General features: G+C 66.9%; 125 protein-coding genes, 2 tRNA genes and 6 pseudogenes. 55 read left to right on the top strand and 78 right to left on the bottom strand.

Annotated elements, in window-relative coordinates; translation table 11 throughout:
• From ACFXHE_RS33670 to ACFXHE_RS33685, 4 genes are all read right to left on the bottom strand, one after another.
• Positions 1 to 844, bottom strand: an 844-nt coding sequence (locus ACFXHE_RS33670; RefSeq protein ID WP_379388715.1) for a beta-ketoacyl synthase N-terminal-like domain-containing protein, incomplete at its 3' end; no start/stop codon positions are given.
• Between the two features lie 89 nt (positions 845 to 933).
• Positions 934 to 1,671 carry a polyketide synthase gene (locus tag ACFXHE_RS33675; protein ID WP_379388716.1) on the bottom strand — a complete coding sequence of 246 codons (738 nt, stop codon included), beginning with the start codon at positions 1,669 to 1,671 and terminating at the stop codon, positions 934 to 936.
• A gap of 70 nt (positions 1,672 to 1,741) precedes the next feature.
• Positions 1,742 to 3,190: a cytochrome P450 gene (locus tag ACFXHE_RS33680; protein WP_379388717.1), complete on the bottom strand. Its 1,449-nt coding sequence runs from the start codon at positions 3,188 to 3,190 to the stop codon at positions 1,742 to 1,744.
• Between the two features lie 46 nt (positions 3,191 to 3,236).
• A complete protein-coding gene (locus tag ACFXHE_RS33685; protein ID WP_379388718.1) occupies positions 3,237 to 4,457 on the bottom strand; it encodes a cytochrome P450 in 1,221 nt (406 codons plus the stop codon).
• A gap of 449 nt (positions 4,458 to 4,906) precedes the next feature.
• On the opposite strand from ACFXHE_RS33685, the gene ACFXHE_RS33690 reads away from it, so the two are divergent.
• On the top strand, positions 4,907 to 5,413 hold the full coding sequence (locus ACFXHE_RS33690) for a VOC family protein (RefSeq protein WP_379388719.1): 507 nt from the start codon (positions 4,907 to 4,909) through the stop codon (positions 5,411 to 5,413).
• A 747-nt stretch (positions 5,414 to 6,160) separates the two neighbouring features.
• Here the strand turns inward: ACFXHE_RS33690 and ACFXHE_RS33695 are convergent.
• The 11 genes and pseudogenes from ACFXHE_RS33695 to ACFXHE_RS33745 form a co-directional block, all read right to left on the bottom strand.
• Positions 6,161 to 6,346, bottom strand: coding sequence for a ParB N-terminal domain-containing protein (locus ACFXHE_RS33695; RefSeq protein ID WP_379388720.1), 186 nt, complete (start codon positions 6,344 to 6,346; stop codon positions 6,161 to 6,163).
• Positions 6,347 to 6,596: 250 nt separating this feature from the next.
• Complete coding sequence (locus ACFXHE_RS33700) at positions 6,597 to 8,054, bottom strand: carboxylesterase/lipase family protein (RefSeq protein ID WP_379388721.1); 1,458 nt, start codon at positions 8,052 to 8,054, stop codon at positions 6,597 to 6,599.
• 1,013 nt (positions 8,055 to 9,067) lie between these two features.
• A complete protein-coding gene (locus ACFXHE_RS33705; protein ID WP_379388823.1) occupies positions 9,068 to 9,232 on the bottom strand; it encodes a transposase in 165 nt (54 codons plus the stop codon).
• Between the two features lie 149 nt (positions 9,233 to 9,381).
• Positions 9,382 to 9,524, bottom strand: a pseudogene (locus ACFXHE_RS33710) (beta-ketoacyl synthase N-terminal-like domain-containing protein); the annotation flags it as partial.
• A gap of 106 nt (positions 9,525 to 9,630) precedes the next feature.
• Positions 9,631 to 25,542, bottom strand: coding sequence for an SDR family NAD(P)-dependent oxidoreductase (locus tag ACFXHE_RS33715; protein ID WP_379388722.1), 15,912 nt, complete (start codon positions 25,540 to 25,542; stop codon positions 9,631 to 9,633).
• Entirely contained in the window at positions 25,539 to 39,995 is a 14,457-nt protein-coding gene (locus tag ACFXHE_RS33720) for an SDR family NAD(P)-dependent oxidoreductase (protein ID WP_379388723.1), read from the bottom strand. The genes ACFXHE_RS33715 and ACFXHE_RS33720 overlap by 4 nt, the downstream gene beginning before the upstream one ends.
• 90 nt (positions 39,996 to 40,085) lie before the next feature.
• On the bottom strand, positions 40,086 to 41,006 hold the full coding sequence (locus ACFXHE_RS33725) for a hypothetical protein (RefSeq protein ID WP_379388724.1): 921 nt from the start codon (positions 41,004 to 41,006) through the stop codon (positions 40,086 to 40,088).
• Between the two features lie 330 nt (positions 41,007 to 41,336).
• On the bottom strand, positions 41,337 to 41,522 hold the full coding sequence (locus tag ACFXHE_RS33730; protein ID WP_379388725.1) for a hypothetical protein: 186 nt from the start codon (positions 41,520 to 41,522) through the stop codon (positions 41,337 to 41,339).
• 202 nt (positions 41,523 to 41,724) lie between these two features.
• Positions 41,725 to 42,369 carry an MFS transporter gene (locus ACFXHE_RS33735; RefSeq protein WP_379388726.1) on the bottom strand — a complete coding sequence of 215 codons (645 nt, stop codon included), beginning with the start codon at positions 42,367 to 42,369 and terminating at the stop codon, positions 41,725 to 41,727.
• Positions 42,370 to 42,750: 381 nt separating this feature from the next.
• Positions 42,751 to 43,590 (bottom strand): crotonase/enoyl-CoA hydratase family protein, encoded by an 840-nt coding sequence (locus ACFXHE_RS33740; protein WP_379388727.1) that lies wholly within the window; start codon positions 43,588 to 43,590, stop codon positions 42,751 to 42,753.
• 63 nt (positions 43,591 to 43,653) lie between these two features.
• Entirely contained in the window at positions 43,654 to 44,853 is a 1,200-nt protein-coding gene (locus ACFXHE_RS33745; RefSeq protein ID WP_379388728.1) for a hypothetical protein, read from the bottom strand.
• A 198-nt stretch (positions 44,854 to 45,051) separates the two neighbouring features.
• On the opposite strand from ACFXHE_RS33745, the gene ACFXHE_RS33750 reads away from it, so the two are divergent.
• A complete protein-coding gene (locus tag ACFXHE_RS33750) occupies positions 45,052 to 45,483 on the top strand; it encodes an XRE family transcriptional regulator (RefSeq protein ID WP_379388729.1) in 432 nt (143 codons plus the stop codon).
• On the opposite strand, the gene ACFXHE_RS33755 is transcribed toward ACFXHE_RS33750, so the two are convergent.
• Positions 45,411 to 46,511, bottom strand: coding sequence for a hypothetical protein (locus ACFXHE_RS33755; protein WP_379388730.1), 1,101 nt, complete (start codon positions 46,509 to 46,511; stop codon positions 45,411 to 45,413). The two genes, ACFXHE_RS33750 and ACFXHE_RS33755, sit on opposite strands and share 73 nt — an antisense overlap.
• Positions 46,508 to 46,987, bottom strand: a complete 480-nt coding sequence (locus tag ACFXHE_RS33760) for a hypothetical protein (RefSeq protein WP_379388731.1) — start codon at positions 46,985 to 46,987, stop codon at positions 46,508 to 46,510. Before ACFXHE_RS33760 ends, ACFXHE_RS33755 begins: the two co-directional genes overlap by 4 nt.
• A gap of 288 nt (positions 46,988 to 47,275) precedes the next feature.
• Between ACFXHE_RS33760 and ACFXHE_RS33765 the strand changes: the two genes are divergently transcribed.
• From ACFXHE_RS33765 to ACFXHE_RS33775, 3 genes are all read left to right on the top strand, one after another.
• On the top strand, positions 47,276 to 48,802 hold the full coding sequence (locus ACFXHE_RS33765; protein WP_379388732.1) for a hypothetical protein: 1,527 nt from the start codon (positions 47,276 to 47,278) through the stop codon (positions 48,800 to 48,802).
• A gap of 410 nt (positions 48,803 to 49,212) precedes the next feature.
• Positions 49,213 to 50,280, top strand: a complete 1,068-nt coding sequence (locus ACFXHE_RS33770) for a hypothetical protein (protein WP_379388733.1) — start codon at positions 49,213 to 49,215, stop codon at positions 50,278 to 50,280.
• A 261-nt stretch (positions 50,281 to 50,541) separates the two neighbouring features.
• Positions 50,542 to 50,955, top strand: a complete 414-nt coding sequence (locus tag ACFXHE_RS33775) for an enoyl-CoA hydratase/isomerase family protein (RefSeq protein ID WP_379388824.1) — start codon at positions 50,542 to 50,544, stop codon at positions 50,953 to 50,955.
• Here ACFXHE_RS33775 and ACFXHE_RS33780 read toward each other — a convergent pair.
• From ACFXHE_RS33780 to ACFXHE_RS33795, 4 genes are all read right to left on the bottom strand, one after another.
• Positions 50,882 to 51,172, bottom strand: coding sequence for a nucleotidyl transferase AbiEii/AbiGii toxin family protein (locus ACFXHE_RS33780; protein ID WP_379388734.1), 291 nt, complete (start codon positions 51,170 to 51,172; stop codon positions 50,882 to 50,884). The two genes, ACFXHE_RS33775 and ACFXHE_RS33780, sit on opposite strands and share 74 nt — an antisense overlap.
• 124 nt (positions 51,173 to 51,296) lie before the next feature.
• Positions 51,297 to 51,830, bottom strand: coding sequence for a type IV toxin-antitoxin system AbiEi family antitoxin (locus ACFXHE_RS33785; protein WP_379388735.1), 534 nt, complete (start codon positions 51,828 to 51,830; stop codon positions 51,297 to 51,299).
• A gap of 240 nt (positions 51,831 to 52,070) precedes the next feature.
• A complete protein-coding gene (locus ACFXHE_RS33790) occupies positions 52,071 to 52,289 on the bottom strand; it encodes a hypothetical protein (RefSeq protein ID WP_379388736.1) in 219 nt (72 codons plus the stop codon).
• Positions 52,282 to 53,220 carry an undecaprenyl-diphosphate phosphatase gene (locus tag ACFXHE_RS33795; RefSeq protein WP_379388737.1) on the bottom strand — a complete coding sequence of 313 codons (939 nt, stop codon included), beginning with the start codon at positions 53,218 to 53,220 and terminating at the stop codon, positions 52,282 to 52,284. Before ACFXHE_RS33795 ends, ACFXHE_RS33790 begins: the two co-directional genes overlap by 8 nt.
• 394 nt (positions 53,221 to 53,614) lie before the next feature.
• Here ACFXHE_RS33795 and ACFXHE_RS33800 point away from each other — a divergent pair, with 394 nt between their 5' ends.
• The 3 genes from ACFXHE_RS33800 to ACFXHE_RS33810 all read left to right on the top strand — a co-directional run bounded on the left by ACFXHE_RS33800 (position 53,615) and on the right by ACFXHE_RS33810 (position 57,270).
• Positions 53,615 to 54,613 carry an SGNH/GDSL hydrolase family protein gene (locus ACFXHE_RS33800; protein WP_379388738.1) on the top strand — a complete coding sequence of 333 codons (999 nt, stop codon included), beginning with the start codon at positions 53,615 to 53,617 and terminating at the stop codon, positions 54,611 to 54,613.
• A 58-nt stretch (positions 54,614 to 54,671) separates the two neighbouring features.
• Positions 54,672 to 56,228, top strand: coding sequence for an ArnT family glycosyltransferase (locus tag ACFXHE_RS33805; RefSeq protein WP_379388739.1), 1,557 nt, complete (start codon positions 54,672 to 54,674; stop codon positions 56,226 to 56,228).
• A 61-nt stretch (positions 56,229 to 56,289) separates the two neighbouring features.
• On the top strand, positions 56,290 to 57,270 hold the full coding sequence (locus ACFXHE_RS33810; RefSeq protein ID WP_379388740.1) for an SGNH/GDSL hydrolase family protein: 981 nt from the start codon (positions 56,290 to 56,292) through the stop codon (positions 57,268 to 57,270).
• Positions 57,271 to 57,284: 14 nt separating this feature from the next.
• Here the strand turns inward: ACFXHE_RS33810 and ACFXHE_RS33815 are convergent, their stop codons facing one another.
• From ACFXHE_RS33815 to ACFXHE_RS33835, 5 genes and pseudogenes are all read right to left on the bottom strand, one after another.
• Entirely contained in the window at positions 57,285 to 58,253 is a 969-nt protein-coding gene (locus ACFXHE_RS33815; RefSeq protein WP_379388741.1) for an SDR family NAD(P)-dependent oxidoreductase, read from the bottom strand.
• A gap of 34 nt (positions 58,254 to 58,287) precedes the next feature.
• On the bottom strand, positions 58,288 to 59,703 hold the full coding sequence (locus ACFXHE_RS33820; protein WP_379388742.1) for a glycoside hydrolase family 27 protein: 1,416 nt from the start codon (positions 59,701 to 59,703) through the stop codon (positions 58,288 to 58,290).
• Positions 59,704 to 59,732: 29 nt separating this feature from the next.
• Complete coding sequence (locus tag ACFXHE_RS33825) at positions 59,733 to 60,314, bottom strand: LppP/LprE family lipoprotein (protein WP_379388743.1); 582 nt, start codon at positions 60,312 to 60,314, stop codon at positions 59,733 to 59,735.
• Positions 60,315 to 60,437: 123 nt separating this feature from the next.
• Positions 60,438 to 60,689: pseudogene (locus ACFXHE_RS33830) on the bottom strand (ferredoxin family protein); the annotation flags it as partial.
• A gap of 63 nt (positions 60,690 to 60,752) precedes the next feature.
• Entirely contained in the window at positions 60,753 to 61,784 is a 1,032-nt protein-coding gene (locus ACFXHE_RS33835; RefSeq protein ID WP_379388744.1) for a LacI family DNA-binding transcriptional regulator, read from the bottom strand.
• On the opposite strand from ACFXHE_RS33835, the gene ACFXHE_RS33840 reads away from it, so the two are divergent.
• The 9 genes from ACFXHE_RS33840 to ACFXHE_RS33880 all read left to right on the top strand — a co-directional run bounded on the left by ACFXHE_RS33840 (position 61,723) and on the right by ACFXHE_RS33880 (position 74,645).
• A complete protein-coding gene (locus ACFXHE_RS33840) occupies positions 61,723 to 63,297 on the top strand; it encodes an MFS transporter (RefSeq protein WP_379388745.1) in 1,575 nt (524 codons plus the stop codon). The two genes, ACFXHE_RS33835 and ACFXHE_RS33840, sit on opposite strands and share 62 nt — an antisense overlap.
• A gap of 4 nt (positions 63,298 to 63,301) precedes the next feature.
• Positions 63,302 to 64,987 carry a hypothetical protein gene (locus tag ACFXHE_RS33845; protein WP_379388746.1) on the top strand — a complete coding sequence of 562 codons (1,686 nt, stop codon included), beginning with the start codon at positions 63,302 to 63,304 and terminating at the stop codon, positions 64,985 to 64,987.
• 71 nt (positions 64,988 to 65,058) lie between these two features.
• Positions 65,059 to 65,541, top strand: a complete 483-nt coding sequence (locus ACFXHE_RS33850; RefSeq protein ID WP_354834356.1) for an Lrp/AsnC family transcriptional regulator — start codon at positions 65,059 to 65,061, stop codon at positions 65,539 to 65,541.
• A gap of 246 nt (positions 65,542 to 65,787) precedes the next feature.
• The gene (locus ACFXHE_RS33855; protein WP_379388747.1) at positions 65,788 to 69,282 is read left to right on the top strand and encodes an indolepyruvate ferredoxin oxidoreductase family protein; all 3,495 of its coding nucleotides are present in this window, start codon (positions 65,788 to 65,790) and stop codon (positions 69,280 to 69,282) included.
• A gap of 175 nt (positions 69,283 to 69,457) precedes the next feature.
• Complete coding sequence (locus ACFXHE_RS33860) at positions 69,458 to 70,528, top strand: Glu/Leu/Phe/Val dehydrogenase (protein ID WP_379388825.1); 1,071 nt, start codon at positions 69,458 to 69,460, stop codon at positions 70,526 to 70,528.
• Positions 70,529 to 70,562: 34 nt separating this feature from the next.
• Complete coding sequence (locus ACFXHE_RS33865) at positions 70,563 to 72,071, top strand: amino acid permease (RefSeq protein ID WP_379388748.1); 1,509 nt, start codon at positions 70,563 to 70,565, stop codon at positions 72,069 to 72,071.
• 110 nt (positions 72,072 to 72,181) lie between these two features.
• A complete protein-coding gene (locus ACFXHE_RS33870; protein ID WP_354834347.1) occupies positions 72,182 to 72,664 on the top strand; it encodes an adenosine-specific kinase in 483 nt (160 codons plus the stop codon).
• Positions 72,665 to 72,806: 142 nt separating this feature from the next.
• Entirely contained in the window at positions 72,807 to 73,658 is an 852-nt protein-coding gene (locus tag ACFXHE_RS33875) for a thioesterase family protein (RefSeq protein WP_379388826.1), read from the top strand.
• A gap of 33 nt (positions 73,659 to 73,691) precedes the next feature.
• Positions 73,692 to 74,645 (top strand): LysR family transcriptional regulator, encoded by a 954-nt coding sequence (locus tag ACFXHE_RS33880; RefSeq protein ID WP_379388749.1) that lies wholly within the window; start codon positions 73,692 to 73,694, stop codon positions 74,643 to 74,645.
• Here the strand turns inward: ACFXHE_RS33880 and ACFXHE_RS33885 are convergent.
• A complete protein-coding gene (locus ACFXHE_RS33885; protein WP_379388750.1) occupies positions 74,594 to 75,499 on the bottom strand; it encodes a serine hydrolase in 906 nt (301 codons plus the stop codon). The genes ACFXHE_RS33880 and ACFXHE_RS33885 overlap by 52 nt on opposite strands.
• Positions 75,500 to 75,653: 154 nt before the next feature.
• Here ACFXHE_RS33885 and ACFXHE_RS33890 point away from each other — a divergent pair, with 154 nt between their 5' ends.
• Entirely contained in the window at positions 75,654 to 77,432 is a 1,779-nt protein-coding gene (locus ACFXHE_RS33890) for a penicillin-binding transpeptidase domain-containing protein (RefSeq protein ID WP_379388751.1), read from the top strand.
• 96 nt (positions 77,433 to 77,528) lie between these two features.
• The gene (bla, locus tag ACFXHE_RS33895; RefSeq protein WP_379388752.1) at positions 77,529 to 78,437 is read left to right on the top strand and encodes a class A beta-lactamase; all 909 of its coding nucleotides are present in this window, start codon (positions 77,529 to 77,531) and stop codon (positions 78,435 to 78,437) included.
• Between the two features lie 26 nt (positions 78,438 to 78,463).
• On the opposite strand, the gene ACFXHE_RS33900 is transcribed toward bla, so the two are convergent.
• From ACFXHE_RS33900 to ACFXHE_RS33915, 4 genes are all read right to left on the bottom strand, one after another.
• Positions 78,464 to 79,333, bottom strand: a complete 870-nt coding sequence (locus tag ACFXHE_RS33900; RefSeq protein ID WP_379388753.1) for a hypothetical protein — start codon at positions 79,331 to 79,333, stop codon at positions 78,464 to 78,466.
• Positions 79,334 to 79,368: 35 nt separating this feature from the next.
• Positions 79,369 to 80,235 (bottom strand): RNA polymerase sigma factor SigI, encoded by an 867-nt coding sequence (gene sigI / locus ACFXHE_RS33905; protein ID WP_379388754.1) that lies wholly within the window; start codon positions 80,233 to 80,235, stop codon positions 79,369 to 79,371.
• 132 nt (positions 80,236 to 80,367) lie between these two features.
• Positions 80,368 to 81,132, bottom strand: coding sequence for an SDR family NAD(P)-dependent oxidoreductase (locus tag ACFXHE_RS33910; protein ID WP_379388755.1), 765 nt, complete (start codon positions 81,130 to 81,132; stop codon positions 80,368 to 80,370).
• An 85-nt stretch (positions 81,133 to 81,217) separates the two neighbouring features.
• On the bottom strand, positions 81,218 to 81,838 hold the full coding sequence (locus ACFXHE_RS33915) for a DUF4386 domain-containing protein (RefSeq protein ID WP_379388756.1): 621 nt from the start codon (positions 81,836 to 81,838) through the stop codon (positions 81,218 to 81,220).
• Between the two features lie 104 nt (positions 81,839 to 81,942).
• Here ACFXHE_RS33915 and ACFXHE_RS33920 point away from each other — a divergent pair, with 104 nt between their 5' ends.
• A complete protein-coding gene (locus tag ACFXHE_RS33920) occupies positions 81,943 to 82,425 on the top strand; it encodes a MarR family winged helix-turn-helix transcriptional regulator (protein WP_379388757.1) in 483 nt (160 codons plus the stop codon).
• Positions 82,426 to 82,474: 49 nt separating this feature from the next.
• On the opposite strand, the gene ACFXHE_RS33925 is transcribed toward ACFXHE_RS33920, so the two are convergent.
• The gene (locus tag ACFXHE_RS33925; protein ID WP_379388827.1) at positions 82,475 to 82,747 is read right to left on the bottom strand and encodes a MerR family DNA-binding protein; all 273 of its coding nucleotides are present in this window, start codon (positions 82,745 to 82,747) and stop codon (positions 82,475 to 82,477) included.
• 78 nt (positions 82,748 to 82,825) lie between these two features.
• Here ACFXHE_RS33925 and ACFXHE_RS33930 point away from each other — a divergent pair, with 78 nt between their 5' ends.
• Positions 82,826 to 83,659 carry a class I SAM-dependent methyltransferase gene (locus tag ACFXHE_RS33930; RefSeq protein WP_379388758.1) on the top strand — a complete coding sequence of 278 codons (834 nt, stop codon included), beginning with the start codon at positions 82,826 to 82,828 and terminating at the stop codon, positions 83,657 to 83,659.
• Between the two features lie 51 nt (positions 83,660 to 83,710).
• Here ACFXHE_RS33930 and ACFXHE_RS33935 read toward each other — a convergent pair whose 3' ends face one another.
• Positions 83,711 to 84,415, bottom strand: coding sequence for a hypothetical protein (locus tag ACFXHE_RS33935; RefSeq protein ID WP_379388759.1), 705 nt, complete (start codon positions 84,413 to 84,415; stop codon positions 83,711 to 83,713).
• A 111-nt stretch (positions 84,416 to 84,526) separates the two neighbouring features.
• On the opposite strand from ACFXHE_RS33935, the gene ACFXHE_RS33940 reads away from it, so the two are divergent.
• Together ACFXHE_RS33940 and ACFXHE_RS33945 are read left to right on the top strand one after the other, a co-directional pair.
• On the top strand, positions 84,527 to 85,174 hold the full coding sequence (locus ACFXHE_RS33940; protein WP_379388760.1) for a cyclase family protein: 648 nt from the start codon (positions 84,527 to 84,529) through the stop codon (positions 85,172 to 85,174).
• Positions 85,175 to 85,309: 135 nt separating this feature from the next.
• Positions 85,310 to 85,702 (top strand): hypothetical protein, encoded by a 393-nt coding sequence (locus ACFXHE_RS33945; RefSeq protein WP_379388761.1) that lies wholly within the window; start codon positions 85,310 to 85,312, stop codon positions 85,700 to 85,702.
• Positions 85,703 to 85,796: 94 nt separating this feature from the next.
• On the opposite strand, the gene ACFXHE_RS33950 is transcribed toward ACFXHE_RS33945, so the two are convergent.
• Positions 85,797 to 86,999, bottom strand: a complete 1,203-nt coding sequence (locus ACFXHE_RS33950) for an Ig-like domain-containing protein (protein ID WP_379388762.1) — start codon at positions 86,997 to 86,999, stop codon at positions 85,797 to 85,799.
• A 328-nt stretch (positions 87,000 to 87,327) separates the two neighbouring features.
• Between ACFXHE_RS33950 and ACFXHE_RS33955 the strand changes: the two genes are divergently transcribed.
• Positions 87,328 to 87,403: transfer RNA gene (locus ACFXHE_RS33955), tRNA-Lys, on the top strand.
• Positions 87,404 to 87,669: 266 nt separating this feature from the next.
• On the opposite strand, the gene ACFXHE_RS33960 is transcribed toward ACFXHE_RS33955, so the two are convergent.
• Positions 87,670 to 88,533: a DUF427 domain-containing protein gene (locus ACFXHE_RS33960; RefSeq protein WP_379388763.1), complete on the bottom strand. Its 864-nt coding sequence runs from the start codon at positions 88,531 to 88,533 to the stop codon at positions 87,670 to 87,672.
• A gap of 263 nt (positions 88,534 to 88,796) precedes the next feature.
• On the opposite strand from ACFXHE_RS33960, the gene ACFXHE_RS33965 reads away from it, so the two are divergent.
• Complete coding sequence (locus ACFXHE_RS33965; protein ID WP_379388828.1) at positions 88,797 to 90,497, top strand: MOSC domain-containing protein; 1,701 nt, start codon at positions 88,797 to 88,799, stop codon at positions 90,495 to 90,497.
• Between the two features lie 64 nt (positions 90,498 to 90,561).
• Here ACFXHE_RS33965 and ACFXHE_RS33970 read toward each other — a convergent pair whose 3' ends face one another.
• Entirely contained in the window at positions 90,562 to 90,825 is a 264-nt protein-coding gene (locus tag ACFXHE_RS33970; RefSeq protein WP_379388764.1) for a hypothetical protein, read from the bottom strand.
• Between the two features lie 119 nt (positions 90,826 to 90,944).
• A complete protein-coding gene (ppgK, locus tag ACFXHE_RS33975) occupies positions 90,945 to 91,787 on the bottom strand; it encodes a polyphosphate--glucose phosphotransferase (protein WP_379388765.1) in 843 nt (280 codons plus the stop codon).
• Between the two features lie 454 nt (positions 91,788 to 92,241).
• Between ppgK and ACFXHE_RS33980 the strand changes: the two genes are divergently transcribed.
• The gene (locus ACFXHE_RS33980; RefSeq protein ID WP_379388766.1) at positions 92,242 to 92,397 is read left to right on the top strand and encodes a hypothetical protein; all 156 of its coding nucleotides are present in this window, start codon (positions 92,242 to 92,244) and stop codon (positions 92,395 to 92,397) included.
• Positions 92,382 to 93,842, top strand: a complete 1,461-nt coding sequence (locus ACFXHE_RS33985; protein ID WP_379388767.1) for an FAD-dependent oxidoreductase — start codon at positions 92,382 to 92,384, stop codon at positions 93,840 to 93,842. Before ACFXHE_RS33980 ends, ACFXHE_RS33985 begins: the two co-directional genes overlap by 16 nt.
• A gap of 14 nt (positions 93,843 to 93,856) precedes the next feature.
• Here ACFXHE_RS33985 and ACFXHE_RS33990 read toward each other — a convergent pair whose 3' ends face one another.
• The 3 genes from ACFXHE_RS33990 to ACFXHE_RS34000 are packed head-to-tail and all read right to left on the bottom strand — an operon-like array spanning position 93,857 to position 98,949.
• Positions 93,857 to 95,332 (bottom strand): flavin-containing monooxygenase, encoded by a 1,476-nt coding sequence (locus ACFXHE_RS33990; RefSeq protein ID WP_379388768.1) that lies wholly within the window; start codon positions 95,330 to 95,332, stop codon positions 93,857 to 93,859.
• Between the two features lie 48 nt (positions 95,333 to 95,380).
• Positions 95,381 to 97,573 (bottom strand): MMPL family transporter, encoded by a 2,193-nt coding sequence (locus tag ACFXHE_RS33995; RefSeq protein WP_379388769.1) that lies wholly within the window; start codon positions 97,571 to 97,573, stop codon positions 95,381 to 95,383.
• Positions 97,574 to 97,575: 2 nt separating this feature from the next.
• Complete coding sequence (locus ACFXHE_RS34000) at positions 97,576 to 98,949, bottom strand: cytochrome P450 (protein WP_379388770.1); 1,374 nt, start codon at positions 98,947 to 98,949, stop codon at positions 97,576 to 97,578.
• Between the two features lie 392 nt (positions 98,950 to 99,341).
• On the opposite strand from ACFXHE_RS34000, the gene ACFXHE_RS34005 reads away from it, so the two are divergent.
• Genes ACFXHE_RS34005 through ACFXHE_RS34020 form a run of 4 tightly spaced genes read left to right on the top strand, consistent with a single transcriptional unit; the run spans position 99,342 to position 104,033 of the window.
• Positions 99,342 to 100,382 (top strand): 3-oxoacyl-ACP synthase III family protein, encoded by a 1,041-nt coding sequence (locus ACFXHE_RS34005; protein WP_379388771.1) that lies wholly within the window; start codon positions 99,342 to 99,344, stop codon positions 100,380 to 100,382.
• A complete protein-coding gene (locus tag ACFXHE_RS34010) occupies positions 100,379 to 101,299 on the top strand; it encodes a hypothetical protein (RefSeq protein ID WP_379388772.1) in 921 nt (306 codons plus the stop codon). Before ACFXHE_RS34005 ends, ACFXHE_RS34010 begins: the two co-directional genes overlap by 4 nt.
• A complete protein-coding gene (locus ACFXHE_RS34015) occupies positions 101,296 to 103,014 on the top strand; it encodes a fatty acid CoA ligase family protein (protein WP_379388773.1) in 1,719 nt (572 codons plus the stop codon). The genes ACFXHE_RS34010 and ACFXHE_RS34015 overlap by 4 nt, the downstream gene beginning before the upstream one ends.
• Positions 103,011 to 104,033: an NAD-dependent epimerase/dehydratase family protein gene (locus ACFXHE_RS34020; RefSeq protein ID WP_379388774.1), complete on the top strand. Its 1,023-nt coding sequence runs from the start codon at positions 103,011 to 103,013 to the stop codon at positions 104,031 to 104,033. Before ACFXHE_RS34015 ends, ACFXHE_RS34020 begins: the two co-directional genes overlap by 4 nt.
• An 82-nt stretch (positions 104,034 to 104,115) precedes the next feature.
• On the opposite strand, the gene ACFXHE_RS34025 is transcribed toward ACFXHE_RS34020, so the two are convergent.
• On the bottom strand, positions 104,116 to 105,525 hold the full coding sequence (locus tag ACFXHE_RS34025; protein WP_379388775.1) for a wax ester/triacylglycerol synthase family O-acyltransferase: 1,410 nt from the start codon (positions 105,523 to 105,525) through the stop codon (positions 104,116 to 104,118).
• 24 nt (positions 105,526 to 105,549) lie between these two features.
• A complete protein-coding gene (locus ACFXHE_RS34030) occupies positions 105,550 to 106,887 on the bottom strand; it encodes a cytochrome P450 (RefSeq protein WP_379388776.1) in 1,338 nt (445 codons plus the stop codon).
• 263 nt (positions 106,888 to 107,150) lie between these two features.
• Here ACFXHE_RS34030 and ACFXHE_RS34035 point away from each other — a divergent pair, with 263 nt between their 5' ends.
• The gene (locus tag ACFXHE_RS34035; protein WP_379388777.1) at positions 107,151 to 108,416 is read left to right on the top strand and encodes a PucR family transcriptional regulator; all 1,266 of its coding nucleotides are present in this window, start codon (positions 107,151 to 107,153) and stop codon (positions 108,414 to 108,416) included.
• Between the two features lie 17 nt (positions 108,417 to 108,433).
• Here the strand turns inward: ACFXHE_RS34035 and ACFXHE_RS34040 are convergent, their stop codons facing one another.
• The 4 genes from ACFXHE_RS34040 to ACFXHE_RS34055 form a co-directional block, all read right to left on the bottom strand.
• Positions 108,434 to 109,267 (bottom strand): SAM-dependent methyltransferase, encoded by an 834-nt coding sequence (locus ACFXHE_RS34040; RefSeq protein WP_379388778.1) that lies wholly within the window; start codon positions 109,265 to 109,267, stop codon positions 108,434 to 108,436.
• 343 nt (positions 109,268 to 109,610) lie between these two features.
• A complete protein-coding gene (locus ACFXHE_RS34045; RefSeq protein WP_379388779.1) occupies positions 109,611 to 110,225 on the bottom strand; it encodes a hypothetical protein in 615 nt (204 codons plus the stop codon).
• A 122-nt stretch (positions 110,226 to 110,347) separates the two neighbouring features.
• Positions 110,348 to 111,100 carry a hypothetical protein gene (locus ACFXHE_RS34050; protein WP_379388780.1) on the bottom strand — a complete coding sequence of 251 codons (753 nt, stop codon included), beginning with the start codon at positions 111,098 to 111,100 and terminating at the stop codon, positions 110,348 to 110,350.
• Between the two features lie 566 nt (positions 111,101 to 111,666).
• Positions 111,667 to 112,266: a TetR/AcrR family transcriptional regulator gene (locus tag ACFXHE_RS34055; RefSeq protein WP_379388781.1), complete on the bottom strand. Its 600-nt coding sequence runs from the start codon at positions 112,264 to 112,266 to the stop codon at positions 111,667 to 111,669.
• An 84-nt stretch (positions 112,267 to 112,350) separates the two neighbouring features.
• Between ACFXHE_RS34055 and ACFXHE_RS34060 the strand changes: the two genes are divergently transcribed.
• The 8 genes from ACFXHE_RS34060 to ACFXHE_RS34095 all read left to right on the top strand — a co-directional run bounded on the left by ACFXHE_RS34060 (position 112,351) and on the right by ACFXHE_RS34095 (position 122,011).
• Positions 112,351 to 113,958: a family 20 glycosylhydrolase gene (locus ACFXHE_RS34060; protein ID WP_379388782.1), complete on the top strand. Its 1,608-nt coding sequence runs from the start codon at positions 112,351 to 112,353 to the stop codon at positions 113,956 to 113,958.
• Positions 113,959 to 114,327: 369 nt separating this feature from the next.
• Positions 114,328 to 115,839, top strand: a complete 1,512-nt coding sequence (locus ACFXHE_RS34065; protein WP_379388783.1) for an MFS transporter — start codon at positions 114,328 to 114,330, stop codon at positions 115,837 to 115,839.
• Positions 115,829 to 115,951 carry a hypothetical protein gene (locus ACFXHE_RS34070; protein WP_379388784.1) on the top strand — a complete coding sequence of 41 codons (123 nt, stop codon included), beginning with the start codon at positions 115,829 to 115,831 and terminating at the stop codon, positions 115,949 to 115,951. Before ACFXHE_RS34065 ends, ACFXHE_RS34070 begins: the two co-directional genes overlap by 11 nt.
• 139 nt (positions 115,952 to 116,090) lie before the next feature.
• Positions 116,091 to 118,583 (top strand): beta-glucosidase, encoded by a 2,493-nt coding sequence (locus ACFXHE_RS34075; RefSeq protein WP_379388785.1) that lies wholly within the window; start codon positions 116,091 to 116,093, stop codon positions 118,581 to 118,583.
• Between the two features lie 76 nt (positions 118,584 to 118,659).
• Positions 118,660 to 120,213 (top strand): family 20 glycosylhydrolase, encoded by a 1,554-nt coding sequence (locus ACFXHE_RS34080; protein ID WP_379388786.1) that lies wholly within the window; start codon positions 118,660 to 118,662, stop codon positions 120,211 to 120,213.
• A 262-nt stretch (positions 120,214 to 120,475) separates the two neighbouring features.
• On the top strand, positions 120,476 to 121,186 hold the full coding sequence (locus ACFXHE_RS34085; RefSeq protein WP_379388787.1) for an IclR family transcriptional regulator: 711 nt from the start codon (positions 120,476 to 120,478) through the stop codon (positions 121,184 to 121,186).
• A gap of 200 nt (positions 121,187 to 121,386) precedes the next feature.
• Positions 121,387 to 121,806, top strand: a complete 420-nt coding sequence (locus ACFXHE_RS34090) for a helix-turn-helix domain-containing protein (RefSeq protein ID WP_379388788.1) — start codon at positions 121,387 to 121,389, stop codon at positions 121,804 to 121,806.
• Between the two features lie 31 nt (positions 121,807 to 121,837).
• Complete coding sequence (locus ACFXHE_RS34095) at positions 121,838 to 122,011, top strand: hypothetical protein (RefSeq protein WP_379388789.1); 174 nt, start codon at positions 121,838 to 121,840, stop codon at positions 122,009 to 122,011.
• Between the two features lie 136 nt (positions 122,012 to 122,147).
• Here ACFXHE_RS34095 and ACFXHE_RS34100 read toward each other — a convergent pair whose 3' ends face one another.
• From ACFXHE_RS34100 to ACFXHE_RS34150, 11 genes and pseudogenes are all read right to left on the bottom strand, one after another.
• Positions 122,148 to 123,428: an MFS transporter gene (locus ACFXHE_RS34100; protein ID WP_379388790.1), complete on the bottom strand. Its 1,281-nt coding sequence runs from the start codon at positions 123,426 to 123,428 to the stop codon at positions 122,148 to 122,150.
• Positions 123,429 to 123,626: 198 nt separating this feature from the next.
• Positions 123,627 to 124,367 (bottom strand): SDR family NAD(P)-dependent oxidoreductase, encoded by a 741-nt coding sequence (locus ACFXHE_RS34105; RefSeq protein ID WP_379388791.1) that lies wholly within the window; start codon positions 124,365 to 124,367, stop codon positions 123,627 to 123,629.
• 54 nt (positions 124,368 to 124,421) lie between these two features.
• Positions 124,422 to 125,087: pseudogene (locus tag ACFXHE_RS34110) on the bottom strand (lipid-transfer protein); the annotation flags it as partial.
• 479 nt (positions 125,088 to 125,566) lie between these two features.
• Entirely contained in the window at positions 125,567 to 126,625 is a 1,059-nt protein-coding gene (locus ACFXHE_RS34115; protein WP_379388792.1) for an acyl-CoA dehydrogenase family protein, read from the bottom strand.
• The gene (locus ACFXHE_RS34120) at positions 126,625 to 126,873 is read right to left on the bottom strand and encodes a Zn-ribbon domain-containing OB-fold protein (protein WP_379388829.1); all 249 of its coding nucleotides are present in this window, start codon (positions 126,871 to 126,873) and stop codon (positions 126,625 to 126,627) included. Before ACFXHE_RS34120 ends, ACFXHE_RS34115 begins: the two co-directional genes overlap by 1 nt.
• Before the next feature lie 18 nt (positions 126,874 to 126,891).
• Positions 126,892 to 127,074, bottom strand: a pseudogene (locus ACFXHE_RS34125) (zinc ribbon domain-containing protein); the annotation flags it as partial.
• Positions 127,071 to 128,231 carry an acyl-CoA dehydrogenase family protein gene (locus ACFXHE_RS34130; RefSeq protein WP_379388793.1) on the bottom strand — a complete coding sequence of 387 codons (1,161 nt, stop codon included), beginning with the start codon at positions 128,229 to 128,231 and terminating at the stop codon, positions 127,071 to 127,073. The gene ACFXHE_RS34130 and the pseudogene ACFXHE_RS34125, both read right to left, overlap by 4 nt.
• A 204-nt stretch (positions 128,232 to 128,435) precedes the next feature.
• Positions 128,436 to 129,257: an SDR family oxidoreductase gene (locus ACFXHE_RS34135; RefSeq protein ID WP_379388794.1), complete on the bottom strand. Its 822-nt coding sequence runs from the start codon at positions 129,255 to 129,257 to the stop codon at positions 128,436 to 128,438.
• Positions 129,258 to 129,420: 163 nt separating this feature from the next.
• Positions 129,421 to 129,897, bottom strand: a complete 477-nt coding sequence (locus tag ACFXHE_RS34140; RefSeq protein ID WP_379388795.1) for a nuclear transport factor 2 family protein — start codon at positions 129,895 to 129,897, stop codon at positions 129,421 to 129,423.
• Positions 129,894 to 130,775 carry an LLM class F420-dependent oxidoreductase gene (locus ACFXHE_RS34145; protein WP_379388830.1) on the bottom strand — a complete coding sequence of 294 codons (882 nt, stop codon included), beginning with the start codon at positions 130,773 to 130,775 and terminating at the stop codon, positions 129,894 to 129,896. Before ACFXHE_RS34145 ends, ACFXHE_RS34140 begins: the two co-directional genes overlap by 4 nt.
• Before the next feature lie 109 nt (positions 130,776 to 130,884).
• A complete protein-coding gene (locus ACFXHE_RS34150) occupies positions 130,885 to 131,487 on the bottom strand; it encodes a TetR family transcriptional regulator (RefSeq protein ID WP_379388796.1) in 603 nt (200 codons plus the stop codon).
• Between the two features lie 18 nt (positions 131,488 to 131,505).
• On the opposite strand from ACFXHE_RS34150, the pseudogene ACFXHE_RS34155 reads away from it, so the two are divergent.
• A pseudogene (locus tag ACFXHE_RS34155) lies at positions 131,506 to 131,883 on the top strand (LysR substrate-binding domain-containing protein); the annotation flags it as partial.
• Positions 131,884 to 131,970: 87 nt separating this feature from the next.
• Here ACFXHE_RS34155 and ACFXHE_RS34160 read toward each other — a convergent pair.
• The 4 genes from ACFXHE_RS34160 to ACFXHE_RS34175 form a co-directional block, all read right to left on the bottom strand.
• A complete protein-coding gene (locus ACFXHE_RS34160; RefSeq protein WP_379388797.1) occupies positions 131,971 to 132,747 on the bottom strand; it encodes an SGNH/GDSL hydrolase family protein in 777 nt (258 codons plus the stop codon).
• Between the two features lie 285 nt (positions 132,748 to 133,032).
• Positions 133,033 to 133,680: an NUDIX hydrolase gene (locus tag ACFXHE_RS34165; protein ID WP_379388798.1), complete on the bottom strand. Its 648-nt coding sequence runs from the start codon at positions 133,678 to 133,680 to the stop codon at positions 133,033 to 133,035.
• Between the two features lie 101 nt (positions 133,681 to 133,781).
• Positions 133,782 to 134,318 (bottom strand): hypothetical protein, encoded by a 537-nt coding sequence (locus ACFXHE_RS34170; protein WP_379388799.1) that lies wholly within the window; start codon positions 134,316 to 134,318, stop codon positions 133,782 to 133,784.
• 257 nt (positions 134,319 to 134,575) lie between these two features.
• The gene (locus ACFXHE_RS34175) at positions 134,576 to 135,832 is read right to left on the bottom strand and encodes a fatty acid desaturase family protein (RefSeq protein WP_379388800.1); all 1,257 of its coding nucleotides are present in this window, start codon (positions 135,830 to 135,832) and stop codon (positions 134,576 to 134,578) included.
• Between the two features lie 159 nt (positions 135,833 to 135,991).
• Here ACFXHE_RS34175 and ACFXHE_RS34180 point away from each other — a divergent pair, with 159 nt between their 5' ends.
• Positions 135,992 to 136,738 (top strand): TetR/AcrR family transcriptional regulator C-terminal domain-containing protein, encoded by a 747-nt coding sequence (locus ACFXHE_RS34180; protein WP_379388801.1) that lies wholly within the window; start codon positions 135,992 to 135,994, stop codon positions 136,736 to 136,738.
• Positions 136,735 to 137,172 carry a DUF5994 family protein gene (locus ACFXHE_RS34185; protein WP_379388802.1) on the top strand — a complete coding sequence of 146 codons (438 nt, stop codon included), beginning with the start codon at positions 136,735 to 136,737 and terminating at the stop codon, positions 137,170 to 137,172. The genes ACFXHE_RS34180 and ACFXHE_RS34185 overlap by 4 nt, the downstream gene beginning before the upstream one ends.
• Here ACFXHE_RS34185 and ACFXHE_RS34190 read toward each other — a convergent pair.
• The 4 genes from ACFXHE_RS34190 to ACFXHE_RS34205 form a co-directional block, all read right to left on the bottom strand.
• On the bottom strand, positions 137,141 to 137,875 hold the full coding sequence (locus tag ACFXHE_RS34190; protein WP_379388803.1) for a TetR/AcrR family transcriptional regulator C-terminal domain-containing protein: 735 nt from the start codon (positions 137,873 to 137,875) through the stop codon (positions 137,141 to 137,143). The genes ACFXHE_RS34185 and ACFXHE_RS34190 overlap by 32 nt on opposite strands.
• 152 nt (positions 137,876 to 138,027) lie before the next feature.
• Positions 138,028 to 138,459, bottom strand: a complete 432-nt coding sequence (locus ACFXHE_RS34195) for a DUF5994 family protein (protein WP_379388804.1) — start codon at positions 138,457 to 138,459, stop codon at positions 138,028 to 138,030.
• Positions 138,456 to 139,376 carry an SPFH domain-containing protein gene (locus ACFXHE_RS34200; protein WP_379388805.1) on the bottom strand — a complete coding sequence of 307 codons (921 nt, stop codon included), beginning with the start codon at positions 139,374 to 139,376 and terminating at the stop codon, positions 138,456 to 138,458. The genes ACFXHE_RS34195 and ACFXHE_RS34200 overlap by 4 nt, the downstream gene beginning before the upstream one ends.
• A 24-nt stretch (positions 139,377 to 139,400) precedes the next feature.
• Positions 139,401 to 139,838 (bottom strand): DUF5994 family protein, encoded by a 438-nt coding sequence (locus ACFXHE_RS34205; protein ID WP_379388806.1) that lies wholly within the window; start codon positions 139,836 to 139,838, stop codon positions 139,401 to 139,403.
• Positions 139,839 to 140,076: 238 nt separating this feature from the next.
• On the opposite strand from ACFXHE_RS34205, the gene ACFXHE_RS34210 reads away from it, so the two are divergent.
• Positions 140,077 to 140,619 (top strand): DUF5994 family protein, encoded by a 543-nt coding sequence (locus ACFXHE_RS34210; protein WP_379388807.1) that lies wholly within the window; start codon positions 140,077 to 140,079, stop codon positions 140,617 to 140,619.
• A gap of 114 nt (positions 140,620 to 140,733) precedes the next feature.
• Positions 140,734 to 140,943: a cold-shock protein gene (locus ACFXHE_RS34215; protein WP_379388808.1), complete on the top strand. Its 210-nt coding sequence runs from the start codon at positions 140,734 to 140,736 to the stop codon at positions 140,941 to 140,943.
• A gap of 440 nt (positions 140,944 to 141,383) precedes the next feature.
• Here the strand turns inward: ACFXHE_RS34215 and ACFXHE_RS34220 are convergent, their stop codons facing one another.
• Positions 141,384 to 141,566, bottom strand: a complete 183-nt coding sequence (locus ACFXHE_RS34220; protein WP_379388809.1) for a hypothetical protein — start codon at positions 141,564 to 141,566, stop codon at positions 141,384 to 141,386.
• 198 nt (positions 141,567 to 141,764) lie between these two features.
• Between ACFXHE_RS34220 and ACFXHE_RS34225 the strand changes: the two genes are divergently transcribed.
• On the top strand, positions 141,765 to 142,541 hold the full coding sequence (locus ACFXHE_RS34225) for an EI24 domain-containing protein (protein ID WP_379388810.1): 777 nt from the start codon (positions 141,765 to 141,767) through the stop codon (positions 142,539 to 142,541).
• 82 nt (positions 142,542 to 142,623) lie between these two features.
• Here the strand turns inward: ACFXHE_RS34225 and ACFXHE_RS34230 are convergent, their stop codons facing one another.
• Entirely contained in the window at positions 142,624 to 142,974 is a 351-nt protein-coding gene (locus ACFXHE_RS34230) for a DoxX family protein (protein ID WP_379388811.1), read from the bottom strand.
• Between the two features lie 61 nt (positions 142,975 to 143,035).
• Here ACFXHE_RS34230 and ACFXHE_RS34235 point away from each other — a divergent pair, with 61 nt between their 5' ends.
• Positions 143,036 to 143,947 carry a LysR family transcriptional regulator gene (locus ACFXHE_RS34235; RefSeq protein ID WP_379388812.1) on the top strand — a complete coding sequence of 304 codons (912 nt, stop codon included), beginning with the start codon at positions 143,036 to 143,038 and terminating at the stop codon, positions 143,945 to 143,947.
• A gap of 114 nt (positions 143,948 to 144,061) precedes the next feature.
• Here the strand turns inward: ACFXHE_RS34235 and ACFXHE_RS34240 are convergent, their stop codons facing one another.
• Together ACFXHE_RS34240 and ACFXHE_RS34245 are read right to left on the bottom strand one after the other, a co-directional pair.
• The gene (locus tag ACFXHE_RS34240; RefSeq protein ID WP_379388813.1) at positions 144,062 to 144,883 is read right to left on the bottom strand and encodes a thioesterase family protein; all 822 of its coding nucleotides are present in this window, start codon (positions 144,881 to 144,883) and stop codon (positions 144,062 to 144,064) included.
• An 87-nt stretch (positions 144,884 to 144,970) separates the two neighbouring features.
• The gene (locus ACFXHE_RS34245; protein ID WP_379388814.1) at positions 144,971 to 145,345 is read right to left on the bottom strand and encodes a cupin domain-containing protein; all 375 of its coding nucleotides are present in this window, start codon (positions 145,343 to 145,345) and stop codon (positions 144,971 to 144,973) included.
• Between the two features lie 78 nt (positions 145,346 to 145,423).
• On the opposite strand from ACFXHE_RS34245, the gene ACFXHE_RS34250 reads away from it, so the two are divergent.
• Positions 145,424 to 145,870, top strand: a complete 447-nt coding sequence (locus tag ACFXHE_RS34250; protein ID WP_379388815.1) for a MarR family winged helix-turn-helix transcriptional regulator — start codon at positions 145,424 to 145,426, stop codon at positions 145,868 to 145,870.
• A gap of 16 nt (positions 145,871 to 145,886) precedes the next feature.
• Here ACFXHE_RS34250 and ACFXHE_RS34255 read toward each other — a convergent pair whose 3' ends face one another.
• A complete protein-coding gene (locus ACFXHE_RS34255; protein ID WP_379388816.1) occupies positions 145,887 to 146,744 on the bottom strand; it encodes a GNAT family N-acetyltransferase in 858 nt (285 codons plus the stop codon).
• A gap of 165 nt (positions 146,745 to 146,909) precedes the next feature.
• Between ACFXHE_RS34255 and ACFXHE_RS34260 the strand changes: the two genes are divergently transcribed.
• A complete protein-coding gene (locus tag ACFXHE_RS34260; protein WP_357010865.1) occupies positions 146,910 to 147,224 on the top strand; it encodes a hypothetical protein in 315 nt (104 codons plus the stop codon).
• A gap of 52 nt (positions 147,225 to 147,276) precedes the next feature.
• Complete coding sequence (locus ACFXHE_RS34265; RefSeq protein WP_379388817.1) at positions 147,277 to 148,323, top strand: crotonase/enoyl-CoA hydratase family protein; 1,047 nt, start codon at positions 147,277 to 147,279, stop codon at positions 148,321 to 148,323.
• Here the strand turns inward: ACFXHE_RS34265 and ACFXHE_RS34270 are convergent.
• Entirely contained in the window at positions 148,320 to 148,784 is a 465-nt protein-coding gene (locus ACFXHE_RS34270; RefSeq protein ID WP_379388818.1) for a MarR family winged helix-turn-helix transcriptional regulator, read from the bottom strand. The two genes, ACFXHE_RS34265 and ACFXHE_RS34270, sit on opposite strands and share 4 nt — an antisense overlap.
• Before the next feature lie 390 nt (positions 148,785 to 149,174).
• Between ACFXHE_RS34270 and ACFXHE_RS34275 the strand changes: the two genes are divergently transcribed.
• Positions 149,175 to 149,477, top strand: a complete 303-nt coding sequence (locus ACFXHE_RS34275) for an excalibur calcium-binding domain-containing protein (RefSeq protein ID WP_364621204.1) — start codon at positions 149,175 to 149,177, stop codon at positions 149,475 to 149,477.
• 185 nt (positions 149,478 to 149,662) lie between these two features.
• Here the strand turns inward: ACFXHE_RS34275 and ACFXHE_RS34280 are convergent, their stop codons facing one another.
• Positions 149,663 to 149,887, bottom strand: coding sequence for a DUF3618 domain-containing protein (locus tag ACFXHE_RS34280; RefSeq protein WP_354834192.1), 225 nt, complete (start codon positions 149,885 to 149,887; stop codon positions 149,663 to 149,665).
• 140 nt (positions 149,888 to 150,027) lie between these two features.
• Here ACFXHE_RS34280 and bcp point away from each other — a divergent pair, with 140 nt between their 5' ends.
• Positions 150,028 to 150,501: a thioredoxin-dependent thiol peroxidase gene (gene bcp / locus ACFXHE_RS34285; RefSeq protein WP_357010875.1), complete on the top strand. Its 474-nt coding sequence runs from the start codon at positions 150,028 to 150,030 to the stop codon at positions 150,499 to 150,501.
• 73 nt (positions 150,502 to 150,574) lie between these two features.
• On the opposite strand, the gene ACFXHE_RS34290 is transcribed toward bcp, so the two are convergent.
• Complete coding sequence (locus ACFXHE_RS34290) at positions 150,575 to 151,894, bottom strand: hypothetical protein (RefSeq protein ID WP_379388819.1); 1,320 nt, start codon at positions 151,892 to 151,894, stop codon at positions 150,575 to 150,577.
• Positions 151,895 to 152,186: 292 nt separating this feature from the next.
• Between ACFXHE_RS34290 and ACFXHE_RS34295 the strand changes: the two genes are divergently transcribed.
• Complete coding sequence (locus ACFXHE_RS34295; RefSeq protein WP_230329926.1) at positions 152,187 to 152,825, top strand: TetR/AcrR family transcriptional regulator; 639 nt, start codon at positions 152,187 to 152,189, stop codon at positions 152,823 to 152,825.
• Between the two features lie 21 nt (positions 152,826 to 152,846).
• Here the strand turns inward: ACFXHE_RS34295 and ACFXHE_RS34300 are convergent, their stop codons facing one another.
• Both ACFXHE_RS34300 and ACFXHE_RS34305 read right to left on the bottom strand, forming a co-directional pair.
• On the bottom strand, positions 152,847 to 153,269 hold the full coding sequence (locus ACFXHE_RS34300; protein WP_354834180.1) for a holo-ACP synthase: 423 nt from the start codon (positions 153,267 to 153,269) through the stop codon (positions 152,847 to 152,849).
• Between the two features lie 233 nt (positions 153,270 to 153,502).
• On the bottom strand, positions 153,503 to 162,847 hold the full coding sequence (locus ACFXHE_RS34305; RefSeq protein ID WP_379388820.1) for a fatty acid synthase subunit beta domain-containing protein: 9,345 nt from the start codon (positions 162,845 to 162,847) through the stop codon (positions 153,503 to 153,505).
• Between the two features lie 388 nt (positions 162,848 to 163,235).
• Between ACFXHE_RS34305 and ACFXHE_RS34310 the strand changes: the two genes are divergently transcribed.
• Positions 163,236 to 163,317: transfer RNA gene (locus tag ACFXHE_RS34310), tRNA-Leu, on the top strand.
• A 326-nt stretch (positions 163,318 to 163,643) separates the two neighbouring features.
• Here the strand turns inward: ACFXHE_RS34310 and ACFXHE_RS34315 are convergent.
• Complete coding sequence (locus tag ACFXHE_RS34315) at positions 163,644 to 164,249, bottom strand: DUF6907 domain-containing protein (RefSeq protein WP_379388821.1); 606 nt, start codon at positions 164,247 to 164,249, stop codon at positions 163,644 to 163,646.
• A 377-nt stretch (positions 164,250 to 164,626) separates the two neighbouring features.
• Between ACFXHE_RS34315 and ACFXHE_RS34320 the strand changes: the two genes are divergently transcribed.
• Positions 164,627 to 165,466, top strand: coding sequence for a helix-turn-helix domain-containing protein (locus ACFXHE_RS34320; RefSeq protein WP_379388822.1), 840 nt, complete (start codon positions 164,627 to 164,629; stop codon positions 165,464 to 165,466).
• Here the strand turns inward: ACFXHE_RS34320 and ACFXHE_RS34325 are convergent.
• Together ACFXHE_RS34325 and ACFXHE_RS34330 are read right to left on the bottom strand one after the other, a co-directional pair.
• A complete protein-coding gene (locus ACFXHE_RS34325; RefSeq protein ID WP_379388831.1) occupies positions 165,435 to 166,250 on the bottom strand; it encodes an alpha/beta fold hydrolase in 816 nt (271 codons plus the stop codon). The genes ACFXHE_RS34320 and ACFXHE_RS34325 overlap by 32 nt on opposite strands.
• Before the next feature lie 109 nt (positions 166,251 to 166,359).
• A pseudogene (locus ACFXHE_RS34330) lies at positions 166,360 to 166,454 on the bottom strand (1,4-dihydroxy-2-naphthoyl-CoA synthase); the annotation flags it as partial.

Below are 166,454 nucleotides of genomic sequence, written 5' to 3' on the forward strand. Positions count from 1 at the left end.
CCACCAACAACACACCGACACCCTCGGCCCACCCCGTACCATCAGCAGTCTCGGAAAACGACTTGCATCGACCATCAGCCGACAAACCCCGCTGCGAAGCAAACTCGACGAACAGCGCCGGAGTCGCCATCACGGTCACACCGCCCGCCACCGCGAGATCACATTCGCCACGCCGCAGCGACTGACACGCCAGATGCAAAGCCACCAGCGACGACGAACACGCCGTATCCACCGTCACCGCCGGACCCTCGAAACCCAGCACATACGACACACGACCCGAAGCGACACTGGCCGTGTTGCCGGTCAACCGGTAACCCTCGATTTCATCGACGCCCGACGACCCACCACCTCCGGTGACATAACCGCCCTGCGCCATCAGCCCGGCGAACACACCGGTGGCACTACCTCGCAACGCCGAACGGTCGATGCCGGCGCGTTCGCATGCCTCCCACACCGCCTCGAGCAGCAGCCGCTGCTGCGGATCCATGCCCAGGGCCTCACGCGGGCTGATCCCGAAGAACCCGGCATCGAAATCCGGCGCATCGTAAACAAATCCACCGGAACGTGTATAGGTCTTTCCCGGTATGCCCGGTTCTGGGTCGTAGATGCTCGCAGTATCCCAACCACGGTTGACAGGGAAGTCCGAAACCGCATCGCGGCCCTCAGCGACTAGCTGCCACAGATCCTCGGGGGAGGACACGCTACCGGGGTACCGGCAGCTCATCCCCACGATCGCGATCGGCTCAGAGTCAGCGTCCGACAGTTCCTTGATCCGATTTCTAGCTTCCCGCAGATCAACAGTCAGCCGCTTGAGATAGTGAACGTACTTTTCGTCAGTAGACATTTTGCATCTTTCCTATTAAACGACTCTAGAAGTCAAATTCACGATCGATGATGGAAAGGCGTTCATCTCCATCAACAGACCCTAGGTCGTCATGCTGCCCGGGCATCGAACACAAAGGATCGGCCATCAGGACACAACGCGCCAAACTTCAACATGCCTACACCAGAGCCCGATGAAAGATTCAGATGGACTCCGCCAGCCAGCGCCAGGACCGATTCGCCGGATCGGATACATTCACACGCGAGATGAACCGCTACAAGCGACGAGTATTGACCACAATCAACCGACATGCCAGGTCCGTGCAGACCAAAGAATCTCGAGACATGGTTGGCAACCATGCTGCGACCACCACCAGTCTTCAAAAACCGATCAAGCAACTCCAAAGGGATAAAAATACCGGCTTCCATCCCGTTGATCGCTGCCGCAATAATGCCGCCATGCTCTAGTGCTTCCCAGCTCAGCTCAAGCACAAGGCGTTGCTGTGGATCCATACTCTGAGCCTCTCGAGGTGCGATTCCAAAGAAACTGGCATCGAACTTATCCATGTCGGAGAGATAGCCACCACGCTCGACCATGCGGCGCTCGGGCTCAGTGATACCAGAAGCAGATAGCAGGTCCCAGAAGCGACCATCATGAGGTTCATCGGCAATCCACTCAATACCATTGCTAAGCAATCGCCAGAGCTCATCAGGACTACTTGCACCAGGAACACGACATGCGAGTCCAACGCTCACTGTTGAATCGTCGAAACTCTGACCCTGAGAAACATCCACAGCTGCACAACCCCAATCGAACCTCGATGGCGGCCGCGCGGCAACGGCCGCCATCGAGGAAATCTAATATTCGGGAGGACGGAGACTCCGCGAACCTGGATCGTTTGATCCAAACTTCGCGGTGCTAGCTATTCTCCAGATGCGGACAGCCCGACGCCACAGCGCCGTCATCGAACTCACCGCTATGATGAGTGCCTCGATGTTCGCGCAGTGACAAACTCAGATGGAATTTCTTCGGCTTCAACGAGAGCGATTCCGAAATCTGCAGTTTATAGCCGGGATCGCCTACGAGCTCATACCTACGCAGGATAAACGCAAGAGCAACAAGAGCCTCATGGTTCGCAAACTGACGGCCAATACAAGCTCGCTCACCCGTGCCAAATGGCTTGTACACGTGCGCCGGCCGTTTCTTGACATTCTCGGCAAGAAAACGATCGGGATCGAACCGCTCGACATCATCACCCCATGCAGCCGTACGATGAAGCAGCGGAATATGCACCGTAACTGCTTCTCCACGCCGCATCGGATATTTACCTCCCAGCACAGTATCTTCGCGGGCCTGCCGAGTGAACGCAGGCGCGGTCGGCCACAAACGAAGACTCTCGTCAAATACACGTCGGAGATATCTCAATTTTGCGATTTGCTCAAACGACGGAACACCGTCGCCGGCGGGCCACATCGCATCGACCTCTGCGCGCGCTTTCTTCAGGACATCTGGATTAGCCGACAGATAGTACAGCGTAACACCAAGAGCCGATGCCGTTGTGACATAGCCAGCAAATATGAACGTCATAACCTGATTGCGCACATTGGTGTGGTCAAGCATCTGACCGGCAGAATCTTTCGAATTGAGCATACTCTCGAGAAGATCGTCCGAGCCCTCGTTTTCGCCATTAACACGACGCTGGATGAGACCGTCAACAACACCGCGCAAATGTGCAATATCGCGCGCATTTCCTTCAGCTCGCACCTTCGCCTGACGGCGGCCCAAGAACGGCAAGCTGAACGGAGGATGGAGTGCACGATTTACAATATTGAGAAGACCAGCTACCGCAGGATCGCTGCTGTCATCCGAAAACGCGCCGAGCTTATAGCCAAAACCGCATCGCGAGACAGTCTCGAGCGTATACTTGGTTAGATTCTGAAGAACTTCAACCGGCTCGCCAAGCCCTCGATCGAAGGACCCCAAGAGCTCATTACACACATCTACCATCGTCGCGTGATATGAACGCATCGCGGCCTGCGAGAAGGCCGGCAACAGCACCTCATGCGCAATACGCCAATTTGGCTCATCCGTATGAGCTGTGAACAGACCGTCCGCGAGCACCGCCCGCATTTCCGCGACGCCGCCAGCTACCTTTTTGGTGAAACGCTTGTCGTCACACAGCTCGGCAACTAGATCAGGATCGGATACAACCACGAATTGGGCATTACGAACTCGAACTTCAAAGATCGATCCTAGTTCACGCGCCAGACCCATTGTATCTTGAATTCGGGTATCTGGTGACACCTTCAATGCGTCCCCCAGAACGGGAAGCCTCAGCGAAGGGTGTGGGATAGAATCAGCAATCATCGAAGAAATCTCCTTGGGCTCACACTTTACGAAGCAATGAGACTTGCTATTTAACTGAGACCGGCAGCGTCGCGGGCCCTCGCAGATTTATGCGGCCATTCCATTCCATTTTTCCACTCGGCTCTAGCGCATCAAATCTGCGGATCAGACCGCCAATCGCAATTCTGGCTTCCATTCTCGCGAGCGCAGCTCCAAGACAGAAACGCGGTCCAGCAGAGAAGGACAAGTGAGCCTTTGCATTCTTCCTGTCCAGCCTAAGAAGGTCCGCGTCCGGCCCCCAAAATTCTGCATCTCTGTTGGCAGATGCAACACTCGCAAGAACGAACGCCCCTGCGGGAATCTCAATATCGCCGATTCGATAGTCGCGCACAGTTACGCGGCGGTTCAGCTGCCCAGGTGCATCGAATCGAAGTATCTCTTCAATCGCATTCTCGTCGAGATCAGGACGACTTCGAAGAAGCGCCATCTGCTCTCGGTTACACAGCAGAGCATGAACTCCATTAGAGATCAGATTGACCGTATTGTGAAATCCAGCAAGGTACATCAGAAGAACCTGAGAGACGAGCTCATCGTCGTCAAGCACATCACCATTGTCTTCCGCCGCAATAAGCGCCGACATGAGATCATCTGCAGGATTGTTTCGCTTCCATGCGAGCACTTCTCGCACAATGCCGGCAAGTTCCTCGTCGGCCGCTTGAATCGCGCGCATTGCATCAGGTGTAATACCGGGTTCCAACGACTGCGCAAGGATGTTCGCGAGATCCCTGACGCGCAGATGGTCGGTCGCGGGCATACCAAGCATCTCTGAAATAACATCGAACGGCAACGGGAACGCCAGATCGCGTACGATGTCAGCATCGCCGGCATCGGCAATGCTATCCAATTTATCGTTAACCAATTTCGTTATACTTGGACCAATTGCAGCCACCGCCCGCGGCGTAAATGCCTTGACAACAAGTTTACGGAGCCGCAAATGATCAGGATCATCCTGGTCCATCATCGCACGTCCGCCCATCCGCGGCGTGACTGCAGCGCCATACAGTTGCTCGAGCATGCTTCGATACCGGTTAGAGCCAAGGTTCGATAGCTCGACAGACTCATCTGAAAGCACTAGATCATGGACGTCCTTATAGCGGGTCAAAAGCCAGAACCCTAGCGGATGTTCGCTGACAGGCGCCGCGATCCTGAGCTCGGCATACTGCGGATACGGGTTATCCGTGAATCCCGGCGCAAACGGATTGAACACGATTTCAGAGGCTTCGGTCATTGTCCACTTCCTAGATAGAATTTTCGGCCTTGGCGATCCACCGCCGCAGGTCCATAAAGAATGCCAGACGAGAAGCTATCACTACTTAGTGCATTATCTCCCATGGCCGAAGACACATTCATGAATACGAATCGCATAATCTGCGGCCACAACGAACCGCGCATAGCAATTGCCCAACCACGCGCTGGCACTGAGCAACTGAATGCCCAAAAGCTGCGCGACTACCCCTCCTACATCATTAGCCAGCGGGTTCACACCGGGACTTCGATCTTCGGTTGCACGATAACAACCAGGTCATTACCTGTCCATACTATGTACATACTCGGGTGCACAGCCTTGACAGCCGATGAAATGATCAACACTATTCCGCTCGTAGGCTTGCGCCGTAGCTCTTAGCGACGCACCCCCGTTGCCTTGGTTTATCCAGGGCTTATAGGAAGGTATGAAGAATGTCCGCCGTACCGCATCTTGACGGTGTCCACCACATCAAACTTCCAGTAGGTGACCTGGCTCGCTCCCTAGAATGGTACGAGTCAAGGCTCGGCTATCGACTGGACGTAGAGTTCAGGACCGACGGCAGACTGATCGGACTGGCTATGCGGCACCCTATGGGAGGCCCCACATTCGCTTTGCAGCTCAATCCCGACATGGCCAAGGCTGCATCCGGATTCGACTATTTTGTGATCGGAGTGCCTAGCAAGGATGCCCTCGAAGCGCTCGCAGACCATCTTTCAGAACTTGGAGAAGAACATGGAGGAGTGAAGTTTGGCGCTATTGGCTGGAACCTGCCGTTGCTTCATGACCCCGACGGGCATGAGATCCGCTTCTATACAACTGCACATCACACTGACCTTCCAGAGAGTGCGATCACTACGGTGAACAATCCGCAGGAAGAATTCAAGCGGCGCGAGATCGAGTACCAGGAGAAGGAAACCGTGGGGAATGAAAATGAATGAATGGAAGGCATTCGATCTGAAGTTCACCTGATCGAGGCTCTCGACGCAGTCCTCAATCGTCGGATTCCGCAATTTAGCGGACGGTAACCGAACCCGCGTATCGACGAGAAGACCCCCGAACGGGGTACTTCTCGTTCACCGAAAATCTTATGCGATGGGCTGCAAAGCAATCTGGTCTGCCACAGTGCGCCATGCTTCCGAGCATGCTTGAGCAGAATTCTCTACGGAACTCACCTGACGCATCGGTATCGCTGCAATTAGCTGACTCCATTGTGCAGACGGAACGCTAAGAACGTTTAGAAGACGAAGCAGTGTTCGGCCGCTCTCAGTCATTCTGAATGAAGGATCCCGACGCAGTAGCAGCATGGCATCCAAATCTACTGGCACGTCACCTGTCGACCGCCGCCCGTTGCGACCCTCAGCAAGATTGCCGGCGGATGCCGCATCTCCGAGCTGGCCGGACGGCTGGCCTTCATCAGCCGATTCGGAGCTGTGAACCGACGCCGGAGTGATGCCACGGCCTCTGTTGACAGGGATATGCCGGACCCGTCCGTCGCTACCGACCCGCACGCTCAACTGAGGAATTTCCTCACTTAACCGCGTCCGGACGGCGCCCACAGTCTTTGGAGAGAGGCCAACGAGCCGCGCTATGCGCCGATCAGACCATTGAGGATGAGTACGCACTACCCGGCTGGCGGCAACTGCGCGGTCAGCCAGAGGCAGAGGAAGCCCGTGGGCGATATTTTCTTATGCGGCCTTCAAGAATATCTCGTCTATTTCGCCATCGAAGAATCGAACATTGATTGTCATCTCACCACGCATCTCCGCTGCTCGTAGGCGATGGATTCCGTCCACAACCTGACGAGTCTGTCGATGCACTAGAATCGGCGGTAGTTCGCGGCCACTTTCAGCCAAAACAAGTACATGGCCCATATCTATCCCGCCGAGCCGCTGGAGAATCCTCCAGCACTAAGGATCCAATCGATACCGATTCGATCTCGACCGCTATCTGACCAACGTTATCTGGTTTCCACTCCCCCACAATCGACCTCATATTCGATCCGTCATCGAGAGTAGCACGGGTTCCGGCCGACCGCTCGCCGCCGCGGCTAACATCCCGTTAAAGCTGCAAGCCTCATGCAATATAAAGCTTGTTCAGGGCTCGCATTGGTCATGTTCGCACTTAGCGGTCGGAGAGCTGCGCCTTTCGAACCGCGCTCAGCTCATCACCACGCGGGCTGAAAATATCTGCGGTCAGCGGGTAGTCGATTACGTGTACGAGACGCGCTTCAGAAGTGTAGCGAGGCCAACCTGGATCACCGTGAGTTGCGAAATCAACCCAAGCGCGATGCGTCTCGTCGGCAAGTGACTGGGGTGGGTTTGGTCCAGTCAGAGAATGTCCGGAGGCCAGGCGGTCAAAGACGAACGGAACATCTAGAACGTGGCAAGCCCCGAGGCCGGGTACGGAGGATCGCCAAGCAAACTCGTACAAATGCACTGGCGCGGTGACAGCTGCGGCGATCTCCTCGAGTTCACTCCGAAATTTCATATCCGTCAGAATTGCCGCATACAGATCCGCAGGTGTGGCTCCAGGCCGAGCATCCTGGTAGGTCTGGACGACTTTGGCGTCAAGTCCAGCATGAGTCAGCATCGACGGCAAGGTTTCTGCGTTGATAGTTGCAGCTTGGCCAAGCGAGTACATGAAGAACCGGAATTCTTCGCGAGTCCAGCCGGCGAGGAGCGGTGGCATCCTGTCTGGCTGCGCCAATAGCAGATCGGTCGGACGCACGCTGATCAGCTCACCGTCGATGACTGGAAAGAATGTAGTTATACCTAGGGTACCTGGGACCATTGATCGACTCCACAAAGCAGGATCCTGCGCCGCTCGAATCTCATCCGCAGTCAACTGACCAAACGAATCTACGCTGGGTTCAATATCGAGCTCGGCCGAGACACGTTCGAAAACCTGCATCATTTCTCCAGCATCTGCGACTGCGGATCCATTCGCGCTCTGGACGATTGCTCGTTGAAATAGGCCTCGAGCTGCATCCGAAGCAGCCAGATTCAGCACGCTCATACCACCGGCAGATTCACCAAACACTGTCACGTTGTTCGGATTTCCTCCGAACGCAGCGATATTCTCCTGCACCCAACGAAGCGCAAATATCTGGTCGTGCATACCTCGATTTAGCGGTGCACCGGGCACAACGGCATACCCCGATATGCCCAGACGGTAGTTGATGGATACCATCACGACTCCATCGCGAGCGAATGCACTGCCGTCGTACATCTGTTGAGCGTTCGATCCTCGTGCGTATCCACCACCATGTATCCACACAAGCACCGGAAGTCCAGACCCGCCAGGATCGGGTGTCCACACATTCAAGTTCAGATAATCGTCGCCAGGAATGATATCGTTTCCGATCAAGGCCTGGATCGGCTCCGGATAGGGCAACTGTACGCACGTAGCGCCATAACTCTTTGCGTGACGTAACCCATGCCACGGGACAACATGTCTAGGAAGCTCGAAACGGGCGGGACCGACCGGAGCTGCGGCATAAGGGATACCGAGGAAGGTGCTGATCCCATTAGCGGTCGTCCCAAGGACTTTGCCATCAGTCACAGATACAATCGTGTCCATTTATTTCCTTAGTTCCGTACCTTCTAATCCAATACGCGCCCGATATTCGTCGGTCGGGGAACGCATATCGGAACATATCCACGCATAGCAGGACAGCCCCAACATCAGAAGAGCATCGTCAACCCGCAGCGCGTGCTCCACATGTCAGTCGTGTCATGCTGCGCGCTTCACCAATCCTACTTAACTCCACCATATTTCGGAAGCTTGCGACATCCAACCCTCGGTAACCTTTTGTACTGCAGCGTGGTTCATGTACCAGTCCCAATCCTGCGGTCCCACAACTTGTTACCCCGGAGCAGAACCAAACCTCCACGCCGACCGTGTCACGCCCAGTCACTGAGCGAGTACGGTCGCGTTGCCCTCTATCTCGCCGAGCATTTGCGATACAGCTCATCACTGGCCTACAGCCTTATGTCAGTGTTAGAACGGTTGCTGACAGTTCCGACTTGGACCCGGAGTGAAGATGACCGATCAAGAATCGATAGATCCAGCAGCAGAGCCTTCCGCATTGACACAAAGCAATTGCCGAAATTTCGCCGCACCATCTGCAGATGCGCCAAAGCGCCCGAGGAGCCTGCCGGAGGAATACGGAATAGACCCCGACATCGACTAGCCCGGGATACACAATCGATCTCAGGTAGTTTCAGATCCATCCTCTCTTACCCGAAGGAGTCCATGGCCGGGTCACCGTTCGCGGGCTCCTACTTGCTCTGCGCAATTTCGTGCCGCTTCCAACATAGGAGGAGTTCGAGGACCAATAGCCGCACATCGGGTTCGCATACCAGGCCGCGACGACCTACAGTTTGCAGAAATCTGGTTAGGGTCCGGCGCGCTTCCGCCTCATTCGGAAGCGATGGATGAGATTGGCGACATATAGATCTCGACAGCGGATGCCGTCCTGACGCAGCCTCTACACGCTGGATACAAAGATCCATAACAAAGGGCCCTGCCAGTCGAATAGCGACCCTCTTGATAGCTGGTCTCGGCAGGGCCCTTCGAGGTAACGGCCTTGGTCACCTCGGTGTTTGACCGACTTGATCAAGTCCAACGAGGTTCTCACTGACCACAATTCCCATCCCGCGGGTCAGTTCCGCATGGATCCGTCGTGATCCGTAGGTTTGGCGCGACACACCATGAACTTCGCGGATCAGCTCGGTGGGTGTCAGCAGTCCCGGAATTCCCCCACCGGTCCGTCACCGAATTCCTTCACCCGGCTGTCACAGAATTCTCCCACCTGGTGGTGTGTCGCCGGACGCCGTGTCTCGCACACATGTTCGCTTGTCCTCGACGGTCGTTACCAGCCAGGAGAGATGGCGAGGAGTAGTTTCACGAACACTCCGGTGCCCGACCCTCGCAACGATCTCGGATCGACCCCTGCGTCCTCGAGTGCCTCCCAGGACACCTCCAGCGGTCCATCGCGACGGCCTCCCGAGGGCTGATTCCGAAGAATCGGGCATCGAAATCGCCTGCGTTCGGCTGCGGGCCTCGCGGAGCTCGACCGTCATCCCTTTCAGGTACTGCGCGTATTCGACTTCATCGGCCATGAGTCTCAATCCTTCGATCGCGATTCCGGAGCTCAGAATTCGCGGTCGATGAGCGCGAAGAGCTCGTCCCCGCTCGCCGATTCGATATCGCTGTTCGGGTCGGACTCGGGCTGCGGCAGCGCTGCCCATCTCTCGGTGAGTACCCGCAGGCGCTTGAGCAGGTGCTGTTTGGTCTGGTCGTCGGCGCCGGTCCACGCCCCGTCGGCCAGCGCCGTCTCCAGGTCGGTGAGCAGGTTGCCCACGGCGTGACCGGGGTCCGGCTGCCGGGCGGCCGTGCCCCTGTCGAGTTCACCGGCCAGATAGCCGACCAGCGCGACCGAATCCGGGTAGTCGAAGATCAGGCTCGCGGGTAGTCGCAAACCCGTCGCGACACCCAGGCGGTTGCGGAAGTCGACGGCGGCCAGCGAATCGAACCCGAGTTCCTTGAAGGCTCGGTCGGGTGCTATCCCGGTCGCCCCACCGTGTCCGAGGACCGCGGCCGCATGCTCTCGCACAATGCTCAGTAGCAGGTCGTGAGCGCGGTCGGCATCGAGTCCCGCCAATCGGTCCCGCAGACCCAGGTCCGCCGGGCCGCTCGACACGCCGGCCACCCGGCGTTCGGCCCGAACCAGATTCGACAGCTGCGCGGGCAGCCGACGCTGTTGGGCCAAGGCTCCCAGCGCCGCCCGGTCCAGTCGTGCGGGGACGAGCAGTGCACGGTCGGAGGCCAGTGCGGCATCCCACAGCGCCAATCCCTGATCGGTTGTCAGGTCGGCCAGTCCGTCCCGTCCGGCGCGCGACCTGTCGCCGTCGCCCAGGCGTCCGGTCATGCCCGTGTTCTCGGCCCACAGCCCCCAGGCCAGCGAGGTGCCCGACAGTCCGTGCGCACGCCGATACGAGATGAGCCCGTCCAAGAACCGGTTGCCGGCCGCATAATTCGCCTGTCCCGGGGTTCCCAGGACGCCCGCGATGGAGGAGAACACAACGAACAGCGGCAGATTCATTGCTGCCGTCGCCTCGTGCAAGTTCCATCCGCCGTCGACCTTGGGCGTCAGCACGGATCGGAGCCGATCAGCGGTCAATGCCTCGAGGACACCGTCGTCGAGGACTCCGGCCGCGTGGACCACCCCGATCAGCGGTCCGGCGGCGTGAACCTCGGACACCAACTCGCGCACCGCGTTTCGATCGGCCATATCGCAGGCGACGACCCTCACCCGCGCCCCGGCGGCCCGCAACCGGCCGACGACGGCCTCGACCCCCGGGGTGGCCGAACCGCGACGGCTGGTCAGCACCAGATCCCGCGCGCCATGCGCGTCCACCAGATGCTGTGCCAGCACCGAACCCAAACCACCGGTTCCGCCGGTCACGATGACGACGCCCGCATCGAGTGCCGGATGCGCGACCCGCGCCTCGGCGTTCGGCGCTTCGACGGCCGTCAGCCGTGGGACGAACAGGTCACCGGAGCGGAGGGCGAGCTGTGTCTCCGTGTCCGGCACTCGGCGCACCGCTCGGCCGATTTCCGCGTCGTCGAGCTCGATATCGCTGTCCAGCAGGATGATTCGGCCCGGGTTCTCCGCTTGCGCGGAGGCGACCAAACCCCACACGGCCGCCCCGGCCAGGTCGGTGACCGCGCCCTGGCCGGTGTCGACCGCACCCCGGGTCAACACGACCAGCCGCGCCTCGGTGGGCTGCGGTTCGCTCAACCACGCCTGCACGGCGGCCAGTACGGCGGCCACTCGCGCGTGCACCTCGCCGGTGGGATCGGAGTCCGACACATCGCCGACACCGCGCAACACCCGTGGTTCCGGCGTCGCGGCCTGGTCGGTGCCCGGCACGTCGAGGGCGGGTACCCATCGCGTGTCGTAGAGCCCGTCGGTCGGCGCGGCCGTCAATACGGCGGCGAGCTGTTCCGCGGACACCGGCCGCGAGATCAACGAGTCCGCGCTGAGTACCGATTGCCCGGTGGGATCGACGATGTCGACCGAGACGCTGTCGGTGCCCGTCGTCCGCAGCCGCACTCGCACGCGGGTCGCGCCCGTCGCGGACAACCGGATGCCGGACCAGGCGAAGGGCAGCACCGTCTGTTCGGTGTCCGCCGCGGTGAGGAGCACCGCGTGCAACGCCGCGTCCAACAGCGCGGGGTGTATTCCGAAACCGGATCCGTCCCCACCCGGTAGTGCGACCTCGGCGTACACGTCCTCGCCGGCGCGCCACAGGGTTTGCAGCCCACGGAAGGTGGGGCCGTAATCGTAGCCGCGCAGCGCCAGTTGCTCGTACACGCCGGTGAGATCGACGGCCGTCGCACCGGCGGGTGGCCACACCCACGGTTCGGGTTCCGGGTCGGGTCGCCCGTCCGCTGCCGCCAGCACCGCGTCGGCGTGGATGGTCCAGCCGGCGGATTCGCTCGCACCGCGGCTCGCTTCGGTGTCGGGTCGGCCGAATACCGTTGCAGTACGGCTCCCGTCGGGCATCGGCTCACCCACGACAATGCGCAGGGCGGTGGCCGATTCGGTCAGGATGAGCGGAGTGGTGAGCGTCAGTTCACGCACCACCGCGCATCCCACCCGATCCGCGACCGTGGCCAGCAGATCCACGAAACCCGCTCCCGGCAGCAGGATCCGACCGAACACCGCGTGATCGGCCAGCCACGGGGTCGAGGACACCGACAACCGGCCCGTCACCACGATTCGGCCGCTGTCCGGCGACTCGATCTCCGCGCCCAGCAGCGTGTGTTCCACGGCGTGCAGGCCCAGTGTCGAGATGTCGGCGCGCGGGCGCTGGTCCAGCCAGAATCGTTGACGATGGAATGCATAGGGCGGCAATGACATTCGATGCGCCTGCGGGCCGGGCACGAGTGTCGACCACCGCATCGCACCGCCCGCGACATACAGTTCCGCCACACCCGACAGCGCCGCGGCGACCTCACCGACCTCGCGCCGCGCGGTGGACATCACCCGGGCCCGGACCGGATCCACGCTCTGCGCGACCATCGGCGCCAGCGCCGCGGCCGGACCGACCTCGAGGAAACGGGCGACTCCCGAGGCCGACAGCGCCGCCACCCCCTCCGCGAACCGCACCGGGCGGCGCACATGCTCGACCCAATAGTCCGGGTGCGCGTAGCCGTCTCCGGCGAGTTGTCCGGTCAGGTTCGACACCACCGGAATCCGGGGCGGCGATACCCGCAGATCGGCGATCTCGGCCGCGAACTGCGCCAGCATCGGCTCCATCAGCAGGGAATGAAACGCATGTGAGACCCGCAACCGAGTCGTCTTGCGTCCCCGGCCGGCGAAAACCGCCGCCACCGACTCCACCGCCGCGGCGATGCCGGAAATCACCACGGCCCCTTCGGCATTCACCGCCGCGATATCGACACCCGCCGTCAGCTCGCCGAGAACCTCCGCTTCGCTCGCCTGGATCGAGGCCATCGCGCCACCGGAGGGCAATGCCTGCATTAACCGTCCACGCAACACCACCAACCGCGCCGCATCCGGCAACGACAACACCCCTGCCACCTGGGCCGCAGCGATCTCACCGACCGAATGACCCGCGACCGCGTCCACGATCACACCCCACGACCGCAGCAACCCGAACATCGCCACCTCGAAAGCGAACAGGGCAGGCTGCGCATACTCGGTCGACTCCAACAATGCCTCGTCAGAACCCCACATCACCTCACGCAAAGGCCGATCCAGCCACCGATCCAACTCAGCGACAACCTCATCCAACACCACAGCGAACGCCGGAAACGCCTCCGCCAGTTCACGACCCATGCCCAACCGCTGAGAACCCTGACCCGAGAACAACACACCGGTACGCCCGGGGACGGTGCAACCGGAGACTACACCCGACACCGGCAGCCCGGCCGCGAGGGACTCCAGACCGGCGGTCAGCTGTGCGGAGTCGGTTCCGAACACGACCGCGCGGTAGTCGAAGACGCTGCGACGGAGGAGCGCTGCAGCGATGTCACGGTCCGAGAAATCTTCTGCCGCAACATATTCCACTAGGGATGCCGCCTGCGCGGAGAGTGCTTCGGCGGATTTCGCCGCCAGCGTCCACGGCAGCAGGTGCGGCGGGGTGGCGGCGGTGGGCTCGGCCTCGAGGTCTTCGATGGGTGCTTCTTCGAGGATGACGTGAGCATTGGTGCCCGAGATCCCGAACGACGACACCGCCGCACGACGCGGACGACCACTACGCGGCCAATCCCGCGCCTGCGTCAGCAACTCCACCCGACCCGCGGCCCAATCCACCGTCGGGGTCGGCTCGGCGACGTGCAGCGTCGCGGGCATCCGCCCGAACCGCATCGCCTGCACCATCTTGATCACACCCGCAACACCCGCGGCCGCCTGCGCATGACCCATATTCGACTTGATCGAACCCAACCACAACGGCTCACCTCCATCACGCTGACCATAAGTCGCCAGCAACGCCTGAGCCTCGATCGGATCACCCAGCTTGGTGCCGGTGCCATGGGCCTCCACGACATCCACATCACCGATGCCCAGTCCGGCATTGGCCAGCGCCTGACGAATCACCCGCTGCTGCGAAGGACCATTCGGCGCAGTCAAACCATTCGACGCACCATCCTGATTCACCGCCGAACCCGCCACCACCGCAAGCACACGATGACCCAACTCCCGAGCCCGCGAAAGCCTTTCAACAACCAGAACACCCACGCCCTCAGCCCACCCGGTGCCGTTCGCGCCACCGTCGAACGAACGGCACCGCCCATCCGGCGAAAGCCCCTGCTGCCGAGAGAATTCCACGAACACCTCGGGCGTCGACATGACGGTCACACCACCGACCAGGGCGAGTTCGCACTCGCCCGAGCGCACCGCCTGCCCGGCCAGATGCAACGCCACCAACGACGACGAGCACGCCGTATCCACCGTCATCGCCGGGCCTTCCAGACCCAGCACATACGACACTCGCCCGGACGCGACACTCGCCGCAATGGACGGGATTCCGAAACCCTCACCGCCGTACCCCTGCGGGGAAGCCAATCCGGTGAATACCCCCGTATCGCTACCCTTCAGGTCGTGCGGGTCGATACCCGCGTCCTCGAGCGCCTCCCACGACACCTCGAGCAGCAGTCGTTGCTGCGGGTCCATACCGAGCGCTTCGCGCGGACTGATGCCGAAGAATTCTGCGTCGAAATCCGCCGCGTCATAGAGGAATCCACCCGATCGCGCGTAGCTCTTGCCCGGCTTGCCGGGTTCGGGGTCGTACAGGTCCGCCGGGTCCCAGCCGCGGTCGGCCGGTAGCTCGCCGACCACGTCGAGACCCTGATCCACCATGTCCCACAGCGCCCGGGCCGAATTCGCGCGTCCGGGGTAACGGCACGCGGTTCCCACGATGACCAGGGGGTCGCCCGTCGCGCCGACCGTGATCGCGGTAGCGGGCCGACCGGAGTCCGAGGCGTCCCCGAACCCCAACTCCGACAGCAGGAATCGCGCCAGCGAATCCGGGGACGGGTAGTCGAAGACCGCGCTGGCGGGCAGTTTCACCCCGGTCGCACCGCCGAGGCGGTCGCGGAAACCGACCGCGTCCAGGGAGTCGAAGCCGAGTTCCTTGAAGGCGCGATCGGGTTCGATGGCATCCGCTCCGGAGTGCCCCAGTACCACCGCCGCCTGTTCCCGCACCACCTCGAGCACGGTGTCGTAGCGGTGCCCCGCATCGAGGTCGACCAGCCGGTCGCGCAGCGCATTGCCGAGCGCGGGCGTCGTATTCGCAGCGGCGCGGCGGCCAGCGCGCACCAGACCGGACAGCAGCGCCGGCAGCCGGCCCTCCTCGGCGCGCGCCCGCAGGGCCGTACGGTCCAGTCGTGCGGGCACCACCAGCGGTTCACCGGTGCGCAGCGCCGCATCCCACAGTGCCAGGCCCTGTTCGGACGTCATCGCGGCCAGGCCGTCCCGGTGCATTCGCGCCACGTCCCGGGAGTTCAGGCGCCCGGTCAATCCGGTGCTCTGCCCCCACAGACCCCACGCCAGCGACACGCCCGCCAAACCGCGGGCTCGGCGGTAGGAGATCAAGCCGTCCAGGAAGCGGTTGCCAGCCGCGTAATTCGCCTGCCCGGCGGTGCCCAGCACCCCGGCGATCGAGGAGAACACCGCGAACAAGGACAGCTCGAGCTCCGCCGTCGACTCGTGCAAGTTCCAGCCGCCGTCGACCTTCGGTGCCAGCACGGTCGCCAGCCGATCGTCGGTCAGAGCCTCGAACACACCGTCGTCGAGCACACCGGCGGCGTGCACCACACCCACCAGTCGCCCGGCGGACACGATCCCCGACACCAGTTCGCGCACCGACTCCCGATCCGCGACGTCACACGACGCCACCCGTACCCGGGCGCCCTTGGCCCGCAGTTCGGCGACGAGCGCGTCCACCTCCGGTGTGGCCGATCCGCGGCGGCTGCTCAGCACGAGGTCGCGCGCGCCGTAGGCGTCAACCAGGTGCCGCGCCACCACCGCGCCCAGACCAGCGGTCCCGCCGGACACCAGCACCGTCCCGGTGTCGAGCACGATGTCCTGCGCCCGGTCGGCGAGCTGCCCGGGATCCGCTGTCACCAGGCGCGGCAGCAGTATCGTGTCTCCGCGCAGCGCGAGCTGCGGATCGGTGTCCGCCACGCGGCTCAGCGCCCACCCGATGTCGGTTTCGTCCGCGTGAATATCGCTGTCCAGCAGAATGATTCGGTCCGGATACTCCGACTGCGCGGAGGCCACCAGGCCCCAGACGGCGGCGGCGGCCGGATCCGTGACCCGGCATTCGGCGGTGTCGATCGCGCCGCGCGTCACCACGACCAGCCGTGCGTGCGCGAATCGTGGGTCGCCCAGCCAGTTCCGCAGGAACTCCAGGACCCGCGCGGTCAGCGCGTGCGTCGCCGCGGCGACGTCGGCGGAGGTCTCGCCGCCGTTCTCCGCCGAGGTTCCCCCGCAGCGCAGGGCGTAGAACTCCGTCGGTGATCCCGCGTTCGCGACAGCGTCCGCTTCGCGCGCCGGGACGTCGAAAAATTCGTCCGCGGAGTGTATTTCGACCATGCTGATCTCACCGACCGCGCGAATCTCCACCGCGGTGTCGATGTCGTTCCAGTGCACCAGGTGCAGACCGTCGATCGGTGTCGTGGTCAGGCCGGCGGCCAACTGGGCGGGCGAAACCGGGCGCGACAGCAGCGATTCCACCGTCATGACCGGTCGGCCGCCGGTGTCCGCGATCTCGATCGAGAAACTGGCCGCTCCGATCGCGCGCAGACGAGCGCGCACCCGGGTCGCGCCCACCGCGAGCGATCGGACTCCCGACCACGAGAACGGCAGCAGGACTTCCGAATCCGCGGCGGAGGTGACCAGCACCGCGTGCAGTACCGCGTCCAGTAGGGCCGGATGTGTCCCGAAGCCGGAACCGTCACCGCCGGGCAATTCGGCCTCGACGAAAATCTCGTCCTCGGTTCGCCACACGGCGGTCAGTCCCCGGAACGCCGGGCCGTAGTCGTAACCGCGCGCGCTCAGCAGCTCGTACGCCTCGGAGAGGTCGACGGGCACCGCACCGGGCGGGGGGCCCACCGGCAGCTCCGCGGCCTCGGATCCGAATTCGGCCTCGGCCGCGCCGAGCACGCCTTCCGCGTGCAGCGTCCAGTTCCCGGGCTCGACGTCCTCGTCGGCCTCGCCCTGGATCCGGGAGTGCACCGACACCGTCCGGGTACCGTCGGCCCCGGGCGGATCGAGAATGACACACACCTGAACGGCGTTGTCGGGCAACAACAGTGGCGCGACGATAGTAAGTTCCTGCACTACGGCGCAGCCGATCCGGTCGGCCACTGCGGTCACCAGTTCCACGAAACCCGTTCCGGGAAACAGGGTCCGGCCGAACACCGCGTGGTCGGCCAGCCACGGCATGGTGGCGGCCGACAGTCGGCCCGACACCATCATCCGGCCGCTGTCCGGGACGTCCACGACCGCACCCAGCAGAACGTGCGGCATGGCGCGCAACCCGAGCCCGGCGGCATCGGTGTCCGATTGCGGCAGCTGCCAGTACCGCTCGTGCTGGAATGCGTACGGCGGCAAGGACACCCGGCTGCCGCCGTGGTCGGCGACCACCGTCGGCCAGTCGATCGTGCCACCTGCGACGAACAGCTCCGCCGCCGAGGTGAGCATGCGATGCCATCCCCCGTCGTCGCGGCGCAGCGACCCCACCACGACGGTGTCGTCCGCCTGCGGCGTTCCGGGATGCGCGAGCGCCTCGAGGTTGTCGTGCACGGCATTGGTCAGCACCGGATGCGGGCTCGATTCCACGAACGCGCGGCATCCCGCCTCGAACGCGGTCGCGAGCGCGAGATCCAAGCGCACGGTCTCACGCAGGTTCGTGAACCAGTACTCGGGCGTCAGGGCCGCGGTGTCCATCACCTGTCCGGTCACGGTGGAGACGAACACCGGGCCGCCCACGGGGACGGTCCGGGGGGTGATCCCGGTCAGCGCCGCGAGCACCGGGTCCCGCAGTCGGTTCACGTGCTCGGAGTGCGAGGCGTAGTCGACCGGTATCCGACGGGCCCACACGCCCTCTCGCTCACAGGCGGCGATCAGCTCCGCGCACGCCTGGGCGTCGCCGGAGACGACGGTCGCCGTCGGGCTGTTGACGGCGGCCACGCTCAGGGCCGAGCCCCAGTCCGCGATCAGGTCACGCACGCGTTCGACCGGCGCGGCGACCGAGACCATCGATCCGGATCCCGCGATCACCGCGATCGCACGACCCCGGCCGACCACCACCTGCACCGCGTCCGGCAGTGACAACGCACCGGCCACGTAGGCCGCCGCGATCTCGCCCTGCGAGTGACCGACGACCACGTCCGCGTGGACCCCGATCGACTCCCACAGCTTGGCCAGCGACGTCATCACCGCGAACAACACCGGCTGCACCACGTCCACCCGCTCGATGTCGACGTCGGCCGCGGCTCCCGAAATCACCTCCAGCAGTGACCAATCCACCAGTTCCGACAGCACCCGGTCCACCGCATGCAGGTGCTCGGCGAACACCGGTGAGCTCTCCGCGAGCTCCCGGCCCATACCGATCCACTGCGAACCCTGCCCCGGGAACACCAGCGCGGTGCGCGTACCCGTCACGCGCGCTCGACCGGACACCGTCGGCGCTTCGAGGCCCGCCAGCAGTTCCGCCGCGTCGGCCGCCACCACGACGGCGCGATGGTCGAACACGGATCTGGCGAGGAGCGAGACCGCCGCGTCGCGTGCCGAAACAGTCTCCGCCACAATGCATTCCCGCAGGCGAGTGGCATTGCCGGCAACCGCGGCGGCGGACTTTCCCGACAGCACGAACGGTAGTGCCCGCTGGATTGCCGCGCCGACCGGCGCCGGGGAATCGGTGGCCGGCGGCTCGGTCGGAACCGGCGGCTCTTCGAGAATGATGTGGGCATTGGTGCCCGAAATACCGAACGACGACACCGCCGCACGACGCGGACGACCATTACGCGGCCACTCCCGCGCCTGCGTCAGCAACTCCACCCGACCAGCGGACCAATCCACATGCGGCGACGGCACATCCACATGCAACGTCGCAGGCATCCGCCCGAACCGCATCGCCTGCACCATCTTGATCACACCCGCGACACCCGCAGCCGCCTGCGCATGACCCATATTCGACTTGATCGAACCAAGCCACAGCGGGTCGCCACCGTCACGCTGACCGTAGGTCGCCAGCAACGCCTGAGCCTCGATGGGATCACCCAGCTTGGTGGCAGTTCCGTGCGCTTCCACGACATCCACGTCGCCGATGCCCAGCCCGGCATTGGCCAGTGCCTGGTGAATCACCCGCTGCTGCGACGGGCCGTTCGGCGCAGTCAAACCATTCGACGCACCATCCTGATTCACGGCCGAACCAGCGACCACCGCGAGCACGCGATGACCCAATTCCTGTGCCCGAGACAACTGTTCAACAACCAGCACACCCACGCCCTCGGCCCACCCGGTGCCATCGGCGCCACCCGCGAACGAACGGCAGCGTCCATCCGCCGAAAGCCCTTGCTGCCGTGAGAATTCCACGAACACCTCGGGCGTCGCCATAACGGTGACACCGCCGACCAAGGCGAGTTCACACTCGCCCGAGCGCACGGCCTGCCCGGCCAGATGCAACGCCACCAACGACGACGAACACGCCGTATCCACCGTCACCGCAGGCCCTTCCAGACCCAGCACGTACGAGATCCGCCCCGACGCGATCGCGCCGACCCCGTCGGAGTCGGGGTAGTCGTGGTACATCAGGCCCGCGTAAACACCTGTGGCACTGCCCTTCAGACCATGCGGATCGATTCCGGCATCCTCCAGCGCCTCCCACGAAGCTTCCAACAGCAATCGCTGCTGCGGATCCATCGCCAACGCTTCCTTCGGACTGATACCGAAGAACCCCGGATCGAAATCACCAGCGGCAGAAAGAAATCCACCCGACCGCGTATAACACTTACCCGCACGACCCGGCCTCGGATCATACAACCCGGCCACATCCCACCCACGATCGAGCGGGAAATCACCGACAACATCGAGGCCCCCATCGACCATCGACCACAGACCCGCCGGAGAATCCACCCCACCCGGATACCGGCACGCCATACCGACGATCACCAAAGGCTCGTCGATTCCTGCCACCGCGGTGGTCGAGGCCGTCGGTGTCGGTTCGTTCTCGCCGCACTCGCGTAGCAGGTGCCGGGCCAGCGCCGTGGCCGCCGGATAGTCGAAGATCAGGCTGGACCGCAGCCGCAGCCCGGTCGCGGCGGACAGCGCATTGCGGAACTGCAACGCGGACAGTGAGTCGAATCCGAGGTCCTTGAACGCGCGGTCCGGATCGATGGCAGCCGCCGTCTCGTGCCCGAGGACGGCCGCGGCCTGCGTGCGAATCAGATCCAGCACCACCGCGAACCGCTGTTCGGCGGCCATCCCGGTCAACTGGTCGCGCAAACCGACCGCGCTCGCGCCGGGAACGCCGGCGGCCCGGCGGCGGCCCTCGCGCACCAGGGCCGAGAACAGCGGCCGCAGCCGGTGGTCGTCGGCGTGCGAGCGCAGGACCGCCCGATCGATGTGGGCGGGCACCAGCAGTGCCCGGCCGCTCGCCAGGGCCGCGTCCCACAGCGCCAGCCCCTGCGCGGTCGTCATCGCGGCCAGCCCGTCCCGGCTCATTCGCGCGACCGCGCCGCTGTCCAGATGCCCGGTCATCGCGGTGGATCGGTCCCACAGCCCCCACGCCAGGGAGACGCCCGACAGGCCGCGCGACCGCCGGTAGGAGATCAGACCGTCCAGGAAACGGTTGCCCGCCGCGTAATTGCCCTGTCCGGCCGTGCCCAGCACACCCGCGATCGAGGAGAACACCGCGAACAGCGGCAGGTCCAGACCAGCCGTGGCCTCGTGCAGGTTCCAGCCGCCATCGGCTTTCGGGAGCAGCACGGACCGTAGCCGTTCCGTGGACAGCGAGGGCAGCACGCCGTCGTCGAGCACACCGGCCGCGTGCACCACACCGGTGAGCCGGCCGTCGGTGGTGAGTTCGGAAACCAACTCCCGCACCGCATTCGGGTCGGTGACGTCGCACGCGCGGACCCGCACCCGGGCACCGGCGGCACGCAGGTCCGCCACCACCGAGTCGACCTCGGGCGACTCCGCGCCGCGACGACTGCTCAGCATGAGGTCCCGTACGCCGTGGGCTCGGACCAGGTGCCGCGCCAGCAGTGCCCCGAGGCCACCGGTACCACCGGTGATCAGGACCGCGCCCTCGGCGAACGGTGCGGGGTCCTCGAATCCCGGTTCCGCGGGACCGCGTTCGACGGGTACGAGGCGCGGGCCCCGCAGTTCGCCGCCGCGCTGGACCAGCTGGGATTCGCCGGGCGCGACCCGACCGAGCAGTCGCTCGAGGTCGGCGTCGTCGATGTCGGCGTCGCTGTCCAGGAGGGTGATCCGGCCCGGATTCTCCGATTGCGCCGAGGCCACCAGTCCCCAGATCGCCGCACCGGTGAGATCCGCTACGGCGGTATCGCCGGTGTCGACGGCCGCTCCGGTCAGCACGACCAGCCGCGTGGACGCGAAACGCTCGTCGCCGAGCCAGGATTGGAGTATGCGCAGGACCTGCGGCAGCGCGACGTGTACCCCGGCGACCGGGTCGGCCGCGACGGACGCCGCCGAGCAGCGCAGGACGACAACGTCAGGTACCTCGCCCGACAGCGCCGACCACGGGTCGTCCCCGTCGCCGATATCCGCGAGCGTGATCGACCTCAGGGTTCCACCGTCGGCCGGAGTACCGATTTCGAGGGGATTCCACCGCACCCGATGCAAACCGTCGTTCCTGCCGAGGGCCACTGCCGAGGTCAGCTGATCCGCCGAAATCGGCCGCGTCAGCAGGGTTTCCACGGTCAGCACCGATTGCCCGGCGGCATCGAACACCTCGATCGCCACGGTGTCCGCGCCGGTCGGACGCATCCGGGCGCGGACCCGGGTGGCGCCGACGGCATGCAAGCGCACCCCGGACCATGCGAACGGCAGCACCACCCGATCGGGGTCGGCGGTGACGGCCAGCGCATGCAGGACGGCATCGAGCAGGGCGGGATGCAGCGCGAATTCCGAATCCTCGGTACCGGGCAGCGCCGCCTCGGCGAACACCTCGTCCGCGACGCGCCACACTCCGGTCAGGCCCTGGAACACCGGACCGTATTCGTATCCGCGGGTAAGCAGATCCTGGTAGACACCGTCGATATCCGAGGTGATCGCGCCCGTCGGCGGCCAGGCCGGCAGTTGCGGCTGTGCCGCGCCGGACGGTTCGTCACCGGTGCGCTCGACGGCGGCCTCGGCGTGCAGAGTCCAGTCCGTGCCGCTCTCGTCATCGGGCCGGGAGTAGATCGCGACCCGACGACCGCGCTCCGCGGACGAATCGGTGTCCGGACCCACGATCACCTGCAGCTGGATCGCGCCCTCGGAGGGAATGATCAGCGGGCTGCGCAGGGTGAGTTCGCGCACCAGGTCGCACTCCAGCCGATCGGCGGCGTGCAGCGCCAGTTCCAGGAATCCGGTCCCCGGGAACAGCGCCTGTCCGAACACCGCGTGATCGGCCAGCCATGGCATCGTGCTCAGCGACAGCCGACCGGTGAGGACCAGTTCACCCGCCTCGGCGGGCTCCACCTCGACACCGAGCAGCGGATGGTCGGCATCGTGCAACCCGAAACCCGCCGCATCGGCGGGGGCCACCGACTGCCAGAAGTGCCGATGCTGAAAAGCATACGCGGGCAACGAGATTACTTGTCCCCCGGCCGCCGCGGCGAGCGCCGGCCAGTCGACGGCACCGCCGGCCGCGAACACCTCCGCCGCGGCGGCGAGCAAGCGCCGCTCGTCTCCTTCGTCGCGGTGCAGCGATCCGACGACCGCCACCGGCTCACGCGTCCGACCGGAGCCGGATTCCGTGCTGTCGCCGGTGGTTTCGGACAGCATGTCAGTGATGTCGTGGGTGCTGGACGTCAGCACCGGATGGGGGCTCGACTCCACGAAGGTCCGGCAGCCGAGCTCGAACGCCGACACCACGGCCCGTTCGAATTCGACCGTCGCACGCAGGTTGGTGTACCAGTATTCGGCCGTCAGTTCGGCGGTGTCCATCGGCCGGCCTGTGACCGTCGAGACGAACACCGGACCATCGTCCGGGATCGACCGGGGACTGATGCCGGACAGGCCGGCGAGCACCGAATCTCGTACGCGTTCCACCTGTTCGGAGTGCGAGGCGTAGTCCACCGGAATGCGGCGCGCCCACACCCCCTCGTGCTCGCACGCGGCGACGAATTCGGCGCACGCGTCCGCGTCGCCGGAGATCACGGTCGCGGCCGGACCGTTCACGGCCGCGATGCTCAGCCCGGAACCCCAGCCGTCGAGGAGTTCCCGTGCCCGTTCGGCCGAGGCCGCCACCGACACCATTCCTCCGGACCCGGTGATGGCCACGATGGCGCGGGCGCGTCCGACGACCACACGCACGGCATCGTGCAGCGACAGTCCGCCCGCCACATAGGCCGCCGCGATCTCGCCCTGGGAGTGACCGATCACCACGTCGGGACGGACACCGATCGATTCCCACCAGCGCGCCAGCGATGTCATCACCGCGAACAACAGCGGCTGGACCACATCCACCCGCTCCGGGTCCACCTCCGGGGCGGATCCCGAAATCACGTCCAGCAGCGACCATTCCACGAGCCCCGATAGTGCCTCGTCGACCGCTCGCAGATGGTCGGCGAAGACCGCCGAGCTCCGCAGCAGTTCCCGGCCCATGCCGATCCATTGCGAGCCCTGGCCCGGGAACACGAGAGCGGTGCTGCCGGTCACGTCGGCAGGTGACGTCGTCGCGACCGCGTCCAATCCGGTGAGCAGTTCGTCGAGGTCCGATCCGAGCACGACGGCGCGGTGCGGAAACACGCTGCGGCGGGCCAGGGACACCGAGACATCGGCGGCCGACACCGGCGCGCCACGCACGAACTCGCGCAGTCGCGCGGCCTGCGCGGTGAGGGACGCGGCAGTCTTCGCCGACAGCACCCAGGGTAGAACTGTCGCGGGGAGCGCGGGACCCTGTTGCGCGACAATCGTTTCCGTGTCCTGCGACGGTTCCTCGAGGATGATGTGGGCATTGGTGCCCGAAATGCCGAACGACGACACCGCCGCACGACGCGGACGACCATTACGCGGCCACTCCCGCGCCTCGGTGAGCAACTCGACCCGACCCGCGGACCAATCCACATGCGGCGACGGCACATCCACATGCAGCGTCGCGGGCATCCGCTCGAAACGCATCGCCTGCACCATCTTGATCACGCCCGCAACGCCCGCAGCCGCCTGAGAATGACCCATATTCGACTTGATCGATCCAAGCCACAGCGGGTCGCCACCGTCACGCTGACCGTAGGTCGCCAGCAGTGCCTGTGCCTCGATGGGATCGCCCAGCTTGGTGCCGGTGCCATGGGCCTCGACCACATCCACATCACCGATACCGAGTCCGGCATTGGCCAAGGCCTGACGAATCACCCGCTGCTGCGAAGGACCGTTCGGCGCGGTCAAACCGTTGGACGCACCATCCTGATTGACCGCCGAACCGGCCACCACAGCGAGTACACGGTGACCCAATTCCTTTGCCCTGGAAAGCGGTTCGACAACCAGAACACCCACGCCCTCGGCCCATCCGGTGCCATCGGCCCCGCCCGCGAACGAACGACACCGCCCATCCGCCGAAAGCCCCTGCTGCCGCGAGAATTCCACGAACAATTCCGGTGTCGCCAGCACCGTCGCGCCACCGACCAAAGCCAGCTCACACTCACCCGAGCGGATGGCCTGCCCGGCCAGATGCAACGCCACCAACGACGACGAGCACGCCGTATCCACCGTCACCGCAGGCCCTTCCAGACCCAGCGCATACGACACCCGACCGGAGGCGACACTCGGCGCGGTGGCTGGAATGCCATTGCCGGTCGCGCCGTACCTGGCCAGTGAGGCGACACCGATATAGACACCGGTGCGGCTACCGTGCAGCGTCTCCGGGGCGATGCCCGCGTCCTCCAGCGCTTCCCACGACACCTCGAGCAGCTGACGCTGCTGCGGGTCCATGCCCAGCGCCTCACGGGGACTGATCCCGAAGAAGTCCGCGTCGAATTCACCTGCACCATAAAGGAATCCACCGGAGCGCGTATACGACTTGCCCGGCACACCGGGCTGCGGGTCGTAGAGTGCGTCAAGATCCCAGCCGCGCTCGCGGGGGAGGTCGCCGATGACGTCGGAGGCGGAAGCGACCATCTCCCACAATCCGTGCGCAGACGTGACACCGCCGGGGTACCGGCAGCCCATGCCCACGATCGCCAACGGTTCCGGCGTGGACTTCGCCAGCAGGTTCCGATTCTCCCGCCGCAATCGCTCGACCTGTTTCATCGAGGCGCGCAGCGCGTCGACCAGGTTGGAGTCGGATACGCCCGTCATTTGTTTTCCTCCAGGGCAGAGTCGTGCTCGTCGAACAACTCGGTGTTCAGGGCACGGCGGATCAGACTTTCGGCATCCATGCCGTCGATGTCTTCGAGGTCTTCGTCATCGGCCGCGTCGCCGTCGGCGACGTCGGCGGCAGGAGTGCCGGCGAGTTCCATGAGGCTGCTCAACAGCCCGGTCTCTCGCAGGGTGGACAGTGGAATCGTGAGGAGCACGCGCCGCACCTCTGCCTCGTCGACCGTGTGTCGATCAGGCTGCGGCGCACCGGACTCCGAGGTGAGGTCGCGAACGAATCGGGCGAGCACATCCGCGTTGGGATAGTCGAACACCAGGGTGGTGGGCAGGGTCAGGCCGGTCGCGGCATTCATGCGATTGCGGAACTCGACCGCGCCGAGCGAGTCGAAACCCAACTCCTCGAACGGCTTTCGCGCCTCGATGGCGCTCGAGTCGGCATGTCCGAGTACCGCGGCGGCGTGATCGCACACCAGGTCCAGTACGAGTTTGTAGCGGCGCTCGTCGCTCAGACCGGCCAACCGTTCCAGCAGGCCGTGCTCGACGGTCGGGTCCACCGTGGAGGTGGCCTTCGGCCGTGATGGTCCGACGAGCCCGGCCAGCAGGATCGGCAATCGCTGCTGTTCGGACAACGCGCGCAGGGCCGCGCGGTCCAGCCGGGCCGGGACCAGCAGGGCACGGCCGCAAGCGAGCGCCGCGTCCCAGAGCGTCAGGCCCTCGGTCACACTCATCGCGACCAGGCCCGTGCGATGCATGCGCGCCACATCGCCGTCGGACAGTGTGCCCGTCATCCCGGTCTCGTTGTCCCACAGTCCCCACGCCAGGGAAACACCCGGCAGTCCACGCGACCGGCGGTAGGAGATCAATCCGTCCAGGAAGCGGTTGCCCGCCGCGTAATTCGCCTGTCCCGTGGTGCCCAGTACCCCCGCGATCGAGGAGAACACCGCAAACAACGACAGGTCCAGACCCGCCGTCGCCTCGTGCAGATTCCAGGCACCGTCGACCTTCGGGGCGAGGACGCGCCGCAGCCGGTCGGCGTTCAGAGACCCGATCAACCCGTCGTCGAGCACACCGGCCGCGTGCACCACACCCGTCAGCCGCCCGTTCGCGAGGATCCGAGAGACCAACTCGCCCACGGCGGCTCGATCCGTGACATCACACGACTCCACCCGTACCCGGGCACCGGCGGACCGCAAACGCTGCGTCAGCGCGTCCACGTCCGGTGCGCCGGGCCCGCTGCGACTGGTCAGCACCAGATCTCGCACCCCGTGCGCGTCGACGAGATGCTGGGCCAGCAGCGCACCCAAACCACCCGTTCCGCCGGAGATCAGCACCGTGCCGGCGGAGACCGGCGGCGGAACCGTGAGGACGATCTTGCCGATGTGCCGGGCTTGACTCAGGTATCGCAGTGCCTCGGAAGCGCTCTCGACCCGCCACTGCATGACGGGCGGCGGCTCGAGCAGACCTCGGTCGAAGAGTTCGACGAGTTCGGTCAATATTCGCTGGATGACGTCGGGACCGGCGCGCAACAGATCGAACGGCCGATAGTCCACCCCCGGATACGTCGCCGCGATCACCCGCGGGTCCCGGGGATCGGTCTTGCCCATCTCCAGGAAGCGACCGCCGCGCGGCATCAGTCGCATCGAGGCGTCGACGAATTCGCCCGCGAGCGCGTCGAGCACCACGTCCACGCCGCGACCGCCGGTGGCCGCCCGGAACTTCGACTCGAAATCCAGTGTGCGCGAATTGCCGATGTGCGTCTCATCGATACCCATCGACCGCAGCACACCCCACTTCGCGGGGCTCGCCGTAGCGAAAACCTCTGCGCCACGAGACTTTGCGAGCTGCACCGCGGCGTGCCCCACACCGCCGGTGGCGGCATGAACGAGCACGGCGTCGTTCGCGCCGAGGTCGGCCAGATCGAACAGGCCGAGGTATGCGGTGGCGAAGGCCACCGGGATGGCGGCGGCCTGCGCGAAGGACAGCCCGGCCGGAATGCGCACGAGCATCCGCTGGTCGGTGGTCGAATCCGATCCGACCCCATCCTCGAAGACGCCCATGACACGGTCGCCGGGCACGAATCCGGTGACGCCCGGGCCGACGTGCGTGACCACGCCCGCCGCTTCACTGCCGAGCATCGCGTCCGCGCCCGGATACATGCCGAGCGCGATGAGCACATCGCGGAAGTTCAGGCCGACGGCCCGGGTCGCGATGCGCACCCGACCCTCCGCCGGTCCCTCGGGAACCGAGGGCAGCAGGCGGACGCTCTCGAGCGTCCCCGTCTCGGTGACATCCAGCCGCCATGGACCGGAGCCCGGAACCGCGGCCGCCGCGGCCACCTGTTCGAGCCTGGGTACCAGAATCTCGTCACCGCGCACCGCGATTTGCGATTCCGCGGCGGGGACCCGCGCCAGCACTCGGCCGATCGCGTCGCCGTCGATCGGAACATCGCTGTCCAGCACTGTGATTCGGCCGGGATATTCGGATTGCGCCGATGCGACCAGACCCCACACCGCCGCACCGGCGGGATCGGCGACGGCATGGCCGCCGGTGTCCACCGCGCCCTGGGTGAGAACCACCAGCCGCGTCGTGGACCGGCGGTCATCGGCCAGCCATTCCCGAAGAACGGCCAGGGCACGCTCGGCGACCGCGTGCGCGCGCTCCGCCATATCGAAACGCTTGGTGGCGGAATCTGTTCCATCGTCGAACGCGCAACGCAATGCCACGACCACCCGGTGTGGTTCCGTGGCGTTCGTCCACCGTGCCAGGCCGGCGTCATCCGCGAGATCGACAACTCGGGTCTCGGCAATCCGGTCCGGGTCGACCTCGGTGCCGACCGATATCCACCGCAGGTGATGCAGGCCGTCGGTCGTCGTGACGGCCAGCGCCTCGGCCAGCCGCTGGGCCGAAATCGGCCGCAGTGACAGCGATTCCACCGTCAGGACGGGTCGCCCGGTCGAGTCGGCCACCTCGAGGGAGACCCGGCCGGGTGCGAGAGTGCGCAGCCGCGCCCGCACCCGGGTCGCGCCGGGTGCGTGCACACGCACACCCGACCAGGCGAACGGCAGCTCCACCTCGTCGGCGTTTCCCGAGGTGAGCAGCAGGGCCTGCAGTACCGCGTCGAGCAGGGCCGGGTGGATGCCGAATCCGGCCGGGTGGCCGCCCTCCGGCAGCGTCGCCTCGACGAAGGTGTCGGCCTCGGTGCGCCACACGCGGGACAGCCCCTGGAACACCGGTCCGTACCGATACCCCCGCCGCGTCAGGTCTTCGTAGGTGCCGTCGAGGTCCATCGCACCGGCGGCGGGCGGCCAGGACTGGAGTTCCGGTGTCGGGCGGGGAGCCGAGACCAGCGGTGTGACAACCCCTTCAGCGTGGGACGTCCAGGCACCCGCGTCGATATCGACTGTGTCGCTGGATGTTTCGGGCTCGGGGCGGGCGTAGATGGTGACCGTTCGCTCCCCGTCGGTATCCGGCTCGCCTACTACGATCCGGAGGGCGACGGGTGCCTCGCTGAGCGGCAGCGGCGCGGTGATCGTCAGTTCTCGCACCGTCGCACAGCCGACCCGCTCGGCCACCGCTGTCACGAGATCGACGAAACCCGTGCCGGGCAACAGCACCCGATCGAAGATGGCATGGTCGGCCAGCCACGGCAGCGCGGCACGGGACAGGCCGCCGGTCACCACCAGGCGACGGCTGTCCGGCGACTCCACCAGCGCGCGCAGCAGCGGATGGTCCACCGCGGGCAGATCGAGCTCGGCCGCCGATGTCCGCGACGGCTGCTCGCGCCAGAACCGTTGCCGATCGAACGCGTACGGCGGCAGCGGTATTCGCTGACCACCGGAATCGGCGGTCACCGCACGCCAGTCCACCACACCACCCGCACCGAACAACCGCGCCACTGCCGACAGCAAGGCCACCGGCTCCGACACCGAACCCCGCAGACCAGCGATCGCCACAGCGGTCTCGGGATCGACCGACGCACCGACCATCGCGGTCAACGCCGCACCAGGACCCACCTCGAGAAAACGCGACACACCCTCCGCGGCCAGGGCGGCGATACCGTCGGCGAATAGCACCGGACGACGCACATGCTCCACCCAATACCCCTGCTCCGCATAACCCCCACCAGCCGGCCGACCCGTCAGATTCGACACCACCGGAATCGCCGGGACCGACACCGACAACTGCCCGATCTCGGCCGCGAAATCCGCCAACATCGGATCCATCAGAGCCGAATGGAACGCATGCGAAACCCGCAACCGGGTCGTCTTGAAACCACGCTCGACACACGCCTGCACGACCGCGTCCACCGCACCCAGTTCCCCGGAAATCACCAGCGCCCCAGGACCATTCACCGCCGCAACACTCACACCCGGCGACAACAGATCCAAGACATCAGCCTCACCGGCACCGATCGCGACCATGGCACCGCCCTCCGGCAGCGCCTGCATCAACCGGCCACGCACCGCCACCAACCGCGCCGCATCCGCCAACGACAACGCCCCGGCCACATGTGCGGCGGCGATCTCACCCACCGAATGCCCCATCACCGCATCCACCCCGACACCCCAAGCCCGCAACAACCGGAACACCGCGACCTCCACCGCGAACAACGCCGGCTGCGCAAACCCCGTCGCCCGCAGCAAGGCCTCGTCCTCACCCCACATCACTTCGCGCAGTGGACGATCCAGCCACCGATCCAACTCCACGAGAACCTCGTCGAGCGCTGCAGCGAACACCGGGAACGCCTCAGCCAGCTCTTTGCCCATCCCGAGACGCTGCGAACCCTGACCCGAAAACACCAACGCGGTACGACCCGGCAACACCCGGCCCGTCACCACACCCGCAGCCACATCCTGCGACCGCATCATTTCCAGCCCAGACACCAATTCGGCCGTGTCGCAGCCGAATACGACCGCTCGATGCTCGAACATCGGGCGCCGCGCCAGGGATACCGCCACATCCGCAGCCGACAGTGCGCCCGAGGCGGACAAGCGGCGCAGCCGGTCTGCCTGCCCGCGCAGCGACCCGGAGGATTTCGCGGAGATCACCCACGGCAGCAGACCGGGCGTGGAGATCGCCGGCTCATTGTGCACCGCACCGCTTTCGGAGTCCGGGGTCTCTTCGAGGATGACGTGGGCATTGGTGCCCGAAATACCGAACGACGACACCGCCGCGCGACGCGGACGACCATTGCGCGGCCAGTCCCGCGCCTCGGTGAGCAACTCGACCCGACCCGCGGACCAATCCACATGCGGCGAGGGCTCGTCCACGTGCAGCGTCGCGGGCATCCGCCCGAATCGCAAGGCCTGCACCATCTTGATCACACCCGCAACGCCCGCAGCAGCCTGCGCATGACCCATATTCGACTTGATCGAACCCAACCACAACGGCTCACCACCCTCGCGGCGACCGTAAGTCTCCAACAACGCCTGAGCCTCGATCGGATCGCCCAATTTGGTACCGGTGCCATGGGCCTCAACCAGATCCACATCGCCGACATCCAGACCGGCATTGGCCAGCGCCTGACGGATCACCCGCTGCTGCGAAGGACCGTTCGGCGCGGTCAAACCATTCGACGCACCGTCCTGATTCACGGCCGAACCCGCCACCACAGCGAGCACACGGTGACCCAATTCCTCTGCCCGCGACAGCCGTTCGACAACCAGAACACCCACGCCCTCGGCCCATCCGGTGCCGTTCGCGCCACCGTCGAACGAGCGACACCGCCCATCCGGCGAAAGACCTTGCTGCCGCGAGAATTCCACGAACATATGCGGTGTCGCCATCACCGTGACACCACCCACCAAAGCCAGCTCACACTCGCCCGAGCGCACAGCTTGACCGGCCAGATGCAACGCCACCAGCGACGACGAGCACGCCGTATCCACCGTCACCGCAGGCCCTTCCAGACCCAACGCATACGACACCCGACCCGAGGCCACGGCACCGAAGCCATCACTGTCCGGGTAGTCGTGGTACATCAGGCCCGCGTAAACGCCTGTCGCACTGCCCTTCAGGCCAACCGGGTCGATCCCGGCATCCTCCAACGCCTCCCACGAGGCCTCCAGCAGCAGACGTTGCTGCGGATCCATCGCCAACGCTTCCTTCGGACTGATACCGAAGAAGGCGGGATCGAAATCACCAGCGGCAGAAAGGAACCCACCAGATCGCGTATAACACTTACCCACACGACCCGGCCTCGGATCATACAACCCGGCCACATCCCACCCACGATCCAGCGGGAAATCACCGACAACATCGAGACCCTCATCGACCATCGACCACAAATCCGCCGGAGAATCCACCCCACCCGGATACCGGCACGCCATACCGACGATCACCAACGGCTCTGCGCCGACCGCAGTGGACGAGACCACGCGGGACGCCGGCGCGCTCGGCTCGCTGCCCGATTCGGCGAGCAGGTACCGGGTCAGCGCGTCCGCCGTCGGGTAGTCGAAGATCAGGCTGGACCGCAGCCGCAGCCCGGTCGCGGCGGCGAGGGCATTGCGGAACTGCAGTGCCGCAAGCGAATCGAACCCCAATTCGTTGAATGCGCGACCGGGATCGATGGCCGTACCGGTCTCGTGTCCCAGCACCGCCGCCGCCTGCGTGCGCACCACATCGAGTACGGCGTCGTAGCACGCCTCGGCGCTTGCTCCCGCGAGTCTGTTCCACAGCCCGCCGAGCTGCTCCGCCGTCCCCGCCGCGGTGCGCCGAAACGCGCGCACCAGCCCGGACAGCATCGGCGACAACCGGCCTTCCTCGGCGGCGGAACGCAGGGCCGGGCGATCCATGCGGGCCGCCACGAGCAGGGCGTGTCCGCTGGCCAGACCGGCGTCCCAGAGCGCCAGGCCCTGGCGGGTGGACAGGGCGCCGACACCCGCACGACGCATGCCGGCGACCGCGGCGGCGTCCAGGTGGCCGGTCATCCCGGTGGCGCGGTCCCACAGTCCCCAGGCCAGGGACACACCCGACAGTCCTCGCGCCCGGCGATAAGAGATCAGACCGTCCAGGAAACGGTTTCCCGCCGCGTAATTGGCCTGCCCCGGCATGCCCAGCGTTCCGACGATCGAGGAGAACACCGCGAACAGCGGCAGCTCCAGATCCTCGGTCGCGCGGTGCAGGTTCCAGCCGCCGTCGACCTTGGGTGCCATGACGGTCCGCAGCCGGTCCGGGGTGAGCGATTCGAGCACGCCGTCGTCGATCACACCGGCGGCGTGCACCACACCGGTCAGGCGGCCCGCGGTGGTGATTTCGGAAATCAGCTCCCGCACCGCCGCCCCGTCGGTGATATCGCAGGCCACGACCCGCACATGTGCTCCGGCAGCACGCAATTCGTCCAGCACGGCGGCACCGTCCGGAGCGGCCGCGCCGCGGCGACTGGTCAGAACCAGATCCCGCACCCCGTGCGCCTCGACCAGTCGCCCGGCCACCAGCGCGCCGAGGCCGCCGGTTCCGCCCACCACCAGCACCGTGCCGGCGGCGAGATCGGTTGCCGTGAAAGTGGTCTCGGCGGGATCGAATTCGGCTTTCGCCAGGCGTGGCAGCAGTGGCCGCCCCGCACGCACCACCACCTGTGACTCCCGGTCCGGAACCCGGCGCAGCAGCTGCGCGACCGCGCCCTCGTCGAGATCGGAATCGCTGTCGAGTAACACGATCCGGCCCGGATTCTCCGACTGCGCCGAAGCCACCAGTCCCCAGACCGCCGCGCCCGCCATGTCCGTCACCGCGCTGTCGCCGGTGTCGACCGCGCCCCGGGTCAGGATCACCGCGCGTGCCGCGCCGGCGGGTTCACCGGCCAGCCAGGATTGCACGAAGTCGAGCGTGTGCGCGGTGCGATCGTGCGCGTCGGCGACCACATCGGCCGCGGACTCCGCGGGCAGGCATCGGAACACCGTCAGTTCACCCGGATCGTTATCCGCGTCCGGACCGTCTTCCAGTTCCCGCCAACGCATTTGGTGTAAGCCGTCAGAAGATTCCCGGACCGCGGCACCCCGCAGCGATTCCTTCGAGAGAGAGCGCAGGAACAGCGACTCCACCGTCAGGACGGGGGCACCCTCGACGTCCATCGCCCGGATCGACACGGTCTCATCGCCGATCACCCGGATACGGGCGCGCAGACGGGTGGCCGCCACGGCGTGGACGCGGACACCGGACCATGCGAACGGCAACCGCAGGCGATCGTCCCACCCGGAAACCGTCAGCGCCGCATGCAGTACCGCATCGAGCAGCGCGGGGTGCACACCGAACCCGGTCGCCGCATCGCCCCGCAACTCGACCTCGGCACACACCTCGTCCGCGGCACGCCATACCCCGGTCAATCCCTGGAACGCCGGGCCGTATTCGTAACCGCGACCGGCCAATTCCTCGTATACGCCGGCGGTGTCGACCGCGACCGCACCGACCGGCGGCCACGGCTGCCCGTCGTACTCGAGTTCGGCCGCGATCGCCACGGGCGTGACCGTGCCCTCGGCGTGCGCCGTCCACGAACCCGCGCGGTCCTCCGGGCCATCGTCGATATCGCCGGTATCCGGACGCGAATACACCCGCACCGCACGGCCGCGCTCGGCGTCGGGCTCATCGACCACGATGCGTACCTGAACAGCGTTGCCCCCCAACAGCAAGGGCGCGGTGATTGCCAGGTCACGAATCTCGGCGGCGCCCAGGCGGTCGGCGACCGAGGCCACCAGCTCGACGAAACCGGTGCCGGGGAACACCGTCAGACCGGCGACCGCGTGATCGGCGAGCCACGGCATGGTCGCCGGCGACACCCGGCCGGTCACTACCACGCGACCGCTGTCGGGGGTCTCGACCCAGGCACCGAGCAGCGGGTGTCCGACCGCACGCACACCCAGACCGGTCGCGTCACCGGTCGACTGCGGAAGCGACCAGAATCGACGGCGCTGGAAGGCGTACGGCGGCAGGGACACCCTGCCGCCACCACCGGCCCCCACCACCGTGGACCAGTCCACCGCGCCGCCCGCGACGAAAAGTTCCGCCGCCGAGGCGAGGAATCGCCGCAGACCGCCGTCGTCTCGGCGCAGGGACTCCACGACCACGGCCGTCGAATCCACCCGGGCATCCAGGGTGTCCTGAACGCTGCCGGTGAGCACGGGATGCGGACTCGACTCGATGAATGCGCGACAACCCGATTCGAACGCGGCGGCCACCGCCTCCTCGAAACGCACCGTCTGCCGCAGATTCGTGAACCAGTACTCCGCCGTCAATTCCGCGGTGTCCATGGGGCGGCCGGTGACGGTCGACACGAAGACCGGGCCGCCGGACGGCACCGTGCGCGGAACGATCCCCGATATCGCGTCGAGCACCGACTCCCGCAGGCTCGACACCTGGTCGGAATGCGAGGCGTAGTCCACCGGAATCCGGCGCGCCCAGACTCCGGCGCGTTCACAGTGCGCCAGCAGCTCGACGCATGCGCGAGCATCGCCCGAAACCACCGTCGCCGCCGGTCCGTTGAGGGCCGCGATGCTCAATACGGCGTCCCACGGCCCGATCAGCTCTCGCGTTTCGGCCGCCGCCGCCGCGACGGAAACCATCGCCCCCGACGTGGGACTCGCCGCGATGGCACGGCTGCGCCCCACCACCACCCGCACGGCGTCCGCGAGCGAAAGACCGCCCGCCACATAGGCTGCCGCGATCTCACCCTGAGAATGGCCGATCACCACATCGGGATGAACCCCTACCGATTCCCACAGCCGCGCCAGCGAGGTCATCACCGCGAACAGCGCCGGCTGCACCACATCTACGCGGTCCAGATCGATATCGACCGCAGATCCCGAAACAACCTGCAGGACAGACCAATCCACCAGTGTCGACATCACCTCGTCCACCGCACGCAGATGGTCGGCGAACACCGTCGAACTCTCCAACAGTTCCCGGCCCATACCGACCCACTGCGAGCCCTGCCCCGGGAACACCAGCGCGGTCCGCGCGGCGGACAGCCGGACCAGCCCCGACACCACGCTCTCCGCCGATTCGCTGCCGCCCGAGCCCAGCGCTTTCAACCCCATGAGCCGCGCCTCGTGCTCGGTTCCCAGCACGACCGCCCGATGTTCGAACAGTGCTCGACCGGCCAGCGATACCGCCACATCCGCAGCCGGAATGTCCTCCAGTGCAGGATAATTCATCAGCCTGTTCGCTTGCGCGGCAAGTGCTACGCCAGATTTCGCGGACAGAATCCACGGCAACAGCACATCAGCCGACGGGCTCGGCGGCTGCTCGGATGTCTCGATCTCGGCGGGGGCCTCCTCGAGGATCACGTGGGCGTTGGTGCCCGAAATACCGAACGACGACACCGCCGCACGACGCGGACGACCATTACGCGGCCACTCCCGCGCCTCGGTGAGCAACTCGACCCGACCCGCGGACCAATCCACATGCGGCGACGGCACATCCACATGCAGCGTCGCGGGCATCCGCTCGAAACGCATCGCCTGCACCATCTTGATCACGCCCGCGACGCCCGCAGCCGCCTGAGAATGACCGATGTTCGACTTGATCGATCCAAGCCACAGCGGGTCGCCACCGTCACGCTGACCGTAGGTCGCCAGCAGTGCCTGTGCCTCGATGGGATCGCCCAATTTGGTGCCGGTGCCGTGGGCCTCGACCACATCCACATCACCGATACCGAGTCCGGCATTGGCCAGTGCCTGGTGAATCACCCGCTGCTGCGAGGGACCGTTCGGCGCAGTCAAACCATTCGACGCGCCATCCTGATTGACCGCCGAACCGGCGACCACAGCGAGCACATGATGACCCAATTCCTTTGCCCGCGACAGCCGTTCAACGACCATGACACCGACACCCTCGGCCCATCCGGTGCCATCGGCCCCGCTCGCGAACGAACGGCACCGCCCGTCCGGCGAAAGTCCCTGCTGCCGTGAGAATTCCACGAACATATGCGGTGTCGCCATCACCGTGACACCACCGACCAAGGCGAGTTCACACTCTCCCGAGCGCACAGCTTGACCGGCCAGATGCAACGCCACCAGCGACGACGAGCACGCCGTATCCACCGTCACCGCAGGCCCTTCCAGACCCAACGCATACGACACCCGACCCGAAGCCACGCTCGCCGCGGCAGACGGAAGTCCGCCGACGGTGATGTCACCGGCCCGCGATCCGCCGTAGGACATCAAACCGACGTAGACGCCGGAATCACTGCCCCGCAGTGCGTGCGGGTCGATGCCGGCATCCTCGAGCGCTTCCCACGAGACCTCCAGCAGCAACCGCTGCTGGGGGTCCATCGCCAGGGCTTCCTTCGGGCTGATCCCGAAGAAGTCCGCATCGAAATCGCCTGCGGCGCCGAGGAATCCGCCGGATCGGGTGTACGACTTGCCGGTCACGCCCGGTTGCGGGTCATACCAGCGACCGGTATCCCATCCGCGGTCCGCCGGGAATTCACCGATTCCGTCGATGCCCTGGTCCACGAGGGCCCACAGACTCGCCGCGTCGTCGACCCCACCGGGGAAACGGCATGACATGCCGACGATCGCCAGCGGCTCGTCGGCCCGCGGACGCACCGTCCGCGTCGGCGAGGTCGGGTGCTCCGGCTCGGTTTCCAACTCGGACACCAGGAATCGCGCCAGCGCGTCGGGGGTCGGGTGATCGAAGATCAGGCTCGAGGGCAGCCGGAGACCGGTCGCGTCGGCGAGCGCGTTGCGGAACCGCACCGCGCCGAGCGAATCGAACCCCAGGGCCTTGAACGTCCTGGCGGGCGCGACGGCCTCGGCGCTCGGATACTCGAGCAGCGCGGAGGTGTGCTGACGCACCAGGTCGAGCAGCGCGGCATACCGCTGATCCGCGCGCTGCCCGTCGAATCGGGCCCGCAGCTCGGGCCGCGCCTGCACCGCGGGTTCCGGTACGGCATCGAACCAGTACCGTCGGCGTTGAAATGCGTACGGCGGCAATGAAACCCATCGACCGCCGGATTCCCTCACGATCGCGGACCAATTCACGGTACCGCCCGCGGCGAACAGTTCGGCCACTCCCGCGACCAGCCCAACGGGCTCGGCGGACTCGCGGTGCGCGGTGGTCGCCACACGGGCCTGTTCCGGCGCCAGGCCCTGCGCGATCATCGGCGCGAGCGCGGCATCCGGTCCCACCTCGAGAAAACGTGTCACCCCGGCGGCGGCCAATGCCGTCACCGCATCACCGAACCGTACCGGGCGGCGCACATGCTCCACCCAGTAGTCCACCTCCGCGTATCCCGCACCGGCCGCCTGTCCGGTCAGCGCGGACACGACGGGGATGCGGGGTCGCGATACCGTGAGGTCCGCGATCTCGGCCGCGAACGCCGCCAGCATCGGTTCCATCGAGGCCGAGTGGAACGCGTGCGACACCCGCAATCGCGTCGTCTTGCGGCCGCGTCCGCCGAACACCGCGACGATCGACTCGACCGCGTCCACGGCCCCCGAGACCACCACCGAAGCCGGTCCGTTCACCGCCGCCAGATCCAGTTCGGGCGACAGGAACTCCTCGACCTCGGCCGGATCGGCCTGGATCGCGGCCATCGCGCCGCCCGGCGGCAGGGCCTGCATCGAGCGGCCCCGGGCCGTGACCAGCCGCGCCGCGTCCGGCAGCGACAACACCCCTGCCGCGTGGGCCGCGGCGATCTCACCCACGGAATGACCGGCCACCGCGTCCACCGTCACACCCCACGAAACCAGCAGGCGATACAGCGCCGACTCGTAGGCGAACAGCGCGGGCTGGGCGTACCCGGTCGAATCCAGCAGGGCGGCGTCGTCTCCCCACATCACCTCGCGCAGTGGCCGATCCAGCCATCGGTCCAGCTCGCCGACCACCTCGTCCAGTGCCGCGGCGAAGACCGGGAACGTCGCGGCGAGTTCGCGACCCATTCCGAGTCGCTGCGCGCCCTGCCCGGAGAAGACCAGCGCCGTGCCGCCGGGGATCACCTGTCCGGTGACCACACCCGACCTCGGTTGTCCGCTCGCGACCGCCGACAGGCCCGCAGCAAGGTCCGGCTCCTCTGCGGCGAAGACCACCGCGCGATGATCGAACACGGGCCGACCGGCAGAGGAGACCGCGATATCCGCACCCGAGGTCCGGGTTTCCGTCATGAAGGCCTCGAGCCGCCCGGCCTGGGCGGCCAGCGCCGCAGCGGTCTTTCCCGACAACACCAGCGGCACCACGGCGGCGCGCGAGATCGGCTGCGCCACCTCCTCTTCGGCCGGCGCGAGGGCCTCGGCGAGAATCACGTGCGCGTTCGTGCCGCCCATGCCGAAGGCACTTATCCCCGCGAGCCGCCCGGCCGGTTGCCCTTGCCACGGCTGCGAACTGCCCACGACCCGCAACCGATCCATCGGCATTTCCGGATCGGCTTCGGAGAAGTTCAAACTTGCCGGAATCATCCGGTTACGCAGTGCCAGAACCACTTTGATCAGACTCGCGATGCCAGCCGCCGCCTCGAGATGGCCGAGATTCGTCTTCACCGAACCGACGAGCAGCGGTGTCCTGGACGTCCGTTCCGTCCCGTAAACCGACGCCAGAGCGGTCGCCTCGACGCGGTCCCCGACCACCGTTCCGGTGCCGTGCAGTTCGACGTACTGCACATCGCCGAGGCCGACTCCGGCCGCACGACACGCCTGCCGGATCACCGCTTCCTGCCGGTCGGCACTCGGCACCGCGACCGATTCGGTGGTTCCATCGTTGTTCACCGCTGAGCCCCGGATGACGGCGAAGATCTCATGGCCTTCGGCAAGTGCGTGTTCCAGCAGCTCGAGCGCCACCATCCCGCCGCCCTCGCCCCGCACCGTGCCGTTGGCACGACTGTCGAAGGCGTACACCTTGCCGTCCGGCGACACCGCGCCGAACTCCGACATGACGGCGTCCCCGAACGAATCGAGGTTGAGTTGCACTCCACCCGCCACGGCCACCGTCGATTCGCCACGACGCAGGCTCTCGCAGGCCAGGTGCACCGCTACCAGCGACGAGGACTGTCCGGTATCGATCGACAGACTCGGCCCGTGCCAGTCCATGAAACGCGACAGGCGGTTGGCTATGAGACTTCTGCCCAGCCCGGTCTTGGTGAACCGGTTGGGTGTGCCGGTGCCGTTGCGGGTGAGCCCCGCGTAATCGTCGGCCATCACGCCGAGGAAAACGCCGACCTCGGTGCCGCGAAGCCGGTCCGCCGACAGCCGACCGCTCTCGCAGACTTCCCAACCAAGTTCGAGCGCCAGGCGCTGCTGCGGATCCATTCGCCCGGCTTCCGCCGGGGAGATATCGAAGAACTCCGCGTCGAAGGTGTCGGTGTCGTCCAGCGCCCCCGCACAATCCCGGCCCTCGCGCAGCAGATCCCAGAACCTCCGGGGATCGTCCGCGCCGGGCACCCGGCATGCAATTCCGACGATGGCGATGTCACGGCTGGTCTCCGCGCCGTGAACACTGGACTGCTTCATCTTCCGAACTTCCTTCCCGCCGAGGCGGCGCACAGCAAACTGGCCCGTCCCTCGGGAGGAGACCGGCGAAGAACCTCTGGTGGTGTCCGCTCACACCGTGATCGACAGAAACTCCGGTCCGCGCAGATTCATTCGGCCGTTCCATTGCGCGGCACCGTCGGCGGCGAGATCCGGGAATCGCTGAGCGAGACCACCGATCGCCGAACCCACCCCGAATGAAAGGTGTGCACGAGCATTCTCGCGATCCACTTCCACGGTGTCCGCAGTAGCGCCCCAGAATCCCTTGTCGCGATTCGCCGAACCGATTCCCAGGAGAACACAGGAACCCGGCTCGAGTTCGATGTCGCCGACACTATACGGCTCGACGGTGATTCGACGAAGAAATTGTGTCGGACTGTCGAATCGCGTCAATTCATCGACCGCATTATCGATCAGCTCGGGCTCCTGACGCAGCACTCGCAATTGGTCCGGATGCTCATCGCCCTCGTCTTCGGCGGCGATGATCTCGACCATGGCGTCCGGGGTGACCCGGGCTCGAACCAGCGGGCCAGGATGCCGGACAGGTCCCGAATCCGATCGTTGTTCGTCTCGGGCATGCCCAGCATCTCGGAGATCACCAGGATGGGCAGCGGGAAGGCCAGGTCGGCCGGTCTCGTCGAGCTTTCCGTCGACCGGCGATCGGATCGTGGTCTCCATGCCGGCAGTGGCCCTGGGGGTGAACGCCTTGGTCACCAGCTTGCGCAGCCTGGTGTGGTCGAGACGGGGCGCCATGACTTTTCCGTAGAGGTGTTCGACCATCTCCCGGTAACGCCCCGGACCGATATTGTCCATATCCACGGACGTATTGGAGCGAAACAATTCCTGCACGTCCGTGTAACGTGAAAGAAACCAGGATCCGAGCGCGTGCTTATTAGCGGGAGCCACTGTCCTGAGAGCAATATATTGCAGATACCGATCATCGCTTAATTCAGGCGCAAATGGATCGAAGGAGACATCGGAAATATCGGTCATGTTGACACCCCCTAGCGAAAAACCGTCGTGTTCTCGGAACTCACGTTAGCGGTGACGATGTGTTGTGCACCAGACCGATCGACCCGCTCGAGATACCCGTCACCGTGTGCGATTCCGATATGAACAGCTGTGGCGCCACTCCCCGGAGAGCGGCGCCACAATAAATTCGATCGGGACTACTACAACTCGCGCTCCGCGGCGGATCGACGAGCCAGCAGGACGGCCGGAACGAAAGCGATGGCAATGAGACCCAAGCCGGCCAGGTAGGTGTGCGCGAATGCCGCAACCACTTGCTGCATACCGGATTCCACCTGTTCCGGCCGCAAACCCTCAGCCCGGAGCCGCGCCCCGCGCCGCGATGACCGCGGCGGCGAGCCGGTGCTGTTTGATCCGTTTGGTGAGGACGATCGAAATCGTCGCCGTCCCAATCGATCCGGCGACCTGATTGACGATACTCATCAGTGTCGAACCACGGGCCGCCTGTTCGTGTGTCAGCGTTTTGAGCGCCGCGCCCATGTTCGGCATCATCGTGCAGCCGAGGCCCGCACATGACGAGCTGGCCGGCCATGATCTGCGCATACGGTGTGTCCACAGCGATTCGGGTGAACGACGCCATCGCGATCGCGATGAGCACGATGCCGACCACGATGACCCGGCCGGGCCCGAGCCGGTCGGCCCACGATCGGCATGGCGAACAGGGCCCCGGTCCCATGCGGAATCAGCAACAGACCGGTGCGCAGGGTCGATTCACCCCGCAGCTGCAGGTAGTAGTGGGCATCAGCAGCGCACAGCCGAGGTAGGCGCGCCGAACAGCAGCATGACCAGCGCCGCCAGCAACACCTCGCGATTGCGGCAGACTCAGATCGATCAGGGGTCCGGTGCCCGCGCCGCGTGGACGACAAAGCCGATCAACAGCACGGCGCCGATCCCGATCGGCACCAGCACGCGCGGCGAAACCCACGGTCCCCATTTGCAGAATCGACGAGAACCCGAACAGCAGCACCGCCAGTCCCGGTGCGTCGAGCACCATGCCCAGGAAGTCGAAAGGCTTCCGGGCCGATGCGCCGCCGCAGGGCAGCACGACCGTGCCTGCGGCGATTGCGAGCAGACCGACGGGGACATTGATCAGGAAGATCCAGTGCCGGCTCGCCGATCCGAGCAGCCGGCCCCCTAGAACCGGACCACAGATGGGCCCCAGCAGCATCGGTATGCCGAGGATCGACATCACCCGGCCAATCCGGTCACGACCGGCAGCCCGGGACAGAATCGCCATGCCCAGCGGCGTTAGCATGCCGCCACCGCAACCCTGCACGACACGAAACGCGATGAGCGACTGGATGTTCCAGGCCAGGCTGCACAGCACCGAACCGAACCGAACCGACGATGAACAGCGCCAGCGCGGACAGATAGCGCCATCGGCGGGCCGTAACGATCAGCCCCCAACCCGCCAGTGGGATGACCGTGGCCAGCGTGAGCGTGTAGGCGGTCATTGTCCACGCCACGATCGCGTAGGAGGCGTCGAACTCACGCTCGAAGGTCGGCAACGCCACGTTCACGACCGTCATAACAAAATGGCCATGATGCTGCCGCGGGCGAGAACCAGGGCGATCCGCCGGACTTTCGGGTCCAGCCCCCGAATCGGTTCCCTGGAGTTCTGCTTGCTCAGCTCGACCGGTGAGGGCATCGCGCAAGTCTCCCATCGAACGCCCGCTCTGCCTAGGGCACTTAACTTTTCGTGCTTGAGCTACTGTCCGGTGAAGTGCGCCGGGCGGCCCGCGTCGAGTGCGCGCAGTGCCTCGGCAAGATCCTCGGACGGCAGGAAGGCCGCGTTCCAGGCCGCGACATACCGCAGCCCCTCCTCGACCTGGGCGGCGCGCGGACGCCCCAGCACCTCCTTCACGCCCTGGACCACCAGCGGCGGGTTCCCCGCGATCTCCCGCGCAGTCGCGCGGGCGGCGCGCAGCGTCGAACGTTGGTCGGGGTAGACGTCGTTCACCAGGCCGATGGATTGCGCCCGAGCGGCGTCGATGTCGCGGCCGGTGAACGCCAGCTCCCTCACGTACCCCTCACCGATGAGGGCTGGGAGTCGTTGCAGCGCGCCGACATCCGCGACGATGGCAATCTTGGTTTCGCGGACGCTGAAGCTCGCGTCGGCGCAGGCGTATCGAATGTCCACCGCCGCAATGAGATCCACGCCGCCGCCGTAACAGACCCCGTGGACGGCGGCGATGATCGGTTTGCGGCACTCGGCGACGGCATTGATGGACGTCTGCATCCGGACGATCTCCTGGTGCAGATCCGTGCGCGCGGCGGCCAGAGCCCGATCGCCGAGGACCACGTCGAACAGACCCCGCATATCCGGAATATCAAGTCCCACGGAGAAGTTCGCACCTGACCCGGTGATCACGATCGCCCGCACGGCCGGGTCGGCGTCGAGCTCGGCGAAAGCCTCGGGCAGCTCCCGCCAGAAGTCCGGGCCCATCGCATTGTGTTTCCCCGGCCCCAGCAATGTCACCTCGGCCACCAAATCGGCAACGGTGACCTTCAGCGCGCGGCGTTCGGCCGCTCCGGCATTCATACCCATAGCCGTGTTTCTCCCTCATAGAATCGTTGATGCACAGTGCCGCGGCGGCCCTGGGTCCGGTAGCTATCCGTTCGCCCGCGACAGACGGCCGGCGGGCCCGATTCCGCCCCGTCCCTCGAGCCACACCGCCAGCGCGCTCCAGGATTCGGCATTCGCCCTGGCCAGCTTGGCGAGCGACGCGTGACAATGCTCCGGCGCGTCGGCGGTCAGCTTGGTCAATTGATTCAGTTCGACGGTCGATTGCGCGAGGCTGCGCAGCAGCAGCCGCCCACGCTCGTTGAACTTCAATGCGGGGTCGTTGCGGAGGTTCTGCAACAGCACGTGCTGGATGGGGATGGCGATGGCCCCACTATCCTTCGCCGGAACCTCCGCGCGCGAGGCATCGGTGTTCGATGCTTCGCTGACATCGGATACGTTCGGCGTCAACCGATTTCGCACACCCTGTGGTATCGGGTGTTCGGCCCGTTTCAATCGTTCACGGACATCACGCACGGTTCCCGGCGATACACCGACGATCTTGGACACCTGTCGTAGGGATGCCTCGGGGTTCTCGCGCAAAATCGCCGCCGCCGCCATCCGACCCTCCGCCGTATCGCTGGGTCGCAGCCTGCCGTCCTTACCCAATCGCGTGTGCGACCGAGGATTTTCCCCACTTGCACGGCGGCGCTCGGCAGCGACCGTCTTGTGGGACAACCCCGTCGTCGCGGCGATCGAGCGATCGGACCACTCGGGATGCGTCATGACCAGCCGACCGGCGGATGCCTTGCGCTCCGCCAGGGACAACGGAACACCGTGCCGGACATTGAGATACACGGACACCGCGAACGCGTCCTCGGTGCTGCCGTCGAAGAACCGCACACCGATGCTGCGTTCGCACCTCTCCACCGCCGCCTGCAGACGAAAGTGGCCGTCGATGACGCCCATCGTGGGGCGGTGCACGATGATGGGCGGCAGCTCGTCGTTGTCGGTCTCCACGAGCATTCGGAGGTATTCCGCATTGCGCTGACCACCCGCTCGGGGTGATCGTCCGGGGACTATCAGGTGCACCGGCACCGTTTCCACGGGACCGGATGCGATGCTGTGCAGCCACTCTTCGGCAAGAGACGAATGGTTCACAGCCGAGCCTCGGGGAATATGCAGGCCAGCACTGGTCCACCTTTCGGAAGGCAACAGGAAACTCCACACACATCGGCGTGCTGAGAGGCGGTACGCATCGATGCAAATCGACAGGGGCAGTACAGTTTTCATGCCCTTGCCAGGCAACGGACGGGCTTACCCGCTTGTGTATGCCACAGCATAACAACGATGCCATGGCATACGTAGGGGCTCGATCGCGAACTGTGTCCCATCCCACACACCGGGTCGGACGGGCCGCAGACCCGGCTTCGGTAACACCTACAGCGAGGATGTATGCTTCAGCATTCGCTGCAACACAACAGCCCCCAACTGGCAAGGAGTGACGTGGGCAGCACCCCCTTCTCCGATCGGGTCGAGTATCTGTTCCGAACGATGCCCAATCCCGAAGGCCGCCGATACACCGCGGAGGAGATCGCACGACGCTCCACCGAACGCGGCTACCCGATCTCGACAGTGTATGTCGCGCAACTACGTTCGGGCATCAAGCAGAACCCCTCACTCAAGCACGCCACGGGCATCGCCGCCGCGTTCGGAATCGACATCCGGTTCTTCACCGACGACGAGGTCTGGTCGCGAGGTCAGCAGGAGATCGAGTATCTGCGGTTGCGTAACACGGCGGGTTTCGATGCCGTGGCATTCCGTGCGATGGATCTGTCTCAGCAGTCGCTGGCCTCGTTGATCGACTACCTGAAGTTCCTGCGCGTCAAGGAGGGCCTGCCCGCCGACGCCCCGGACCTCCCCGAAACACACCCGTGAAGAGCCCGCCCCGTCGCCGATTCCGCCCGGCGCGCGGCATGGGTGCGAAAGTTCCGCGCGGCCGCCAATTCGTAGGCGATGAGGTGCGCACGGTCGTGCAGGGCCGCCTCGATGGTCTCGTCATCCAACAGGTTCTCGACCGCCAGCGCCGGAGCCTCGCGCTGCAGCAAGCGCAGAGAATCACCGATCTCCACCAGCATGTCGGTGACCCGGGTCTCGGCGCGCCGGCTCCGTTCGCTGCGGAAGCGCACCTGCGGATATCGCGAAGTCAGCCAATTGTGTAGCGGGGCCAGTTCTTCGATGTAAAACAGGGCCAGACGAGCGCTACGCACCGAGCCCAGCACCACCGGGCCGATGGCTCCGCAGACCAGCAGAATGCTGATCGTCACCTGCAAGCCCGCCGTGAGCCGCTGCTCCCAGCCCCGGGACACGGCGGGCCAGACCACGACCATGACCACCACCCACAGCTCGTACGCCGTGAAGAGCAACACGGACCCGATCAGCATGCCGAAAAGGCTTCGCCGCCAACGGCGTTTCCGCGCGATGGCTCTGGCCACCACCACCGCGAGCGTGGACACGGCGGAAATGATCAGTAGCGCCTGCACGATCCAGTACGCCTGCATGCGCGTACTACCTGCCAACTCCCGCGCGAACCCGACCCCGTGCGGATGTTGCCGTGACGTCGCGAACAGACAGATCAGGACGCCCAGCACGGCCGTGTAGGCGGCACCCGCCGCCAGCAGCCGATGCCGCCCCGGCGGATCCGAGGACAGGTAGCTCCGCCAGTGCAGCGTCGTCACCATGATCGCGGTGAGCGCGCACAGATGTGCCAGCAAGTAGCCGAGATTGGTCCAAATCGAGCCTACGGCTTCGGTCACCACCGGAATCCGCAGCAGAAAGCCCAGTGCGAGCAGCGTCAGCACCGCGCCGGGGTTCCATCTCCCGAGCGCCCCCAGCACCAGTTGCTCCCGGGCCATTGCCGCCGCGCCCGCCAGAAAGAGCGCCGCTACCACCGAATCGAAGATCATCGCCGCCGCCCGATACGATTCCGCGAAATCCCCAGTGCCGCACGTAGTTCCACAGCCTCACCAGCAATGGTGTCACTCCACAGGATGGCCCGGAGCGTCTGTCTGGCGAATGCTTCCGCATCGTGCTCACAGTCGGTGTCGTACGCGGACCGGAACCCGATCCGCGTGAAATGCTCGACCACCGAAGGATCCAACAGCGAGCACATCGCCTGGTCGGCATCGAGTTGAGCGGCGGCGTTCCCGTGCCCGAACAGGATATGTCCAGCCTCGTGCAGCACCGTATTGATGCGCGCGATCTCGGGCAGATCGGCATCGTATTGGATCAGATCACCGGATCCGAGCCGAAACCAACGGCCCGCGACACCCGCGGACAGTGTGGTCGCCTCGATGCGCACCGGGATACCGCTCGCGGTAGACAGAATTCTCCCGAACTCGGGAAGCGTGAAGGGCCGCAGTCGTGCGATACGCCGCTGCACCACAAGCACGGTTTGCCGCGAGACTCGGCCGGCCCCATACCCGGAATTCGCCGGACCGCGGTCCGAACGTCGTACACGCAAAGCGATAGCGGCACCCCCTTTCTCCCCATGCCCTACGCACGCAACAGTACCAGTCACCGGGACTCCGGACGACCGCTCGCGCGGCGCCGACACTTGTTGCAGCAGTTCACATTTTGCGTACAGTGGGGCTCGACGACCGGTCGGCGCGTAAGAGTGCGGCCGGAACGACACGCCCCTCGCCCAGGGGCACGGGGGCCGGGAGGACGAATGACACAGGCGCCGAGTCTGCTCTGGCGGGACACCGACACTCGTGCGACCGCACCGGCCGATCCGGTCATGATCGAGGATCTGAATCTCGACCGTGTCTTCGCCGCGATCACTATCCCGGGTTCGAGCGAATCGATCGGTCACTTGCTGCGAACACCCCTCCAGCACAGCGCGGATGTCGGGTTCCGTCAGAAAGTCTTCGAGGATCTCTCCGCACCATCCCTGCGTGCACAGCTCGAGGCGTTCTCGCAATCGATGGCGGAGATTCGGCACCGCCTCGCCGAGCTCCCGACCGTCGACCACGAAATCCTTCGAAGCCGTCTTCGTGTGGATATCTCGCACTACTACTGCCGGACAGTCCTGTCGTTGCGCGAGGCGCTGGAAGGCGCTCGATTGGACTCACCGGGGCTGCAGTCATGGCGGCAGTACGTGAACGCCTACCTCACCCGAGCCGAATTCGAAGAACTGGTGTCGGGCTGCACGCAGGTGCTCACGGATCTCGCGGAGGTCCGCTACACGATGCGGATCGACGAACAGCGGATCACCATCGAAAAGGCTTTCGACGGGCCCGATTACACGGCAGCGGTCGAGCGATTGTTCGAGCCGATCGCCGGCGGTGTGCCCGCACCGGCCCGGCGCGGCGGCCCGGCGGACACCCGCGTGCACCCCGTCGAAGAACGCATCCTCGACGAACTCGCGCAACTGTTCCCCCTCCCGTTTCGCCGGATGGTCGAGCACGCGGGAACCGGCGGGCACTTCGTCGACCCGGTGATCGACCGGGTCGACGAGGAACTCCGATTCTTCCTCTCGTACCTTCGTCTGGTCGACGAACTGTCCAGCCGCGGAATGGATTTTTGTCTCCCGGAGATCACCGATCACTTCGACGGTGTCCAGGTGCAGGGCGCGTACGATATCGCTCTCGCCGCCAAGCGTTCCGGCACAGGGGAAATGCCCGTCGCCAACGACTATCACCTCATCGACGGTGAGCGTGTCATCGTCGTCACCGGACCGAATCAGGGTGGCAAGAGCACTTTCGCTCGAATGTTCGGTCAGGTCGCCTATCTCGCCACGCTGGGCTGCCCGGTTCCGGCCCGTCGGGCCCGAATAATGCTGGTGGACAACATATCCACGCATTTCGAGCGGCGCGAGCACGCCGCCGATGCGGCGGGAATGCTCCAGAGTGAATTGATCGCCATCCAGGAGACGCTCGAACTCTCGACCGATCGCACTCTGATCATTCTCAACGAGAGTTTTAGTTCGACCACCACCTCCGATGCCCAGCGCATCGGAGAACAAATCTTGCGGAAGATCTCGGAGCGGCAGTCGATCACGCTATTCGTGACGTTCCTCGACGAACTGTCGAGAATGGACGGCATCGTCAGCATGGTCGCCGGAGTCGGCGACGATCCCCTGCTCCGCACGTTCCGACTGGAACGAAAGCCGGCCGACGGCCGGGCACACGCGGTCGCACTGGCCCATCAATTCGACCTGTCATACGAGGCCATTACCCGGAAGGTGCCGCGATGAAGCCGAATTTGCTCGCGCCGGAGGGCTGGAATCCCGGCCGGGTCGCGGAGAACGGTAAATCCGTCGCCGACGATCTCGAGTTGTCATTGGTGTACGACGCGATGGCGGGTGGCGACCCGTTCCTGCGCACCGTGGCCACGGAATTGGTCACCAGGCCGGTGCTCGATCCGGATGTCATCACGTATCGGCAGCGCGTGGTGATGGACAGCTGCGCCAATCCCGGTCCGATCCGGGAGCTCTACGCCATCGTGAACGATGCCACCGAAGTGCGCCGGTGGACAGCCGGTCCCGACCGCGGCGCACGCGGCAGACTGTATTTGTCTCTCGAGCCGCTCAACAAGCTCATCGAATTCCTGAGGCAGTTGCGTACGAAGCTGACGACGAATTCCTCGCACTTCGAATCGGACGGCTTGATCGGATTCACGAAAATGGTCGCGGATACCTTCCGGGAAGAGTATCTGAACGAGCTGGGGCGCAATATCGAGGCGATGGCGTTCGAGCAGGGATTCGAGGTCAGCGCGGAGGTCGGACCGAACGGCGGCGTCGCGGGCACGGTGCTGCACGAACCGCCGAGACAGAGTCGGCGCCGCAAGACATTGTTCGCTTCCCGAGAGCGACACGTGATAGAGATTTCCGACGTGAGCGCGAAGAAATTCTGCTCGCGACTCCTCGGCACGACCCTCGATCGTGTTGCCGACGTTGTCACCCGTGCCACCGAGGCGCTCACGGACTTCTTTCAGACCGCACGCGCCGAACTGGGGTTCCTCCTCGGATGCGTCAATCTCCACGAACGCCTGCGTGCCGCCGACCATCCCGTGTGTTTTCCGCGACCGATTCCCGCGGGCGGTACGCCGTCCTACGATTTTCGGTCCCTGCGCGACCCGGCGATCTGCCTGTCAGCCCGATCGTCGGTCGAGGGCAACACGATCGACGGCCGCGGACGGCTGCTGACGGTCGTCACCGGAGCCAACAGCGGCGGGAAGTCGACCTTCCTCCGCAGCCTCGGCATCGCACAGGTGATGATGCAGGCAGGTATGTTCGTCGTCGCCGAAGCCTTCGAGGCCGACATCCGGACGGGAATCTTCACCTACTTCCGCAACCAGGACGACTCCTCGATGACCTACGGCCGGTTGAAGGAAGAACTGGTGCGGATGCGGGACCTTACCGGCCGTGTCGATGCCGGTTCCATGGTGCTGCTGAACGAACCGTTCGCCTCAACCAGCGAGCAGGACGCCACCGAGATCCTGTCGCCGATCACTCAGGCGCTGGTCGACGTGGGCGTGAAAGTGCTTGTGGTGACGCATCTCTACGATTTCGCGGCCGCCCGTGCGGAGCAGCAGCGACCGACCGACCTGTTCCTTCGCGCACAGCGTCGAGCCGATGGTTCCCGGACGTTCCGTCTGGAGCCCGGCGCACCCGAGCTGACCGCACACGCCATGGACATCTACCGGAAGATCTTCGGACCCGACAGCGCTTAGCTCGACTGGCGCGGATGCCGTACCGTTTCCGGTCGGCTATCGCACCGCCCGGGTGGCCGCGGCCGCGGCACGGATGTCGGTGACCAGCCGCCACGCCGACCGGCTGCTCCGCCGCGCTGGGATGCGCGACGCCTTGCTGCTGGCGCGTACCTATGCGGCGCTGGACCGACTGTCACGCCTGGATCAGGTGGTGATCACCCCATCAACGGCTTGGCCTTGGGGATGGGTGCGATTTTCGCGCTGGCCGGCGACATTCGCGTCATGGCCGACGACACCGAGATCGGGCTCATCGAGTCCGGACTGGGGATTCTGGCCGGTGCGGGCGGCACTCAGCGACTGACCAGAGCAGTCGGGACCGCCACCGCGATCGATCTGCTGCTCGACGGCCGCTGGATCGACGCGACCGAAGCCACCCGGATCGGGCTCGTTCACCACGTGGTGCCCTACGACCAGTTACAAGTCCATACCAGCCGTCTGGCGGCTCGGCTCGCACACCGATCCCCGCAGGTCACCAGGGAACTCAAACGCGCGGTGTACGACAGCGCCAGTTTGTCGACGCATCGTTCGATGATCGGAGAGGCTGCGGGACTGATCCGAACGCTCACCAGCCACCGCGAAACAGACGATGTCGGACTACCACCGATACCTCGCCGCGCATCGACCACTGACCGATGACGTCATCAAAGCCGGATGGCGGCCGCTGCTCGGCTACGACACGGGCGGGTCGCCATTTCAATCTGCCGAAACGGCGCAGCACCGCACGCGGCAGATCGCGGGTCAACCGATCAGCGATCTCCGTTCTGCTGCCCAGCGCGATCAGATCGATGTCCTCACTGAGGCGGCCATCGGGCAGGTGCGTGCGGGCCAGCGCGGTGCCACCGATGAACAGCACGCTTTCGGCATGCCGTTCGGCAAGCGCGCGAGCACAAGAGAGATCAGGTAGTCACGTTGCACCTGAGTAGCTGATACACCGAACCGAGAGGCGATGTCGACGCGTTCGTCGAATCCTGAACTCATCACTCACCGACCATCGCGGTCACGCGGTCCAACGTCGCTCGCATGCGCTGCTCGGCTGCGAGCTCGGCCAGCCTCTCCTGATCGGACCGCCGATACAACGCCCGGATCGCGGTCGGCACATCCACGGCCGCGTCCCCCAAATTCGGACGGCGAGCCAGATCCAGCACCGTCTGCTCCGGTGTAGTCACAAGCGCCCCACCTAATTCCGTTCGAATCAACTCCGCGTCCAGACGAGCCGTGTCACGAACGACGAACCGCACCAAGGCATCTCGATCGACCAATTGCGATGCGGCGCGCTGCCGCGGCACCGCGACCACCGCGACCCCCAACGAACGCGGAATCACGCCATGGATCCGTGCGGCACTGACGCCCATCATGATCGCGTCGTCGACGCCGAACATCACGGTGCCGATCCCCGCTGCCACCGCTTCCAACCCCGGCAGCCACGCGGTACCGACATACTCCTGAGGGATCACGACGTAGTACCCCTGCGCGGCCCGGTGCAGCACGCCGCGCTTAACCAGCCGGGCCACCTGCTGTCGTGGATGCCGAGCGACTGCGGCAACCTCCGCCGACCCAACAGTGCGCAATGGCTGCCGAGCCAGCTCCGCGAGCAGTTCCGCCCCACGGGCAGCGTCCGTTGTCATCCTCGCACCAACCTCAGTTCAGTATTGGATTCGTCCGCGAAAAAGATACGAATCCAATACTAAACCTCCAGGTCACCCCCTACCGGCCACTACCCAGGAGACCGGTGGGGCCGGTAGCAACCAGCCCTATGACACGGCAGGCTTCGACACCAGGTAGGAGACATTCTGCTGCGACATGCCCGACAGGTCGGCTAGACGGGCTTGCGTGTAATGCTCCGGGTCCGCGTCTCGCAATTTCCGCAGCAGCCGGAGACGAGCAGCTTTCGCCCGCTCCCCCGCCCCGATAACGCCGCCATACTCCTCGAAGTGCTTGCGGACGAGCGCATCTCGCTCCTCGTCATCCATGGTCGGAGCACCTCCCGACAACCCAACGAAGCCGAGCACCCGGCCTCTGTACAAATCGCTGGTTCAGCCGCCGACCGAGCAGCAGGAGCACTCGAACTCCGAGCAGCGAAATCAAGTAGCTGATAAGTTGCCAGTCTTCGAAGACCACCGGCGCGTTGCATTCACGACACGCCGCCCGCCCTCCTAGTCGCACGGCCGAGACCGGGAGGGGCGAGGACTCGAACCTTTCCAACTCATTTCCAACTTCTGAGCACAGACACCACGGAACGGTCGAGGACCGATCGGGACATGGAACACCACAGATATTCGCCCTGGACCTGCAGTTTTCATGCTCGGCGGGGCAATCCCAGGACCTCCCGGGACCCCCAGAAATCCTGCGATCTTGTGCCTGGGTGTGCTTCGGTCCGGCGGGGTGAACGGACCGGTGGGCCTCATGGCGGCCGAACCGGCGACCGTATTCCGCCAATGTCGGTTCGTTGCGCCTGCGCAATCCCTCGCCGATGACGAGCACGACACCGTTCAAGGTCAGGAAGACACTGGTGTCGACGGGCGTGGTGAACAGCGCGTGCAGCGGGCGATCCAGGAAGGGACCCAGGACCGCGACGGGAAGAGTGGCGAGAACGATCAGCCAGGCAAGTCGCTGCGGAACGGTTTCCGCCCGCCGGGTTCGCAATGTGGCCAGGAAACCGGCGATGATGGCCAGCCAGTCACGCCAGTAGTAGCCGAGCAACGCGATCGCCGTGGCCACGTGCAATGCCACCACGAAGGCCAAATAGGTCGCGCCCCGGCCGGATCTTCCTACTGTCACCTGCTTCCAGCTACCACCGACCCAATCCGCGACCAGGACCGAGTGCCCCAGGCTCGAGATCGGGAACAGTTCGGTGACACCCTGTACGGCGCCGATGACAGCGGCTTGCAAGTAGGTGATCATCGGCTCGAGTTTCGCACGGGTGTTCCGCCGCAACCCTGAGAGCCCCATCGATGGGCAAATTGCCCGAATTTGCCGCTCTGCCAATCACTTACGAGGCCTGAGCGCCGGACGCCGCAGGCATCACTCGGCCTGTTCACATGGCTGCTACGAGGCGAAAAGCAGTATGAGGACACCAGATTCGCTGCCCGAAACCCGAATCGGCTGTCGGCTGAGTGAATTTCGGGTCATCACGCCCTGCGAGCCGGAGTAACCACCCGGCGAGTCCGACAGTCCACCAACCACTTGCTTGCCGATAAAGTGAAAAGGAGATATTTTGCTTTATCTGTCAGACGCTGTGACCTGCGTCATGGTCGACACCCTATGCGGACTGGCCGTGGCCCGATGAGGATTTGCATTGACCAGTTCCTGGACTACAGGCCGGGCCGTGCTCCGGCTCCGGCTGGGCGCCGCCGCCGGCGTGCTCGCCGCGGCCGTGTCGGTGAGCACGGCCGACGCCGAACCCGCACCGGCACCGGGCCGCGCGCTCGTCGTGCTCGGCGACTCGTACACCGCGAACCCACCGTGCGATGCGGTGCTGGTGAAGTGCGCGGACGAGAACAGCACCGGTCTGCAGGCGTGTTTACACGGCCCCACCTCGTGGCCCGTTCAACTGAGTGGGCTGATGGGCATCGCCGCCGAGGACTTCGAGAACAATTCGTGCTCCAGCGCGACCATCGATACCGGTCCGGTGACATCGACCGGGGAGAAGGTTCCCGGCCGGGACGGATACACCCTGACGCAGGAGGCGCTCGAAGCCGCTCGGGACGGGTCGTTCGGGCCGCGGACCCAGGTGGTGGCGATCCAGCTGGGCTTCAACGACGCGTGGCCGAAGGATGACGCGATCACCGCCGACGCGACCAGGGTGTTCACCTGTGTGTTCAACCTCGTCGAGGGCTGCGACGAGAACGCGGTGGCCGAGGGCCGGTGGCCGGTGCTCGATGCGATCACCGGAGCGGCCTACGCCGACCGCATTCGCAAAGTCGTCGACTACGTGAAGTACTACGCGCCGAACGCGAGGATCGAACTGGTCGGCTATCCCGAGGTGGCGCCGGAGAGCGCCTCGGAGTGGTGCTTCGACTTCCTCGGCCTCGTCCGCTGGGTGCAGCCACGGGCTCGCGCCATGGTCGAGTACTGGAATCGGCTCCAGGATGCGCAACGCGACGCGGCCGGGATGCTCCAGATCGACTTCGTCGACGTGAAGCAGGCGACCGCGGGTCACGGATTGTGTTCTGCCGATCCGTGGTTCAACGGCTTCCTCGATCCGCAGATCAACCTGGCCGGCTTGCCCTTCCATCCCTCACCCCGCGGGGACGCCGCCGTGGCCGCCACCGTCTACAGCCACGTCGCGCGCTGACACGGCCTCACCCTGCCAGCCGGACGAGTACCGCCGTGGCGCATCCATCGGAGAAGCAATGACGCTCACGTACACCCCAGAATCCGAATCGACCTCGGCGCCAACCGAATTCGCGTGGCGCGGCGTCCTGCTGGTCTCGGGGTTGATCACGCTCGTCTGGTCCGTCTCCGCGGCACGGTTCCAGCTCGCCGGTGACGAGCTGTACTACCTCGCGTGTGGCCGGCGATTGGCGGTCGATTACGTCGACAACGGACCGGTGATACCGCTGATCGCGCGGGCAGCCGACGTGATCGCTCCCGGATCGGTTCTCGCGCTGCGGATCCCGGGGTTGCTGCTGCTGATCGCGGTGTCCGTCCTCGCGGCGGCGGTGGCCCGCGAATGCGGTGCGCGGCCGCGCTACCAGATGCTCGCCGCGGCGGGGTACGCCGTCTCACCGTTCGTGGTCGCCTACACCGTGCTGGACAGCGTCGCATTCGACGTGGCGTTCCAGGCGTTGATCATCTGGCTGCTGGTTCGCTGGGTGCGCACCCGCCAGGACCGCTTGCTCATCGCCGCGGGTGTGGCGGCGGCGATCGACGTGCAGGACAAATGGCTGGTGCTGATGCTGGGGGCCTGTGTCGCCCTCGGCGTTCTCGCCGCCGGACCCCGCGAGCTCTTGCGCCGCCCCGCACTGTGGGCAGGACTGTTGATCTTCGCGGCCGCCATGACGCCCGCCCTGCTGTGGCAGGCCTCCCGCCATTGGCCACAGCTGGCGACCAACAGCGCCATCGCCCAGGAAACGGCGGGGAGCGACGGCGGACAGCTGGGGACGGTCGTGGCGATCATGGTGGTCACCGGATTCCTCGGCGGCGGGCTGGGCGTGCTGGGCCTGTACGGCCTGGCTCGCGAGCCGAAGCTGCGGCCGTATCGGTTCGTGCTGATCGCCGCCGTGCTGATGGTGGTTCTGGTCGTCGTCGGGCACGGCCGCTCCTATTACGTCGCCGGGATCGTTCCCGCGATCTTCGGCGCGGGCGCGTCGATCCTGTCCGGCTTCCTGGACGTCGCGGGTACCCGCGCCCTGCTGCTGCGGCGGTTGTTCACCGGCCTCACCGTCCTCTCGGCGGTGCTGACCGCCTGCTTGGCGCTGCTCCCCTACCCCAAGAGCTGCATCGACGTGCCGGACACCGGCTACTGGGGCTTTCTGCAGCACTACGGCAACGACAACTGGGAGGACCTGGCCGACGCGGTACACAAGGTGGCGATCGGCCTGCCGGCCGAGGAACAGGCCGGTGCCGTCGTCGTCACCGAGGCATACAACGAGGCCGGGGCGCTCGACCATTACGGTCGGTCCGAATGGATTCCGCCGGTCTACAGTCCCAATCGTGGCTTCGCCGAATGGGGTCCACCGCCGGACTCGGCCACGACCGTCATGTACGTCGGCTACAACGACGGACCGGAGTTGCGGGCCTTCCTGGCCAATTTCGCCCACACCGCACCGGCTTTGCAGATGGACAACCCGCTCGGCATCGCCGGACAGAATCACCACGTGACCGTGTGGATCTGCCGCGAGCCCCTGGTTCCCATGTCCGTTGCCTGGCCGAAGTTGACCTATATGGTTGTCCCACCGGCCTCTTGAGCGAGAGCGCCGACGTCATCGAGGATTTGCATTGATCAGTTTCAGGACCAGCAGCGGGGCCGTGCTTCAACTCAGGCTGGCAGCCGCCGTCGCCGTTCTCGCCGCGGCCGGCTCGATAGGCACCGCGGCCGCCGACGAACCGGCTCCGGTCGAGGGCAAAACGCTTGTGGTCATGGGTGATTCGTTCGCCGCGAACCCGCCGTGCGATGGGGTCCTGGTGAAATGCGACGGCAACAACGACGTCGCGGCACACGAATGCCTGCACCGCGACACATCCTGGCCCGTCCAGCTGAGCGCGCTCATGGGCGTCGCCGGAACCTCGGACTTCGAGAACGCCACCTGCACCAACGCGTCGATCGACAGCGGCCCCGTGACCTCGAGCGGGCAGCAGGTGCCGGGCCGCGACGGCTACACCCTGGCGCAGCTGGCGATCAAGGCCGCCAAGAACGGGGCGTTCGGGCCACGCACCCAGGTGGTGGCGATCCAGCTGGGAGCCAACGACGAGTGGCCGCATGATTCGGCGACCACCGCCGATGCCCCCGCCCAATTGACTTGCGCGTTCAACATCTCTCAGGGTTGCGATGCCGATGCGGTGTCCCAGGGCCGATGGCCCGATCTCGACACGGTCAACGGACCGGCCTACGCCGACCGCATCCGCAAAGTGGTCGACTATGTGAAGTACTACGCCCCCAACGCCAAGATCGAACTGGTCGGCTATCCCGAACTGGCCCCGGCGAACTCGACCGCCTGGTGTCTCGACGTCCTGGGCGTCTTCCGCTACGTCCAGCCCCGAGCCACTGCCATCAACGAATTCTGGAACCGCCTGGACGACGCCGAACGCGATGCCGCCCAAGCCCTTTCCATCGACTTCGTCGACGCCCGGACCCCCACCGCCGGCCACGGCCTCTGCTCCCCCGACCCCTGGCTCCTCTCCGTCCTGGACCCCAAGGTGAACCTCGTCGGCCTCCCCTTCCACCCCACGCCCCGCGGCGACGCCGCGGTAGCCGCCGAGGTGCACAGCCGCATCACGCAGACCCGTTGATCCGAAGTCACCCGCTATCCCGCGTAGGCGGTTTTGCCGCCGTCGATCACCATCTGGGCGGCGGTCATGTACGGGAAGTCGTCGGAGGCCAGGGCCAGGGCGAAGGCGGCTATCTCGTCGGGGGTGGCCATGCGGCGCAGGCCGGGGACGTGCTGCTTCCCGTAGACCTCGGTCATGGTTTTCCATACCTCGTCGGGCAGGTTCATCGCGCCCGCCGCGCGCCGGACCAGTTCGGTGTCGGTGGTGCCGGGGATGAGGGTGTTGATGCGAATGTTCTTGTCCGCGTAGTCGTAGGCGGCCGCTTGGACCATGCCGACCAGCCCGCGTTTGGCGGCGGTGTAGGCGGCCCGGCCCTCGGTGGTGGCGATGGCGTTGGACGAGGAGGTGACGACCACGACCCCGCCGCCGCGGGCGATCAGGTGCGGGATCTGGTATTTCAAGGCCAGGAAGTTGCCGCGCAGGTCGGTGTCGACGACGTCGTCCCATTCGGCGGAGCTGTACTCGTGCAAGGCTTTCTGCAGCGTGATGCCCGCATTGTTGAAGCAGACGTCGAGCCCGCCGTACTTGTCGGCGACCGCGTCCACGAACTGGCGCACGTCGGATTCCACCCGGACATCGGCCCGGATGTAGGTGGCTTCCCCGCCCGCGGCCCGGATCTGCTGCTCGACCTGGCGGCCGAGTTGTTCTCTGCGGCCGCAGAATCCGACATGCCCGCCCTCGGCGGCGAACATCAGGGCGGCCGAGCGGCCGATGCCGGAGGTGGCGCCGGTGATCAGTATCACCTTCCGGTCGAAACGCCGTGCGCCGGAAGGCTTTACCACGGGGGTCGGCGCCCCGCCCTGGACGAGGGCGATGCCGCCGGCCGCGCCCGCCGCCGCGGTGAGGGTCGCGGCGACTCCGGTGGTGGCGAGGAGCCGTCGCCTGCTGACCCCCGAGGCGGGGCCGGGTTCGGCGGCGGATTTGGGCTCAGCGCTGGCGTCCATAATGGATAGCGTAACTATCGGATAGTTCTACTGTCTACTCTCCGGATGGAATTGCCGCACAGCCGGAACCGACCTCGAACATGGCCACACCGTGCGCCGGAATATCGGCGGCGCTCAGCGCACCGGTGGTCGTGGTGTCGGTGTGCGTCCACAGATTGCGCACCGAGTAACACTCCGCCCGCCGCAATCCGGTTGCGGCCAGCCCGGTTTCGATGGTCGCCGCCCGATCGCCGGGATTGAACACGGCCACCGCCACCGCGCCGCCGGCGAGCGGCTTGACCAGAATCCGCCCGTCCCCCGGCAGCGGCGTCGCCTGCGCCACCCGCGAATCCTGGTCCACGGCAATGACATCGGCATTCGTCAGCAGGATGCGGGTCTGCTCGGACATCGCTCGCACATCGTTGCCGACGATCAGCGGCGCCGCCAGCATGGCCCACAGCGAGAAGTGCGCGCGCTGCTCCTCGGGATCGAGGCTGAACTGCGGATCACGCAGGCGGCCGACCACCTCGGGCGACAGATCGAACGACGTCTCGAGTTCCAGAATCTGGCGGGTGGTCAACGGCCCGGCCAGGACATCGGCGGGATAGCCCGCCAGATGCGCGCCGATGAACTCGGTCAGTGGCAGCCCGACCACCATCATGTCGGGATCGTTCCAGTAGCCCGGGCGGGTGCGGGTGGCCAGCGGTTCGGCGGCCCCCAGCTCGTCGGTGACACCGATCAGGCCGCGCCCGGATCGGGTGGCCAGGTGCTGGTCGGGCGCCCCGTTGTGCCACAGCGGAATCAGATCCGCGGTATTGCGGGTCATATCCGAGATGGTCGACCAGTCGTAGTCCCCGCCCGCGTGCAGGTTGCCGGAGCTGTTCGGGTTGATGCTGTAGACGATCCGCCGCCCGCTGGCGCGCAGGGCATCCCGCATGGCGGTGAAGGCGGGCACCTGCTCGGCGAGGTCGGTGTCGGCCCGGCACCAGTCGTATTTCAGGAAGTCGACGCCCCAGCCCGCGAAGGTCCGCGCATCCGCGGTCTCGTGCCCGCGACCGGCATTGCCGGGCGTCTGCCCGCAGGTCTCGTTGTAGGGGCTCGAGTACAGGCCCAGATACATGCCGCGCGCGTGCGCGTAGTCGGCGAGCGCGGCCATGCCGTGCGGAAACCGCTGCGGATCGGCCCGCAGGTTCCCGGCGGCGTCGCGTTTCGGCGCCGCCCATCCGGCATCCAGATTCACGTAGCGGTATCCGGCGTCGCGCATGCCGGAGCCGACCATGGTGTCGATGACCTCGTCGATGTTCTCCTCGGTCAGCGGAATTCCGGAATTCCACGAATTCCAGCCCATGGGCGGGGTGAGCCTGCCGCCGACCGCCGCGATCGGGGCGGGACGCGGCGGCGCGGCCGCGGTGTCGGCGGTCAGCAGGGCAGTGGCGACGACCAGCGCGAACGACAGGATTCCAACTCGCACGCCGGACGTCTCCTCGGGTGACGGAAGGTTCAATTGTGCGGCGGGAGCTGGCCGTCGGCCTTCACAGTAGTGCCGGTGAGAGTAAAGGTGACCACGCTGGGTCCGCCCTGGGGGCAGCACATGGGGTCGTTGCCGTTGAGCCAGTGGTAGGTGAGCGACAGCGAGGTGCGGGTCTTGCCGGTCACCATCGTGTACATGTACGGGTTGGGTGTGGCCGTCCCCAGATACGTGCCGTTGGTGAAGAACAGAACGTGGGTGTACGGGTGGTTGGTGTCGGAATTCACCGTCATCCAGGACAGCACCCCGGCACAACCCGCGGAGATCTGATCATCGGCGGCCTGCCCCGTCTTCCACCCGCCGACCGGCGGCGGCGACAGCCGCGCGATGGCCTCCCGGGCCAGGTCGGAATTGATGTCGAGGCAGAGCCCGTGGCCGCTGCCCGCCGGGGCGTCGGACTGCTGGGCAGCGGCGGGAGCCGAGGTGGGGGCCGTGGAACTGGGGCCCGTGGAGGTGGTGGTCCCGCAGCCGGTGGTCACCGCCGCGAGGGCAGCGCCCATCGCGAGAATGGCCACTGACCTGGTCTTCATGGCATCCCGCCGCGCACGTGTCACCTCTAGATCATCGGGGTGCCGGGAACTCGCGTTAGCGGCAGGGTCCCGATACGGGGGTCGCCGGCATGCCGCCGGCGGGTACCACGTTCTGCCACAAGCGATTCGCCGAACTACCCCCCAGCCCTACCTCTGATACGCCGCCACGAACGGCGTGTCGACACCCGCCTTGCCGAATCGGAAGGCGCCCCCGGGCGCTCCGAGCGCCTCGGTACGGCCGGGCAGTGGCTCGTCGAAGAACCGTCGATTCTCGGCGACGAATTCCTCCTGCCCGTCCGGCATATCGTCCTCGTAGTAGATGGCTTCGACCGGGCAGGCCGGTTCGCAGGCGCCGCAGTCGGTGCATTCATCGGGGTTGATGTAGGCCATGCGGTCGCCGATGCAGACCGATCCGGTCCGGGTCAGCGGCGGCTGCCAGCCGAGCCGGGGTGGCGGCGTGGTCTAGGTGGTGCGGGGTGGTGGGGCGGTTGAGGATCGGACCTCGAGGTGGACCGGGACGACGATGTTGGGCTGGTCGATCGGGCGGGAGTGGAGGGCGTCGATCAGGAGGGTGGCGGCGCGGCAGCCGATGGCGTGGCGGTCCACGGCCAGGGTGGTCAGGGCCGGGGACAGGGAGGGGGAGGTGGGGAGGTCGTCGTGGCCGATGACCGAAACGTCCTCGGGTACGCGGAGTCCGCAGTCGGCGGCGGACAGGTAGACGGTGTGGGCGATGTAGTCGCTGTTGGTGATGAACGCGGTGGGCCGCTCGTCCGGGTGCGCCCGCAGGGCCGCGGTGACGGCGGGGCGGGCCGCGTCGGCGGAGAGTTCGGTGGTCACCGGGAGGGCGGTGAAGCCGAGTTCGGCGCCGAGCCGCCGGAAGCGTTCCAGCCGTTCGGGATCCGGGGACTTCTCCGGTGGCGCCACCACCATGGCCAGCCGCCGGTGTCCCAGTCCGAGCAGATGCCGCACCGCGAGATCGACCGAGGTCTCCTGGTCCGAGCGCACGCTCATGGTGAGCCCGGGATGCTCGCGGTCGGCGGTGTCGAGCAGCACCACGGGCCGCCGGGTGACCGAATGCCATTCCCGTGCATGCGGACTCGTGCCGATGGGCGCGATGGCCAGCCCGTCCACGGCCCGATGCTGGAAAGCATCGAGCAGCTGCCGCTCCCGGCCGGCGTCGTAGCGCGAGGAGCCGACCATGACGTCGTAGCCCGCGGCGGAACAGGTTTCGTCGAAGCCGTCGATCACATCCAGGAAGTGCGGGTTGCGCAGGTTGCGGATGAGCAGTCCCAGTACCCGGGTGCGCCGGGTGCGCAGGGCGACCGCGGAGGCATTGGGCCGGTAGCCGAGTTCGGTGGCGCGTTGGAGAATGCGCTCTCGCAGCTGGTCGCTGACGCCGGGCCGCCCGGCGAGTGCCAGGCTGACCGCCGAAATGGAGACTCCGAGCGATATCGCCACATCGCGCTGCGTGATCGGTTCGCTCCCGGCTACCACGGAGAGAAACACTAGCGAACGGAGGCTGAACTCGGATGACCGCGCTCTGAACTCTCGACAACGTCCGGTGCGAGCGCTCGCTTCGACGCCTCTACCTTTGCTAAAACGATTGAGCAATTCGATCTCCCCAGGAAGGACCATCGTGTCCAGCGATGCCTTTTCAGTCCTCGACTCCACCGAGCTGACCACCTTCCACCGCAAGGTGACCGTGCTCTCGGCCGCCGGCATGTTCCTCGACGGCTTCGACATCACGGTGATCGCGGTCGCGCTGCCGACCGTCACCAAACAGTGGCACCTGTCCACCTTCATGGCCGGTGCGCTCTCCGCGGCCGCGGTGGTCGGAATGTTCGTGGGCGCGTTGGTCTTCGGCCGCCTCACCGACCGGCTGGGCCGCAAGAAGATGTACCTGGTGAACCTCATCGGGTTCGTCTTCTTCGCCCTGGTCGCCGCGCTGGCCCAGGATGCCTGGCAGCTGCTGGTCTGCCGCTTCCTGCTGGGCCTGGCCCTGGGCGCGGACTACACCATCTCCACCTCGCTGCTCGCGGAATACGCGCCCGCCCAACGCCGCGGCAGCCTCATGTGCCGCCTCGGCGCCACCTGGTTCGTGGGCGCGGCGACCACCTACGCCTTCGCGCTGGCCCTGCTCCCGCTCGGCGACGCCATGTGGCGCGTCATGCTGGTCCTGGGTGCGGTATTCGCGCTGATCGTGCTGTGGATGCGGCGCAGCATCCCGGAATCCCCGCGCTGGCTGGCCGCCCAGGGCCGCGGCGAGGAGGCGAACGCGGTGCTCACCGGACTCGGCGACGCCACCGCACGGCTGTCCGGACCCGCTGCGCCGCAGCATGATTCGCCGTGGCGCACGCTGCTGACCATGCCGCTGCTGCGCTACACGTTCTTCTGCTGCGGGTTCTGGTTCATGTACACGCTGTCGTACTACGGCATCACGCTGTACACGCCGACCATCCTCAAGCAGGTCACGACCAGTACGACCGGCACCTACACGGGTTCGCTGATCATCGCCCTGGTCGGCGTCGCGGGCGCGTTCACCGGTGTCGCCCTGGTGGATCGGGTGGGCCGCCGTCCGCTGCTGATCGTCGGCTTCATCGGCATGTTCCTCGCGCTGACGGTGCTGGCGCTATGGCAGAACCCGGGGCTGACCGGCCTGGTGGTGCTACTCGGGGCGGCGGTGCTGTTCGCCAATTCCGGGCCGGGCATCGTGAACCTGGTCTATCCGAGCGAGGTCTTCCCGACCGCCGTGCGCGCCACCGCCAATGGCCTGGGCACCGCGGTGTCGCGGATCGGCGCGATCATCGGCACCCTGTGGCTGCCCACGCTGATCAAGTCGTGGGGCCTGCACCACGTGCTGTGGCTGTTCGTAGGCGCGAGTGTCATCGGCCTGACCATCGCGGCCACGCTGGCCCCGGAGACCAAGGGCCGCCCGCTGGAAGAGCTCTCGGCGGAGATCTCCGGCCGGGCGCAATCCGGTTCGGCCGCACCGGAATCCGTGGGTTGAACCGGTGACCTTTCCCGATCACACGATCCGGCCGGGCGCGGCACTCGACGCGGACGGCCGGTATCGGGGCCTGGAACGCGGTCCGGCCGAAACGCGTTCGACCCGTAGCGAGCTCGCGCCCGGCGCCACCCTCGACCCGGGCGCGACCGTGGCGCGATTCGTCCAGCTGACCGACTTCCAGATCGCCGACCCCGTCTCCCCCGGCCGTCTCACCTTTCTGCACGGATTGGCGGGCCGGCCCGGGTGGGAGTTCATGTTCCCGGCCTACCGCCCGCAGGAACCGGTGGCGTTGCAGGCCTTCGAGGCCACCATTCGCACACTGCGCGAACTCGGCACGGGCACCATCGATTTCGTCGTCACCACCGGCGACAATATCGACAGCGCGCAGTCCAACGAGCTGTCTGCCCTGTTCGCCCTGCTGGACGGCGACACCGTACTCGACCCGAACTTCGGTGCGACCGAGACGAAAACGCTGCCCGCGTACGCCGTCTCGGCCGAGTTCTACAATCCGGAACCGGAATCCCGCGACGTCTACAAGCGCGAGCACGGATTCCCCGACGTTCCGGGCCTGCTGGCGGCCGCCGCCCGCCCCTTCCGCACCCGCGGCCTGGGCGTGCCCTGGCTGGCCTGCTTCGGCAACCACGACTGCCTGGTCCAGGGCCGCGCGCCCGTCACTCCGGAGTACCAGGCGCTGGTCACCGGCGACAGTGCGCCGAGGGCGCTGGGCATCGAGCCGCCCGCCGATCCGATGCGGCGGTACCTGCCCGATCCGACCGTGCTCTCGCAGGGTCCGGCCGTACCCATCGCCGCCCGGGCCGACCGCCGGGTCATCAGCCCGGCCGAATACGTGCGCGCCCATCTGGACAGCCCCACCGAGCCGCGCGGCCACGGCTTCACCGAGCAGAACCTGATCGAGGGCACCACCTACTACAGCTACGACGCGGTCCCCGGCGTGCGGATGATCGTGCTGGACTCCACCCACCCCGCCGGGCACGTCACCGGCAGTATCGGGGCACGCCAATGGGATTGGCTGGTCAGCCAGCTGATCGCGGCGCACTCGTCGTATCGCGGCGAGGACGGCGCGATCGTCCGGACCGGGAACCGGGACCGCGTCGTGATCATCGCCTCCCACCACGGTCTGGGCATGCTGACCAACACGACACCCGACCCGGACGGCGAAACCCGCTACCTCGCCGCCGATCTGGAGGCGCTGCTGCACCGCTTCGGCAATGTGGTGCTGTGGATCGCCGGGCACGAGCACCGCAACGAGGTGACCCCGCGCCACCGTCCCGATCCGCAGGAGGACCACGCGGGCGGATTCTGGCACGTACTCACCTCTGGTCTGTGCGAATGGCCCTGCCAGACCCGTCTAATGGAACTGGTCCTCCCCCAACAGGATTCGAATCACCTGATCATCCGCTCCACCATGATCGATCACTCGGCCCCCGAACGCCCCGGCCCGGCCCTGGAGCTGCTCGACCTCGCGTCCCTGCATCGCGAGCTGTCGTTCAACGAGCCCACCCGGGTCGGCGGACCGCACTCCGCGGGCACCCCGGCCGATCGCACCGTGGACCTGATCGTCCCCGTATCCCCCGCACTGCTCACCTCCCTGCGCGGTGCAATCGCAGGTAGCGAACGGCCCTCGACGGGCGATCACGACGGCAATGCCGTGGTCCTGGGCCCGAAATGAGCCACGGCCGGCAGGGCGGAGCGACGGTTCCGGTCCGCCGGCCCCGGCCTGCCGCTGTGCGACAATGCGGCATGAGCATCAAGATCGACGGCCTCGATTCCGCGCTGCTCGCGGAGTTGGCGGCCGATCCGCGGGTGCCGATTCTGGAGTTGGCACAGCGGCTGGGGATCGCGCGCAACACCGTGCAGGCGCGGATGAAGCGGCTCGAGGCGTCCGGTGCGGTGCGGGGGTATCCGCCGGACGTGGATCTGCAGGCCATCGGGTTCGCGGTGCACGCGTTCCTGGGCATCGAGCTGAACCAGAACAAGATGAACGACATCGTCGAGGCATTGCGGGAGTTCCCCAACGTGCTCGAGGTGCACGCGACGACCGGGCGCGGAGATCTGCTGGTGCGGATCGCGGCCCGGTCCCAGCCGGATCTGCTGTCCATCATCCAGCGCGTGCACGCGATTCCCGGCGTGAAGCACACCGAAACCATGCTGGCCCTCGCGACTCCGGTCGAGTACCGGTCGCTGCCGCTCGTCGAGCATCTGACGAGCCAGCCCGCCGAATGACGAACCGGCCCCGGCGCAGCAGGAGATGGGCCGGGACCGAGGACACTCGAGCCGACTTCCGCGTGGATGCTCGAGCAAAATGCTACGTACGTCACAGTGTTCCAGATCACTTTTGAGCAGTCTGATCAACTTTTCGCGCATCTGTTGACACGGATCACACATCACGGCAGATTTCGCTGCACCGATCGCTTTGGTCCCTTGGTTTGCAGCTCACGATCTGGGCTGTGGAGAGTGTGGTGACTGTTCATGACCGACGTTGCCTGCGCGCCTGCCCGACAGGCCGAACCGGCTACGCCCTACGACCTCGCCGACCGCTACCGGTCCGGCGCAGGCCCGGTCCTTCTCACCGGTGTGCAGGCCATCGCCCGCCTGCTGGTGGAACAGCATGTCCGCGATATGCGCGCCGGCCACCGGGTCGCGACTTTCGTATCCGGGTATCAGGGCAGCCCGCTGGGCGGGGTCGACAAGATGCTGCTGGGCATGCCGAATGTGCTGTCCGAACACGACATCGCCTTCGTGCCGGGCTTCAACGAGGAGCTCGCCGCCACCTCGGTGTGGGGTAGCCAGGCGGATCTGCCCGCCGGGGCGGCGACGCACGACGGCGTCGTCGGTGTGTGGTACGGCAAGGGGCCCGGCGTCGACCGGGCCACCGACGCCATCCGGCACGCCAATATGTACGGGGTGAATCCGCGCGGCGGCGTGCTGCTGCTGGTGGGCGACGATCCGGCCTCGAAATCCTCGACCGTGCCCGCGGTGAGCGAGCGGTCGCTGGCGGCCATGGGTGTGCCGGTGCTGTTCCCGCGCAATGCCCGCGAGATCATCACCATGGGTATGCAGGGGGTGGCGCTGTCGCGGGCCTCGGGCTGCATCGTGGCCCTGAAGATCGTGGCGGATGTCGCCGACGGCGCGTGGACGGTGGATTCCTCGGTCGCCGACCTCCCCATCTCCGTACCCGAAGTGCAGTGGGAGGGAAAGACTTTCGCCTACCGGCAGCGGCCGATGGCGGCGCCCGCGGACAGCGTGCTGGCCGAGGCCGACCTGTACGGACCGCGCTGGGCAACCGTGCGCGCCTTCGGATCGGCCAATGATCTCGACGTCATCGAGGTGGATCCGGCGCACGCGCGGATCGGCATCGCGGCTACCGGCACCACCTTCGACGCGGTGCGTCAGGCGCTGGTCGATCTGGGTGTGGACGAGGCGGCCATGCACCGCGAGGGCATTCGCCTGCTGCGCATCGGCATGCCGTATCCGGTTGGGGCACAGCGGGTCACCGAGTTCGCCCGGGGGCTGGAGCAGGTGATCGTGGTCGAGGACAAGACCGCGTTCATCGAGACCCAGATCCGCGAAATCCTGTACGGCACCGCCGATACCCCGCAGATCCTCGGCAAGCTGGACGGAAACGGCCTGCCGCTCATGCCGTTCGACGGCGAGCTCACCGCGGGCCGGCTGCTGGCCCCGCTGCGACGGGTGCTGCGCGACCGCGTCGAGCTGAAGAAGGCTCCGCCGCCGGCGCTTTCACTGGAGGTGCTGTCCGCCAAGCGCACCCCGTACTTCTGCAGCGGCTGCCCGCACAACCGCTCCACCGCCCTGCCCGAGGGCTCGATCGGCGGTGGCGGCATCGGCTGCCACACCCTGGTCACCCTGTCCGGACGCAGCGACAGCGCGGTCACCGGCCTGACCCAGATGGGTGGTGAGGGCAGCCAGTGGATCGGGCAGGCGCCGTTCACCGATGTGCCGCACCTGTTCCAGAACATCGGCGACGGGACGTTCTTCCACTCCGGGCAGCTGGCCATCCAGGCGTGCGTGGCGGCGGGGGTGAACATCACCTACAAGCTGCTCTACAACGAGGTCGTCGCCATGACCGGCGCGCAGGATGTGGAGGGCGGGCTGACGGTCGCGAAGCTGACCCACAAGCTGACCGTCGAGGGTGTGAAGCAGATCGTCATCTGCGCCGACGATCCCAAGCGGCACAACAGGAGGGCGCTGGCCAAGGGCACGCTGCTGTGGCATCGCGACCGGCTCGACGAGGCGCAGAAGATGCTGCGCGAGATCGAGGGCGTCACCGTCCTGATCTACGACCAGCACTGCGCCGCCGACGCCCGCCGCCAGCGCAAGCGCGGCACGCTGCCGGTGCGCAATACCCGCGTGGTGATCAACGAGGCGGTGTGCGAGGGCTGCGGCGACTGTGGCACCAAGTCGAACTGCCTGTCGGTGCAGCCGGTGGAGACCGAGTTCGGGCGCAAGACGCGCATCGACCAGACCTCCTGCAATACCGACTACAGCTGCCTGGACGGCGACTGCCCGTCGTTCGTGACGGTGGAGTTGAACCCGGATGCCAAGGGGCGCAAGGGCTCCAAGTCGGCCGCTCCGAAGCGCCGGAAGGCGGCCGAGCCGCCCATGGTGGCCGATCCGGGGCTCGGCGCGCCGCTGGGCACGCAGAACGTGCTCATCGCGGGCATCGGCGGCACCGGCATCGTGACGGTGAACCAGGTGCTGGCCACCGCCGCGCTGCGGGCCGGGTACGCGGTCGAGAGCTTGGACCAGATCGGTCTCAGCCAGAAGGCCGGGCCGGTGCTGTCCCACCTGCGGTTCTCCACAACGGAATTGGAGCCGTCCAACCGGCTCACCCCGGGCAGCGCGGACTGCATCATGGCCATCGATCTGCTGACCGCCGCCGATCCCAAGAACCTGCAGTACGGCAATCCGGCTGCGACGGTCGTGGTCGCCTCGACCAGCCAGACCCCGACCGGTGACATGGTCTATGACAAGTCGGTCACCTACCCGGAGACCGGGCCGCTGCTGGATCGGCTTGCGGCGGTGTCGGATTCGCAATTCGGCTTCGATGCCCTGGCGGCCGCGCAGCAGCTGTTCGGGAATACCGCCGCCGCCAACTTCCTGATGGTCGGCGCGGCCTTCCAGACCGGCGGCCTGCGGCTGCCCGCCGCGGCGATCGAAGAGGCGATCACCATCAACGGGGTCGCGGTGTCGGCCAATATCGCGGCATTCCGCTGGGGTCGCGTGGCCATCGCGGATCCGGCAGCCTTCGCGGCGGCCACCGATACTGCTGCGGCACAGCGCACTCCGCGCGTCGTCCCTGCCGAGCTGCTGGCGGGCACCAGCTTCGAGGGCGAGGTCCGGCGACTGGTGGAGCTGCGGGCCGCCGAGCTGATCGGTTACCAGAACGCCAAGGTCGCCCGCCGCTACATCGACACCGTCCAGGCCGCCTGGAGCGCCGAGCGAGCGGTCACCGAGCGCACCGAGTTCAGCGAGGCCGTGGCGCGCGGGCTGTACAAGTTCACCGCCTACAAGGACGAGTACGAGGTCGCCCGGCTGCTGGTCGACCCGGCCTTCCTCGACGAGGTGCGGGCGCAGGTCCCCGGCGGCGAGAACCTCACCTACAAGCTGCATCCCCCGGTGCTTCGCGCCCTCGGCCGCAAGAAGAAGATCGGCCTCACCCCCAAATCCCATGTGGCCCTGAAGCTGCTCGCCAAGGGCAAGTCCCTGCGCGGCACCAAGCTCGACCCCTTCGGCTACGCCCATGTCCGAAAGGTGGAGCGGGAGTTGCTGTCCCACTACACCGGCATGGTCCACCGCCTCGCGGCCGATCTCACCACCGACGGCTACGCCACCGCCACCGAGGCGGCGGCCCTGCCCGACCTGGTCCGCGGCTACGAGGACGTGAAGCTCGGCAATGTCGAGCTCTACCGCGCCCGCCTCCGCGAGCTCGGCCTCGACGGCTGACCCGGCCGCTCACCCTTCCCAACTCCACACCCGACGCGGTACGGCGGCATCGTTCCCGCCGCCGTACCGCGGTGACCTGTGCCCGGAATCCGGGCACGACACCCGGCCGCCCACCACGCGGCCACCACCCAGCCGCCACAAGCGGCGTCCACGAAAGGAATCGATTGTGACCGCAATGCACACCGACGCAGGGGTTTTCGGCCGCTCGCACGAGTTGAGCGCCCGGCGCCACGAGCAGGTGGTGTTCTGCGAGGACGACAAGAGCGGACTCAAGGCGATCATCGCGATTCACTCGACCACGCTGGGCCCGGCGCTCGGCGGCACCCGGATGTACCCCTACGCCTCGGAGGCGGCGGCGCTGGACGATGTGCTGCGACTGTCGTGGGGCATGACCTACAAGGCAGCCGCCGCCGGTCTGAACCTGGGCGGCGGCAAGGCCGTCATCATCGGCGATCCGGCCCTCGACAAGAGCGAGGAGCTGTTCGCGGCCTACGCGCGGTTCGTCGAATCCCTCGGTGGGCGCTACATCACCGCGGGCGATGTGGGCACCAACACCGATGATCTGGACGCCATCGGCCGCTACACCAGCCATGTCACCGGCCGCAGCATCGCGGCCGGCGGTTCCGGCGACAGCGCCCGGCTCACCGCGCTGGGCGTGTTCAACGCCATGCGCGCCGGCGCCGAATCCGTGTGGGGCGCGCCCACGCTGGCGGGCCGCACGGTCGGCGTCGAGGGTGTCGGCAAGGTCGGCCGCGAACTCATCCAGCTGCTGCTCGCCGACGGCGCGGAGGTCTGCGCTACCGACGTGAACGAGGCGGCACTGGAACGCATTTCGAAGGACAATCCGTCGGTTCGACTGTTGAGCAACGTATCCACCGCTCCGGTCGACGTCTACGCCCCCTGCGCCCTCGGCGGCACGCTCACCGTGTCCAGCGCCGAGGCCATCGAGGCGAAACTCGTCTGCGGCGCCGCCAACAACCAGTTGGCCACGCCCGCAGTGGAATACGCCCTGAACGAGCGAGGCATCACCTGGGTCCCGGATTTCGTGGCCAATGGCGGTGGGCTCGTTCAGGTGGCCGGTGAGCTGCGTCAGGCAGCGCCGGCCGAGGTCGAAGATGCGGTGAGGGGCATCTTCGACCGCTGCCGCGACATCATCGCGGAATCCAAGGCCGAGGGAATCGGCACCGGAGCGGCGGCCAACAGGTTCGCGGAGCGGCGTCTCGACGCCATCCCGCGGGCCCTCTGATCGCCGCACCGTAGTTTCAGAGAGGAGACGACAAGTGGCGTTCGCGAGCGGAGTGTTCCGCACCAAATCGGTCGAGCAGTCGATCCGGGATACCGATGAGCCGGATTCCAAGCTACGCAAGGATCTGACGGCGAGGGATCTCACCATCTTCGGTGTCGCGGTGGTCATCGGGGCGGGCATTTTCACGCTCACCGCCCGGACCGCGGGCACGGTCGCGGGACCCTCGGTCTCGCTGGCCTTCGTGTTCGCGGCCATCGCCTGCGGGCTGACGGCGTTGTGCTACGCCGAATTCGCCTCGACCGTGCCGGTGGCGGGCAGTGCGTACACGTTCGCGTACGCCACTTTCGGCGAGATCATCGCCTGGATCATCGGGTGGGATCTCATTCTCGAGTTCGCCCTTGCCGTTTCGGTGGTCGCCAAGGGGTGGTCGCAGTATCTCGGCGAGGTGCTCGGCGGCCTGGTGAATCCGGTCGCGCACGTCGGATCCATCTCGTTCGACTGGGGCGCGGTGGTCATCATCGCCATCGTCGGCGTGCTGCTGGCCACCGGCACCAAACTGTCCTCGCGGGTCTCGGCCGTGGCGGTGGCCATCAAGCTGGCCGTGATCGCGCTCGTGCTGGTGGTCGGCGCCACCTACTTCAAGGCGTCCAACCTCAGCCCCTACATCCCGCCGTCGCAGCCCTCCGCGCAGGCCGGTGGCGTGCACCAGTCGCTGTTCTCCTTCCTGACCGGTTCCGGCGGAACGAATTTCGGCTGGTACGGCCTGCTGGCCGCGGCCTCGCTGGTGTTCTTCGCCTTCGTCGGCTTCGACGTGGTCGCCACCACCGCCGAGGAGACCCGCAACCCGCAGCGTGATGTCCCGCGCGGCATCTTCGGCTCGCTGGCCATCGTGACGGTGCTCTACGTCGCCGTCTCGCTGATCCTCACCGGTATGGTCCCCTACACCGAGCTCGCGAGCGGAAACGCCACCCTGGCAACCGCTTTCGCCCTGCACGGTGCGACCTGGGTGAAGAACATCATCTCCATCGGCGCACTCGCGGGCCTCTCCACGGTCGTGATGGTCATGTTCCTCGGCCAGACCCGCGTCCTGTTCGCCATGGCCCGCGACGGCCTGCTCCCCCGCAGCCTCGCCCACACCGGCAAGCACGGCACCCCCGTCCGCCTGACCGTCATCGTCGGCGTCGTCTGCGCCCTCCTGGCCGGTTTCGTCGACTTCGGCACCCTCGAGGAAATGGTCAATATCGGCACCCTCGTGGCCTTCGTCCTCGTCTCCCTCGGCGTCCCCATCCTCCGCCGCACCCGCCCCGACCTGAAGCGCGGCTTCCGAGTACCGCTCGTCCCCGTCGTCCCCATCCTCGCCGCCCTGGCGTGCCTCTGGCTGATGCTGAACCTCTCCATCGAAACCTGGCTCCGCTTCGTCATCTGGATGGTCCTCGGCGTCGTCATCTACTTCACCTACAGCCGTCGCCACTCGAACCTCGGCAAGCAAAAGGCCCCCGCAGCCGAATCCATCCCTGCCGCCGAACCCGACCCGGTCCCCTAACCCGGCCCGAACAAGACCAGGGAGCTGTCACGGTGGGAATTCGCCCGAATTCCCGCCCCGACAGCTCCCTGATCTTGTTCCCCGGCCGCGTGACGAGGGACGATAGCCCGATGGAACTGACAGCGGTGCCCATCGAAAATCCCGATGAGCTCAATGTCATCATCGGGCAATCCCACTTCATCAAGACCGTCGAGGACATGCACGAAGCCCTCGTCGGCACCGGCCCGCAACTCCGCTTCGGGCTGGCCTTCTGCGAAGCCTCCGGCCCCCGCCTGATCCGCTGGTCCGGAAACGACGACGACCTCGTCGACCTCGCCACCAAGAACGCAACAGCCCTCGCCGCCGGCCACTCCTTCATCGTCTTCCTCCGCGACGGCTACCCCGTAAACGTCCTCAACGCGATCCGCCACATCCCCGAGCTCTGCACCATCTTCTGCGCCACCGCCAACCCCGTCGAGGTCCTCATAGCCGAAACCTCCCTCGGCCGCGGCATCATCGGCGTCGTCGACGGTGCACCGCCCCTCGGGATCGAAACGGAGACCGACCGCACCGACCGCCACCACCTCCTCCGCGCCATCGGCTACAAACTCTGACCCCGCTACCTCGGGGAAGTTGACCGCCGCTCTCGCATTCCAGCAGCGCCCGCGCTGCGTTCATCGCGGAGTGGAATCGGGTGTTTGTCGTACAGCGTCTAGTGGGTTGGACGTGGGCTGATACGTTGGCTGGGTGACGCAGATGCATGACGTGACAGCGGTGGAGCGGGCGGATTTGGAGGAGGCGGGAACCAAGGCTTATTACGTCGCGCAGGGGGTGGGGGATGAGGGGTTCGAGCGGTTTGGGGCTACTGGGTCGACGGTGAGTGTGTGGGCGGCTTCCAGGCAGCATGGGGCGCCGCCTTCGGCGTTGCTGGCGCGGGCGGTGGAGCGGTGTGCGCCTCGGGAGGGGGCGCGGGTGGCTCGGTTGACGATGGAGATTTTGGGGCCGGTGCCGGTGGGGGACGTCGAGGTGCGGGCGTGGGTGGAGCGGCCGGGGAGGCGGGTCGAGCTGGTGGGGGCGGAGTTGGTGGCGACGCAGGCGGATGGGAGCCGGCGGGCGGTGGCGAAGGCTTCGGCGTGGCGGATTGCCACGTCGGACAGTTCGTCGGTGGTGCATACGGCCGACGCGCCGCTACCGGCGGTGCCGGAGGCGTCCGAGATCGGGTGGGGCGTGCCGGACGGGTGGGATGTCGGGTATGTGAAGTCGGTGGACATCCGGGCGGTGGAGAGTGACGACGTCACCCGGCGGGTGTGGGTGCGGCCCCTCGTCGAGGTGGTCGAAGGGGAGGAGATCTCACCGCTGGTGCGGGTGTTCTCGGTGGCGGATGTGGCCAATGGGATTGGGGCGCAGCTGGATCCGTATCAGTGGACGTTCCTGAACACCGACCTGACGATCGACCTGTTCCGGCTACCGGAGGGCGAGTGGATCGGGCTGGCGGTGCAGACGTCGATCGGGCCGGACGGGGTCGGGATGTGCTCGACCGTGCTGCACGACGAGCGCGGGCCGATCGGGCGGTGCCTGCAGATTCTCGAGGTGCGCGCCCGGGCCTGACCCGGCGATAAGGAAACCGATATCGTCGATGGGATGGATCCGCTGCGTCAGTTGCGCTACTTCATCGCCGTGGCCGAGGAGTTGCACTTCGGCCGGGCGGCCGAGCGGCTGCGGATCGCGCAGCCGGCGCTGAGCCAGCGAATCCGCAAGCTGGAGAGCGATATCGGGGCCCGGCTGCTGGAACGCGACAGCCGGCGGGTGGAGCTCACCGAGGCGGGGCAGATCCTGCTGGTGGAGGCGCGGGACCTGATAGCACGCTGGGAGCGAGCGAAATCGCTGGTCGGCAAGGCGCATCGGGGTGAGATCGACGCACTGCGGGTGGGCGTGCCGCCCGAGCTGGCGGGCCGCGTGCTGGCCGCCATCCTCACCGCGTTCGAGAGCCGCCAGGTGCGGGTGGACCTCCAGGAGCTGACCACCGCCGAACAGGTGCGACTGCTGGCCGATCGGCAACTGGACGCGGGGCTGCTGCAGTACCCGGTGGATGTGGTCGGCCTGGAATCGGGCCCGGCGGTGGAGACCCCGCTGGGCGTGGTGCTGCCGCGTGATTCCCCGCTGGCCGCGCGGGCCGCCCTCACCCTGGCCGATCTGGCCGGGCACGGACTGGTGATCTTCCCGCGCGCCGCCGCGCCCGGCCTCTACGACGCCACCCTGCGCACCTGCTGGGAGCACGGTTTCCGCCCCACCTCGGTGCAGCACGCCCGCAATCCCGAATTCGTGCTCGGCATGGTGCTTTCCGGCCGCGGCGTCGCCTTCGACCAGGGCCTGGTGGCGCAGAAGGAGCCGCGCGTGGTGTGGCGGCCGCTGCCCGAGGGCACGCTGAGCTGGCGGCTCGCCCTGACCTGGCCCGCCGCCGCCCCGCACCCGCTGGTCCGGGAACTCGCCGACCTCATCGTCACGGTCGTGCAGGGTGACGGCGCGTCCAAGCCCGCCCCGATTCAAGACACGCCGCAGCGCCGGCCCTGGGATGTGGTCGCGGGCCGGCCGTGATCGATGCGCTCGACGGCCAGTCGCGCCGCCGCGCCGATCGCCCGATCCACCGCGGGCTGCCGCCCGGCCAGGCTGTGTGACGCGGTGAAAACCGCGACCGCGTACCGGCTTCCATCCGGATACCCGACCACCCCGATCTCATTGCGGATCCCGGGCAGCGTCCCGGTCTTGGACCAGATGTCCGTGCCCGGCGGAAACGCCGACGGCAGCCGATGCCCGTACACCTGCTGCCGCATCAGATCCCGCACGAACCGGCACGCCTCGGGCGAACCCGCGCGATCCTCGCCGATGAGCCACAGCAGCCGGGTCATATCCCGCGCGGTCCCGGCCGTGGTGCGCAGCGGATCCACCGCGCGCGAGCCGAACACCTCCGCCGCGCTGGATTCCGGGTAGCGCCGGGCGAATTCGTGCAGGTCACGCGCACCGATGTCCTCGGCCATGCTGTAGAGGATGTCGCGCAGCGAGCCCATGATCCGGGTGCCGGTGAGCCCGAGCTCGCGCGCCAGCGACCGCACATTCTCCACGCCGACCCGATCGAACAGCAGGTCGGCGGCGGTATTGTCGCTCACGCTGAGCGCGAAGTAGGCGGCGTCGCGCAGGCTGAATTCGACATCGTCGTGGCAGCCCGCCGTGCCGACTCCGCCCAGCCGGTCCGCCGCCGTGGCCCGCACCCGATCGGCCGGATCGAGCTGCCCCGCCGCCACCTGCCGCGCGAACTCCAGCACCAGCGGCACTTTCACCACCGAGGACAACACCACCGGTTCGTCGGCGGCCCAGCCGAATTCGCCGTCACAGTCGAAACAACGGGCATGCACCCGGCCCTCGACACCGGCCGTCCGGAAGATCTCGTCCACGCCCCCAGCATTCCCGGTGCCCCGATCGGCCCGTCAACCGCCCGTGACGCCGCCCCACGACACCCCGCACGCTGCGACGATATCGATTGCTATATCGGTTCTCGTCCGTGTTGGTCTTGGACAGCCACCGGTGATCCATGTTGGGGTGGCTGTCATGGCAGAGTTCAGCAGGAAGGCCCTCACCGGTGTCTGCGCCGCGGCCATGCTGGTCACGGCGACGGCATGCTCCGGATCGGATGCCACGTCCGGACTGTCCAAGACGGTCGACGGCTTCGCGGACGCCCTGAACCGCGACGACGTACCGGCGGCCGCCAACGCCACCAGCGACCCGGCCAAGGCCTCCGCCGCGCTCGGCCCGCTCTACGACAGCCTGGGCAAGCGGGTGCATTTCGCGGCGAGCAAGGTCGAGAAGACCGACGACGGCGGCACGTTCACGCTGGCCGCCACCTGGAAGCTGGGCAAGGACGGCAAGAACGAGTGGACGTACACCACCTCGGGCCGGGCCACGCAGTCCGGCGGCGACTGGAAGATCCAGTGGGATCCCGCGACCGTCGCGCCCGGCCTCGATGTCGGCCCGCTGTCCTACAGCCTCGTCTACCCCGACCCCGCCAAGGTCCTCGACAGCGCCGGCGGTGATCTGCTCACCCAGCAGGTGGTGACGCTGGTCAATGTCGCGCCCGGAGCCGACCCGGCGGCCGTCGCGGCAGCCCTGCAACCGGTCGCACCGGATGTCACGGCCGCGAGCCTGCAATCGGATCTGGCTGCGGCCCAGGGCAAACCGATCACGGCGGTCACTCTGCGCGAATCCGATTACGCCACCGTCCAAGCCGCCCTCACGAACCTAGCGAATGTGACCACCGCCCAGCAGACCCGGCTGCTGGCCGTCGACAAGGCCCTGTCCTCCCCGACCTTCTCGGGCCTCTCCGATCTGTGGCAGCAGCAGGCCGACGCCGCCGCCGGCTGGGCCGTGCGCGCCCAGGGCAGCGACGGCACGCAGCGGGTGGGCGGCCCGGATCCCAAGCCGGTCACCGATATTCACACCACCCTCGATATCGGTTTGCAGCGGGCCGCCGAGGCCGCGCTCGCCCCGATCATCACCCCGGCCGCCATTGTCGCGGTGCAACCGTCGACCGGAAACGTGCTGGCCATGGCACAGAACGCGGCCGGTGACGCGCAGGGACCGATCGGGCTGACCGGGCTGTACCCGCCGGGCTCGACCTTCAAGACGGTCACCGTCTCGGCCGCGTTGCAGGCCGGCCAGGTCACTCCCGACGCCATGGTCGCCTGCCCCGGCAAGGAGAACATCGAGGGCCGGGAGATCCCCAATGACAACAACTTCGACCTCGGCCAGGTGCCGCTGCACACCGCCTTCGCCAAGTCCTGCAACACCACCATGGGCCGGCTGGCGGTCCAGCTCGCGCCGGACGGGCTGACCAATGCCGCCGCCCAGCTCGGGCTCGGCATCGACTATGTGACGCCCGGACTGACCACCGTCACCGGCAAGGTGCCCACCGCCGACACGCCCGCACTGCGGGTGGAGGAGGGTATCGGGCAGGGCAAGGTGACCGCCTCGCCGTTCGGTATGGCGCTGCTGGCCGGCGCGCTGGCGCAGGGCAGGGTCCAACCGCCGACGGTGGTCCAGGGCCAGCCCGGCAAGCCCGACAGGCAGCCGCCCGTGCTGCCGCCGGGGATTGCCGATCAGGTGAAATCCATGATGCGGGAAACGATTACGGGCGGCACCGCCACGGAACTGCGTGATATTCCCGGTCTGCTCGGCAAGACCGGCACCGCCGAGTACATCGATAACAAGCACGCGCACGGCTGGTTCGTCGGCATCGACGGGGATCTGGCGTTCGCCGTCTTCATCAGTGACGCGGGCAGCTCCGAGCCCGCCGTGCAGGCCGCGGGTCGCATGCTGCGCGCACCGCACTGACTCCCTACGACACCAATTCGGTTTCCCACGGCACCAATTCCATACGGCGCGAGCCGAATACACCTTCAGCACTCGAAACAGATTGAGAGGCTTGTTTTGTCGACCCTGAAATACCGTGCCCTGATTTCACTCCTCTTGCTGACGCCGCTCGCCGCCGGCTGCACATCGGCGACGAAAAGCGATGCTGCCCAGAGCAATTTCACCTCGGTCACCAGCACCGACACGGCGATCGAGACCCTCGAGCGCGACCACGGCGCCCGCGCGGGTGTATTCGTCACCGACACCGGCACGGGGAAATCCTTCGGCCATCGCCAGGACGAGCGCTTCGGCTTCGACTCGACGTTCAAGGGCCTGGCCTGCGGCGCGCTGCTGCACGCGCACCCACTCGCCAGCGGATTCCTGGACCAGGTCATCCATTTCACCGCCGACGATGTGATCGGCGGCAGCGCCATCAGCAAGACCCGGGTCGACTCCGGCATGACGGTGCGCGAGCTCTGCCACGCGGCCATCACGATCAGCGACAATACGGCGGGCAACCAGGTGCTGAAGCTGATCGGCGGCCCGGAGGGTCTCAATACCTTCCTGCGGTCGATCGGCGATCAGGTCACCCACATGGATCGCTGGGAACCGGACCTGAACTCCAATATCCCAGGCGACCAACGCGATACCAGCACCCCCGCCGCCCTGGCCGCCGACTACCGCGCCCTGGTGCTGGGTGACGCGCTCGCCGCACCCGAGCGCGCCCAGCTCACCGACTGGCTGCTGGCCACCACCACCGGCAAGGATCGCATTCGGGCCGGAGTCCCCGCCGACTGGAAGACCGCCGACAAGACCGGCACCAGCGACGGCTACGGAGCGGCCAACGACGTCGCCATCACCTGGCCCGCAGGCAGTTCCGCACCGCTGGTCATCGCCGTCCTGACCGACAAACCGGAGCAGACCGCCACGCCGGACAGTTCGCTGGTCGCCGCCGTCACCAAGGCGGCCGTCGGGGCCGTCCGCTAGCCCGCGGGCCAGGCAGCCGGCGCGGGTCAGGGCTGCCGGGTCGAGCTGCCGCTGGCGAGGAAGGACGAATCGCCGTGCGGGTCGGTGCTGTTCATGATGGAGATCAGGTGCGTGCCGTCGCTGGCCATCGACCAGAACGACATGGTGACGGTGCCGCCGGGGGTTTGGCAGGTCTGGCCGGCGGGTGCGAGTTCGGCGGTGTTGCCGTGGGCGTCCAGGGTCCACGAACAGCCGTCGTCGGTGTGGGCGGTCAGCGGTCCGGCACTCGAATCGATCTGCACCACACCTGTTTTCGGCTGGTATCCCGGGGAGGTGAGGTTGTTCAGGTAGGCGAGATTCGTGGGGTCGTACGCCCAGGAGCCGGTGAACAACCGTGCCGCGTCACCCGGATCGGCGGCATCGGCTCTGGTCCGCTTGCCGTTGGCGAGTTCGAAATCGAAAGTGCCGTACGGGAGATAGCTGTTGGCGCGGATCACCTCCTGCTCACGCCCGTCGCGCACGGTGATGTGCCAGTAGAAGATGTTGTAGCCCGAGCCGATCACCGAGTTGAAGCAGTACTGGTCGGTGCTGCTCAGATCCAGGGCGTCGCCGTTCACCCGGAAGTGCCAGGTGCAGCCCTGATCGGTGTGGCCGGTAATGTCCCCATCCGCACTCCTCGCAAACTCCACCGTCCCGACCTGCGGAAACGTCAGCAGCCCGAGGCCGAACTGCCCGACCGAGGCGATATCGGTGGCATCCGCGCGGTTGGGCTGGTCGTAGTTCCAGACGCCGAGGTACCGGTCCGCATCGGCCGCCCGATCGGCGTGCGCGGCCGGCGTGCTCCAGGTCAGCATCATCCCGAACAGCGCCGCTACCGCGAGTTTTCCGTGCCGTGCACGAATCCTGTTGTGAGTCATGAATTCAAGACGGGATGCCCGCCCGGAAAGTTACCTCACACGTCCACGGTCGCCTCGATGCTCACGATCCGATCGCCCGCAATGGTCAGCACCAGCACGCCGAACAGCTCCCGATCCCGATAGGCCAGCAGGGCGGGCCGCCCGAACGCCGAATGCGTGACCAGCGTGACCCCGGGCCCCCAGAACGCGATCATATTGGCGGCCACCATCTCCGGCCCGCGGCTCGGCCGCGCCACGATCGGCGAGTCCGGCCGGAACGACGCGACACCCCAGACCTCCGGATCCAGCACTGCTAGCAATTCGTCCAGATCCCCACCGGCACAGGCGGCGATGAACCGCTCGGTCACCGCGCGGTGCTCGGCCGGGGCCACCGGTCCGTCGGGCCGCCGCGCCTCCGACATCTTGATGCGAGCCCGGCGCGCCAGCTGCCGGCAGGTGCCGACCGGACGCCCGACGGTGTCGGCGACCAGTTCGAACGGCACCGCGAACACATCGTGCAGGATCAGCACCACCCGCTCGGCGGGCGCGAGGCGCTGCAGCATGCGGTACAGCGCCAGCTGCACCTCCTCATCGAGGGTGATGCGGTCGACCGGGTCGAGAGGCACAGCGTGTGCGACCGGTGTCTCGGACTCCAGCTGCCCCGGATCCCCGGCCTGCTCGCGACGCGCTCGCGCACTGCGCAATTCGTCGAGACACAGGCGGCTGGTGACGACGGTCAGCCAGGCGCGCTCGTCGCTCACCTCACCGGGTCGCATGCGGGCCAGCCGGGTGAACGCCTCCTGCGCGGCGTCCTCGGCCGCGCCGATATCGCCCAGCAGCCGGAAGGCCAGGTCCACCACGTACGCGCGATGCCGCCGCCAGGCTCCGGTGAACGCGTCGTCCGGCCGGTCTTCGGTGCTCATACCCATATGACGGGACATGCACGCCGAAAGTTACCGGCCGCCGGAAACATTCAGCGGCGGTGACAGGGATGGGCCACCGCCGCTCGGTCGGCGCGCTGCTCGGTTGATGACGCGGTTCAGTTGGGGCGCGGTTCAGTTGGTGATGCGCCCGCCCGCCACATCGATGGTGATGCCGCTCAGATAGGACGAGGCATCCGAGGCCAGGAACAGCGCGGCCTGCGCCACATCGGCGGGCAATCCCAGGCGCCGCAGCGGATGCGACGCCGCCACCTGCTGCCGCACCGCCTCGGGCATGTGGGTGACGACCTTCTCGGTCAGAATCGACGACGGCGCAAGGGCATTCACGCGGATCCCCTGCGGCCCCAGCTCCGCGGCCAGGTGGCGGGTCAGCATGACGACCCCGGCATTGGCCACCCCGTAGGCGAGATTGGCCTGGCTGGGCTGGCGGCCCGCCGACGAGGCCATGGTGATGATGCTGCCCGAACCCTGGGCCAGCAGCATCGGCAGGAAAGCCTGCACGGTGAGGAACGCCGAGGTCAGATCCGAGTCCAGGACCCGCCGCCACAATTCCTCCGACAGCTCGGATGTCCGTGTGGGGTAACCCATTCCACCGGCGAAGACACCCAGGACGTCGACCCGGCCGAAGGCGCTGTCGACCTGCGTCCGCACGTCGGCGAGCGCGGCGGCGGAGGTGACATCCGCGACCGCGCCGATCGCGGTGCCGCCCGCGGCGGTGATGTCGCCGACGACCGCGTCGAGGGCCTGCTCGTCGCGGCCGACCACACACACCCGGACGCCCTGGGCGGCGAGCAGGCGGGCGGTCTCGGCCCCGATGCCGCGCGAGGCTCCGGTGAGGACGGCGGTCTTTCCGGCGAGGTCGGCGTAGGTGCTGAGCATGGGGGTGAGCCTTTCGATCAGGTTGGCGGGTTGATCGGTGAATCGGGTTGAGCGGCAGGTGAATCGGCAGGGGCGCCGGGCCGGTTCAGCGCCGGGACAGCACGACCGCCACGGCGATCAGCCAGAGCAGACCGCCGAAGCGGACGACCGGCAGCAGGAAGGCGAACCCGGAGACGATCAGCGCCAGCGTGGACAGCGCGGCCGCGGCGGCGACGGCCAATCCGCACCAGATCAGCCAGGTCGGCAGCTTCCGTTCCAGCAGCGCCGGAATCGCGATGCCGACGGCTAGCAGCCCGAAGCCGGCCGCGTAGGCCGGGCCGCCGGACAGGAAGCCCAGATCGGCGATCGCGCGGGCCAGTTCCGGTGCGGCGGCATCGTCCAGCCGCCCGCCGGCCCAGGAGAACAGGGCGCTGAAGGTGAGCCCGCCGGCGGCGAGCGCACCGCCGATGGTGGCGATGGACGGACCGCGCAGCACCCGTTGGATGAGCCCGGCGGCAATGGCCAGCGCCGCGGCGGACAACACCAGCAGCAGCGCTCCGGCATCGATGAGCCCGGCATGCGCGGTGGTGTAGGCCAGCACGTCCGCACCGCTCGCGTCCGGGTGCGGAGTGCGGGCATTGGTGGCGACGTAGGCGATGGTGAGCGCCGCGAACGCGGCGACGGGGGCGAGAACTGCGGGGTTGGTGCGAGCGATGGTGGTGCTCATCAGCGGTGATCCTCAATCTCGGGGCGAACCGTGCTGACCCAATAATGATTACGGACTGTAACGATTGTCAATCGTCTATTATTTTCCCACGCTACTATTGCGGCATGGATGCGAAAGAGGAGGTCGCGCCGCAGCGCGCCGTGACGGCCGTCGGGTTCCTGCTGGCCCAGATCGGCGCCTATGCGGCCAATCGATTCGCCGAGCGCACGGCCACCCTGGACCTGACGCCGGCGCAGGCCGGACTGCTCCGGATGCTCATCGTGCAGCCGGGCCGCAACCAGCGCGAGCTCGCCGACGAACTGGGCATGCCACCCAGCCGGTTCGTCCAATTCGCCGACAAGCTCGAGGAACGCGGAATCATCGAGCGCAAACGCAATCCCGACGATCGGCGGCAGCATGCGCTGTTCCTGACCGCGAAGGGACGAACCACCCTCGTCGAACTGGGCGCGGTCGCCCGCGAGGCCGAGGAGCACATGTGCCGGTCACTGACGCCGGAGGAACAAGCACAGCTGTCCGGGCTGCTGGTTCGCCTGGCCGCCGACCATGGACTGACCCCGGGCGTGCATCCGGGCTACAAGACGGAGTGACGCCCCGCGTGCCGTGGGATCGCTCAGATACGCTGCGGCACAGCGGTTGTCACGGGGTCAGCGCGTCGATGGTGGCGATCCGGCCCGCCATGACCTCGCGGAGCAGGTGCCGGAAGGTCGGGCATTCCGCGTGACTCGGGGCCGGGCAGGCGGCGGCGTGCCGCAGGCCGTCGCGCACCGCGGTCAATTGCGTGATGGTGCGGTCCAATTCGTCCGCCTTGCCGAGGAGCGCGGCACGGTCCACACGCAGGTCGCCCTGGGGACCGAAGGCGACGACAATGTCGTCGAGGGAGAAACCGGCGGTGCGGCCCAGCGCGATCAGGGCGGAGCTTGACCTCTAGCCGACTTGAATTGGGACAGTGTAGCTCTCCGGCCCGTCCACCGACGAAGGACAGCGACCATGACGACACCGCTCGACAATGACCAATCCGCCCGCTGGAACGGCGCTTCCGGCAATGCCTGGGTCGACGCCCAGGACCTCATCGCCCAGGTGATGCGACCGCTCCAGGACATCCTGGTGACACTGGCGCGCGACACCGCGGCCCGGGACGTCCTCGACGTCGGCTGCGGCACCGGCGGCACCACCCTCGCCCTCGCGCGGGAAACCGGCGCGCACTGCACCGGCGTCGACATCGCCGAACCGATGATCGCCGCCGCCCGCGCCAACGCCGAGCGAGCAGGCCTGCCCGTCGACTTCATTCGCGCCGACGCCCAGACCCAGCCCTTCGAAACCGCCGCCTACGACCTCATCACCTCCCGGTTCGGGGTGATGTTCTTCGCCGACCCGGTCGCCGCCTTCACCAACCTGCGCCGAGCCACCCGGCCCGGCGGCCGGCTCGGCTGCATCGTCTGGCGCGATCCGGAGGCGAATCCGTTCTTCACCGCGGCCGAGCGCGCCGCGGCGCCGCTGCTGTCGAATCTCGAGCCCCGAATCCCCGGTTCACCAGGCCAATTCGCCCTCGCCGATCACGATCACGTGGCCGGGATGCTGGCGGCGAGCGGCTGGGCCGATATCGACATCCGCCCGCTCGATGTCGACTGTGTCATGCCCGAACCTGCGCTCGTCGGTTACCTCTCGCGGCTGGGACCGGTCGGCCTGGCGCTGCTCGAGGTGGACGAAGCCACCCGGCAGCGGGTCATCGAGACCGTGCGGGCGGCCTTCGAACCCTTCGTGCACGGCGACGAGGCCCGCTTCACCGCCGCCTGCTGGCTGCTCGACGCCCGGGCTCGCTGACCGGTCGCGACAGCTCCCTGCCGGGGCCGGACCTCCGGAAACTGGCGGATCTCATCGCACTTCGCTGAGCAGCCACTGGTCGCGGGGTGTGCGGCGGCGCTCGCGGCGGCTGCCGACCCGGGCCCGCATGGTGTACCGCGCGGGCTTGCTCTCCGCGGTCAGCTGGTGCCAGCCGCTGCCGCCATTGATGTCGAACACGCCGATGTATCCGCCGGGCAGCAGCTGGAACGGCGCGGTGATGTGATTGCCGTAGTCGAACTGGGTGCTGCCCGCCTTGCGGAAGTTCTCGAACCAGGCGGGAAACACGAAGTCCGACACCTGGATTCCATTGATCGCGTACCCGTACTGGTCCGCCTCACAGGCATCGGCGACCTCGTAAGCGTAGATGCGTCCGGCGGTGGCGCTGGAGAACACGTAGGCGGCCAGGTTGATATCGGGGTCACCGAGCATCTCCAGCAGCTCGTGGCTGGCCGTGACCGTCCACTGCAGGTCGGCATCGATGTCGCTGCGCGCGAACACCTTTCCCATCGGCAGACCCTCATTCGTGAGGTCGTGATAGCCGAGCGCCCCGGCCTGATCGGAGTCGTCGGAGACCACCAGCCACCAGGCGCCGGCCGGAGGCTGCGCGCCGGTCGCCACGAAACTCAGGTCGGCGTCACTCCCCCACACCGGGGCCCAATCCCGGTGCACCTGCGTCTGCAATGCCGGGACCACGGCAGAAACCTGCGCGTCGGTCAGTACGGTACTGCGGTTCAACACGGCAATATGTATGGCAGACATAGCGATTCTCGAATTCCTCATCGGCGACTGTATTCGATCTTGGTGACTGTCATCATCGCGTGAAATCCACAGGGAGGCAGGCGGAAAGTGCGCATCATCGATCTTTCGGTACCGATTCGGTCCGGTATGCAGGTGTATCCCGGCGATCCGGAGGTCACCATCCGGCCCGCGCTCACCGTGGCCGCCGACGGGGTGAACGTGCTGCACCTCGATCTCGGGTCGCAGACGGGCACGCACGTGGACGCGCCGCGACATATCGACGACTCGCTGCCGGCGCTGGACGAGCTGCCGCTGGACCGGTTCACCGGTCCGGGCGTGGTCATCGACGCGCGGGCGGCCGGGGCGGGCGGGGTGATCGGGCGCGAGTACTTCGCGGACCGGGTGGCGGCGGGGCAGATCGTGCTCATCGCCACCGACTGGTCGCGGCACTGGGGCACCCACACGTACCTGAACCATCCGCATCTCACCGTGGAGGCGGCCGAGTATCTGATCGCAGCGGGCGTGCGGACGGTCGGAATCGACGCGCTCAGTGTCGACCCGACGCCCACCGAGGAGATCCCGGTGCACCGGATTCTGTGTGGGGCGAACGCGGTCATCGCCGAGAATCTGACCGGATTGAACGAGGTGCTCGCGGCGCAGCAGGCCGGGGAGCGGGTCGAGGTGTCGATGTTCCCGCTCAACCTGCCCGGTGCGGACGGCGCTCCGGTGCGGGCCGTGGCGCGTCTCGGCGGCTGAGACAGCGCGTCTCGGAGTGTGACAGAAACACCAGTGTGTCGCATTTTGCGGCGCGGGTCACGCGATCTTCGTACACTGCTCTGGACACCGGGGAGTCGGGGCCCCGACCCATGCTCGATCCGAAGGACTTCGCACGTGAACCGCTATGCCGTAACCACTTTGCTAGCCGTTGCGGCCATTCTGCCCGCCGCGCCCGCCGCGTCTGCGGAGATCGTTCTCACCGACGCCTCGCAGACCGCGACCACGCCCGGCACCACGACGACCACCCCGGGCACCACCACGCCGGGCACGACTACCACGCCGGGCACGACTACCGACCCGACCGCGGACAGCAACCCTATCGAGTCGGATGTCAATTTCGGGTCCTCCGCCATCAAGCTCGGCGGCGCGACCGGTTCGGCGACCACGGGCTCCTCGAAGGGCGGCTGCACCGTCGCCGGCAGCGCGGCGGCGCTCGCGGGCTACGCGGGACTGGGCTGCGGCAACCTCAATGGCGGCGGCGGCATCGGGCCGGGGACCATCGGCTGACCTCCCACCCCCGAGATCGAGCGCGTCCCAAGGGGCATCGGCGAACACGCTGATGCCCCTTCGGCGCGTCCGCGATCAGCGGCGGGCGTCGGGATCAGCGGCTGTCGTCGGCGTTGCCGGCCTTCCACTGCTCCCACGGAATGTTCCAGTCGCCCAGCCCGTCCAGGCCGGACAGCGTGCCGCCGACGGTGTTCTTGACGATGGTGATGTCGCCGCGCTTGACATTGTCGTACACCCACTTGGCGTCGGCCGGGCTCAGATTCAGACAGCCGTGGCTGGTGTTGACCGAGCCCTGTGCGCCCACCGACCACGGGGCCGAGTGGAAGAAGATGCCGGAGTAGGAGATCCGCGTCGCCCAGTCGATCGGGGTGCGATACCCGGCCGGCGAGTTCACCGGGACGCCGTAGGTGGAGGAATCCATGATGATCTTGTCGAACTTGTCGCCCACGATGTAGACGCCGTTGTCGGTGGGTGTGGAGTTCTTGCCCATCGAGGTCGGCATGGTCCTGATCACCTCGCCGTTGCGCTCGACGGTCACCATCTTGGTGTCGTCGTCGGCGGTGAAGACGGTGGCGTCGCCGACGGTGAAGCTGGAATGGATGTCACTGTCGCCGACCAGGCCGTTGCCGAGATCCCGGCCGTACGCGCTCACCGCGACGTCGACCTTGGTGCCCGGGGCCCAGAAGTTCTGCGGCCGCCAGCGCACCTCGCGATTGTTGACCCAGTAGAAAGCGCCCTCCACCGCGGGCGTGGTAGTGATCTTGATCGCCGCCTGGGCAGCCCGGCGATCCGGAATGTTCTCGTCGAACTGCACGGCCACCGGCTGGCCGATACCGACCACGTCGTCCTCCGCCGGCAACAGGTACGGATGGGTGCGGTTATTGGGCGAGATAGTGGTGAAACTCATAGTCGAATTGGTCGCGCCGCCAAGGCCGATCGCGTCGACGCTCAACCCGTAGGTGCGCCCGAACGCCAACTGCTCGGTCAGCCGCCACGAACGGCCATCCGCCGCCAGCTCACCCGGCACCGGCTTGCCGTCCGGGTTGGTCAGCGCCACGGTCGTGAGCCGGCCATCCTCCACCTTCAACGTCAGCTCCCCCGGCGACACCCCTCTGTCGCCGTCCTTCACCGGTGAGATCAGCTTCGGCTTCATGAGCTCGCCGATGGGATTGGAATCGATTGCCACCGTCGAGGATTGACCCTTACCTCCCGACGAGCACCCGACCAGCGCCAACGCCAGCACGGACACCACCACCCCGACACCCAGCAGCCCTCGCCGCCCCCGACCTTCACTCATCACAACCCCGCTTCACGTCTCGGTGCACAACCGGCCACCGCACAACTCCCGGCCCCGACCACGCCTGTTCGATCACCACGCCCACCCCAGCCGACCGAGACCCCCGACCTGGCAGTCACAACCACCCCGGCTTCCAACCAAGCGTCCCGCCCAAAGGGGCTTCGTCCGAAACATCCGTGATCACCCCCGCCGCGTTAACAACTCCCCAACCCTCCACAAACCCGCAGCTCAGACACCCGATTTCACTTTCCGTACTCCACCCTGTTAATGTTCTTCTCGCACCGCAGAGCGGCCCAAGCGAAAGCCCAAGCCCCCTGGGGAGTAACACGCGCCATTAGCTCAATTGGCAGAGCAGCTGACTCTTAATCAGCGGGTTCGGGGTTCGAGTCCCTGATGGCGCACCACGAAAAGCCCCTTCCAACAGCAGCAATGCTGAACGGGAGGGGCTTTTCTCGTTGGCACTGCACACTACGCTTCACACCAACCGCTCCGATCAGATGCTGTTGCGTCGAGCGCCGTTCGGGCCCAGAGGGTTCGGCGCGGAAGCAGACCACAACTGCCCGTTTCCATGGGGTCCGACGCATTGCACCAGCACCGCGACGCGCCGCTGAAACGGACGTGAAGGACACGCTGCCACGTTGGTCGCGCGGCTGGTTCGTTTGTCGACGGCTTATCGCCGCGCGAGGATCTCGTCGGGTTCCAGACCGCGGTCGATGCCGTGCGCGACGACCGCTTGGCCAGGTTCGAGTTGGAGGCGATCGCCGTCGAGGTAGACCTCGATCTTGTCGGGCTCGAACGACACCAACCCGCGTACGCGACCTACCTCCGGCCATGCATCCAGGTACGACCATGCGGCGCGCCTGTGCTCGCCGATGTCGTAGTAGCTGGCCAGGCCCTTGTAAGGGCAGAAGGTTTGACCATCCACGGGTGTCAGTTCCGTTTCGTCGACGTCCTCTCTCGGCACATACCAGCGGGGCGCGAATCCCGACTCGTACAGCACCACTGGTCGGCCGGCGTCGGCGATGGTGCGGTGCCCGTCGCGGACGACCAGATGTCGTGCTGTGGCGCGGATGTCGTTACGGTGATACGGGTCGGCGGCATGGCCGACGATCCGCTCGTCCTCTTCGTAAAAGGCGTCCATTGCACGCCAAGCGAAGGCCACGCGATAGCGCAACTCGCTCGCGTAGTCGGGCAACTCGATGTGCTGCCAGGCGGCCCGCTCGGCGCTGCGGTCTCCCGCCGTCACGGTGAACCAGGCCGTCGTGCCGAGATCGTGGTGCTGTGTTCGGCGATCCGTCTGCCGCAAGACACCATCTTCGACACCATCGAGCGGGAAGTAGGCCACCGGATAGTGACCCGGCTCGTGCAGCAGGACCACATCGTCACTTTCGGAGATCCACTCGTCACCGAACCGCACACGCATGCGGCGACGCAGTGGCTCTGCGAACAGCAGCCGCTCGGGTAGCGGCTGCTCGGTCAGGAACCGGCCGACCGATCTCGGTGAAAGTGGTCCCTGCTGCCATGACAGTCCCATAACTCAGCTCCCTCCACTCGGACGCGCTCGAAGTACTTCCGATGGGGCCGAGCAATCGGTCGCTCAACCGTTTCCGACGCCCTGATGGTCGTAGTGAGGTCCGCGAGCGACCCGCTCGACTCATCGCACTGTCCAGGCCCTGCCGGTATGGCTACCAGCGTAATCCGGCCGATTGTCGTCGACGCCGAGCGTTCGCGACAGCCTCGGACATGACGGTCCGCCGGAGTAGCTTGAATACAGCAACAACCGCGGAGACGAAACCCATGGCTTCTTTGCTCTCGGTCAACGTTGGTATGCCCAAAGATGTTGCCTGGCAAGGACGAACGGTCCACACCGGAATATTCAAGTCACCGGTCGGTGGTTCGGTGATGGTGCGCAAACTGAATATCGACGGTGATGGCCAGGGCGACCTCGACGGCCACGGTGGCGAACAGCGCGCTGTGCTCGTGTACCAAATCGACTCGATCCGGTATTGGCAGCACTACTTCGGGCACACCGGGTACGAGTTCGGCCAGTTCGGCGAAAACTTCACCGTGGCAGGGCTCAGCGACCAGGATGTGTGCATCGGCGACCGGTACCGGATCGGAGAGGCCGAGTTCGAAGTGACCCAACCCCGGGTCACCTGCTTTCGCGTCGGAATGCGGCTCGGCATACCGACATTGGCAGCACTGCTGGTCGCCCACCACCGGCCGGGCTTCTATTTCCGAGTGATCACCGAGGGGCGGGTTCAGGCCGGCGACCAGATCACCCGCACCCGCCGTGGCGGGCACCGGATGAGTGTCGCCGCGATCGATGCACTGCTTTATCTTCCCGACCGCGATCCGAACGACCTGGAGACGGCACTCGATATTCCGGCACTCAGCCCGGGCTGGCGGCAATCGTTCCGGGAGTTACTGACCAGCGAGCGCCCCGCCGCGCCGACCATCGGTGTCGAACCGAGCTGGAGCGGCTTCCGTGCGATGAAGGTTGTCGATATCGTCCGCGAAAGCTCGACCATAACTTCGGTGTACCTCGCGGCAGCTGACGGAGCCGGCCTGCCCAGCGCGCTGCCCGGCCAGTACCTCACACTCCGCTTCCCCGGTGCAGGTGACCCCGCGCCCGTCCGCAGCTACTCGTTGTCTTCGGCACCCGGCAGCGGCACCTACCGCATCAGTGTCAAACGTGAGGGACTGGTCAGCACTTACGTGCACACTCGACTGCACACCGGCACCATCATTCAGGTCGCTGCCCCTCGCGGTGACTTCGTGCTCACGGCGGGCACCGAACCCGTGCTGCTGGTATCCGCGGGCATCGGCGTCACGCCGGTACTCGCGATGCTGCACCAACTCGCCGCCCACCACAGCGACCGTGACGTGTGGTGGCTGCATACCGCGCGCAACAGCGACCAGCAGGCGTTCGCCGATGAGGCACACCAGTTGCTGCGATCACTACCCACCACCCACGAGCACGTATTCCACACTGCTCCGGCCGCTGGGATTCCGCCCCACCGATTGACCGCCGAAACGCTCGCCACCCTCGATCTGCCCTCGGCCGCCACGGCTTACATATGCGGGCCGCAACGCTTCATGGCCGATATCGGCGAAGCCCTAACCAAACTGGGGATCACACGCATCCACACCGAACTATTCGGGACACGGACACCGATCAACCCGGGGGTGACCACCGTGTCGAGCACCCCACCCCATCAACCACCAGGTACGCCAGGCACCGGGCCCTCGGTCACATTCGCCCGCAGTGGCCTGTCGACGCGCTGGCAGTTCGAAACGCGATCACTGCTCGAACTCGCCGAGGCCTGTGACGTGCCCACCCGGTGGTCATGCCGCACCGGCGTATGCCACACCTGCATCACCTCGCTCCTGGCCGGAGCCACCAGCTACCTACCGGACCCGCTGGAAGCCCCCGACAACGGTCAGATACTGATCTGCTGTGCCCGCCCGGACAGCGACATCGTGCTGGATCTGTGACAGCCCGACCGACTCGCAATTCTCCGCGCACCGACCATGACCCGGTTGCGCCTGACCGCCACGGTCATCGCCGTTGTTTCGCCTTGTCACTCTCGCCCGGGATCGGCAGCCAGTAGAAGCAAATGAAGGCGGCGATTACGGCGAGGCCGAGAACAGGAAGCAGGGCACCCAGCAGGACTCCGCTGCCGATCCAGGCCAGGGCGAGACGAAATCGCCAGCCGATCGCCCGCGCTCCAGCAGTATCGATGGTTGCGACCAGCAGCCGGTGGTCTCGACGCGCGTACTCCCGGATCGCATTGAACAGAACGGCTGCCAGCCACAGCACCACCCGATCGACACGACGGATCTGATCGGACATCACCGAGATGAATCGGTCCGAACCTGGCTGGCCGCCCACCGCAGCGGGTGCAGAAGACGAATTTCCTGCAGCTGGGGGCGTCGAGGCTGTCAAACCCAGCGAAGACGACCGCTGCCGCCGAGCGGGCTGGTTGCGTGCGTTGGATCGGCATGCGCAGCCACCGCTGCCCCTACGATCCCCGCGGTGTTCTGCAACGCGGCGGCCACCACCGGCGTGCGGTTCTTCAGCAACGGAATCCATTTGTCGCCCTTGCGGCTGACCCCGCCACCTGCGATGAACAGGTCGGGCGAGATCGCGTTTTCGATGGCGACCAGCACCTTCGTCACCTCCGGGGCCCACCGCTTGTAGCTCCAGGCGTGCCTTTCCTTGACCGACACGGCGCCCCGGCACTCGGCCTCCATTCCGCCGACCTCGATGTGACCGAATTCAGTGTTGGGCAACAACACCCCGTCATGGATCACCGCCGAACCGATGCCGGTGCCGAACGTCAGCAGCACAATGACGCCGTCCTTGTCCTTGCCGGCACCGAACTGGACTTCGGCCAATCCCGCCGCGTCGGCGTCATTGAGCAAGGTCACCGGCTGTCCGCCGAGTTCGGCGCTGATCACCTCCTGGGCGTTCACTCCGATCCAAGACTTGTCGAGGTGCGCGGCGGTACGGACTACGCCGCCACTGACCACGCCCGGATAGGTGACACCGAGCGGCGCGTCCCACTGGAAGTGCTTCACCACCTCGCGGATCGTATCGGCGAGAGCCTCCGGAGTAGCCGGCCGCGGGGTCGGGAGTTTGAAGCGGTCGCCGATCAGCCGCCCGGTGCCGAGATCGACGACGCCGCCCTTCACGCCGCTACCGCCCACGTCGATGCCGAAGCCCCAGAGATGCGGCCCAGCCTGGCTCGGCGTTTCGGCGACCGAAGCAGTGGTATCGGTCATGGATACTCCAGTACGTGGCGGCGGCCCGGGGTCGGCTCGTCCCACAGATTCCGGCCTGGTCATTACTGTGGGTTTCATCGGGTCCCCTGGTCACGAATCGAATATCGAGGCAGTGTTTTCGGGAGGCTGCCCGTATTCCAACAAAGGGCGCAAAGAGTTCATTCACAACGGCACTGCCCGCTTCGGGCACCCCGCTGAACGGACACGGCGCATGTCAGGGACATACCCCCAATATTGATTGTGCACATAACATCAAGCTTCTATTCTCTCCCCCGGACCGATATTCCTGCTACCTGCAAAAGCGGGCGACCCCGGCATAGGTGCGTGCACACCCATCTGCATGCTGCTGTGCTGGTAGGCGTGCACGGTGGCCTCGATGGTCTCGGGGTCGAGATCGGCGGTGAGGCGCGTAAAGCCGGCGTATGACTGGCTGTGCCCCTGTCATGCTTGCGATATGGCGGCAGGGGCGGTCGAAATGTTCGTGCGGCATCGGGCACGATTGCTCGGTCTGGCGTATCGAATGCTCGGTTCGGCGGCTGACGCCGAAGACATTCCGATGGCCTGCCACGGAATCGCCGCGGTCGAGGAGCAGTCGTGGACACGCCTGTGAACTCTGCCGATGTCATCGTGGTGGGTGGTGGCCCCACCGGCATGACGGCCGCCGGTGATCTCGCTCGCGCCGGACGGTCGGTGACCGTGCTGGAGCGATGGCCGCAGATCAACCCGGCCAGCCGGGCATTCGCGACCATGGCTCGCACCCTGGAGGTCCTCGACGCCCGCGGTCTGGCCGAGGATCTACTCGCACAGGGCAGCACTACACCGGCGGTGAACCTGTTCGCGGGCGCGAAGGTCGATCTGACTCATCTGCCCTCGCGGTACCGCTGCGGGCTGATCACGCCGCAGATCAATGTCGACCGGGCCCTGGCCCGCTATGCCGAAGCACAGGGAGCGGATATCCGCCGCGGTGTCGAGGTCGTCGGCCTGGTGCAGAATCGCGACGGTGTCACGGTGACGACCCAGCACAGGGACGCATCGGTGGACACCGAGACAACCCGTTGGCGCGCACCGTATCTGGTGGCCGCCGACGGTGCCCACAGCACCATCCGAACCCTGCTCGGGGTGGAATTCGCGGGCAAGTCGGTGTTGTCCTCGGTGGTGCTGGCCGATGTGCTGCTCACCAATGGACCAGCCGGTGTGGCTTTGACGCTCGGCGACACTCGCGACTGCTTCGGATTCCTCGTCCCCTACGGCGACGGTTCCGGCTCCCGCTGGTACCGGTCGATGACCTGGGATCGCCGCAACCAGCTGCCGGACTCCGAGCCGGTGGACGAGCGCGAGGTGGAGGACGTGCTCACGCGGGCGATGGGACGTGATGTCGGCGTGGCCGAGATCAGCTGGCGTTCCCGCTTCCACTGCGATGAGCGCCAGATCCACGAATACCGTTCCGGACGTGTGTTTTTCGCAGGCGACGCCGCACACGTGCACTCCCCGATGGGCGGGCAGGGCATGAACACCGGCATCCAGGATGCCGCCAATCTCGCTTGGAAACTGGACGCCGTCCTCGGCGGCGCGAACGACGCGGTGCTCGACACCTACCACGCCGAACGCCACCCTATCGGCCGCCGTGTCCTGCGACAGAGCGGCGCGATGATGCGCGCGGTCACGGTGAAACCGCGCGTCGCGCGCTGGATGCGGGACCGCATCGCCCCGAAAGTGCTCGGCTTCGGCCCGATCTCGGACGCGATCGCGGGCAGCTTCGCCGGAGTTACCCTGCGCTACCCGTCCGGCCGCGGCCAGTCTCCGTTGGTCGGAACCCGCGCCACGGAGACTCCCCTGCGGGGGGACCGGCTCACCGTGCTACAGCGCACACCCGGTTTCGTCCTCATCCGGGAACGCAGCACCGCCCCCGTCGCAACGAATCTCACCCAAGCCGAACGTACCGACACCGGCCCCGCCCTGCTGGTGCGTCCCGACGGCTACATCGCCTGGGCCGGACGCACCGCCGCCGACCACGGCTGGCGCGACACCCTAGCCTTCTGGACCCAAAAGAGTTGAGCCCGTGGTCATGCTCAGACGTGCTGCCAGTCCTCGAGGCGGAGGTGGCGGCGGTCGCGGCGGAGGGTCCAGGTGCCGCCCGGGTAGGTGAGGGTGTTGGTGCCTTCGGGGTCTATGAAGTAGCTGGTGCAACCGCCGGTGGACCAGATTCGGGTGCTGAGGAGAGTGCGGGCTCGGGATACCCAGGCGCGTTCGGCGGATTGCGCAGGGGTGTAGCGGGTGACGGCGTGGGTGTGCATATGGCTGATGGTGCGCGCTATGAGGCGGGCGGTGGGTTCGATGGCCAGGAATTGGGAGGTGTGGGGCAGGGCGGTGTTGGGGCCGGTGACGGCGAAGAGGTTGGGGAGGCCGGCGAAGGCTATGCCGCGGTAGGCCGTGAAGCCGTCCTCGGTGAATTTCTTTCGAGTGGACGTGGTTTCGGTGCGGAAGTCGGGGAAGCGGGCAATGGAGTCCTGGACGTGGAAGCCGGTGGCCCACACGATGGCGTCGACTTCGTGGTGGGCGCCGTCGGCGGTGCGCAGGCCGGCGGGGGTGATCTCGATGATCTTCTCGGTGACGAGGTCGACGGTGGGCCGGGCGAAGGCGGCGTAGTACTCGTCGGACACCATCGGGCGCTTGCAGCCGAAGCGGTAGTCGGGGACCAGCTTTCGGCGCACCTCGGGATCGGGAACCTGATGCCGCAAGGCGGCCAGGCAGATTCGCTCGTAGAGTCGCACCAGGCGGGGATGGAACTCGGCGAAGTGCAGCGCCTCCAGAAAGGCGAAGACGAAGCCGCGGGCGGCGAGTCGCAGCGGTGGGATGTGGCGGAACAGGGTCCGGACCGCCGGCGGGATGGGGCGATCGCCGCGGGGCAGCACCCAGGCGGCGGTGCGCTGGAAGGACACCACCCCTCCGGCGGTGCGCGCCAGGGCGGGCACGATCTGCACGGCGCTCGCGCCCGCACCGACCACGGCGATGCGTTTGCCGGCGGGCTCGAAGTCCCGATCCCAGGCGCTCGAATGCATTTGCGCACCGGTGAATTCGGTGCGGCCCGGGATGTCGGGGATGGCGGCGGTGTGCAGTGAGAAGTACCCCATGACGACGGCACGCGCCCGCACCGTCCGGCCGTCGCTCAGGCGGATCACCCATTCCGCGGTGGCTTCGTCGAAATCCGCCTCGGCCACTTCAATGTTCAGCTGCACGTGCCGTCGCAGATCGAAGCGATCCACCACCGACTCGGTGTATGCGCGCAGCTCGGGCTGGGGCGCGTAGAGGCGCGTCCACTCCGTATTCGGTGCGAACGAATACGAATACAGCACCGAGGGCACATCGACCGCGCATCCGGGATAGACATTGTCCCGCCAGGTGCCACCGATGGCATCGGCCCGCTCCAGCAGGACGAAGTTGTCCATGCCGAGACGGCGGAGATTGATCGCCACAGCCAGACCGCTGAAACCGGTGCCGATGATAGCAACGTCGTAACGGTCGGGGCCGGAGGAGGACTCGGACATGCGGGCACCTCGGTTCGTGAATGAGAAGTAGTGATGGGCGGCGAATCGTCAGGCGGAGACGGCCGCGACTTCGGCCGGCGCGGCACCGCCTTCGCGGAGTCCGAATCGGGTGTGCAAGCGGCGCAGTGGTCGCGGAGCCCACCAGGTCCAGCGTCCGCCCAGGCGCAGCGTCGCCGGGAGCAGGAATCCGCGCACCACGGTGGCGTCGGCCAGCACCGCCAGCGGCAGCCCGATGCCGAAGGCCTTCATGAAGGTGATGTCGGAGGCGAGGAAGCCCAGGAACACGATGGAAATGAGGACCGCGGCCGCGGTGACGATGCGGCCGATCCGCTCCAGCCCGATCGCGACCGAGGCCGTTGCGTCCCCGGTGTTCTCGTACTCCTCACGGATGCGGGCCAGCAGGAAGACCTGATAGTCCATGGCCAGCCCGAAGGCGACGGCGAACAGCATGACCGGCACCACCGCCGACAGGTCGCCCGTGGGGGTGAACCCGAGCAGCCCGGACAGCCTGCCCTCCTGGAAGATCCACACCAGTGCGCCGAAGGTGGCGGTCAGGCTCAGCGCGCTCAGGATCAGCGCCAGCACCGGCACCAGCACGCTGCCGGTCAGCAGGAACAGCAGCAGCGCCATGGCGATCACCACGAAGCCGAGCGCGAAGGGCGCTCGCGCGGTCAGGGCGTGGATGGCGTCCATATTGGCCGCGTCCACCCCGCCGACCAGCGCCCGCGACGGTGCGGGGGTGGCGCGGACAGCGCGGATGACGGCGTCCACCGTCCGCGGGTCCGTGGTGGCGGGCACCACGGAAAGGTAAGCGGCATCGCCGGTTTCGAACCGGTGATGGGCGGGGGTGGCGGGTATCGCGAGCGCGCCCCTGATGTAGCTGCCCGTCGCGGTATCCACGCGTGCGACATCGTCGAGCGACGACAGCGCCACGGCGTACTCGGCGACCCCGGTCCCGCTGTCCGGCAGCACCACGAACAGTCCGCTGAGTTCTGCCGCATCGAAATCGCGCTGTACGGTCTCGGCCACCTGCCGCGCGGACGACCCCGCCGGCATGGACCGATAGTCGGGAAAGCCGGGGTGGAAACGCAGGAACGGCAGCCCCAGGGCGAGCAGCAACGCCACCGTGACGGTGGCGACCGGAATCGGCCGCCGCATGACCATTGTCGCGAGCCGATGCCAGAAGCCCTGGTCCAGCGCGCGGGAGTCGCTGCCGGACAACCGTTTCCGGCCGATCCGGAACCTGTCGATGCGATCGCCCGCCACCAGCAGAATCGCCGGCAAGACCGTCAGCGAGACCACGGCGGCGGTGAGCGCCACGGCGATCCCGGCATACCCGATCGAGCGCACCGCCAGCAGCGGGAAGATCAGCATGGACGACAGCGCGACGGCCACGGTCAGCGCGGAGAAGGCCACGGTCCGCCCCGCGGACCCCATGGTCGTGATCAGCGCCGCGCGCGGATCGGCGGCCGTGGCGAGCTCCTCGCGATACCGATTGACGATCAGCAGGCTGTAGTCGATCGCCAGGCCCAGCCCGAGCAGTGAGGCCACATTGGTTGCGGTGGAAGACAATTCGGTGAACTCGGCCAGCAGCCAGAGCACACCCATGGTGAGCATGGTGGTGACGGTTCCGGTGATGAGCGGTAGTGCCGCGCCCACCACGGTCCCGAAGACCACGAGCAGCGCGATCAGGGTCAGCGGAAACGCCACGGCCTCACCGGCGGCCACGTCCTGCTGCCCCTGCTGCACGGTTTCGTGCATCATCATGGCGTACCCGCCGACCCGGACCTCGATCCCATCGTGCGTACCGCCGAATTCCGGTGCCAGATCGGCGATCCGGTGGTCGATCCGCATCTCATCGCCCATGATCGTCGCGACGATGAGGCCCTGACGGCCGGTCTTGTCGCGCAGCGCGGGCAAGTGCCCCGAGGTCCAGTACGACATCACCCCGGAGACATCGGACTCGGCCTGCAGACGCCGCACAAGTTCCGTTGCGGCATACGTGGATTCGGCATCATCGATGGTCCGGCCGGCGTCCACGAGCAACACCAGGTTCGGCGCGCCCTGCCCGAAGTGGTCCCGCAGCGCATCGGCGGCGGTGCTGGATTCCGCACTCGGGTCGAAGTATCCGCCACCCTGCAGCTTGCCGAACAGTGTGGTGCTCGCCAGTCCGGCCAGCACCGCCAGCACCCCGGCGACGACCAGCACCGCACGATGCCTGCGCACTACGAATCGCACCACGGTCAGCGCGCCTCCGCCCGCATGAGCAGCTTCTCCGGATGCACCAGCGCGCCGATCACGGTCTCCCGCACCGGAATACCCGGCACCGGCCGCAGCCGCCAGCGGGCGCAGATGGTCGCCACCTGCAGGGCGATCTCAGTGAGCGCGAACACGTTTCCGGGGCACTGCCGGGCGCCCATGCCGAACGGGATGTGCGCGCCCTTGGACATGTCCGCCATCCGCTCGGGCAGCCACCGGTCCGGATCGAAACGCTGCGGATCGGGATGCACGACGGGATCTCGGTGCACTGCCACCGGACAGACGAAAAGCATACTGCCACCCGGGATTTCGATATCTCCGAGGGTGTACGGGGCGGGCACGTGCCGGACCGTCAGCCACGGCGAGTACTTGCGCAACGTCTCGAGCACAATGCGCTTGGTGATCTCGAGCTCGGCCAGGTCGCCGAACTCCGCGGCCCGCGGGTCCCCCTGCGTGCGCAACACGGCGTCCACCTCGGCGTGCAGCGCGGCCTCCACCTCGGGATTCTGGCCGAGCTCGTGGAACACCCAGGCCAGCGTCACCCCGATGGCCTCGGTGCCGCCGACCAGGAAGTTGATCAGCTCGTCGTGCACCTGGGAGTCGGTGAGCGCACCCCCGGATTCGTCGCGGGCCTTGAGCAGCGTGTCGAGCAGATCACCGTGATCGAGGTCCGGATCCGCGGCGAGTTCGGCGCGGTACGCGGCGATAATGGTGCCGGTGGCCGCCTTCATCTCCACCACCAGGCGGTCGAACCGGCGATTGCCGGGCAGCGGCAGCCGGTCGATCCAGGCGGGCCGGGTGACGCGCCGGGAGAGCAGGGTCATGACCGGCGGCAACAGGCGGTGGATGTGTTCGGCTGTCTCGGAACCGAGTTCGCCGTTGAACAGCGATCCGGCCACGGTGCGCAGCGCCAGGTCGTGCATCTGCTCGTTGACCGCGAGGAAATCACCGTTGCGCCAGGACGCGGCGCGCTCCGCCCCGAGCCGTGTCATGACCGCCGCGTAGCGCGCGATCCGCGATTTCGCGAAGGCGGGTGCGATCATGCGCCGTTCGCGCCGATGCCGCTGGCCCTGGAGCACGGTGACGCCCTCACCGAGCAGCGCCTCGGCGCGTTCGATCATCAGCCCCTGGTCCGACAGCGCCACGAACGCCTCGCGGACCAGCTCGGGATCGGTGACGACATAGGTGTCGTAGCCGGGAATCCGCACGCGCACAACCGGTCCCACCGACGAGAGCGTGGACAGGAATCGGTAGGGCCGGCGGCCGAACCGCGGCCAGTGGCCGAGCAGCGGGACCGCGCCGGGCGCGATGGGCGCCGCGCGATGCGCGATCGGCGTAACGGTGGCGGTGGATGTCATCGCGAAGGTGCTCCAAATCTGGCGGGCCGGATCGCGCGACGACGCGCGGACTCTTGGTAATTGCGGGCGATGGCCCGACTGTCGATTGCCGGTAGGGTGCCGGTCTCGGCCAGAGTAACCAGGAATTCCATGCTGTCGCAACCGGACTTTCGTCTTTGTCTCCGGAGCCAAAATCCATTGTCGCTATTGGTTTTCCGGGAGCAGTGGCATTCGATATGACACCGCCTCCGGGTGATGTCTGTCGCTCTCGGGACCGAGTCTCCTTGACACCGTATGGCGCTCGTCTCTAGCGTCCGTGGAATCCGAACCGAGCCACTGTTCGCCTCGTTCGATTCACATGGACGGCCCACTCGCCAGTTCCATCCATCCCATTACGATCGGGAGTCACGATTGTGAGTGCCGCGCGCCTCGGTGCGCTGGGAGCCGCTCTCCCCCAGCGCGAATACACCACCGACGAAGTACTGGCCCGAATGTCGAGCGGCGGGCAATTCGAAGTCGAGCGGATCACCGGAATTCGCACCCGGCGCATGGTCGACCGGTCCGTGGGCGAGGACAGCCTCTCGCTCGGCGCACGCGCCGCGCAGGACTGCCTGGCGCGCTCGCGGTACGAGGCCACCGACCTCGATGTGATCATCAGCGCCGGCACCACGGTGCACGACGGGTTCCACATGGTGTTCGAGCCCGCCGCCGCCCACGAGATCGCCCGCCGGATCGGCGCGGACCATGCCATGGGCTACGACGTCGTCAATGCCTGCGGTGGCACCATGACCGCGATCTACCTGCTGGAGAACATGATTCGCGCCGGTCTGGTGCGCACCGGCATGGTGGTGACGGCGGAGATCATCTCCCCGGTCACCGAGGGCGCACTCGCCGAGGCCAAGGACGCGCGCGATCTGCAGTTCCCGGCGCTCACCCTGGCCGACGCCGCCGTCGCGGTGATCGTGGACCGTGCCGAGGATGAACACGACCGCATCCACTACGTGGACATGATCACCTGCGCCGAGTTCTCACCGTTGTGTATCGCCAAGCCCAGCGACGCCTCCGAGAACATGATCATGCTGACCGACAATATGACCATGCAGGCGGCCCCACGCCGGGAAACCTGGGCGAAACTGCACCGCGATCGGCTCGTCAAGCGCGGCACCACCTTCGCCGACGAGAAGTTCGATTTCATCGTCTTCCATCAACTCGGGGTGGCCTTCACCGAGAAGCTGGCCGAATCCGGCGCCAAGATCCACGAGGCGGAAATGCCGCCGCGGCTGGCGACCGTGCACAAATACGCGAACACCGGTGCCAGCACGCATTTCCTCGCGATATACGACTACATATCGCGGGGCGAAATACCGAAGGGTTCCAAGATCTGCGTGGTGCCGACCGCCTCCGGAATGATCTTCGGCGTCATGTCGGCCACTCTCGATTCTCTGGTGGGATGAACATGTCTGTTGTCATCGAACAATCCGCGATCAGCGCCGCCCCGGTCACCGCGGGAACCATCGACCATGCCGTGGCCGCGGGCCGGGAATGCCTGGAGCGGGCCGGAATCGAGCCCGGCGATATCGACGTGCTGGTCAATGTCGGCGTCTATCGGGACAGCAATGTGGTCGAGCCCGCGAACTCCGCGCTCATCCAGCTCGGGCTGCGCATGCACCTGGACTACGAGGCGGGATCGGGCCGCTCCACCTTCTCGTTCGACCTGCGCAATGGCGCGTGCGGGGTGCTGAACGCCGTGCACGCGGCGACCGCGCTGCTGGCCAATGGCACCGCGCAACGGGTGCTGGTCGTCGGCAGTGATGCGCACCCGGGCGGAATCGCCCACCGGCCGGACGACTTCCGGTACGCGACCGTCGGCTCGGCCTGGCTGCTGAGCAAGGGGGTGGATCGGGAGACGGGCTTCGGCCCGCTACGTATTTCCCCGGTGCGCGTCCGGGCGGCGGGCGCGAATCCGGGCGTCGCCGGATATCTGGACCTGAAAGCCATGGGAAACGCTGGGCAGCAGACGATTACGGTCGAGGTCGCGCCCGACTACGACACGGTGATCACCGCGACGGCGGCCGACACGCTGCGCGGCTACCTGGCCGATCAGCCCGAAATCGACACGGGCAATAGCATTCTGGTCACCAATAACCCGGTGCCCGGACTTGCGAGCGAACTCGCGGAGGAATTCGGATTCGCCCGCGGCTACCAGGCGATGACCGGCGACCGCGACGCCGGAAGCTCGGGCCTGGCCATTGCCTACCACCAACTTCGGGAGCAGGGCGCGCTGACGCCGGGCGCCGAGCTGGTATTCCTGGCGGCGGGTTCGGGTCCGATGGCCGGATGCGTGAGCTACCGAGTGGAAGGGGCCGCGTGAATCCGGTACTCGACGATCCGGATCTGCTGCTGGCGCGCCAGATCGAGAAGTACGCCGATTTGCCCGCCGTCAGCTATCGGACCCGGCCTCTGGGCGGCGCGGGCGGCGTCGGCGTCAGCGCCGCCTTCGACGCGCTGACCTTCGCCGACCTCGGCGAGCGGATCGACGCCTACGCGCGGTCCTTCGCCGAGATCGGAATCACCCAGGGCGTCAAGACGATTGTGATGGTCCGGCCCGACCCGGATCTGTTCGCGGTGATCTTCGCGCTGTTCCGGGTGGGCGCGGTGCCGGTGGTAGTGGACCCCGGCATGGGCGTGAATCGCATGCTGCACTGCTTCCGCAGTGTCGGCGCACAGGCGTTCATCGGCGTTCCGGAGGCCCACCTGATCCGGATCGCCGCGCGTCGCACCTTCCGCTCGGTGCGCGTGCATGTCACGGCGGGCGCTCGCTCCTATTGGGGCGGTTACACACTGGCGCAGCTGGCCGAGCGCGGCCGCGTGGGCGCGCCGGTCGCGATCGCCCACGCGCCCGGGGATCTACTGATGATCGGGTTCACCACCGGCAGCACGGGCCCCGCCAAGGGGGTGGAGTTCACCCGCGCGGGCTTCGCCGCCTCGCTGCGGGTGGTCACCGATCTGCACGATCGCGCGGACGGTTTCGTCTCACTGGCGACGGTGCCGCTGTTCGGGCTGTTCGATCTGATGCAGGGCGCGCACGTGGTGCTCGGGCCGGTGGATCCGGTGAAGGTGTCGCAGGCCGATCCCGCGCTGCTGGTCGAGGTGGCCCGCGCCTTCCGGATCACCGATCTGACCGCCTCGCCCGCCCTGCTGGGCCCCCTCGGCGCCTATCTGGACCGGACCGGAAGCGAGCTGCCCAGCCTCACCACGGTCATTTCGATGGGTGCGCCCGCGAACCTGGAGGCGCTGGTCGCGGTGCGCAACGCGCTCGGACCGCGGGCCCGGGTCTTCACCACCTACGGTGCGACCGAGGCGCTTCCGCTGACCACCCTGGAGTGGTCGGAGCTCGAAACGCTGCGGGAGCGGACCCGGGACGGGGCCGGCACCTGCGTGGGACGGGCACTGCCGGAGTCCGACAGCGATACCCGAGTGCGGATCATTCGCATCACCGATGACGAAATACCGCTCTGGACAGACGATTTGGAGGTCGCGCCGGGCGAAATCGGTGAGATCGTCGCCGCCGGACCGCAGGTCAGTCAGCGCTACCACGACAATCCGGCCGCCGATGCGCGCGCCAAGATCGACGAACGGCTACCCGACGGCACGCTGCGCCGCTGGCACCGCATCGGCGACCTCGCCTGGCGGGACACCGACGACCGACTGTGGTTCTGCGGCCGCATCTCCCAGCGGGTACGCACCAGCGCCGGGGACCTGTTCACCGTGCAGTGCGAACAGATCTTCACTACCCACCCGGATGTCCACCGCACTGCGCTGGTCGGCGTCGGCCGGGCCGGCCCGCAGGTGCCGGTGCTCTGCTACGAGCCGCGCGCGGGCGTCGATCGCGGCGCGGGCCCCCGCATCGAACGGGAATTGCGGCGACTGGCCGAGTCCCACGAGATCACCGCGCCGATCCGCACCTTCCTGCGGCACGACGGCTTCCCGGTCGACATCCGGCACAACGCCAAGATCGGCCGCGAGGTGCTGTCGGAGTGGGCCGGCGCCCGCCTCGGCTACGACAGTGAAGGAAAACAGCGATGAAAGTCCTCGTCACCGGCGGCACCGGATTCCTCGGCAGCCACATCGTCGACCAGGCCCTGGCCGCGGGCGACCAGGTGCGCGTACTCGCCCGCCCCACCGCCGATCTCGGCTATCTGCGCTCGCTGCCCGAGGTCGAGATCGTGCACGGCGACCTCGGCGACCCGGAGTCGCTCACCGCGGCCTGCAAGGGCGTGGACGTGGTGCACCACAGCGCCGGCCGGGTGGCCGAGACCGGCCACCGCGACCAGTTCTGGGAGGCCAATGTCGCGGGCACCCGGCGGCTCATGGATGCCGCGCGGCGCGCCGGCACGGGCCGATTCGTCTTCGTCAGCAGCCCGAGTGTGGCCACCGAATACGATCGCGAGCGGTTCGGCATCGACGAGTCCGAACCCTATGTGCGCAACCCGAAGAGCTACTACGTCGAGACCAAGGCAATTGCCGAGCGTGAGGTGCTGGCGGCGAACGGGCCCGACTTCACCACCTGCGCGCTGCGTCCCCGGATGATCTGGGGGCCGCGCTCGGGCGGCTGGATGACGCTGCTGCTGAACAAGATTCGCTCCGGCCGCCTACCCGATCTGTCGGGCGGCAAGCCGGTGCTGGTGTCGATCACCTACTGCGAGCATGCCGCTCGCGCGTGCGTGCAGGCGTCGCGGTCCGACGGGGTGGCCGGGAAGCCCTATTTCCTGGCCGACGCCGAGGACGTCGACCTGTGGGGCTTCGCCCGCGATCTGGCGAGGGCCTTCGACCTGGCACCGCCGACCCGGACCATTCCGAAACCGGTGCTGGACGGCATCATCGCGGTCTTCGACACCGTCTGGAAGATCCCCGGACTGCAGTCGCGCGTCGCGCCCCCGCTGTCCAGCTGGACGGTCGCGGCGCTCACGGTGTCGAGCACCTACGACACCGGCGCGGCCCGGCGCGATTTCGGCTATGCCCCCATGATTTCCCTGCGCGACGGGCTGGATCGCTATGTGGCGTGGGCGGAATCGATCGGCGGACTGTCAGCACTGCCGTCCTGATTTCCCCTGCTGTCCTGGTCTGCTCACCAGGACAGCGCAACGCTCCCGGTCCGGAATGGACCGGGAGCGTTGTCGTTTCGTCTCACCCGGCAGACGGCAGCGCGCGTTCCTCCGCAGGCAACAGCAGCGCGGTCAGCTCGTCGAGAGCGGCGTCCAAACCGTCGGTCAGGTACTCCATCGCCGGCAGCTTGTCGGCCGCCCCCAGCACGCCGAAGTGCAGCGCGTCGAGGTAGCCCACACAGGTGACATTGAACGGGTTGCCGTGCATGAGCAGCGAGATCGGGTACAGCGACTCCAGCCGGGCGCCGTTCCAGTACAACGGATTTCGCGGTCCGGAAACATTGGAGATGCCCATCGGATGCGAGGCCGGAGTGTCGGTGCGGCCCCAGGTCAGTCCCATGATCCACGGCAGGGTGACGGCCAGGCCGTAGCCGATGACCGTATTGGCCGGGAGGCCCGCCATCTCCTGCTTCGCGGCGCGGATGGCCGCGCGGACCGCAGCCAGGCGCTCGGCAGGGTCGGCGATATCGGTACCCAGCGCGGTGAACATCATGCCCGCGCGGGTACCCACCCGGTCGTCGTCGCCTTCCCGCAGGTCCACGGGGACTCCGGCGGTGAGCGGGCGTGCGGGGAGCTCCGCATGTTCGGTCAGGTAGTCGCGCAAGGCCGTGCCGACCAGATACAGCACGATGTCGTTGATCGTGCAGTCGGCGGCCTTGGCCAGCCGCTTGAACCGGCCCAGATCATAGCGGCGCAGGGACAGATCCCGGCGGCCGGTGATCGGCCCGTCGAAGATGGACGCGGGCTGCTGGTAGGCCCGCTGCGCCGGGGTCCGGCCGCGGGCGCGGCGCAGGGCGTCGCGGCCCGCCGTGCCGATGCCGCGCACCAGTTCGAGCACGCCCCGCAGCGTCGCGAGCAGGGTCAGCAACCGACTCGCGGACGGAACCCGCTGCGGCGCAGCCGGATTCACGCGGCCGACGGTGAACAGGTTCGATGTGTCCCGGTCGGCCGGATCCGTCGAGAAGGTGTCGGTGAACAGCCGCATCAGCGACGCGCCGTCGAACAGGCTGTGATGCACCTTGAGAATGAGGGCGAAGCGGTCCGGCGCCAGGCCCTCGACCAGGTGAATCTCCCACTGCGGCCGGGTCGCATCGAGTTGTTCGCGGTGGATGCGGGCGGCCAGCTCGACGAGTTCGCGTCGGTCACCGGGCCGGTTCAGTTGCCAGGTCCGGATGTGGTCGGCCGGATCGACCTCGGCGGCCTCGCGCATGAGGGCCACCAGGCGGGTCAGCGGACCGCTGACCGGCACCAGATTCCACGGCTGCGGCACCGCGATCGGCGCGACGACCTGTGCGCGCCAGCGCCGGACGAAGCGGGCCGCATCCCCGTCCGGGACGGTGAACTCCAGCAGGAATGCGACATGCATGGGCATATCGGGTGATTCGAGGGACAGCCAGACGCCGTCGGTGACCGACAGCCGCTTGATCGCCATGCGTGATCCTTTCGTGCTCGGGAGTCAGTGGGCCGATCGAGGTGTGATATCCAGCCGCATTCCGGTCGGGATGACGGCGAAATGGAAACGGTCCCTGGGTGGTTCGCTATTCGCCGGCAGCGCGATGTCGAAGTTGCGGCACACCATGCCGGTGACGCTCTTGACCTCCAGCATGGCCAGGCCGCGGCCCGGGCAGAAGCGGGGGCCGGAGCCGAACGGGGTGGAGGCGTCGGGCCGGTGATTGCCGGGGCCCTCGTTCAGCCAGCGATCGGGATCGAAAGCGTGTGGCTCGCTGAAGTTCTCCGCCTGCAGGCCGGCGTGCTGGACATTGACGACGACCCAGGTTCCAGCCGGGATGTGCACCCCGGCGATGGTCCGGTCGACGATCGCCTCCATGCCGATGAGGGGCGTGGTGGGCTGCAGCCGCATGGATTCGGCCGCGACCGCCTCCAGGTAGGGCTGCCGGTCCAGCACCGATGGGATCTCGGCGATCTCCTCCCGAATCCGCTGCTGCACTTCGGGTTTCCCGGCCAGGTGGTAGAGCAGCCAGGCCATGGCATTGCTGGTGGTGTCCTGGCCCGCGATGAGGATCGTGAGCGCTTCCGCGAACAGCTCGTCATCGGTGAACGAGCCGCGGCCGTCCTGCGCCAGCAGCAACGCCTCGATGAAATTCGTGGGCCGCTCGGGGAGATTCGCGCGGGCACGGGCGATGACGGCGGTGAGATCCTGCCGCAGGGCCGCCAATGCGCGCTCGAGGGCCCGATCGTCGGGCAGCTTCACATAGCGCCAGTATGGGAACGGCGTGGCGAGCCGGCGATTCAGGATGGGGAAGATCAGCTCCAAATGGCGCTGAATGACGTCGCCGGATTCTTCGATGGTGTTGATGTCGTAGTCGAAGGTCAGTTTGGCGGTGACATCGACCGTGTAGCGGGTCAATTCGGCGCGCACATCCTCCGGGGACCGGCGTTCCCAGCGCCGGCGCAGGCGTTCGGTAATGGTCTCCAGGGTGGGCTGGAAGCCGCGTAGGTGAGCCGCGTTGAAGGCGGGCATGGCCAGCTTGCGCCGCCGCCGCCATGCCTCGCCCTCCAGGGAGAACAGGCCGTTGGAGCCCATGTCGTCCATGACCGACTCGATGGCGGACTGCCGCCGGAAGCCGCCTGGGCGGTCCCGCAGGATCTCTCGATTGAGTTCGGGATCGCTCACCACCACGATCCGCCGACCGGGCATGCCGACCCGGTACAACGCCCCGTATTCGTCGCTCCAGGAGTCGAATTGGCGATGCAGCAGGGAGGGTGTCAATTGCGGGAGATTGCCGACCAGTGGCCATCCTCTGGGCCCCGGTAGATCGTCCACTGACACCATTCGAGAAGTCGAGAGGGACACTACAGGAGCTTAACCGCGAATTGGCTCGAATGCGAAAGGTGAAGAACTGCTTTGCATTCGGAGACAAGAAATGCGGTGCAATTTGGTTTCGCGAAACTAATTGACCTGAAATCGAGTGAAAGCGACTGCGCCCCTTGCCAAGCAACTGTTTGGTGTCATGGCGACCAGGGATGATGCTGTGCCGATTGGTATTTCGCACACACTCCTTGGTGCTCGAGTCTGTTCTTGGTGACAATCGGCAGATGCTCGCCCTCGTTCCCCCACTGGGTGATGACTCGCCCGTCCTGGCCCGCCTGCTGCCGCGGCTCCCGGAGATTGCCGCCGGCATCTTCGAAGCCGCGCTGGGCGCGGTGCCCGGCCTCGAGAATCTGCCCGAGGACCACTTCGCCGATGTCATGCCCAGCTTGCTGGCCGGGACGGTGGCGTTCATCCGGGCCATCGAGGAGCGGCGCGTGATCACCGCCGAAGAGGTCGCGGAGTACGTCGTCCCGGTGGTGGAGCGGCACGCCGAGGACCGAATCCCCGTGCGCCAGCTCATGACCGGCCTGTTCGGCGGCGCCCGCTATCTCTGGGACGAGGTCGCCGCGACCGCGGAGCCGCACGAGTTGCCCGATATCATGGCGATCGGCCAGCGGGTGCTCGAGGCGCTCATGCACATCACCATCACCATCTCCGAGGTGCACTCCGACGTCGAGCAGTCCATCTACACGGTCGAACGCGAGGCGCGCCGCGCCCTGTGCTCGGCCCTGCTGCGTGGCGCGCCGGTCGAGGAACTGGCGGCCCGCGCCGACATGGCGCTGGCGGACCGCTACGACGTCCTCACCTTCCACCTGCGCCCAGACCCGCTGGTCCTGGTGGCCGACACCATGGTCACCCGCCGCCGGATCCGGCAGTTCCAGCAGGCGCTCGACGCGCTGCTCGGGACGACGGTCCTCAATACCTTCGACGGATCGAACGGAATCGCCCTGCTGCCCAGCAGATCTCGTCCGGCCCCCGGGATCGGCACAGGTCCCTTCGAACGCCTGGCGGCGAGCCTCGCCGAACAGTTCGGCGTCGACGTCTTCCTCGCCGAATGTCAGGGCATCGACCGTGCCGACCTGCCCGGCGCGGCGCGGCAGACCACCGATCTGGCCGAACTCGCCCGCCTGCTCGGCCGCCACACCGGCGCCTATCGCCTCGACGATCTACTGCTCGAATACCAGCTCACCCGCCCCGGCCCCGCCCGAGACCGCCTGGCCGAACGCATCGCCCCGATCCTGCGCCACCCCCACCTCTTCGAAACCCTCGACGCCCACATCCGGCACGGCTCCGCGGACCGCAAGGCCGCCGCCGCGGTGGTTCACGTCCACCCCAACACCTTCAGCTACCGCCTCCGCCGTGTCGCCGAACTGACCGGCCTGGATCCCAGCGACCCCAACGATTCCCGGCTCCTCGCCGCCGCCCTCACCATCCACCACCTCTACCCGGCTCCCGTCGTTCCGGATCCCGGTGACGGATCGGCTATGTGACGACATGCGCGAACCGGCTAGCGTTTGAAGCCGACGCCGCCGACGATGCAGTGCCGCACGGCGTTCAGGGGGGCCAGGCGGGGGCCGTCGGGCCACCAGTCGTCGCAGAGCACCAGGCCCGGGTCGATCATCTGCAGGTCACCGAACAGAGCCTGGATCTGGGCGCGGGTGCGGAAGCGGCCGGAGCCCATCGGGCTGTGGACGAACTTCTCCTCCATCTTGCGGGCCAGATCGCTGTACTCGTCGGCCTCCGGATCGTAGAAATGGGCGATCGCGACATAGGAACCCGAGGGCAGTGCGTCGATGTAGGTGCGCATGAGGGCGGCGGCATCGTCGGACGGATAGTGGTGCAGCGTCCCGATCTGGAACATCGCCAGCGGGCGGGTGAAGTCGAGTTCGTCGCGGACCTCGGGATGTTTCAACACCTCGAACGGCCGGAAGATGTCGGCGGTGACGATGGAGGTGTTCGGATTGCCGACCAGCAGGGCATGGGCGTGGGCCAGCACCATGGGGTCGTTGTCCACATAGACGACCGTCGAATCCGGCTTGACGCGCTGCACCACCTGATGGGTGTTCTCGGTGGTGGGCAGGCCCGAGCCCAGATCCAGATACTGGTCGATGCCCGCTTCCTTGGCCAGGAAGCGGCACACACGGATCAGGAAATCCCGGTTGGCCCAGGCCAATTCGGCGACGCCGGGGGCCACCGTGCGGACCTGATCCAATACCCGGCGATCAACCTCGAAATTGTCCTTGCCGTTCAGCGCCGCATCGTAGACGCGGGCGATGCTGGCGCGCGTGGCGTCCACTCCGACCGGTATCGCGCTCGGGTAACCAGGTGCTGGCCCGGACATCCACGCTCCCCTCGATGCATCCCCCTCGACCTCGAACATGGTAACTCCGAGCTCACCGCCCTGACCTGGGTCTGCTCGAATTACTCATTGCCGTCGCCGGGACAGTAGTCGTGCACTGGGCGCTTCCATCGTTCCCACCCGGACATCAAAGTCCAACTGCAGGTGCGGGTGTCCCCGACGCGCACCTACGCCTGCCCAGCGGATCGGCATCCGGGATGTGCCCGACACCCTTTGTCTCGACTTTCCGGTGGTCTACCGGAAAGTCGAGACAGGCCGTGCCGTGCCGTGGCGGCAGCGGCCCCTGGGCCGCGGCGCCGAGCTGGGCGGAAGAAATTGATGTCCGCTACTTACTGCTGCCCGAAGAGGAACCGCTGGGCAGCCGCGGGAATCGCAATGGGGAGTCGGGGATTCCGGCGCCGTCGGTGCCCGCGCCGTCCTTGGCGTAACTGCTCTGTCCCGGTGGGGCGGTCAGGGTATTGAGGTAATTCCATCCGCTGTACCCGCCTCCGACCAGTCCGGCCAGGATCGTGCCGGCGAGTCCACCAGCACCGGCGAATACCCCGATAATCGGCAATCCGGTCACCAGGCAGCCCACCGCAAGAACCGCGCACGTCGCCACCGCGAGTACCGCACCGACGATGGCTCCGGCGGCCGCGCCTGCGAGCGGCCCCAGCGCCAGCGCTGCGCCGAACTCACCCAGACTGTCGTTGGCAGCAAGCTGATTCTCCAGCGGAGATGCGATCGGCTGCGCGCTCGCCAGATCGGGGGCGAGGTCCAGAGTTCGACCGCCCGCAGAGATGTTGTGCCGGATGTCGTATCGGATTCCGTTGAGGGCGAAGGCAAGTGGCAGCCGGCCGACGATCTGCCCGGCATCGTCGGAAACGACGATGGATCCGCCATCGGCAGCCGGCGTGAAGGTGCCTACGTCGATCGTGGTGATGACCTGCTCTTCGGACACCTCGCTTCGGTACCCGACGACGGCTGGTTTCGCCGGGTCGGCCAACGCTGGTTGCATGGCCGCTGTTGACGCCGACAGCAACGATCCAGCCGTCACAGTGACAATGGCAGCCTTGCGGATCATCACTGTCCGGCCTCCTGCTGCTCGGGGGCCGGCTTTGCCAGCCCCGGTAGCTGGGACGCGTACTGGCTCTGCCCGGGAGCGGCCTGCATCGTGGTGTAGTAGTTCCACATGCCCTGGAACAGTCCGGGAGCGCCGCCCAACGCCAGACCGACGACTCCGCCCGCCGCGCCCATCATCGTCATCAGCGGCGCCACCGTCAGCACGCAGCCGATGCTGAGAACCAGGCACGATGCCCCGGCAACAGCGAGTCCGGCACCGACTCCGACCACAGCGCCGACGATCGTCCCGACCAGTGTGCCGGTGGACAAACCGAAGCCAACCGAGTTGATCAGGTCGTTCATCGCCAGCTGGTTTTCCAAGGGCGACGCGACCGGGCGCACCGCCGGCCCGCCAGTATTCGCCGGCAGCTGCGGAGTCAGCCGCAACGTGTGGCCATCGGCCGAGATCTGCGTGGCGATCGGGTAGCGCTGTCCGTCGAGAACGTAGGCCGTGGGCGTCGAATCAATCGTTGCCCCCGACGAGTTGTGCAGCGAGACGGTCTCGGTGTCCGCGTCCTGGACGAATTCCCCGTCCCCGACGGTCGCAACAAAACTGTCGCCGACGATCGCTCCCTGGTAATGCATCGAATCCGCGGGGGCAGCAGACCCCGGAGACGCGGTGGCGTTACCGGACGCGGCGACTCCGGCCGTTGCCATCACGGCGGCAATCACCACAGGGCTCATTCGCCTGTAGAGCTTCATCTTGATCCTCATCATTCCGATTTGATTAGGCGGTTGAGAAAATGGCGCGACTGCAGACAGAAGAAACTGGTGATGCGCAGTGCCCAATCGGCTGCACGTTCGGAGTCGCGCCGATGACCTAGATTACATAGCGGTCGGCGGATTGGGGAGATTTCGGAAAGACCGGGAGAATCATTTTTCTTCGAAAATTCGACACAAACACGTATAAGTGCCGACTGGCACCCATTTGCCAGCCGACACCAATCGTTGAACACGTAATGATTATAAGAAGACCGATTTACCTCCACTCGAACTTCGGGGCGGCCCCGTTTGATGCGTGGGGCACATGCGTGACCCGGCCAGGCTGTCGATCACCTGCTTATTTGTCCGCAATGAATTCATTCTCGACCCCTATCTTACAGGTGTCAGATAGCTGAGATTACAGAGAGCTCCCAATAATCGCAACCCACTGTTCTGCCCGTGGTCAACCGATATCGACGCAACTTCGATGATCGGTTCGCGCCCAGCTTCTGTCCCGCCCAGGTGGCGAAACGAGTGCGAAAAACCGCGGGATTTCTACAGGGTCGCTTTGCCAACCTTCACGGTTGCTCACCATGTACTTGGCTGGATCGCGAGGCCGTGTCACCGAGGTGCGCCAAGAGCACCCTGCGCACCGCGTGCCAGTCCGCGAGTCGTTCTTCGAGGGACATGCCGCGAAGAGCTTGGGCCCGAGAGCCTTCGAGGATCAGCCGGACGACCCTGAACAAGTCGTCGGGATCGCTGGACTCATCCGCCGCGTACGGTCGAATAGTTTCAACCATTCGGTCGAATCGGTCGGCGAAATACGCGTGCGCGGGGTGAAAAGGATCCTGGGCTTCCGCCTCGAGTGCATCGAAGTTGTTCGACTCCTGAGCGCGCGAGCTGTAGTAGTCGACCCCTGCGTCGAGCAGTCCGAGCAGCCCCTTGCCGCCGGCTTGGTCGAACACAGCGGCCGTATCCGTCCTGTCGCGCTCATCGAGTACTGCGCCCAGCAAGGCCTGCATGTCGGGGAAGTAGTGCATCAGTCCGGGTGCGGACATGCCACAGCGGCGCGCGAGCTCGCGGATCGACAAGGCCCGAATCCCCTGTTCGGCGATGGTCTGACGGGCAACGGCCAGAATTTCCAGACGCCGAGCTTCCGGTGTCATACGTTTGGCCACAATTGCCCTCCTCGTTGCGGTGTGGGCCCCGTCGCCCTTATGCTCACACTATCTTACATGTGTTAGATAGCGAACGGGGCAGCTTTGATCATTCCGAAGACATACGAACACCGGCCGGGCACTGGCCGGTTCGTGCTGGAGGACGGTATGGCCGTGGCGGTGGACTCGTCCGAACTCCGCGATGTCGCCGAGGGATTCGCGAACGAGCTTTGGGCCGATACCGGCATCCGACTGCGCGTGACGGTGGATCCTTCACTCTCAGCGGCGCTGCGTGTGCGGCTCGGCGACCTCGGACTCGACGATCTGCCCCGGTCACGGGGAGGCCGCGCCGACGGCTTGGTCTCTGCGGACGAAAGGCACGGGCTTCAAGTCGCCGATGACGGTGTGGTGGTCTGGGGCTCCGGCCCGGAAGCTGTTTACCGGGGGTTGACATCACTTCGCCAACTGGCCGCAGCAACATTGACCGAAGGGGCGGCCCACATCCCGACGCTGTCGATCCGCGATGTGCCCGACTACTCGTGGAGGGGGCTGGCTCTCGACGTGGCCCGGACGTTCCATGATGTGGACACGGTGAAACGGGTCATCGACATGCTGGCGCTCTACAAGTTCAACGTGCTGCACCTGCACTTGACCGACGACCAAGGTTGGCGGTTCGACGTTCCCGGGTGGCCACAACTACTCACGGTCGGCGCCGCTGGAGCTGCCGAAGGCCGTCCAGGGGGCTTCTACACGCGCGCGGACATTGCCGAGCTGGTCGAATACGCCGCGAACCGCTTCGTGACCCTGGTGCCGGAGGTCGATATGCCGGGTCACAGCGCAGCCGCGATTCGTTCGTATCCCGAGTTGGGGCCGGCACCGGAAGGTCATAGCGGCGCGGTCTACCTCGACCCGGCGGCTGACCGAACGTGGTTGTTCGTCGAGGACGCGGTGGCGGTGCTGGCCGACCAGTTCAAGACCTCGGCCTTCATTCACATTGGTGGAGACGAAGCGTTCGGCATGCGGGCAGAGGATCACATCGCGTTTCTCGAGCGGGCTGCAGCGATTGTCAGAGAGCAGGGAAAGGATGTCATCGGATGGCAGGAGATGGCTCGCGCCGAACTCTCCTCCAGAGAAACCGTGCAATATTGGATGAGCCTGACCGAACTGGACGAGATGCTCGGGTCGCAACGGCTGGAAGAACTCATTCCCCCGGAATTCGTCGATGTGGTGCGAGAAAACTTGGAGCGCGGCCGGACCGATCTTCAGCGAGCACTCGCGATGGGCGCAAATATCATTGCGTCACCGACGTCCCGTTTCTACCTGGACCGCCCCTTCGCGGAGTCGGCCCTCGACCCGAGCCACGAACACGCTCGAAGCCGCCTCGGGATGTCAGCCTATACGCCGACCTCAGTCGAGGATGGGGTGAATTGGGATATCGAAGACGAGCTTCCCGGTGTCGATCTGGACGCCCAGCTGGTTGGTTTCGAGGGCGCTGTATGGTGCGAAACAGTCACTGGGCGTGAGGATTTGGAGCTCCTTCTCCTTCCGCGACTGGCCGGTGTGGGTGAACGATCCTGGCGCGCCCTCGCCAGACCGGACTGGCCCGATTACAGGCAGCGTCTCGCCACTCATTCGAGAGTGTGGAATGCCCGGGGATGGAACTGGTTCACGGCGTCATCTATACCCTGGATCGACGCACCCGGCAGTAGCTGAGAGGCGATATTCGCGACGCCGACACGGCAGTCGGCCGTCATTGTCGTGGAGTTCTGCGGCGGACTTCTGAATTCTCCGCGACATTTGCGCGGCGTTATGATCCATTAACACAGCGCTCGGCGAGCCCGCCGCATTCTGGACTTGCGTGCCGCAACCGCCGGTCACCAACGATTGAGAAAAAGCTCGAATTCACCGATTCCATTCTCCGCTTGTGTCATAATTCACTCACTCAGCTCATCTGGTAGTTGAGTTCGTCGAGACGACATGAGCGCGGTCAATTTCGCGCTTCCGGCGCAACCATCCCGTTCGCCGCTCCCGTTGCGTGATGTCACGCGTTTGTCGTCAGTTGAATTCCCGAAAGGGGTTGGTATGTCCACAACTCCCACTGTCGAGCCGGCCGACGCCGCCGATCCGCCGGAAGCACCCGGGGCGAGCGGCCGACCCGACGACTTGTCCCGAGCCCGAGCGTTCATCGCATTGGTGCTGATCGTGTTGTTCAGCGAGATCGCGCCAATCCAGACGATGATGGCCGCAGCCGCCTTGGACAAGATCGCGGCCGCCTTCCCGGGCAGTGGCATGAATACCGCCTGGACCATCATCGTGTCCGGTCTCATCGGAGCCGCCGCCGCACCGCTGATCGGCAAGATCGGCGATAGCTGGGGCCGAAAGCAGACTTTCGTGACCTGCGGCGTGCTGTTCGCGGCGGGGTGTCTGGTCTGCGCGCTGGCCGGCGGCTGGGCGGTCTTCCTGTTCGGCCGCTGCCTGCAGTCTTTCGCGGTCGCGGGTGGAGTCGTTGCCTACGGGCTGGTCCGGGATCTGCTGCCGCACACCGACACCGCACTCGGGTTCGGTGCGATCGCCGCCGGATCCGGGTTCGCCACGGCCGTCGCCCCGCTGGCCGTCTGGCTCAATGGCACGCACGGCTGGAGCGCAGCATTCTGGCTGTCGCTGGCGTTCACGCTGGTGATGATCCCGTTGGTCGTGGTGGCCGTACCGGGTTCGAAACCCGTTGCGCGCCAGCGTCTCGGCCTCACCGGCACGGTCCTGGTCACGGTCGGTGGCGCACTGGTGATGGTCTATATCGACCGGGGACAGGACTGGGGCTGGACCAGACCCGCGAGCCTGGCCTGGCTGGTCAGCGGGCTGGCAATGCTGGCCCTGTTCGTCCTCGCGCAGCCGCGGCTGAACGCGCCGCTGATCGATCCCCGCGTGTTGCGCCGGCCTCGCTTCGGCCTGCTGCTCACGGTGGGACTGCTCGCATCGTGCACGATTGGTGTCCAGACCTACGCGATCACCTACATGGCCCGCACGCCCAGCCCGGCCGAGATCGAAAACGGTGTTGTCGCAGGCACGCTCGCGAAGGTCGCACAGGCCAGCGGAATGCTCCTACCGCCCGAAGCCGTCGAGGTGAGCCTGGTCCCAGGATTCAGTTACAGCAGTGGCTTCACCACGCACGAGTACGGCCTGCGTATCGCGCTTCTGCAGGGCATGATCACGATTGCCTTCGGCGTGATCGGCGCGGTCGTGGCGCGTCGGCTCGGCGCCCGGCTCCCGCTGTTGTCCGCCGCGGTGCTGTTCGCTGCGATCGCACTTGTCGAGGCTGCCGGATCGCATACCTGGGACATTCTCACCCTCACCAACGCGGCCTTCGGGTTGGCGCTCGGCTTCTTCTACACGGCCGCACCGGTTCTCGTCGCCGAGACGGTGCCGCGCGAGCAGACCGGTGCCGGCTTCGGTGTGTTCACCCTGGTCCAGGGTGTGGGTACCGCGATCGGTGTCGCTGTTGTCATCGCCTTCACAGCGGCGCACCCGATAGCGGGCAGTGTGCGTGTCCCCCGGAATGCCGCCCCTGCTCAGCCCGATTCCCGGGGTGTTCGCTGACCGCGGCTTCGAATTGGGATTCTGGTTCGCTACGGCGACCGCGCTCGCCGCGCTGGTCCTGTCGTTGCTCATGCGCCCCGCCCGGGCCGCGCTCGGTGAACCGGGCGCGTGAGAACGCCACTCGCTGTTGCGTGGTGGGGCTGCTGCCGGAACGAGCAGCCCCACCCCTTCTTGTTTGCGCACGATCTCGGGCGCCGCCTGCCCTGGACCTGACCGGGATACCCAAACCAAGACCTCACACCGGAGAAGAGATGAATCACCCCTTGCCCGCCGACTCGCCCGATCTGGAAGCGCATCTGACCGCGCTGCTGGACAAGCTGACGACGCAACAGAAGGTGCGGCTCCTGAGCGGCGAATCGTCCTGGTCGCTGCCCGCCGAGCCCGCCATCGGGTTGCGGTCGATCGTCATGTCGGACGGTCCCTCCGGCGTCCGGGGTGGGTCGATGGATGACCGGGACCCTTCGGCCAGCCTGCCCTCCGCCACCGCCGTCGCCTCGACCTGGGACCTGGACATCGTGGACCGGCTCGGCGGGCTGATCGCGGCCGAGGCTCGGGCGAAGAATGTCGATATCGTGCTGGGGCCGACGGTGAATCTGCACCGATCACCGCGTGGCGGACGGCATTTCGAGGCGTTCAGTGAGGATCCGTGGCTCTCGGGCCGGATCGGTGCTGCCTACGTCGAGGCGGTGCAGGCGCGCGGTGTGGGCGCCACAGCCAAGCACTATGTCGCCAACGACAGCGAGACCGAGCGGCTCACCGTGGACGCACGGGTGGACGAGCGCACCCTGCGCGAGGTGTATCTGGCGCCCTTCGAGCGGACGGTCGGCGAGGGTGGCGCGTGGCTGGTCATGTCCTCCTACAACCAGGTCAACGGCGCCACCATGAGCGCGAATCCGCTGCTGCGCAAGCCGCTCAAGGACGATTGGGGTTTCGACGGCGTGGTCGTCTCGGACTGGACCGCGGTCCGTGACACCGTCGAATCGGCCGCCTCCGGTCAGGATCTGGTCATGCCCGGCCCCGACACCATGTGGGGTGACGCTCTGGTCGAGGCCGTCCGAGCCGGAAAGGTCGACCCGGCCGCCGTCGACGACAAGGCGCTGCGGTTGCTGCGGCTCGCCGCCCGGGTCGGGGCGCTGGATTCCGTTGCGCCGGTGGCCACTCCGCCCGCGCCGTGGCAGCGCGATGACATCCGGTCGCTGCTGCGGCAGGTCGCCGCCGACGCCATGGTGCTGGTGCGCAACGACGGCGTCCTGCCGATCGCGGCGGACACCGCACCTCGACTCGCGGTCATCGGCCACCATGCTCGCCGGGGCCGCAATCAGGGCGGCGGTTCGGTCACGGTGTTCCCGGAGACGGTGGTCTCACCGCTGGAAGGCCTGCGCGAGCGCTACGGCGCCGACCGCGTCACCTACACCCCCGGTCTGGTGCCCAGCGCTGAACTGGCCCCTTTCGAACGGAGTATGGTCACCGACCCGGTCACCGGCGGACCGGGTATCCGGGTGCGCTATCTGGACCTGCAAGGCACAACGTTTGCCGAGGAGGTCTTCCCGTCCGGCCGATTCGGCTGGCTCGGCGACGAACGGCTCGCCCGAACCGCGACTCTGGAGGTCACCGCCCACTACACCCCTGCCTACACCGGACATCACCGGCTCGGCTTCGCGGGCCTGGGCCGCTACATGTTCCGGATCGACGACCGCGTGCTGAGCACCGACCCGATCGTGGCGGACGGCGACGATGTACTGCAGGCGATTCTGAATCCGCCGTCGCGAGCCTTCGATGTCGAACTCGAGGCCGGGCAGCCGGTCGAGATCACCCTCGAGTTTCAGCCCGATCTGCCCGGCGGCTTCCCCATCGCCCGGCTCGCACTCGGCACAGAAGACGAATTCGGCACGCCCGCCGAGGAATTGGCGCGGGCCGAGGCACTGGCCGCGGCCGCCGATATCGCGGTCGTGGTCGTCGGCACCACCGAGACCATCGAATCCGAGGGCTTCGACCGGCCCACCCTGGCCCTGCCCGAGGGCCAGGACGAGCTGGTGCGCCGGGTGCTCGCCGCCAACCCCCGCACGGTCGTGGTGGTCAATTCCGGTGGCCCGGTGCTGATGCCGTGGCTGCGTGACGTTCCGGCAACCCTGCTCACCTGGTTCCCGGGCCAGGAATTCGGCGCGGCGCTGGCCGATGTCCTCAGCGGCGCCAGCGAACCCGGCGGCCGCATCCCCACCACCTGGCCGGCCGCCGAGGCCGACGTGCCGGTCTGGCAGGTGGAGCCGGTCGACGGGCGACTCGAATACACCGAGGGCGTCCACGTCGGGTACCGAGAGTGGCTGCGCCGCGCTGCCGTCAGCGGTCCCGCGCCGGCCATCCCGTTCGGGCACGGGCTGGGCTACACCACCTGGGAGATCACGAAGCCGGCCGTCGCGACTGCCGGCGACGGCTGGGTCACACTCACCGTCGACGTCGCCAATACCGGATTGCGAAGCGGAAAACATGTTGTGCAGGCATATCTTTCGCGTACCGCACCGTCGGCGATCGATCGCCCTGCATGCTGGCTCGCCGGCTACGCGCTGGTGCACGCGGAACCGGGCGCGACCGTGACCGCCCGGATCGGTATCGAGCCCCGCTGCCTCGAGCACTGGTCGACCGACGAGCACACCTGGATCCGGGAACCCGGCGCGTTCAGCGTCCGAGTCGGCGCCAGCGTGGCCGACCTCGGGCCAGCAGTCGAAATCCCCGCACCGCGCGTCTGATCCGATCTCGAAGGCCAGCTAGGGACGGCCACCGCGATCCCGGCCGGTCTTCGTTCATCCGTCCCGAAGGAAACACATGACAAGAAGCGAACCCGCCACATCCATCCCCAACCTGGTCACGGGTATCGTCCCCACCCCTTACGTAGTTCGGCGCCTGACGGGTCCGGAAATGTCACTCACCCCCGACACCGCAGTCCTGGCCGACTCCGACTCTGCGATGCCGATCGCCAGACGCTTTGTCAGCGAGTACTTTTCGGACACCTCGGTCCGCCTGAACCTGATCCGCGACGCAACGGAGGCCCGCGGACCGGTGCTCGAATTCCGGCTGGACGCACCGCCCGACGATGCGGTACCGGGGGCAACCGGCATCGATCCCACCGGCGCGGACACCGATGAGCGCCACTCGATTCGGATCCAGGCAGGCGGGGCGACGCTCACCGCACCCACCCCGGCCGGGCTCTACCGCGCATCGGCCAGTTTCCGCCAACTCGCTGCCGCACACCGCATTTCCGGCACGGGCATCACCCCCATGATGGTGCTCGACGGCCCACGCTATCGATGGCGCGGACTGTCACTGGACATGGCACGGCACTTCTTCACCGTCGGCGAACTGTCCAGGGTCATCGACCTGCTCGCCTACTACAAGCTCAACGTGCTGCACCTCCGTCTGACCGACAACGAGGGCTGGCGACTGCAGGTCCCGGGCCGCCCGAAACTCACCGAGAATTCGGATGACTTCCTCTCGGTCGGCGAATACGCCGCGATCGCCGACTACGCGAAGCAGCGATTCATCACGATCGTCCCCGAAATCGACATACCCGGTCACATCGGCGCGGCCGCCGCCGCGTATCCGGAGATCGGGACGACCATTCGGGGCGAGGCGAAGCTACCGGGACTGCCCGCGACCGCGTGCACCCACCTCGATCCCGACAATGAGGACGCGCGGCGTTTCGTCAGCGATGCCCTCGGCGTCGTCGCCGAGCTCACCCGAGGGCCTTTCGTTCACATCGGCGGCGGCGAGACCGTGTTCATGCCTGCCGAAAAGTACCGCCGCTTCATCGATTTCGCCGCTACCCAGCTGGCCGAGCGAGGCAAACAGGTGATCGCCTGGCAGCAAACCGTACGGGCCGAGCCGGAACGGATCGCCATGTTCCAGTATTGGAACGACATGCTCGCCCACGCGGAATCGGCACGTGCTCGACAAGATCCATACCTTCTTGCGCGGGCCTTGACACCGGTACTGCTGTCGCCTGCTTCGCACGCGTACCTCGATCGCGCCTACGCCGAACCGCCCCGTGGTCCGGGCGCGTCACGTCCGCACCCGGGCCACCCGATCCACGAGGCGTCGACCATCCGTCGCAGCTGGGAATGGGACCCCGCGCGGATTCTCGGCGATCTCGAGGTCGAGATCGCAGGCGTCGAGGCGGCCATCTGGTGCGAGACCGTCGAGGGCTTCGCCGACCTCGGGCGGCTCGTGCTGCCACGCCTGGTCGGCACGGCCGATCGGGCCTGGTCGCTCTCGACCGACCACACGTGGGACGAGTACCGCGACGGCCTGGCCTCGCACGCGCGCTGGTGGCGACAGCGCGGATGGGAGTACTTCGACTCCTCGCTGGTCGAGTGGGCGTGAACCGCGCACAGATCTGTGCGGCGACCCTCGAGCTGCTCGGCGTCGCGGCGCTGTCGATTTCAGGCATACGGGAGAGGTACGCAGCCGACCACTGGGCAGAATGAATTTCAGTTTTGCCTTCCTGTGCGGTCAGGGCGCTGCTAACGTGGAGCCCGTCACTAGAATTAATTTCAGTTACATTTCCGGAGGTCCCGTGGCTGCCTCAGTCCTCGAAGCTTCACACCCCCAGAGCTCGCAGCTCCCGCCCTCGATGATCGAGAGGATGAGCCTGATCCTTGACACGTTTCCCTACCGCACCAGCCGCCTGACACTCGACGACGTCGCCCGAGCTACCCGGCTGCCCCGCTCCACCGCCCACCGGATCATCGAACAGATGATCAGAGTCCGGTGGCTCGATCGCACCAGCTTGGGCTACAGCCTGGGACCACGGGCACTGCAGGTCGGCAGCAACGACGACTCCAACGCCCTCAGATCAGCAGCCGCGCCGTTGCTGCACGCATTGATGCTGCGCACGGGTATGACAGTGCACCTGGCAACCATCGACAAAGGGCAGGTGTATTTCCTCGACAAGATGGGTGGCCACTTCGCCAAAAGCGTGCCGTCACGTGTCGGTGCAACAGCACCCGCGCACGCGACGGCGCTGGGGAAAGCAATGTTGGCCTGGCTCACGCCCGAAGACGTGGACCGACGCGTTGCCGGCGCGATGACCCGGTCGACTGCGAGCACCATCACCGATATCAACCTGCTTCACAAGCAACTCAGCGCCATACGCGACCGAAACGGCATCGCGTTCGCGCGCGGAGAATGCTTCGCTGACATCGCCTGCACCGCTGTCGCTATCCGCACCCCCCTCGACAGCACGATCGGTGCAATCTCGTTGACCGGTAAAAGCGACGCGCAACTCGAGCGAGTCGCGCCACTGGTGCTCGACGCTGCCCGACAGGTGACCGCCGCGATTTTTCACCAACCTTGATTCGCGCACCTTCCGCACTGCAGGAGTAGTTCGAGCGAGGCAGAAACTCGACACCACCGCCCGTTTCTGCGCCACCGCCGAATACTGCGACGCTGTGCTCGACGCCATCGAGGCCAATAGGCGCTGGGCGCCCGGCCGGCCCTCTGAGCGTCGCCAAATCTGTTCAGGACCCCGCCTCCCCTGGAAATGAGGCCTCACTGATGCCCAGCCAGTTCGGTCGGCGGTTGAACGCCCTGTTCGACCAGTGGGCGCAGCAGCACCCTGAGCGCTTGAGCAATCATCGGCTGGTTGCTGAGCTCGACCGTCGTGGCTTCTCGGTATCCGAACCGTATCTGTCCCAACTCCGCCGCGGTCGCCGCTCTCATCCTTCATCCGCGCCGGCAGCCGCTCTGGTCGACTTTTTCGGCGTCGACCCGGACTACTTCGGCGACGGCACCACGCACTGCGATGCAACGAACAACAACACCATCATCGCCGATATCCACGACGATGCGCTGCGGCAGCTATTGAGCACGGCCGCCGAGCTGTCGGCTGACTCCCTCGACTACTTGATCATGCTCGCCGTCCAGTTGCGCCGCGTCGAGAACCTCCCCATCGAGCCCTGGGCTATTTCCCGATAGTGGCCGCATCGGGCCGCGCACGCTGAATGCCGTGGCTGGCAGTGAGGCGAAGCCGGGTCTGCGTGAGCTGCGTTACGAGTATTGTAAAGCCTTCCGCAGCAAGAGCTTTCGCTCGGCTGCGGCCGAGGTAGCGGCGCATATCGCGGTGGGTGGCCGACATCGCGTGGTCGATGAAGATTGCGCCGGCTCGGCCGCTCATCCCTGAGGCGCCGCCCGCGGGCGATGCGGAACCGGTGTCGCCGTTCCCGCTGCGCTCGACCCTGCGCAGGGGTCAGTCGAATGATGTTGGCCAGCGCTGTATCTCCGGTTGGCAGCAGGTGTTGGGTGCCCAGATGGCGGGGTCATCGGGTTTTGACCGGAAGGATAGCGAGGGCGCCGAGTCCAGCGACAAATGCCACAACCGGGTACAGCGTGCCGTATCCGTGGGACGCTGTGACGATCGCCGCGGCCGCCATTGGCGCGAAGGTGCTCGGCAGGGTGGATGCGATATTGATGATGCCGAGATCCTTTGCGGCGCTGTCGGCGTCGGGGAGTACCTGGGTGACCAATGCTTGATCGACGGCGAGGAAGGTGCCGAATCCGATCGTCAGCACAACAGTGGATCCGATCAACCCACCTACGGTCGGAGCCCATATCGGGAGCAGCGCCGAGGCCGCGATGATGATGCCGCCGGCGAGAACGATGGGTTTGCGTCGTCCGATTCTGTCCGAGAGCGGTCCTGCGATGCCGAGGGCCAGGAGAAATCCGGGCAAGCTGACCAGACTCAGGATCGGGGTGAGCTGCGTGGCTTCCGTGAGCGTCAGGCCGACGTAGTCTTGGGCGATATATAGCTGGTAGGTCAGCACCATGTAGTAGCCGCCGCAGATCAGAAACCGGCCGAGAAACACCCAGAAGAAGTCGGGATGGCGTCTGGGGTTGATCCAGAACATCTGCAGAACAGTGGTGACCGAAAGAGGGGGTCGGCTGCTGTTTCGATTGTCGGCGTCCGGGTTCGCTATCAGGAATCCGAGCGAGAAGACGAGGGTTATGGTGGCGATGACGGTGTATCCCAAGGGGATTCGAGTGGCGAAGATTGCCCCGATCACCGGACCGAGGATCGCTGCGATCACTGTTCCCAGGCCGGCCAGGGTTGAATAGCGGCCGCGGTGATCCACCGGCACCCGGTCCGGCTGGATTGCGGTGAGGGGGCCACCGAATGTGTTGAAGCCCAGGTAGGCGATGCTCGCGGTCATCAGCAGCGTCGCGACCGACGTGGACAACCCTGCCGTGATCAGGCCCAGGAATCCGAGCAGTGCGCCGGCCAGCATCCACGGCGTTCGCGCTCCGAACCGTGTCCGCGTGCGGTCGGACAAGACGCCCACGACCGGTTGAGTGAGAACTGAGACGGTCGCGACGACGGCGTTGACCAGCGCAAGCTGCTGCACTTTGTGAGCGGGGTCCATCGACTGGACCTGCAGCGCAGCGAAGTATCCGACGGACCCGAAGCACAATTGTGGGCAGACATGCGCGAAGGGCGCGCTCAGGAACAGGCGCCGCAGGGAACGGTCGGCGATCGGGCGCCCTGCAGCCGAGGGTACCTGGGACGGCGGAGGGCTGGCGTCGGTCGAGGTGGCTGGGGCCATCGGGGTGTCCTTGGGGCGCGAGGCGATAGCGGGTGGGAGGTTGCGGCGTTGCGACTCGAGGTCTGGCCCAGTGCGACGATGCGGGCTCGGCGATGGCGGCGCCGGTGCGAAGCCCGATCGTCGTTCGATTCCTAGGTCGAGATCTGGTGGCAGCCGTCTGCTGTCGCTGGTTGGGCTGGTGAGGAGGTTGTTCGGCCGCTACGCCATGAAGGCGGCGCCGCCGTCCACGCTGAGGGTGGTCCCGGTGACGTAGCTCGCGTCCGGTCCGGCCAGGTAGACCGCGGCTCGGCCGATGTCATTCTCGGCATGGCCGACGCGGGGGATCGACAGGTTGGCGAGGATGTTGTCGAGCTGTCCTGGGTGTTTGTCGAATTCGGCTGCTGCGGCGTCGGACAGGACGAACGGGCAGATGGCGTTCACGGTGATGCCGGATCGGCCCCACTCGCGCGCGGCGGCGCGGGTGATTCCCGCGATCGCGGATTTGGCCGCGATGTATGTGACGAAGTTGGGAATTGCGGTCACTTCGGAGCCGGATCGGAGGTTGATAATTCTGCCTCCGTCGACAAGATGCGGATAGCAGGCGCGCATGAAATACAGGGTGGCCATCGGGCCGGTACTCATCGCCAGTTCGATATCCTCGTCGCTGGTTTCGGTCAGCGGCAGAAGTGCGGATGCCATGGCATTGTTGACGAGAATGTCGACGGTCCCGAACCTGGTGACAACCTCGTCGACGAAGGCGTTGACCTGGGAACTGTCGCGGATGTCGCAGATCTTGGCGAGTGCGGTGTCGTCGCCGAGCTGGGCAACGAGGTCGTCGGCCGGTTTGATATCGGGTATTGCCACGCGGGCTCCGGCATGTGCGAGGGCGAGTGCGATACCGCGACCCACTCCCCCGGCTGCGCCGGTGACGATTGCGACTTTGCCCTTTAGTGTCTGCATACCTGTTTTCTCATTTCTTGTTGAGGCCGTGTATTTCCAGAGTTGTGCGGTGGGTCATGGGCAGATGTTGCCGAGGACGAGACCGCTGGTCGGCACGCCTGTGCCCGCGGTGACCAGGACGTTGGTGAGGTCGGGCGGCTGGTTTGCCGCCGTTCCCCGGACCAGGCGTACCGCCTCCGCGATGCCGTTCATTCCATGCAGGTATGCCTCGCCCAGCTGGCCGCCGTGGGTGTTCAAGGGATGTGGGCCGCCGGGGTCGAGGTGGCCGTCGAGGAGGAGATGGCGTGCTTCGCCGCGGGCGCAGAAGCCGAGTTCCTCGAGTTGCGGTAGCACCAGGGGCGTGAAGTGGTCGTAGAGAATGACCGCTCCCATGTCGCGCGGCCTGAGCCCGCTTTGTTTCCACAGCTGCCGCCCGACCACTCCCATCTCGGGAATGCCGGAGATCGAGGGCCGGTAGTAGGAGGTCATCATGAGCTGGTCCTCGCCGGCACCTTGGGCTGCACCGAGCACGTAGGCCGGCGGATGCCGCAGGTCACGTGCTCGTTCTGCTGACACGACAACCACGGCCTGTGCCCCGTCGGTTTCCTGACAGCAGTCCAGCAAGTGCAAAGGTTCGGCGATCCACCGGGAGTTCTGGTGTTCCTCGAGCGTGATCGGGCGACCGTGAAACCATGCCTGTGGGTTCGTTGCCGCGTGCGCGCGATCGATGACGGCGACGCGCGATGGCGGCCGTGACCGCCTCGCAGGCCAGGTGCAGCTCACTTCGCCCGGATGCCTTGGAGAATTCGGTGGCCCCGATGCCGGCGATCGCCGCCGCACCGGTGATGGATGGGCTCATCGTTCGCTCCTACTGTCCGGCCCCGACGGCACGGGCGTGACCGTGCCGGTGATGTGGGTGCCGAGCGTGTTGTGGTCACGGATCTCGACGACGGTGGCAACGTCGATGGAGCTGCCGGATCCGGCCGATATCACCACGACTCGCGGGGGTCTGACGTCACGTGACTTATCTATGTGAGTGGCCTCGGACGAGCTCGGGTGCAGTGCCTGATCAGCACAGTTCCGGTCCTGACGTTCGTGGCGGCGTCGTGCGAACCGCGTTCGGCGGTGAGTGCCGGGTCGGTCGGGACGTGCGGCCGCGATCAACATGCACAGGGCGGGCGTTGCCAGCGCGGGCAGGACATGGGTGATGTGCAGTGCTGTCATCGGCGTGAGTCCTCGGTGACGAGCAGTTCGCCGAGTTCCTGCAGAACGGCTTCGGGTCCGCCGAAGGTGGCGGCGAGTTGTTTGCCCCATAGGAAGTGGCGGTGGACGGGGTAATCGGTGTCGACTCCGATGCCGCCGTGGACATGCTGGACGCGGTGCACGACATCGAGTCCGGCCTGACCGCACCACCATGCGGCGACCAATGCCGCCCTGTCCGGGTGTTGTCCGTCGGTGTCGCAGGTGAGGGCCTGCCACAGGGTCAGGCGCATGGCGTCGACGTCGGTCCAGCAGTCGGCCAGCTGGTGCTGCACGGATTGAAACGAGCCGATGGAGCGGCCGAACTGGCGGCGGTCGCGGACATAGTCGGCGGCCAGGCGCAGCGCGCCGTCGGCAACTCCCACCTGCAGTGCGGCCACCGCCAGCCGCGACCAGCGCACTACCTCGGTCAACGTCTGCCTACCACCGACCCGCAGAGCCGGTGTCGACTCGAGCACCAGATCCTGCGCGTGGTCGAGATTGGTCGTCGGCGCGGGTTCCCAGGCCAGCTTGTGGTTCGTCACCAGATACAGGCCCGGCCCGTCGTCGTCGGCGGCGGAGACGAGCACGAAGTCGACGCCCTCGGGTGTCGGGACCGCAGCCTTGACACCCGACAGTCGCCACGTGCCCGAGCCACTTCCGCACTCCGCGGGGGTGGCTCGGCACGTCGGTGCAGCCGCGGCGGCGCTCCCGTATTCCTCGAGCGCTACCGTCAGCCGGACGGCGCCGTCGGCCACGCCGGTGAGCACGTCGCCGCGTGCGTGGCGTGCCAGCGCCAAGGCGGCGACGATGTGTGGCCAGACCGGGGCGGCCGAGACGGTCCGGCCCTGTTCTTCGAGCAGCACGCAGACAGCGTCCATGCCAAGTCCGGCGCCGCCGTGCTCGTCGGGGAGGGCCAGCCCGAGCAGTCCGGTACGGCCGAGTTCGGTCCACATGGTGTCGGAATCGCCGAGCGCCGAGAACAGGCGGGCGGCCAGCGCTTGGACCTCGAGCAGTTCATTGGTGAGTCGGAAGTCCATCAGCGTTCCTCGATAGTGGCCGGTGCGAAGACCGGCAGGCTCAGCTCGGAGTCGGCGTCGAACCAGCCGAGGGTCAGTGGCAAGCCGATTTCGAGGTCGGCGATGGCGACGTCGGTGAGATTGGTGATCAGCCGGGTTCCTTCTTCGAGCTCGACGAGCCCCACGATCAGCGGGTTGTCGAAGGCGTAATGGCGGGGATGGTGTGCCACGACCCAGGAGTAGAGGGTGGCCCGGCCGGTTGCCTGCACGGCGTCCCAGTCGAAGGACTGACACCGCGGGCATTGGGGACCAGGCGGGTGCCGAAGTGTTCGACACGCTGCACAGCGTTGCACCATGAGCCGATGCCGGCGTGCGGCTTCGAACCAGAACTGGTTGTCGAGGTTGATCGCCGGCCGCGGACGGAGCTCGCGGATTTCTGCTCCGGTGCCGTCGGAGGATTCGTGGTTCATCGCGCACCTCGGGGCAGCCCCAGGGCGCCGGTGGCGACCATGTCGCGCAGTACATCGTTGACTCCGCCGCCGAAGGTGTTGACGATGCCCTGCCGGGACAGCTGCTCGACCTGTCCGTGCAACGCGGCCCGGGCCGCCTCGGGGCGGAGCCGTCCACCGGCGCCGAGCACGAAGCTCATCGAGCGCTGCAGGTCGATATGGGTTTCGGTGCCGTAAACCTTTGCGGCGGCGGCCTTCTCGGGGCTCAGGGTTCCGTCACCGACCTCGGCGGCGAGCCGGTGGTTCATCAGCCGCATCGCTTCCAGCCGCGCGTGTGTGCGCGCGAATTCGCGCCGCACCCAGGGTTGTTCGGCGGCGCCGGTGTCCTCGGCCCAGGCGAGCGTCTCCTCCCACAGCTGGATCATCCGGCCGCCGAGGGCGGCCAGCGCCACCCGTTCGTGGTTGAGCTGGGTGGTGATCAGCCGCCAGCCGCCGTTGACCTCACCGACGACGTCGGTCGCGGGGACACGGATGCCGGAGTAGTAGGTGGCGGTCACGGTCATGCCGCCGACGGTGGTGATCGGGGTCCAGGAGTAGCCGGGGTCATCGCAGGGCACGATCAGGATCGAGATGCCCTGATGCTTCGGGGCTTCGGGGTCGGTCCGGCAGGCCAGCCACACGTAGTCGGCGGTGTTGCCGCCGGTGGTGAAGATCTTGGCTCCGTCGACGACGAACCCGTCACCGTCAGCGACAGCGCGAGTCCGCAGGGACGCGAGGTCTGTCCCCGCCTCGGGTTCGGTGTAGCCGATCGCGAACACGATCTCACCGCTGAGCATGCCCGGCAGGAACCTGGCCTTCTGTTCCTCGGTGCCGTACTGCATGAGTGCCGGGCCCACGGTATTGATGGTGACCAGGGGGAACGGCACTCCCGCCCGCTGAATTTCGTCGTAGAAGATGAACTGCTCCTCGGCGGTCAACCCGCGGCCTCCGTACTCCGGCGGCCACCCGACGCCGAGCCATCCGTCCCGGCCGAGCATGCGGGTCACCTCGCGGAATCGCGGCCCGCCGGCGCCGGCCTCGGCCACCTCTCGACGTTGCGCCGGGGGCAGGAGTCGGGCGAAGTACTCGCGCAGCTCTCTGCGTAGGGCCCTTTGCTGGGTTGTCTCTCGCAGATCCATGGGTCGTCATTCTGCTGTCGCAGAGAAAACGTGCAACCGGCCCTTCTGCTCACCGGGACAAGGCATTTGGGGCCGGCATTTGCGCGAACAGAGCCGTTGATGGGCAGTCGTGGACCATCAGCACAGCAGGCGGAGCGGCGCCGTCGATGGTCGATCGATGACGCCGCCCCAGGCGGTTTGTTGAGGAATTTGTCGGCAGGGAACCTACCGTGGCGTGTGCGTGGCCAAGGATCTGGCGACGCGGGGGGCGTTGATCAGGGTTCCCAGGAGTGGGTCGGTTTCGGTGTGCGGCGCCGAGGCCAGCCATGCGATCACTCGGCCCGACGCATCCGAGGGTGCCCCTGTGAAGCCGCTGGCCTTGATGTCGGCTGTGCCTCCTCGGGCGGCGCCCGATTCGGTGATGACGAATCCGGGCTCTATGTTGAATGCGCGGATCCCGTCGCCGCGGTGTTCGGCGTTGATGGCGCCGGCCAGGCGCCCGAAAGCCGCCTTTGCCGCCGAATAGCCCAGCCCCCAGCCTCCTTCGCCGGGCGGGGCCGGGGGATCGACGACGGCTGAGCCCGAACACAGGTTGACGATCGTGCCGCCGCCGGAGTCGATCATCGCCGGCAGGAGTGCCTGGGTCAGGCGAATCTGCTCGATGAGATTGGCTTCCAGCGATTCGCGCAGGTCATCGAGATCCAGTTCGAGGAACCGCGCGTGCGGCTTGTGCAGGATGGCGTTGTTGACCACCAGGTTCGGGGCTCCCCAGCGGTGCAGCAACTCCTCTGCCGCCGCGGTCACCGAGGCCGGATCGGCCAGGTCCATCCGCAGCGGTAACGCGCGCGCTTCCAGTACCTCGATCTCAGCGCGGGTGGTGGCCAGACTGCCCGGCACCCCGAAGCTGATTTCCCCTTCCCGCGTAGTGCGGGCCGGCACGGTACCTTCGCCTTCCAGCACGGTGCGCGCGGTGAATGCGACGTCGAATCCGGAGCCTGCCAGCACCAGCGCTGTGGCGCGGCCGATACCTCGGCTGGCGCCGGTCACGAGTGCTGTGGGACGAGACGAAGACATTGTGTGAAGCTCCTCGAGACAGATGGTCCCTCGGCGCGGTGGACGGGCCTGCGGACCGCGGATATGACCAGGGAATCGGGGTGGAGACGGGCGGCAGCTGATCACCGGTTCTGCCGCGGAGCAGGTTCGGCGACGCCTACCCTGTCGGGCCTGGTGCTCGCATCGCCGCCACCGCCCGGGACTCGATGAATGCCACATGCAGGCTGCGTCGTGCGATCAACCAGCCTGCATGGGTGCTGCGGTAGTGGTCGCGGTAGATGATGTGCCAGACCAGGTCGGCGTCGCGGTCGTGGCGGCGGGTGAGGTGATGTGCGGTGCACGAGACCCTCCCGATGGCCGTTGCCGCGGTGGGCCCGGGATCGAAGACGGTGCCCACGATCGCGTGGAATGTCACCGGCACGGCGGCCACGGCGGCCAGTGCCGCGGTCACCGCGTCGATCCCGGTGTGGGAGACGACCGGGTCGAGAGTGGCCGGCGGATTCGGCAGCTCCAGCACCCCGTCACCGGTGAAAAGTGCTGCGGCCCTGGGAAAATCGCGCTCGTCGACCGCTTCTGCGTAGCGGTGGACGAGGTCCTGTAGGGCGATTCGGTCGTGAATGGTCAGCCCGGTCATGACAGGCCCAGCCGTTGCGCGCAGGCCGACAGCTCGTCCATCGCCTGTTGCAGATCCGCTGTCGGGGTCGGGGCCAGCAAGAGCCGATCGGCGCCCTGTTCGGCAAGGCGGCCGGAGCGGTCGAGGTCGATACGGGAGACCAGGTGGCCCAGCGACAGCTCCAGCTCCGCAGGGTCGCGGGCGGCTCGGGTTGCTTCTTCGCGCATCAGCTCGACCAGCGCGGCCAACTGGTCACCCGTGACTCCCAGTGGTTGCAGCCCGGCACCGTATCGTCCCGCGCGGCGCGCCGCGGCCTTGGTGTGGCCGCCTACGTGAATCGGCACCCCACCGGCCCGGACGGGCTTCGGGTAGCACATCGCCGACTGGAAGCTGAAGAATTCACCCTTGTGGTCGACACCGGTCACGCCTGTATCGGCCCACAATTTGGCGAGTACTTCCAGTTGCTCGTCGGCCCGTCGCCCGCGGGCATCGAAGGGGGCTCCGCATGCCTCGATCTCTTCCTTCATCCATCCCATGCCGATGCCGACCCGCAGCCGCCCGTTCGACAACCGATCGAGGGTGGCCAGCCGCTTGGCCAGCACCACGGGATGGTGATTGGGCAGCACGAGTACGCCGGTCGCCAAGCCGAGCCGCGTGGTCTGCCCTGCCAGAAAAGCCAGAAGTTCGAGGGGATCGGGAATATCGCAGTCGTCGGGGAGCTCCATTTTTCCCGACGACGCATAGGGATAGACGCTGGCGTAGTGGCTCATCACGACGGCGTGCTCGATGGCGACCAGAGACTCGAAGCCACACGCTTCCACATGCCTGGCGAAGCCGGATATCCAAGCAGGATCGGCGCTGGTGCCCGCGGCAGCAGGGGCGATGATCGCGTATTTCATGGACGGCGATGCTACGGAGCTGTGCGGCACCACAGGTGGGAGGTTTTCGGTGAGCGAGACATCGCCGGTAGGGCGACAGGTCGACACCGGGCCGCCCGTGGCGCGATCATCACGCCAGTTCCTCGATACCGCTGAGCAGCTTCCGGCACGCTACTCGGGTGTCCTCCTCGGCCTGCTCGGCGGTGATGTGGTGGTTCAGCGCCGCATTGAGCACCCCGTACCAGGCCGCCTCGGTGATGCGCACCAGGCGGGCTTGGGCGTCGCTGGCGTGTTCGACCCCCAGCAGCTGGGTGATCAAGTCGCTGAAGCGGTTGGTCACCACACCGCCGGCCTGGGCGACGGCAGCGAGATTCGACTGCAGCATCGCGTGCGCGAGCAACGGTCGCGACAGTAGCTCGCGGCCGCCCTCGACGAGCAGATCGCTGACCGCTTGCACCCGGTCGACGCCGGGGCGAGTGAGTGGGGTTGTCTCGGCGAGATGCTTCACGCGGTCGGACAGCAGTGCGTTGAACAGGTGCGTCTTGGACGGGAAATAGCGGTACAGCGTGGCGATCGCCACCCCGGCGTCCTTGGCGACATCGTGCATCTGAACCCGTTCCAAGCCCTTTTCGGCCCCGTGGTGCGCCGCGGCACGCAGGATGCGCTGACGACGCGACTCCTGTTCGGGTGAACTCGGCTGGGCCGGAAGCCGATCCTCGGCGATGCGTGGCACAGCGTCCCTCCGTGTGTGATGTCTGGCTGTCGTTGTCGTCTCCGCCAAAATTACCCGCCGCTGAGCCCGACCGACTGTGCCATCGTGACCCCTACCTCTCATCTGCCCAGGTGGCGATTCCGGTCAGCGGAAGCGCAGAGAAAGCCGCCGGCCGCCTTCCCGCGCCCCGAACCGCTTCTCGAACTGGGCAGTGCCGCCGCCATCCGCACCAGCGTCTCGAGCGGCGTCGGCCCCGCCGTGGTCAGCACCCATGCGGTCGCGGATCAACTCGACCGTGGCGAACTCGTCACCATCCCTGTCGAGGGCCTCGACCTCCCCCGCACCCTGCGCGCCGTCTGGCGGCCACCCCGCAAACTCTCCGGACCCGCGGGCCGATTGGTCTCCGAGATCATCCGGATGCCGATCGAACGGCGGAATGGGTTGCACACCAACGGATCCCCTACTGGGCGACGGCGAGGACGAGGGAGGTCCCGGCGAAGGCTATCAGAGCGTGGCTGCCATCTTCTGCGCCGTGGCCGCGTGCCCGTACTGATTCGGATGGAATTGCGCGCCTTCGCCATTGTCGACCGAGGTGCCGTTGACCCAGCGGTCCGGGATCGCCTCGCAGACGTCGTGACCGTTGTAGATCTCGTAGGTGCTGAAGTACTCGGTGCCGGCCTGGGAACGCAGCATGGTGTTCAATCCACCGACGACGGTGTCACGCGCCCAGTCGACATCGGCGGGCAGCACCGGCTGCCGCCCGGCGCACAGGGCCGCGTTGTCGGGCAGGATGTGCGGGTAACCGACCAGGACGACCCGCGCCTGCGGGGCTCGGGTCTTGATGTCGGACACCAGTTTCGCGACCTTGGCCGAGGCCTGCGACAGCCGGCTCGGCATCGCGGCGTCGTACTTGTTCTTGCACCCCAGCAGCGCCTCGGCACTACCGCTGGCGATTCCCGTTCCGAGACTTTGGAGTACGGCACTGCCCGTCCCGGAACCCGCGCCGAGGGTTCCCGCCGTCACACAGTCCTTCACGATGCCGGTGAAGCCGATGTCGTTGCCGCCGACACCCAGGGTGACCAGATTGGTGTCGGCGGTGACGGCGGAGAGCTGGGTGCTGGTCACCGAGTCGGTCGTCGCGCCGCCACACGTGACATCGGTGAGGCTGTAACCGCGTGCCGCCGCGAACAGGTGGGCGTAGTTGCGATCGGAGCGTGAACAGGTCTTGTCGAGGATGTTGGAGATCCCGACTCCCGCCGCGTACGAATCCCCCAGCGCCACATACTTCGTGCCGGCGTCGGCGGTAGCGGGGGCGATACCGAGAAGAGGGTCCCGGCGGCGACGATCGCAATAGTGGACAGGCAGTACTTCAGATTCACGATATAGGTCCTCGCAGTCGGGCTCGGGCGAATAGCCACAGACGGTACGAGATGACCTGGCAGCCAATAGGTCAAGCGACCGAATCGTTATCCCCTGTTTCAGTTTGCGGAGGCGCGGAAGGCCAGCGCCCTCGATGGCAGCGCTGCCGTAATGATGGCCACATCGGCTGGGTCCGATCGATTCCGCTCATTCCCAGGCGAAACGGGGCTGGTCCGTATGGTCGACGCGGGTGGGGCGGCGGTGCATGGCAACCTCACGGAACTGGTGGAGGATCGCGGCAGCGGGGGCGTGCAGGTGGCCGCCCAGCAGGGGTAGCTGGATGGTGGGGCGGTCGGAACCGGGGACCGGGGCGAAGCGAGGGGTGACATCGAGTTCGGACAGTGGAATCCAGTGCACCGCAGCCACTTCGGCGGGGTTGGGGGTGAGAACCGATGCGTCGCCGACCCACGCGACCACGGGGGTCATCACATAGCCGGAACGGGTCGGGTAATCGTCGAGCAGCCCGAGCACCGCCGATCGGGGCAGAGCGATTCCCAATTCCTCGTGCAGCTCACGCAACGCCGCCGTTTCCGGGTCCTCCCCCGGATCCAGCCTGCCACCGGGCAAGGCCAATTGCCCGGCGTGAGCCCGCAGCCCCGACGACCGCTCGGTCAGCCAAAATCCTTGTTCCCCACCGCGATCGACTATCGCGATCACCACCGCGGCGGGCTTGCGGCCGTCAGGATCGACGGCTCGACGAGGAAACACACCCAACGCCTCGGTTACTTCCTGCCGTAACCGGTCCGCGGGCACATCGCTCCAGCGGTACCCGCTGCTGTCCTCGTCGACCGGCATCTGCCGAACCTAGATCGCTCCGCCGCCCACCGTCAACGCCCGTTCAGGGACTCGCGATCGGGTCCACGAGGCGATCGGCAGGAGCTCGGCGCGAACCGGGCTCAGCCGACCACGACGATTTCGTGGACGGTCGCGAGCACCGGCCGACATCGCGATCGCCGACCCGGATTCGTGGTGGCAGCGGGTCGCCGATCGGCCTCGTGGCCGACGGGAACTGCCGAGCGCCCCGCCTCGAAATCCGCGACGAAGCGTCTCCAATCCAAGCGGTCGGCAAGCTCGTCGTAATAAAGCTTCGCCACGACTCGTGCCGCTTCGCCGGACCGGTACTGGTTCGGGTCCTCCCCCTGGTCGGCGTCCGCTGGACGGCCGAGGTCGATGGTGAAAGCGTGTGTGCGCCCGTCGGCGTCGATCTGCCCCACCTCGCCGCCCGCAATCATCGGGCCGTCCGTGTCACGGCGACCCCGGCGGGCGACGGCCACGACGCAGGCGACCAGCAGCCGGCCGGGTGTTCCAGCGGGACAGCGATAGGTGCCGGTGATCCGCACCAGATAGGGCGTGACCAATGTCGCCCGGGCATCGACGGTGACCCTCGCCGGGCTCACGACACCCGTGCGGGAACCGAGCAGATCTTCGGACATGGAAACCTCTCGAATGCGATACATAGCTTGCACGACAAGCGATTTCGGTTCGCTATACCGCATACACCCATGTACGGGATCCGATCCGGCCGCCGCATGTTCGGAATGATCCGACTACCCGCATCGATGCGATCCGCGAGAGGCCCGGCGTACGGTCGAGCCTACCCCTCCACCTCGCCGCCGGGCGCTATTGCCGGAAGTTCCGGGCGGGACGAATCTCCCACTGCGGAAGGGATATTCGCGTACCGACGCTGTCATCACACCTCGCCCCGGGAGTAGCTGCGCGTCCCGCTCGCGCCGCTCCGACACCGGCGGCGACGGGTCCGTTCCGCGAGTGCGGTGCGAAGCCCGCGGCGGCCCGGGGACGAATCGACACCGTTCTCGGGGAGCGAGCCGAATCTTCTTTCCGAGCAGGTCTCGGGAGCGTCATCGGAGGTGGCGGTCAGGAAGGCGTCCGGAAGGGCGAGCTTGCTGATCGTGCGCAGCGCGAGCAGGTACTGCCGCGGCAGTGGCCCGGTGGTGTAGGGCAGGTCGTATTTGTCGCAGAGGGCGCGGACCCGCTGAGCGATCTCGGGATAGCGGTTGCTGGGCAGGTCGGGAAACAGGTGGTGTTCGATCTGGTGGGACAGGTGCCCGCTCAGAAAGGCCAGCACCGGTCCGGCATCGAAGTTCGCGGTGCCCAGCATCTGCCGCAGATACCATTCCGGCTTGGTCTCGTGCTCGATCGCGGCGGACGTGAATTTCTCTGCGCCATCGGGGAAATGACCGCAGAAGATCACCACGTAGGCCCACAGATTGCGCAGCGTATTGGCGGCCGTGTTCGCGGCGAGAGTGCGACGCCAGCGCCGTCCGCTCAGCGCCGGAAAAAGCAGATAGTCCTTCCCCGTCTGCCGGCCGATCTTGCGGATCAACGCCCTGGTGTGCGTAGCCTTCTCAGCTCCGGTCGCCGCGCGATCACGTTCGGAGTACAGGCCATGCAGGGCGATCCCCCACTCGAAAGTTACTGCCAGAAAAAAGTTTTGCAGGGGTTGCACCAGCAGTCGCGCCCGCCACGGCTGGTCGCGAGTCACCCGCATCACGCCGAAGCCGATGTCGTCGTCGACGCCGAGCACATTCGTGAACACGTGATGGCGGTAGTTGTGCGAATACCGCCACTGCGACGACACACCGGCCATGTCCCACTCCCATGTGCTGGAATGGATTTCCGGATCGTTCATCCAGTCCCATTGGCCGTGGCACACATTGTGGCCGATCTCCATGTTCTCGATACTCTTCGCGCCCGCCAGTGCCACGACACCCAGCGCCACGCCGAGATTCGTTCTGCTACAGGCGATGACGAGACGCGATCCCAGGTCGAGGATGCGTTGAAACGCGATGGTCCGACGGATGTAGGCCGCGTCTCGGGCACCGAGCCGCTCCTCGATGTCACGGCGGATCGCGTCGAGCTCCTGGCTGAGCGCCTGGACATCCGCCGCGGTCAAGTGCGCGTAGACCGCGACCTGCGTAATCGCCATTCGCCATGTCCTCTGTTCGCCGGGGCAGCTGCCTCGGACAAGCCATCAACCTTGCGACGATGCCGGTCTTCTTCCCAGCTTAGATTGTTACTACAGATTATGTCTACGGCGTAGACTGACAGTGTAGCAATTCCACTCCGATGCAGAGGCGCTGAAGCGATGAATCGAACCAGAGCCGGCCCGACCGGCGCCCACGCCCACCCGGCGAATCGGACGAACACCGGGAACGACCCCCTGACCCGAGACGCGATGCTGACCGCCGCGCTCGAGATCATCGACCGCGACAGCGTCGAGCGGCTCTCGATGCGACGTCTCGGGCAGGCGCTCGGCCGGGACCCGATGGTCCTCTACCGACATGCCGCGAACAAGGCCGCACTTCTCGACGGGGTCGCCGAACTCGTGCTCGCACAGTTGACCGTCGACCCCACCGACTCCGACTGGCGCCACCAATTACGCAGTGTCGCACGCGATTTCCGCAAGCTTGCCGTCGCTCACCCGAACACGGTGTCGCTGCTGGTCACCCTTCCCCTGGCCACACCACTGGCACTACGGCCCCTGGGCACCCTGCGGCCGCTGGAACACATCCTCGAATTGCTCACCCGAGCCGACTTCAGCGGCGCCGATGCGCTGCACATCTATCGCGCGCTGTTCGGATTCCTGAACGGGCACATCCTCAACGAACTCCAGGAACTCGTCGAACACCCCGAGGAGACCGACGATCTGCTGCGCCTGGGTCTGTATCACCTCCCGATCGGCGAATTCCCCCTGCTGCGCGGTCTCGCCTCGGACCTGGCCGGCTACGACGGCGCGACCGAACTCGAACGCGGCCTCGACATCCTGCTCACCGGCCTCACCACCACCATGTCCGCGGCCGCGGCCCGGCCGGGAAGGAAGCGTGGAGGATGACACCGCAACACAACGCAGATCGACCGGCAGGGCCGGCCCACCAGCTGCGGCTCGCGCTCGACGCCGGCGGCACCGGGGCCGTCGACGGATTCTGGTGGCCGCACAGTCGCGACCTCGCCATCGAGCTTCCGGACCTGCTCACAGCGCTCACCGGTCGGCTCGGTCCGATCCATCGAGTGATCCACCACCGCTACGAATGGGCCGCCGCACCGAGCACACTCGACTTCGACGGGCGTCAGGTACGGCTCGATGGCTACCGGCGCATGCCCGTCCGTATCCTTGAGGTTTACGGTGCCGACATCGGCACCCGACTCATCCTTCGTGTCATCACTCCGGTCGAGGACATCGACATGGTCGCCGTACAGCAGCGTTGGGAATCCGAGGGCGGAGAGCAGGCGGGTGTCAGCGCCTGGGATCGGGCAGCGTCGCAGTGAGACCGGTCAGCAGGATATCGAGGCCGCGTTCGAGCTCGGCGGCGCCGTCGTAGGCGGCCAGGACCGGCGCGAGTCCCCGCACCAGCGGGAACTCCGCGATCGGGAGGCGATACAGTCCCAGGCGCAGCAGATCGTCGGTCTCCTCGGGTCGCTCCACGATCTCCTGCAGCTCGTTGAGCACATGCCCATAGAGAAATCCGAACAGGGCGCGGTAGACATGCAGCGCGTCGGCGCCGGAAAACCCTGCGCGGGTGAGCAGTTCGAGTATGTCCTCCAGGGGACGAACCACCGACGCCGGGCGCAGGCCCAGCGGGGTGGCCAGTGGCCGGGTCACCAGCAGCGGAACCACCCGCGGATGAGCCAACGCAAGCTGACGGAAATCCCTTGCGACGACCCGTAATTGGCCGGTCCAATCGGTGTCCTCGGTATCGACCGACAGCTGTGCGAACACGATCTCGGCGACGCCGTCGAGCACCGCGGCCTTGTTCGCCACGTGCCGGTATATGACCATCGGATCACGCCCCACAGCTTCGGCCAGGCGTCGCATCGACAACCCGTCGACGCCGTCACGATCGATCAGCTCGAGCGCTGCGGTCAACACCACAGCCCGGGTGACCGTGCCGTCACCGCGGGCGACGATGCTCGGATCCGACTGCCGGCTCGCGGATCGGGCGGGCTTGCGATCGGCAGGGCGTTCGACCATGCGGGAGATCCTCCATTCCCATCGGAGTATCCGATCGCTCGATCGTAGACAGACACCGTTGACGTTGCGACGCAAACCGCGCCTCCGAGCGGCGTGCGCGCGCTTCGGTCCAGGTCGGCGGTATCTCCGCGGATTACCGGCGCGGGGGTGCTCTACGCCCGCGCCGCCTGCCGCATCTGCTCGTCGGCGCGATGGATCGGGGTGTCGAACGGGATGACGAGCAGGGTCAGTTGGCTGCCGTCCGTTCCGATCAGTCGCATGACGGCGGGCGGCTGGTCGATACCGGGGCCGCGCAGCTCGACGCCGTCGTCGTGATCGATGCGGCGTTGGGCCAGACTCCGTGCATTCCAGTCGAATCCGATGCGAGCTATCGACCCCATGCGCGGAGTGACGGCGCTGATCAGATCGTGCAGTTCGGCAGTGAGGTTGGCGGTCCAGGGCCACCATGCGCCGTCGACGTCGCCGGTGGCGGCGCCGCGCTCCTGCAACAGCAGCCGAGGAGTGCGGGTCGGCGTCGGGAAAGGCTGGGCGCGGTCGGGAACAACACCGACGAACGGGCGTATCGCACCTACAAAGGGGATCATGAGCTAGTACCTGCTTCCGAAGTGGCGGCCGTCGAAGTGGTGGCCGTCGAGCCGTTCACGGGACGGGGCTCGGCGGCGAAGGCGCCGTTGGGCGCCGGCACCGAGCCGAGCGGAGCCATCGACTGCTGAACCGCGGCGTACGGTGCCGCGGACGCGGTTTCGCGGGCCAGGAAGGCGCTGATCTCACCGATCGCGCTCATCAGCGGCGCCGGGAAGACCACGGTCGTGTTCTTGTCGACTCCCAGTTCGATGAGGGTCTGCAGATTGCGCAGTTGCAGCGCCAGCGGGTGCGCCATCATCGTGTCGGACGCGTCGCCGAGCGCCGCTGCCGCCAGCGATTCGCCCTCGGCGGCAATGATTTTCGCTCGCTTCTCCCGCTCGGCCTCGGCCTGGCGGGCCATCGCCCGCTGCATCGTCTGGGGCAGCTGGATGTCCTTGAGCTCGACCAGGGTGACTTCGACACCCCATTCCAGGGTGGTGATGTCGAGGATCTGGCGGATGTCGACATTGATGGTGTCGGTCTCGGCCAGCGCCTGATCGAGCGTATGCCGGCCGACCACCTTACGCAGCGTGGTCTGGGCGATCTGATCGATTGCCGCATAAACGTTTTCGATCGCGACGACCGACTTCTCGACGTCGACGACCCGGAAGTACGCGACGGCGGAGATGTCGACGCTGACGTTGTCACGGGTGATGATGCCCTGCGACTGGATCGGCATGGTGATGATGCGCAACGACACCTTCCGCAGCCGATCGATCACCGGGACGATGAAGTTCAGCCCAGGTTCACGGACGGCGATCACCCGCCCGAGCCGGAACAGCACACCCTTCTCGTACTGGGTCACCACTCGAATCGACAGGGCCAGCACGATCAGGACCGCCACGAGTACGACGATCGCGGCACCGAGTACGTTCACGACTCCTCCTCGCGTGGGCGGCGATCACTCGATGTCGTGCACGCTCGGCCGGGGAGGCCGGGCGACGGCCGCCCTCAGCATGGTGTGCGCGATATCCGGATCGGCGGTCGATGCGATCACTTGCAGGACGAGCATGTCGTCAGCGCCGCTGAGGACGTACATGGTGTTGCCCAGCTCGAAGGGATAGGCGTCGAGTTGGATCTGCACGCCGTCGATGGCGATGCGCCCGGGCGCGGGCAGCCAGCTCTGCTGGTCGTAGACAATGCGGTGTACCGGGCCCAGCCGGACCGAGAGCACCGCCAGCAGATCGGGCAGTTCGGTGACGAGGTCGGTGGATCGGGGCCACCACGCACCGTCGAGGTATTCGGCGGGCCGGTCCTTCGGCCTCAGTTTGAGGCGCGGCGTGTAGACGGGCCCGGCGCGATGGTGGGCGGGATGGCGGTGGATGCGCATTTGTTTCATGGCAGAACTCCTGATTCAGCGCCCGGGAGCCGGCCCCCGGCCACGCCGTATTCGTACCTCCAGTAGACGCCGGTCACGCGATGGTGTCAACGATGTAGGTCTACGAATCAGACTAACAGTGTTAGGCGTAGGCTGATCACATCGGCGGTGTATCGCATCCGGTCGTATCCAGACCGTTTCGGCAGCTGATTCTCGAAGAACCGGCCCGATCGAGGCCGAGACAGGATGACGTCACACCATGACGATGCAATTGACCCGCACGCCACAGCCGACTCGCGCCGATATCGACGCCCGACCCGGGCTGGGTGAACCCACTCCACGCGTGTTGCTGAAACCCACAGCCCCGAAAACCGGATACGTCGACGGAGCCTGGTGGCCGTACACCGGCGATCTCGTCACCGAGCTCCCCGGCCTGATCACCATCCTCGCGGCGCGCCTCGGCTCGGTCCTGCGAGTGGAGTACTACCTGATCGACTGGGACACACCGACCGGCCCGCTCACCGTCGCCGGGCAGCCGGTACGGCTGGACTGGCACGGCTACACCCCGGCGCACACGGTCGAACTGACCGGCACGCCGCATCATCGCAGGCTCGTGCTGCTGGTGGTGCCACCCGAGACCGCTCTGAGCGACGCGTGCTCGGCGATGGCCTCCGCGGCCGCGGCGAACAGCAACCCGACCGTGGACGGACTACTCCGACTCGGCATTCGCCGCCGCCGGGAACGCGCCGGAAGGAAGTTCGCGGCCCTCCACTGGGCCGATCGCACCACATCACCGAACTGATACTCGCCCGACGGCGATGCGAAGAGCCGCCGCTTCGCCGTGTCCGGCCAGTGCAGGTACGAGTCGGCCGGTAGGCTCGAGCCGTCCACTCGTCCGATGTGAAGGGGCCGGCCAATGGCAACAGGCACTGTGAAATTCTTCAACGCCGACAAGGGATTCGGGTTCATTACGCAGGACGCGGGTGGACCGGACGTATTCGTCCACTTCAGCGCGATCCAGTCCACTGGGTACAAGTCGCTACAGGAGAACGACCGGGTCGAGTACGACGTGGTGCAGGGGGCGAAAGGACCACAGGCAGAAAACGTCGTCGTCGTGACGGGGTAGTAGTTCCCGGCCGCGGGCGTGGCCGGCAACGCCATGTTCGCGGCATTCCAGCGGTTTGGGTTGCCGATCACTCACGACCGAACCGACGGGCACACTGGAGAGAAGATCTGCCGGGGCTCCGCAACTGCGGAACGCAGCCCTTCATCGGTTGTGCCCGCACATGAATCAAGCCCCCGACCTGTGCGATCGAAGGCTTGCCGAGTATTTGGACGACGCGGAGGAACTCAACTCGGCCCCCAGCTATAGATCCAGGAACTTCCCCACGTCGCAGGAACACCATAACGGTGCGCGCAGCCGGCCGCCATCAATTATGTCCAGCCCCACACCCGGGTCGGCGGGGCGCAGCCGCTGGGGTCCGCGGCGAGGGCCACTATCGGCTTGGTGAATCCCTCGCGCTGCAGTCCGAGCACCACGGCCCAGGCACCGGGTATGACGGGGCGCTACTTCGGCGGTTTGAGGGTCGACCAAGTGATCGCGGCCCCGATCATGGAGATGATTCCCAGGCCGCCGAAGACCTCGGCGGCGGCGGTGTACGCCAGCGAGAAGGTCGCGACCCCGAGAATCAAGAGCAGAAATCCGACCACCGCCAGTGATTGGACGGCAGACAGCTGGTTTCGCGTCATTTCGATCCTGCCGAAGTCTGGGTCATATCGATCCTGTCGAAGTCATTGAGCGCCAAGCCGTCTGTGATCCTCGCACGGGACGGCAGGCGACGTCGCCGGATTCGCCGCGGCTGAATGGATGGAAACCAACGGCGGTGGTTCAGTCGTTTGCCGCGGCAGGCGGGCAGGAATCGAGGGTAGCGCCAGTATCGTTCGGGGATGCGCGATTTCGGGGTTGGGTTCACATATTTTGTGCGGGGGCAGCGGTGGGTGGCTCGGCGGCCGCGGGAGTTCGGGTTCGGGATCGTGCCGGCGCTGGTGACGTTGACGTTGTACGTGGGGGCGTTGATCGCGGTGATGGCGTGGGGTGGAGATCTGACCGCGACAGTGACGCCGTTTGCGGATCACTGGCCGAGTCCGTGGGCGGGGTTGTTTCGCGGGGCGTTGAGCATCGCGCTGGTCGCGCTTGCGGTGTTGGCTGCCGTGCTCACCTTCACCGCTGTGACCTTGGTGATCGGGGCGCCCTTCTATGACGTGATTTCGCAGCGGGTTGATCGGTCGGTCTCGCCGGATGGGATTGCGCCGGAGTCCGGGCTTTCCTGGTGGCGGGAGTTGTGGGTGTCGGTTCGGGACAGTGTTCGGATTCTGGTGCGGGCCATGGTGTGGGCTGTGCTGCTGTTCGTGCTGGGGTTCGTCCCCGTCGTCGGTCAGACTGTGATTCCGGTTGTCGCGGTGTTCGTCACCGGGTTCTTCCTCACGCAGGAGCTCACCTCGGTTGCACTCCAGCGACGCACGGTTCACCTGCGCGAGCAGCTGGCTCTGCTGCGCGCCCGCAAAGGCCTGGCATGGGGCTTCGGCGTGCCCGTCGGGCTGGCGTTTCTGGTGCCGCTGGTCGCGGTATTCCTCATGCCGGGTGCCGTCGCGGGCGCCACTCTCCTGACCCGTGAACTACTGCACGAACCGAACCGCCTCGCCGAAAACCACGCTGACGTCTGAGCGAACCGACTCGCCGCGACCGCGCGGGCGTTCGAACCTGCTTCGGAAGCCGGCTGCGCGCGACGCTGAAGTCGAGATGGCGTTATCGGGCGAGGGCGAAGGTCAGGGATGCTGCGGCGAAGGCGAAGTACATTGCGGGAAAAGCGATGTTGTGGAGCACCCGGGCGCGGATGTGAACGACGATTGCGGCGATGAAGTAGAGGACCAGGCCGAGGGCGGCGGCGATGCCGAGGGGGCGGGCGCCGAAGAGGCCGAGTAGGAGGCCAAGGGCGCCGGCGGCCTTCGCGGTGCCGGCTACGGGGATCCAGGACGAGGGGAAGTTCACCTCGGCCGAGTTGGCCAGGACGAACTTTGCCCGGGCGAAGTCGGCGATGGCCATTCCACCGTTGAGTGCGATCGTGACGAGAGTGATTACCAGGTAGGCGATGGACACCCAACGATGCTGGCCGACCGCGCCTTTCCACGTCCAATACCTGCATCTATAACTTGATGGCATGGATGTGGACACGCGGTTGCTGAGGTATTTCGCGGCGGTGGCCCGGGAAGGGAATCTGACCCGCGCGGCGGAGGGGTTGTTCGTGTCGCAGCCGGCGCTGACCAAACAGATCAAGCAGTTGGAGAACCAGCTCGGGGTGCGGCTGTTCACGCGGTCGAAATCCGGTATGGCACTGACGGAACCGGGGCGGGCGCTCGCGCAATGGGTGCCGGAGGTACTGACCAGCTGGGATCGGGCGCTGACCGAGACGATGAGCGCCGCGAGCACGGCGGCGCGCGTACTGCGAGTCGGGTTCATCGCGGGCGGGGCCAATGAGGCCACCCAGCTCGTCATCGCGGATTTCGTCCGCCGCCGTCCGGAATGGCGTATCGAGATGCGGCAGGCGGCCTGGTCGAACCCGACCGCGGGGCTGGCCGCCGGGGAGGTCGATGTCGCGTTGCTGCGGTTGCCTTTTCCCGGTCAGGAGCGGTTCCGGGTGGAGTTGCTGCTGACCGAACCGCGCTGGGTCGCGCTACCCGCCTCGCACCCGCTCGCCACCTGCGAAGTGATCCCGTTCAGTGACCTGTGGGACGAGCCGTTCGTGGCGGCCCCGCCGGAAACCGGTGCGTGGCGCGACTATTGGCTGGCGGCCGACGAGCGCGACGGGCACCCGGTGCGGATCGGCGCGGTCACCGAACACCCCGACGATTGGCTGATCTGCATCGCCAACGGTGACGGGATCGCCCTCGCGCCCGAATCCGCGGCACGCTTCTACACGCGTCCCGGCATCGTCTACCGCCCGGTCAGCGGCGTGAGCCCGAGCCAGGCCGGCGTGGCCTGGCGGCCCGGGGCCGACGCCGATCCGGTCGTGCAGGACTTCGTCCGCAGCTGCCTCGATCACCGGCAGACGCCGCCCGCGAGCACCACGTGAAAACCGTTTCAGGCCCAGCGGATTGCCGGGCCCGAACCGTATTCCCTTGGAGCCGAGTCGGATCGGACCCGGTCGCTCGTTCAGGCGCTGATGTGCGCCAACGCACCCGGACCGTCAGTTGGCGGAGGCGGGGAAGGCCTGAGCTTCGGCGAAGGCGGCCATATCGACCTGACGGCGGGCATTGGACAGTGCGGTGATGGTGCAGACGCCCAGTTCGCCACTGCGGTCGTACAGAGTCGCCGTGGAGACGGCAATGCCGTTCGAGGAGACGTGGTCTCGGGCCTGAAGCCCCAGTTCCACACCCGTGGGAAGGCGGGACAGCGTCATGGTGACATCGGTGTTGATGTAGCCGACGCCCTCGGTGCCCCAGTTACAGACGAGGTTGGTGGAGTCGCTCACGAAGGCCGCGCGCTCGAACGGGGTGATGGGCACGCCCTCGATGAGGGACGGGACGTTGTTCCAGGCCGCCTTCCGGTGCGGATTGACGCCGGAGGCGAAATCGTGGGTCCAGTCGAAGGATCCGGACTTGAACAGCGGCGGGCTGCCCTCGGGGCCGTCGAGCTGGGTCGCGGGGGCGGGGAGGTCCCGGGCGGGCTGCCAGATCCGGCCCGGCGGCTCGGCGGTGGCGACCAGGAATTGCACGGTGGCGCGGGCGCGCACGCGATCGTGCTGGACGATGGCGGCGTCGGCCACCCGGATTCGATTGCCGTCGCGGACGATCGAGCTGCGCAGTTCGATGGGCTCGTTCAGGACCGGACTGAACAGGTCGACGGTGAAGCGGGCGGGCACGAAATCGGGTCCGGGGCGGTGCGTTTCGAGTTCATGGGCCAGCAGGCCACAGACCGCGGTGCCCGCGAGTTGCCCCGAGGACCAGGCGCTGACCGCCATCCGGGTCGCCGTGAAGCGACCGTTCTCGTGGGTGAAGAACGCGGCCATGGTGCCTCCCCTACCGGTTGATGAGCTCCCGAATTAGAACACGTTTCAGAAACGGGAGGGAAGGCCCAGGTCCCAATCAGTGGGTGATCAGTTCACCCACGGCGGGTTGACGACGGTGCCGTCGAGCAGCTCGCCGGTGAAACCGACGGGCGCGTTGACGAGCACCTCGGCGGTCCGGTCATCCGGATTGTCCAGGCGGATGGTGGATCCGGCCGGAGCCACCGCCGCGTCACCGGGCGCCAGCCGCGCGGCCTCGCCATCGATGGTCAGCGTGATCGATCCCGCTAGCAGGACGAACGCCTCCTCGCGGTGCACGCGGTGCGGGACACCCTGGGTGCCGGGCGCGACCTCCAGCCGCCACAGGCACAGTTCGCTACTACCGGAGCTGGGGCGGACCAGCGGGGTGAAGCGGGAGCCGTGCATTTCGTGGGACTGGGCGTCGGCGGCGTGGATTACGGGCATTGCCATCTCCTTTAGTCAAGCTGGTTGACTATATAGTCAAGCTTGTTGACTTCTTTGTCAAGTGCCAAGATTCCAGACATGCCTGGATACGCACAGGACCTGCCGCTGCTACTGCTCGCGGCCGCCGCGGAGGTCACCGACGCCATCAATGACGGGTGCGTCGCGGCCGGATTCACCGACATCCGGCCCACCCACGGCTTCGCCTTCGTACGCATGGCGCCGAACGGCGCGACGGTCGGCGAGATCGCCGACCATCTGGGGGTCACCAAGCAGGCCGCCAGCCAGCTGGTCGAGGAACTCGTCAAAAAGGGCTACGCAGAACGCAATCCGCATCCGCACGACGCGCGCGCCAAGCTCGTCACGCTCACCGAGCGCGGGTGGGCGTGCACCCGCGCCGCCGACGCCGCCGCGGCCCGCTTCACCGAGCGGTGGGCCGCCACGCTGGGACCGGCGGCCACGGTCGAACTGCGCAATGCCCTCACGCGAGTGGTCACGCCCGGCCGGGTGCGCCCGTCGGCCTGGTGACGAATTCCACTACCGCTCAGCCGAGCTCGAGGGAGGTCGCCCCGTAGACCCGCTCCCGGTGATACGCCCGGACGGGCCCGGTGTACATGCGCGCGGTCTCGAAGCTCGGGGTCAACCCGGCCGCCTCCATCAGCCGCACCGCGGGCTCGTTGTCGAGCGGAACATCCACCGCCAGCGGCATACCCGCCGCGTGGGCGGCGAGCGCGGCCAGCAACTGATGCGCGTCGCCGGGAGTATCGGCGAACAGCGGGCCCACCCGCAGCGAATCCCGGGCCGGACGCAAGGTGGCGTAGCCGGTGATCGTGCCGTCGACAATGCGAGCGAAGGTCCGATGCCCCGGCTCGGCGAGCCAGGCGCTGAGGAATACCGGCCGATCCGCGGGATAGCACGCGGAATCGTACGGTTGCAGCGCCGCGAAATCCGCCGGCGCGAGCGCGGTGACCGTGTCATCCGGCAGCGGCAGACGCGGCACGCCCACGAATCGCGCACTGCTGTAGGCGAGTTCGAACCCGCTGCGCCGATAGTTGTCCTGCTGCGCGGGAACTCCGTCGAGCCCGACGACCCGCTCCCCCGCGTGCTTCAGCCCAGCTTCCCAGGTGGCCAGGCCGAACCCACGCCCGCGCAGGTCCGGGCGCACCAGATAGAAACCCAGGAACGCGTAGTCGTCGCCATAGTTGACGACCGAGACCGCGGTTGCGGGTTCCCTGTTCACCCGCCCGAGCAGGAACCCGTCGGGATCCTGCGCGAAGAACGCTGTGACATCACGCAGCCCCGGGTTCCACCCCTCGGCGGCGGCCCACTCCACCACGGTGGCCCATTCCGCCGGGGTGGCGCGGGCAATGACCAGACTATCGATACGCACGGCATCCGGCATGCGACCACGGTAACCGCAAAAGCTCTGCGACTCGCGGAGATTCGAGGACACGGCGGGCATGCCCTCTGTCCCGGCGGAGCGCCCGGCGAGCCGGCCCCGGCGCTCCGGTAGGGTCGAGGAGACATGGCCCGCGACCTGCGGGGTTGCGCGGAGTTCGAGGAAGATATGGCCGACTACGCACACTCCGATCACGCCAGCCGCAGCCGGGAGGAGAAGGCCCGGCGGCTGGCGGCCTATCTCTGGGCACGCGGCATCAGCGGACCCGAACTGCTGGAACTGCCCGCAGCACAACGGCGCAAGCTGGCGCGGGCAGCCGACACCAATCCGCCCAGCACCGATGAGACCTGGCAGGTGGTGGCCGGGCTGCTCGGCGAGAAGGACGCCTGGGCCGAGCGCAATCCCGGGCATCCGCAGGCCCGCCGGGAGCGGCTGGACGAGAAGATCCTCTGGGTGAAACCGCCGGTCAAACCCTGGGAGTAGGAACGCCCGGAAACCCTTGACAGCAAGAAATGAACCGGGGTTCACTGCTTGAGTGTCCCCCGACTACGAGAACCACTCCGGCACCCGCCCGGCTGCCTGGCGCGACGATCTGACCGGCGGTGACGACTCGCTGTTCGCGGGCCGCCCCGAACCGGTGAACGAATACACCGGCCGCACGCTGACCTACGAGGTGACCGGCCGCATCGCCCGCATCACCTTCAACCGGCCCGAACGCGGCAATGCCATCACCGCCGACACCCCGATCGAGCTGGCCGCCGCCGTCGAGCGGGCCGATCTGGATCCGCGCGTGCACGTCATCGTGGTGAGCGGGCGCGGCAAGGGCTTCTGCGGCGGCTACGACCTGTCGATCTTCGCCGAGAACAATCACGAGGCCGGCACCGTTGCCCCGGCCGAGGGCGCCCAGCCGACCGAGGGCACCGTGCTCGACCCGGTCGTGCAGGCGCGCAATCACAATCCCTGGGGCACTTGGGATCCCATGGTCGACTACGCCATGATGTCGCGTTTCAACCGCGGCTTCGCCAGCCTGCTGCACGCCGACAAGCCGACCGTCGCCAAGGTGCACGGCTTCGCCATCGCCGGCGGCACCGATATCGCGCTGTTCGCCGACCAGATCATCTGCGCCGAGGACGCCCGCTTCGGCTACCCGCCCACCCGGACCTGGGGCATCCCGGCCGCTGGCATGTGGGCGCACCGGGTCGGCGACCAGCGCGCCAAGCGACTGCTGTTCACCGGCGACAGCCTCAGCGGCAAGCAGGCGCTGGAGTGGGGCCTGGCCATCGAGGCCCCGCCGGCCACCGAGCTGGACGAACGCACCGAGGAACTGCTGGAACGCATTTCGCGGGTGCCGATCAATCAGCTGGTGATGGCGAAGCTGGCGCTCAACAGCGCGCTGCTCAATCAGGGCGTGGCCAACTCCGGCATGGTCAGCACCGTGTTCGACGGCATCTCGCGGCACACCCGCGAGGGTTACGCCTTCCAATTGCGTTCGGCCACCGCCGGTTTCCGCGAGGCCGTCCGCGAGCGCGACGAACCGTTCGGCGACTGGAAGCGCGCCCAGTTCGAGCGGCCCGAGGACTAGGCGATCCCCTCCACGTCAGTGCGCTCGACCTCGGCGACGACCCGTTCGGCCAGCGAGCGCAGGGCGGCCGCCTCCTCGGCGGTCATCTCGTCGATGAACAGCCGCCGCACCAGCTCCACGTGATTGGGGGCGGCGGCCTCGAGCGCCCGGCGTCCGGCATCGGTGAGCCGCACCTCCCGGCCGCGGGCGTCGTCGACGGCCTGGCAGCGATCGACCAGGCCGCGGGTCGCCATTCGCGACAGGTGCTTGGACAGGCGGCTCTTGTCCCAGCAGATCTCCGCGCCGAGCTCCTTGGCGCGCAGCTGGCCACCGGCCGCGGACAGCGCGACCAGCACCTCGTAGTCGGAGGTCGACAGTCCGTCCTGGGCCAGCCCGGCAGCGAGAGCGGCATCCAGGCGTTGCCGCATGCGAATGTAGGACTGCCAGGTCGTCTGTTCCGCATCGGTCAGCCAGCGCGTCATGGCATCCATAGTATCGGCGAATAGTTGACACGGACACCAAGAAGATACTCAGGAACTTCACGGCGAATCCGCGCGGCCATCGAGCATCGTTCTGCCGTACAGTACTGACCGTCCAATTTGCGTAGTTCTGGCGGAAATCGTCAATGCGCGAGCGCATTTCCGACCGGGGCGAATGAGACACCCACCGGCAGAAGAGGTTCCGGCATTCGGGGCAAATCCCCTAATTCACCTGGATGAATAGCCCATCCGGTTGACAATGCAACGTTGCGCCAGAAAACTCGACGCCGAGCCCGGACCGGTCACCGCGCCGCAAGCGCTTGCGGCGGCGGTGGCACATCCGCGCCGAACCGGGCCAGTTGCCACCCCTATTGCGCCGACATTGAGGAATACATGAACGTTCGCCGGCTTCTCGTCACCGCCAGCGTCGCAGGACTGACGACCATCGCAGCCCAGACCGTCGCCCTCGCCGACGTCCCCACCGGTTCCTCCGGCACCGGTTCCTCCGCCATCGACACCGGCTCCGCCGCCACCGGCTCGGCGGGCCTGTCCCAGACCGGTTCGGCCGGCGGACCCGTCTACGAGAACTGCGACCAGGCCCGCGCGGCCGGCGTGGCGCCGCTGTTCCGCGGCCAGCCCGGCTACAGCCCGCACCTGGACCCGGACGGCACCGGAATGGCTTGCCCCACCGTCTGACAACTCTCGGGCTCTCGGGGACACACCCCTGAAACCCCAAAAGCCAATGCGGCCCGGTCCTTTCGGACCGGGCCGCATGGCATTGGGGACCCAGCGATACGAATATGGCCCGGTCCTGTTGGACCGGGCCATATTCGGGTTCGGGATTCAGGGGCGACCCCTGAGTTTCCGAGAGTCGGCGCTGCTCAGCGGCGGAAGATCTTGACCACGACGAGGGTCGCGACCAGGGCGCCGGCGCCGATGAGGCTGTACTTGATCTTGGGCTCGTTCAGCTTCGCCAGGACCGACCGCTTGGCATTGTCGGCCAGCCGCTGGGGATCGGCGCGGACCGCGAGTTCATCGAGGGTACTCGCGAGCCGGTTGCGTGCTGCCTCGATCTCCCGCTCGATCGCCTCGGTATCTCTCGCCACGTCACACTCCTGTCTGGAAACCGCGCTGGAAGGCGGCATTGTCGTCTCGGGGCCGCTCGCGCGACACAGGCGCATGCGAGCCGACCTGTTCAGGAGTGTATCGCCAACACCGGCTCGAGCCCGTCGACTAGCGTGGCGGCATGACCGAGAATCACCGACTCAGTCCCGGCGACACCGCGCCCGCCTTCACCCTGCCCGACGCCGACGGCAAGGACGTCTCGCTGTCGGACTACCGCGGGCGCAAGGTGATCGTCTACTTCTACCCGGCCGCGAGCACGCCCGGCTGCACCAAGCAGGCCTGCGATTTCCGCGACAACCTGGCCGATCTCGAAGGCGCCGGCCTCGAGGTCGTCGGCATCTCCCCCGACAAGCCGGCCAAGCTCGCCAAGTTCCGCGACACCGAACAGCTCACCTTCCCGCTGCTGTCCGACCCGGACAAGGAGGTGCTGTCCGCCTACGGCGCGTTCGGCGAGAAGATGATGTACGGCAAGAAGGTCACCGGCGTTATCCGGTCCACCTTCCTGGTCGACGAGAACGGGAAGATCGAGGTCGCGCAGTACAACGTGAAGGCCACCGGGCACGTGGCCAAGTTGCGCCGCGACCTGTCTGTCTGACCGCGAAAACCCGGAATCCCGGCCCTGATTCGGGCCGGGATTCCGAGCGCGAGTCTCGGGGAAAGAGAAGCCACTACGCCTTCGGCAGCGCCTGTGCGGCCCACTGGAGCATCATGCGCCAGTGGTTGTCCCACCAGGAAGAGAACTCGGTCGTGTCCAACGGCGGAGGCGCGAGTTCGCCCGGGAACAGCCCGGATTCGGTGGGTGCGCCGACCGTGTGGGTCGGGGCCGGGATGATCGACCCCGAATTCGAGGCGACCTCCGGCTCCGGGCGGGCCTTGATCAGCGGCCTGGGTTTTCCGCCGGTCCGCCGGTTGTCGCCGCGCGGACCCCAGTTGAGCGTGGCCGGATCGATGGTCACCATATCGCTGGGCTGCAGTTCGGGAGTGGGCTGACCGTACGCGGGCTGACCGTAGTTGTTCGGCGTAACCCCATCCGTCGGATCGACCGGGCCGACCGGCAGCCCGTCGACGAAGGGACCGCCGGATCCGATGTCGGTTGTGGCGGGCGCCGGTGCCTCGCCGGCCGGATGCTCGGCACCGTTGCGCGGGTCGGCGGAGACCCGGGAATCGATGAGCATCGGGGCCGGAACCTTCTTGGAATCACTGCCCGAGGTATAGATCCCGCCCGCCACCAGACCGCCCGCCAGCACGCTGGCCGCCGCGAACAGGGCCGCGGTACCGCGGGCGCGGCGGATGCGGTCGGCGGCCTCGCCCGCGAACTCGGCCTCGGGCAGGGCGGCCAGGGCCGCGCCGATGGCCGGTGCGGACGCCGCCACCGAGCACGGGATAACCGGTGCGCCGAAGCCCGACTCCAGGGCGGCCACCACCGCGGGTTCGGTTGCGGCCGAACCGATCAGCACCACCGCGTCCGGCTTCACACCCGCCGCGTCGAACTGGTCCCAGGCGGCGGTGACGGCTGTGCGCATGGCCTCCTCGGTGGCCGCGCCGCCGGTGAGCGTCACCGCGGCGAGCACCCGGCTGCGCTCGGGCGAGATGAGCGAGAAGGCCTGGAAGCCGGGCACCACCTCGCAGATGGCGAGATCCTCGAATTCATCCACCCAGGTCATGGCGCGCGCCATCGCGAGATGCGCGGCCTTGGCCGACACCAGGGAGGCGTCGCGCCAGGAGCCGGCGGCCAGCTTGGTGACGATCGCGCGGCGCTCGGCGGCATCCCGGTAGGCGACCGCCGCGCCGAGAATCTCACGGCCCGTACCGATCCGGTCGGCGATGTCCTCCAGCGCCACTTCCACCGCGACCGCCAAGTCGGCCTTCGTATCTCCGGTGATCGGTTCGACACGCTCGAGCACCACGCGCTCGGACACCTTGTCGCCGTCTTCGGTGAGGGCCACCGCGCGCACCGTGCCGCGCTCGGTGGCGACGCCGATGGTCACCGCGGAACGAACAGGGGTAGAAGCAACCACAATCAGCCTTCCAACGTCGACGTACTGGCGGACGGACAGTCGATATGCGCCGGCAGAGATCCGCAGCTGGGAGGCAGCTGCGATGGGTCTTCGGAGCCGAACGCGGCGTGGATGGGTGGGATGCGATGACACACGAAGTACCGCAGCGTGTCATGCGCGTGTCGCTACCCGTAGGCTGTTCATCGTGGAAGCACGCACGGGAACCGGGTCGACGCGACGACCGGACCCTGCGTTGGAGCTGCAGGACGATCCACAGGAGCTGATGCCCCGTCGCCGCCCGACGCAGGAACGATCAAAACGCAAGTTCGACGCCCTGCTGCAGGCATCCCGGGAATTACTCGTCGAGGTCGGCTTCGAATCGTTCACCTGCGAAGAGGTCGCGGCCCGCGCCGAAGTGCCGATCGGCACCCTCTACCAGTTCTTCGCCAACAAGTACGTCATCGTCTGCGAGCTGAATCGCCAAGACCTGGTGGCGGTTTCGCAGGAACTTGCCGATTTCCACGGCGAGATCCCGTCCATGGACTGGCTGCGGCACATGACGCAGCTGGTCGATCACCTGGCCGATCTGTGGATGACCGACCCGTCGCGGCGCGAGGTGTGGCTGGCCATGCAGTCCACCCCGTCCACGCGTGCGACCGGCGCGATCCACGAAAAGGAGTTCGCCGAAGCGGTTTCGCAGATGCTGCGCCCGCTCATGCCACGCACCCCGCGCGGCCGCCGCTCCATGATGGCGCAGGTGCTGGTGCACGTCGTGTACTCGATGCTGAACTTCTCGGTGCAGGACGGGCTCAGCCATGAGGACGCCGTCGCCGAGCTCAAGCGCCTCATGGTGGCGTATCTGCTGATCGCGGAAAAGGAATCGCGCTCCGGCGGGCAGCGCACCACCTTCGATCCGGAGTAACCGCGACCCTCCCCCTGCGGATCAGTCGCGCATCAGATCGGCCAGTTCGCCCGGATCCTCCAGCACCACCATGGCGGCCGCGGTGTCGCCATCGTGGGTGAGCGACAGGTGAACTCGCACCCGGGGCAGGAATTCCGCTGCCAGTCCGTGCAATTTGATGCTGGGCCGTCCCCAGGCGTCGTTCACGACCTCGATCAGCGGGTACGGGTTGTCCCCGATCTGCGGGCTGCGGGCGAAGCGAGAGGTCGCCCACGCCTTGATGACCGCCTCCTTGGCGGCCCACCGGATGGCGTAACTCCGGGCCGGGTCGGTGCCCTTGCTTTGGCAGTAGCGCCGTTCCCCAGCGGTGAAACTCTCCCGGAGCATGGTGGTTCCGGTGCGTTCCAGTTGTTCGGCGAACTCGGAGATGGTGACCAAGTCCAGGCCGATACCCAGGATCGTCACAGTGCGGGACTCCTAGATTCCTTGTGCGTGCAGTCGAATTGGCTGCGAACATACCAGCGGACCTACGGCACCGTAGGCTCCCTCGAACACATGTCCCAGTCGTCGCAGTGCCATTTGGTCCGCTCGCGGACGTGGAAACAGCGGGCTCGCGCCGACACTCGGAGGAGCGCCGGCGCGAGCCCGCTGTGTCAGACCTGCCGGGGGCTACTTACCGACAGGCCGGTCTCTGTGGCCTACTGGCAGGCCGGTCCCTTCGGCACCGCCACGTAGACGGCGTCGGCGCCGAGCCGGGCCTGCTGCGACAGCAGCATGTCGGCTTCCAGCTGCCGGGACTGCTTGGCCGGGGTGCCGTCGCCGCCGAGGCGCCGGTCGGCGGGCCGCTCGTACAGCGGGGCGCCGCCGCACATGGCCTCGGCGAAGCGCTGACGGCCTGCCAGCTGCCGCTCCTCGGCCTTGCGCTGGTACGCCTCCCGCTGCTCGGCGTCGGCGATGGCCTCGACGAACGCCTGCGGGTGCACGATGGCCAGCAGGCCGGACACGTGCCCGAAGCCGAGCGAGGTGACCAGACCGGCCTTGAGCGGGAAGCGATCTCCCACCGCGAGCGGCTCGCGCAGCCACACCAGGTGCGGGTACTGGGCCATCTTCTCGTCCACGCAGTCGAGGCTGCGGTTGGGCGGGATGACGCCCTGTTCGAGCACCTGGCACAGGCCGATCATCTGGAACGCCGCCGCGCCGCCCTTCGCGTGACCGGTGAGGGTCTTCTGCGAAATCACGAACAGCGGAGCGCCTTCCGAGCGGCCGATGGCGGTGGCCAGACGCTCGTGCAGCTCGGACTCGTTGGGATCGTTTGCCGCGGTGGAGGTGTCGTGCTTGGAGATCACGGCGATCTCGTCCGGGGTGACGCCGAGCTTGGCGAGTTCCTTGGCCAGCTTGGACTCCGGGCCACCGCGACCCGCGCCCAGGGCGCCCAGGCCCGGAGCCGGAATCGAGGTGTGCACGCCGTCGGCGAAGGACTGCGCGTAGGCGACGACGCCCAGCACCGGCAGACCCATCTCCAGCGCCACCGAGCCGCGGGCCAGCAATACCGTTCCGCCACCTTGCGATTCGACGAAGCCGCCGCGGCGGCGGTCGTTGGCGCGGGAGAAGTAACGGTCGCTGATGCCCTTGGCGGACATGACGGCCGAGTCGGCGGTGGCGGACATGTCGCCGAAGCCCACGATGCCCTCGATGCCGAGGTCGTCGTAGCCGCCCGCGACCACCAGGTCGGCCTTGCCGAGCCGGATCTTGTCCACGCCCTCCTCGACGGAGACCGCCGCGGTCGCGCAGGCCGCGACCGGATGGATCATGCCGCCGTAGGAGCCGACGTAGCTCTGAACCACGTGCGCCAGAGCGACGTTGGGCAACGCCTCCTGCAGGATGTCGTTGGCCCGCGGCTCACCGAGCAGGTTGTCGATGTAGAGCGAGCGCATGGACGACATGCCGCCCATACCGGTGCCCTGGGTGTTGGCGACCATGGCCGGGTGCACCCAGCTCATGAGTTCCGCCGGGCTGAAGCCCGAGCCCAGGAAGGCGTCCACGGTGCAGACGATGTTCCACAGCGCCACCCGGTCGATGGAGCCGGCCATATCGGCGGAGATGCCCCACTTGGTGGGATCCCAGCCGGTCGGGATCTGACCGCCGACGGTGCGCGACAGCTTGGCCTTGCGCGGCACGCGAATCTCGGTGCCCGCCTTGCGGGTCACCTGCCAGTCGTCCGTGCCCGCGACCGGGGTGACGACCGTCTGCTCCGGGTTGGCGGCGAAGAAGGCCCGCGCCTCGGCCTCGCTGTTGACCACGAAGGTGAGGTCCTTGTCCAGGAACACCGAGGTGAGCAGCGGGGCGGCATTGTCGATCATGGCGCCGTCGTCGCCGTAGCGGCGCACGCCGCAACGCTCCACCACGGTGTCGTGGTAGCGGTCGGCCAGCTCGGATTCCTCGACGTACTCACCGGATTCGGTGTCGTACCAGCCGGGCTTGGGGTCGTTCTCCCAGGTGACCAGGCCGGTGGTCCAGGCCAGCTCCAGCACGCCCGCGGCGGAGAGCTGGTCGGAGACCTCGATCTCGAAGCGGGTGCGCGCCGAACCGTAGGGGCCGAGCTCGCCGGCGCCAACGATGACGACCATGTCGTCGAGATCGGCTGTGACCGAACCCCATTCGGGGGTGGGCAGCTTGGAGCTCAGGGTCGGCGGGGCGGGCAGGGCCGAGATGGTCACGCCGTCACTGTCTTCCGACTCGTCGGCGGCGGCCTCGGCCTGCTCGCGGGCTTCCCGGGCCAGCTCCGGCAGATCCAGCTTCGCTCCGGCGAGACCGCCGGTCAGATCGATCTGCTGCGGCCCGGCCGCGGTCACCACACGGGCCCGCGAGCTGCACCACTTGAGCAGTTCGTCGGCCATCTGCAGCGTGGACCAGGTGTGCACGCCCGCCTTCTCGACGGCCGTGACCAGCGGGTCGTTGCCGCCCATGAGGCCGGTGCCGCGCACCCAGCCGATCAGCGCGTGCACCAGGGTGACCCGCTCCGACCAGGACTTCTCCGCGCGCCACTTGGCGACGATGGCGTCCAGGGCGGCCTTGGACTCACCGTAGGCGCCGTCCCCGCCGAACATGCCGCGGTTGGGCGAACCCGGCAGCACCACATGCAGTTTCGCGTCCACGTCGTGGTCGGCGCCCAGCTTGGACAGGCCGCCGATGAGACGCTCCACCGACCACAGCAGCACCCGCATCTCCATTTCGGCGCGAGCGCCGGCGTCGGAGAGGTCACCGGCCACGCGCGGCGCGGCGAAGGGCAGCAGCAAGGTGGGGGTCATCGCCTCCTTGACGAGAACCTTGGCGCCACCGGCATTGTCGACCTGCTCATTGCCGACCCAGTCGATGAGCGCGTCGATATCGGTGTAGGAGGCCATGTTCGCCGGGACCACCCACAGGGCGGCACCCTTGCGGGCGTTCTCGCGGTAGAGCTGCTTGTAGAAGCCCAGGCGCTCGTCGTCCAGCTTGGAGGTGGTGACCACGACCGTGGCGCCACCCGCGAGCAGCCGGCCGGTGGCCGCCGCCGCGATGGAACCCTTACTGGCACCGGTGATCACGGCGATGTCGGAGGACCAGACGCCGGGATCCGCGCTGCTGAGGGCGGCTTCGGCGATCGCGCCGTAGACACCGGCCAGCACCGAGCGGGCCTCCTTCATGGCCCGGTTGCGCCACCAGGTGGCCTGCGCGGCAACGGCTTCACCGGCGCCGACGTAGCCGTCCACCACCGGTTCGGCCGGCAGCGAGCCGTCGTTGCCGAACCACAGGCGGGCGAGATCCTCACGGGCGCTGGCCCACCGGTCGTCGATGAGCACGGCCTTGCGGGCGTCGAAGGCGGGCGCGACCAGTCGCGGCCAGTCCGAACCCAGTTCGGCCGAGACCAGATCCACCAGGGTGTCCGCAGTGGCCTCCGGCGCGGACGCCTGCTCGGCGTGGCCCAGGGACTCCAGGATCACCCGGGCGGCCTGCGCCAGCACGCCATCGCGGCCGGTGATCTGCTCGGTGAACTCGCCCAGCGCGGCTGCGTCGACGGTCGCGCCGCCACCGCCACCGGCGGACGGCTTGGAGACCGCGACTCCGCGGCGCAGGGCCACGGCCTGCACGGCGGCGTCGATGGCGGAGTCCACGGACGCGCCATCGGAGAGGCCGCCGGAGACCAGGCCGCCCAGGTCGCCACCGCGGACCGACTGGCCCTCACGGGTGCCGAGCGAAACCTCGGCGGTGACGTGGCTGGCCCAGCCGTCGCCCAGACCCCAGACCTTCTTGACGCGGTCGCCGATGGCGGCGGGCCGCTTGCCGGAGGGGCCGAAGACCTTGCGCAGGTGGTCGCCGATGGCGTCGGAGAGCACCGAGCCGAACGGCTTGTAGGTGCGGGCCAGGCGGTCGACCGTGCCGGACAGCGCGCCCATGTCGGCGTCGGCGGCACCGTCGATGGCGCCGAGCGAGAGCTCCGCGCCGAGGTCGACGAGCAGCTGATTGCGGCGCGAGGACACGCCGTCGCACAGGCCCTCGATGGTGTCCACCGGGCCGATCTGGTCCATGCGCAGCTTGGTCCACAGCGCGATGAGCACGCGGGTGGCGTCGGCGGCGGAGAACGCGATGTCGTCCGGGGTGGGGCCACCGGTCGGCACGGCCACCGGGGCCGGGGCGGCGGCAGCCGCGGGAGCCGGTGCGGCAGAGGCGGAGTCCTTCAATGTCTCAGTGGCGGGGGTCTCCTCGGACTCCTCCACCGGCGCGGGGTCGGTGTCGGTCGAGTAGACGACGCCGCGCTCGCGCTCGATGTTCAGCACCTCGACCACGGCGCTGCCGAACTGCGGCAGCTTCAGCGTGTTGGACGCCAGGTTCGCGACGGTCGGCGTTGCGGCCAAACCGATTTCGACGAATCGCTCGATGCCGACGCCACCGTGCTCGACATCGGTGAACAGCAGGTCCTGGGTCTCGATCCAGCGGACCGGGCTGGCGAACTGCCAGGCCAGCAGCTCGACCAGAACCACGCGGCACAGCTCGACCTGCTTGGCGGACCACTCGTCCCAGTTCGCCAGCACCTCCGCGAGAGGCTCGGACGGCACCAGATCGGCGATCTCCTGGACGTATTCGCGCTCCAGGTTGAACACGCGCGGCACCAGGTTCGGGATGTAGCGGCCGATGAGCAGGCTCGGGTCCAGGTCCTGCGGCAGCAGCTCCAGCAGCTTGCCGCGGAACTCCGGCACACCGGCGCGCAACACGGTGGAGTGGAACGGCACGTCGATACCCGGGATGAGCACGAACGCCCGCTTGCCGCCGGTCTCGGCGCGCAGCCGCTCGATCTCGCTCTCGAGCGCCTCCATGCCCTTCACGGTGCCCGCGATGGCGTACTGCGCGCCGCGCAGGTTCAGGTTGACGACCTCGAGGAATTCCCCGGCCCGCTCGCCGAGGGCCTTCACCCAGCCGATGACCTGGTCGTCGGCAATGCCGATCTGCGAGGGCCGGATGGCCGCCATGCGGTAGTTGCTGCGGCCCTGGGCATCCCGGGGCACCAGCTCGTGCATGGCCGAGCCGCGCTGGAAGACCACCTCGAGGACCGCGTTCAGCGGCAGCACGCCCGCGGCGGCGGCGAGGGCGTTGTACTCACCGACCGAGTGCCCGGCGAGCATGGCGCCCTCGATGAAGGCACCGGCCTCGCGCAGCTCCGCGACCTGCGCGACACCGAGCGTGGCCATGGCCACCTGGGTGAACTGGGTCAGGTGCAGCACGCCCTGCGGGTGGCGGTACTCGACGCCACGCGCCTTGAGGTAGGTCGGATTGTCGCGCACCACGGCCAGAATCGAGAAGCCCAGCGCCTCACGGGTGTGCTTGTCGGCGCGATCCCAGATGTCCTTGGCGGCCTTGGACCGCGTCCGGGCTTCCAGACCCATCCCCTTGGCCTGAATGCCCTGTCCCGGGAAGGCGTAGACCGTCTTCGGCGGCGCGATGCGGCCGGTGGCGGTCATCACCAGGTTGCCGTCGATGCGGCAGGAGACCTCGACGATCTCCGAACCCCGGTCCACCGCAACGCGTTCCACGCGGACATCGATCTTGGCGCCGAGCCGGACCATGCCCAGGAAGCGGGTGGTCCAGGCGGTGATGGTGCGCGGCGGCACCTTGTCGCTCAGATCGACGGCCGACACGGCGTGCTGTGCGGCGGCCGACAGCCACATGCCGTGCACGATCGGGTTGCCCAGACCGGCCAGCTTCGCGGCGTTGTCGGAGGTGTGGATCGGGTTGAAGTCGCCCGAGACCTGTGCGAAGGCGCCCATGGCGCGCGGCGCGACCAGGGCCACGTCGCGCCGGCGGCGGCGCGAGGTGTCGGAGGCGTCCTCGGACAGCGAGCCCGCGGCGCGGGGCGGGTCGGCCAGCTCGGCCCGGCCGGTGCGGCCGCGAATGGCGAAGCGCTCCACCAGTTTCGCGACGGCCGGGGTCTCCAGGCCGTGGTCGCGCATGACACCGACGGTGACCTTGACCTCGACCACGCGGCCCAGGTCGGTGTCGAGCACCTCGGCGGATTCGGCGCGGACGGCGAGCACGGCGTGCTCGGCGGGCAGCTCGCCCAGCAGCTCGATCTGGTGGTCCAGGTGGACCAGGTCCAGCATGCCCTCGATGACGCTCTGCGCGTCCGCGGTGCGGGTGGCGCCCAGGACCGCGAAAACGGCGGGCCAGCAGGCGCCGACGAGCACGTCGGGGGCGGTGCGGCCGATGGTGCTCAGGTTGTCGGGCAGGCCCGCGCCGGTGACACCGGCGTGGTCGGCGATCAGGTCCGGGCTCCAGGCCAGGTTGACGTGCGCCACCTGGGCGCCGTCGACGGCCTTGACCTCGGGCAGCGACTGGCCGGCGGCGACGGCCAGCAGCGCCGACATGGCGGCCTCGGCGTCGGTGTCCGTGATGACCGGCGCGCCACCGTTGTACACCGAGGCCGGGACGGTGATGCGAATGCGGACGGCATCCTTGCCCAGCAGCGGGACGGTCAATTCCACGTAGGCGGAATCGGATTCGGGGCCCTCGGTGGCGGACAGGGTGGAGCCGGTGCGCGGGTGCTTGGCGCCCTTGCCGTTCATCTCCCACTCGTCCAGGTCGCCCAGGCGGTGGATGGGGTTGACGGTGGTGCGGCCGGCCCACTGCACGTCGGGGGCGGCGAGCACGATGTCGAGCAGGCCGTTGGCGACCTCGGCGCGGCGGCGGCCGTCCACGGCGGCCGGGACGACGCCCGCGCGCACCAGGGAGTAGGCGGTGTTCTGCTCGAAGCGGTCCAGCAGCTCACCGACCGGCTCGTCGACGCGGGTGATGCCCGCGACGGCGACGGTGCCGGGGATGATGCAGACCTGGTCGGCGGTGTAGCGCGGATCGTGGGCCTGCCACAGCGAATCCGAGCGCCACCAGCGGCGCACGTCCTGATCGACGACCGGGACGAAGTTGACCGGCTTGCCGGGGGTCTTGCACAGCGCGACGAAGAACGGGACGTCGGCCGGGTGCAGCACGGTGCCGGCGGCGGCCGGGTACTGCTCCTTCAGGGCGCAGATGGCCTGGACCGGGGTCTCGAAGGCGGAGTCGTCGGCGAAAAGGGTTGCGATTTCACCGCGGTCGGCCGGGTTGAGGCGGGATTCGGTGCGGCGCACCATCTCCGCGAACCGGTCGCGCCAGGTGATGTCCAGCCACACCGAGCGGGTGGCGTCGACGATGGCGTCGGAGAAGTCGGCGCCGCAGTCGAAGTCCTTGCGGCGGTCCAGGCCGACGGCCAGCTCGACGTAGCGCTCCAGCCACTCCAGGTAGGTCATGGTGGCGACGTCGCCGAAGTACGGCTTGGCGGTGGCGTCGAGGGCCGCGATGATCTCGGCGCGGCGGGCGGCCACGGCCTCGGCGTCACCGGCGACCTCGTCCAGCAGGCGGCCGGTACGGGAGGCGGCATTGTCGATCTCGTGGATGTCCGCGCCCAATTGGCTACGGCCGGAAGCCATGCCGCCGACCGCGGTGCCCGCGCCGACCCAGTCGGGGGTGCCGGGGGTGTCGACCAGCAGCTGCTTCACCTCGGGGGCGGTGGTGGCCTCGAGGGTGGCCATGGCGGCGGTGCCGACCAGGACGCCGTCCAGCGGCATGGCCGGGTAGCCGTGCTGCTGCGACCATTCGCCGGTGAGGTATTCGGTGGCGCGCTCGGGGGTGCCGATGCCGCCGCCGACGCAGACGATCACGTTCTCGCGGCCACGCAGTTCGGCGTAGGTCGCGAGCAGCAGCTCGTCGAGGTCTTCCCAGGAGTGGTGGCCACCGGCGCGGCCGCCCTCGATGTGCATGATCACCGGATACGACGGCACGGCGTCGGCGATGCGCAGCACGGCGCGGATCTGGGCCACGGTGCCGGGCTTGAAGGCCACGTGGGTGATGCCGACCTCGGACAGCTCCTCGATGAGGGCAACGGCCTCTTCGAGTTCCGGGATGCCGGCGGTGACGATGACGCCGTCCAGCGGGGCGCCGGCGCTGCGGGCGCGCTGCACCAGACGCTTGCCGCCCAGCTGCAGCTTCCACAGGTACGGGTCCAGGAACAGCGAGTTGAACTGCACCGCGCGGCCGGGCTGCAGCAGCTGCTTCAGCTCCTCGACCCGGTCGGCGAAGATCTGCTCGGTGACCTGACCGCCACCGGCCAGCTCGGCCCAGTGGCCCGCATTGGCCGCGGCCGCAACGATTTTCGCGTCGACGGTGGTGGGGGTCATGCCCGCCAGCAGGATGGGCGAGCGGCCGGTGAGGCGGGTGAACGCGGTCTCGACCACGATGCGGCCGTTGGGCAGGCGGATCGGCTTGGGCGCGAATTCGCTCCAGGCCGCGGCGACCTCGGGGGCCGCGCCGGGGGTGAACAGGCTGCGCTGGCCCGGGCGGGTGGAGGCGGCGAGCACGCCGACGCCGGTGCCCTTGAGCGAGCCGGCGGTGAGGCGGGTCAGCAGGTCGCCGGGACCGAGGTCCAGGATCCACTGCGCGCCACGGGAGACGGTGTCGTCGACGGTGCCGACCCAGTCGATCGGGTCGACGAGCACTTCCCGGGCGAGGCGCGCGGCCAGCTCGGTGTCCAGGCCACACTGCTGAGCCCAGCCCTCGACCAGGTCGACGGTCTCGGCCAGCGCCGGGTGGTGGAAGGCCACCTCGACCGGAATGTCCTCGAAGACGGGGGCGAAGACCGAGCCGCCACGCTTCTTGGCGTCGCGCTCGCCGGCCTGCTCGGCATTGATCTCGGCGGCGCGCTGGCGCACGCGGTCGAGCTGGCCGACCGGACCGCTCAGCACGGCGCGGCGGCAGCCGTTGCGAATGGACAGCACGGCGGCCTTCTCCGGCGCGACACCGGCCATGACCTCGGCGACAACGGCTTCCAAAACCTCGGGGTCGACATTGGAGACGGCGACCATGGGGGACTTCTCCCCCACCGGCAGCAGACCGCGGCGGCGGGCGACCAGGCCGGCCGCGGCGCCGATCATCTGAGCGATGGCCAGCAGTTCGGCGTCACGCTGCCCGTGCGCCTCGGCGGCGGCTGCTGCGATGCGGCCCTGCGAGTGGCCGATGACGGCGGTGGGCGCGTGCGCGACGATGTCGAGGCCCTGCAGGCGCAGCGCGCGCAGCGCGGCGACCTGGGTCAGGAACACACCCGGCATCGAGACGGCGGCGGAGCGCAACACCTGCGCTGACGGCGCTCCCGACACCTCCCCCTGTTCCGGGTCAGCGATCTCTTCTTCCAGCATCCATGCGATGGGGTCGAAACCGACCGGCCGGACCACGAGCAGCTGTGCCGCGATCGGTTCCAGCGTGGTGGCGGCCTCGTTGACCAGCGCCGTCAGCTCGAGCTCCAGGGCGGAATCCCGCCCGATCTCCTCGAGCTCGGTGAGCCACTGCGCGCCCTGCCCACCGAATGCGAGAGCGTACGGCGCGCCCCCCAGCAACCGGTCCAGCAGTGACGACCTGACACCACTCTCCCGTGACTTCCCCGCCGCCCTGGCCTTCGATCCGGTTCCGGTGCTCTCGTTGATCGTCAAGACGTTCGACTTCCTTCTCCTGGCGGCCAGCCCCCAAGGACTGGGCCGCGCTCACGGTGCGCAGGTATCCCTCCGGCCCGCAGGCCCTGGTAGAAGCCGAGGATGGCACAAAATCATGAGGATCTCCTCATGTTTGGTCACCAACCGGATACTTACCGGGCAGTTTTTCCGTACGGCCGTACCAGAATGATGCGAAACATGACCCTCCCTCATGTTTGAAGCCGCTGGTTGGCTCGGTTACGTTCGTGTAGGAAATGTGAGGCTCCCTCACATTGAGGTTTATCAAATCGTTATAATCCCTGGTGAGGTTACCGACCAGTACGCCACACCCGCCCGGTGCTTCGCGATCCCCGTTAGACCCGGTAAAGTTTGGACGGTCGTACCGTTAGCGCGAGTGGCGAAATTGGCATACGCGCCAGATTTAGGTTCTGGTGTCCTAGGACGTGCGGGTTCAAGTCCCGCCTCGCGCACAGAAGCGTGGCATCCGTGCCACGTATGACGAACCCGGTGTTCGAGTGCCCCCACACACCGGAAGGCTAACCAGTGGCTATCGCTGAACCGCGCCAAAGACTTTGGCGCGCTTGCCATTTTTCACCGACCACGTCGCCCGCCCGGGCCAGGGTCGCAGATGACGATGTTCCTACGGGATGGTCAGGGCTTCTTCCGTATGCCCTATCGACTGCGGCGCCGGGTGAGCCTTTTCATCGTCGATCGAGTGTTGTCGGTAGACAGCAGGTCTCGCCATCGCCTCGCGGTCCATTCAGGGGCCGGCACATCGGACCGATGAAGATCCGGGCTAAAGGGTGCTGTCGAGGTCATCGGCGGCATTCAGAAGCGCTGCCGCGATGCGGCGGGCCTCAGGGCCGGTAAGCTCCGTTGTTTCGCCTTCGCGCACCGTCAGGGCCACCGCCAGTCGGCGATCGAAACGGGTGTCTTTGGCGCACAACCGTACTCGGACTCTGCTGCCGGACAGTTGCGGTCCTATCACCGGCACCGTCCACGGCCGACTGCTGTGCCACTGTTCGGCCTTTGGATCCATCGCCTCGTCGTGTTGTCTACACCACGGAGGGCAGGGATGGGCCTGCAGCAGGCCATCGGCCAGAATTCGGGAATCCCATAAATCCCCGCCGGCTACGAGAGCTTCGGCAAGCTGCCGTGCCTGTGCCGCCGTCATTTCGGAATGGACGCGGCTCGGCGCAACCAAATCGATCCAGCTGTATCGCAGCCCATGACAGTCGTGAGCGTTCAACTGCACGAACAACATTGGAAGCCCGGACCGCTCCGGTATCTCAACCAGCACCGGCCGCTCGCGGCCACAATGGTGACAGCCATCGTCCGGTGCGAACGGATCCGGGTCGTCGTGCTCTACGCACCACGCCGGACACGGCAAAACGGTGGACATCTCTTACCAATCCCTGTGCACGCCCTGCTGCGAGGGCTACGCCCCCTTCGCGCAGCCCTCGCAGCGGGGTCCCCGTCCTCCTCCTGCGAGGCGGGAAACTGTCGGGCTCCACACCATTCAGGGTGCTTCCGATATACGCGGAGCCGAATGCAACTACTCACCGACTCTGAGGTTGGTGTCCGAGGAGCCGGTGCGAGGAAAATAAGAACATGCCTGGATTGCGCCGGTAAAGACGCCGGGCGCACGCTGGCCAGAGGTACCTCTGGCCAGTGGTCGATTCGACATAGGCGGGACCCACGCTCCCACTTGGGTTTCCGGTGTGCATGGGCTCAAACTCATTCGGGCTGTATCGCTTCCCGGAGAGTATCCTGCTCGCCGTGAACGCTGGCTACACCGCACTGGGGGAAACCGAGGTTGACCAGTTGCTTGCCCCCAACCTCGCCGACTTTGTCCGGACCCACCGCACGACTCCGAGGCACCCGGACCACCCCCGCGGCTTCAGCCGTCCGGCCCTGGCCGGTCTCTGTGACGTCAGCGCCAGTTATATAGCTCAGATCGAGCAGCGCGAGAAGACCTCACCAAGTCCCGAAGTGGTGGACGCGATTGCCCGCGCACTGCGGCTGACGCCCGCCGAACGGCAGCATATGCACAATCTCGCTGCACCCAAGACTCCGGGCCCGCGTACCCACACACCGATGCCGGTCGCCGAGATGCGTGAACTGATCTCCGACGATCTACGCGCTGCCGCCGACGGCCTGATCCCACATCTGTCGGGGTATATCGACGAGCGATGGAATGTGTTGTGGACCAACGAAGCCTACGACCGCGCGTATCCACGGCTGTCGGAAGTGGAGAACATTCTGGTCTGGTTCTTCCTGGTCCCGGAGTCGCACCAGGTAATGATCGAATGGGAGGACGAAGCCCGGCTGACCGTGAACTGGTTCAGATGGCACATGGGCAGGTACCAGAATCCACAGTGGGCTCTGGATCTGCTCGGCAGGCTCAGCTCATGCACGGCCTTCCGGGCAATGTATCTGGCCGAGCACGTCGACTTCGAACGCCACCAGCCCTTGATGCACTTGCGTGACCCGGCTACCGGAGAGCCCTACAGTGTGCGGGTCCGGATTACCGATGTGCCCAGCGTAGATGCACCGTTTCAGTGGTTCATCGGCATGCGCCAGTCGTTCAGCGGGCCGCCGAATCTGCTAACCGACTGAGAAATCCGCCGATCGCATCGTTGACCAGATCCGGGGCCGTCCAATTGGCTGCGTGGCCGGCACCGGGAACCGTCATCACGGGACCGGACCCGGCCAGTCCGGCAGCCAGAGCACCGGACTTGCCGGCGGTGCTCGAGGCGTCGAATTCGCCGCGCAAAACCATTGCGGGACAGGTGATCTCGCCCAACCGGTCAAGGAGAGACTCCCGTTCGGTCAAGCAGGCGGCCGCCTGAATGATCGCTGAACGGTCACTGGCCGCCCATTTGGCGCGCCACGGCGCCTGATCGGCAGCCGTGCCGCCGATCAGCTGTGGCGCCAAACCGTCTGCCAGACTTACCAGTGGCACTTCAGGATTCGTCCAGGCGTCGAACAGCTCGCGATACTCGGCCTTCTGCTCGTCGGGCGAGTCACCGGCCTCCGTGTCGAGCAGGATCAGTGCCTCCACGCGCTCCGGTGCGAGCAGCGCGGCTCGCAGAGCCGTGTAACCGCCCTGCGACATTCCGCCCAGGACCGCGCGGTCCACGCCGGCCGCGTCCATCACGGCCAGCAGGTCGCGCGCCGAATCCCAATAGCTGAAAGACCGATGCGGCTCTGTAGCAGTGCCACCGTGCCCCCGGGCATCCCAGCACAGCACCCGAAAACCCTTCGCTTCCAGATACTCCACCTGCGGTGCGAACATCGACAGGTCCATGAAGAACCCATGGCTCAACACAACGGCGGAGCTGCTGTGACCACCGGAGTCGGTGTAGAAGATGCGGGCCCCATCGGTACTGACGTACGGCATTGGCGTAGCGTAACCGCGCTTTCTGCCTACTGTCGCGGCCCGAGCACACTCTGTCCAGAGGTGGGTCCGACCGGACAGCATGGCGAAATCCGCAATAGCGCAGGTCAGCTCAGAAGTACCAGGGGTAGGGCTTCCAGTCCGGTTCGCGCTTTTCGAGGAAGGCGTCGCGGCCCTCGACCGCTTCGTCGGTCATGTAGGCCAGGC

Origin of the sequence: Nocardia sp. NPDC059229 (genome assembly GCF_042754165.1) — a bacterium.
Classification (GTDB): Bacteria; Actinomycetota; Actinomycetes; order Mycobacteriales; family Mycobacteriaceae; genus Nocardia.

Coding starts and splice junctions, on each gene's coding strand:
- ACFXHE_RS33675 (WP_379388716.1), bottom strand. CDS start 1,671: ATGGCGGCCGTTGCCGCGCGGCCGCCATCGAGGTTCGATTGGGGTTGT.
- ACFXHE_RS33680 (WP_379388717.1), bottom strand. CDS start 3,190: ATGATTGCTGATTCTATCCCACACCCTTCGCTGAGGCTTCCCGTTCTG.
- ACFXHE_RS33685 (WP_379388718.1), bottom strand. CDS start 4,457: ATGACCGAAGCCTCTGAAATCGTGTTCAATCCGTTTGCGCCGGGATTC.
- ACFXHE_RS33690 (WP_379388719.1), top strand. CDS start 4,907: ATGTCCGCCGTACCGCATCTTGACGGTGTCCACCACATCAAACTTCCA.
- ACFXHE_RS33695 (WP_379388720.1), bottom strand. CDS start 6,346: ATGGGCCATGTACTTGTTTTGGCTGAAAGTGGCCGCGAACTACCGCCG.
- ACFXHE_RS33700 (WP_379388721.1), bottom strand. CDS start 8,054: ATGGACACGATTGTATCTGTGACTGATGGCAAAGTCCTTGGGACGACC.
- ACFXHE_RS33715 (WP_379388722.1), bottom strand. CDS start 25,542: ATGACGGGCGTATCCGACTCCAACCTGGTCGACGCGCTGCGCGCCTCG.
- ACFXHE_RS33720 (WP_379388723.1), bottom strand. CDS start 39,995: ATGAAGCAGTCCAGTGTTCACGGCGCGGAGACCAGCCGTGACATCGCC.
- ACFXHE_RS33725 (WP_379388724.1), bottom strand. CDS start 41,006: ATGACCGATATTTCCGATGTCTCCTTCGATCCATTTGCGCCTGAATTA.
- ACFXHE_RS33730 (WP_379388725.1), bottom strand. CDS start 41,522: ATGGGCGCGGCGCTCAAAACGCTGACACACGAACAGGCGGCCCGTGGT.
- ACFXHE_RS33740 (WP_379388727.1), bottom strand. CDS start 43,590: ATGGGTATGAATGCCGGAGCGGCCGAACGCCGCGCGCTGAAGGTCACC.
- ACFXHE_RS33755 (WP_379388730.1), bottom strand. CDS start 46,511: ATGATCTTCGATTCGGTGGTAGCGGCGCTCTTTCTGGCGGGCGCGGCG.
- ACFXHE_RS33765 (WP_379388732.1), top strand. CDS start 47,276: ATGACACAGGCGCCGAGTCTGCTCTGGCGGGACACCGACACTCGTGCG.
- ACFXHE_RS33775 (WP_379388824.1), top strand. CDS start 50,542: ATGGCCGACGACACCGAGATCGGGCTCATCGAGTCCGGACTGGGGATT.
- ACFXHE_RS33790 (WP_379388736.1), bottom strand. CDS start 52,289: ATGGATGACGAGGAGCGAGATGCGCTCGTCCGCAAGCACTTCGAGGAG.
- ACFXHE_RS33795 (WP_379388737.1), bottom strand. CDS start 53,220: ATGATCACCTACTTGCAAGCCGCTGTCATCGGCGCCGTACAGGGTGTC.
- ACFXHE_RS33805 (WP_379388739.1), top strand. CDS start 54,672: ATGACGCTCACGTACACCCCAGAATCCGAATCGACCTCGGCGCCAACC.
- ACFXHE_RS33815 (WP_379388741.1), bottom strand. CDS start 58,253: ATGGACGCCAGCGCTGAGCCCAAATCCGCCGCCGAACCCGGCCCCGCC.
- ACFXHE_RS33840 (WP_379388745.1), top strand. CDS start 61,723: ATGGAGACTCCGAGCGATATCGCCACATCGCGCTGCGTGATCGGTTCG.
- ACFXHE_RS33850 (WP_354834356.1), top strand. CDS start 65,059: ATGAGCATCAAGATCGACGGCCTCGATTCCGCGCTGCTCGCGGAGTTG.
- ACFXHE_RS33855 (WP_379388747.1), top strand. CDS start 65,788: ATGACCGACGTTGCCTGCGCGCCTGCCCGACAGGCCGAACCGGCTACG.
- ACFXHE_RS33860 (WP_379388825.1), top strand. CDS start 69,458: ATGCACACCGACGCAGGGGTTTTCGGCCGCTCGCACGAGTTGAGCGCC.
- ACFXHE_RS33870 (WP_354834347.1), top strand. CDS start 72,182: ATGGAACTGACAGCGGTGCCCATCGAAAATCCCGATGAGCTCAATGTC.
- ACFXHE_RS33875 (WP_379388826.1), top strand. CDS start 72,807: ATGCATGACGTGACAGCGGTGGAGCGGGCGGATTTGGAGGAGGCGGGA.
- ACFXHE_RS33880 (WP_379388749.1), top strand. CDS start 73,692: ATGGATCCGCTGCGTCAGTTGCGCTACTTCATCGCCGTGGCCGAGGAG.
- ACFXHE_RS33890 (WP_379388751.1), top strand. CDS start 75,654: ATGGCAGAGTTCAGCAGGAAGGCCCTCACCGGTGTCTGCGCCGCGGCC.
- ACFXHE_RS33900 (WP_379388753.1), bottom strand. CDS start 79,333: ATGACTCACAACAGGATTCGTGCACGGCACGGAAAACTCGCGGTAGCG.
- sigI (WP_379388754.1), bottom strand. CDS start 80,235: ATGAGCACCGAAGACCGGCCGGACGACGCGTTCACCGGAGCCTGGCGG.
- ACFXHE_RS33910 (WP_379388755.1), bottom strand. CDS start 81,132: ATGCTCAGCACCTACGCCGACCTCGCCGGAAAGACCGCCGTCCTCACC.
- ACFXHE_RS33915 (WP_379388756.1), bottom strand. CDS start 81,838: ATGAGCACCACCATCGCTCGCACCAACCCCGCAGTTCTCGCCCCCGTC.
- ACFXHE_RS33920 (WP_379388757.1), top strand. CDS start 81,943: ATGGATGCGAAAGAGGAGGTCGCGCCGCAGCGCGCCGTGACGGCCGTC.
- ACFXHE_RS33930 (WP_379388758.1), top strand. CDS start 82,826: ATGACGACACCGCTCGACAATGACCAATCCGCCCGCTGGAACGGCGCT.
- ACFXHE_RS33950 (WP_379388762.1), bottom strand. CDS start 86,999: ATGAGTGAAGGTCGGGGGCGGCGAGGGCTGCTGGGTGTCGGGGTGGTG.
- ACFXHE_RS33960 (WP_379388763.1), bottom strand. CDS start 88,533: ATGGGACTGTCATGGCAGCAGGGACCACTTTCACCGAGATCGGTCGGC.
- ACFXHE_RS33965 (WP_379388828.1), top strand. CDS start 88,797: ATGGCTTCTTTGCTCTCGGTCAACGTTGGTATGCCCAAAGATGTTGCC.
- ppgK (WP_379388765.1), bottom strand. CDS start 91,787: ATGACCGATACCACTGCTTCGGTCGCCGAAACGCCGAGCCAGGCTGGG.
- ACFXHE_RS33980 (WP_379388766.1), top strand. CDS start 92,242: ATGGCGGCAGGGGCGGTCGAAATGTTCGTGCGGCATCGGGCACGATTG.
- ACFXHE_RS33990 (WP_379388768.1), bottom strand. CDS start 95,332: ATGTCCGAGTCCTCCTCCGGCCCCGACCGTTACGACGTTGCTATCATC.
- ACFXHE_RS34000 (WP_379388770.1), bottom strand. CDS start 98,949: ATGACATCCACCGCCACCGTTACGCCGATCGCGCATCGCGCGGCGCCC.
- ACFXHE_RS34010 (WP_379388772.1), top strand. CDS start 100,379: ATGAACATGTCTGTTGTCATCGAACAATCCGCGATCAGCGCCGCCCCG.
- ACFXHE_RS34020 (WP_379388774.1), top strand. CDS start 103,011: ATGAAAGTCCTCGTCACCGGCGGCACCGGATTCCTCGGCAGCCACATC.
- ACFXHE_RS34025 (WP_379388775.1), bottom strand. CDS start 105,525: ATGGCGATCAAGCGGCTGTCGGTCACCGACGGCGTCTGGCTGTCCCTC.
- ACFXHE_RS34030 (WP_379388776.1), bottom strand. CDS start 106,887: ATGGTGTCAGTGGACGATCTACCGGGGCCCAGAGGATGGCCACTGGTC.
- ACFXHE_RS34035 (WP_379388777.1), top strand. CDS start 107,151: ATGCTCGCCCTCGTTCCCCCACTGGGTGATGACTCGCCCGTCCTGGCC.
- ACFXHE_RS34040 (WP_379388778.1), bottom strand. CDS start 109,267: ATGTCCGGGCCAGCACCTGGTTACCCGAGCGCGATACCGGTCGGAGTG.
- ACFXHE_RS34050 (WP_379388780.1), bottom strand. CDS start 111,100: ATGAGGATCAAGATGAAGCTCTACAGGCGAATGAGCCCTGTGGTGATT.
- ACFXHE_RS34065 (WP_379388783.1), top strand. CDS start 114,328: ATGTCCACAACTCCCACTGTCGAGCCGGCCGACGCCGCCGATCCGCCG.
- ACFXHE_RS34075 (WP_379388785.1), top strand. CDS start 116,091: ATGAATCACCCCTTGCCCGCCGACTCGCCCGATCTGGAAGCGCATCTG.
- ACFXHE_RS34080 (WP_379388786.1), top strand. CDS start 118,660: ATGACAAGAAGCGAACCCGCCACATCCATCCCCAACCTGGTCACGGGT.
- ACFXHE_RS34085 (WP_379388787.1), top strand. CDS start 120,476: ATGAGCCTGATCCTTGACACGTTTCCCTACCGCACCAGCCGCCTGACA.
- ACFXHE_RS34090 (WP_379388788.1), top strand. CDS start 121,387: ATGCCCAGCCAGTTCGGTCGGCGGTTGAACGCCCTGTTCGACCAGTGG.
- ACFXHE_RS34100 (WP_379388790.1), bottom strand. CDS start 123,428: ATGGCCCCAGCCACCTCGACCGACGCCAGCCCTCCGCCGTCCCAGGTA.
- ACFXHE_RS34105 (WP_379388791.1), bottom strand. CDS start 124,367: ATGCAGACACTAAAGGGCAAAGTCGCAATCGTCACCGGCGCAGCCGGG.
- ACFXHE_RS34115 (WP_379388792.1), bottom strand. CDS start 126,625: ATGGACTTCCGACTCACCAATGAACTGCTCGAGGTCCAAGCGCTGGCC.
- ACFXHE_RS34130 (WP_379388793.1), bottom strand. CDS start 128,231: ATGGATCTGCGAGAGACAACCCAGCAAAGGGCCCTACGCAGAGAGCTG.
- ACFXHE_RS34140 (WP_379388795.1), bottom strand. CDS start 129,897: ATGACCGGGCTGACCATTCACGACCGAATCGCCCTACAGGACCTCGTC.
- ACFXHE_RS34145 (WP_379388830.1), bottom strand. CDS start 130,775: ATGAAATACGCGATCATCGCCCCTGCTGCCGCGGGCACCAGCGCCGAT.
- ACFXHE_RS34165 (WP_379388798.1), bottom strand. CDS start 133,680: ATGCCGGTCGACGAGGACAGCAGCGGGTACCGCTGGAGCGATGTGCCC.
- ACFXHE_RS34170 (WP_379388799.1), bottom strand. CDS start 134,318: ATGTCCGAAGATCTGCTCGGTTCCCGCACGGGTGTCGTGAGCCCGGCG.
- ACFXHE_RS34175 (WP_379388800.1), bottom strand. CDS start 135,832: ATGGCGATTACGCAGGTCGCGGTCTACGCGCACTTGACCGCGGCGGAT.
- ACFXHE_RS34180 (WP_379388801.1), top strand. CDS start 135,992: ATGAATCGAACCAGAGCCGGCCCGACCGGCGCCCACGCCCACCCGGCG.
- ACFXHE_RS34185 (WP_379388802.1), top strand. CDS start 136,735: ATGACACCGCAACACAACGCAGATCGACCGGCAGGGCCGGCCCACCAG.
- ACFXHE_RS34190 (WP_379388803.1), bottom strand. CDS start 137,875: ATGGTCGAACGCCCTGCCGATCGCAAGCCCGCCCGATCCGCGAGCCGG.
- ACFXHE_RS34195 (WP_379388804.1), bottom strand. CDS start 138,459: ATGATCCCCTTTGTAGGTGCGATACGCCCGTTCGTCGGTGTTGTTCCC.
- ACFXHE_RS34205 (WP_379388806.1), bottom strand. CDS start 139,838: ATGAAACAAATGCGCATCCACCGCCATCCCGCCCACCATCGCGCCGGG.
- ACFXHE_RS34210 (WP_379388807.1), top strand. CDS start 140,077: ATGACGATGCAATTGACCCGCACGCCACAGCCGACTCGCGCCGATATC.
- ACFXHE_RS34215 (WP_379388808.1), top strand. CDS start 140,734: ATGGCAACAGGCACTGTGAAATTCTTCAACGCCGACAAGGGATTCGGG.
- ACFXHE_RS34220 (WP_379388809.1), bottom strand. CDS start 141,566: ATGACGCGAAACCAGCTGTCTGCCGTCCAATCACTGGCGGTGGTCGGA.
- ACFXHE_RS34225 (WP_379388810.1), top strand. CDS start 141,765: ATGCGCGATTTCGGGGTTGGGTTCACATATTTTGTGCGGGGGCAGCGG.
- ACFXHE_RS34235 (WP_379388812.1), top strand. CDS start 143,036: ATGGATGTGGACACGCGGTTGCTGAGGTATTTCGCGGCGGTGGCCCGG.
- ACFXHE_RS34240 (WP_379388813.1), bottom strand. CDS start 144,883: ATGGCCGCGTTCTTCACCCACGAGAACGGTCGCTTCACGGCGACCCGG.
- ACFXHE_RS34245 (WP_379388814.1), bottom strand. CDS start 145,345: ATGCCCGTAATCCACGCCGCCGACGCCCAGTCCCACGAAATGCACGGC.
- ACFXHE_RS34250 (WP_379388815.1), top strand. CDS start 145,424: ATGCCTGGATACGCACAGGACCTGCCGCTGCTACTGCTCGCGGCCGCC.
- ACFXHE_RS34255 (WP_379388816.1), bottom strand. CDS start 146,744: ATGCCGGATGCCGTGCGTATCGATAGTCTGGTCATTGCCCGCGCCACC.
- ACFXHE_RS34260 (WP_357010865.1), top strand. CDS start 146,910: ATGGCCGACTACGCACACTCCGATCACGCCAGCCGCAGCCGGGAGGAG.
- ACFXHE_RS34270 (WP_379388818.1), bottom strand. CDS start 148,784: ATGACGCGCTGGCTGACCGATGCGGAACAGACGACCTGGCAGTCCTAC.
- ACFXHE_RS34275 (WP_364621204.1), top strand. CDS start 149,175: ATGAACGTTCGCCGGCTTCTCGTCACCGCCAGCGTCGCAGGACTGACG.
- bcp (WP_357010875.1), top strand. CDS start 150,028: ATGACCGAGAATCACCGACTCAGTCCCGGCGACACCGCGCCCGCCTTC.
- ACFXHE_RS34295 (WP_230329926.1), top strand. CDS start 152,187: ATGCCCCGTCGCCGCCCGACGCAGGAACGATCAAAACGCAAGTTCGAC.
- ACFXHE_RS34315 (WP_379388821.1), bottom strand. CDS start 164,249: ATGTCCACCGTTTTGCCGTGTCCGGCGTGGTGCGTAGAGCACGACGAC.
- ACFXHE_RS34325 (WP_379388831.1), bottom strand. CDS start 166,250: ATGCCGTACGTCAGTACCGATGGGGCCCGCATCTTCTACACCGACTCC.